Origin of the sequence: Actinomadura meridiana (assembly GCF_039537545.1) — a bacterium.
Taxonomy (GTDB): Bacteria; Actinomycetota; Actinomycetes; order Streptosporangiales; family Streptosporangiaceae; genus Spirillospora; species Spirillospora meridiana.
Genome location: NZ_BAABAS010000015.1, coordinates 224595 through 455280, shown reverse-complemented (window position 1 = coordinate 455280; position 230686 = coordinate 224595). Strand labels below are relative to the sequence as shown.

212 protein-coding genes (1 of these 212 running past the window's edge) are annotated in these 230686 nt (G+C 70.1%); 89 read left to right on the top strand and 123 right to left on the bottom strand.

Translation table 11 applies throughout. From position 1 onward, the window contains the following. The 4 genes in view from ABD808_RS23270 to hemL are tightly spaced (at most 30 nt apart) and all read left to right on the top strand, a layout consistent with a single transcriptional unit that may run on beyond the window. On the top strand, positions 1-1280 hold the 3' portion of the coding sequence (locus ABD808_RS23270; RefSeq protein ID WP_344900109.1) for an IS701 family transposase. 13 nt of this gene lie to the left of the window's left edge; only the last 1280 of its 1293 coding nucleotides appear in the window; its start codon lies beyond the left edge, outside the window; its stop codon occupies positions 1278-1280. Next, on the top strand, positions 1273-1791 hold the full coding sequence (locus ABD808_RS23265) for a helix-turn-helix domain-containing protein (RefSeq protein ID WP_344900107.1): 519 nt from the start codon (positions 1273-1275) through the stop codon (positions 1789-1791). Before ABD808_RS23270 ends, ABD808_RS23265 begins: the two co-directional genes overlap by 8 nt. After that, complete coding sequence (locus tag ABD808_RS23260; RefSeq protein ID WP_344900105.1) at positions 1788-2420, top strand: hypothetical protein; 633 nt, start codon at positions 1788-1790, stop codon at positions 2418-2420. The genes ABD808_RS23265 and ABD808_RS23260 overlap by 4 nt, the downstream gene beginning before the upstream one ends. A 30-nt stretch (positions 2421-2450) precedes the next feature. Then, positions 2451-3746 carry a glutamate-1-semialdehyde 2,1-aminomutase gene (gene hemL, locus ABD808_RS23255; RefSeq protein ID WP_344900103.1) on the top strand — a complete coding sequence of 432 codons (1296 nt, stop codon included), beginning with the start codon at positions 2451-2453 and terminating at the stop codon, positions 3744-3746. 11 nt (positions 3747-3757) lie between these two features. On the opposite strand, the gene ABD808_RS23250 is transcribed toward hemL, so the two are convergent. The 5 genes from ABD808_RS23250 to hemA all read right to left on the bottom strand — a co-directional run bounded on the left by ABD808_RS23250 (position 3758) and on the right by hemA (position 10218). Next, positions 3758-5362, bottom strand: coding sequence for an MFS transporter (locus ABD808_RS23250; protein WP_344900101.1), 1605 nt, complete (start codon positions 5360-5362; stop codon positions 3758-3760). 113 nt (positions 5363-5475) lie between these two features. Beyond that, entirely contained in the window at positions 5476-6948 is a 1473-nt protein-coding gene (gene hemG, locus ABD808_RS23245; RefSeq protein ID WP_344900099.1) for a protoporphyrinogen oxidase, read from the bottom strand. Beyond that, a complete protein-coding gene (gene hemB, locus ABD808_RS23240) occupies positions 6945-7922 on the bottom strand; it encodes a porphobilinogen synthase (RefSeq protein ID WP_344900097.1) in 978 nt (325 codons plus the stop codon). The genes hemG and hemB overlap by 4 nt, the downstream gene beginning before the upstream one ends. A 14-nt stretch (positions 7923-7936) precedes the next feature. Further along, positions 7937-8947, bottom strand: coding sequence for a hydroxymethylbilane synthase (hemC, locus tag ABD808_RS23235; protein WP_344900095.1), 1011 nt, complete (start codon positions 8945-8947; stop codon positions 7937-7939). Further along, positions 8944-10218, bottom strand: a complete 1275-nt coding sequence (gene hemA, locus ABD808_RS23230; protein ID WP_344900093.1) for a glutamyl-tRNA reductase — start codon at positions 10216-10218, stop codon at positions 8944-8946. Before hemA ends, hemC begins: the two co-directional genes overlap by 4 nt. A 242-nt stretch (positions 10219-10460) precedes the next feature. Between hemA and hemE the strand changes: the two genes are divergently transcribed. The 7 genes from hemE to ABD808_RS23195 all read left to right on the top strand — a co-directional run bounded on the left by hemE (position 10461) and on the right by ABD808_RS23195 (position 18120). Next, the gene (gene hemE, locus ABD808_RS23225; protein ID WP_344900092.1) at positions 10461-11507 is read left to right on the top strand and encodes a uroporphyrinogen decarboxylase; all 1047 of its coding nucleotides are present in this window, start codon (positions 10461-10463) and stop codon (positions 11505-11507) included. Next, the gene (gene hemF / locus ABD808_RS23220; RefSeq protein ID WP_344900091.1) at positions 11507-12490 is read left to right on the top strand and encodes an oxygen-dependent coproporphyrinogen oxidase; all 984 of its coding nucleotides are present in this window, start codon (positions 11507-11509) and stop codon (positions 12488-12490) included. Before hemE ends, hemF begins: the two co-directional genes overlap by 1 nt. A 216-nt stretch (positions 12491-12706) precedes the next feature. Next, positions 12707-14974 carry a LodA/GoxA family CTQ-dependent oxidase gene (locus ABD808_RS23215; protein WP_344900090.1) on the top strand — a complete coding sequence of 756 codons (2268 nt, stop codon included), beginning with the start codon at positions 12707-12709 and terminating at the stop codon, positions 14972-14974. Beyond that, positions 14971-15981 carry an NAD(P)/FAD-dependent oxidoreductase gene (locus tag ABD808_RS23210; protein ID WP_425548964.1) on the top strand — a complete coding sequence of 337 codons (1011 nt, stop codon included), beginning with the start codon at positions 14971-14973 and terminating at the stop codon, positions 15979-15981. Before ABD808_RS23215 ends, ABD808_RS23210 begins: the two co-directional genes overlap by 4 nt. Positions 15982-16848: 867 nt before the next feature. Beyond that, on the top strand, positions 16849-17178 hold the full coding sequence (locus tag ABD808_RS23205) for a hypothetical protein (protein ID WP_344900089.1): 330 nt from the start codon (positions 16849-16851) through the stop codon (positions 17176-17178). Continuing rightward, on the top strand, positions 17162-17611 hold the full coding sequence (locus ABD808_RS23200; RefSeq protein WP_344900088.1) for a hypothetical protein: 450 nt from the start codon (positions 17162-17164) through the stop codon (positions 17609-17611). The genes ABD808_RS23205 and ABD808_RS23200 overlap by 17 nt, the downstream gene beginning before the upstream one ends. 116 nt (positions 17612-17727) lie before the next feature. Further along, positions 17728-18120 (top strand): hypothetical protein, encoded by a 393-nt coding sequence (locus tag ABD808_RS23195; protein WP_344900087.1) that lies wholly within the window; start codon positions 17728-17730, stop codon positions 18118-18120. 108 nt (positions 18121-18228) lie between these two features. Here ABD808_RS23195 and ABD808_RS23190 read toward each other — a convergent pair whose 3' ends face one another. Continuing rightward, positions 18229-19155: a LysR family transcriptional regulator gene (locus ABD808_RS23190; RefSeq protein ID WP_344900086.1), complete on the bottom strand. Its 927-nt coding sequence runs from the start codon at positions 19153-19155 to the stop codon at positions 18229-18231. A gap of 93 nt (positions 19156-19248) precedes the next feature. Between ABD808_RS23190 and ABD808_RS23185 the strand changes: the two genes are divergently transcribed. Further along, on the top strand, positions 19249-20367 hold the full coding sequence (locus tag ABD808_RS23185; protein WP_344900085.1) for a TDT family transporter: 1119 nt from the start codon (positions 19249-19251) through the stop codon (positions 20365-20367). 42 nt (positions 20368-20409) lie between these two features. Here the strand turns inward: ABD808_RS23185 and ABD808_RS23180 are convergent, their stop codons facing one another. The 3 genes from ABD808_RS23180 to ABD808_RS23170 form a co-directional block, all read right to left on the bottom strand. Beyond that, on the bottom strand, positions 20410-20913 hold the full coding sequence (locus ABD808_RS23180) for a lytic polysaccharide monooxygenase auxiliary activity family 9 protein (RefSeq protein WP_344900083.1): 504 nt from the start codon (positions 20911-20913) through the stop codon (positions 20410-20412). Between the two features lie 280 nt (positions 20914-21193). Next, positions 21194-21934, bottom strand: coding sequence for an FtsX-like permease family protein (locus ABD808_RS23175; protein ID WP_344900081.1), 741 nt, complete (start codon positions 21932-21934; stop codon positions 21194-21196). Between the two features lie 124 nt (positions 21935-22058). Next, the gene (locus ABD808_RS23170) at positions 22059-23258 is read right to left on the bottom strand and encodes a 4-hydroxybenzoate 3-monooxygenase (protein WP_344900079.1); all 1200 of its coding nucleotides are present in this window, start codon (positions 23256-23258) and stop codon (positions 22059-22061) included. 131 nt (positions 23259-23389) lie between these two features. On the opposite strand from ABD808_RS23170, the gene ABD808_RS23165 reads away from it, so the two are divergent. The 14 genes from ABD808_RS23165 (at position 23390) to ispG (ending at position 43234) form a co-directional block, all read left to right on the top strand. After that, a complete protein-coding gene (locus tag ABD808_RS23165; protein ID WP_344900077.1) occupies positions 23390-24961 on the top strand; it encodes a class I adenylate-forming enzyme family protein in 1572 nt (523 codons plus the stop codon). Between the two features lie 38 nt (positions 24962-24999). After that, on the top strand, positions 25000-26766 hold the full coding sequence (locus tag ABD808_RS23160; protein ID WP_344900076.1) for an FAD-dependent monooxygenase: 1767 nt from the start codon (positions 25000-25002) through the stop codon (positions 26764-26766). 37 nt (positions 26767-26803) lie between these two features. Continuing rightward, a complete protein-coding gene (locus ABD808_RS23155) occupies positions 26804-28345 on the top strand; it encodes an FAD-binding oxidoreductase (protein ID WP_344900074.1) in 1542 nt (513 codons plus the stop codon). A 181-nt stretch (positions 28346-28526) separates the two neighbouring features. Next, complete coding sequence (locus tag ABD808_RS23150; RefSeq protein WP_344900072.1) at positions 28527-29489, top strand: aromatic prenyltransferase; 963 nt, start codon at positions 28527-28529, stop codon at positions 29487-29489. 72 nt (positions 29490-29561) lie between these two features. Further along, positions 29562-29789: a hypothetical protein gene (locus ABD808_RS23145; protein ID WP_344900070.1), complete on the top strand. Its 228-nt coding sequence runs from the start codon at positions 29562-29564 to the stop codon at positions 29787-29789. A 79-nt stretch (positions 29790-29868) separates the two neighbouring features. Then, positions 29869-31551: a prenyltransferase/squalene oxidase repeat-containing protein gene (locus ABD808_RS23140; RefSeq protein WP_344900068.1), complete on the top strand. Its 1683-nt coding sequence runs from the start codon at positions 29869-29871 to the stop codon at positions 31549-31551. A gap of 140 nt (positions 31552-31691) precedes the next feature. Further along, positions 31692-32807, top strand: coding sequence for a type III polyketide synthase (locus ABD808_RS23135; protein ID WP_344900066.1), 1116 nt, complete (start codon positions 31692-31694; stop codon positions 32805-32807). Next, the gene (locus ABD808_RS23130; protein ID WP_344900064.1) at positions 32804-33328 is read left to right on the top strand and encodes a cupin domain-containing protein; all 525 of its coding nucleotides are present in this window, start codon (positions 32804-32806) and stop codon (positions 33326-33328) included. The genes ABD808_RS23135 and ABD808_RS23130 overlap by 4 nt, the downstream gene beginning before the upstream one ends. Before the next feature lie 23 nt (positions 33329-33351). Then, positions 33352-34500, top strand: a complete 1149-nt coding sequence (locus ABD808_RS23125) for a DegT/DnrJ/EryC1/StrS family aminotransferase (protein ID WP_344900062.1) — start codon at positions 33352-33354, stop codon at positions 34498-34500. After that, entirely contained in the window at positions 34497-35495 is a 999-nt protein-coding gene (locus tag ABD808_RS23120; RefSeq protein ID WP_344900060.1) for a class I SAM-dependent methyltransferase, read from the top strand. The genes ABD808_RS23125 and ABD808_RS23120 overlap by 4 nt, the downstream gene beginning before the upstream one ends. Then, positions 35492-37852, top strand: a complete 2361-nt coding sequence (locus ABD808_RS23115; protein ID WP_344900058.1) for a LuxR C-terminal-related transcriptional regulator — start codon at positions 35492-35494, stop codon at positions 37850-37852. The genes ABD808_RS23120 and ABD808_RS23115 overlap by 4 nt, the downstream gene beginning before the upstream one ends. Before the next feature lie 714 nt (positions 37853-38566). After that, positions 38567-39712 carry an AfsR/SARP family transcriptional regulator gene (locus tag ABD808_RS23110; protein ID WP_344900056.1) on the top strand — a complete coding sequence of 382 codons (1146 nt, stop codon included), beginning with the start codon at positions 38567-38569 and terminating at the stop codon, positions 39710-39712. A gap of 298 nt (positions 39713-40010) precedes the next feature. Beyond that, positions 40011-42044: a 4-hydroxy-3-methylbut-2-enyl diphosphate reductase gene (locus ABD808_RS23105; protein ID WP_344900054.1), complete on the top strand. Its 2034-nt coding sequence runs from the start codon at positions 40011-40013 to the stop codon at positions 42042-42044. Positions 42045-42073: 29 nt separating this feature from the next. Continuing rightward, positions 42074-43234: a flavodoxin-dependent (E)-4-hydroxy-3-methylbut-2-enyl-diphosphate synthase gene (gene ispG, locus ABD808_RS23100; RefSeq protein WP_344900052.1), complete on the top strand. Its 1161-nt coding sequence runs from the start codon at positions 42074-42076 to the stop codon at positions 43232-43234. A 503-nt stretch (positions 43235-43737) separates the two neighbouring features. Here ispG and ABD808_RS23095 read toward each other — a convergent pair. Continuing rightward, complete coding sequence (locus tag ABD808_RS23095; protein WP_344900050.1) at positions 43738-44133, bottom strand: hypothetical protein; 396 nt, start codon at positions 44131-44133, stop codon at positions 43738-43740. Continuing rightward, the gene (locus tag ABD808_RS23090; protein ID WP_344900048.1) at positions 44112-44510 is read right to left on the bottom strand and encodes an ATP-binding protein; all 399 of its coding nucleotides are present in this window, start codon (positions 44508-44510) and stop codon (positions 44112-44114) included. Before ABD808_RS23090 ends, ABD808_RS23095 begins: the two co-directional genes overlap by 22 nt. 139 nt (positions 44511-44649) lie before the next feature. Here ABD808_RS23090 and ABD808_RS23085 point away from each other — a divergent pair, with 139 nt between their 5' ends. Both ABD808_RS23085 and ABD808_RS23080 read left to right on the top strand, forming a co-directional pair. Continuing rightward, positions 44650-45456, top strand: coding sequence for a helix-turn-helix domain-containing protein (locus ABD808_RS23085; RefSeq protein ID WP_344900046.1), 807 nt, complete (start codon positions 44650-44652; stop codon positions 45454-45456). After that, positions 45447-45632 carry a DUF397 domain-containing protein gene (locus ABD808_RS23080; protein ID WP_344900044.1) on the top strand — a complete coding sequence of 62 codons (186 nt, stop codon included), beginning with the start codon at positions 45447-45449 and terminating at the stop codon, positions 45630-45632. Before ABD808_RS23085 ends, ABD808_RS23080 begins: the two co-directional genes overlap by 10 nt. Here the strand turns inward: ABD808_RS23080 and ABD808_RS23075 are convergent. From ABD808_RS23075 to ABD808_RS23035, 9 genes are all read right to left on the bottom strand, one after another. Beyond that, complete coding sequence (locus ABD808_RS23075) at positions 45619-46254, bottom strand: Scr1 family TA system antitoxin-like transcriptional regulator (protein WP_344900042.1); 636 nt, start codon at positions 46252-46254, stop codon at positions 45619-45621. The genes ABD808_RS23080 and ABD808_RS23075 overlap by 14 nt on opposite strands. 129 nt (positions 46255-46383) lie before the next feature. After that, complete coding sequence (locus ABD808_RS23070) at positions 46384-47148, bottom strand: thiopeptide-type bacteriocin biosynthesis protein (protein ID WP_344900040.1); 765 nt, start codon at positions 47146-47148, stop codon at positions 46384-46386. Between the two features lies 1 nt (position 47149). After that, complete coding sequence (locus ABD808_RS23065; protein ID WP_344900038.1) at positions 47150-48244, bottom strand: lanthionine synthetase C family protein; 1095 nt, start codon at positions 48242-48244, stop codon at positions 47150-47152. Then, positions 48241-50991: a lantibiotic dehydratase gene (locus ABD808_RS23060; protein WP_344900036.1), complete on the bottom strand. Its 2751-nt coding sequence runs from the start codon at positions 50989-50991 to the stop codon at positions 48241-48243. Before ABD808_RS23060 ends, ABD808_RS23065 begins: the two co-directional genes overlap by 4 nt. A gap of 84 nt (positions 50992-51075) precedes the next feature. Beyond that, positions 51076-51249, bottom strand: coding sequence for an FxLD family lanthipeptide (fxlA, locus tag ABD808_RS23055; protein WP_344900034.1), 174 nt, complete (start codon positions 51247-51249; stop codon positions 51076-51078). 18 nt (positions 51250-51267) lie between these two features. After that, positions 51268-52518, bottom strand: a complete 1251-nt coding sequence (gene fxlM, locus ABD808_RS23050; RefSeq protein WP_344900032.1) for a methyltransferase, FxLD system — start codon at positions 52516-52518, stop codon at positions 51268-51270. A gap of 447 nt (positions 52519-52965) precedes the next feature. Beyond that, positions 52966-53841: a helix-turn-helix domain-containing protein gene (locus tag ABD808_RS23045; RefSeq protein WP_344900030.1), complete on the bottom strand. Its 876-nt coding sequence runs from the start codon at positions 53839-53841 to the stop codon at positions 52966-52968. A gap of 7 nt (positions 53842-53848) precedes the next feature. Continuing rightward, a complete protein-coding gene (locus tag ABD808_RS23040; protein WP_344900028.1) occupies positions 53849-54379 on the bottom strand; it encodes a DUF6879 family protein in 531 nt (176 codons plus the stop codon). Next, positions 54327-54623: a hypothetical protein gene (locus ABD808_RS23035; protein ID WP_344900026.1), complete on the bottom strand. Its 297-nt coding sequence runs from the start codon at positions 54621-54623 to the stop codon at positions 54327-54329. The genes ABD808_RS23040 and ABD808_RS23035 overlap by 53 nt, the downstream gene beginning before the upstream one ends. A 483-nt stretch (positions 54624-55106) precedes the next feature. Between ABD808_RS23035 and ABD808_RS23030 the strand changes: the two genes are divergently transcribed. After that, complete coding sequence (locus ABD808_RS23030; RefSeq protein WP_344900024.1) at positions 55107-55925, top strand: protein kinase; 819 nt, start codon at positions 55107-55109, stop codon at positions 55923-55925. Positions 55926-56098: 173 nt separating this feature from the next. Beyond that, complete coding sequence (locus ABD808_RS23025; protein ID WP_344900022.1) at positions 56099-56608, top strand: NUDIX hydrolase; 510 nt, start codon at positions 56099-56101, stop codon at positions 56606-56608. Positions 56609-56749: 141 nt separating this feature from the next. Here the strand turns inward: ABD808_RS23025 and ABD808_RS23020 are convergent, their stop codons facing one another. The 3 genes from ABD808_RS23020 to ABD808_RS23010 all read right to left on the bottom strand — a co-directional run bounded on the left by ABD808_RS23020 (position 56750) and on the right by ABD808_RS23010 (position 60126). Beyond that, positions 56750-59137, bottom strand: coding sequence for an ATP-binding cassette domain-containing protein (locus tag ABD808_RS23020; RefSeq protein ID WP_344900020.1), 2388 nt, complete (start codon positions 59135-59137; stop codon positions 56750-56752). A gap of 120 nt (positions 59138-59257) precedes the next feature. Then, a complete protein-coding gene (locus ABD808_RS23015; protein ID WP_344900018.1) occupies positions 59258-59671 on the bottom strand; it encodes a VOC family protein in 414 nt (137 codons plus the stop codon). Positions 59672-59676: 5 nt separating this feature from the next. Next, positions 59677-60126 (bottom strand): helix-turn-helix transcriptional regulator, encoded by a 450-nt coding sequence (locus tag ABD808_RS23010; protein ID WP_344900016.1) that lies wholly within the window; start codon positions 60124-60126, stop codon positions 59677-59679. A gap of 274 nt (positions 60127-60400) precedes the next feature. Here ABD808_RS23010 and ABD808_RS23005 point away from each other — a divergent pair, with 274 nt between their 5' ends. After that, positions 60401-60973, top strand: a complete 573-nt coding sequence (locus ABD808_RS23005; protein ID WP_344900014.1) for a TetR/AcrR family transcriptional regulator — start codon at positions 60401-60403, stop codon at positions 60971-60973. Positions 60974-61004: 31 nt separating this feature from the next. Here the strand turns inward: ABD808_RS23005 and ABD808_RS23000 are convergent, their stop codons facing one another. After that, a complete protein-coding gene (locus tag ABD808_RS23000) occupies positions 61005-62543 on the bottom strand; it encodes an MFS transporter (RefSeq protein WP_344900012.1) in 1539 nt (512 codons plus the stop codon). A 378-nt stretch (positions 62544-62921) separates the two neighbouring features. Between ABD808_RS23000 and ABD808_RS22995 the strand changes: the two genes are divergently transcribed. Continuing rightward, positions 62922-63752, top strand: a complete 831-nt coding sequence (locus ABD808_RS22995) for an LLM class F420-dependent oxidoreductase (RefSeq protein WP_344900010.1) — start codon at positions 62922-62924, stop codon at positions 63750-63752. Positions 63753-63759: 7 nt separating this feature from the next. On the opposite strand, the gene ABD808_RS22990 is transcribed toward ABD808_RS22995, so the two are convergent. After that, positions 63760-65280 carry an amidase gene (locus ABD808_RS22990; protein ID WP_344900008.1) on the bottom strand — a complete coding sequence of 507 codons (1521 nt, stop codon included), beginning with the start codon at positions 65278-65280 and terminating at the stop codon, positions 63760-63762. A gap of 300 nt (positions 65281-65580) precedes the next feature. On the opposite strand from ABD808_RS22990, the gene ABD808_RS22985 reads away from it, so the two are divergent. From ABD808_RS22985 to ABD808_RS22930, 12 genes are all read left to right on the top strand, one after another. Next, complete coding sequence (locus ABD808_RS22985; protein WP_344900006.1) at positions 65581-66078, top strand: alcohol dehydrogenase catalytic domain-containing protein; 498 nt, start codon at positions 65581-65583, stop codon at positions 66076-66078. Beyond that, complete coding sequence (locus ABD808_RS22980) at positions 66075-66491, top strand: zinc-binding dehydrogenase (protein WP_344900004.1); 417 nt, start codon at positions 66075-66077, stop codon at positions 66489-66491. Before ABD808_RS22985 ends, ABD808_RS22980 begins: the two co-directional genes overlap by 4 nt. A gap of 131 nt (positions 66492-66622) precedes the next feature. Beyond that, positions 66623-67768, top strand: coding sequence for an acyl-CoA dehydrogenase family protein (locus ABD808_RS22975; RefSeq protein ID WP_344900002.1), 1146 nt, complete (start codon positions 66623-66625; stop codon positions 67766-67768). 15 nt (positions 67769-67783) lie between these two features. Further along, positions 67784-69346 carry an AMP-binding protein gene (locus ABD808_RS22970; RefSeq protein WP_344900000.1) on the top strand — a complete coding sequence of 521 codons (1563 nt, stop codon included), beginning with the start codon at positions 67784-67786 and terminating at the stop codon, positions 69344-69346. After that, entirely contained in the window at positions 69343-69810 is a 468-nt protein-coding gene (locus ABD808_RS22965; RefSeq protein WP_344899998.1) for an FAS1-like dehydratase domain-containing protein, read from the top strand. Before ABD808_RS22970 ends, ABD808_RS22965 begins: the two co-directional genes overlap by 4 nt. Continuing rightward, positions 69807-70265: a hotdog family protein gene (locus tag ABD808_RS22960; RefSeq protein WP_344899996.1), complete on the top strand. Its 459-nt coding sequence runs from the start codon at positions 69807-69809 to the stop codon at positions 70263-70265. The genes ABD808_RS22965 and ABD808_RS22960 overlap by 4 nt, the downstream gene beginning before the upstream one ends. Continuing rightward, complete coding sequence (locus tag ABD808_RS22955) at positions 70262-71212, top strand: thiamine pyrophosphate-dependent dehydrogenase E1 component subunit alpha (RefSeq protein ID WP_344899994.1); 951 nt, start codon at positions 70262-70264, stop codon at positions 71210-71212. The genes ABD808_RS22960 and ABD808_RS22955 overlap by 4 nt, the downstream gene beginning before the upstream one ends. Next, a complete protein-coding gene (locus ABD808_RS22950) occupies positions 71209-72198 on the top strand; it encodes an alpha-ketoacid dehydrogenase subunit beta (protein ID WP_344899992.1) in 990 nt (329 codons plus the stop codon). Before ABD808_RS22955 ends, ABD808_RS22950 begins: the two co-directional genes overlap by 4 nt. Continuing rightward, on the top strand, positions 72195-72437 hold the full coding sequence (locus ABD808_RS22945) for a biotin/lipoyl-containing protein (RefSeq protein ID WP_344899990.1): 243 nt from the start codon (positions 72195-72197) through the stop codon (positions 72435-72437). Before ABD808_RS22950 ends, ABD808_RS22945 begins: the two co-directional genes overlap by 4 nt. Next, positions 72434-73774: an MmgE/PrpD family protein gene (locus tag ABD808_RS22940; protein WP_344899988.1), complete on the top strand. Its 1341-nt coding sequence runs from the start codon at positions 72434-72436 to the stop codon at positions 73772-73774. Before ABD808_RS22945 ends, ABD808_RS22940 begins: the two co-directional genes overlap by 4 nt. A gap of 7 nt (positions 73775-73781) precedes the next feature. After that, entirely contained in the window at positions 73782-74816 is a 1035-nt protein-coding gene (locus tag ABD808_RS22935) for a zinc-dependent alcohol dehydrogenase family protein (protein ID WP_344899986.1), read from the top strand. A gap of 46 nt (positions 74817-74862) precedes the next feature. Next, positions 74863-75705, top strand: a complete 843-nt coding sequence (locus ABD808_RS22930) for an alpha/beta fold hydrolase (RefSeq protein WP_344899984.1) — start codon at positions 74863-74865, stop codon at positions 75703-75705. A gap of 132 nt (positions 75706-75837) precedes the next feature. Here ABD808_RS22930 and ABD808_RS22925 read toward each other — a convergent pair whose 3' ends face one another. Beyond that, entirely contained in the window at positions 75838-77022 is a 1185-nt protein-coding gene (locus ABD808_RS22925) for an NsdA family TPR-like regulatory protein (RefSeq protein WP_344899982.1), read from the bottom strand. 165 nt (positions 77023-77187) lie between these two features. On the opposite strand from ABD808_RS22925, the gene ABD808_RS22920 reads away from it, so the two are divergent. Both ABD808_RS22920 and ABD808_RS22915 read left to right on the top strand, forming a co-directional pair. Continuing rightward, complete coding sequence (locus tag ABD808_RS22920) at positions 77188-77601, top strand: ATP-binding protein (RefSeq protein WP_344900183.1); 414 nt, start codon at positions 77188-77190, stop codon at positions 77599-77601. Positions 77602-77957: 356 nt separating this feature from the next. Next, positions 77958-78728: a methyltransferase domain-containing protein gene (locus tag ABD808_RS22915; RefSeq protein WP_344899980.1), complete on the top strand. Its 771-nt coding sequence runs from the start codon at positions 77958-77960 to the stop codon at positions 78726-78728. Positions 78729-78773: 45 nt separating this feature from the next. Here the strand turns inward: ABD808_RS22915 and ABD808_RS22910 are convergent, their stop codons facing one another. After that, positions 78774-79241, bottom strand: a complete 468-nt coding sequence (locus tag ABD808_RS22910) for a nuclear transport factor 2 family protein (RefSeq protein ID WP_344899978.1) — start codon at positions 79239-79241, stop codon at positions 78774-78776. A 72-nt stretch (positions 79242-79313) separates the two neighbouring features. Between ABD808_RS22910 and ABD808_RS22905 the strand changes: the two genes are divergently transcribed. Further along, the gene (locus ABD808_RS22905; RefSeq protein ID WP_344899976.1) at positions 79314-79925 is read left to right on the top strand and encodes a TetR/AcrR family transcriptional regulator; all 612 of its coding nucleotides are present in this window, start codon (positions 79314-79316) and stop codon (positions 79923-79925) included. A 20-nt stretch (positions 79926-79945) separates the two neighbouring features. Here ABD808_RS22905 and ABD808_RS22900 read toward each other — a convergent pair whose 3' ends face one another. Further along, the gene (locus ABD808_RS22900; protein ID WP_344899974.1) at positions 79946-80575 is read right to left on the bottom strand and encodes a DUF305 domain-containing protein; all 630 of its coding nucleotides are present in this window, start codon (positions 80573-80575) and stop codon (positions 79946-79948) included. A gap of 178 nt (positions 80576-80753) precedes the next feature. Between ABD808_RS22900 and ABD808_RS22895 the strand changes: the two genes are divergently transcribed. Then, positions 80754-82184: an LVIVD repeat-containing protein gene (locus ABD808_RS22895; RefSeq protein WP_344899972.1), complete on the top strand. Its 1431-nt coding sequence runs from the start codon at positions 80754-80756 to the stop codon at positions 82182-82184. Between the two features lie 51 nt (positions 82185-82235). Here the strand turns inward: ABD808_RS22895 and crcB are convergent, their stop codons facing one another. From crcB to ABD808_RS22825, 14 genes are all read right to left on the bottom strand, one after another. Beyond that, a complete protein-coding gene (crcB, locus tag ABD808_RS22890) occupies positions 82236-82589 on the bottom strand; it encodes a fluoride efflux transporter CrcB (RefSeq protein ID WP_344899970.1) in 354 nt (117 codons plus the stop codon). Beyond that, positions 82586-83074 (bottom strand): fluoride efflux transporter FluC, encoded by a 489-nt coding sequence (locus ABD808_RS22885; RefSeq protein ID WP_344899968.1) that lies wholly within the window; start codon positions 83072-83074, stop codon positions 82586-82588. Before ABD808_RS22885 ends, crcB begins: the two co-directional genes overlap by 4 nt. After that, complete coding sequence (locus ABD808_RS22880; protein ID WP_344899966.1) at positions 83074-83967, bottom strand: urease accessory protein UreD; 894 nt, start codon at positions 83965-83967, stop codon at positions 83074-83076. The genes ABD808_RS22885 and ABD808_RS22880 overlap by 1 nt, the downstream gene beginning before the upstream one ends. Further along, positions 83949-84584: an urease accessory protein UreG gene (gene ureG / locus ABD808_RS22875; RefSeq protein WP_344899964.1), complete on the bottom strand. Its 636-nt coding sequence runs from the start codon at positions 84582-84584 to the stop codon at positions 83949-83951. The genes ABD808_RS22880 and ureG overlap by 19 nt, the downstream gene beginning before the upstream one ends. A gap of 23 nt (positions 84585-84607) precedes the next feature. Further along, positions 84608-85312, bottom strand: a complete 705-nt coding sequence (locus tag ABD808_RS22870; RefSeq protein WP_344899962.1) for an urease accessory protein UreF — start codon at positions 85310-85312, stop codon at positions 84608-84610. Further along, complete coding sequence (gene ureC, locus ABD808_RS22865; protein ID WP_344899960.1) at positions 85312-87036, bottom strand: urease subunit alpha; 1725 nt, start codon at positions 87034-87036, stop codon at positions 85312-85314. Before ureC ends, ABD808_RS22870 begins: the two co-directional genes overlap by 1 nt. Next, on the bottom strand, positions 87033-87485 hold the full coding sequence (gene ureB, locus ABD808_RS22860; protein ID WP_425548963.1) for an urease subunit beta: 453 nt from the start codon (positions 87483-87485) through the stop codon (positions 87033-87035). Before ureB ends, ureC begins: the two co-directional genes overlap by 4 nt. Before the next feature lie 27 nt (positions 87486-87512). After that, positions 87513-87824, bottom strand: coding sequence for an urease subunit gamma (locus tag ABD808_RS22855; protein ID WP_344899958.1), 312 nt, complete (start codon positions 87822-87824; stop codon positions 87513-87515). A gap of 330 nt (positions 87825-88154) precedes the next feature. After that, positions 88155-88742, bottom strand: a complete 588-nt coding sequence (locus ABD808_RS22850) for an urea transporter (protein WP_344899956.1) — start codon at positions 88740-88742, stop codon at positions 88155-88157. Between the two features lie 131 nt (positions 88743-88873). After that, positions 88874-89560 carry a YoaK family protein gene (locus ABD808_RS22845; protein WP_344899954.1) on the bottom strand — a complete coding sequence of 229 codons (687 nt, stop codon included), beginning with the start codon at positions 89558-89560 and terminating at the stop codon, positions 88874-88876. Next, a complete protein-coding gene (locus tag ABD808_RS22840) occupies positions 89557-90120 on the bottom strand; it encodes a copper chaperone PCu(A)C domain-containing protein (protein WP_344899952.1) in 564 nt (187 codons plus the stop codon). Before ABD808_RS22840 ends, ABD808_RS22845 begins: the two co-directional genes overlap by 4 nt. 79 nt (positions 90121-90199) lie before the next feature. After that, a complete protein-coding gene (locus tag ABD808_RS22835) occupies positions 90200-91600 on the bottom strand; it encodes an amino acid permease (protein ID WP_344899950.1) in 1401 nt (466 codons plus the stop codon). Next, positions 91587-92798: an ammonium transporter gene (locus ABD808_RS22830; RefSeq protein WP_344899948.1), complete on the bottom strand. Its 1212-nt coding sequence runs from the start codon at positions 92796-92798 to the stop codon at positions 91587-91589. The genes ABD808_RS22835 and ABD808_RS22830 overlap by 14 nt, the downstream gene beginning before the upstream one ends. A gap of 273 nt (positions 92799-93071) precedes the next feature. Further along, positions 93072-94175: a serine hydrolase domain-containing protein gene (locus ABD808_RS22825; protein ID WP_344899946.1), complete on the bottom strand. Its 1104-nt coding sequence runs from the start codon at positions 94173-94175 to the stop codon at positions 93072-93074. Positions 94176-94392: 217 nt separating this feature from the next. On the opposite strand from ABD808_RS22825, the gene ABD808_RS22820 reads away from it, so the two are divergent. Both ABD808_RS22820 and ABD808_RS22815 read left to right on the top strand, forming a co-directional pair. Then, positions 94393-96219 carry a sensor histidine kinase gene (locus ABD808_RS22820; protein ID WP_344899944.1) on the top strand — a complete coding sequence of 609 codons (1827 nt, stop codon included), beginning with the start codon at positions 94393-94395 and terminating at the stop codon, positions 96217-96219. An 87-nt stretch (positions 96220-96306) separates the two neighbouring features. Beyond that, a complete protein-coding gene (locus ABD808_RS22815; protein ID WP_344899942.1) occupies positions 96307-97194 on the top strand; it encodes an SMP-30/gluconolactonase/LRE family protein in 888 nt (295 codons plus the stop codon). A 2-nt stretch (positions 97195-97196) separates the two neighbouring features. On the opposite strand, the gene hpnH is transcribed toward ABD808_RS22815, so the two are convergent. The 9 genes from hpnH to ABD808_RS22770 all read right to left on the bottom strand — a co-directional run bounded on the left by hpnH (position 97197) and on the right by ABD808_RS22770 (position 108275). Further along, on the bottom strand, positions 97197-98201 hold the full coding sequence (gene hpnH / locus ABD808_RS22810) for an adenosyl-hopene transferase HpnH (protein WP_344899940.1): 1005 nt from the start codon (positions 98199-98201) through the stop codon (positions 97197-97199). 37 nt (positions 98202-98238) lie between these two features. After that, positions 98239-100104, bottom strand: a complete 1866-nt coding sequence (shc, locus tag ABD808_RS22805) for a squalene--hopene cyclase (protein WP_344899938.1) — start codon at positions 100102-100104, stop codon at positions 98239-98241. Between the two features lie 23 nt (positions 100105-100127). Next, positions 100128-101138: a polyprenyl synthetase family protein gene (locus tag ABD808_RS22800; RefSeq protein ID WP_344899936.1), complete on the bottom strand. Its 1011-nt coding sequence runs from the start codon at positions 101136-101138 to the stop codon at positions 100128-100130. Continuing rightward, a complete protein-coding gene (gene hpnE, locus ABD808_RS22795) occupies positions 101135-102550 on the bottom strand; it encodes a hydroxysqualene dehydroxylase HpnE (protein ID WP_344899934.1) in 1416 nt (471 codons plus the stop codon). The genes ABD808_RS22800 and hpnE overlap by 4 nt, the downstream gene beginning before the upstream one ends. Further along, positions 102547-103419, bottom strand: a complete 873-nt coding sequence (gene hpnD, locus ABD808_RS22790) for a presqualene diphosphate synthase HpnD (protein ID WP_344899932.1) — start codon at positions 103417-103419, stop codon at positions 102547-102549. Before hpnD ends, hpnE begins: the two co-directional genes overlap by 4 nt. Before the next feature lie 9 nt (positions 103420-103428). Next, positions 103429-104358 carry a squalene synthase HpnC gene (gene hpnC, locus ABD808_RS22785; protein ID WP_344899930.1) on the bottom strand — a complete coding sequence of 310 codons (930 nt, stop codon included), beginning with the start codon at positions 104356-104358 and terminating at the stop codon, positions 103429-103431. Positions 104359-104640: 282 nt separating this feature from the next. Continuing rightward, positions 104641-105510, bottom strand: a complete 870-nt coding sequence (locus ABD808_RS22780) for a helix-turn-helix domain-containing protein (RefSeq protein WP_344899928.1) — start codon at positions 105508-105510, stop codon at positions 104641-104643. A 166-nt stretch (positions 105511-105676) separates the two neighbouring features. Further along, positions 105677-106486, bottom strand: coding sequence for an SAM-dependent methyltransferase (locus tag ABD808_RS22775; protein WP_344899926.1), 810 nt, complete (start codon positions 106484-106486; stop codon positions 105677-105679). Between the two features lie 934 nt (positions 106487-107420). Beyond that, positions 107421-108275 (bottom strand): SRPBCC family protein, encoded by an 855-nt coding sequence (locus ABD808_RS22770; RefSeq protein WP_344899924.1) that lies wholly within the window; start codon positions 108273-108275, stop codon positions 107421-107423. A gap of 362 nt (positions 108276-108637) precedes the next feature. Between ABD808_RS22770 and ABD808_RS22765 the strand changes: the two genes are divergently transcribed. Continuing rightward, positions 108638-108868, top strand: coding sequence for a hypothetical protein (locus ABD808_RS22765; protein ID WP_344899922.1), 231 nt, complete (start codon positions 108638-108640; stop codon positions 108866-108868). Positions 108869-109048: 180 nt separating this feature from the next. Next, complete coding sequence (locus ABD808_RS22760) at positions 109049-109927, top strand: ROK family protein (protein ID WP_344899920.1); 879 nt, start codon at positions 109049-109051, stop codon at positions 109925-109927. Between the two features lie 31 nt (positions 109928-109958). Here the strand turns inward: ABD808_RS22760 and ABD808_RS22755 are convergent, their stop codons facing one another. Continuing rightward, positions 109959-110348, bottom strand: coding sequence for an ATP-binding protein (locus ABD808_RS22755; protein WP_344899918.1), 390 nt, complete (start codon positions 110346-110348; stop codon positions 109959-109961). Positions 110349-110810: 462 nt separating this feature from the next. On the opposite strand from ABD808_RS22755, the gene ABD808_RS22750 reads away from it, so the two are divergent. Together ABD808_RS22750 and ABD808_RS22745 are read left to right on the top strand one after the other, a co-directional pair. Further along, positions 110811-111482, top strand: a complete 672-nt coding sequence (locus ABD808_RS22750; protein WP_344899916.1) for an NAD(P)H-binding protein — start codon at positions 110811-110813, stop codon at positions 111480-111482. Positions 111483-111865: 383 nt separating this feature from the next. Continuing rightward, positions 111866-112255 (top strand): hypothetical protein, encoded by a 390-nt coding sequence (locus tag ABD808_RS22745; protein ID WP_344899914.1) that lies wholly within the window; start codon positions 111866-111868, stop codon positions 112253-112255. A gap of 133 nt (positions 112256-112388) precedes the next feature. Here the strand turns inward: ABD808_RS22745 and ABD808_RS22740 are convergent, their stop codons facing one another. Continuing rightward, a complete protein-coding gene (locus ABD808_RS22740; RefSeq protein WP_344899911.1) occupies positions 112389-113390 on the bottom strand; it encodes an Lrp/AsnC family transcriptional regulator in 1002 nt (333 codons plus the stop codon). Between the two features lie 113 nt (positions 113391-113503). Here ABD808_RS22740 and ABD808_RS22735 point away from each other — a divergent pair, with 113 nt between their 5' ends. Further along, complete coding sequence (locus ABD808_RS22735; protein WP_344899909.1) at positions 113504-114952, top strand: FAD-dependent monooxygenase; 1449 nt, start codon at positions 113504-113506, stop codon at positions 114950-114952. A gap of 54 nt (positions 114953-115006) precedes the next feature. Here the strand turns inward: ABD808_RS22735 and ABD808_RS22730 are convergent, their stop codons facing one another. The 3 genes from ABD808_RS22730 to ABD808_RS22720 all read right to left on the bottom strand — a co-directional run bounded on the left by ABD808_RS22730 (position 115007) and on the right by ABD808_RS22720 (position 116351). Continuing rightward, positions 115007-115501: a hypothetical protein gene (locus tag ABD808_RS22730; RefSeq protein WP_344899907.1), complete on the bottom strand. Its 495-nt coding sequence runs from the start codon at positions 115499-115501 to the stop codon at positions 115007-115009. 74 nt (positions 115502-115575) lie between these two features. Next, positions 115576-116181 carry a LysR substrate-binding domain-containing protein gene (locus ABD808_RS22725; RefSeq protein ID WP_344899905.1) on the bottom strand — a complete coding sequence of 202 codons (606 nt, stop codon included), beginning with the start codon at positions 116179-116181 and terminating at the stop codon, positions 115576-115578. Beyond that, a complete protein-coding gene (locus ABD808_RS22720; RefSeq protein ID WP_425548962.1) occupies positions 116082-116351 on the bottom strand; it encodes a LysR family transcriptional regulator in 270 nt (89 codons plus the stop codon). Before ABD808_RS22720 ends, ABD808_RS22725 begins: the two co-directional genes overlap by 100 nt. On the opposite strand from ABD808_RS22720, the gene ABD808_RS22715 reads away from it, so the two are divergent. Then, a complete protein-coding gene (locus ABD808_RS22715) occupies positions 116282-117109 on the top strand; it encodes an SDR family NAD(P)-dependent oxidoreductase (protein ID WP_344899903.1) in 828 nt (275 codons plus the stop codon). The two genes, ABD808_RS22720 and ABD808_RS22715, sit on opposite strands and share 70 nt — an antisense overlap. 5 nt (positions 117110-117114) lie before the next feature. On the opposite strand, the gene ABD808_RS22710 is transcribed toward ABD808_RS22715, so the two are convergent. Both ABD808_RS22710 and ABD808_RS22705 read right to left on the bottom strand, forming a co-directional pair. After that, positions 117115-117711 carry a hypothetical protein gene (locus ABD808_RS22710; RefSeq protein WP_344899901.1) on the bottom strand — a complete coding sequence of 199 codons (597 nt, stop codon included), beginning with the start codon at positions 117709-117711 and terminating at the stop codon, positions 117115-117117. Positions 117712-117770: 59 nt separating this feature from the next. After that, positions 117771-118340 (bottom strand): hypothetical protein, encoded by a 570-nt coding sequence (locus ABD808_RS22705; RefSeq protein ID WP_344899899.1) that lies wholly within the window; start codon positions 118338-118340, stop codon positions 117771-117773. A gap of 154 nt (positions 118341-118494) precedes the next feature. Between ABD808_RS22705 and ABD808_RS22700 the strand changes: the two genes are divergently transcribed. The 5 genes from ABD808_RS22700 to ABD808_RS22680 all read left to right on the top strand — a co-directional run bounded on the left by ABD808_RS22700 (position 118495) and on the right by ABD808_RS22680 (position 123463). Next, the gene (locus ABD808_RS22700; protein ID WP_344899897.1) at positions 118495-121185 is read left to right on the top strand and encodes a helix-turn-helix transcriptional regulator; all 2691 of its coding nucleotides are present in this window, start codon (positions 118495-118497) and stop codon (positions 121183-121185) included. Positions 121186-121351: 166 nt separating this feature from the next. Further along, entirely contained in the window at positions 121352-122101 is a 750-nt protein-coding gene (locus ABD808_RS22695; RefSeq protein WP_344899895.1) for an SDR family NAD(P)-dependent oxidoreductase, read from the top strand. 207 nt (positions 122102-122308) lie between these two features. Then, the gene (locus tag ABD808_RS22690; RefSeq protein ID WP_344899893.1) at positions 122309-122668 is read left to right on the top strand and encodes a VOC family protein; all 360 of its coding nucleotides are present in this window, start codon (positions 122309-122311) and stop codon (positions 122666-122668) included. A 1-nt stretch (position 122669) separates the two neighbouring features. Next, entirely contained in the window at positions 122670-122987 is a 318-nt protein-coding gene (locus ABD808_RS22685) for an ArsR/SmtB family transcription factor (protein ID WP_344899891.1), read from the top strand. Beyond that, complete coding sequence (locus ABD808_RS22680) at positions 122984-123463, top strand: SRPBCC family protein (protein WP_344899889.1); 480 nt, start codon at positions 122984-122986, stop codon at positions 123461-123463. The genes ABD808_RS22685 and ABD808_RS22680 overlap by 4 nt, the downstream gene beginning before the upstream one ends. Here ABD808_RS22680 and ABD808_RS22675 read toward each other — a convergent pair. The 3 genes from ABD808_RS22675 to ABD808_RS22665 are packed head-to-tail and all read right to left on the bottom strand — an operon-like array spanning position 123432 to position 124946. Then, complete coding sequence (locus ABD808_RS22675; RefSeq protein WP_425548967.1) at positions 123432-123857, bottom strand: VOC family protein; 426 nt, start codon at positions 123855-123857, stop codon at positions 123432-123434. The genes ABD808_RS22680 and ABD808_RS22675 overlap by 32 nt on opposite strands. A gap of 8 nt (positions 123858-123865) precedes the next feature. Further along, positions 123866-124390: a pyridoxamine 5'-phosphate oxidase family protein gene (locus ABD808_RS22670; protein ID WP_344899885.1), complete on the bottom strand. Its 525-nt coding sequence runs from the start codon at positions 124388-124390 to the stop codon at positions 123866-123868. A 13-nt stretch (positions 124391-124403) separates the two neighbouring features. After that, on the bottom strand, positions 124404-124946 hold the full coding sequence (locus ABD808_RS22665) for a cysteine dioxygenase family protein (protein WP_344899883.1): 543 nt from the start codon (positions 124944-124946) through the stop codon (positions 124404-124406). A 107-nt stretch (positions 124947-125053) separates the two neighbouring features. On the opposite strand from ABD808_RS22665, the gene ABD808_RS22660 reads away from it, so the two are divergent. Further along, positions 125054-127711, top strand: coding sequence for an ATP-binding protein (locus tag ABD808_RS22660; protein ID WP_344899881.1), 2658 nt, complete (start codon positions 125054-125056; stop codon positions 127709-127711). 38 nt (positions 127712-127749) lie between these two features. On the opposite strand, the gene ABD808_RS22655 is transcribed toward ABD808_RS22660, so the two are convergent. Next, positions 127750-128205: a VOC family protein gene (locus ABD808_RS22655; RefSeq protein ID WP_344899879.1), complete on the bottom strand. Its 456-nt coding sequence runs from the start codon at positions 128203-128205 to the stop codon at positions 127750-127752. A 257-nt stretch (positions 128206-128462) separates the two neighbouring features. Then, positions 128463-130343 (bottom strand): ABC transporter ATP-binding protein, encoded by a 1881-nt coding sequence (locus ABD808_RS22650; RefSeq protein ID WP_344899877.1) that lies wholly within the window; start codon positions 130341-130343, stop codon positions 128463-128465. A 160-nt stretch (positions 130344-130503) separates the two neighbouring features. Here ABD808_RS22650 and ABD808_RS22645 point away from each other — a divergent pair, with 160 nt between their 5' ends. Beyond that, complete coding sequence (locus ABD808_RS22645; protein WP_344899875.1) at positions 130504-131667, top strand: aminotransferase class V-fold PLP-dependent enzyme; 1164 nt, start codon at positions 130504-130506, stop codon at positions 131665-131667. Positions 131668-131678: 11 nt separating this feature from the next. On the opposite strand, the gene ABD808_RS22640 is transcribed toward ABD808_RS22645, so the two are convergent. The 3 genes from ABD808_RS22640 to ABD808_RS22630 form a co-directional block, all read right to left on the bottom strand. Beyond that, on the bottom strand, positions 131679-132098 hold the full coding sequence (locus ABD808_RS22640) for a CBS domain-containing protein (RefSeq protein ID WP_344899873.1): 420 nt from the start codon (positions 132096-132098) through the stop codon (positions 131679-131681). Between the two features lie 95 nt (positions 132099-132193). Next, a complete protein-coding gene (locus ABD808_RS22635; RefSeq protein ID WP_344899871.1) occupies positions 132194-133222 on the bottom strand; it encodes an LCP family protein in 1029 nt (342 codons plus the stop codon). A gap of 2 nt (positions 133223-133224) precedes the next feature. Next, the gene (locus tag ABD808_RS22630) at positions 133225-133824 is read right to left on the bottom strand and encodes an RNA polymerase sigma factor (RefSeq protein ID WP_344899869.1); all 600 of its coding nucleotides are present in this window, start codon (positions 133822-133824) and stop codon (positions 133225-133227) included. A gap of 226 nt (positions 133825-134050) precedes the next feature. Here ABD808_RS22630 and ABD808_RS22625 point away from each other — a divergent pair, with 226 nt between their 5' ends. Beyond that, positions 134051-135679, top strand: coding sequence for a D-alanyl-D-alanine carboxypeptidase family protein (locus ABD808_RS22625; RefSeq protein WP_344899867.1), 1629 nt, complete (start codon positions 134051-134053; stop codon positions 135677-135679). Here ABD808_RS22625 and ABD808_RS22620 read toward each other — a convergent pair. Both ABD808_RS22620 and ABD808_RS22615 read right to left on the bottom strand, forming a co-directional pair. Then, a complete protein-coding gene (locus ABD808_RS22620) occupies positions 135672-136307 on the bottom strand; it encodes a LysE family translocator (RefSeq protein ID WP_344899865.1) in 636 nt (211 codons plus the stop codon). The genes ABD808_RS22625 and ABD808_RS22620 overlap by 8 nt on opposite strands. A 187-nt stretch (positions 136308-136494) precedes the next feature. Continuing rightward, complete coding sequence (locus tag ABD808_RS22615) at positions 136495-136998, bottom strand: DUF1877 family protein (protein ID WP_344899863.1); 504 nt, start codon at positions 136996-136998, stop codon at positions 136495-136497. A gap of 619 nt (positions 136999-137617) precedes the next feature. Between ABD808_RS22615 and ABD808_RS22610 the strand changes: the two genes are divergently transcribed. Beyond that, positions 137618-138229, top strand: a complete 612-nt coding sequence (locus ABD808_RS22610; RefSeq protein WP_344899861.1) for a hypothetical protein — start codon at positions 137618-137620, stop codon at positions 138227-138229. A 227-nt stretch (positions 138230-138456) separates the two neighbouring features. Here ABD808_RS22610 and galE read toward each other — a convergent pair whose 3' ends face one another. Then, complete coding sequence (gene galE / locus ABD808_RS22605; RefSeq protein WP_344899859.1) at positions 138457-139452, bottom strand: UDP-glucose 4-epimerase GalE; 996 nt, start codon at positions 139450-139452, stop codon at positions 138457-138459. Positions 139453-139714: 262 nt separating this feature from the next. Here galE and ABD808_RS22600 point away from each other — a divergent pair, with 262 nt between their 5' ends. The 8 genes from ABD808_RS22600 to ABD808_RS22565 all read left to right on the top strand — a co-directional run bounded on the left by ABD808_RS22600 (position 139715) and on the right by ABD808_RS22565 (position 149783). Continuing rightward, positions 139715-140380: a response regulator transcription factor gene (locus ABD808_RS22600; protein WP_344899857.1), complete on the top strand. Its 666-nt coding sequence runs from the start codon at positions 139715-139717 to the stop codon at positions 140378-140380. A gap of 108 nt (positions 140381-140488) precedes the next feature. Continuing rightward, entirely contained in the window at positions 140489-141811 is a 1323-nt protein-coding gene (locus ABD808_RS22595; RefSeq protein WP_344899855.1) for a GumC domain-containing protein, read from the top strand. Then, positions 141808-142953, top strand: a complete 1146-nt coding sequence (locus ABD808_RS22590) for a DegT/DnrJ/EryC1/StrS family aminotransferase (protein WP_344899853.1) — start codon at positions 141808-141810, stop codon at positions 142951-142953. The genes ABD808_RS22595 and ABD808_RS22590 overlap by 4 nt, the downstream gene beginning before the upstream one ends. A 2-nt stretch (positions 142954-142955) precedes the next feature. After that, positions 142956-144041 (top strand): polysaccharide biosynthesis protein, encoded by a 1086-nt coding sequence (locus tag ABD808_RS22585; protein WP_344899851.1) that lies wholly within the window; start codon positions 142956-142958, stop codon positions 144039-144041. Beyond that, positions 144038-145273: a glycosyltransferase gene (locus tag ABD808_RS22580; protein ID WP_344899849.1), complete on the top strand. Its 1236-nt coding sequence runs from the start codon at positions 144038-144040 to the stop codon at positions 145271-145273. The genes ABD808_RS22585 and ABD808_RS22580 overlap by 4 nt, the downstream gene beginning before the upstream one ends. Next, the gene (locus ABD808_RS22575) at positions 145270-148053 is read left to right on the top strand and encodes an O-antigen ligase family protein (protein ID WP_344899847.1); all 2784 of its coding nucleotides are present in this window, start codon (positions 145270-145272) and stop codon (positions 148051-148053) included. Before ABD808_RS22580 ends, ABD808_RS22575 begins: the two co-directional genes overlap by 4 nt. A gap of 2 nt (positions 148054-148055) precedes the next feature. Further along, positions 148056-148778 (top strand): sugar transferase, encoded by a 723-nt coding sequence (locus ABD808_RS22570; RefSeq protein WP_344899845.1) that lies wholly within the window; start codon positions 148056-148058, stop codon positions 148776-148778. 24 nt (positions 148779-148802) lie between these two features. Further along, the gene (locus ABD808_RS22565) at positions 148803-149783 is read left to right on the top strand and encodes a hypothetical protein (protein WP_344899843.1); all 981 of its coding nucleotides are present in this window, start codon (positions 148803-148805) and stop codon (positions 149781-149783) included. Between the two features lie 6 nt (positions 149784-149789). Here the strand turns inward: ABD808_RS22565 and ABD808_RS22560 are convergent, their stop codons facing one another. Continuing rightward, on the bottom strand, positions 149790-149963 hold the full coding sequence (locus tag ABD808_RS22560; protein WP_344899841.1) for a hypothetical protein: 174 nt from the start codon (positions 149961-149963) through the stop codon (positions 149790-149792). A gap of 68 nt (positions 149964-150031) precedes the next feature. Next, positions 150032-151588 (bottom strand): Rieske 2Fe-2S domain-containing protein, encoded by a 1557-nt coding sequence (locus tag ABD808_RS22555; protein WP_344899839.1) that lies wholly within the window; start codon positions 151586-151588, stop codon positions 150032-150034. A gap of 291 nt (positions 151589-151879) precedes the next feature. Between ABD808_RS22555 and ABD808_RS22550 the strand changes: the two genes are divergently transcribed. The 5 genes from ABD808_RS22550 (at position 151880) to ABD808_RS22530 (ending at position 156090) form a co-directional block, all read left to right on the top strand. Next, complete coding sequence (locus tag ABD808_RS22550) at positions 151880-152644, top strand: sensor histidine kinase (RefSeq protein ID WP_344899837.1); 765 nt, start codon at positions 151880-151882, stop codon at positions 152642-152644. 2 nt (positions 152645-152646) lie between these two features. Continuing rightward, complete coding sequence (locus ABD808_RS22545) at positions 152647-153288, top strand: response regulator (RefSeq protein WP_344899835.1); 642 nt, start codon at positions 152647-152649, stop codon at positions 153286-153288. Positions 153289-153391: 103 nt separating this feature from the next. Next, positions 153392-154660, top strand: a complete 1269-nt coding sequence (locus ABD808_RS22540) for a sensor histidine kinase (RefSeq protein ID WP_344899833.1) — start codon at positions 153392-153394, stop codon at positions 154658-154660. 1 nt (position 154661) lies between these two features. Then, complete coding sequence (locus ABD808_RS22535) at positions 154662-155369, top strand: response regulator (protein WP_344899831.1); 708 nt, start codon at positions 154662-154664, stop codon at positions 155367-155369. Positions 155370-155460: 91 nt separating this feature from the next. Then, positions 155461-156090: a response regulator gene (locus ABD808_RS22530; protein WP_344899829.1), complete on the top strand. Its 630-nt coding sequence runs from the start codon at positions 155461-155463 to the stop codon at positions 156088-156090. Here the strand turns inward: ABD808_RS22530 and ABD808_RS22525 are convergent. From ABD808_RS22525 to ABD808_RS22515, 3 genes are read right to left on the bottom strand one after another with little or no spacing between them, the layout of a single operon-like run. Continuing rightward, positions 155980-157464, bottom strand: coding sequence for a serine/threonine-protein kinase (locus tag ABD808_RS22525; protein WP_344899827.1), 1485 nt, complete (start codon positions 157462-157464; stop codon positions 155980-155982). The genes ABD808_RS22530 and ABD808_RS22525 overlap by 111 nt on opposite strands. A 24-nt stretch (positions 157465-157488) precedes the next feature. Further along, positions 157489-159234: a serine/threonine-protein kinase gene (locus ABD808_RS22520; RefSeq protein ID WP_344899825.1), complete on the bottom strand. Its 1746-nt coding sequence runs from the start codon at positions 159232-159234 to the stop codon at positions 157489-157491. Then, the gene (locus tag ABD808_RS22515) at positions 159234-161228 is read right to left on the bottom strand and encodes a serine/threonine-protein kinase (protein WP_344899823.1); all 1995 of its coding nucleotides are present in this window, start codon (positions 161226-161228) and stop codon (positions 159234-159236) included. Before ABD808_RS22515 ends, ABD808_RS22520 begins: the two co-directional genes overlap by 1 nt. Positions 161229-161464: 236 nt before the next feature. On the opposite strand from ABD808_RS22515, the gene lysX reads away from it, so the two are divergent. Continuing rightward, positions 161465-164716, top strand: a complete 3252-nt coding sequence (gene lysX / locus ABD808_RS22510) for a bifunctional lysylphosphatidylglycerol synthetase/lysine--tRNA ligase LysX (RefSeq protein ID WP_425548966.1) — start codon at positions 161465-161467, stop codon at positions 164714-164716. Here the strand turns inward: lysX and ABD808_RS22505 are convergent. The 4 genes from ABD808_RS22505 to ABD808_RS22490 all read right to left on the bottom strand — a co-directional run bounded on the left by ABD808_RS22505 (position 164713) and on the right by ABD808_RS22490 (position 166991). Beyond that, a complete protein-coding gene (locus tag ABD808_RS22505) occupies positions 164713-165216 on the bottom strand; it encodes a hypothetical protein (RefSeq protein ID WP_344899819.1) in 504 nt (167 codons plus the stop codon). The genes lysX and ABD808_RS22505 overlap by 4 nt on opposite strands. 41 nt (positions 165217-165257) lie before the next feature. Beyond that, the gene (locus ABD808_RS22500) at positions 165258-165503 is read right to left on the bottom strand and encodes a hypothetical protein (protein WP_344899817.1); all 246 of its coding nucleotides are present in this window, start codon (positions 165501-165503) and stop codon (positions 165258-165260) included. An 83-nt stretch (positions 165504-165586) separates the two neighbouring features. Then, positions 165587-166678: a winged helix DNA-binding domain-containing protein gene (locus ABD808_RS22495; RefSeq protein WP_344899815.1), complete on the bottom strand. Its 1092-nt coding sequence runs from the start codon at positions 166676-166678 to the stop codon at positions 165587-165589. Between the two features lie 94 nt (positions 166679-166772). Beyond that, entirely contained in the window at positions 166773-166991 is a 219-nt protein-coding gene (locus ABD808_RS22490; protein WP_344899813.1) for a hypothetical protein, read from the bottom strand. 18 nt (positions 166992-167009) lie between these two features. Here ABD808_RS22490 and ABD808_RS22485 point away from each other — a divergent pair, with 18 nt between their 5' ends. Further along, positions 167010-167534 carry a CGNR zinc finger domain-containing protein gene (locus ABD808_RS22485; protein WP_344899811.1) on the top strand — a complete coding sequence of 175 codons (525 nt, stop codon included), beginning with the start codon at positions 167010-167012 and terminating at the stop codon, positions 167532-167534. 3 nt (positions 167535-167537) lie between these two features. On the opposite strand, the gene ABD808_RS22480 is transcribed toward ABD808_RS22485, so the two are convergent. From ABD808_RS22480 to ABD808_RS22465, 4 genes are all read right to left on the bottom strand, one after another. After that, positions 167538-170864: a hypothetical protein gene (locus ABD808_RS22480; RefSeq protein ID WP_344899809.1), complete on the bottom strand. Its 3327-nt coding sequence runs from the start codon at positions 170862-170864 to the stop codon at positions 167538-167540. Positions 170865-170956: 92 nt separating this feature from the next. Further along, on the bottom strand, positions 170957-171160 hold the full coding sequence (locus tag ABD808_RS22475) for a PspC domain-containing protein (RefSeq protein WP_344899807.1): 204 nt from the start codon (positions 171158-171160) through the stop codon (positions 170957-170959). Between the two features lie 131 nt (positions 171161-171291). After that, positions 171292-171978 (bottom strand): HAD family hydrolase, encoded by a 687-nt coding sequence (locus ABD808_RS22470; protein WP_344899804.1) that lies wholly within the window; start codon positions 171976-171978, stop codon positions 171292-171294. Continuing rightward, complete coding sequence (locus ABD808_RS22465; protein ID WP_344899801.1) at positions 171975-172625, bottom strand: MBL fold metallo-hydrolase; 651 nt, start codon at positions 172623-172625, stop codon at positions 171975-171977. Before ABD808_RS22465 ends, ABD808_RS22470 begins: the two co-directional genes overlap by 4 nt. Positions 172626-172715: 90 nt before the next feature. On the opposite strand from ABD808_RS22465, the gene ABD808_RS22460 reads away from it, so the two are divergent. Further along, a complete protein-coding gene (locus tag ABD808_RS22460) occupies positions 172716-172910 on the top strand; it encodes a hypothetical protein (RefSeq protein WP_344899797.1) in 195 nt (64 codons plus the stop codon). A gap of 73 nt (positions 172911-172983) precedes the next feature. On the opposite strand, the gene ABD808_RS22455 is transcribed toward ABD808_RS22460, so the two are convergent. From ABD808_RS22455 to ABD808_RS22405, 11 genes are all read right to left on the bottom strand, one after another. After that, positions 172984-173280: a Fe-S cluster assembly protein HesB gene (locus ABD808_RS22455; RefSeq protein WP_344899794.1), complete on the bottom strand. Its 297-nt coding sequence runs from the start codon at positions 173278-173280 to the stop codon at positions 172984-172986. A 123-nt stretch (positions 173281-173403) separates the two neighbouring features. Further along, on the bottom strand, positions 173404-174171 hold the full coding sequence (locus ABD808_RS22450) for an SDR family oxidoreductase (RefSeq protein ID WP_344899791.1): 768 nt from the start codon (positions 174169-174171) through the stop codon (positions 173404-173406). A gap of 17 nt (positions 174172-174188) precedes the next feature. Continuing rightward, positions 174189-175841 carry a serine/threonine protein kinase gene (locus ABD808_RS22445; RefSeq protein WP_344899787.1) on the bottom strand — a complete coding sequence of 551 codons (1653 nt, stop codon included), beginning with the start codon at positions 175839-175841 and terminating at the stop codon, positions 174189-174191. A 223-nt stretch (positions 175842-176064) separates the two neighbouring features. Then, the gene (locus ABD808_RS22440) at positions 176065-176535 is read right to left on the bottom strand and encodes a MarR family winged helix-turn-helix transcriptional regulator (protein WP_344899784.1); all 471 of its coding nucleotides are present in this window, start codon (positions 176533-176535) and stop codon (positions 176065-176067) included. Positions 176536-176656: 121 nt separating this feature from the next. After that, entirely contained in the window at positions 176657-177895 is a 1239-nt protein-coding gene (locus tag ABD808_RS22435; RefSeq protein WP_344899781.1) for a hypothetical protein, read from the bottom strand. A 66-nt stretch (positions 177896-177961) separates the two neighbouring features. Continuing rightward, entirely contained in the window at positions 177962-178819 is an 858-nt protein-coding gene (locus ABD808_RS22430) for an EI24 domain-containing protein (protein WP_344899778.1), read from the bottom strand. Between the two features lie 60 nt (positions 178820-178879). Further along, positions 178880-180343: an aldehyde dehydrogenase family protein gene (locus tag ABD808_RS22425; protein ID WP_344899776.1), complete on the bottom strand. Its 1464-nt coding sequence runs from the start codon at positions 180341-180343 to the stop codon at positions 178880-178882. Positions 180344-180351: 8 nt separating this feature from the next. Further along, positions 180352-181362, bottom strand: a complete 1011-nt coding sequence (locus ABD808_RS22420) for a substrate-binding domain-containing protein (protein ID WP_344899774.1) — start codon at positions 181360-181362, stop codon at positions 180352-180354. Then, positions 181359-182174: an alpha/beta fold hydrolase gene (locus ABD808_RS22415; protein WP_344899773.1), complete on the bottom strand. Its 816-nt coding sequence runs from the start codon at positions 182172-182174 to the stop codon at positions 181359-181361. Before ABD808_RS22415 ends, ABD808_RS22420 begins: the two co-directional genes overlap by 4 nt. Next, positions 182171-182773 (bottom strand): carboxymuconolactone decarboxylase family protein, encoded by a 603-nt coding sequence (locus ABD808_RS22410; protein ID WP_344899771.1) that lies wholly within the window; start codon positions 182771-182773, stop codon positions 182171-182173. The genes ABD808_RS22415 and ABD808_RS22410 overlap by 4 nt, the downstream gene beginning before the upstream one ends. Continuing rightward, positions 182754-183668 (bottom strand): amidohydrolase family protein, encoded by a 915-nt coding sequence (locus ABD808_RS22405; protein WP_344899767.1) that lies wholly within the window; start codon positions 183666-183668, stop codon positions 182754-182756. The genes ABD808_RS22410 and ABD808_RS22405 overlap by 20 nt, the downstream gene beginning before the upstream one ends. A gap of 86 nt (positions 183669-183754) precedes the next feature. On the opposite strand from ABD808_RS22405, the gene ABD808_RS22400 reads away from it, so the two are divergent. Beyond that, positions 183755-184393: a TetR/AcrR family transcriptional regulator gene (locus tag ABD808_RS22400; protein ID WP_344899765.1), complete on the top strand. Its 639-nt coding sequence runs from the start codon at positions 183755-183757 to the stop codon at positions 184391-184393. Between the two features lie 35 nt (positions 184394-184428). On the opposite strand, the gene ABD808_RS22395 is transcribed toward ABD808_RS22400, so the two are convergent. The 10 genes from ABD808_RS22395 to ABD808_RS22350 form a co-directional block, all read right to left on the bottom strand. Beyond that, positions 184429-185694 (bottom strand): aromatic ring-hydroxylating oxygenase subunit alpha, encoded by a 1266-nt coding sequence (locus ABD808_RS22395; protein WP_344899763.1) that lies wholly within the window; start codon positions 185692-185694, stop codon positions 184429-184431. A 61-nt stretch (positions 185695-185755) separates the two neighbouring features. Beyond that, positions 185756-186250 carry an aromatic-ring-hydroxylating dioxygenase subunit beta gene (locus ABD808_RS22390; RefSeq protein WP_344899761.1) on the bottom strand — a complete coding sequence of 165 codons (495 nt, stop codon included), beginning with the start codon at positions 186248-186250 and terminating at the stop codon, positions 185756-185758. Next, positions 186247-186585, bottom strand: coding sequence for a non-heme iron oxygenase ferredoxin subunit (locus ABD808_RS22385; RefSeq protein WP_344899759.1), 339 nt, complete (start codon positions 186583-186585; stop codon positions 186247-186249). The genes ABD808_RS22390 and ABD808_RS22385 overlap by 4 nt, the downstream gene beginning before the upstream one ends. After that, complete coding sequence (locus tag ABD808_RS22380) at positions 186582-187772, bottom strand: NAD(P)/FAD-dependent oxidoreductase (protein ID WP_344899757.1); 1191 nt, start codon at positions 187770-187772, stop codon at positions 186582-186584. Before ABD808_RS22380 ends, ABD808_RS22385 begins: the two co-directional genes overlap by 4 nt. Continuing rightward, positions 187765-188817 carry a cupin domain-containing protein gene (locus tag ABD808_RS22375; protein ID WP_344899755.1) on the bottom strand — a complete coding sequence of 351 codons (1053 nt, stop codon included), beginning with the start codon at positions 188815-188817 and terminating at the stop codon, positions 187765-187767. The genes ABD808_RS22380 and ABD808_RS22375 overlap by 8 nt, the downstream gene beginning before the upstream one ends. Continuing rightward, positions 188814-189272, bottom strand: coding sequence for a hotdog family protein (locus ABD808_RS22370; protein ID WP_344899753.1), 459 nt, complete (start codon positions 189270-189272; stop codon positions 188814-188816). Before ABD808_RS22370 ends, ABD808_RS22375 begins: the two co-directional genes overlap by 4 nt. A 4-nt stretch (positions 189273-189276) precedes the next feature. Continuing rightward, on the bottom strand, positions 189277-189798 hold the full coding sequence (locus ABD808_RS22365) for an FAS1-like dehydratase domain-containing protein (protein ID WP_344899751.1): 522 nt from the start codon (positions 189796-189798) through the stop codon (positions 189277-189279). Continuing rightward, on the bottom strand, positions 189795-191351 hold the full coding sequence (locus ABD808_RS22360) for an AMP-binding protein (protein ID WP_344899749.1): 1557 nt from the start codon (positions 191349-191351) through the stop codon (positions 189795-189797). Before ABD808_RS22360 ends, ABD808_RS22365 begins: the two co-directional genes overlap by 4 nt. 22 nt (positions 191352-191373) lie before the next feature. Next, positions 191374-192522 (bottom strand): acyl-CoA dehydrogenase family protein, encoded by a 1149-nt coding sequence (locus ABD808_RS22355; protein WP_344899747.1) that lies wholly within the window; start codon positions 192520-192522, stop codon positions 191374-191376. Between the two features lie 149 nt (positions 192523-192671). Beyond that, positions 192672-193520, bottom strand: a complete 849-nt coding sequence (locus ABD808_RS22350) for a peptidase associated/transthyretin-like domain-containing protein (protein WP_344899745.1) — start codon at positions 193518-193520, stop codon at positions 192672-192674. Positions 193521-193603: 83 nt separating this feature from the next. On the opposite strand from ABD808_RS22350, the gene ABD808_RS22345 reads away from it, so the two are divergent. Beyond that, entirely contained in the window at positions 193604-194422 is an 819-nt protein-coding gene (locus tag ABD808_RS22345) for an alpha/beta fold hydrolase (RefSeq protein WP_344899743.1), read from the top strand. Between the two features lie 11 nt (positions 194423-194433). On the opposite strand, the gene ABD808_RS22340 is transcribed toward ABD808_RS22345, so the two are convergent. The 6 genes from ABD808_RS22340 to ABD808_RS22315 form a co-directional block, all read right to left on the bottom strand. Continuing rightward, entirely contained in the window at positions 194434-195396 is a 963-nt protein-coding gene (locus tag ABD808_RS22340) for a dihydrodipicolinate synthase family protein (RefSeq protein WP_344899741.1), read from the bottom strand. After that, on the bottom strand, positions 195393-197357 hold the full coding sequence (locus tag ABD808_RS22335) for an alpha-ketoacid dehydrogenase subunit alpha/beta (protein ID WP_344899739.1): 1965 nt from the start codon (positions 197355-197357) through the stop codon (positions 195393-195395). The genes ABD808_RS22340 and ABD808_RS22335 overlap by 4 nt, the downstream gene beginning before the upstream one ends. Then, on the bottom strand, positions 197354-197605 hold the full coding sequence (locus ABD808_RS22330) for a lipoyl domain-containing protein (protein ID WP_344899737.1): 252 nt from the start codon (positions 197603-197605) through the stop codon (positions 197354-197356). Before ABD808_RS22330 ends, ABD808_RS22335 begins: the two co-directional genes overlap by 4 nt. Before the next feature lie 42 nt (positions 197606-197647). Next, complete coding sequence (locus tag ABD808_RS22325; protein ID WP_344899735.1) at positions 197648-199345, bottom strand: MFS transporter; 1698 nt, start codon at positions 199343-199345, stop codon at positions 197648-197650. A 97-nt stretch (positions 199346-199442) separates the two neighbouring features. Further along, positions 199443-200138: a hypothetical protein gene (locus ABD808_RS22320; RefSeq protein WP_344899734.1), complete on the bottom strand. Its 696-nt coding sequence runs from the start codon at positions 200136-200138 to the stop codon at positions 199443-199445. Positions 200139-200469: 331 nt separating this feature from the next. After that, the gene (locus ABD808_RS22315; RefSeq protein ID WP_344899732.1) at positions 200470-201984 is read right to left on the bottom strand and encodes a GMC family oxidoreductase; all 1515 of its coding nucleotides are present in this window, start codon (positions 201982-201984) and stop codon (positions 200470-200472) included. Positions 201985-202055: 71 nt separating this feature from the next. Between ABD808_RS22315 and ABD808_RS22310 the strand changes: the two genes are divergently transcribed. The 3 genes from ABD808_RS22310 to ABD808_RS22300 are packed head-to-tail and all read left to right on the top strand — an operon-like array spanning position 202056 to position 205875. Further along, on the top strand, positions 202056-203279 hold the full coding sequence (locus ABD808_RS22310; protein ID WP_344899730.1) for an ABC transporter permease: 1224 nt from the start codon (positions 202056-202058) through the stop codon (positions 203277-203279). Positions 203280-203303: 24 nt separating this feature from the next. Then, on the top strand, positions 203304-204368 hold the full coding sequence (locus ABD808_RS22305; RefSeq protein ID WP_344899728.1) for a sugar ABC transporter substrate-binding protein: 1065 nt from the start codon (positions 203304-203306) through the stop codon (positions 204366-204368). A 1-nt stretch (position 204369) separates the two neighbouring features. Further along, positions 204370-205875 (top strand): sugar ABC transporter ATP-binding protein, encoded by a 1506-nt coding sequence (locus ABD808_RS22300; RefSeq protein ID WP_344899726.1) that lies wholly within the window; start codon positions 204370-204372, stop codon positions 205873-205875. A gap of 266 nt (positions 205876-206141) precedes the next feature. Here the strand turns inward: ABD808_RS22300 and ABD808_RS22295 are convergent, their stop codons facing one another. The 5 genes from ABD808_RS22295 to ABD808_RS22275 form a co-directional block, all read right to left on the bottom strand. Beyond that, on the bottom strand, positions 206142-206720 hold the full coding sequence (locus ABD808_RS22295) for a hypothetical protein (RefSeq protein WP_344899724.1): 579 nt from the start codon (positions 206718-206720) through the stop codon (positions 206142-206144). 231 nt (positions 206721-206951) lie between these two features. Then, positions 206952-209123 carry a hypothetical protein gene (locus ABD808_RS22290; protein ID WP_344899722.1) on the bottom strand — a complete coding sequence of 724 codons (2172 nt, stop codon included), beginning with the start codon at positions 209121-209123 and terminating at the stop codon, positions 206952-206954. Further along, entirely contained in the window at positions 209120-209869 is a 750-nt protein-coding gene (locus ABD808_RS22285; protein WP_344899720.1) for a hypothetical protein, read from the bottom strand. Before ABD808_RS22285 ends, ABD808_RS22290 begins: the two co-directional genes overlap by 4 nt. Positions 209870-209935: 66 nt before the next feature. Next, positions 209936-210577 (bottom strand): Crp/Fnr family transcriptional regulator, encoded by a 642-nt coding sequence (locus tag ABD808_RS22280; protein WP_344899718.1) that lies wholly within the window; start codon positions 210575-210577, stop codon positions 209936-209938. A gap of 8 nt (positions 210578-210585) precedes the next feature. After that, positions 210586-211587, bottom strand: coding sequence for an effector-associated domain 2-containing protein (locus tag ABD808_RS22275; RefSeq protein WP_344899716.1), 1002 nt, complete (start codon positions 211585-211587; stop codon positions 210586-210588). 424 nt (positions 211588-212011) lie between these two features. Between ABD808_RS22275 and ABD808_RS22270 the strand changes: the two genes are divergently transcribed. Next, positions 212012-213229 carry an FxsB family cyclophane-forming radical SAM/SPASM peptide maturase gene (locus ABD808_RS22270; protein WP_344899714.1) on the top strand — a complete coding sequence of 406 codons (1218 nt, stop codon included), beginning with the start codon at positions 212012-212014 and terminating at the stop codon, positions 213227-213229. Positions 213230-213234: 5 nt separating this feature from the next. On the opposite strand, the gene fxsT (ABD808_RS22265) is transcribed toward ABD808_RS22270, so the two are convergent. From fxsT (ABD808_RS22265) to ABD808_RS22240, 6 genes are all read right to left on the bottom strand, one after another. Continuing rightward, on the bottom strand, positions 213235-217347 hold the full coding sequence (gene fxsT / locus ABD808_RS22265; protein WP_344899712.1) for an FxSxx-COOH system tetratricopeptide repeat protein: 4113 nt from the start codon (positions 217345-217347) through the stop codon (positions 213235-213237). Further along, a complete protein-coding gene (locus tag ABD808_RS22260) occupies positions 217344-218366 on the bottom strand; it encodes an AAA family ATPase (RefSeq protein WP_344899710.1) in 1023 nt (340 codons plus the stop codon). The genes fxsT (ABD808_RS22265) and ABD808_RS22260 overlap by 4 nt, the downstream gene beginning before the upstream one ends. A 21-nt stretch (positions 218367-218387) precedes the next feature. Further along, positions 218388-219863: a VMAP-C domain-containing protein gene (locus ABD808_RS22255; RefSeq protein WP_344899708.1), complete on the bottom strand. Its 1476-nt coding sequence runs from the start codon at positions 219861-219863 to the stop codon at positions 218388-218390. A 203-nt stretch (positions 219864-220066) separates the two neighbouring features. Next, the gene (locus ABD808_RS22250) at positions 220067-221521 is read right to left on the bottom strand and encodes an MFS transporter (protein ID WP_344899706.1); all 1455 of its coding nucleotides are present in this window, start codon (positions 221519-221521) and stop codon (positions 220067-220069) included. Between the two features lie 324 nt (positions 221522-221845). Continuing rightward, positions 221846-223498: an nSTAND1 domain-containing NTPase gene (locus tag ABD808_RS22245; RefSeq protein ID WP_344899704.1), complete on the bottom strand. Its 1653-nt coding sequence runs from the start codon at positions 223496-223498 to the stop codon at positions 221846-221848. 175 nt (positions 223499-223673) lie between these two features. Then, positions 223674-223988 carry a hypothetical protein gene (locus ABD808_RS22240; protein ID WP_344899702.1) on the bottom strand — a complete coding sequence of 105 codons (315 nt, stop codon included), beginning with the start codon at positions 223986-223988 and terminating at the stop codon, positions 223674-223676. A 142-nt stretch (positions 223989-224130) separates the two neighbouring features. On the opposite strand from ABD808_RS22240, the gene fxsT (ABD808_RS22235) reads away from it, so the two are divergent. Continuing rightward, on the top strand, positions 224131-226659 hold the full coding sequence (fxsT, locus tag ABD808_RS22235; protein WP_344899700.1) for an FxSxx-COOH system tetratricopeptide repeat protein: 2529 nt from the start codon (positions 224131-224133) through the stop codon (positions 226657-226659). On the opposite strand, the gene ABD808_RS22230 is transcribed toward fxsT (ABD808_RS22235), so the two are convergent. Further along, on the bottom strand, positions 226656-227828 hold the full coding sequence (locus ABD808_RS22230; RefSeq protein ID WP_344899698.1) for an FxsB family cyclophane-forming radical SAM/SPASM peptide maturase: 1173 nt from the start codon (positions 227826-227828) through the stop codon (positions 226656-226658). The genes fxsT (ABD808_RS22235) and ABD808_RS22230 overlap by 4 nt on opposite strands. Positions 227829-227945: 117 nt before the next feature. After that, positions 227946-228470: a GNAT family N-acetyltransferase gene (locus tag ABD808_RS22225; RefSeq protein ID WP_344899696.1), complete on the bottom strand. Its 525-nt coding sequence runs from the start codon at positions 228468-228470 to the stop codon at positions 227946-227948. Positions 228471-228985: 515 nt separating this feature from the next. Between ABD808_RS22225 and ABD808_RS22220 the strand changes: the two genes are divergently transcribed. After that, on the top strand, positions 228986-230068 hold the full coding sequence (locus ABD808_RS22220; RefSeq protein WP_344899694.1) for an SAM-dependent methyltransferase: 1083 nt from the start codon (positions 228986-228988) through the stop codon (positions 230066-230068). Between the two features lie 13 nt (positions 230069-230081). On the opposite strand, the gene ABD808_RS22215 is transcribed toward ABD808_RS22220, so the two are convergent. Continuing rightward, on the bottom strand, positions 230082-230606 hold the full coding sequence (locus ABD808_RS22215) for an NUDIX hydrolase (protein WP_344900181.1): 525 nt from the start codon (positions 230604-230606) through the stop codon (positions 230082-230084). Between the last annotated feature and the right edge of the window lie 80 nt (positions 230607-230686).

The following is a 230686-nucleotide window of genomic DNA, read 5'->3' as shown; positions in this document are numbered from 1 at the left end:
CGCCACGTCCGACTTCACTGGAATCCCCACTCACCACTGATCCACGATGGGCCGGGACCGGCCTCGCGCCGGGCCCCGCGCCCGGTCTCGCGCCCGGCTTCGGCCCGGTCGGGAGACCGGCCGCGTCCAGGGCGTCCGTCGACCGGACGGAGCTGACGCTGCGGCGCCTGCACCGGTCGATAGCGCCCCGGTTCGCCCGCGCCGAACCGCGTGACCGCGCCTTCGCCTTCCTGCGCGGAATGGTCTGCTCGGCCGAACGCAGGAACGGTCGGCGGCTGGCCCAAAACGCGGGAGAGACTCGGCCGGACGGTATGCAACGGCTGCTGACCACGGCGCAGTGGAGCGCCGACGCGCTCCGCGACGACCTGCGCGGCATCATCGTCGACCATCTCGGTGACGCCCGCGCGGTCCTGGTACTGAACGAGGCCGGATTCAGCAAGAAGGGCAATCGTTCGGTCGGCGTCCAATCGCAGTTCTCGCAATCGTCGGGCGGCGTGGAGAACTGCCAGGTCGCCGTGTTCCTGACGTACGCGGCGCCCCGCGCGCAGGCCATCGTCGACCGCGAGCTGTACCTGCCGCCGCCCTGGGCGCGGGACCCGGCGAGACGCGGCCGTGCCCGGGTGCCCGTCGACGTGCCGTACCGCGACAAGGGGCGGCTCGGCTGGGAGATGATCCGCCGTGCCCTGGCGGCGCGAACGCCCGCGTCCTGGGTGGCGGCCGAATGCCCGTACGGTCATGACGTCGAGCTGCGTCGGCGGCTCACCGAGAGCGGCGTCCCGCACGTGCTCGGGGTGGCGGCGCGGGAGCGGCTGCGGCTGCCGCTGGACGGCCGGACGGTCCAGGCCGTCCCCGAGGAGATCATCGCGGGCATCCCGCCGCACGACTGGCTCCCGACCCCGGACCACGACGACCCGGTGCGGCGCAGCAGCGTCTGCTACTCGGCGCGCGCCCTGCTCCAGCGCGGGGAGGACCGGCGTCCCGCGCAGTGGCTGCTGGTCCGCCGGGACATCCGCCACACCCGCGCGTACCTCTGTTCGGCTCCCGCGTCCACGTCCCTGCGCGAGCTGGCGGACGTGGCCCGCCGGGCGGAGCAGGCGCCGTCGTGCGTGGAGTCCGCCCGGCACGAGGTCGGCCTGGACCACTACGAGGTCCGGCTCTGGCGGGCCTGGTACCGCTACATCACGCTCGCGCTCCTCGCGCACGCCTGCGTGACCCTGGCCAGCGACGACGCCTCACCCGTGACCACCGCCACGCTCCTGGGAGGGACCCGTCTTGGCTGAGATCACCGACCCGAGACTCCGGCGCGGGCTGTGCGAACAGCTCCGCCACTACCGCGAACTGCGCGCCGAGCTGGGCTCCGACCGGGCCCGCGAGGCGATGGTCGAACCGCAGACCGAGAAACAGGCGGCGCGCCTCGGGCCCGCCGTGGAGGCCGACTCCCTCGCCGAGGGCATGGCGCGCGCCCTGCCCTGGCTGGAGGCCGCCGGGCTGGTGCACGAGGTCGTCGACGACTCCCGTCCGGGCGAGGACGCGGCCATCGAGATCGCGCTGACCTGCACCTGCGTCACCGCCGCCGAGGACCTCGGGCTCGGCGCGGACGACACCGAACCCCTGCTCTGCGACCTCGAACTGGAGGCGACCCGGCGGGCGTTCCCGCGCCTGCGCGTCCAGCCGCTGGCCCGGCGCGCCGAGGGGGACCGGGTCTGCGTCTTCCGCTACTCCCGCGAAGCACCCGACGAAACGGAAACACCGGAAACACCGGAAACACGCCATCTGGAGGAGACACCATGAAGTTCGACCTGACCATCCCCCGCCGGCTCGGCTGGTGGGCGCGGGCGGGCATCGCCGGGATCGGCGGGCTGGCCGCGACCGTCGCGACCGCGGGCGACATGCGCGCGGGCATCCTCGCCGCGCACCTGCCCGTCGTGCTGACCGCCATCAACAAGGACGCGCTCACCGCGCCGAAGCTCCCCGACGGAAAGGTGTCGTTCGCCTTCTACGGGGTCATCGACGAGGCGGGCGAGACGCGCACCGTCCAGGCGGACCTGGACGAGGACGACGTCCTGTACGTCGAGATGCTCATCCCGAAGCTCCCGCCCGAGACCGACATCCCGCCGGAGAAGCTCCCCGAGCTGGCCCTGGTGTCCCCCACGGGCGAACGGCAGGTGTTCACCGCCAACCGCAGCGAGACGTTCGACGAGCCGTACACGAACACCTCGTACATCAGCTACAGCGTGGGGCGCATGTCGGCCGAGCCCGGCACCTACACGATGGAGATCACCGGGGCGGTCCCCGCCCGGTTCGTCCTCGCCGTCGGCGAGGAGGAGCGGCCCGGCGAGGTCGTCAAGGGGCACATCGCCGAGATCTCCGACGTGCACGAGTGGTACAAGACGCCGCCCGGCGCGGACGCGAACAAGTAGGCAAGCACACATAACGCAGGGAGCGGCGCGATGGACCGGATGGAGCGTTCGGAACAGCTGTGGGGCCGCGCGCGGCGGGTCATCCCGGGCGGGGTCAACTCCCCCGTCAGGGCCTTCGGGGCCGTCGGGGGCGTCCCCCGGTTCGTGGCCTCGGGACGCGGACCGTACCTGGTCGACATCGACGGCAACGAGTACGTCGACCTGGTGTGCTCGTGGGGCGCGGCACTGCTCGGGCACGCCCATCCGGTCATCGTGGAGGCGGTGCGCAACACCGCCCTGTGGGGGACGTCGTACGGCGCGCCGACCGGCGAGGAGGTCGAGCTGGCCGAGGCGATCGTGCGGCGCGCCCCCGTGGAGAAGGTGCGGCTCGTCAGCTCGGGCACCGAGGCGACGATGACGGCGATCCGGCTGGCCCGCGGCTTCACCGGACGGACGAAGCTGGTGAAGTTCGCGGGCTGCTACCACGGCCACTCCGACGGGCTGCTGGCGGCGGCGGGCTCCGGCGTCGTCACGTTCGGCCTGCCGGACTCGCCGGGCGTCCCGGCGGCGACAGCGGCGGACACGATCGTCCTGCCCTACAACGACCGCGCGGCCGTGGCGGACGCCTTCGCGAGCCACGCCGGGCAGATCGCGTGCGTCATCACGGAGGCGTGCCCGGCGAACATGGGCGTCGTCCCGCCGCGCCCCGGGTTCAACGCGCTGCTGCGCGACCTGTGCCGCCGCGACGGCGCCCTGCTCATCATGGACGAGGTGCTGACGGGCTTCCGGGTGTCGCCGTCCGGCTGGCACGGGCTCGACCCGGTCGACGCCGACCTGATGACGTTCGGCAAGGTCATGGGCGGCGCGCTCCCCGCCGCCGCGTTCGGCGGCCGGGCCGACGTCATGGACGCCCTGGCCCCGGCGGGCCCCGTCTACCAGGCGGGCACCCTGGCGGGGAACCCGCTCGCCACCGTCGCCGGGCTGATGACGCTCCGGCAGGCCACCGCCGACGTCTACGCCCATCTCGACCAGGCCTCGGCGACGCTCGCCACGGCCGTGACGGAGGCCCTGGACAAGGAGGGCGTCGCCCACCGGCTGCAACGGGGCGGCAACCTGTTCTCGGTGTTCTTCGGTGGCGACGCCGACGTCCACCACTACGAGGGCGCGCGCACCCAGGACACGGCACGGTACGCGGCGTTCTTCCACGCCGCGCTCGACCACGGCGTGTATCTGCCGCCGTCCGGGTTCGAGGCGTGGTTCGTGTCGTCCGCGCACGACGACGCCGCGCTGGAGCGGGTGGTCGACGCCCTGCCGTACGCGGCCCGTGCGGCCGCGCAGGCAGGGTGACGCACCATGGGTCAGTGCTCGGCGGTCTTTTCGAGCGGCGTCCCGGACGACTTCCCGGCAGGTTTCCGGATCCCGGCGTCGCGGGGCAGCCGCAGGCTCATCAGGAACCCGGCGAGCATGAACAGCGCCGTCAGGAAGGTGACCGTGCGGGCGGCCCGCGTGAGCGCGTCCTCGGCCTCGGACGCCGCCACGGCGGTCTCGGGGTCCTTCCGCAGGCGCGGGATCTCGGCGCCGAGGCTGTCTCGGACGGTCTCCGAAACGCTCTGCCGCGTCTGCGGCGACAGGTTCTTCAGGGAGTCGAGCCGGTCGTCCACGGTGGTGCCGAGCACGGTGACCAGGACGGCGCCGAGCACCGCGATGCCCAGCGCTGACCCGAGGAGCCGCGTGGTGTTCTGCGCCCCGGACGCCTGCCCGGACCGTTCGACGGGAACGTCCGCCAGCACGATGTTCGACAGCTGGGCGCTGGCCAGACCGACGCCCACCCCGTACACGAAAAGCAGCAGATACATCGACCACAGGCGTCCGGACGGGCCCATCACGACACCGATCGCCGCGATCGAGAGCGTCTCCAGCAGCAGCCCCGCCAGGACGACCTTCCGTGGCCCGTGCCGCTGGGTGAGCGGACCGGCGCCGGGCCCCGCCAGCAGCGACCCGAGCGCCAGCGCCAGGATGACCAGCCCGGCGCGCAACGGGCTCAGCCCGAGCGCGCCCTGGAGATACAGCGGCAGGACGAAGACCAGCCCGAACTCGGCGAGGCCCACGATGGCGATCGCCGCGTTGCCGATCCGGAAGCTCGGGATCGCGAACAACGTGACGTCCAGCAATACGGGTTGGCCGCGCAGTCGCCGCCGCCGCGTCGCCACGACGAACAGCCCGAGGAAGAGCACGCCCGCCGCCGCTGCGAGCAGGATGCCCAGCTCCGTCCAGCCGTAGTGCTGTCCCTCGATCAGCACGAGGACCAGCGCGGCGAACCCGGCGCTGGCCGACAGCGTGCCGACGGCGCCGGTGCGCAGGGCGGCCCGGTCGTCCCGGCTCTCCGGCACCCAGAGCGCGGTGCCGACCAGCACCAGTAACCCGAGCGGCACGTTGACGACGAAGATCCAGCGCCAGCTGTAGGCGTCGGTGAGCCAGCCGCCGAGGACCGGGCCGATCGCCACGGTGCCGCCGATCGCGGCGCCCCAGATCCCGAACGCCATCGCCCGGTCGCGGCCACGGAACGCCGTGTTGATCGTGGACAGGGTGGCGGGCAGGATCATCGCCGCCCCGACGCCCTGGAGCACGCGGCCGCCGAGCAGCGTCGTGCCGCCCTGCGCCTGGCCCGCGAGCGCGCTGGCGGCGATGAACGTCAGCACTCCCGCGCCGAAGAGGCGGCGGTGCCCGAGGACGTCGCCGAGCCGTCCCGCGAGGAGCAGCAGGGCCGCGAACACCAGCATGTACCCGGCGTTGACCCACTCGGCGACGGTGGCGGTGATCCGCAGGTCGGTGATGATGGTGGGCAGGGCGACGTTGACGATGGCCCCGTCCACCATGATCAACGAGATGCCGACGCTCAGCGTGGCCAGGCACAGCCAGCGGTGCGCGGGAGCGGTGGATGAGGGGTCGCGGTCGCCGGACACTCCTGCCCTCCAGGGGGGACGACGGCGACCCGCGAAAGGGAGCGTCCCGGGCTCACGCCTGCGCGGATGTCCGGGCCACTCCCTCCAGACGCGGTTCGCCGGAATGGGGATCATCAGCCGGTCAGGTCTGCGGTGACGTCCGCGGCGACGCGGCGGGCGTCGCGGACGCAGTCATTGATACCCACCCCGTGGTAGGTGTTCCCGGCCACATGGAGACCTCCGCTCGCGGCGACGTCGCGCAGCACGTCAGCGACCCGGCGGACATGGCCCACCGGATATTCGGGGATGGCCCGGCGCCACAGATGGTCGAACGCGAACACCGGCTCCCCGTGGACGCCGAAGATGTGCACCAGGTCCTGGTGCACCATGCGGACGGCCTCGTCCTTGGACAGGGCGGAGAACGCCGGGTCCTGCATTCCCCCGGCGAGCGTGCGGATCAAGACCATGTCGTCGGGCGCCTGCTCGGGGAAGATCGTGGACGTGTGGATGCTGGCGAGGATGCGGGTCCGGTCGGTGGGGATCGTCAGGAACCCGATGCCGGTCGGCTCGTTCCGGACGTCCGCGCGCCGGTACGCGAGCGCGACGACCCGCACGTCCGGATGCGGGACGGCCGCCAGCACCGACGCCGCGTCCGGCACATGCGGCTCCAGGAATTCGGCGGCGGTGTACGACGGCAGCGCCAGCACGACGTGGTCGGCCTCAAGGGTGCCGCCGTCCTCCAGCACGACCCGCCAGCGGCGAACGTCCTCGGACCTGCCGCGTTCCTCTGTGAGGGGCCGACCCCCCGCACCCCCCGGAACCGCCCTTTCCAACCGGGCCGCCCGGGTCGAGAGCCGGATCTGACCGGCGAGCGCCTTCTCCAGCGCGTCGATCAGCCGTTGCATGCCGTGTCCGCGGAACGTGTGCAGGCGCATGCCGAACTCGCCGAACTTGGGGAGGCGCGGAACGTAGAAGCGTCCGGTCTGCGTCCCGCGCAGTTGGACGCGCAGCGCGCCGAGCAGGATGCTCCCGTACTTCTCCTCCAGATACCGGACGTACGGAAACTTGGCGTCGATGCTGAGCCGCCGCGCGTCGCCACCGGTGACCCCCAGGACGGCGGGGACGGCGAGCGTCCGGGCCAGCTCCCAGCCGAAGCGCCGCGCGGTGAACTCGTACACCGGCTCCTCGCGCATGTCGCGGGCGATGAACGGTTCGGCGGCCACCCGCAGCTTGCCGCGCAGCGACAGCAGTGGGCTGCGCAGGAACTCGCGCGGCGTCGTCGGCAGCGTCAGAAGTTCCCGGTCGTCGCGGAGCAGTAGCAACTTCTGCGCCTCGTCGGTGGCGAGCATGAGTTCGTTGGTGAGGTCCAGTTCCTCGGCAAGGTCGCCGACGCCGCCCGGTCCGTACACGACGAAACCGTGCGGGCCCGTGTCGACCGTGAAGCCCTCCTGCTGGTACGAGCCGACGATGCCGCCGACCCGCTCCGAGCCCTCCAGCACGGTGACGGAACGTCCCGGCGACTGCTTGGCGATCTGGTACGCGGCGGTGAGCCCGGTGATCCCGCCGCCGATGACCACGACGTCGTGCGATCCGTTGGGCGCGCTCATGACAGCCTCCTCGCGGCCTCGACGGCCCAGTAGGTGAGGACGATCGACGCGCCCGCCCGGCGGATGGACGTGAGCGTCTCGGTGATGGCCCGCTCCCGTTCGATCCAGCCCCGCGCGGCGGCGGCCTCGACCATCGCGTACTCGCCGGACACCTGGTAGGCGGCGACCGGCACGTCCACGTCGTCGGCGGCGCGGCGGACGATGTCCAGATACGCCATCGCGGGTTTGACCATGACGATGTCGGCGCCCTCGGCGACGTCGAGCCGGACCTCGCGCAGTGCCTCCACGGTGTTGGCGGGGTCCATCTGGTAGGTCTTGCGGTCCCCGGTGAGGGACGAGTCGACCGCCTCGCGGAACGGCCCGTAGAAGGCGGACGCGTATTTCGCCGCGTAGGCGAGGATCGACACGTCGGTGTGTCCGGCGGCGTCCAGCGCGGCACGGATCGCGGCGACCTGGCCGTCCATCATTCCGCTGGGGCCGACCATGTGCGTGCCCGCGTCGGCGAGCGCGACGGCCATGCGCGCGTAGCGGTCCAGCGTGGCGTCGTTGTCGACGCGGCCGTCGCCGGTGAGGACGCCGCAGTGGCCGTGGTCGGTGAACTCGTCCAAGCACAGGTCGGCCATGACGATGGTGGCGTCCCCGACTTCGGAGACAAGGTCGGCTACGGCGACGTTCAGGATCCCGTCGGGGTCGGTGGCGGCCTCGCCGACCGGGTCCTTGTGCGCGGGAATGGCGAACAGCATCAGCCCGCCGACGCCCGCCTCGACCGCCTCGCGGGCGGCCTTGCGCAGCGAGTCGCGGGTGTGTTGCACGACCCCGGGCATCGACGTGACGGGGACGGGTTCGGTGGCGCCCTCCTTGACGAACATCGGCAGCACGAGGTCGGCCGCCGACAGCCGCGTCTCGGCGACGAGACGACGCAGCGGGGCGGTGCCGCGAAGCCGACGCGGCCGGATACGAACGGGTGTGGTCATGTGCGGGTCCTCCGTCACCTCTGGCCGAGCGGTTGCGAGACGTGCGCGGGGCGGCTGCGTGGGTCCGCGGTGCCCTGCGCGGGGACAGTGAGCAGCTCAGCGCCGCCGTCCGCGAGGAGCGTCCGGGCGAGGCGCGCGCCCAACTCGACGGCGTCGCCCCTGGTGGAAAGCTCGCGGCGCAGGATGGCGGAACCGTCGGGGGCGGCGATCAGGCCCTCCATGCGGAGCGTCCCGTCGCCGTCGTGGTCGGCGAGGGCCGCGACGGGAGAGGTGCAGCCCGCCGCCAGTTCGGTGAGGAACGCGCGTTCCGCCTTGACGGCCCGGTGCGAGCGCGGGTCGTCGACGGCGCGGAGCAGCGTGACGGTGCCGGGGTCGTCCTCCCGGCATTCGACGGCGAGGGCGCCCTGGCTCGGCGCGGGCAGCATCACCTCGGGCGGGAGGGGCGCGGCGACGTCGTCCAGGCGGCCGAGGCGCGCGAGCCCGGCCATGGCGAGGACGACCGCGTCCAGGTCGCCGTCGACGGTTCTGCGCAACCGGCTGTCGACGTTCCCCCGCAGCGGGACGATCTCCAGATGGGGCGCGTGGGCGCGGAGCTGGGTGGCCCGGCGCGGCGACCCGGTGCCGATCCGGGCGCCCCGCCGCAGCCCGCCGAGGGTGGCGGGCAGCCCGGCGTGCCCGGCGAGCGCGTCCCGCGGATCCTCCCGCGCCGGGACGGCCGCGATGCGAAGCCCCGGTTCCGGCGCCGTGGGGAGGTCCTTGTAGGAGTGGACGACGAAGTCGACCGTCCGCGCCAGCAGCGCGTGCCGCAGCGCCGTGACGAACACGCCCGTGGACCCGATCCGCTCGATGGGCGCGCTGGTCTCGTCGCCTTCGGTGGACAGGGGCACCAGCCGGACGGGACGTCCCGTCGCCTCGGTGACGCGGTCGGCGACCCAGCCCGCCTGCGCCACGGCGAGCTTGCTGCGGCGCGTGCCGAGCAGCAGCGGGCGGAGGTCACGGTCATGGGAGGTGTCGTTGGCAGTCATGCGTTCGCCTCACTGACGTCCAGGTCGAAGAGTCGGAACAGGGCCTCCAGGTAGAGGCGCCCCTCGGGCGTGGCGGACAGTTGCTTGGCCCGGACGATCGGCGTGTGCAGGAGCTTGCCGACGATCCGGTCGACGGCAGCGACGGTCTCGGCGCGTTCGGCGTCGCCGAGGTCGGGCAGCCGGTGCGCGAGCCGGTCCAGCTCCAGGTCCACGACCTCGCGGGCCCTGGTGCGCAGCGCGACGATCAGCGGTTTGACCGACCCCTCCAGGCGGCGGGCGAGGAAGGCCGCGGCCTGCTCGGCGGCGATCTCCTCGGCGCGCGCGACGTCGTCGGACGCCCGGTGCCCGGCGAGGCGGCGGCCCAGCTCCTCGATGTCGACCAGCGTCACGCCGTCGACTCCGGCGCAGAGGGGGTCGACGTCGCGGGGCATCGCCAGGTCGACGGCGACCATCGGCGCGTTTCCCGCCGCCTTTCTTGCGACCCGGAGGCGGTCGGCGTCCAGCAACTGTCCCTGCGCTCCGGTGGAGGACACGACGAGGTCGCAGCGTTCCAGGACGGGATCCCAGTCGTCGGCCGCCCAGGCCGTCCCGCCGACCTCGGCGGCGAGGCGCACGGCGTTGGCGAGGGTGCGGCTGGCGATGTGGATCTCGCCCGCGCCCCGTTCGCGCAGCAGCCGGGCCGCCAGCGCGCCGATCGTCCCGGTCCCGATGACCAGCGCGGTCTTACCCGTCAGCGGACCGTGGGCGGTGGCGGCGACGTCGAGGGCGGCGTGGACGAGCGAGACGCCCGCCTGCCCCACCCGGGTCTCGGTGCGCGCCTGCTTGCTGACCCGCAGGGCGCTCTCGGTCAACGCCGTCAGGACGGGACCCGCCGTCGACGCGGCCCGCGCGCTCCGCAGCGCCGCCCGGACCTGCGCGACGATCTGCTCCTCCCCCACGGCCATGGAGCCCAGGCCGCAGGCGACGCGGAACAGATGGGCGACGGCCTCGGTCTCCCGGCGGATCGACGCCGACTCCCACACCGCGTGGGCGGGGACGCCCGCCAGTTCGGCGATGGTGTCGACGACATGGCAGGTGGCCTTGCTGTGCCGCTCCGTCGCGACGTACACCTCAAGCCGGTTGCACGTCGTCAGCAGCAGCGCCTCCCCGATCTCCGGCGGTCGGGAGATGAGCCGTAACGCCTCAGGAAGCCGTTCTGCCGGAATCGCCAGCCGTTCGAGCAACGCGATCGGCGCGGTCTTGTGATCGATTCCGATGGTATGAATGCGCATCACGAGTTGGACCAGCCTCACATTCTCGCATCGCCGCCGTATCCGCCGTGCGCGGCGAAATTCCGTGGCGGGGCCAGGTGAACGTAAGTCGCCTCACGCGGGGCCGTCCAGCCATCCGCAGTAGTGGTCGCCAGTCCCCGTACTAAAGGTCGCTAAGTGCGGTAATGCGCCGCGCCGTATGGATCTTCCATTACGCGCTTGTTAGCGTCGCGGCGATCCCAACGGAATCCCTGGAGGGCCGCGTGACCACCACCGAACAGGCGACGAGCGTCTTCCTCGATGCCGCCCGCGGGGCGTCGACGCCGCGGGCGCCGATCTGGCTCATGCGGCAGGCCGGGCGCTACCTGCCGGAATACCGGGCGCTGAAGGAACGCCACTCGTTCTGGGAGATGTGCCGCACGCCCGAGATCGCCGCCGAGGTGACCCTGCAACCGCTGCGGCGCTTCCCAATGGACGCCGCGATCATCTTCAGCGACATCATGACGCCGCTGCCGCCGATGGGCGTCCCGGTCGACTTCGCCCCCGGCCCCACGATCAGGGAGCCGGTGCGAACGGCGGACGACGTCGCGCGCCTGGCCGTCCCTCCTGGGGCGGAGATCGCGCCCTTCGTGGCGGACGCGATCCGCCTGGCCCGCGAGCAGAGCCCCGTCCCGGTGATCGGGTTCGCGGGGGCCCCGCTGACCGTCGCCGGATACGCGGTGCAGGGCGCCGGTTCCGCCGACTACGCCGACTTCCGCACCTGGCTGCGCCGCGAACCGCTGGTGGCGCACGACCTGCTCGACAAACTCGCCGCCGTCACCGCCGCCTACCTGCGCGAACAGATCGCGGCCGGGGCCGAGGCGGTGCAACTGTTCGACAGCTGGGCGGGCATCCACGACCGCCGGACATACGCGACATTCGGGATGCCGTACGCGCGGCGCGTCCTGGACGAACTCGCGGGCGCCGGGGTGCCGCGCATCTACCTGGCCGTCGGCGCGTCCCACCTGTACCCGCAGATCGCGCGGCTGCCCGCCGAGGTCGTGAGCGTCGACTGGCGGCAGCCCCTGGACGTGAGCCGCGCCGCGCTGCCCGGCAAGGTCATGCAGGGCAACCTCGACCCCACGGTCCTGCTCGCCGACGAGGAGGCCGTCGTCGCGGCCGGACGGCAGGTCCTCGTGGACGGGCTCGGCGGCCCGCACATCTTCAATCTGGGGCACGGCGTCCTGCCGGGCACCCCACCAGCCAACGTGGCCCGGCTAGTGGACCTCGTCCACGAATATCCCCGCGACACCGGAAAGGCCGAAGACTGATGGCGAGCCCCACTCACGCCGAGGCCATCGCCCACGTCCTGCGCGACCACCAACAACAACTGGTAACGGCCTTCGAGGAACAAGACGGCACCGGCCGCTTCCAAGTCTCAGAATGGACGCGCCCGACCCTGGGCGGCGGAAAGGCCAGAATCCTCGAACAGGGCCGCGTCTTCGAACGCGCCGGGGTGAACGTCTCCCTGGTGGCCGGTGCCGCCGTACCCTCTTCGGTCAGCAAGTCACGACCCCACCTGGCCGACAAACCGTTCCGCGCGACAGGAGTCTCGATGGTCCTGCACCCGCTGAACCCGTATGCGCCGTCCTTCCACGCCAATTTCCGCTTCTTCGAGATCGACGGCGCGCACTCCGGTGGGGGGACGACCCCCCACACCCCCCGGAACGCCCCTGAATGGTGGTTCGGCGGCGGCATGGACCTCACCCCCATGTACGGTTTCGAGGAGGACGCCGTCCATTTCCACCGCACGCTCCGGGACTGGTGCGCACGGCACGAGGTCGCCCACTACCCGGAATGGAAGGCCGCCTGCGACGAGTACTTCTACATCAGGCACCGTGCGGAGATGCGCGGCATCGGCGGTGTCTTCTTCGACGAACTCACCGACGGCACCCCCGACGGCCCGCCCCGCTACCTCTCGTTCGTCGAGGACGGCCTGCGCAGCATCATCGACGCCTACCTGCCGATCGTCCGGCGCCGCTCGGCGATGACCTACGGCGAACGGCAACGCGCGTGGCAACTGGCCCGCCGGGGCCGGTACGCGGAGTTCAACCTCGTCTACGACCGGGGCACGCTCTTCGGCCTCCAGACGAAGGCGAACATCGAGGCGGTGCTGATGTCCATGCCGCCGATGGCCCGCTGGGGATTCGACATCCGGCCACTGCCCGGCAGCCCGGAAAGCGACGTGGCGCGGTTCCTGCAACCACATGACTGGGCGTCGCGGGAGCCGTCCCCGCTGACACGGACCGCCTGATCGTCGGCCAATCCCGACATTCGCGTTCTTGACGAAAGATTCACCTCGGTTATTCCCGTGGAAGCGGCCGCGCGGGTGATGATGCGATGGACGCAGCCGTGGAACTCAACGCCCCAGTCATTCGTCAAGCCCCCCATCGGGCCGATCCATTGATCGGCCCGGAACGGCCCGCGCCGGTACGAACACCCGCCGCGCGCGCATACTGAGGGGGCAGTAGTGGCTGACATCACCATCGCCGACGTCAAAACGGTGCGGGTCCATCCCGCAATCGGAATCGCCCGAGTCGGGGACAGCGACGAATACTTCACCGGCCCGGACATTCCGGGCGCTCCACCGGAACCGTCCGGCGGCACCCTGGAGACGAAGTTCAAGGACGCCCAGGGCCGCGTCAAACGGCAGGCCGCCCGATTCCGCTGCTTCGGCTACGACGACCACGGCGCCTACATCGAGCTGACCGGAAAGGCCGAGGTGACCATTAAATGGGAGGTCACCCTGGTCAACCGGAAGGCCGCCGCACCCGACTTCCCGGACGGCGAGCGGCGCCGTAACCCCGGCCAGCCGGAAAAGGACCTGATCATCGCGCCGACTCCACGCGGCATCGTCGGCCGGAAGGGAACCCCGCCGAGCCCGGTGGCGTTCGGTGACGGCCGGGTCCAGTTCGTGAGAAACAACGTCAAGCACGAGATCAAGAACATCTATCTGGGCGAACTTCGCACCGACGAGGAAGGCCGCCTTCTCGTCCTGGGCGGCCGGGGCCTGTCGCGATCCCATCCGGGGGCCGGACCCGACCTCGACGACACCTTCAACAACGACTACTGGTGCGACGACGTCTCCGACGGCCCCGTCAAGGCCGAGGTCACCATCACGATCAACGGCGCCGAGCACAAGTTCACCGCCACGCCCGCCTGGGTGATCGCGACCCCGCCGAAGTTCACCCCCGAGGCCGACAGCGCGACCACCCTCTGGGACCAGATCATGAACGCCATCGGCGCCAAGGCGCCGGACCGGCCGTCCTATGTCAGGGACATCTACCCCATCCTGCAAAGCGCCCGCACCATCAACGGCGTCTACCAGCAGGCCGGGGGCCACCACGGCTGGAAGCACCCCGTCACCGCCGAAGCCACCCGCAAACGCATCTTCAACAAACTCGGGAACCCCTCCCAGAACGGGACCGGCGGCAACGACGAGTCCCTCATGCCGAAGCTGACCGGCCTCGAAAAGGAGTACCCCAGCCTCACCCCGCGCCAGTACAAGATCATGCAGAAGTGGCGGGACGGGGCCTTTGACAACGACTGGAAAACGGAATGGGGCGACGACCACCCGTCGTACGCCAACGTCCCGATAACCCCCGAGGGCCTGGACCGCGCCGCACTGCACGCCTGCGTCGGCGCCGCGTTCCTCCCCGGCATCGAAGGCGGCCGGTTCTTCATCGAAAAGGACTCGCACAACAAGCCCAAGAACTGGGCACAGCCCTACCAGGCACTCAGGTTCGCGACACACGTCCGTCCCGGCGACGTCACCGCGCGGATGGCCCTCCCCTGGCAGGGCGACTTCTGGGCCTGCGACGAACTCTGGTGGCCGGTGCCACGCCCGAACCAGGCCATTCCCAAGGGCACGCAGACCTACCAGAACTGGATCAGGAACGTCGACACCGGCGGCGAGATGGTCCAGAAATGGCGGAAACTCGGTTACGTACTGCGCGACGGCACGGGCAAATACGTGGAGGTCGCCCGCAGCCTCCCCGCGGCGACCCGACCAGAACTGACGACTCTCCCGTTCCCCGTCACCGCGGCCGTAGCGGGCCCAGAACCCCTGTGGCCAGACGTAGGAAAACTCGCCGCCGACCTGGCGGGCGCCCCCGTGCTCACCTTCGGCCAAGCCGTGACACAAACCAGGGAAACCCACTCCTGGCCACTGTGGCTGACCGAACTGGACGACGAGCTGACCGTAGAAATCCGCAGCATCGGCCTGGACCGCCTGAACATCAGCCTGACTCCCCCACTAGGCCCACCCCTGGCCGCAGGCGATTTCGGCGTCATCACGTCCCGTCCAGACGACCGACGCCTGGAACTGAAGGTCGAACTGCCCTACCACGTGCAGGCCGGACGCTACGCCCGCCAGGGCAAATGGCGAGTGGACATACACGCCGACCAGGAGATCACCTACCAGCTAGCCGCCACGGCCAGCTCCCTGATCACGTTCCCGGCAGTGACGACCGCCGCCGAGAACGGCTCGATCAACGCCCGCGTCGACTTCACCGGCGCCCCGATCAGCGACGGCACGGCCGTCATCCGGCCACTGGCCCCACGCGAGGAGCTCCAGGGCGTAGCCCTCCGAGCCGAAGCAGCACCGACGGCCGACCGCGTCGTGGGACAGGTCGCCCTGGAAAGGGCCCCCTACCTACGCGTCCAGGTGACGGGCACCTCTCCGCTCGGCCACCCGTTCGTCCGGGAACGTCTGATGCGGACCGACGAACTCCCGTGACACCCGACGTCGCGATAGTCGGCGGCGGCCCGGCGGGCGCGGCGGTGGCCTGGCACCTGGCCACCGCCGGCGCCACCGTCACCCTCGTCCACGAGCACAGGGAAAAGTGGCGCCCAGTAGGCCAACAACTATCGGGCGCGGCCCGCCCCATCCTGCGAGCCATGGGGATATTGGACGAGGTCACAGCCGCGTCCACCCCCATCCACGAGGCCCGAAGCGCCTGGCCGGGCCCGCAGATCGACACACGCCCCTCCCTCCTAAGCCCATTCGGCCCACCCCTAGCCGTAAACCGCCCCACGCTAGACAACCTCCTGCGTAAAGCCGCCCAAAGCGCAGGAGTCCACCTAGTTCACGACCACGTCCAATCACCCCCAAGAGCGGCCGTCCTAATCGACGCCACCGGCACAACCCGCGCGATCTCCCGCACAAAACTGTTCTGGACACAAATCGACCGCCTACGCTGCACCCTCTGGAAAGCGACCCCCGCCGGCCCAACACCCCAACCATGGACACTGGTCGAAGCCGCCCCCGACGGCTGGTGGTACACGGCCCCCACCCCCGACGGCGCCCTGACAGTCATGCGGGTAAGCGACCTCAGCAAAACCAACAACAAACAGAACCCACCCGAACACACCGCCCACCGCCTCGGCCGCCCACTACCCACCACATCCGACTACCGCGTAGCAACGATCGGACACGCGACCCCGCCCTGGTCGCCACACCTGATCGCAGTAGGCGACGCGGCGGTCGCGGTAGACCCACTCTCCTCATCCGGCCTGCTCAACGCCCTGCGCCTGGCCGAACCCGCAGCCACCGCCGCACTCGGACTCCTGGACGGCAACACCGAACCAGCACACCAATACACACAAAACGTCCAAGCCCTCATCAACAACCACCTGGACAAGCGCGACTACTACCTAACCCTCACCGAAGAAAACGCCCCCTTCTGGAAAAAACGCCGCCCCAGCCCACAACACCCAAAGATCAACACAGCAGAAGCACACTAACGAACGATTCCAGGGAATCCCAACCACCTAACAGCCCGTTCGTCGGCGCATGCAACCCCAGCCAACGAAGAACACGCTCCCCCCAAGCCCGATGCCACCCAAATAGTCGCGCCCCCCTGACCACCAGAGATGCAATTTCCGCACACGCACGGTTTCATTGACACGCGGCGTTTCCGGCGTAGGCCCCGCGCGTTCCGGAGGACGCCCTCACCGGGCCGGTCAGCGCGGAATCAGCCTGGTGCCGTCCAACGGAAGGGCTGATGGTGGGCGTCGACCACACCAGCGGGACCGACACCAGGGCAGAGACCACCGACACCCCACAAGCGTCCGACGACACCTACCAGCCGCCCCCGGACCGACCCGGCTCACCCGAACAGGCGTCCCGCCTAGAAAGCAAGGCCGCCGCCCAAGCCCCCGCCGAGTCCGAATCAGAGTCAGACGACTCACAACCCAAAGACTTACCCCAGGAGTCTCGCCCAGAGAACCCCGCCACCGAGGGCGCCGAGCGACCCGCCCAAGCGGCACCCGAACAAGGCGCGGAACCCGCGGAATGGCCCGAGGTGCCACTGGGCCCACGCGCGGAGTCACGAGCCCGCGCAAGAGAAGCCCAACAGGCGGCGCAGGCGCAAAGAGAAGCCGAAACCCAAGACGCCCCCGACGATCCCCCGCCACCCGCAAGCGGCACGGAAAGAAGCGGCGAAACACCGAACGACGCCAGCGACGACCGTGGTAGCACTTCGGAGGACCAGCCCGAATCCCCGGCGCCCGAGGAGAACGAAACCGACCAATTCGCCGGACTCCCGCGCCGACCTCGACCCCGCCACCGCCGGAGAACTAACCCCCGAACGCGGCGAGCCCTTAGCCCCAGTGAACGAAAACCAGGACCTGCGCGAACCCGATCCGGAGCAAGATTCGGATTGGAAGAAGCTGCTGCGGGGCTTGGATGACAATTTGGAGGACGCCTCCAAAGAGTTCACCAAGTTCAACGATAACGCGCAGCATATGTTCGACCATCGCCCGCCCACCGATTACCGGCCCGGCACCCAACGCGACAGCCCCTATCCCGGTGGGCCTCCAAACGATACGATCAACAGCCCGAGTGCCGCCCTCGGGTTTGTCGCCGTTGCGATGATCGGGATCGCCATGAAGAACGGATTAAGCAGGATATTCCGGAGGAACAATGACAATAACGGATGAGCAGATCGCAACCCTTCGAGCGCAACTCCAGGGACGCGGCGACGAGCACAAGAGGCTGCTGAGTCGACTGAACAAGGTGGAGTCCAACCAGTACGCATCGCTGGTCACCGCCGCATTCTTCGAAGCGATTCGACGTCGCTTCTCCACCGGAGGTGAGGTCGCGGGAGACAAAGAGATCATCGACTTTGTCACCACCGTGCGATTGCGACTGGACGACCCCGAACTGCTCGACCCGAACGTGGCCGAAACCTTGATCGGCATGGCTCTCGGAAAACTTCCTCCCGACGCTCGAAAGGACATCAGCGCCGAGGTGTCCCACGGGAGCAAGATTCTTCTGCTGGCCGGACTCATCAGTGATGCTCAGCTCAGCACCCATGAACTCGATGCGTTCCTGGCCAGGGCGCGAGAGATGACGGACGAAGTATTCTCGTGATCGACCTCTCGAACGTCGAAGTAGGGACCGAGCACATCGAGCTTGTTCGTCATTTCCTCAGCAGCGAAGACGGCGATCCGTGGAATTACGATGAGCCGACTATCCCGAGTGACGTCATGGCTCATAATCTGATGGGCTATTCGGCGTTCGCCGTGGCGGTGCTGCGGAAGTTCTCTCCGACCTACTCGGTTTCCGAGATCATCCAGTACGTCGCGGAGCTGCGGAAGGCACTTCTCGGCGAGGAGTCGTTGGAGGTCAACCCTCGGGTCGCGGAGGGGCTGATTCGCGACGTCCTTCAGGACAAGACGCTCACCGACACCCCGCCCTTCGGGGCCGACAACGAGACCATGGCGAAGACCAGCTTCGTCGTCCTGCTGGACCTCGCCCACGATGCGGATCTCGCCGGGCCCAGCTTGGACGAGTTCCTGCGGGAGTCGGCGGACTATGCCAGGCGTTGGTTGGAGGCTCAGCGGGCCGGTGACGCCGAGGAGCAGTCGACCATCTCGTAGGTGGGGGCCAGATGTTGTCTGAGTTGGGTGCTGCTTGATCTGACCCACGAGTCGCGCGGCTAAGCATTGTCTGATGGGTGGCGTGGGGTGGCGCAGGTCGGCGTGGGTTTAGGTGGGGTGGGGGGTGCGGGTTAGGGACAGTAGGTCGCGGGCGGGGCCGGAGGGGCGGTGGCCGGTTGGCCATACCGCGCGTAGGGGGCGGGAGAGGTCCAGTTCGGGGACGGGGACGGCGACCAGCCGGCCGGAGGCCAGTTCGTCCGTGATGGCCAGGGCGCTGACCACTACGGGGCCCGCGCCTGACTCGGCGGCGGCCTTGAGGGCGGTGGTGGACGCCAGTTGGAGCAGTGGCGGGGCCGTCCCGCCGTGGGAGGCGAGGGCGCGGTCGAGGACCTCGCGGGTTCCCGAGCCCTGTTCGCGTAGGACGAGTGGTGCGGCGGCCAGTTCCGCCGCGGTGACGCCTGAGCGGCGTCTGGCCCATGGGTGTGCTGCTCCGACCACGACGACCAGGCGGTCGGCGGCGACGATGGCGCCGTTCAGGCCGGGGGGCGTTCGGATGCCCTCGACGAAACCCAGGTCGGCGTCGCCGCCGCGTACCTGTTCGGCGACGACCGTGGAGTTGGCGGCGGTGAGCGTCACCGCGACGTCCGGGTGGACGGTCTTCAGCGTCACCAGCCAGCCGGGCATCAGATACTCGGCGACCGTCAGGCTTGCCGCGATGCGCAGCCGTCCGTCCCGCCGCTCGCGTAGTGCCTCGATGCCCGCGCCCAGTTCCTCCGCCGCGCCGAGCACCTGCCGCGCCCATTCGGCGACCAGCGCCCCCGCCTCGGTCGGACGGGATCCGCGCGGCGACCGGTCCAGCAGGGTCACGCCGATCTGCCGTTCCATCGAGCGAATGCGGGCGCTCGCGGCCGGTTGCGTGACGCCGAGTTCCGCCGCCGCCCGTCCGACGCTGCCCAGCCGGACGACGGCGGCCAGAAGCTCCAGCGCGCCGAGGTCGGGGACGCGATGTGACAGGGCTGTGCGCGGCGCTGGCATACCGCCCATTGTAGGCGAGGCATAAGCGTGCCTTATGGCCTCATAGGGCTGTGACCTCTACTGATTCGGTCTGCCGGGCCACACGATGGATGCATGAGTTCCACCACGGCACCGGCGCGTGGGCCCGTTCTGCTGGGAGCGCTCGACCGGCCCGCCGACCTCTTCCGGCATCTCGGACCGAACTGGTACGCGGCCGTGATGGGCACGTCCATCGTCGCGAACGGCGCGAACGCTCTGCCGGTGAGCGTCCCGGGGCTGCACAGTTTCGCCGTCACCGTGTGGGCCATGTCGCTGGGGATGCTGGTGGCGCTCATGGCGGCGCGGGCCGTCCATCTCGTCCGGCATCGGGACGTGGCGCGGGCCCACCTCGACGACACCGCCACCGCCGTCTTCTACGGGTGCCCGCCGATGGCTCTGCTCGCGGTCGGGTACGGGACGCTCGTGCTCGGCCCCGGTGTGATCGGCTCCAGACCGGCCCTCGTGCTGGACGCCGTCCTCTGGGGCCTCGGGACCTCTTACGCGGTGGTCGTCGCGGTCGGCGTCCCGTACCTGATGATCACCAGGCACCGGCTCGAACCCGGCTCGGCCGACCCGACATGGCTGCTGCCGGTCGTCGCCCCCATGGTCGCCGCCGCGCTCGGGCCCGCGCTCGTCCCGCACCTGCCGGACGGGCAGGCCCGCGCCACGTTGCTGTACGGGTGCTACGGCATGTTCGGCGCGAGCCTGCTGGCCACGCTGGTGCTGCTGCCCGGGATCTGGAGCCGGCTCGCCGGTGGACGGCCGTCGCCGGTCCGCCTCACGCCCGCGCTGTTCCTCGTCCTCGGGCCGCTAGGGCAGTCCACCACGGCCGTCGCCCAGATCGCGGACGCCGCGCGTCAGGCCATGCCGGAGTACGCGGCGGCGACGCGGGCGTTCGCCGTGCTGTATGGCGCGCCCGTCATGGGGTTCGCGCTGCTCTGGCTGGCCTTGGCGGCGACGGCGAACGCGCGGGCGCTGCGCGGCGGGATGCCGTTCGCGATGACGTGGTGGGCGTTCACCTTCCCCGTGGGGACGTGTGTGACGGGCGCGTCCAGCCTCGCCCTGATCACGGGGCTGGACGCGCTCACCGACCTTGCCGTCATCCTGTACCTGCTGCTCGTCACGGCGTGGGCGGTCGCCGGGTTCCACACCGCCAGGGGTGCTCTGAGCGGGCGGCTCTTCCTACCCGCCTAGCCCGGGGCACAATTCGGCCAACGAACGGGCCTGGCGTCCGTGTTACTGGACCATGAGGTCGACGCAGGCATAGAAGGCATTGGCCGTGTCGGCGATGTTCCAGACGGCCAGGACCTTCTGGCGTCCGGTCACTCCGCCGAGGTTCACGGTGTGGGACGAGCCGTTCCCGCCGAACTTCCCGATGCTTCTGCCATTGATGAAGTACTCGTAGCTGCGGGTGCTGTGATGGGCGGTGAACGTCCAGTTGAAGGTCACGGAGCTGCCGACCGAGGTGGGCTTCCAGGCCTTGCTGTCGTCGTCGAGATCCGCGAACCGCGAGTTTCCGCCGCTACAGCTCTGGAGGCCTTTGGGTCCTTCGACGCTCTGCGGCTCCCACTGGATCTCGCCGCACTGGACGACCTGTTGCGCGCACTGGGCCTGCCTGCTCGGCGGTGAGGACACGTAGCCGTGGGCCCAGGCGGAGGTCGCGGGCAACACCACGGTGACGAGGGGAGCGATTCCGACGCCCGCCACGAGGGCGGCGAGCCTGCGTTTCGATGATTTCATGCGGGGGGTCCTTGTGTGTTCGGGGGTGGTTTCGGCGCACACAGGAGCGTTGGAGGGGAGCGGGGCATGGGGTCTCCATCAATAGGAAACTCTCCTATTACCTAGTTGAACGTTAACCTTCTGTTCCATAGGGGGCAAGGCTCCGTCATCGCCCCTCGATTTCCCCGCGCATGCCCCCGCAGGCCAGCAACCGAACCAGCGCGCCGCGTCCAAAATGATTGTCAGATTCCCCTAACCGCTGGGCGGACGGTCGGCGAGAACTGCCCAATGCGAATTCTTCTTATCGGTCCTCTCCGGCGCGGATGTCCGTGCCGAGGGCACGGCGGCGTAGCGCGGCGGCCATCGGGAGGAGAACAAGGCCGAGTACGCCGATCACCCCGGCGATCATGGCAAGGAGCACGGGCCACTGGACGACGGCCCCGGCGGGCGGGTAGGGGCGGGTGGCGCGCACGTCCACCACGATGTGCGGGACGGTGAGGCGCGCCACGACCAGGCCGAGCACGGTTCCGCCCAGCAGTCCGAGCACCACGAGGTACGCCTGCTCGACCGCGAGCATCCCGGCGACCTGCCGGGGGTGGACGCCGAGGATGCGCAGCACGGCGAACTCGTGCGCGCGTTCCCCGGCCGTGACCACGGCGTTCAGCACGAACGCGGCGGCGGCGAAGGCCAGCGCGGTGCCGAAGCCGAGGACGAGCGCGCCCTGAAGGCCGACGCCGAGCGGGGCGTCGCGGAGCCGGGTGCGCAGTGCGGCGCGGTCGGCGCGGACCTCGCCCAGCCCTCGGTGGGAGGCCAGTGCCCGCACCGCGGGGGCGGTGCGGGCGCCGCGGGCCGACGCCCACCATTCGGTGGGTGTGATGTCGACGGGGTCCGCGCCGGTCGCGGCGAGCCGCCGCTCGGTCAGGGTGGGAAGGTCGATGAGCGCGGCGGGCTCGTCGACGGGGACGCTCGGCAGCGCCGGGACGATCGCCGCGACCGTGATCGGCTGGTCTCCCCCGATGTAGGTCACCGTGACGGTGGCCATGCGCGTGAGTACGAGCCCGCGTCGCTCCACGCCTGGACGATCAGTCCCGCGCGGCGGCCCGGCAAGGGGTCGTGTTGGTTCCGTGCCGAATCGCAACGCCCCCGCAACACCGGCGGCGCTCGGGTCAGCCGCCCGCCATCAGGTCGGCGAAGGCGCGGGCCGCCGGGTCGGAGGTGAACAGGCGGTCCAGGCGGGCTCTGGCGAGTTGGCGTCGGAACGTTCCGGCCAGTGTGACGTCACCGGATTCGTGCACCATCTCCGTCAGCCAGCGGGAGTACTCCTGGTAGTTCCACACCCTTTCCAGGCAGGTGGCGGAGTAGGCGTCCAGCCATTGTTCGTCGCCGTCGTGGACGGCGGCGCGCAGCGCGCGGGCGAGGACGTCCGCGTCGCCGATCGCGAGGTTCATGCCCTTGCCGCCCATGGGGGTGAGGATGTGGGCGGCGTCGCCGAGGAGGAAAAGCCTGCCGTACCGCATCGGGTCGACGACGAAGCTGCGCATCTCGACGATGGTCTTCTCGGTGATCGGTCCGGCGGGGAGGTCGTCGTCGCCGAGGCGGAGCCGCAGTTGTGTCCAGATACGGTCGTCGTCCCAGTCGTCCGGTCCGTCGGTCACGGCGCATTCGAGGTAGTAGCGGCTGGCGGCCGGGCCGCGCGGGAACTGCGCGGCGAAGCCGGACGAGCTGATCGCGAAGAGCGGGTGCCGGGGCGGCGGCGTGTCGGCGAGGACGGTCAGCCAGCCGATCCCGTGGTCGTAGGTGTAGGCGGTCAGTGCGTCGGCCGGGACGCTGGGACGGCTCACGCCGTGGTACCCGTCGCAGCCCGCGACGTAGTCGCAGACGATCTCGTGCGCGGTGCCGTCCGGGTCGCGGTAGGCGACCGTGGGACGGGCGCCGTCGAGGTCGCGCGGAGTCACCTCGTCCGCCTCGAACCGCAGGTCTCCCCCATCGTCAAGGAACGCGGCGACAAGGCGCGTGACGAGGATCTGCTGCGGGATGATGCGACCCGTCCGGCCGCCCGACAGGGACGGAATGTCCAGGAGACGCTGTTTTCCGTCGACGCGGATCTCGATGAGGCTGTCCTCGGGGGCCCCCGCGAGCAGGGTGTCCGCGAAGCCCCACTCCTCGAAGATCCGCGTGCCCGCGTGGTCGAGCACCCCCGCCCGCTGCCGGTGCTCCACATGGGACCGGCTCTGCTTCTCCAGAACCACGCAGTCGACGCCCGCGCGCCGCAGCAGAGTGGCCAACGTCAACCCTGCGGGACCGGCTCCGATGACGACCACCTGGGTGCTTTCGCGCATCCCCGACTTGTATCGCACCCCGTCCACCCGGAAAAGGGTCGGGGTCGCCACCATCGCCAAGCCGGCGCCAAGCCGTCGACCAGTCCTGGCCAAGACCCCTGGCCAATGCTGGTGAGCGCTTCCGGACCGAGGAAGTGACGGCGTGATGGAGGGGCCTTATGAGCCAGAAACCGACTCACAAGCGCGGCCTTTATCTCGGGGTGGTACCGGAGCGGGCGGCGGCGAAGAACGGCTCGACGCCCCTCGTTCTCGACCACGATCTTGACGCCCTGCCCGACGCGGGAAGGCGCCTGACGTTCGCCCAGGTCGCTCGGCACGTCGACGACCTGGCGCGGCGGCTCGCCGCCGCCGGGGTCCGGCCCGGCCAGCACCTGGTGATCCACAAGTCCGCCAACTTCGACGTGTGGGTGCTCGGCAGCGCGGCGGCGCGCGCCGGGGCGGTGCCCGTGATGCTGTCGCACACGCTGGACGCCCCGACCGTCGCGGGTCTGCTGGAGCGGCTGGGCCGCCCGCATCTGCTCGCCGACGACGCCAAGCTCGACGCGCTGGCGGACGTCCCGCTGGCCGACCTCGCCGACCGGGTGATCACCGTGCACGGGCCCCGGCCCGGGGCCGTGTCGCTCTCCGAACTCGCCGACTCCCCGCCCGTCCGGCCGGTGTTCCAGGGGCTGGACGAGCCCGCCATGGTCACCCACACGTCCGGGACGACCGGACTCCCCAAACTCGTCGTGCACACGCCGCGAACGATGCGCGCCCGGCTCCGCCCGCAGCTTTTCCTGCTGACGTTGATGCGCAAGCGCGAGACCGTCGCCATCCACATCTCGTTCGTGCATTCGCGGATGTTCGCGGCGATGTCGCTGTGCATGCAGAAAAGCCTGCCGGTACTGCTGGTGAACAAGGGCGAGCCCGATGACGTCGCCGACTTCTTCGCCGAACACCGGCCCGGCCTCATCGAGGCGCTGCCCAGCTCATTTATGACATGGGAGAACCTCGCGGACGACCCGCGCAAGCCGTTCGCGTCGGTGAAGTACTTCAGCAGCACGTTCGACGCCATGCATCCTCGGACGATCCGGCGGCTGCTCGCGTCGTCCCAGCGGCGAACGCCCCAGTACTTCCAGATCTACGGGCAGAGCGAGGTCGGCCCGGCCGTCGGCCGCCCGTACTTCCGCGGGTCCGTCCGCCGGATGGACGGACGCTGCGTCGGCTTCCCGCTCCCCGGCAGCGCGAAGGTGCGCGTCGTGAGCGAGGACGGGGCCCGCCCGTCCAAGGCCAATCCCGGGCTCATCGAGGCCAGGTGGGACGGCATCGCCAAGACCTACTTCGGCGAGCAGGAGCGGTACGACGCCAACGTCCACGACGGCTGGTGGCGGACCGGCGACGTCGGCTACCGCACCAGGTTCGGCTGCCTGCACATGCTCGACCGCGAGGTCGACGCGATCGCCGGGGTCGGCAGCAGCCTGGAAATAGAAGACCTCGTGCTGAACCGGATGGAAGAACTGACCGAACTCGTCGTGGTGCCCGGACCGAACGGCGAGCCGACACCGGTCGTGTGCACGTTCAAGGACAAACCGCTCGACCTGGACCGCTGGAGCGCCGCCGTCACCGAGTATCCGCAGCTCGCCGAGCCGGTCCACATCCCGATGGCCGACCTGCCCCGCACCGCCACGCTGAAGACGCGCCGGATCGAGCTGTCCCGCATGCTCCGCGACGAGCTCCCGGAACGGACGTGAGCCGTGGTTAGTCAATGTCACCTTCTGGAAGGACGAACATGGGGACAATCGAGGTTCCGGTTCTGATCGTGGGCGGCGGCGGGTGCGGTCTTTCCGCCTCGGCCTTCCTGTCCGACCACGGCGTCGAGCATCTGCTGGTGGAACGGCACGCCGACACGTCGAACCTGCCGAAGGCGCACTATCTGAATCAGCGCACGATGGAGATCTTCCGCCAGCACGGACTGGACGGCGCCGTCGTCGAGCAGGGCGCGTCCCCGGACGAGTTCGGCACGGTGCGCTGGCAGACCACGCTGGTCGGCGAGGAGATGCTGGACGCGAAGGTGATCCACGAGATGGACGCCTTCGGCGGCGGCGCGCTGCGCGAGCGGTACACGGCGGCCGGGCCGAGCCTGCCGATCAAGCTGCCGCAGGTCCGGTTGGAGCCGCTGCTGCGCCACCAGGCCGAGGAGCGCAACCCGGGTCGGATCCTGTTCGGCCATGAGCTGACGTCCATCTCCGACGAGGGCGACCGCGTCGTCGCCCAGATCCGTGACGTCGAGTCCGGCGAGACCACCACGGTCCACGCGAAGTACGTCGTGGCCGCCGACGGTGGCCGGACGGTCGGTCCCGCGCTCGGCGTGCAGATGCAGGGCCTGCCCGCCCTGTTCGACGCGACCACCGTGTACTTCTCCGCCGACCTGTCCGCGTACTGGACCGGGGGCTCGATCATCACGTGGTTCCTCAACCCGTACCGTCCCGACCTGTCCAGCGCCCTGATCGAGATGGGGCCGACCTGGGGGAAGAACTCCGAGCAGTGGGGGCTGCACGTCCGGCTCGGCGACATCGACCAGTCCGACGAGCAGGCGGTCACCGCCCGGATCCGGGAGGTCCTCGGCCTGCCGGAGCTGGAGCTGACCCTGCACGAGGTGACGAACTGGACCGTCGAGGCCGTGCTCGCCGAGCACTACCGGTACGGACGGGTCCTGCTCGCCGGTGACGCCGCGCACCGCCAGCCCCCGGCGGTCGGGCTCGGCCTGAACACCGGGGTCCAGGACGCCCACAACCTCGCGTGGAAGCTGGCCGCCGTGCTCGCGGACCGCGCGCCCGCCGGTCTGCTCGACACCTACGAGGCGGAGCGCAAGCCCGTCGGGCAGTTCAACATCGGGTGGGCGATGTCGGCCGCGTCCAACCACCAGGTCGTCATCGACGCCGCCGTGGGCCTCGGCCAGCACGTCCCGCCGGAGCGCCGGACGCTGATGTTCGCCGGATACTTCGCGCCCGCCCCGACCGGCGCGGCGCAGCGGGCTCGTGCCGCCGAGATCTTCGCCACCCACCGCGGCGAGTGCCAGGCGCTCGACGTGGAGATCGGCTTCGCCTACGAGGTGGGCGCCGTCGCGGGCGACGGGACCCCGCCGCCCCCGCGCGCGCCGCTGGGCGACGTGTACGAGCCGACGACCCGTCCCGGGCACCGGCTGCCGCACACGTGGCTGGAACGTGACGGCGTCCGCCTGTCGACCCACGACCTGACCGGCACCGCGACCGGCTTCGTGCTGATCACCGGCCCGGAGGGGACGGCGTGGTGCGAGGCGGCCGAGCGGGTGGCGGAGAAGTTCTCCGTCCCGATCGTCACGGCCCGCGTCGGGGACGGCGCCGAGTACGCCGACGTCGACGGCGGCTGGGCGGCCGTCCGCCAGGTCACCGGCGCGGGCGCCGTGCTGGTGCGTCCCGACAACCATGTGGCGTGGCGCAGCACGGGCGGCGACGACAACCCCGTCGACGCCCTCGGGAACGCGGTCTCCCGCGTCCTCGACCACCACGCTTCGTAGGCGGCGCGAGTCCGTCCCCGCACTGAGAGGTCAACCTATGATCAGCCGTAGATCCTTCGTCATCGGCGGCGGTGCCGCACTGGCCGCGACGACCCTGCCCCTGACGGCGGGGCCCGCGACCGCGCAGCCCGGCCCGGCTCGGGCCACGCCCACGTCCGGGATCCGCTGGGACCGGTTGCGCCGCCATCTGCGGGGACGGCTGGTGCTGCCGTCGGACGCCGACTATCCGAAGGCGAAGCAGCTCTACCAGATGCAGTTCGACGACGTCCAACCCCGGGCGATCGCGTACTGCGAGCGCACCGCCGACGTGGCGCTGTGCCTCCACTTCGCGCAGGACCACGACGTGCGGGTCGCGGCGCGCAGCGGCGGGCACAGCCACGGCGGCTACTCCACGACGCCGGGTCTCGTCATCGACGTGTCCAAGCTCAACGCGGTCGTGCCCGGCGAGCACACCACGGCGATCGGCACCGGGGCGCAGACCGTCGACGTCACCAACACGCTCGCCAAGCAGGGGTTGGCGCTGTCGACCGGCTACTGCCCGACCGTCGCGGTCGGCGGGTTTCTTCAAGGCGGCGGCATCGGCCTGCTGACGCGCGGCCTCGGCATCGGCGCGGACGCGGTGACGTCGGCACGGGTCGTCCTCGCCAACGGCAAGGTCGTGACCGCGTCGCCGTGGCAGCACAGCGACCTGTACTGGGCACTGCGCGGCGGCGGGGGCGGCAACTTCGGCATCGTGACGTCCTACCGGGTCACGCCGACGCCGCTCACGAACTACGCCGCCGCCAGCATCACCTGGCGTTACGACGACGCCCTGGAGATGCTGGACGGCTGGACGCGGTGGCTCGCCGACACCCCGTGGACGATCGGCTCCGGCATCAACATCCAGTTGTTCGACTCCGCGCCGGGCAAGGTGCCGGTCGCGAACGTCCTGGTCGGGTCGACGGACACCGGCCCCGCGTTCGACGCCGAACTCGACCGGCTCGTGTCGCTGGTCGGCCGGGCCCCGGCGTTCCGGCCGAAGCAGGTCGCGCCCTACCAGCAGATCATGATGGGGCTCTACCAGTGCGGGGACCTCACGGTGGAGCAGTGCCACCGCGCGGACACGTCCCCCTTCGGACGGCTCCCCCGGGCCGCGTACGGGCTGGAACGCGGCCGCATGTTCAGCGAGGCGATGCCGCGCGAGGGGTGGGCGAAGGCGCTCGCGCGTTTCGACGTCGACCGGCGCGCCGGGCAGACGCACCACGTGCAGGTCTCCGCGCTCGGGGGGGCAGCCAACCGGCCGGGGCGCGGCGCCACCGCGTACGTGCACCGCGACTCGCAGTTCATGGTCAACTTCCTGGCCTCGAACATCTTCCCGCCGGTCAGCGACGAGGACAAGGCGGTGGCGGGACGCTGGGTCGACCAGGGTTTCGACGCGATCGACCCCTACTCGAACGGTGAGTCCTACCAGAACTTCATCGACCCCCGCCTGTCGGACTGGCAGCACTCCTACTACGCGGAGAATTACCGGCGGCTGAGGCGGGTCAAGCGCATGTACGACCCGCACAACGTTTTCCGTTCCCCGCAGAGCATCCGCTGATCTCCGTAAGTCATCCATCTGCCCGCGCTCGCGAACAACGGTGACGTGTCACCGCGCGAGTGCGGGCAGTTGCCTTTTCGCGGCGCCTTCATGGCATCTTCAGGGCGCCCCAAGTTGCCGCCAAGCCGGCGCCAACTTGCGGAACAGTCGGGGCCAAGATGTGTGGTTGAACCTTGAAGGCATGGCTCACAGGGACGACAACACCGCCGCGACCGAGACGGCCGGGGCGCACCCGGCGGAATCGGTGTCAGGTCTTTATTCCGCCATCGAGGAATCGGCCCGGCTGCTGGAGGTGACCTGTTCGCCGGGGAAGGTCATGCCCATCCTCACCGCGTACGGGGACGCCATCGCCGACGCCGTCATCGCGTTCCGGGTGGCGACCGGGGAACGGAACGCCGGAGAGCTCGACTGCCGCTTCTCCATTCCGCTGGACGTCGACCCGTACGCGCTCGCCGTGGCGAACGGCTTCGTCACCGACACCGACCATCCGGCGGGCTCCCTGCTGGCCGACATCGCCGAACGGTGCCCGCTCGACTGCTACGGGATCGACTTCGGGGTCGTCGGCGGCTTCAAGAAGATCTGGACCGTCCTGCGGCGCGGTGACCTGCAAGGAGTCGCGCGGCTCGCCGAGATCCCGTCGATGCCGCGCAGCCTCGGCGAGAGCATCGACTTCTTCACCCGGCACCGCCTCGGCGACACGGCGGGCCTGCTCGGAATCGACTACCGCAACAGAACCGTCAACGTGTACTTCGGCGAGCAGCCCGCCGAATGCTTCGAGCCGGACACCATTCGCTCGATGCTCGACGAACTCGGCCAGGGACAGCCGAGCGAGCACCTGCTGGAACTGGCCCGGCGGGCGTTCGGAATCTATGTGACGTTGAGCTGGGATTCGCCGAAGCTCGAACGGATCTGCTTCGCCGTCGCCACCCGGGACCCGAAGGAACTGCCCGTCCGGATCGACCCGGCGATCGCGCGATTCGTGAAACACGTGCGCGACTCCGACCCCGGGACGAAGTTCGTCTACGCCGTCGCGTCGTCTCCGCACGGCGAATATTACAAACTCCAGTCGTACTACCGGTGGCAGCCCCGGGTCCTGGACATGATGCAGCTGCCCGACGGGGCCGCCGTCGCCGACCCGGTCTAGTTTTCCGCCGCAAGAATTCATCGAGGTTCGACCGTGCCCACTCTTGCCCATTATTCCGCTGCTCATTGTTCCGTGCCGAACGAGTCCGGCGGCGACACCGGAATGGACGACGCGGACGACGCGGACGCCGCCGCCGTGCGCGGCGTCCTCGCCGACACCGGGGCGCGCGACGAGGTCGAGCGGATGATCCAGACCCGGTACGCGAAGGCGGAGGCCGCGCTGCGGGACGCGCCGTTCGCCCCGGCGGGCGCCGCCGCGCTGGCCCGCCTCGCGAGCCGGGCCCTGGTCCGAGACTCCTGATCCCCGCGCGATCCTCGCGCGATCCTCGCGCGATCCCGCGCACCCGATCCCCCGACCCGAACGCAGATTGGAGCACGCCATGAGACCACCGGACGAGACGCGGCTGCCCCCGGTGCCGTGGCCCGCCGAGGTCAGCCCGGACCACGTGCGCGAGGCCACCACCCGGCTGCTCGCCCACGTCGGCGCCCGGGTCGATCCGGACGGCGCCTTACGCGAGCAGTGCCAGAGCCGCGTCCTGGAGTCGGCCCTCGCGCTGACCCTCATGGCACGCATCGAGCCGTCGCGAGGGGCGTGGGGGGTCGTCCCCCCACAAGGGACCGGGCTGAACTCGGCCGCGCGGGGGCGCCTGCTCGGCTTCCTCCAGGCCCAGCACGACGCCCCGGACGAGCTGGACCGCGTCCTCGCCAAGCTCGCCATCGGCCGCGCCACCGGCCGTGAGGCCGCCGACGACGACGTCCTGATCGGCAAGCTGACCGACGGCGTGCTCGGCGCCGCGCCCGGATTCATCTCCGGCCGCCGCCGCATGATGGTGTACGCGGTGCTGTCGGTCCTCGGGTTCCCGCTGCCGCCCGAGGCGGCGCCCCCGGCCGACCAGAGGGCGCCCACCGACCCGATGCACTCGTGGGCGGCCGTCCAGCAGGCGGCGGTGCTGCTGATCCTCGCCACGGCCACGGGTGTCAGCAACGAGGCCACCGCCGCCGCGCAGCGGACGCTCCTCGCCGTCGATCCCGCGACCACGGTGTGGGAGGGCTACGTGCTCATGCACATACTCGCCCTGCACGGCCTCGCCGGTGTCCCCGGCCAGGAGGAGACCGTACGGGACGGCGTCCGAACCCTCCTCCGCTACCAACGCGACGACGGCGGATTCCCGTTCGTGGCGGCCATGCACAACTGGTGCACGTCCACCGCCGGGATGGGTCTCGCCGCAGCCGGTGCCCCGCGCAGCCTCCTGCGGACGATGGCGGGCATGCTCGTCGCGCATCAGGGCGGCGCCGTCCGGCCGTCCCTGTCCCGTGGCGCGGCGCTCCGCGACGGCTGGTCGATGTCGACCGACGTGGCGTTGAACGACGTGGACGACACATCCTGCGCCCTGGAGTTCCTCCAGGCGACGGGCCCGGTCGCGTTCGGTGACTCCGTGCGGCGCGGGGTGGACGCGCTGCTCGCCGTCCAGGGCGACGACGGCGGCTTCCCAACCTATGTCGCCGGGGCGTCGTCCGAACCGTGCATGACGGCGGCGGCCGTCAACGCCCTCACGCCGCATCCCCGCACCGCGCCCGCGCGGGCACGGGCGCTGGCGTTCCTCGCCGACAGCCAGCTTCCCGATGGCGGTTTCGAGCCGGGGTGGAGCCGCAGCCGCCTGCACACGATCTTCCGCACCCGGCTCGCCGCGTGCGGCGCGGCCCCGGACGACCGGCACACCGCCCAGCTCGCCGCGCGGATCGAGCGCACGGTCCGAGAGACGCAGAACGACGACGGCGGCTGGGGCATGCAGCCCGGCGATCCCAGCGACGACATCAGTACGGCCTGCGGCCTGATCACCCTGTGCTACGGCACCGATCCCGTCCCCGTCGGACGCGCCCTGTCCTGGCTGCTCGACCGCCAGGACCCCGACGGCGGATACAGCGGCCCTCCCGACATGGTCGGGCCCCGTCCGTTCCCGTACCACTTCCCGGTCCTGACCGACGCGCCGGTGCTGCTCGCGTACGGCCACGTCCGCTCCCGGGTCCACGGCGGGGCGGCGCTGCTCCAGGGAGTGGCGTGACCGCCATCGGCCGGGCCAAGTCGACGCCAAGCCGGTGACAAGCGCGTCGAGCCAAGATATGGGCTGCGCGTGCAGACCATGGGGAACTACCTATCTATTGAGGGTGGATACCAGGAATGCCGACTCTATGTAAACCAGCGGTGCGTGTTCCCGAATACGTCATCACCATGGAAGACACCCTGGAATTCGCCAAGAAGGTGCACGCCGGAAAGCCACAGCTTCCGTTGGCGCTTCGGTTGATCCAGAACACCGGGGTGCGCAAGAGGCATATCGTCCAGCCGATCGAGAAGGCGCTCGACCATCCGGGTTTCGAGGAGCGCAACCGCATCTATGAGCTGGAGTCGAAGAAGAGGTGCCCCGGGGTCATCGAGGAGGCCCTGGCGAACGCGGACCTGACCGCCCGCGACATCGACGTCATCATCTACGTGTCGTGCACCGGTTTCATGATGCCCTCGCTGACCGCCTGGCTGATCAACAACATGGGTTTCCGGTCCGACACGCGGCAGATCCCGATCGCCCAGCTGGGGTGCGCGGCGGGCGGCGCCGCGATCAACCGCGCCCACGACTTCTGCACGGCCTACCCCGAGAGCAACGCCCTGATCGTCGCCTGTGAGCTGTGCTCGCTGTGCTACCAGCCGACCGACGACGACATCGGCTCGCTGCTGTCGGACGGCCTTTTCGGCGACGCGGTCGCCGCGGCCGTGATGCGCGGACGCGGCGGCACCGGCGTGGTCCTGGAGCGCAACTCCTCGTACCTCATCCCGAACACCGAGGACTGGATCTGCTACGCGGTCCGCGCCACCGGCTTCCACTTCCAACTGGACCGCCGGGTTCCCGGGACGATGGAGCCGCTCGCCCCCGTCCTGCGCGACCTCGCCACCGACCACGGCTGGGACGTGTCCAAGCTCGACTTCTACATCATCCACGCGGGCGGCCCGCGCATCCTCCAGGACCTCGCGAAGTTCCTCGACGTCGACGACACGATGTTCCGGCACAGCTGGTCGACCCTGACCGACTACGGGAACATCGCCAGCGCCGTCGTGCTGGAGGCGTTGCGGCGGCTGTTCGACGAGGGCACGACGATGCCGGGCGCCACCGGCGTCATCGCCGGTTTCGGGCCCGGCATCACCGCCGAGATGGCCATGGGCAGCTGGACGGCGGACGCCCCGCGGGACATGGAGTCGACCGCGATCCCCGCGTCGGCGAGCTACCTGGCACGCGACTTCGCGCACACCACCAAAGGAGGGATCGCATGAACGGCCTGGTCGTCCCGCCCGGGCAAGGGCGCAAGCTCGTCACCAAGGCGCAGGAAGTGATCTTCAAGGCGACGGGGGCGCAGGGCGCGTTCGCGTCGTGCTTCGAGGTCGTCGTGCCGCCCGGATTCGACGTCGGCGCGCACACCCACGAGAACGGCAAGGAATTCTTCTACGTCCTCGAAGGCGAACTCGAACTCTTCGCGTTCGAGCCGGTGAAACGCACCGGGGAGACCTGGCACGACTGGGAGTCCCCCGACGGCGAACGGGCCGTCCGGGCGGGCGCGGGGAGCTGCATGTTCGTCCCGAACGGCTGCCCGCACGCTTTCAGGAACCCCACCGACAAGCCCACGCGCATGCTCTTCCAGGCCTATCCGCCGCCCGACCACGAACGCTATTTCGAGGAGATCTGCGACATCTTCTCGAACGGCACGCAGGTGGATTCGGGTGCCGTGCAGAAACTTCGCGACCGCTACGACGTCCAGCAGATCACGCCGCTTCGCTACGGGCCGCCGGTCTCCTGAAACGCCCCCCGGAGGTGGCCACAATGGATTCGATCCCCCTGGTGCACGCGAGTTTGGGGAAGCAGGAACTGGCGGCCGTCGAGGAGGTCTTCGCCTCCGACTGGACCGCCGGTCAGGGCCCGCGCGGCAAGGCGCTGGAGAAGGACCTCGTCGCGCGCTACGGCGTCGGCGACGCGGTCGCGTTGAGCAGTTGCGCCGCCGCGCTCCACCTGGCCCTGCTCGCGCTCGGCGTCGAGCCGGGCGACGAGGTGATCGTCGCCGACTACACGTTCCCGGCGCCCGCCCACGCGGCCCGGTACGTCGGCGCGGTGCCCGTGTTCGCGGACGTCCGTCCCGACACCGGCACCGTCGACCCGCAGGCAGTGGCGGACCTCGTCACCTCGCGCACCGTCGGGGTCATCGCGGTGGACACGGTCGGGCTGCCCGCCGACTACGCCGAACTGACGTCGATCACCGAACGGCACGGCCTGTTCCTCATCGAGGACGCCGCCTGCGCGGTCGGCGCGACCTACCAGGGACGCCCGGCGGGCTCGCTCGCACCGGTCGCCTGCCTGTCCTTCCACGGACGCAAGGGCATCACCAGCGGCGAGGGCGGCGCGCTGCTCACCGCCGACGCCGCGCTCGCGGCGGACGCGCGGCTGCGCTCGTCCTTCGGCATCGGCAGCATCTTCGACAAGGCCCAGGTCATCGGCCTGCCGATCCCCGAGTTCCTGGAGATCGGCTACAACTACAAGCTGTCCGACATCGCGGCGGCGATCCTCCAGGTGCAGCTCGGCCGCGCCGAGGAGATGCTGGAGCGGCGCCGCACGGTGGCAGCACGCTATGCCGAACTCCTCAAAGACGAGGACCTCGTCACGCTGCCGCACGTCCCCGGCGACCGCACCCATGCCTGGCAGTCCTATTTGGTCGCGCTGGACCCGGCGGTCGACCGCGCGGGCGTCGCCGCCGACCTGCGCGCCCGGGGCATCGGCTGCGGGCACGGCACGTGGGCGAGCCACCTCCAGCCCGTCTACGAGACCGACCAGTCGTGCCCGGTCTCGGCAGACCTGTTCCGGCGCCAGCTCGCCATTCCCATGCACGCCGAACTCACCGAGTCCCACGCGGAACGGGTCGTGGACGCCCTGCGCGACGCACTGCAAGCACACGCCGACAACGAGGGAGGTGCGGCATGACGGGCGAGCAGCCGACATCGGATCGGATCATGCGGCTCATCACCGGCTACTGGGCCACCGGCATCCTCGGCACGGCGGCGAGCCTGTCGCTGTTCACCCACATCGAGGACGCCCCGGCCACCGCCGAGGACCTCGCCGACCGCGCCGGGATCTCGCCCCGGGGCGCGCAGGCACTGCTCGACGGACTGGTCGGCATGGGCCTCGTCGAGGTGGACGGCGGCCGCTACCGCAACACCGCCGAGGCGTCCGCCTTCCTCGTGGAGGGCAAGCCGACCTGCCTGAGCGGCTTCGCCAAAGTGAAGATGGGCCACATGGGCTCGCTGGCGCGGTTGCCCGACGTCGTCCGCGCCGGGGGGCCGGTGACGGACGCCGTGGTGGAGGTGGCCGACAACCCGCACTGGGAGGACCTCATCCAGGCCCTCGCCGCACAGTCGGTCCCGGTCGCGACGATCGCCGCCGAGAAGCTCCGAATCGCGGAGGCCGGGGAGATCTCGATCTTCGACATCGGCGGCGGCTCCGGCGTCTACTCCGCCGTCTGGCTCGGGCTCAACCCCGCCGCCCGCGCCACCCAGCTCGACTGGGCGCCGATCAACGACATCGCCCGCCGCCTGCTCGCCGAGCGCGGCGTGGCCGACCGCGTCACCCATCTCGACGGCGACTTCCACACCACCGACTTCGGCGCCTCCCACTACGACTACGCGGTGTACTCCAACATCGCGCACCAGGAGGGCCCCGAGGACAACGTGGCGATCTTCGCGAAGGTCCGCAGCGCGCTCAGGCCGGGCGGCACGCTGGTCGTGTCCGACTACGTCGTCGACGACGACCGCTCGGGACCCGCCTACCCGCTGACGTTCGCCGGGGAGATGCTGCTCAAGAGCAGGCACGGCAGCACCTGGCGCCGCGCCGACTACCTCGCCTGGCTCACCAAGGCCGGGTTCGAAGAGGTCACGTTCCAGACCACGCCGTCCCCGGCCACCCTGGTCTTCGCCCGGTGAAGACCACCGGCGCGGCCATCGAACGCGGGGAGGGCGCGGAGCTCGCCGAGCTGTTCTTCGGCGGGATGGTGAGCCCCGCCGGGTATCTCGGCACCGCGCCGACCGCGCTCCTCGGCCGCGCCGGTGACCTGGAACGGCTCGACGACGTGCTGGCCGCCCCGGACGCCAGGCTGGTCACCGTCACCGGCCCCGCCGGGGTCGGCAAGAGCCGCCTGGTGATGGAGTCCTTCGGCCGTCCCGAGTCCGGCGGGACGGCCGAGGTCCTCGACTTCGGGCAGGTCGCCGATGTCCCCGCGTTCCGGCTCGTGCTGCGGCGGCTTCGGGAACAGTGCCACGAGAACTCCCCGCTCGTCCGGGGCGTGCTCGACCGGGTCGAGGCGGGCGGGCACACCGTCGTGTTCGACCACTACGAGGACGTCGCCGAGGATCTCGCGCCGCTCCTCGCCAAGTTCCGCCAGTGCTGCCCCCGGTTACGGATGGTCGCCGTCGGGACGACCCGGCTCGGCCTGTACGGGGAACGGGTCGTCCGGCTCCGTCCCCTGCCCACGGGCGACACGATCGAGGACGACCTGGACGCCGTCGCCCGGGTCCCAGCCGTGGAGCTGTTCGTGGAGTGCGCGCGGTCGGTGCGGCCCGACTTCGCGTTTACCGCCGAGAACGCGCGGTTCGTCCTCGCGCTGGTCCGGCTGGCGGGCGGGCTTCCGTTCGCGATCGAGCTTGCCGCCTCACAGGTCACGCTGGCCGAACCCGAACTGATCCTGGAACGATTCGAACGCGGGCCGGGCGAGCCGCACCGGATCGACCGCCACCCGTACTCGCGCCATTCGAGCGTCGGCGACCTGGTGTCGTGGACGTTCGCCCGCCTCCGGGCCGACGAGCGGATGCTGCTCAACCATCTGGCGATCTTCGAGGGCCCGTTCACGACCCGGGCGGCGGCCGAGGTGGTCGGCGGCTTCGACGGCGCCACCTACCGGACGATGGAGCGCCTCTTCGACAAGAGCGTGCTCGTCCCGGGCGAGCGGCGGCACGGCGAGCTGATCCTCGCGATTCCGAACGGCGTCCGGCTCGCGGCGGCCAGGTCGCTCGCCCGGCTGCCCGTCCATCCGACGCTCCGGCGCGCCCACGGCGTGTACTTCCGCACGGCCGCCGCCGCGCGACAGCCGTCCGGAACCGGGCGCCCCAGCCTCGACCTGCGGGCCGACCTGCTGGCCGCGTTCGACTACTGGCGCGAAGCGGCGGAGGGAAACGCCATGGCGGTGATCGCGAACGCGCTGGCCGTGCAGTCCACCGGGACGACGCGGGCGGGACAGTACCTGCGGCTGGCCGAGGAGGCGCTGCGCACGGGCGTCGACGACCTGCGGCTCCACGCCCGCACCCTCGAAACGGCGGGCGACCTGGCGCTGCGGCTGGGCTCGGCGGCAGCGCACGGCCACCTCGAAAAGGCCAGGGACGCCTACCGGACGGTGGACGACGACGGTGCCGTCCGATGCCTGGCACTCCTTGGCGACGCGGCGTACGCGGCCGGGGATCTCGACGTGGCGCGGCGCCGGTTCGAAGAGGGCCTCGCCGTCCTCGCGGCCCAGAGCTGCGACCAGGCCGACCCGGAGTCAGCGGCGGCCATGCGGCCACGCCTCACCCGGCAGCTCGCCGCGACCCTCCGGGAGGCGGGCGACCTGAGCGGCGCCAACAAGCTGGCCGGGGCCGCGCTCGCGGCGGAACTCGGCCGCGAGGACGGCGACGGCGCGGCGATCGCGCGATACGTGCTCGCGAGCGTCCGCTGGCTGGACCGCGACTCGGCCGACGCCAGGGCCCTGTTCGCCGACGCGGCGGGACGGCTCGGCGGCCTGCCGGACGCCCCGGAACGCCCCGAATGCCTGGAACTGCTGGCGATCACCCTGTGGAAGTGGCACCGGGTCGGCGACTGGAGCCTGCTCGTGGCCGCGCTGGGCCTCGCCGACCGGCTGCGGCGGCGGCTCGGGCCACGGCGCCCACGGCCGCTGGGCGAGCTGATCATGCCGGTACTGGCGGCCGCGAGCCAGCGGCTCACCGCCGCCGACTACGCCCGGGCCCGGCACTCCGGCGACGGGCTGACCTGGGAGGAGGCGCTGCGACTCGTGCCTGACGAGGACCCCCCGGCGGGCGCCACCGGTCCCGCCGTGCCCGCCGATGTCTCGGCCGTGCTGACCAAGCGGGAACTCGAGGTCGCGCTGCTGGTGGCCGAGGGGCTGACCAACCGGGTCATCGCGCGGCGGCTCGGGATCGCCGAATGGACCGTCGTGAACCATCTCCGGAAGGTCATGCGCAAGCTCGGCTGCCAGTCCAGGGTCCAGGTGACCCGGCGGCTGTCCGCGTGGTGAGTCACCGAATGTGATCATTAGCCGGTGCCCTCCCGGCCACCTTTGATGATCACTTCGAGCCATGTCGACGATCACCACGGCGGAAACAGCGGGCGCCCTCCGGCAATGCATCCGGCGCCACCGAGAATCGCGATGGCGGCCGCATGACAATTTATTGCTACCCGCCGTCCGCCCCACCGCTCCCGGGCCGCGCGCACCCCACCGGGCACCAACCTGCGAAAACGCCCGAAAGCCCCAAAACCTCGCTGGCCGAGGCAGGCCAACAATGAAATCGCATTGACAACAACGTCTTGGAGTGCTCAACCTACTGGGGATGGCAATAGCCAATACGCAACGCAATGAGTCATTCACGTACCGTACATTGACTGGTTAACGGTTCGCGGCTACATTGACTGAGCCGGCTTCGGGGGCTGGAAAACAATTTAACGGGGGCTGCGAAATGCAGTGTTTTGACGCAGCGCCGGATCTCGGCTGCGGTCATAACGGCCGCATTACGAAGTTATCTTCGACGAGCCCGGTGAACGTCGCCATCCACGGCTGTCCACTATATGTCGCTGTTTTTCGGCGACATATACTCTCCGCTCTCCACAACGACTCCGCACTCCGCGACCACTCCGCACTCCGCACCGTCGCCGCGCTCCACGGCGGGGCAGGCCCGCCGTCCCGCTCCGGTCGGACGCCCCGGACACGCGGTGAGATGTTGGGAGTTCACGGATGAGGAACGACGGGACCAACTTCGACACAATGGTGATCGGCGCTAAAATGGGCGGTCCGCACCAGTCACACTCCAATGGCAGAAGACCGGCCCATCCCGGCAACGGGGACGCGCGGCGCATCGCGGAGCTGGAACGCGAAGTGCGGGAACTCCGGCGCGCCAACGAGATTCTCAAAGTCTATTTCGCCAAGGAACTCGATCTCGACGTCCGACCCGCGCCCCCCGCTCTGGAGTTCGGACCGGGCAACCCGAGCGGCACTGACCTCATCCCGCCCACCTCGCGGGTACCGGCCGACCCCATGCACTGGGCCCCGGCAAGGCCGCAGCGGGCGTCGGACGAGCCACGTCCCATGGCGGAGTTCCGCGCCCTCGGCCCGATCGAGGCGGTCGTCGCGGGACGGCTGGTCGACCTCGGGGCGCCCAAACAGCGCGCGCTGCTAGCCGTGCTGATCAGCAAGGTGGGGCAGCCCGTGGCCGTCGACGTGATCGTCGAGGAGCTGTGGACCGGGAACCCCCCGCCATCGGCGATCACCTCGTTACAGGCGTACGTGGCCAACCTGCGGCGGGTACTGGAACCCGACCGCGCGCCGCGCACGCCCGCGACGGTCCTGCGCACCTTCGGCCGCGGCTACCTGCTGGACAACCGCGTCGTCGAGGTCGACATCGACCGTTTCGGCGAACGTGCCACCGCGGGCTGGCGGGCGCTGGACCGGGGCCGGGCGCAGCAGGCGCTCCGCGAGTTCGAGGCGGGGCTGACGCTGTGGCGCGGGCAAGCCTTCGCGGAGGTGGCCGACACCGCCTACGTGCGGCCCGAGGTGGCCCGGCTTGAGGAACTGCGGCTGTCGGTCATCGAGGGACGCTGCGCGGCGCTGCTGGCCGTCGGCGCCCACGAGATGGCGGTGGCCGAGTTGGAGGCGTTCACGCAGGCCCACCCGCTCCGCGAGTACGGCTGTGAGCTGCTGAGCCTGGCGTTGTATCGGTCCGGCCGGCAGGCCGAGGCCCTGGCCGTGCTCCGCACCAACCAGAAACGGTTGGCGGAAGAGCTCGGGATCGACCCGCGTCCGGCGCTCCAGCATCTGGAGAACGAGATCCTGAACCACGCTCCGGCGCTGGACTGGCGCCCGCTGCCCGGAGGCGGTTTCTAGGACGGCCGACCGCCCGCACGACCGAGTGCCCGGCGACCCGGTATGGGCGACGATCACGATCGCCGCCCATACCGGGTCGCCGCACCACGAGCGTCCTGGACGCCACGCCGCGACCATTTCCCGACCCGCCGCCGATCGTTGTTCACATTTTCATTGTCCATCCATTTCGGCATGCCCGCAAGTCTGCCGTGCGGATGAAACGGCGTGGCCGAGAATCCGATGGCAAGGCCCTTGTGACAATATGTTGCCCCACTGCCGTCCTTGACCCTGGCCTCTCCCGTTCCGCACGCTTTTGTTTATGGCTACCGTGCTGGAAAACAGACCGCGATCGGGCGGCAAGAAGGTCATTCTCGCGGAGCCGCGCGGCTTCTGCGCCGGTGTGCACAGGGCTATTGAGATCGTGGAACGCGCGCTGGAGATTCACGGCCCTCCGGTGTACGTGCGCAAGCAGATCGTGCACAACGAGCACGTGGTGCGCCGCCTTGAGGAGCGGGGCGCCAGGTTCGTCGATTCGGAGACCGAGGTCCCGGACGGCGCGGTGTGCATCTTCTCGGCGCACGGGGTGTCCCCGCAGGTGCGCGGCAACGCCGCCCGGCGCCATCTCACGGTCATCGACGCGACGTGCCCGCTCGTCGCCAAGGTGCACCAGGAGGCCCGCAGGTTCGCCCGCGACGAGCGGACACTGATCCTCGTCGGGCACGCCGACCACGAGGAGATCGAGGGTACCTTCGGGGAGGCCCCGGACCGCACGATCATCGTCCAGGACGCCGACGAGGCCAGGCGCGTCCACCTTCCGCCCGGGGTGCCCGCCGCCTACCTCACCCAGACGACGCTGTCGGTGGACGACACCGCCGAGATCGTGTCGATCCTGGAGGAGCGCTTCCCGGAGCTGACCGGCCCCGGCAGCGAGGACATCTGCTACGCCAGCCAGAACCGCCAGAACGCGGTGAAGGCGATCGCCAAGCGCAGCGACCTCGTGCTCGTCGTCGGCTCGGCGAACTCAAGCAACACGATCCGGATGGTGGAGGTCGCGCGGGCCGCCGGTTCCCAGGCCCACCTGTTGCCCGACGCCGACCGGCTCGACCCTGGCTGGCTGGACGGCGTCGGCACCGTCGGCCTGAGCGCCGGGGCGAGCGCGCCGGAGGTGCTTGTCGACGAGGTCATCGAACGGCTCGGCGACCTCGGCTTCACCGACATCGAGACCGAGGCGACCGCCAGCGAGACGGTCGTGTTCAAACTGCCGTCCGGCCTCCAACGCACGTCCACCAACGGCACGGGCGCGGCCGACGACGACACCGAGGACGACACGACCAGCACACTGCTGCTCGCCCGCGCCACGACCCTCATCGAGGACCTACTCAGCGCCGAGTGCTCGCGCTGGGGCGCCGTCGACGCCCGCGCGGCGATCCCGGTCGAAGCGGTCGCGGAGCTGGTCGCGGCGGGCGGCAAGCGGCTGCGTCCGACGTTCTGCGTCAGCGGCTACCTCGCCGCGGGCGGCATGGGCGGCGAGGACGCGGTGGCCGCCGCGGCCGCCGGACTGGAGCTGCTGCACGCCTTCGCCCTCATCCACGACGACATCCTGGACAACTCCCCCACCCGGCGCGGGGTGCCGACCGCCCACACGCGGCACGCCGCCGTCCACGCGGAACGCGGCTGGGTCGGCGAGGCCCGCCGCTACGGGGAGGGCGTCGCCATCCTGGCGGGCGACCTGGCTTTCGGCTACGCCAACCGGCTCACCCGCGACCTCCCAGCACGCGCCAGGGAGGTCTGGACGGACCTCACCACCGAAATGATCATCGGCCAGCAGCTGGACGTCGCCCTCGCCGCCGAACCCGCCCCGGACGCCGACCTCGCCCGCTGGATCGCGGTGTGCAAGTCGGGCCGCTACACCATCCACCGTCCGCTCGCGCTCGGCGCGGCCATCGCCGGACGGTCCGACCTCCAGGAGACGTTCGAGGCGTACGGCGACGCCGCCGGGGAGGCGTTCCAGCTGCGCGACGACCTGCTGGACGCCTTCGGCGACTCCGCGACGACCGGCAAGCCCGCCGGTCTCGACGTCCGCGAACACCGCATGAACCTCCTGCTCGCCCTGGCCGCCACCAGTGACGCCGAGGTGGGCCGACTCGTCGCGGACGGCCTGGACGGCGGCGGCTGGGATCCGTCCAGACTGCACGCCGCGATGGTCGCCTCCGGTGTCCGGGACGAGATCGAACGACGCATCGACCTGCTCGTCACGTCCGCCCGCGCGGCCCTCGACTCGGCGCCACTGACCGACGGCTGGCGGCGCCGCCTCGGCGAGATGGCCGAACGCGTGGCCTACCGCGACCGCTGACGACGACCTCCAACGAAAGGTGCCCACCAATGGTGGATCTCGGACTCCCGCGGATACCGCGAACACTCGCCACGACCAGAAAGAGCAGGCAACTGAAGCTCGGCCACGACGACCGAGCGGTCCTCGTAGGCGGCGGCGCCCCAGTAACTGTGCAGTCGATGACGACGACAGTCACAGCGGACGTCAACGCCACCCTCCAACAAATAGCGGAGCTGACGGCCTCGGGCTGCCAGATCGTCCGAGTGGCAGTACCGTCCGCCGACGACGCCGAAGCGCTCCCGGAGATCGCCCGAAAATCACAGATCCCGGTAATCGCCGACATCCACTTCCAACCGCGCTACGTGTTCGCGGCGATCGACGCCGGATGCGCGGCGGTACGCGTCAACCCTGGCAACATCAAGGCGTTCGACGACAAGGTGGCCGAAATCGCGAAGGCCGCCGCCGACGCCGAGGTACCGATCCGAATCGGCGTGAACGCGGGCTCGCTCGACAAAAGACTGCTCGCCAAGCACGGCAGCGCGACCCCGGACGCCCTGGTGGAATCGGCCCTCTGGGAGTGCTCACTCTTCGAGGAACACGGCTTCCAGGACCTCAAGATCTCCGTCAAGCACCACGACCCGGTAGTAATGATCGCCGCATACCGCAAACTGGCCGCAGCCTGCGACTACCCACTACACCTAGGGGTCACCGAAGCCGGACCCCAGTTCCAGGGGACGGTGAAGTCCGCAGTCGCATTCGGCGCGCTCCTAGCGGAGGGCATCGGCGACACGATCCGCGTGTCACTGTCGGCACCGCCCGCCGAAGAGGTCAAGGTAGGCATCGCGATCCTGGAGTCCCTAGGCCTACGAGACCGCCGCCTGGAGATCGTCTCGTGCCCATCCTGCGGCCGCGCCCAAGTGGACGTCTACAAGTTGGCCGAAGAGGTCACCGCAGGCCTGGACGGCCTGGAGGTACCGCTCCGAGTCGCCGTGATGGGCTGCGTCGTCAACGGCCCCGGCGAGGCCCGCGAGGCCGACCTCGGCGTAGCGTCCGGCAACGGCAAGGGCCAGATCTTCGTCAAGGGCAAGGTCGTCACAACGGTCCCCGAGTCGAAAATCGTAGAAACCCTGATAGACCAGGCCCTCCGCCTAGCCGAAGAGGCGTCCGCCAGCAACACCCCAACCGGCAAGCCAGAGGTCATCACCGTCTAGGCCCCTGGTGCGAACACGACCGCGAGGTGGTTGGTCAACATGGTCAAACTCGCGGGTTCCCCCCTGGCCGCCGCGAGCAGCGCGATGACCCCCATCTCAGGGAGGTAGTAGTGGCGATGGTGGCCTGGATCACGGATGACACTGATGACCCCCCGTTCGGCCCATCGCCGGAGATTGCCCGTGGAAACCCCGCAGACCTGCGCCGCCCGTGTGGCGTTGACCCACGGCCCACCGCTTTCGCAGTGAACGACGGCGATCCAGCCCCAGCGTTCCCGCTGGCGCTGCTCCTCGGCACTGACTAACGGCAACTTCCTCCACCTTTCGTCGCGTCGACGGCGTGGGGCCTCCGTCCCTGTTCGTGCGGAACCGAACGGGACAGGGACGGAGGCCCTGAGATGACACCGGCCCCTCTGCGGCTCCCCAGCCGAGGGGCCTTCCCTGCGTGTCATCTCCAGACACGAGGGACGTGCCAAAGGAAGGCGGAAACACGTCCCTCGTAAGTCTCACCAGGGGTTACCTGGATACATTCGGTCCTTGAGGAGCTTGTCGACCTCCTCGGCCGCCGCCTTGACGTCTCCGCAAGGGGACAGATAGCCGTGCCTGCCGCGCCGAGCCTCGTGGTAGGCCCACATCTGATTGGGCACGGCGCGGGCGTTCACCACCGTCCCCACATGACTGCGCGGACCTGGGACGTACACCCACAGGAACGGTTCCCAGAACGCGGGCAACGCGACCGGAAACTCGTCGGGACGGTAGAGCCGGACGGCCCGGTACCCCAACGGCTTGAGCGCGGCGCTGAGCGTGTCCAGGTACCGCACGGCCGTCGAGCGTCCCAGATGCGTGCGCAGCCGGAGCATGCGCCGTTGCGCCCGGACGGTCAACGGTCGAGTTTCGCCCATATGGTCTTGCCCCTTTCACTGGTCAGTCGTACGCCCCAGTCACGGACGAGCATCGACATCATGTAGAGGCCGCGTCCCGACTCGGCCGACCCTTCGACTTCTCGAACGACCGGCATCTTTTCACCCGAATCCCAGACCTCCACGACCACGGACCCGTCTTGCTCGTCCTCGAAGACTCGAACGACGACCTGTCCGATTTTGACGTGCTTGTGGACATTGGTTACGAGTTCGCTAACCACGGTCCGTCCTACGTAGTCGTCTGCGATCCCCAGATCGCAGAAGCACTTCGTGACGAAGTCACGCGCGGCCTTCGGTGCATTGACGGTGGGAAGGAGGGTGAGCGTGTGCACCTCTGGGGCTTGGGCAGTACTGGGCATCTTTGGCGACCTTTGAAGTCGGTTCTTTGACTGCCCACATCAACTCACAGGAAAGCGTAGGATAACGGTGGAGTTGAGAAGTGCCCGCATCCGACTAGCGATCAAATCGTCATGCACTCAACACGCGAGGAAGATCGACATGGCTTCTAGCAGCGAAAACAGGATGAGGATCGACCCCGAGCTGGCCGGATTCGGTAGCGAGATCAAACGCAGGCGAGAGGCAGCCGGAATCAACCAGGCTGAGCTCGCCCGGCAGCTCAGCGTCGTACGCTCCTACGTCGGCCACGTAGAGCGTGGCCGCACCAAGTGCCGTAGAGAATTCGCGATGCGAGTAGACAAGGCGCTCAACGCAAACGGAGAGATCGTCGAAGCATGGGACGAACTGGTCGAAAGACTCAAGACCGTCAAATACCCGGCACACTTCGTGAACTTCCCCAAAGCGGAGGCTTCGGCTGGCATGCTTCGGGGGTACGAGGCATCCCGTGTCTACGGTCTCTTCCAGACGGAGGCGTATGCTCGCTTCCTGCTCCCGGGCGAAGAAGACCTCAAGAGCAGGATGAGGAGGCAGGAGCTCCTCAAGAGGACCCCGCCACCGTTTATCTCCGTGGTAATGGACGAGAGCGTCCTATACCGCGAGATGGATAGTCCGAAGACCATGCATGAACAGCTTGAATACCTCATCGAACTGTCATACCGCGAACGCATCAGCATTCAGATCGCTCCGTTCGCCTACTTCCAAGGAGTCCTGACTCCGTTCGCTATCGCCACGCTGCCCGACCAGCGTCAGGTGGTGTTCACGCAGAAGGCATATGGGGGCGAGACCTCGACTAGACCCGAAGATGTGGCGCGGACATGCGAAGCCTTCGTTACACTCCAGGCGGGAGCGCTCAACGTAACGGATACGAGAGCGCTGATCAGAAGGGTGATTGACGAGAGATGGACCTGAGCACCGTCACATGGCGCAAGGCTTCCCGAAGCAGCGAATTGGGCGACAACTGCGTTGAGGTCGCGAGCGTCCCGAGCGTCGTCGCGCTGCGTGACAGCAAGAACCCAGAAGGCGGCAACATCCTCGTGACCCGCGAGGACTTCCGCCGCCTAGCTGAGACCCTCAAGAACCTCTAGAACGGCAGGGACCCCCTGGGCCAACGCTGGCCACAAGGGGGTTTCTGCGTCCTGACCTGTCGGCCACCTTGCTTTGGCCTCCTACGAACCATCGCGCGTCTGGGCGGGAGAGCAGGCGTTGCCGGTCCATCCGTTCCGCGACGGCGGCCTCGACCTCCTCATCAGGATGCTGCGTCTCCACCCGTTGCTCGACGAGCACACCCGTCAGCGCGGCCCGGGTGTAAGCCTCGGTCTGCGCCATGCCCGGGATCACCTTCGGCTGGTACGACCGAGCGACCGCGAGCTCCTCGTACACCTGGCGGACCGACTTCTGCGCCGCCTCCAACCCGCCACGGTTCAGCTGCGAGTACGGAACCCACATGCCCGCGACGGCCGCCTGCTCGGCCAGCAACTGCCTGCGCCGCGACTCCGACGCCCCGCAGACCGAGCACCACAGCTCCACGTGCCGGGCCGTGATCGTCCGCTGCCCCTTCTCGATCATTGAGACCGACGACGGGGCCCTCCACCCCGCCCGCTCGGCCAAGGCCCGCCCGGAGAGACCACTGCCCTCCCGCAACGCACGGAGTTTCGCGCCCAGAAGCTCCCGCGCTGCCTGAGCCGACGATGAAGGTGATGACGGCATAGTCACGCCATCATGCCCAACGGTCCGGCATTGCGTGCGGACAGGACGGGCCGTCGCCGTCCAGTCGTCGAGACTGGTTTGAACCCTCCGCCGCCAGCGGTTCTCCCAGAGGCTCAGCTTCTACGGGTGTCATGGGCCGAGGATCGCGTCCTTGGCGGCCCGCGCGAGCGTCGCCTGGGTCGACGCGGTGAGCCCGATCCGGTTCCAGTGGAAGATCACGTGGAGAATGACGACCGCACGTACTCCGCGTGTGAGTCCACCTTGTTCTCGGACGGTTCGTAGCGTCTGCCCGGCGTCGGTGAACGCGGCGAGCCAGTGACCATCCATGAAGTCCGCGCTGGGGGTGCCGGTGATGAGGCTGTGGATGTCGCGTGTGAAGGATCGCCAGGTGGTGTCGTCCGGGAGGGTGTTCAGGAACGGTGCACGTTGCTCGGCGAGGCGTGCCCAGACGTCGCCTTGCTCGTTGATGTCCAGTCCGGCGGCGCGCATCAATGCTGCGGACAGAACGAGGGATCGTTCGCGCCGGTCCGCTGGGGCGGCGAGGAACTTGAGCAAGTGGCGGCTGTCAGCGTAGAACAGGGTGTGCGCGGCGTTCATGCTGGTGGGGCCGCCGAAGGCGGGTGTTTCCGGCTCGTAGATATCGCGGGTCCAGGTCAAGCCGTTCGTGATGACCGGGTGGATCGGGTCGGTGTTGTGACCATCGGCCAGGAGGTAGCGGATACGCCAAGCGCCTTTGCGGACGAACCACCACGCGGTGATGAGTCCGTCGTTCTCGGCGGCGGGGAGGATACGGCCGAGGTGATCAACCGCGCGGTGTTCGCGTTCGCGCGGGTCGTGGCCGGGATAGGTGATGTTCACCTGCGTCCAAAGGTCGTTCACCACTGGGATGTCCATTTCAGACGATGAGCAGGCAGGCGTCCCATGACGTCAGGGTTCCGGCTGTGGCGAGGGTGGCGCCGGACGAACCTTCGAGAAACCCGGACGGTTCGTCGGCCGGGGTCGCGCGGCCTTGGTGCCGGTGCAGAAGTGGCGTGATGGGGATCGGAGTGAGGGCGTCGGCGGCGATCCGGCGGCCGGTGGCCAGGAGTCCGGCGGTGCCGTGGCACAGGCTTCGGTCGGTCAGCCGGGCGACCTGCTGAGAGTCGGTGACACAAGCGGTGAACGCGGCTTCGGCGTGTTGTTGGCGGGCGGTGTCGCCCAGGGCCCGGGCGGCGAGTTGCCGGGCGCGAGTGATACCGGGGGTTCCATAACACCATGACGGACGTAGCGGCTCCGTCTGGGACGGTCGCCCGGCGCGAAGGTCGTCGAGCGTGACGATCTCCGGCCACCAGGACCCGCCGTCGCCGGTGCGCTGCTCCCAGGCGTCCAGCCATCGGGTGATGCGGGTGATCGCGTCGATGTGTCCGGGAACGTGGACGCCGTCGATCAGCGTGACCGCCAGGAAGGCGAGAGGTCCGGTGATGCCGTGGGCGGCCCCTTGGTTGGAGTGACCGCCGGGTGGGCCGGGGCGAGTGCGGTTCGGACCGGCGGGGCACCACCAGCCGGGGAGTCCCCCGATGGGTTCGGTGAGCCGTACGAGGTAGGTGAGGACGTCGCGGAGCACGCCGGTGTTGCCGCTGCGTCGTAAGGCGACACCGATGCCGGTCAGTCCACCGATGAGGTCATATTCGGCGAGTTGGGGCTGCTCGCGGCGGTCGATGCGGCGGTGTGCGGTGTCGAGTCGGTGGCGCGTCACGGCAGCGGTACCCGCGTCGACGGTCGCGGTCGCCTCATCGATGCCCGCTAGCCCGTCGGCGGCGTGCAGGACGAACGACAGGGCCGGGGCGCCGTAGTACAGGCTCGCCACCGGTGCGGTGGTGACCCCGTCGGCGACCGCCTCGGTGAGCGTGGCCGCCACGTTTGCCCAGACGGCGGGGTCGGTGCGGGCGCGTTCGATGTGCAGGAGCGCGGTTCCGGCGGCGCCGCCGGACAGCGACTGGCCGGGCCTCACGCGAAACTCCGGCCGCGGGCGGCGGCGCGGGCCAGGCGCAGGCAGTACCGCTCGGAGTCCAGATCGACGCCGATGGCGCGGGCATGGTGGAGGTGAAGGAGATCGGCGAGGGCCTGGTCCGGGTCCAAGCCGTCACGGTCGATCGCGGCCCGGTAGTCGGTGAGAGCCCCGCGCAGACGCTCGTCGCTTGGACGGGTGGCGGGCAGTCGGCCGCGGAGCGGCGGGCCACCGCGATGGTCAACGTGGTCGATGAGCCACCGCTCCCCGTTTCCGAGGGTGAAACCATCGGCGATGGTGAGCATTCCGGCGGCGGTGCGGGTGGACAGATCCTGCTCGGCTGCCAAGAGGGTGAGGACGGCGTTGGAGTCGGCGGCGAACACCCGGTGGGCGGCAGCCAGGGTCGGCTCGGAGCCGAAACGTGCTTCGGGCCGGTAAGTGGTGATCGTGTAGTCGAAGAGGACCCCGTCGTCGTGGAGGGCGGAGGCCCAGTCGGCGAGGCGCGCGGCGGCGTCGGCGAAGGCGCCTGGTTCGGTGAGCGGAATCCTGAGCCGGAGATGCTGACCACCGTGGCCCGGCGTGGGGTGTCGGATGAACCACCAGCCGTCGACATCGTCGACCAGGCCGTCCAGCCGGGTGAGGATGCCATCGGTGCGGCCGTGCAGGTGGACGGACAACCAGGACGACCGGCCAGGCCGGTGAACGGTACCGGTGAGGCGGACGGGCCGGAGCCTCCGGAGCAGCGACGTCACGGGCCGTCGGGTGAGGGTGAGGACGATCTCGTGGGCCCGGCCGTCGATCCAGCCAGCGTTGCCGGGAGCCTGCGTGAGCGTCGCTCTCGGGTTCCGGGTGAGGTGGCTGCGCAGGAGCGCCAGATGGGCGGGCTCGGCGAGGTCAAGACGAACACGGACGTCGCTCTCACCGAGCAGCGCCGCGTCCGGTATCCGCCGCGCGGCGGACAGTTGGTCCCATGCGTGCCGCCAGGTGCTCCAGGAGGCGTCGCGGCCGGGAAGAACAGTGGCGGCGACCGTCCAGCGGGCGGGACTCAGGATCGAGCGGCCGTGCCGGATCGCAGGCAGGAACGGCAGCTCGCCAGCGACGTTTCCCCAGGTGAACGGGCAACAGGGCGCTGACCAGGCGAACGGAATCTCGGTTAAGAACCGTAGGAGCGGCTGTTGCCCGACGGGCAGGTCGACGGCGTTGAAGAGCAGTGGTTCGACCGCCCTGAACCCACGCGACAGCGACACCAGCCACAAGCGGCGCGCGTCACCGGTCACCGCCAGGTCGTCCAGGGAAACCGCATGATCCCCGAACTCGCCGACCGGTAGCAGCTCGGACAGGAGCTCGGGTACGCGGGCCGCACTGGTCATCGCCGACATCAGCGGCGGCCCCGACAGCTGGACGGTCAACGCGCCGGGCATCGTCGTCGGCAGGTTCCGGTAGGTCGTGCGGAACTTGCCGAGGTCTGCGTCATCGAGCAGGTAGAGGAACCGTCCGATGGACGCCCCCGCGTGACGGGCGCCGCTGACGACGGTGAGCGTGAACCGGCCGCCGTTCACGTCCGTCCTGGATGCGGCGGCCAGATGGAACCGCAGTTCGGTGTGCGGGGCGGATTCGCGGCAGGGTTCCTGGGCGAGGCGGCGGGACAGGTCGTCATCGAGGTCCACGACCGTGCCGCCGTCGAGAGCGGCCTGCTGGGCGAGCCGTGCGAGCATTACGTCGCGGGGCGTGAGCGTGTCCGGGATTCGTCGTCGCGAGCCGCGATATCCAGCGGGAAACCCCAGCCCGGTGGCACCGACGAGCTCCCGGATCGGCACTGCCGCGCCCGGACCGTACCGATCGAGGAACGCCCGGTGGTAGTCGTCCCATACCGGCATCGGCGGTGCGACGCGGGCGAGTGCGGTGGCGGCGCGTTCGGCTTCACGCAGTACTGCGGGCGGCAGCGTCAGCGCGCCATCGACCCGCACGTCGCTCGTACCCCCGCCACCCGGGACGGGGAGGGTGTGGCGAGCGAGATGGGCGGCCGGGTCAGTCACCGTCATCGCGGGCCGAGCCGCCGAGACCAGGGCACGGTGCGACAACAGCCCCACCAACAGGTCGTCGATCACAGGTGGAGCGACGGACGGCGCCTCGGCCGCGAGCTTGGCGGCCAGGTCGGCGAACAGGATCGGAAGCTGGGCCGCATCGACGGCGAGCCGGACTGGTCCGGTCAGGTCGATCTCGATGTCGGACGCGCCCGGCACGACCCACACCCGGCCCCGTGCGTATCCAAGCGGATTGGCCATGACCAGAACGCGGCGCAAGAGATCGGGACGCCGCTCCACCTCGTCGACGTGCCGCTCGATGACCAGCCCACTTGGCCGGTGCACGACGCGGTGATCCCCGCCCGAACGCACGACCGTAGCCGACCCGAACCTGATCGGCGCGATACCGGCCAACCTGCCGTACGGTGTCGCTCTCGTCGTCCACCGCAGCAGGTAGCGCGTCAGTGCCTCCACAACCCGCCGCAACCGTCGTACCTGCTGGACTCCCCCAAGCGACGACCCGTTCAGGTGCCGATCAACCTGAGAGGCGAGGTCCGGGGCGGCATCTCGTACCGCGTCAGCGAACCCGGCCAGTGCCCACACCTGGCGCGTCCAGGCCCGCCACCCGGCGGGGTCGTCGCGAGTCAGATCCGGCCAGCCCGGCAGCTCCAGACCCGCAGGTACCGTCGTCGCCCTGATCAGGGCCGCGTCAACAGCCTCGTACATGCTCACGCTCATCCTCTGGGGAGTCCGAACCGGCTCGTGACCCGACCCCGGATACCAGGGCCGGGCCGCGACCGGCGTAGATCGTCAGCAGTTGGTGGTGCAGGCGCTGCTACTGGTGTTCCCGCTACCGCAGTTGTCGGAGGTGTCGGCACCGATCACCCAGGGATCGGGTCCGTTGCTGACGAGCCGGACATTGAGCAGAAAGTCGTCCGTGCGGAACTCGGCGTCGGGAGCGGACGTGTCGGCATTGGCGTCCATCGGGGCGTTCCTTTCGTGCTACTCGAGGGTTGAGAAGGTGATGACGAGGCGGCTGTGCCTCTTGTCGACCACCAGGCCGTCCGGAAGATCGTTGTCAGAAGTCCCGGCCGGGTGGACGTGCAGGGTCGGGGCCGGGCGGCCCGCCGCGTCCCATGCCCGGATCTGGTCCGTCATCCGGGTGGTGGCGGCGGAGGCGTCCGGCCCGTGGGCGTAGGCGCCGAGCTCGAAGAAGGTCTTTCCCTCGTTGGGACGAACGCTCGCCTGGTAACAGAAGGTCGGTCCGTCGACGAACGCGGCCTCTCCGAAGCGGCGATCCGGCTTGACCAGCCCACTGTCGACGGCGGCCTGTGAGGCGATCAGCAGCGCGAAACCCGGGATGCTGGCCGCGAGCCAAAGAACCAGGTCAGGGACCGGCCTCCACGCTTTGATGAACACCTGCGACCACGACTCGGCCCGATCGGTGTCCAGCACACCTCCGAGCACGTCCCCGTCGACATGACCGACAGTGCCGTCCTTCTCATCGAGCCAAAGATTCACGCCGTCGGCCAGCGGGACAGCACGGCTGGTGTTCTCGCCCGCACCCTGCATCGGGACGAACCCACACAAGAGGGTGCTGCTGCTCACAAGATGGTCGCCGGACTTGCGCAGCGCCCAGCTACGGGTCATGCCCAGAGTCCGCAGCGGGACGACGAGGACCCCGCTGTCGGCGAGTTGGCTGATCCACGCGGGAGGAATGTCCCAGGAACCGACCGTCACGATGATCAGGTCGTAGGAGCGGCACGGCTCGATCTCGAACTCCGCGTCGGTGCAGACGACGGTCACGTCGTTGTACCCAGCCGTGTCCAGACAGGCGCGCGCCCGGTCGGTGACGTCCGGGTCGATGTCGACAGTGGTCACCGAACCCGCCGGGCCGACCAGCTCGCGCAACAGGGCCGCGTTGTAGCCGCCGCTCCCGATTTCGAGGACGTGACGTCCGGTCAGTTCACCGAGCGCGTCCGCGGACTGCCCGAGCATCTCGGCGATCATATTCGGCGCCGAGATCGACGAGAGGTTCACCCCGTCCTCGCTGCGCCGGGTGATGATCGCCGTGTCAGCGTAGGCTTCCTCCACCGGGATGCCCGGAGTGAAGAGCTCTCGGGGGACCGTGCGCAGCGCACACTCGACATCGGGACGAACGACGATTCCCCGTCGACCGAACACCTTGATGATCTTGTCCACGAGCGCGTTGCGCAGCTCCTCAGAACTAGTCGTCGCGGTGTCTATGCTCATACTTTGCTCACTTCCAGCTTTGTACAGGCCACCGCGTTTCGTTGGCCTACTGTCGTCATGCTGCCCAGTCGTCGGGCCGGTCGGCCGCCCTGTTCTTTGAGTCGGATTCATCCGCGTGTCGCCTTGCCTGATGAAGATCGTCGTGCCCAAGAAAGGCTCCTGCCTGCCAGGGATGACGCAATGCCAGGCTGCACGGAGCACCATTTGCGCGCCAGGAAGCCGCCTGCGCGATCGCCATTCGGCCCTCAACCCGCTCTGGATTCTGCGAGGCGATCAGAGTCTCCGAGCCCTTCCGGGAGAAGAGCTGAAGGCATGCAAATGATCCGGATGATCGGTCGAAGAAAGAACGGAGAAGATCACGAGTGACCCCAGAGTTCGGTGAGCGGCAGTTCCCTACGAAGGCGAACTACATGTCACCTGACACTGACACGGGGGTCACCGCGACGGCTAGGACGTTGCACGACCTTGCACGAAATTCTTCGCGGCCTGGATCTCCCGCTGCGCGGCGCTTCCATAGACGGCGGGGCGCCGCTGACACTCAAAGATCTTCCCAAAATATGACAAATCGGCAGGCTGCCCAGTCTGAAAAGCGCCGGACCAGAACTCTTGCCATACCTTGCGGTCGTCGAACAGGTAGAATCCCTCGCCGGGAAATAGCTCCCGAGTCGCACCAAGGGGGATAATTCCGACCGCAACGTGTGGTCTACGTGGACCCGCTTCGACCAAGCTGCTGAGGAAATCGAACTGTTCAGCCATGATGTCGAATCCACCGATCACGTTATACAGTACGGTCGCCTCAAGCACGAACGAAAAGGCCGGACCGCCACCCTCGGTGACGAGGGGCTGCATGGTCATCCTGTTGCGAGCTGCAATATCCACGTCGTGGACCGGAAGGCCATGCAATCGCGCCCAGATCAGGCGCTGGGTTCGGGCGTACTCGAATGTCTGTAGGATGCCAGGGATATGGAGCGCTTCGTAAATACGTGCCAACTTTACACCATCGAACGCGGAGCGTCCCTGCGCCTGGATCGCCGCCTGTCCTAGCTTAATCCGCCGCCGGTATTCCAGCCACATCGAATCGACTTCGCGACTCGCAGCGATCAGTTCTGAAAGCTTGTCTTCAGCGCTGCACGCGAGCACCCATTTGTGAATGTCGGCTTCGGACAGCCGTGTCTTGCCGCTCTCACTTCGGGAGATTTTCGACGTCGAGAAGCCGGTTTTGGCGGCCAGGGCCAACGCAGACAGTCCGACGTCCAGACGTAGATCTCGAAGTCGAACGCCGAGCGCCTGCTTGGCAGCCTCAGACGCTTGCCGATCCGACACCAAGGACTCAAGCGGGGATCGTCTTGGCGCTGTACTCGTGATGCGGAACCGCAAGGTTCCACGACCGATCGAAGGCATCTTCGCAGAACTTCACTACGTCAGGCTCAGTGGAGTATTGCACCTCCACGAGCTCGCCCGCGTCCGCGTCCAACACGTTGAAGACCACCGCGCTGCCGTCAAGTATCAAGCAGTCGTTGCCAGGCAGGGCCTCTGCGGACACCAGACGACGCGGCAGCCACCGCAGTCTCTCACCAGCATCTACCGTGACCCCGCTGTGGATGACGGCCATGCGCTGGTAGTCCGATAGAGGCTCGGAAACCACTCTCACTCGACTGAAGGATCGACCAGCTTCTACGTATGCGGTCGTGAAATACTCAAACCAGCGACGATAGTGAGCGGTTACAGCGTCCAGGTTGCCGGACCGCCAGTTGTCAAACAACGCAGCATCAGTGCCGTAGTAGTCCCGCAGCTCGATCTTGAGCACATCACGGGCCTTGTCGATCAGGTTCGACCATCGCTCCGTCGAGATCGACTCCATAGCGCTCCTTCACGTACTTTCGGACAAAGTGGCCGATAGTCCGGTTGGACAACTCGCAGAACGTCTCGTCGTCGCCGAGCGCGACGAGCTGTGCAGCGACCTCCGCACCGTGTCGCTTCCCCTGCACGACCCAGGAGTCACGATCTGTGGCGTAGAAGGTCTCACACATCTTGTCGCCCGACGAGTCAGGGTCTTTGACGTAGAAGCTAACGACGATGTGGTCCCCAGCGACAGGTGATTGCATGAGATTGCACCTTCACATGTGACGTCCTGTTCCAGGGCTCAGTGTAAGAGACCGTTGGGTTGATCGGCATGAATCAGAAGAATACTCCCAGGTCAGTCGAGGTGGCATCGCTGCGATATACTTTGTGGCGCCTCCCGCAGGCTCACCTGCTCGGCATAGACGAGAAATCATAGTGTCGCCCGCGCGACCGGATGGTTTTGTTCAAGCTAGGGTGCGATTCGTTTGGCAACCCGAAGTTCCACCAAGGCTTTCGCGCGGTCGCCGGTCGGCACTTGGCCAGATCCACATGAATCCCGGCTGCACAGCCGCAGCCAGGCTGTAGGGACGATGTCAGGGGCGCATCGGCAACGTCCGGGACGGCAACCTGGCCGATATCCTCCTCGGCGCCGCCATGACCGAGGCCAACGCATCCATCCATGCCGCGCCCAGGTCCCTCGACTGCGACCCCGACGGGGAGTGCAGTCCTGGACACTCCAGCAGCGGGTGCAGCCCGAGGACCTGAAGGACAGATCTCCCATGAGCCTTCCCGGGCCAGAGTTCGCGTCTCTCATCCGCCAGTACACCGGCGATGTAGGCCACGTTCGGCCGTCAGAGCTGGGGACCATGTCGGACCTGACGGCCCTGGTGGAGTGCGAGGCAGGACCGTTCTTCATCAAGGCGGTGCGCAACAAGCCAGGCGGACGCCGAGACTCCCTGGTCCGGGAACGACTGATCAACCCGCACGTTCGCCCGCTCTCTCCTTCCCTGCTCTGGCACACGCAAGACGACGACTGGATCGCGCTCGGGTTCGAGGTCGTGGAGGGGCGTCCAGCGGACTTCGGGCGGAACTCGCCAGAACTCCCGGGCATCGTCGACGCTCTCAACCAGATCGCGGACCTTCCCTTGCCCGAAATCGCTCTCGACTGGACAGAAACCCGCTGGGACAGCTACGCCAATCCTCAGGACTTGGAGCACTTTCGGGGTGACGCGCTGCTCCACGCTGACATCAACATCTTCAACCTGATGGTCGGGGACGCGCTGTGGGTGGTGGACTGGGCGTGGCCTACCCGTGGCGCTGCCTTCATCGAGCCTGCTCTCTTCGCAGTCCAGTTGATCGCCGAAGGCCACACCGCGGACTCGGCCGAGTCGTGGGCGGCCGGATGTGTGTCATGGGTTGATGCCGACCCGGAGGCAATCGATGCCTTCGCTCTGGCAAACCAACGCATGTGGGATGACTTGTCGGGTCGCGCCCCCGACCGGCGGTGGATGAAGACGATGGCCGGGGCCGCGCATGAATGGACGGCTCACAGAGGTCTCGGCTAGCTACCTGGGCGTCCATGCGTTCACCATCGGCCGCCGGATGACGGTTTCCGGCTGACAGTTCGATGTCATGACCGATGACCTGTCACCATCGCGGCGATGACATGTCATCGGGTGCCCGCCGGGAGCCGTGACCCGCCGAATTGATCATGGCCGGGTCGGCTATCGTGGGCCGGGTGGTACGACGTTCGATCCTCATTCAGGACGACGAGGTGACCAAGGACACCGGCTTCGTTCTCATCTGCTCGGGCTATCTGGTCGAGCAGGGCCAGGTCCTGCTCGTGCATCACAACCGGTTCGGCAAGTGGGTACCGCCCGGCGGACACATCGAGCCGGGCGAGACGTTCGCCGAAACCGCCGTCCGCGAGTTCAAGGAAGAGACCGGGCTGCTGGTCGAGGCGCTGTCCGCGCAGCCGGTCATCCACCCGCCCGACGACAACGCCACCCCAGAACCGGTCCCGTTCTATGTGGACACCGAACGCGAGGGCTTCCGCGTCCCGGCGATCGTCCAGTTCTTCTACGTCCGCCGGGTGGGTGACGACCAACTACAGGCCCAGCTCGAAGAGGTCCACGACACCAGGTGGTTCACCCTCGCCGATCTGGACGACCTGCCGACTTTCGAGCAGGTCCGATCCTTGGCCCGGTTCGCGCTGCGCAACTACCCGATCGTGAGCGAACGCGCCTGAGCCGGTGTTGCCCGACCCGCGCGGACACGCGGTCACACGGCCTCGTCTGGCGTACGGCCCTGCGACAGATGAGCTGACAGGACGGGCCGTCGCCGTTCAGTCGTCGAGACTGGCAGGCGCGGCCCGTCCCCCGGGAGGCGGTCAGGCGTTGACGTAGGACGCGAGGTGTTGGGCGGTGAGGGTGGAGCGGGCGGTGACCAGGGCGGCAGGGGTGCCTTCGAAGACGACGCGGCCGCCGTCGTGGCCGGCGCCGGGGCCGATGTCGATGATCCAGTCGGCGTGGGCCATGACGGCCTGGTGGTGTTCGATGACGATGACTGATTTGCCCGCGTCTACGAGTCGGTCTAGGAGGCCGAGGAGTTGTTCGACGTCGGCTAGGTGCAGGCCCGTGGTGGGCTCGTCCAGGATGTAGACGCCGCCCTTGTCTCCCATGTGGGTGGCGAGCTTGAGGCGTTGGCGTTCGCCGCCGGACAGGGTGGTCAGGGGCTGGCCCAGGGTTAGGTAGCCGAGGCCTACGTCGGTGAGGCGCTGGAGGATCTTGTGGGCGGCGGGGGTGCGCGCGTCGCCGGAGCCGAAGAAGTCGGCGGCCTCGGCGACGGGCATCGCCAGGACCTCGCTGATGTCTCGGCCGCCGAAGTGGTAGTCGAGCACTGAGGCCTGGAATCGCTTGCCGTCGCAGACGTCGCAGGTGGTGGCGACGCCCGCCATCATCGCCAGGTCGGTGTAGACGACGCCCGCGCCGTTGCAGTTGGGGCAGGCGCCGTCGGAGTTGGCGCTGAACAGGCCCGGCTTGACGTCGTTGGCCTTCGCGAACGCCTTGCGGATCGGGTCGAGGAGGCCGGTGTAGGTCGCTGGGTTGCTGCGCCGCGAACCGCGGATGGGCGTCTGGTCGACGGAGACGACGCCTTCGCTTGGGGGCACTGAGCCGTGGAGGAGGGAGCTTTTGCCTGATCCGGCGACGCCGGTTACGACGCAGAGGACGCCGAGCGGGACGTCGACGTCCACGTCCTGGAGGTTGTGGGTGTTGGCGCCCCGGATCTCCAGCGTCCCGGTCGGCTTGCGGAGTTCGGTCTTGAGGGCGGCGCGGTCGTCGAGGTGGCGGCCGGTGACGGTGTCGGCGGTGCGGAGGCCGTCGATGGTGCCTTCGTAGCAGATCGCGCCGCCTGCCGTTCCGGCGCCGGGGCCGAGGTCGACGACGTGGTCGGCGATCGCGATCGTCTCCGGCTCGTGCTCCACGACGAGGACCGTGTTGCCCTTGTCCCGTAGGCGTAGGAGCAGGTCGTTCATCCGTTGGATGTCGTGGGGGTGCAGGCCGGTGGTGGGCTCGTCGAAGACGTAGGTGACGTCGGTGAGCGAGGAGCCGAGGTGGCGGATCATCTTGGTGCGCTGCGCCTCGCCGCCCGACAGGGTTCCGGACGGACGGTCCAGCGACAAGTAGCCGAGCCCTATCTCGACGAACGAGTCAACGGTGTGTTGGAGCTTGCCGAGGAGGGGGGCCACCGAGGAGTCTTCGATGCCGCGCACCCAGTCGGCGAGGTCGCTGAGCTGCATCGCGCAGGCGTCGGCGATGCTGATGCCGTTGATCTTCGACGAGCGGGCCAGCTCGGTGAGCCGGGTGCCGTCGCACTCGGGGCAGGTCGTGAACGTGACCGCGCGGTCGACGAACGCCCGGATGTGCGGCTGCATCGCCTCCCGGTCCTTGGACAGCATCGACTTCTGGATCTTGGGGATCAGGCCCTCGTAGGTGAGGTTGACGCCCTCCACCTTGACCTTGGTCGGCTCCTTGTAGAGGAAGTCGTTCATCTCCCTCTTGGTGAACTCGCGGATCGGCTTGTTCGGGTCGACGAAACCCGACTCGGCGTAGACGCGGACCGTCCAGAAGCTGTCGGACTTCCAGCCGGGGATGGTGAACGCGCCCTCGGAGAGCGACTTGGAGTCGTCGTAGAGCTGGGTGAGGTCGATGTCGGTGACCGAGCCACGGCCCTCGCAGCGCTGGCACATGCCGCCGACGATGTTGAAGCTGCGGCGCTCCTTGATGGTCCGTCCGGCCCGCTCGATCTTGACCGCGCCCGCGCCGCTGATCGAGGCGACGTTGAAGGAGAAGGCGCGGGACGACCCGATGTGCGGCTGCCCGAGCCTGCTGAACAGGATCCGCAGCATCGCGTTGGCGTCGGTGGCGGTGCCGACCGTGGAGCGCGGGTCGGCGCCCATCCGCTCCTGGTCGACGATGATCGCGGTGGTCAGCCCGTCCAGGACGTCCACCTCGGGACGCGCCTGCGACGGCATGAAGCTCTGCACGAACGCGCTGTACGTCTCGTTGATCATCCGCTGGGACTCGGCGGCGATCGTACCGAACACCAGCGAGCTCTTGCCCGAGCCGGAGACTCCGGTGAACACCGTCAGTCGCCGCTTCGGTATCTCGACGCTGACGTCCTTGAGGTTGTTCACGCGCGCGCCGTGCACGCGGATCACGTCGTGGCTGTCGGCGACGTGCCCCTCGGGCGCGTCCGTCCCCCTGGTCTCGCTCATCGTGTCTCCATCTTTCGCGCGCGACGGAGGCCGCCACCGGGCCCCTGTGGCGGCCTCTCTCGTGGTGCCTGTCTGTGGATCGGTCGGTGAAGTCGGTGAAGTCGGTGAACGGCGGGCGGCTCAGGACCGCTGCTGAATGCGGAGCAGGTTACCCGCGGGATCGCGGAAGGCGCAGTCGCGGACGCCGTAGGGCTGGTCGGTCGGCTCCTGGACGACCTCGGCCCCGCCCGCCTCCAGCTTCGCGAACGTGTCGTCGACGTCGGCGGTGGCCAGGTTGATGCCCGCGTAGGTGCCCTTCGCCATCATCTCGGTGATCGTGCGCCCCTCGTCCTCGGTGATGCCGCAGCCCTCGACGACCGGCGGCTCCAGGACGATGGACGTGCCGGGCTGACCGGCCGGGCCGACCGTGATCCAGCGCATGCCGCCGTAGCCGACGTCGTTGCGGACCTCGAAGCCGAGGGTGTCGCGGTAGAAGGCCAGCGACGCCTCCGGGTCGGAGTGCGGAAGGAAGGTCTGATGAATGCTGATGTCCATGGGTTTCACGCTAGTTGCGGCTCGGTGACCTGCGCTTCTCGATTCCTGACCGGTCTGGTCACGCGCTTGGCCACGCACGGCGGAAGGCCCTGCGTCTCCTGCGCGTACTCGCGGCGGTAGACGCTCGGCGGGACGCCGACCAGCTCGGTGAAGCGGGTGCTGAACGTGCCGAGCGACGAGCAGCCGACCGCGAAGCAGACGTCGGTGACGCTGAGGTCGCCGCGGCGCAGCAGCGCCATCGCGCGCTCGATGCGCCGCGTCATCAGGTAGGAGTACGGTGACTCTCCGTACGCGAGTCGGAACTGGCGGCTGAGGTGCCCGGCGGATATGTTCACGCTCCGGGCGAGCGCCTCCACGTCCAGCGGCTGCGCGTACTCCCGGTCGATCCGGTCGCGGACACGGCGCAGCAGCGCGAGGTCGCGCAGGTGCTGTGCCGGGGCGGTTCTGCTGGCCACGTGCCCAATTGTACGTTGTGCCCCGGTATGCACGGGAGCCCCACGCGGCGGGCGGGGATGTGCGGCGGCGCCGATAGCGGCGGCCGTCCGCATTTCGACGGGACGCCATCGGTCATTGCCCGGATAAGTGCGGCTCCTTTCAGCGCGCCCTTGCGCGCATGGGTGCGCCGCGAGTAATTGATGAACATCCTGGTATACTTCTGGCCCAAGCGATGATGCGGAGTGTACGCGGATGTCCGAAGCTGAATCGGAGCGGCGGTCGAGACGGCGGCAAATGTCGAAAGACGAGCGCCGGGCGGAGATCATCCGGCTGGCCGCCGACCTCTTCGAGAAATTGGGCTACGCCCGCGCCTCCATGGACGACATCGCCGCCGCCGTCGGCATCGGCAAGCCCACTCTGTATCACTATTTTCGGAGCAAGTCCGAGCTCCTGTGGTACATGCACGAGGAACTGATCGACGGCCTGATCGAGTCGCATCGCGCCCGCGTCGAACAGGGAATCGAGCCTGCCGAACTCCTGCGCGGCGTCATCCATGACTTTCTGGAGAACATCGCCACCAGGCGCGGCCAGGTCCGGGTGTTCTTCGAGAACCATCGCGAGCTTCCGGACGCCGATCTCGCCATCGCCACCGAGAAACGCGCCCGCTACGAGTCCATGGTCGAGGACGTCATCCGCGACGGCATCGCCGCCGGGGCGTTCCGCGAGGTCGACAGCAAGCTGTTCAGCCTCGCGATTTTCGGGATGAGCAACTGGGCGTACCAGTGGTACCACTCGGACGGCAAATTCACCGTCGACGAGATCGCCGACGCCTTCTGGGACTACGCCTACCGCGGTCTGCGGCCCTGACACCCGCCAGGGCCGCGGACCGGGCCGGACGTCAGGCGGTGCTCACCGTCCCCGCCTCCCCGGGGCCCGCCTCCTTCGCGTGCGCCTCACCCGCCTCCTTCGCGTGCGCCTCATGCGAAGTCGTCACGGCGGACGGCGCGTCCCGCACGGCCGGTTCCTCGATGTCGTTCCGGTACGTCTCCGGAAGCAGGAGCACCGAGACGACGGTGATGAGGCACACCGCGGCCATGTAGACGGCGATCGACAGCCAGGTTCCCGTCCAGGCGTACAAGGACGTGGCGATGAGCGGTGCCACCGCGCCGCCGATCACCGACGCGACCTGGATGCTCAGCGACATCGCCGAGTAGCGCGTCGCGGTCGGGAACGTCTCGGCGAAGAACGCGCCCTGCGGCCCGTACATCGTGGTGTGCAGCAGCCCCAGCCCGATGATGAACGCGAACGCGATGACGACGGGCGACTCCGTGTTGAGCAGCGGCCAGAACGCGAACGCCCACACCCCGAGCAGCAGCGAACCGGCGATCATCATCGTCCGGCGTCCGATGCGGTCCGACAGCGCGCCCGCGACGGGCAGCATGACGAGCTGGACCGCCGCCCCGACCAGCACGCCGAGCAGGATGCGGCTCTTCGGCATGTCGAGGATGTCGTCGTTGGTGCCGTAGGCGACGGCGAAGGTCATGAACAGGTAGTAGGTCACGTTGATACCGATGTACGCGCCGCCGATCAACACGATCTGCCGCGGATACCGGCTCAGCGCCTCCACCACCGGCGACCGTCCGGCGGCCGTCACCACCGGTTTCTTGATCGGCGCGCCCTTGGCGGTCTGTGGGGCCGTGGCAGCTTGCGCGGTCTTGGCAGTCTGTGGCGGATTCGCGGCCTGTGGGGGCGTCGCGGAGTCCTGGAGGCGTTTGAACGCCTTGGTCTCCTCGATGCGCAACTGGATGTAGATCGTCAGCCCGAGCAGCGCGACGCTCGCGAGGAACGGCAGCCGCCAGCCCCAGGCGTCGAAGGAGTCGGACGTGGTGACCAGGTCCGTGATCAGGAACGCGAGGTTGCCCACCAGGATGCCCGCGGGCCCGCCCGCCAGCGCGAAGCTGGAGAAGAAGCCGCGCCGGTGGGACGGCGCGTTCTCCAGCGCCAGCAGGATCACCCCGCCGGTCTGGCCGCCGAGCGCGACGCCCTGGATGAGCCGCAGCAGCACCAGCAGCAGCGGGGCCGCCGGGCCGATGTCGTCGTAGGTGGGCAGGGCGCCGATGAGCGTGGTGCCGAGGCCCATCGTCAGCAGCACCATGACGAGGGACCGCTTGCGGCCGTGCACGTCGCCGAGATGGCCGAAGATCACCGCGCCGACCGGTCGGGCGAGGAACCCGACCGCGAACGTGGAGAAGGACAGCAGCGCCCCGGCGAGGGGGCTCTGCCCCGGAAAGAACAGGTCGGGGAAGACCAGCGCGGCGGCGGTACCGTAAATGAAGAAGTCGTAGTTCTCGATGCTCGACGCCGCCAGCGCCGCGGCGGCGATCTTCAGCGTGCCCCTCTTCGGCACGTCCTTCGCGGGTGTCATTCCGGAGGTCATCCGCGTTTCCCTTCCAACGAACGGGGCGGAGCGGCTCAGATGTGCGCTGACACCCCCGGGACAGCGCATTGCGGATCGTCCGCGACGGCGTTGAAAGCGGCGATCCCTATTTCAGCTCGAATGGATTCGACAGATCGTCCGACCCGGCGACGGCCGTGCGGCAGCCGGCTGGACGCGCGGGCCAGCGGTCGCCTTATGGGCGGTCCGTCGGGCCAATCTCCAGTTCTCCCGACCGACCGGTCGGGCGTATGATTACGATTGCAGGGGGGAGAGACCTTGTCAAGGCTTGACCTCGCGATCTGCCGCAGTTTCGGTATTGTCGTCCGGCACGCCCGCCTCCCCCGTCCAAGATCTCGATACCCGGAAATTGGTGATCCCGTGAAGTTCGGCATCTACACGCTTTTGACGGCCGAGAGCATCCGCCCGGACGTATTGGCCCGCGCGGCGGAGGAGCGCGGCTTCGACGCCCTGTTCATCGCCGAGCACTCGCACATTCCGGTCGAGCGCGAGACCCTCTGGCAGGGCAGCGCCGAACTGCCCGACGCCTACTACCGGACCCTGGCCCCGTTCACGGCGCTCGCGGTGGCGGCGACGGCGTCGTCCGACCTGCTGCTGGGCACCGCGATCACGCTGCTCCCCCAGCGGGACACGATCCACACCGCCAAGGAGGTCGCCACCCTGGACGTGCTGTCCGGCGGACGCGCCGTCCTCGGCGTCGGGGTCGGCTGGAACCGGGAGGAGATGCGCAACCACGGCGTCGACCCCCGCACCCGGGGCAGGCGGATGGACGAGCAGCTCGCCGCGCTGAAGGAGATCTGGACGCGGGACGGCGCCGAGTTCCACGGCGACCACGTCGACTTCGACCCGATCCACCTGTGGCCGAAGCCGGTGCGGCGCCCGCATCCGCCGATCTACGTGGGTGGCGAGAGCCCGGCGGCGATCGACCGGCTCGTCCGGCTCGGGGACGGTTGGCTGCCCCGCGCGGCGACCCCGCCGGACGAGATCCGCCGGATCGCCGCCGAGCTCGCCGAGCGGGGGCGGCCGAACGTCCCGATCACGCTCTGCGGCCTGGAACCCGACGCCCACGCCGTCGAGAACCTGGCCGCCGCCGGTGTGGAGCGCATCTGCCTCGGGCTCCCCACCACGGGCGAGGCCGACGCGCTCCACGCCCTGGACGGCCTCGCGGCCTTCACCAATGGCCTGCGCTAGCACGAGGTCAGGGCGCCGCACCGGTCGTACGACGAGCGGACGGACGCCCATCCGCGCCGGGCCGCGCCCGCTCCACGTCACTGGGGCGCGTCCCCTCGGCGTCATCGGGGCGCGTCCCCTCGGCGTCGCCGGGTCGCGTCCGCTCGACGTCATCGGGGCGCGTCCGCTCGACGGCCCGGGCCACGGCGAGGACGAGTGCCTCGGCGTGGCGGGGGCCGACGATCTGGAGGCCGATCGGTAGTCCGGCGGCGGTGAAGCCGATCGGCACGGTGATCGCGGGCTGGTGGGTCATGTTGAACGGGTAGGTGAACGGCGTCCACTCGGGCCAGTCGGTCAGGCCGCTGCCGGGCGGCACGTCGTGCCCGGCCTCGAACGCGGGGATCGGCACCGTCGGGGTGATCAGCACGTCGTGGCGGGTGTGGAACTCGCCCATCCGGACGCCGAGCGCGAGCCGTTCCGCCTCCGCCGCCAGGTAGTCGCCCGCCGAGTAGGTGAGGCCCCGTTCGATCACGGCGCGCAGCCCGGGATCCACGTCGTCGGCGCGGGCGTCGAACACGTCCAGCCAGCGGGCCGCGCCCGCGCACCACAGCACGTCGAACGCGGGCAGCGGGTCGGGGAACCCGGGGTCGGCCTGCTCGACGCGCATCCCGGCGTCCTGGAGCGCCCGCGCGGCGGACGCCACGGCGGCGGCGATCTCCGGATCGACCCGGACATACCCGAAGTCGGCGGAGAACGCGGCGGTCACGCCGCGCACGTCCCGGTCGATGGCCGCGCTGTAAGGGCCGTCGTGGTGCCCGAGGTCGTAGGGGTCGCGGTGGTCGGGCATCGCCAGGGCGTCCAGGAGGAGCGCGACGTCGTCCACCGTGCGGGCCATCGGCCCGGCGTGCGCCAGGACCGCGAGCGAGCTGAGCGGGTACTGCGGGACGCGGCCGTGCGTCGGCTTGAACCCGACGACGCCGCAGAACGCCGCCGGGATCCGGATCGAGCCGCCGCCGTCCGTGCCGACCGACAGGGGCCCCATGCCGGTGGCGATGGCCGCCGCGCTGCCGCCGCTGGAGCCGCCCGAGGTGCGGGACGTGTCCCACGGGTTGCGCGTGATCCCGGTCAGCGGGTTGTCGCAGACGCCCTTCCAGCCCATCTCGGGGGTGGTGGTCTTGCCGAGCAGCACCAGGCCGCCCTCCCGGAGCCGGGCGGCGACCGGGCTGTCGACGTCCCACGGCTGGTCGGGGTCGATGCGCCGCGAGCCGCGCAGCGTCGGCCAGCCACGGGTGAGGAACAGGTCCTTGATCGACATCGGCACGCCGTCGAGCGGGCCCAGCGGGGACCCGTCGCGCCAGCGCCGCTCGGCGGCGCGGGCGCTCGCCAGCGCCCGCTCCGGATCGACGAGTACGTAGGCGTTGCAGTCGGCGTCGCGGTCCCGGATCACCGCCAGGGCCGCGTTCGCCGCCTCCACCGGAGAGAGCGTCCCGGCGGCATAGGCGGAAACGAGTTCGCCCGCCGTGGGCGCATAGGTCAGATCGCCGACCATCCGTCCTCCAGAGAATTCGAGTGAGGATATGTGTTTCGCCGATAAGACGGCGGCAGAATTCGCCGGTCATGGCCGTCGTGCCGTTGGGACGGGCATCTATGCAGCTCACACCGGGTCGGACACTCTCGACCGACCGGTCGGGCGACTCCAGTTAACCTCGCCTTCGGGAAGCCGTCAACCCCCTCTTCCCGGGGATTGACATTTCCTGCCGAACCGTAGTTCCATCCGAAACCAGCGAGCGACGGAGCCAATCCCGTGACGGCCCGCAAAACGGCGATCTTGAAATGCGAGGAGCGGTTCGTGGCCATTGATTCCAGGATTCCGGTCGGGGAGCCGCCGCCTCCCGGCACGCTGCCGAGCCGCATGTTCGCGCAGGTCGTCCGGCCGGACCGGTTCGGCGACCCGATGGACGCCCTCCAGATCGAGGAGGTCCCGGTCCCCGAGCCGGGCCCCGGCGAGGTGCTCGTCGCGGTGATGGCGGCCGGGATCAACTTCAACAACGTCTGGGCGGCACGCGGGGTCCCGATCGACGTGATCGCCGAACGCCGCCGCAAGGGCGAGCCGTGGGACTTCCACGTGGGCGGCAGCGACGCGTCCGGCGTCGTCCACGCGGTCGGCGACGGCGTCCGGACGGTCGCGGTCGGCGACCGCGTCGTCGTCCACCCCGGCCACTGGGACCCGGACGATCCCCAGGTCAAGTGCGGTTCGGCGCGATCGGCTACCTGGACCGCAACGACTTCTCGCACTGGGGCGTCCCACCGCACTGGGACGACGCCGCCGGATACGGCGCGTGGATGAAGGAGGCCCGCCGGTTCCGCAAGGCGCTCGCCGAGATCGGCGGAGGCCGCGCCCCACGGATCGTGTTCGAGCATCCCGGCGAGGCGACGATCCCGACCAGCGTGTTCGTCTGCGCGCCCGGCGGGATGGTGGTGATCTGCGCGGGCACGTCCGGCTACTCGGCCATGGTCGACCTCCGCTACCAGTGGGTCATGCAGAAGCGGTTGCAGGGCTCGCACGGGACGAACGACGAGCAGGCCCGCGCGTACAACGACCTCGTCCGGGCGAAGCGGATCGACCCGGCGCTGGGCGAGGTCGTCCCCTTCCACGAGATCGGCCGCGCCCACCACGACATGGCGAACGGGATCGAGGTGTTCGGCAACCGGGTCGCGCTCGTCGGCGCGGCGGACGCCGACCAGGGCGCCTCCCCCTGACCGGCCGGTGACACGGGCCGGTGACACGGGCCGTTGACATGGGCCGTTGACATGGGCCGTTGACATGGGCTCGCACAGATGCGAGAGTCGAAACCGACCGACTAGTCGGTCGAATGAAGGGATGACGGCGTATGGACTTCAGCATCCCGCCCGAACTCGACATGTTCGTCGACTCGGTGCGCCGATTCCGGGAGCGGGAACTGATGCCCCTTGAGGCGCGGTTCCTCGCCGAGGGCAAGCTCTCCCCCGCCGAACGCCGCGACCTCCAGGAGCGCGCCAGGGACCACGGGCTGTGGGCGTTGGACGTCCCGGAGGAGTACGGCGGCCAGGGCATGGGCACCCTCGCGTCCTGCCTGGTCGCGGAGGAGTTGTACAAGCATCCGGCCATGTTCGAGTTCGGCGGCAGCCCCGAACCGGTCCTCTACCAGGGCGACGACGAGCAGAAGAAGAAGTACCTGTATCCGGTGATCGCCGGGGAGCGGCGCAGCTGCTACGCCTTCACCGAGCCCGGCACCGGCTCCGACTTCGCCCGCATCAGCACGACCGCCGTGCGGAACGGCGACGACTGGGTCATCAACGGGACGAAGATCTTCATCTCCGAGGTGGACCGCGCCGACTTCTGCATCCTGTTCGCCAGCACCGACCCGTCCGCCGGTGGGCGCGGCATCACCTGTTTCCTGGTGGACATGGGGACGCCCGGATTCGACGCGTCCAAGCCGATCCCCACCATGGGCGACGACTGGGAGCCGTACGAGCTGTCGTTCACCGACTGCGTCGTCCCGGACTCGGCGCGGCTCGGCGCGGTCGGCGGCGGCTGGCGGCTCGCGTCCGAGCAGCTGACGCACGGCCGCCTCAAGATCGCCGCGTTCCAGCTCGGCATCGCGCAGCGGTGTCTCGACATGGCCGTCGAGTGGGCGAAACAGCGCGTGACCTGGGGCAAGCCCATCGCGACCCGGCAGGCCGTGCAGTGGATGCTGGCCGACTCCGTGGTCGAACTCGACGCCGCCCGCTTCCTGGTCTACCGGGCGGCGTGGATGGCGGACGAGGGCAAGACGATCCGCAACGAGGCGTTCATGGCCAAGCTGTACGCGACCGAGATGGCCCAGCGCGTCACCGACCGCTGCCTCCAGATCTTCGGCGGCCTCGGCTACAGCAAGGAACTGCCGATCCAGAGCTTCTACCGGCAGGTGCGGGTCTGGCGGATCGGGCACGGCTCGTCGGAGATCCACCGCTGGATGATCGCGCGGAACCTGCTCGGCCTGTCCTCGCGTGACTGAGCAGCGGGAGCCGTCGTGGACCTGATCGGGAACCGCACCCTCGCCGACCTGCTGGTCGAACGGACCGACCGGCACCCCGACCGCGCCTGCCTTGTCATCGAAGACCGGTCGGGCGCCGTCACCGAATACACCTACCGGGAGACGCTCGACGCCGTCCGCCGCGTCGCGGGCGGGTTCGAGGCCGTGGGGATCGGACGCGGCGACGCGGTCGTGATCCAGCTGCGCAACTGCGCGGAGTTCGTGTTCGCGTGGTTCGGGCTGGCGTGGCTCGGCGCGGTGATGGTGCCGTCCAACGTCGCGTGCTCGGCCGCCGAACTGGCGTATCTGATCGAGCGGTCGGAGGCGGTGGGCGTCCTCACCGAACCCGACTACCTCCCGATGTTCGCCGACGTCCTGGCCGACCTGCCGAAGGTCGAGCACCGGATCGTGGCGCGCGGCGACGCCGTGGACGGGTTCGTGCCGTTCGCGGACGTGGCGTCCGCCCCGCCCGCCGTGCGCGCGGACGTCGGCTCCGAGGACGTCGTGGAGATGCTGTTCACCTCCGGCACCACCGCCCGTCCCAAGGCCGTCATGATCACACACGCGAACTGCCTGTGGGGCGGGGAGCGCGTCGCACGCGGCGCCGCGCTGCACGGCGGCGACCGGCTGCTGACCGCGCTGCCGCTCTTCCACATCAACGCGCAGGAGATCACGGTGCTGGCCGCGCTGACGGTCGGCGGCACGGCCGTCCTGCTGGAGGACTACCACGCCAGCGGGTTCTGGTCGCGGGTGCGGCACCATGGCGCGACGTCGGTGAGCCTGGTCGCCATGCAGGTGCGGACCATGTTGGCGCAGCCGCCGTCGCCGGACGACGCCGCGCACCGCGTCCACCGCGCCATCTACGCGATCAACGTCACCGACCGGGAGAAGGACGAGTTCGAGCGCCGTTTCGGCGTCGAGCTGATCAACGGCTACGGGCTGTCGGAGGGCGGCACGGTCGTCACGATGTCCCCGGTGTTCGGGGACCGCCGCTGGCCGTCCATCGGCCTGCCCAACTTCGACCGCCGAATCCGGATCGTGGACGCGGACGGCCGCGACGTCCCGGCGGGCACGGTCGGCGAGATCCTCGTGTCCGGGGTGCCCGGCCGGACGCTGATGAAGGGCTACTTCAAGGACCCGGAGGCCACGGCCGCGACCGTCCGGGACGGCTGGCTGTACACGGGCGACAACGGCTACCTCGACGAACAGGGCTACGTGTACTTCTTCGACCGCAAGAAGGACGTCATCAAACGCGCGGGCGAGAACGTGTCCGCGAGCGAGGTCGAGTTCGCGCTACTGGAACACCCGGCGGTCGCGGAGGCGGCCGTCGTCGCCGGACCCGACCCCGTGCGGGACGAAGAGGTCGTGGCGTTCGTCGTCGCGCGCCCACCGAACCCGCCGCCGACCACCGACGAGATCGCCGCGCACTGCCGGGCCCGTCTCGCGACCTTCAAGGTGCCGACGCGCATCCACATCGTGCCCGAACTGCCGAAGACCTCGATCGGCAAGGTCGAGAAGAAGCTGCTGAGGCGGCGGACGGTCTCGGGAGGTGACCGATGAACACGCTGGACGAGATATGCGAGCGCATCCGCGAACACATCGGAAAGGTCATCCGAGACGACCTCGGCATCATCACCGCACGCGATTTCCAACGTTTCGCAGTCGCCGCAGGCGAAACCCCCGGCGACGTCGCGCCCCCGCTGTTTCTGAGCAGCGTGCTCGGCTGGAACGCGGGCCCAACATCCGACGAGTTGACCCCCGACGGCACCGGCGACGAGAAGGCCGGACTCCCACTGGACGGGCTCCGCCTGATGGGCGCCGGTCAGGATCTCGACTTCCACCACCCGCTCCAGGACGGGACGCGCGTCGTCCGCGAAACATCGGTCGAGAACGTGACCCTGAAACAAGGCGGCCAAGGCCCCTTCCTGATCATCACCATGCTGCGGGCGTTCTCCGACGACTCGGGCACTCCCCTGGTGACCTGCCACGACACCCTCATCGCGCGTCCGGAGGCCGCCCAATGACCCCCGAATCGTTCGAGGACGTCGAGGTCGGGATGGCGCTCGACCCGGTGACGGTCCGTCCGACCACGATCCAGCTGTTCCGGTTCAGCGCGGCGACATGGAACGCGCACCGCATCCACTACGACGCCGGATACGCGGCGACGGAGGGGTATCCGGACGTTCTCGTCCAGTCCCATCTGCACGGCTGTTTCCTGTTGCGGACCGCGCTCGACTGGGCGGGCCCGCGCGCGAGGCTGCGCCGGTTCGGCTGGCGCAACCGTGGCATCGCCGTCCCCGGGGACACGCTGACCTGCACCGGCGTGGTGACGGCCTGCCGGGTGGACGGCTCCGGCGCCGGGCTCGTCGAGTGCGCGCTGGAGGAACGCAAGGCCGACGGGACGTTGTGCGCCCCCGGCACCGCCGTCCTGGAACTCCCGCGACGGTCGCCGGGCGACGGAGAGGAAGTCCGACCATGACCACAACGGCACGGCGGCTGTATCGGACGATGGCGCGGATCCGGCAGTTCGAGGTGGCCGCCGCGAAGCTGATGGCGTCCGGACGGCTGCCCGGAACGCTGCACGTCTCGATCGGCCAGGAGGCGGTCGCGGCCGGGGTCTGCGACGTCCTGCGCCGCGACGACCTGATCACCACCACCCATCGGGGCCACGGGCACTGCCTGGCCAAGGGCGGCGAGCCGAGGGCGATGATGGCGGAGCTGCTCGGCCGCTCGACCGGCTACTGCGGCGGCCGGTCCGGCTCGATGCACATCGCGGACCCGGCGGCGGGCATCCTCGGCGCGAACGCGATCGTCGGTGCGGGCATCCCGATCGCGCTCGGCGGCGCGTTCGCCGCCGCCCGGAAGGGACGCGGCGGCGTCGCGGTCGCGTTCTTCGGGGAGGGCGCGGTCGCCCAGGGCGTGTTTCACGAGTCGCTGAACCTGGCGGCGCTGTGGAAGCTGCCCATCGTGTTCGTGTGCGAGAACAACCAGTACGTGGAGCTGACCCCGGTCTCCGTGCACCTGGCCGCGAAACACGTGGCCGACCACGCCGCGCCCTACGGCATTCCCGGTTCCCAGGTGGACGGCAACGACGCGCATGCCGTCCGCGACGCCGCCGACGAGGCGGTGGCGCGTGCGCGCGAGGGCGGCGGCCCGGCCCTGCTGGAATGCCTGACCTACCGCTGGCACGGCCATTTCGAAGGCGACCCGCAGAAGTACCGCGACGCCGCCGAGGTCGCCGAATGGAAGGCGGGCGACCCGTTGAACCGCCTGGCCGCGTCCCTCCCCGGCGAAACAGAGGCCATCGACGACGAAGCACGACGAGAGATGGCGGACGCCGTCACCGCCGCCGAAGCCGACCCTCTCGCCGCGCCCGACTCCGTCACCGCCCACGTCTACCGCCTGCCGGGAGGAGCGCTCCGATGACGACCGTGAAGTACTGGCAGGCGGTCAACTCCGCGCTGCACGAGGAACTGGAACGGGACGAGACCGTCCACCTGTTCGGCGAGGACGTGGGCGCGCCCGGCGGCCCGTTCGCGGCCACGCGCGGGCTCCGCGACCGGTTCGGTGAGGAGCGGGTCCGCGACACCCCGATCAGCGAGTCGACGTTCACCGGCCTGGCGGTCGGCGCGGCGATGGCGGGGCTGCGTCCGGTCGCGGAGGTCATGTACTTCGACTTCATCACCCTCGCGATGGACCAGCTCGTCAACCAGGCCGCCAAGATGTCGTACATGTCGGACGGCGCGTTCGCGGTGCCGCTGACGATCCGAACCCTCTGCGGCGGCCATCGCGGCTCGGGCCCGCAACATTCCCAAAGCCTGGAGGGGTGGCTGGCCGCCGTCCCCGGCCTGAAGGTCGTCTGGGGCGGCACTCCCGCCGACGCCAAGGGCCTGCTCAAGGCCGCGATCCGCGCCGACGACCCGGTGATCGTCATCGAGAGCCTGAGCCTGTGGACGCGACGCGGCGAGGTCCCAGACGGCCAAGACCATGTGGTGCCGATCGGCGCCGGGATGATCCGCCGTCCCGGCTCCGACCTGACGCTGGTGTGCTGGGGCGACACCGTCCCACTCGCCCTGGAGGCGGCCGAGGCACTCGCGGGAAACGGCGTCGACACCGAGGTACTGGACCTACGCACCCTGAGCCCACTGGACGAGGCGCTGATCCTGCGGTCACTGCACAAAACAGGGCGACTCGTCGTCGTCCAGGACGCGCAGGGCCCGTGCAGCGTCGGCTCGGAGGTCATCCGGATCGCCGCCACCGAGGGTTTCTCCGACCTGCGCGCCCCGGCCGCCCAAGTCCGCCCGCCGTTCGCGCCGGTGCCGTTCGCGCCGGACCTGGAGGCCGCCTACTACCCGGGGGTCGAGGACGTCGTGTCCGCGGCCCTGAACACGATGGAGAGGACGAGGGCTTGACGGACGTCGTGGTGCCGAAGTGGGGCGCGACCATGGACGAGGCGACGATCGTCCAGTGGCTGAAGAACGTCGGCGACCGGATCGCCGAGGACGAGCCCATCGCCGAAATGGAGACCGACAAGGCGACCGCCGAGATCGTCAGCCCCGCCGCCGGCACGGTCGTCGAACTCCTGGTGCCCCAGGACGCCGATGTCGTCGTAGGCCAGGTCATCGCCAGAATCGAGGAGGGGACACCATGACGCTGGCCGAACACGTCGCCGAGTTCACCTCGACACTCGACCCGTCCACCATCCCGCCCGAGGTCATCGAGAAGGCGAAGGTCACCCTCCTGCACGACCTCGGCGTCGGCCTGGCCGGGCACCGCCTAGCCGAAACCGGCTACGCCTTCGCCAAGGAAAACGGCGCGTGCGACCCGCGAAACGGTGCCCGACTCCCCATAGACGGCACACCCGTCACCGTCGAGTCATGCGCCCTCGCAACCGGCGCCCTGATCCACGCGCGTACCCAGGACGACACCCAGACAGCGATCTCAGTCCATCTAGGCTCGACGACCCTCCCCGCACTACTCGCCCTAGCCGACCGCGCCAACGCACCCGGCCGCGACCTACTGGTCGCGATGATCGCGGGCTACGAAGCGGCGTCCGCCATCGCGGAAGGCAACTCAAGCCCATCAACCACTCGCGGCTTCCGAGCGACCAGCATCTACGGCCCCCTCGCAGCAGCCGCCGCGTCCGCCCGCCTCCTCAACCTCACCACCGCACAAACCGTCTCCGCCCTCGGCCTCGCAGCCGCCTTCGGCGGCGGCACGAACCAGACCTGGCTGGCGGGCACCCAGGAATGGCGCTACCAGGTAGGAGCCGCAAGCCGAAACGGCATGGTCGCGGCACTCCTGGCCGCACGCGGCGTAACCGGCGCCCCGGACGCCCTGGACGGTGCCGCCGGACACCTACAAGCCTTCGCCGGGACCACAGAAACAACGACAGAACTCGGCGACGAGTGGCGGATCCTCCGCGTCACCTACAAGCCGTACCCGATCTGCGCGATCAACCAGGTCCCGGTAACGGTCCTGACCGCCTTGGCCCGCGAACACGACTTCAAAGCCGACGACGCCGTATCACTCACCGTCGAACTGAACCCGGACGACGCGTCCTACCCCGGCATCGACACCCACGGCCCGTTCCGCGACGTGGGCGGCACGCTGATGAGCCTGCCGTACTGCCTCGCGGTCGCACTCCGCGACGGCGGCATCCAGCTAACGGACCTGTACGGTTTCGACGACCCCACCCTGATGGACCTGACCCGCCGCATCACGGTCACCGCCGCCGCCGACGTCCCCCAGGGCGGCTGCCGGATCACCGTCCACACCCGCGAAGGCACGCACACCAGCGGGTACGCCCCCGACGAGACCACGTTCAACTGGGACAGAACCGAAACCGCCGACCGACTCCGCGCCCTGACACCGGAAACACCCCTATCCCCAACCCGCCTGGACGAGTTCATCACGACCGCGCTCAACCTGGACCACCACCCCGTACGCGAACTGATCGACGCGACGATCGTCGACCCGAAGGAGTGATCAACAGATGCGAGCCACCCTCATCTACGGCCGGGGCGACGTCCGGGTCGAGGAGGTGCCCGACCCCGTGCTGGTGGAGCCGGGGGACGCGATCGTCCGGGTGACCCGCGCCTGCGTCTGCGGCAGCGACCTGCACCGCTACCGAGGTATGGAGCCCACCACGGAGGGCCTGCGCATCGGCCACGAGTTCATGGGTGTCATCGAGGACACCGGCGCCGACGTGCGCTCGGTGAAACGCGGCGACGTCGTCCTGGTCCCATTCCTGTGGTGCGACAACACCTGCGACTTCTGCCGGGACGGCCTGCACGGCTCCTGCCGCAACGGCGGCCGCTGGGCCATGAACGGCCTGGACGGCGGACAGGGCGAGGCGGCCCGAGTCCCCCAGGCAGACGGCACGCTCGTCAAGGTGCCGGTCGGGGCGGACGATCCGCTGGTCCCCTCGATCATGGCGCTGTCCGACGTGCTGCCCACCGGCCACCACGCCGCGATCACCGCGAACGTCGGCAAGGGCTCGACCGTCGCCGTCATCGGTGACGGCGCCGTCGGCCTGAGCGCCGTCCTGTCGGCCGCCCGCCTGGGCGCCGAACGAATCATCCTGCTCGGCCGCCACCAGGCCCGCACCGACCTGGGCCGCCGCTTCGGCGCGACCGACGTGATCCCAGAACGCGGCGAAGAAGCGACAGCCGCCGTCCGTGACCTGACCAACGGCGACGGCGCCCCCTACGTCCTGGAATGCGTCGGCAACGCCCCCGCGTTCGAGACGGCCCTGACCATCGTCCGCGACGGCGGCACGATCAGCCGAGTCGGCGTCCCCCAATACGCCGAGGCACGCCTGGACTTCGACGTCTTCATGCGCAACATCACCATCACAGGCGGCGTCGCCCCGGCCCGGCGCTACATCCCAGAACTACTCGCGGAGGTCCTGGACGGCACGATCACACCAGGCGACATGTTCGACCTGACCGTCGACCTCAACGACGTGGCCGAGGGATTCCGTGCGATGAACGACCGCGAGGCCCTCAAGGCGCTAGTCCGCCCCTGACCGTCTACTCCGATGAGTTTGGCCGCCGGACCAGGTCTGCCCTGGCATGACCACTATCAAGGCCAACGGCATCGCCTTGGGCATCGAGTCGTTCGGTGACAAGGACGCGCCACTCGTCCTACTCGCGGGCGGCACGACAATGCTCTCCTGGCCCGACGCACTCTGCGAACGCCTGGCCGCTGGCGGACGCCGCGTGGTGCGCTACGACCTGCGCGACAGCGGAGAATCAACGACAACAAACCCGGAGGCACCCACCTACACCCTCCGCGACCTGGCCGCCGACGCGGCAGCCCTAGCTGACGCGCTCGGCGGGAAGCCAGCGCACCTGGCGGGCATCGGCGTCGGCGGAATGGTCGCCCAAGTGGCCGCTCTCGACCACCCGGCCGCGTTCTCGGCACTCACCCTGGTCGGCACCCGCGCCGTCGCCCCCGGCCCGCCCGACGACGACCTCCCCGACCACGACCAGGCGACAATGGGCCAACTGTTCACACGCCCAATGCCCGACTGGACGGACCGCGAGGCCGTCGCGGAGTTCGCCGCCACCGGCGCCGAGACCCTCGGCAACGACCCCGTCCCAGCGCACACGATCGCCGCACGCATCTGGGACCGCACACCCAGCACCGCACCCCCGATCCAGATGGCCAACCAGCTGGGCATGGTGTTCTCCAAACTCAACTGCGAACCACGCTGGCGCGAGCGCCTCCCCGAGATCAACATCCCCACACTCGTCGTCCACGGCCGCAACGACCCCTTCTTCCCCGTTGGCAACGCCAAGGCGATAGCCCGCGAAATCCCAAGGGCACGCCTACTCGTCCTCGACGCCGCCGCCTCTGCCATCCCCGAAGCAGCGCTCGACGAAATAACCGAGGCAATGCTCACGCTCGGATAAAAGATCACACCCCACAACCAACGTCCGGCCTTGCACAGGACGAGGGTCGGTGCTCGCGAACGCGATCAGACCCAAGGTTCAGCGAACTCGCGGATCCTGAGTGCGCCCGATAGGAGACCTGCCAGCGTCAGACTACCGTGCGACAACTTCACTGGAGAGCGCGGATTTCAATCGCTGGCGCGCAAGTTTGATTTCCGGAACGTCAGCCCAACGACCTGACTCCCGCAGGACGGTAACCACCTTCCGGTCAACCCATCCGGACGTGATCAAGGGTGCCACATAGGCCAGGGCTTTCATTAGCTCTGCTGCGAGGTCGAGCTCATGGGCGGCCAGTGCAACGCCTGCGGCGTTCGCAAGGTCATTGGCTTGGTATTGCGTCGCGGGCAGGGGTTCCGTGATGCGAACGGCATCTTCGAATGAAGTAAAGGCTTGCTGGTTCTCACCTACGTTGTGGAGCACGAGCCCGGACACGCCGTGTACCCAGGCAGAGTCCAAGGGTGGCAGGCTCGTGTGACCTCTGGCCTGATCAATGAGCTTTCGCGATCGAGACTTGGAGTACCCCGCCCAGCTACTCCGCCCAAGAGCCCACCCCAGATAAGCCTCCAATGGAGCGCGGGTGCCATCACTCACCTCGGGAAGCCGCAGCCCCTTCTCCGCATGAGAAGCCGCCCGGTCGGGCTTGTTCTCTTGTAGATACAAGTCGCTCAAAAGAGCGTGCGCGGCAGCCTCCCGCTGAGTGTCTGACACACCAGATGCGAGTTCGAGCGCGTTTCCAGCGAGGTTGCGCGCCACATCAGGGCGCCCCGCATCGTAGAGAACCCATGCGGCCTGACGCGAGAACTCCGACGCCGACGTTCGTAGCTCTTTTCCGCCCGTGGGTAGTGCCGCACTGATCCCTTTGAACTGAGTCAGAACCTTGGAGGCGATGGGCCCGCCTCCAAGCTCGTCCCTCATGTCACTCGCCCGCCGCGCAAGAGAGAACACGTAATCGGCCTCGGCATACGGACTGTTGCCACCGCCGGGAATCGCCATCACTCCCGCAGCCTTTCCGGCAATTGCTCCACCGGCGAACTTGACGACCTTCTCATGGAATTCGCGACGTTTCACCGGATGCCTCCCTTTGGGCCTTAAGACCACCTCCCAGCCTACGCGATCTAGTCGTTCCCTAACACTGCCTATTCCGGGGTCACGGCGTCCCTTCACCACGTGCTGGACCCAGCCGCGGGTCACCCCCAACCTGTCGGCGAGTCCGACCTGCGTCCAGCCATGCCGATCCATGATCGCTTGTAGGGCTTCGCTCAGGTCGTTCGTCTCCATGCGCGCATCGTAGAACGCCGACCTCACCAGCGCTCAGCTTCGCGGGCCACAGTCCGTAGCCCGCGCATGGCGATCTTCGGTCATCGGCCAGATACTCCCGGTAGTTGTTCGAGGGAATCGCATAGATCTCCACGGAGGCGCAAGGGAGCAACAATCGTGAGCGACATGCACAAGGGGGAACTGGACACGCCGAAAACGTCTGCCGTTCTGCTCAGTTGCTTTCCACAGTCGGTTCGCCAGGCGCGCGCGATCGCACGCGGTCAATTCGCAAAGTATTCGGAGCGCGTTACCTACACTGTCGAACAATGCGTAAGCGAGCTGGTGACGAACTCCATCGTCCATTCTGACTCGCAGTTCAAGAGCGGCTTCGTGTCACTCTACCTACAGGAGTATCACGACCGAATACGGGTCAGCGTGTTCGACGGTGGCTCAACGGAAAAGGCGCCGGAGATCGCGGCTTACGACGAGTTCGCGACGAGCGGGCGTGGACTGGTCCTCGTCGAGTCACTCGCAGACGCCTGGGGCACCAGTTGTGACGGTCGCGGTCGGCAGGTCTGGTTCGAGGTCAACACGAGCTGATCCAGGACGCGACGTCCATTCCGGATAGCCCCCTAGACGGAATGGGCGCCGCGGGGGGAGGAGGTTGCGCGGCGGGGACCAGGGGTGGGCCCCGCCGCGCGACCTCCGCTAGTCGCTCGGTATCACTAGTTTCCAGCGTGGAGAGCGCTGGGTTGATCAAAGGGGTCGAGAGTGGGGAAACACAAGAAGGAAGTGGACTGCACCGGGTGTAGCGGCAAAGGTGGTAAGTGGGAGTCGGACGATGGCAACAGGGTCTGGCGGCCATGTGCTCTGTGCAACGGGACGGGGAAGCAGTGAACGTCCGTGAGGTGATCGCGTCCGTTCCTCGGGAGCCCTTCATTCCGTCGGAGATCTTCGTGCGTGATGAAGCGGGCTGGTTGGTGCCGCTGCGGCGCGATGACGACCCGGAACGGTGGCGTGAGCTGGTGGCGGCGGACGGCCCCGTGGTGACTCGGGTGGCGCCTGACCCCGCGTTGTCCGGCGAGATGTGCGACCCGGAGACGGGGAAGGGGATGGTCTCGACTAGTTCGAGCAGCGCTCCGTTCATCATGGCTCGACTGATCGAGGCCATGGAGCTGGAGCAAGGTATGCGGGTCCTGGAGATCGGGACGGGCACCGGGTACAACGCCGCCGTCCTGGCCCGGCTGACCGGGGCGGAGAACGTGGTCAGTATTGAGATGGATCCGGTGGTGGCGGCGTCGGCGCGGGAGGCGCTGGAGACTGCGGGGCTCGCGGTGACGGTGGTCACTGGGGATGGTGAAACGGGTCATCCGTCGAGGGCGCCCTATGACCGCGTGATCGCGACGGCGTCGGCTCACACGGTGCCTTATGAGTGGGTTCGGCAGGTTCGGACGGGTGGGCTGATCGTTGTTCCGCTGGCCGCGACGGTCCATCCCGACTGGCCCCTCGCGGTGCTGAAGGTGAAAGACGACGGGACCGCGGACGGCCGGTGTGCGGGGCCTTCGCCCTTCATGCCGTTGCGGGCGCAGGGTGTGAGTGCGTCGAGCGTCCAGGATGCGGAAAGGCGCTGGGAGGCGGCGGGACGGCCCGAGGCCACTCGGGTTGGCGTGACCGTGGAACCGCAGGGGCAGCGGGTCTGGCTGGACTCTCCGGACATCGCCTGGTGATGTTCAGCGTCCCTTGGTGAGGGCGCCCCGGTGGTGGGCGCGAGCTCATCCATCCTCAGGGTGCGCCTGGCCGACGCTGTCGGCGGCGTCGGATGGCTGGAGAGCCGCGGCGATGGCGGGCATGTCCTGGTACTCGCGCCAACGCGCGATCTTCCCGTCGCGGACGCGAAGGACACCGATGAACGGGGCCGCGGCCCGGCGGCCGGTGGTGGTGACCGTCCCGGCCAGTTCGTACTCCACCACGATCACCTCGGGATCGGCGGTGTCGTGGATGACGACATCGCGGACCTCCTCGAAACGGACCGGGAGAGCGGCCCGGCGCTGGGCGGCGAAGGCCACGAACCGGTCACGTCCCTCGATGCGCGACGGCCTGCCGGGCGGGGCGAACGGCATCTCGACGACGGCGTCGTCGGCCAGCAGATCGCCGAACTGATCACCCTCGGCGGCGAGCCACTGTCGCCGCATGTGCTCGAAGACCTCACGTGGACCCGGGACGCGTACAGGCACGGACATGGCAGCCCTTCCAAGGCGTCGGACATAAGATGAGAAGGAACTCACCTTCAGAATGATGAGTGGAGACTCATCTTGTCAACACCGAAGAACAAGGGCGTCCGCGCCGACGGCCGCCGCAACCGCGCCCGCATCCTCGCCGCCGCCGAGGGGGTCTTCGCAGACAACGGCCCTTCGGCGTCGACCGAACAGATCGCGGTCCGGGCGGGAGTGGCGATCGGGACGATCTTCCGGCACTTCCCCACCAAGCAGGCGCTCCTGCAAGCGATCATGAAGGACCTGCTGCGGCAGCTCACCGACCAGGCCGACGCGCTCGCCGCCAACGGCGACCCGGCGACGGCCCTGTTCACCTTCTTCACCCAGACCGTCGAGCAGGCCGTCCGCAAGAAATCCGTCATCGACCTGCTCGCGCGGACCGGAATCGACCTACAGATCACCGAGGCCGTCCAACTCCTCGACCACAGCGTCCACACCCTGCTCACCCGCGCCCAAGACGTCGGCGCCATCACCCCCACCACCAGGACCGACGAGGTCACCACCCTGCTGGCCGCGATGTGCCAGGCGACAACACTCCCCAGCTGGAACCCCGACCTCCAGCACCGCACCTTGGCCGTCATCTTCCACGGCCTCACCCCGAACCCCCCGAACCCCCCGAACCAAGCCAACGACAAACAAGCGGAGCACTAGCCGGGATCGCTTGGGGACGGTCAGTGTTCCGTTAGTAGGTCGTGCAGGCGGTCGATTTCGGCGTTTTGGGTGGACTGGACGTCCCGGGCCATTTGCTGGACGGTGACGTCGGTGCCCTTGTCCAAAACGTTCTTGGCCATGGTGAGGGCGCCCTGGTGGTGGGTGATCATCAGGGTGAGGTAGAGGTGGTCGAAGGCGGGGCCGTGGGCGTTTCGGAGGCGTTGTAGCTGATCAGTCGTTGCCATTCCGGGCATGGTGTGGGCGGCGTGGTTTTGGCCGTGCGCCTTCAGGACGGCCTTGGGGTTCTGTTCCAGCCAGGAGCGCATCGCGGCCACCTCGACCTTCTGTGCGGCGCCGATGCGGTCGGCCAGGGAGCGGACTCGGGCGTTCGACGTCCGGGTCGGGGCCAGAGCGGACATCTCCTGGGCCTGGGTGTGGTGCCGGATCATCATCTGGACGAAGCCGACCTCGGCCGTCGTGGGCGGCGCGGCCTTCGTCGGGCCCGCGAGGGCGGTCTTGTTGGGCTCGCCCGGACGGCCCGGCACCAGCACGGTTCGCGACGGTGCCGCCTCCGGTTCGCCGCCGCCGCAGGCCGTGAGCGACCCGGCGGCCAGCGCGACCGCCAGCGCCACCGCGATCCGGTGCCTCATCGAACCTCCCGCGCCAGGCAGCCGGACCGTATTCGCGGAACCGGTGCCACCAAAATTGCCATGCAACGGCTAGACGCCTTCATAAGTACCCAAAGCTATGCAATGAGCATCAAAGACTCCATACTTTGGGGAAATCAGGACACGGTTCATGAAACCGTGCAGGACAAAGGAGTCAGGGGTGACGCCAGCTCCCAGGCGACGTACCAGACGCAGGGCCCTTCTCTGCGCCTTCTCCGGCATCACGCTCATGCTCTCTTCGGTGTTCGTTCCGGCGGCCTCGGCGGGCCGCGCGCCGGGCGGCGACGAGATCGACAAGACCCCGAACATGCACCATCTGGCGAACATCCCCAAGCAGGGACCGCTCGCCGCGCCCGAGGCCTACGCGTCCGACCTGGCCTTCAAGGGCCGGTACGCCTTCGGCGGCAACTACGAGGGCTTCACCGTCTACGACATCGCGCGTCCGCGGGCCCCGAAGGTCGTGGCCGTCGTGCAGTGCCCCGGGTCGCAGAACGACGTGTCGATCGCGGGGAACCTGTTGTTCCTGTCGACCGACAGCTCACGCAGCGACGACTCGTGCCAGTCCGTTCCGAAGCCCGCGACCGAGAAGTCGGCGTGGGAGGGCATCAAGATCTTCGACATCAGCGACGTCCGGAACCCGCGCTACGTCAAGTCCGTCGAGACGAAGTGCGGCTCCCACACCAACACCCTCGTCCCGGGTCGGCGCGGCACGGTCTACATCTACGTTTCCTCGTACTCCCCGCACGACAACTACCCCGACTGCCTCCCGCCGCACGACCTCATCTCGATCGTGAAGGTCCCGCTGCGGCACCCGGAGGCGGCGCACGTCGCGGCCGAGCCGGTGCTGTTCCCGGACGGCGGCAACCCCGGCGACCCGCCCGGCACGAAGTGGCCGAACTTCACCGCCGCGACCACGGGCTGCCACGACCTGACCGCCTATCCCGACAAGCACCTGATGGCCGGTGCCTGCATGGGCGACGGCGTGCTGTTCGACATCTCCAACCCGCTGCGTCCGCGCACCATCGCCGGTGTGCGGGACGACGAGAACTTCACGTTCTGGCACTCGGCGACCTTCAACAACAGCGCCACCAAGATCATCTTCACCGATGAGCTGGGCGGTGGCGGCGCGCCGACCTGCAACCCGGAGATCGGGCTGGAGAAGGGCGCCGACGCCGTCTACGACATCGTCGGCAAGGGCGACCACCGCAAGCTGGAGTTCCGCAGCTACTACAAGATTCCACGGCACAACACCGACACCGAGAACTGCGTGGCGCACAACGGCTCGCTGATCCCGGTGAAGGGCAAGGACATCATGGTGCAGTCCTGGTATCAGGGCGGCATCTCGGTGATGGACTTCACCGACTCGCGGCACCCCAAGGAAATCGCCTGGCTCGACCGTGGGCCGTGGGCGGACAACCTGGAGAGGCCCGCCGGGACGTGGTCCACGTACTACTACAACGGCTACATCTACTCCAACGAAATCCAGCGGGGATTGGACGTCATCGACCTCCGCGACCGCCGGACCGACAGGGCCAAGCGCATCGAACTCGACCTGCTCAACGCCCAGTCCCAACCGAACTACTTCGACTGATGTGACCGTCTGGGTCCCCGGCCTCGTGAAGCGTTGGGGCCGGGGGCCTTTTCAGTGGAGCAGTTGGTAGAAGGCGACGAACGCGGCGGCGCCAAGGAGGAGGCCGCCGAGCGCGTTGATCGCGGCCCTGCCGTACTCGCCGTCCTGGATCAGGTGGACGGTGTCCAGCTCGAAAGTGCTGAACGTGGTGAGCGCGCCGCAGAGGCCGGTGCCCAGCAAGGCTTCGAGGTTCGTCCCGGTGCCCGCGCCGTGGAAAGCGCCCAGGAGTGCCGACCCGAGAACGTTGACAGTCAGCGTGCCCCAGGGAAAGGACTTTCCAGCGGTCGCTTTCACGTAGCCGTCGATGATGTACCGGAACACCGCTCCCACGGCCCCGCCCGCGAGGACGAGCAGCGACACGATCATGTCGCGTCCTCCCCGGGGCGGCGCGGGACGAGACGTCCGAGCGCCAGACCGGCGGCGATAGCGATCCAGCCGCCGAAGACGCTTGCGGCCGCGTATCCGACGCTGAGTCCGACGCGGCCGTCGTCGCCGAGCTTGTAGATGCCGTCGATCAGGTGGGAGAACGTCGTGAACCCGCCCAGGTAGCCCGTCACCATCAGCGGACGGACGAACGGGTGCGGACGTCTCCGCAACAGGTACGCGGTCAACGCGCCCATGGCGAGGCAGCCGAGCATGTTGACGGTGAACGTGTCCCAGGGGAATCCCGACTTCGCCCCCGGGAGCGCGTCACTGAGGAGGTCACGGGCGAGCGCGCCGAGAGCGCCACCCACGGCGATTTCCACGACGACCCGGGGCTTCAGTACCGGGGGCCTGCCCTTGTGCGGATGCAGGAGTGCGGCCTCGGCCAGTTCGCGGTTGTGGAGCCGCCCTCGCAGGGAGTGGTTCATCAGTCCGCCGCCACGAGCCGCCGCGCGACGTCCAGGGCACGGGAGAACGTCGCGTCCGTCTCCGGAGACTCGCCGCCGAGCATGCGCGCCCATGCGCCGTGGTCGCCGGGCAGGACGCCCGCCCCGCCGCGCACGCCCGTCCCCGTGAGCGCCTCGTGTAGGGCGTCGGCCAACTCCCGCGCGGGTCGCGCCTGCGACACGACGTAGAGGGACGCCATGGTTCCGGCGTCGTCCATCGCCGTGGGGCCGGCCGGTGTCCGCTCTGCGGGGACGAACCGGAGTGGGTCGGCGAACAGTAGGCGGCCTTGCGTGTCCTGGACGTCCAGGTCCGTGCAGTACGCGGTGTAGGCGTGACGTTCGCCGCGTGCCAGGCGTCCCGCCATCACACGGTCGCCCAAGAGGACGGTTGTGTTCGGGCCCACCGTGACGGCCATGCGCTGGTAGAAGCGTGAATCCGTGAAGGGAATCGTGGGTTCGGGCAGGTACTCGACGTAGGAACCCTCCCCCACATCGAGTTCTACGGTCTGGACGGCGTAGTCGTGCTCCATCCGGTAGAGCCGCGTCGCGGTCTGGGTGGTGAAGCGAACCGACGTCCCCGAACCGCAGTCGAGACGCATGCGATACCGGTCGCCCTGAAGGATTCCGCCACCGGACGACATGAACATCACGCACGGCATTCCGGGACGGTCGCCGTCCAGATACAGCGGACGGGTGATGTGCAGCGGCGCCTTCTGGAACTGGCTCGTCAGCTCCGTCCGGCCGTCGACCGACCGGAAGGCCAGTTCCAGCACGCCGTCCTTGCCCGGGGAGCCCACCGGCAGCGTGTCGGGCACCGAGGCGTGCCCGGCCACCTCGACCGGCAGCGCGTCCGGCGTCATGGTGCGGGTGAGCACATCTCTTCCCGGCGCTTGAGGACGAAGTCGGCGACGTCGGTGACGCCGGTCCCGGTGAGGCAGTCGGTCAGGATGACGGTGCGCCCGTCGCGGACGTCCCAGGCGTCCCGCTCCATCACCGTCAGGTCGGTCCGGACGTACTTCGCGATGTCGATCTTGTTGATGACCAGCAGGTCGGAGTCCGTGGTGCCGGGCCCGCGCTTGCGCGGCATCTTCTCCCCCTCGGCCGTGTCCAGGACGAACACGTACACGTCGGCCAGCAGCGGGCTGAAGGTGAGCGTCAGGTTGTCCCCGCCGCTCTCGAACAGCAGCACGTCGATGTCGGGGCAGCGGTCGAGCAGGTCGGCCGCGGCGGCGAGGTTCATCGTCGGGTCGTCGCGGACGGCGGTGTGCGGGCACGACCCGGTCTCGACGCCGACCACACGTTCCGGGTCCAGCGTCCCCGCCAGCGTCCGGCGGACGTGCTCGGCGTCCTCCTGCGTGTAGATGTCGTTGGTGATCACGCCGGGGCGGTGCCCGCGCGAGGTCAGGACGGGCACCAGCGCCTCGATCAGGGCGGTCTTGCCCGATCCCACCGGGCCGCCGACACCGATCTTGAACACATTCTCGGATTCCATGGTCGTCCCCTCCTGTCTTTCGGTCAGGTGATGAACAGCCGGGCCTCGGCCCGCTCGTGGGCGGCCGACACGATGTCCGCGCCCGGCGTCGAAGCGTGCAGGTCGGACGGGTGCCGGGCCGCGAGGGCAGAGCCGACCGCCCGGACGAGGTCGGGCCGGACGTCCCGCAGCAGCGCCTGCGCCGCCCGGAAGTCGAGCCGTCCGAGCCGCACCGACGCCCCCGCGCAACTCGCCGCGAAGGCGTACAGGTCGCTGGCGACCGCGTCCCGGACGGGCACCCCGAGCCCCGCGTGCACCGCGCCGACCGCGACCGCGTGGTTACCCGGGGACGCGCCGTCCGCGACAAGTCCGGCCAGCCGCGCCGCCGGGGCCGACCCGAACGCGGGCCCGGCGATGTCGAGGACCTGGCGTCCGGTCCGCACCGACGCGGTCCGCTGCTCGGCACTGAGCTTGATCGCGTGCAGCCGCCGGTCGGTCTCCACGACCGTGTCCCAGTCGCCGGACGTCACGGCCTGGTGGGCGAGCGCCAGCGCGGCGGCGTCGGCCGTCCCCGCCGCCCACACCAGGTCGGACACCAGTTCCCGCAGGTCCTCCGCCCGCGCGAGGCCGAGCTGGACATGCCCCTCCAGCCCGTGCGACAGGGTGTAGAGCCCGCTGGGAAACCCCGAGTCGGTGAGCTGGAACTGCGCCAACAACGCGCCGAGGTCCCCGACCGACCGGTGCCCCATCACGCGATGAAGAACAGTCGGTTCAGTGGCAGCTTTCTGGCCGGTTCGATGGTCGCCAGTTCACCGTCCACCGTGACGCGGTACGTCTCCGGGTCGACCTCGATGTCGGCGAGCGTCGAGTTGTACAGCATGTGCCGTTTGTCCACCGTGCGGCACTGCCGGACGGGCCGGATGATCCGCTCCAGCCCGAGCCGTCCGGGAACGCCCTCCGCGATGGACGCGGCCGACATGAACGTCACGCACGTCTCCCGGAGCGCGCGCGGCGAGCAACCGAACGCGGGCCGCAGATACACCGGCTGCGGCGTCGGCAGTGAGGCGTTCGGGTCGCCGAGCTGCGCCCAGCTGATCAGCCCGCCCTTCACGACCATGAACGGTTTCGCCGCGAACGAGTGGATCTGCCACAGCACGATGTCGGCGAGCTTGCCGTCCTCCAACGACCCGATGACGTCCGCCATGCCGCTGGCGCGCGCCGGGTTGATGGTCAGCTTCGCCAGGTACCGCAGCGCGCGGTAGTTGTCGTTGCGGGACGAGTCCTCCGCCAGGGCGCCGCGCCTGTCCTTGCAGTGGTGCGCGATCTGGAACGCGCGGGTGAACGACTCGCCGATCCGGCCCATGGCCTGCGAGTCCGACCCGATGATGCTGATCACGCCGAGGTCGTGCAGGACGGTCTCGGCCGCGATCGTCTCGGCCCGGACGCGGCTCTCCGCGAACGCCAGGTCCTCAGGGACGTCGTAGCTGAGGTGGTGGCAGACCATCGTCATGTCGAGCAGTTCGTCCACCGAGTTCGCCGTGTACGGCAGCGTCGGGTTCGTGGACGCGGGCAGCGCGTTCGGCTCCGCCGTGATCCGCAGGATGTCGGGGGCGTGCCCGCCGCCCGCGCCCTCGGAGTGGTAGGTGTGGATCGTGCGGCCGTCGATCGCGTCGATCGTGTCCTCGACGAACCCGGCCTCGTTCAGCGTGTCGGTGTGGATGGCGACCTGCACGTCGTGGTCGTCGGCGACGCGGAGCGCGCAGTCGATGACGGCGGGCGTCGTGCCCCAGTCCTCGTGGACCTTCAGCCCGCTCGCGCCCGCGCGGAGCTGCTCGTCCAGCGACGCGGGCAGGCTGTTGTTGCCCTTGGCGTAGACCGAGACGTTGACCGGGATGTCCTCGAACGCCTGGAGGATCCGGGCGGTGTTCCACGGGCCCGGCGTGCAGGTGGTGCCGCGGGTGCCGTCCGCCGGTCCGGTGCCGCCGCCGACCACGGTGGTGATGCCGTTGCTGAGCGCGTGCTGCGCCTGCTGCGGGGTGATGTAGTGGACGTGCGTGTCGATCCCTCCGGCGGTGGCCACCAGGTTCTCCCCGGAGATCACCTCGGTGCCCGCACCGATGATCAGGCGCCGGTCGACGCCGTTCTGGGTGTGCGTGTTGCCGGACTTGCCGACCCCGGCGATCCTGCCGTCCTTGATCCCGATGTCGCCCTTCACGATGCCGAGCACCGGGTCGATGATGACGACGTTGGTGATGACGGTGTCGAGCGCCGTGGTGGCGTTCTGCGAGGCGGGGTCGGCCGACATGCCGTCCCTGGCGGTCTTCCCGCCGCCGTACTGGGACTCGTCGCCGTAGTGGCCCTCGGTGTGGTCCTTCTCCACCTCGACGATCAGGTTGGTGTCGCCCAGATGGAACCGGTCGCCCACCGTGGGCCCGTACATGGTCGCGTATTTCTCGCGGGACATCGTCGTCATCGCTTCGAGCCCTTCTTCGGCTTGGCGGTCCTTCGCGGCCTCTCGGCCTTGCCTGGCTTCTCGGCCTTGCCGGGCTTCTCGGGCTCGTCGAGGTAGCCGCGCGTGCGCATCAGCGCCAGCGCCCTCTTCTTCGCCGCCTCGGAACGGATGCTCCCGTCGAGCAGCCCGCCGAAGCCGACGATGCGCATCCCGCCCCCGTATTCGACGAGTTTCACTTCCTTGGTGTCTCCGGCCTCGAACCTGACGGCCGTCCCCGCCGGAATGTCGAGCCGCATTCCGAAGGCCCTTTCCCGGTCGAAGCTCAACGCCCGGTTAACCTCGAAGAAATGGAAATGGGAACCGATCTGGACGGCCCGGTCACCGGTGTTGCGCACGGTCAGCCTCTCTCGGCGTTGACCGGCGTTGAGTTCGATCTGCCCTTTGCCGAACAGGTACACGTCACCAGCCATGGGCGGCGCCCCTCTCGTTGTCGTCGGTCATTTGCCGCCGCCCACGGGGTCGTGGCAGGAGACGAGCTTGGTGCCGTCCTCGAACGCCGCCTCGACCTGGATCAGCTTCAACATGTCGCGGACGCCGGGCATGACCTCGTTCGGGCCGACCACCCGTTTGCCCAGCTTCATGCAGTCGGCGACTGACTTTCCGTCCCGCGCGGCCTCCACGATCGCGGAGCTGATCAGCGCCACCGACTCGCCGTAGTTCAGTTTCAGGCCGCGCTTCCTGCGCTTTTCCGCCATCTCCGCGACGACGAAGATGAGCAGTTTGTCGATCTCTCGTGGTGACAGGTTCATCGGTTACCTCCGAGACCCCACCTTCAGGCGGGGAGAAATCGGGCCCCGCACAGCAGGGCGGAAGCGGGCGGTCGCTGCGGAGACCGTCGCCCGACCACAGATCGACCCGCACAAACGTTCGAAGATGTGCTAGTCTCGGTTCGCCCAGCCGGTGAGAACCAAGCCGACGGGGCCTACCGCCGGGCTGGCGGGATGTGAAGTCTGTGGAGCTTGCGTAGGACCGATGGGCGGCGCACCGTCCTTTGCCGGTTATCCGGGTCGGCGGCGGGCTGTGAAGCAGAAAACTCGACCCGTGAGGGTTGAATCCCTCTGCTCCAGCTGAGGGAGAAGTCAATTAGGCCCTCCGGACCTGGAGGAAGAGTGGGACGGCGGCGGGAAGCGCCAACGGCATGTCAGGGTGTGACCGCCGCCCCCGCTGAACAGGCTGGTGATTGCGGCGGTCAGGACCGCCGTAGTCGCCGCCCCGATCACCATCACCAGCGTGACGACGCAGAACGGCGCGGTGAACGTCGGCAGGTTGTACGGCTTCAGGACGGTGGCCATCGCCGAGGTGAGCACGCTGCCCGCGACCGCCGCCCCGACGACCAGGGCCGCCGTCATCCAGGTCGTGCCGAGGTAGAGGACGAGGGCGACGCCGATGAGCGTCCCGCAGAACCCTTCGAGGCCGATCGAGACCCGGTCCCTGGCGACGCCGAGCAGGAACGCGGTCAGCGTGGCGACGGCCGTGCCGAGAAGCCCGAACACGCCGAACTGCCAACCGCCGACGAACAACGCGATGATGAAGATGAACCCCGTCCAGTAACTCGACTGGAAATCGACCTGGGCGACCCCGCGCGGAATCGTCAGCGCGGCGTCCAGCAGCCGGTCTCGCGACGGCGGCCGCCGTTCGTTTCCGGACGCCTCCGCAGACGACGACACAGGCGAACTCCCCTACGAGAAACCGGACTCGACAAAGACCGGAAATGACACCGACGACCTTCCCCGGCACCCGCGTCGAAAAGGCGTTTCCTGTCAACGCTTGGTCAAATCCCCGCAGCTCAAGCCCCGCTTCAGCCCCAGCTTTCGGCGCCGGGACGCCGCGCGGTGACGAGCCCCGCGACGGCGACCACGGCCAGCAGCGCGGCCGACCCCCACAGCGGCGCGCTCTCGCCGAACCCCCGGATGAGCATCGGCCCGGCCGCCGCCCCCAGCAGCAGCGCCCCGATCGACGCCGCCTTGCGGACGAGCCGCTCCGCGGACTGCGCCCGGTCGGCCACCAGCGACGTGAGCGTCGTCGTGATCACGACCGTCCGGAAGTCGGGCACGTCGATGCGCCGGACGATCGCGAACTGCCACCCCATCGAGGTCGCCAGCAGCGCGATCAGCACCTTGCGCTCCACCGTGCCCGTGTGGCCGAACCCCGTCACGATCAGGACGGCCACGCCGAGCACGCACGCCTGAGCGGCGGCCCCCGCCGACAGCAGCAGCCCCCGATGGTTGAAACGGTCGGACCCCAGCCGCCCACCGAACGCCGCGCCCACGCAGAAGAACACCGTCGAGATGGCGCTCAGCAGGATCGTGTGCCGCGTCTCGCCGCCCCCGCCGACCTCGAATCCGAAGAAGATGACGTTCCCCGTCATGTTGGCGACGAAGACGTTCCCGAGCTCCAGATAGCTGAAGGAGTCGACGAGCCCGGTCATCACCGTGAGCAGGACGAGCAGAACCGGCAGCGGCCCGTGGTCCCGCGCCCCGTTCACCCCGAGGGAGCGGGCGAGTAGGTCGCGAGATACTCCTGCTGCGCCTGGATCGGGACGGTGAACGTCCCGCTGCCCGCGTGCTTGAACGTCAGGGTCACCGTGACGTTCTCGCCGGACACCAAGGGCTTGGCGACATGGGAGAGGACGACCCGCGCCTGCGGCCCGATCACGACGTCCTGGCCCACCGGGGCCTTCACCGGCCCTTGCAGGATCGTGGACGACGCCGCGCTCGGCGACGACACGCCCACCAGCATGTCGGCCCCGGCCGCGTTCCCCGCCTTCCCGGACGCGCCCGCGGACTCCACGGTCTCCGGCGAGTTGACCAGCGTGAAGTAGACCGGCGCCGACCCGCCGACCGGGATCTGCGCTCCGTCGCGTCCGCCCAGCACGAACAGGTTCCGCACCTGGACCTTGCCGACGTGCCCGCTCACCCCTTCGGCGGGTTCCTCGCTGGTCTCGACGGGGTTGTCGCTGCACCCGGTCAGGGACGCCGCCAGCAGCACCGCGATCACCGCCGCGCGCACCCGCATCTCCGCCTCCCCCGAGAACGACGCCGACATGTGTCGCTCAGCGCCTACCCCTCGTGCACCAGCGGGAACTCACGAAACCGCAATCGGCTCACCAACCGAATACCGAAACTCACACGGAGACCCGGTACGGCAGCATGCAGACCAGCACACCCGGCGCATGACGGCGCAGGGCCTCCGCCAGCAGAAGGCTCCACTGGTCGTACATGAACCGGTACCGGGGGCGATCCGACTCGATGACCGGTACGAGGACCACGACCGACTGGCCGTCCCGCGCCGCGACCCGCTTCGCGTACTCGACGATCGGACGGAGCCGCGAGTCCCGGGGGCTGTCCAGGAGCTCCAGCCGGACGCCGGGATCCCAACGGTCCCACCGTTCCCGCAGGGTCTGGGCGCGCTCGCCGTCCGGCGGGACCATGACGGCCACGACCTCCCCGCCGAGGCCGAGGGCGGCGCTCAGCGCGGTCGTGGTCACCGCGCCGACATCGTCCAGCGGTACCAGGACGAGCCGGTCACCCCGGTCCGGTTCGGGACGTTCCGCGGGCACCACGCCGAGCCGCAGTTCCCGCCCGACCCGGTCGTAGTAGCCCCGGATCCGGGTGAACACCAGGATCAGCAGCGGGACGACGACGATGACGACCCAGGCGCCCTCCTCGAACTTGGTGACCAGGAGCACCAGGGTCGCGACCGCGCTGAGCGTCGCGCCGGTGCCGTTGAGGAGCGCGGTGCCCGCCCAGCGGGGCGGGCGCCGCCGCGTCCAGTGCAGGACGAGCCCGACCTGGCTGATCGTGAACCCGATGAACACGCCGATGGCGAACAGCGGGAGCAGCCGGTGCGTGCGGGCGTCCACGGCGACCAGCAGGGCCCCGGCGGCGACCGCCACCGCCAGCACCCCGTACCGGTGGACGGGACGCTCTCCCCGAAGCGCGAACAGGTGCGGCAGCATCAGGACGCGGGCGCTGTCGGCGATGCCGTACAGGTTCACGGCGGTCAGCACGACCAGGACGACCAGCGTCGTCGCCAGCAGGTGGGGCCGCAGCCCCGGGAAGGCCGAGCCGAGCGTGGCGGCGCCCGCCGCGAGGCTGACCGCGACGGTGAGGACGTAGTCGATGACGAGCGCGGCGGCGGCCAGCGTCGCGGCGCGCGGCCCGAGGTCCTGTTTCGCGACCGCGTAGGAGCCGCCGCCGTCCGGGTGGACGGCGATCACCTGCCGGTACGACACCACCAGCACGACCAGCAGCCCGGCGATGACGAGCGTGACGGGCAGCGTGAGCCGCACCCGCGACGCTCCCGCGGTGACCAGGACCAACGCGACGGCCTCGGGCCCGTACGCCACGGAGCTGAGCGCGTCCAGCGAGAGCGCGACCAGTCCCTGCGTGCTCGTCAGGTGGCTCCGGTCGCCCTCGCCGTGCCGCAGTTGCAGCCTCGGCGCGCGGCGTCCGGCCAGCGGGCCGCGCGCGGGCACCACCGCGCGGCGCGGGTCGGGCCGTCGCCGCGCGTCAGTCCTCGGCAAAGGCGGCGTCCGTTCCGAGGGCCTGTTCCTCGTCGGTCATCCGCATCCGGAACAGCCTGTCGATGATCTTGCCGATCACATAGGTGACGACGAAGGCGTAGGCCCCGACGGCGAGCACAGCGACGACCTGTTTGCCCAGCACCGAGGCCGAACCGCCGTAGAACAGGCCGGGCTTGCCGACGTCCCACCCGGTGGCGAGGAAACCGAGCGAAACAACGCCGACGATCCCCCCGGCACCGTGGATCCCGGTGACGTCCAGGGTGTCGTCGTACCCGGCGACGAGCTTCAGTTCGACCGCGTACGTGCACACCGCGGCGGCGATGACCCCGATGGCGAAAGCGCCCTCGACGCTGACGTAGGCGCACGACGGGGTGATGGCCACCAGCCCCGCGAGGGCGCCGCTGGTCGAGCCGAGCTTGGTCAGGCGCCGGGTGCGGAACCACTCCAGCAGCCGCCAGGTCAGCATCCCCGCGCATCCGGCGATCATCGTGCTGACGAACGCGCGGGTGGCGACGGCGCCGTCGCTCAATGCAGACCCGGCGTTGAACCCGAACCAGCCGAACCACAACAACCCAAGACCCAGCAGGACGAACGGGATGTTCCCCGGACGAGGCCCCTCCTTCCGGCGGAACTCGACGCCCTTCCCGAGCACGAGCGCCATCGCGAGCCCGGAGATGCCGGAGCTGAGCTCCACGACGAGCCCCCCGGCGAAGTCCATGACGCCCCACTCGTTGAGCCAGCCGGACGAGTCGAACACCCAGTGCGCCACCGGCACGTAGACCAGCGTCACCCACGCCACGACGAAGAGGATCCACGGGCCGAACCGGGCCCGTCCCGCGATCGACCCGCTGATCAGCGCGACCGTGATGATCGCGAACGTGAGCTGGAAGCAGGCGTAGATCTGCTCCGGGATCCTCCCCTGGAGCGCGTCCGGCGGGACGTGGCCGAGCCGCCAGTCGCCCCAGCCGAGGAGCCCGACGTCGCCGAGGTCCTTCCCGAACGCCATCCCGTACCCGTAGAGGAACCACAGGATCGTGACCAGGCTGATGGAGATGAAGCTCATGTAGAGCATCGTCAGCATGTTCTTGGAACGGACCATCCCGCCATAGAAGAAGGCGAGCCCCGGCGTCATGAGAAGCACCATCGCGGTGCTCACCATCAACCAGGCGGAATCACCGGTGTTCAGCCCCGCAGACATTTCGACCTCTCGGGTCGTTCCCCCTCCGTCCCGAGAACCCGTATTCGGACGGAGCATTCCCCGATCACCCATCGCCCACGAATTGCGGCACAAACCTCGGCCGCCGAACCCTTACCCCAACATTGTCTGTTCCAGTATTGTCAGGGCTTCCCACGGAATACGCTGCCCGCGCGAACCGACAGCCCGCTGCCCGCACAATGGGACGCGGTGAGGACCCACGTCGCCGCGATGAGAGTGCCGGAACGGGTGAACGATCCGCTGCGATGGTCGCCCTCATTCGCAGAAGGCGGTGGTGAGAGCGGCCTCAAGATCGTTGTCCTGCGCGTCGGTGGCGCCCGGATACACGTTGGCCATGATGGTGGCGCGCCTGCCGTCGACGGTGGCGCCGCTGCGGGTGGAGAACCCGATCATGTCCCCGGCGTGCCCCCACACGTATCCGCCGCAGGGCAGCGGAACCCGCACCAGGCCGAGGCCGTACTCCGTGCCCGACGACCGTCCCATGGGACGGGTGGTCATCATCTCCCGAAGCTGGGCCGGACGGAGCAGCTCGCCCCCGACCAGGGCCGCGAAGAACCGGTTCACATCGGACGCCGTCGACACCACGTTCCCGCTCGCGGCGGCGACCGAGGGGTTGAGCAGCGTCCGGTCGAGCAACGGAACGTCCGGCCCCGGCCGCACGTAGCCACGCGGACGCGGCAACGGCAGCGACGCCCGATCGCCGGGCACGAACGTGTGACGCAGCCGCAACGGCCTCAGCACACGCCGCCTGATCTCGTCCCCGTAGGGGTGTCCGGTGACCTTCTCGATCAGCATCCCGGCCAGCAGATAGCCGGTGTTGGAGTACGACCACCTCTCGCCGGGCTCGAACAGCGGCGGGTGTTTCAGGGCCAGGTCCAGCAGCTCGCGCTTGTCGTAGTGGGTGAACGGATGCGCGATGATCTCCGGCATGGACAGGTATTCCAGGTAGTCCGGCAGGCCGCTGGTGTGCTGGAGCAGGTGCCGGACGGTGATGTCGCGGCTCACCAGGCCGGGCAGGTACCGGTCGACGGGCGCGTCCAGCTCGATCTCGCCCTCGCCGACGAGCTGGAGCACCACGGTCGCGACGAACGGCTTGGTGATGCTGCCGATCCGCCAGTGGCCGTCCGGTGGGACGGGCGCGCCGGTCCGCAGGTCGCCGACCCCGCTTCTGATCAACGTCCGGCCGTGCCGATCCTGGACGTTCGCCAGCGCGCCCGGCGCCCCGTCCCGCGCGGTCAGCTGCCGCACCAGCCGCCCGAGCTTCGGATGATCTTCATCCGACGCCGCGGCGGGCACCGTCGCCGTCCCCGCCGCCGTCAGGCCCACGATGCCGACCATGGCGATCACCCTGCGTAACATGTCCCGTCCTCCTCCGGTCAGGTGATCATCACGGTAGGAGGCGCGGGACCGGACGAGCGTCCCCCACGGGTATCGGCCCGACGCTCAATCGCCCGTACTACACCGGCGGACGCGGCATGTGGATCATCGGCCGCCCGTGCCGGACGCCACCGAAACAGTGTCAACTATGTGCTGATCTGCACGGATTCGGCTAAGTTTCGGGCTTATGTGGTCGGCCTTGAGACTTGCGCGACTTGTCGCAGTCGTCGTCAGTGTCGGGTTCTCCTATGGCGGGTTCATCGGCATCTCCCGGTCCGGCGACCCGGCGGGGCTCAAGGCGCTCGGGTGCGGGCTGCTGGTGAGCCTGCTCCTGCTGCACCTCTACAACTGCGTCCAGACGGCGGACGGGCGGCGTCCACGGGCCTGGCAGTGGACGCTCGCCGCACAGGCCGTGCTCACCGGCGTCGGGCTGCTCCTGTTCGCGGACACCTGGTACGGGAACACGGGATTCCTCGCCGCCGCCGTGTTGCTGCTGATCCGTCCGGTGGCGGCGGCGTGGGCCGGGTTCGCGGTGGTCGTCGTCGTGCAGTTCGTCTCCGGGCTCGACGTCCGTCCCACCGTGTGGGAGGCCGCCTACCTGGCCCTCGGGCACACGGCGTTCGTGGGCGTCGCGCTCTACGGCGTCGCGCGGTTCGCGGACCTCGTCGCGGACCTGGAGAAGACCAGGACCGCGCTGGCCGAGGCCGAGGTGGCCCGGGAGCGGCTGGCGTTCGCCCAGCAGCTCAACGAGCGGGTCGGACGCACCCTGGAGGCGGTCGTCCGCGACGGCGAGACCGCCCGCGCGTCCCTCCGGGACCTGCTGACCGACCGCCTGGCCCTGGCCAGGTCGGCGCTGAACGAGACCCGGTCGGTCGCCCACTCCCATCGCGGCACCGCTCCCCTGCCGCCGCCCGCCGCGGGCGACCTGACGACGACCTTCGTCACGGGCCTCGGCATGGCCGCCGCGCTGTTGATGCTGCTCACCGGCCCGATCAGATCGCTGTCCCAGGCGGACGAGTCCTCCGGCGGGATCGCGCTGTATCTGGTCTCACTGGCCGTCTTCACCGGACTGTCCCTGTGGTGCCTCCAGATCGGGGACGACGACGGGCGGCCCCGTTTCTGGCGGTTCGCCCTCCCCGCCGCGTTCGTCGTCGCGCTGCTTCCGAACCTCGTGTTCGACCGGCCGGTCTGGTACGCGACCCTTTACCTGCCCGCGCTGACGATCGTCCTGCTGCGCGGGTGGGCGCGCTGGGCGGTGACGATCCCGCTGATCGCCCAGGAGGTCGTCCTCCTCGTCCTCTGGGACGCGTCGTTCCAGCCCGGCACGGTCGTCGACCAGACCTACGAGATGGTGTGGATCGCCGAACGCGCCCTGGTCATCTACGGTTTCGCCCGGATGGGGCAGCTAGCCCGCGAGCTGCGGACCGCCCGGACGCGCCTCGCGCACGTCGAGGTCGCCCGCGAACGCCTGCGGTTCGCCCGCGACCTGCACGACCTGCTCGGATTCAGCCTGTCGGTCGTCGTCCTGAAGAGCGAACTCGCACTGCGCCTGCTCGACCGGGACCGGGCACGGGCCCGGCAGGAGTTGGACGACGGTCTCGCGGCGGCCCGCCAGGCGCTCGCCGACATCGAGATCGTCTCGACGGGCTACCGCGAGGTGTCCCTGGAGGACGAGGTCGCGTCGGCCAAGGCGATCCTCGCGACCGCCGGTTTCGCCGTGGACGGGACCGTTGACGCCCCCCACCTCACCACCGAGCAGAACAACGTGCTCGCGACCGTGCTCCGGGAGGGCGTCACCAACGTCCTGCGCCACAGCGACGGACGCCGCTGCACCCTGGACGCGGGCCTCATCGACGGCAGGGTACGGCTCTGCCTGCGCAACGACGGCGTCCGCCCCAACAACGTGCCCCCCGGCTCTGGACTGGACAACCTCGCCTACCGCATGGGAACCGTAGGCGGCTTCCTCAAGGGCGAGGCCCAAGACGACTCCTACGTTCTGACGGCGGAAATCCCACTCCCGTCGTAGGAAGGTGTCGATCTGGAGGCATCCCGTTCGTGTAGAGGGTGAGACGCCGCCCGCAGGGGGCGACGGTGCCACGAATGGGGATGGATCATGGGTGAGGTTCGGACGCTGCTCGACGGGCGGGGCCTGGTGGAGTCGCCGCGCTGGCACGACGGACGGTTGTACTTCTCCGACTGGTCGGCGGGCGAGGTCGTCGCCATCGACCTCGACGGCCGGACGGAGGTGGTCGCGCGGGTGCGGTCGCTGCCGCTGTGCACCGCGTTCCTCCCGGACGGGCAACTGCTGATCGTGTCGTCCACTGACGGGCGGCTGCTGCGCCGTGACGACGCCGGAAACCTGTCCGTCCACGCGGAACTCGGCGGAACGGGCTGGAACGACATCGCCCTCGACGGGCGCGGCAACGCCTACGTCAACAGGATGGGCTTCGACCTCGCCAGCGGCGAGCCGGTGAAACCAGGCGGAGTCTCCCTGGCCCCGATGGACGGCGGTCAGGGCCGTTCCGGGGGGCGTGGGGGGTCGTCCCCCCACAGGGGGCGGGTCCGGGAGGTCGCCGACGACATCTTGTTCCCGAACGGGATGGCCGTGACGCCCGACGACTCCACGCTGATCGTCGCCGACTCCTACCGGCACTGCCTGGTGGCGTTCGACATCGGCCCGGACGGCGACCTGACCGGGCGGCGGGTGTGGGCCGACCTGGGCGACGGCACCCCCGACGGCATCTGCCTGGACGAGGAAGGCGCCGTCTGGTACGCCGACGTCCCGAACAAGCGGTGCGTGCGCGTGGCCGAGGGCGGGGCCGTCCTGCACACGGTCACGCTGGATCGCGGCGGCTTCGCCTGCGCTCTCGGCGGGCCCGACGGCAGGACCCTGTTCATCGTGGCCGCCGATTTCCTCGGCATGGCCGGGGAGGTCGTGACGCCCGGCAGCGGCCAGGTCCTGGTGACCCAGGTGGACGTGCCGGGCGTCGGACGACCCTGACCTCACTTCTCCCGGATGGCCCGCAGGGACTCCTTCAGCGAGCCGACCGTGCTGAACACGGCCGTGGGCTCGTACCCGCAGTGCGCCATGCAGTTGGCGCAGCGCGGGTCACGGCCCCGGCCGTAGCTGTCCCAGTCGGTGTCGTCCAGGAGTTCCTTGTAGGACTGGGCGTAGCCGTCCGACATCAGGTAGCAGGGACGCTGCCACCCGAACAGGGAGTAGGACGGGATCGCCCACGCCGTGCAGGGAAAGTCGGCCTTGCCCTCCAGGAAGTCCAGGAAAAGCGGCGAGTGGTTGAAGCGCCAGCGCTTGCGCCGCCCGTCGCCGAACGCCTTGCGGAACAGTTCCCTGGTCTCCTGGACGCCGAGGAAATGCTCCTGGTCGGGCGCCTTCTCGTAGGCGTACGCGGGCGAGATCATCATCTCGTCGACCTTGAGGTCGTCGTTCAGATAGTTCAGAACGTCGATCACCGTCTGCGGCGTGTCGGTGTTGAAGAACGTCGTGTTGGTGGTGACGCGGAATCCACGGCGCTGGCATTCCTTGATGGCCGCCACGGCGTCGTCGAAGACGCCGTCCTTGCAGACCGACTCGTCGTGGCGCTCCTTCAACCCGTCGATGTGGACGGCCCACGCGAAGTAGGGCGACGGCTTGAACTTGTCGAGCTTCTTGGGGATGAGCAGCGCGTTCGTGCACAGGAAGACGAACTTCTTCATCTTGACGAGCTCGGCCACCAGCTCGTCGATCTGCGGGTGCATGAGCGGTTCGCCGCCCGCGATGGACACCATCGGCGCGCCGCATTCCTTGATGGCGGCGACCGCCTGTTCGACGGGCATGCGCTTCTTCAGCACGTCATGCGGATGCTGGATCTTTCCACAGCCCGCGCAGGCGAGGTTGCAGGCGAAAAGCGGTTCGAGTTCGACGATGAGCGGGAACTTGTCGTTGCCGCGCAGCTTGTTGCGGAGGATATAGCTTCCTATGCGAACGCTCTGGCGGATCGGCATGCTCATGGTGTTCCGACCTCCTTCGGCAGCGTGAACTCGGTTCTCATACGGCGCCCTCCAGATAGCGCCCGAGGGCGCTGATCGGGAAGACGAGCCGGTACAGGTGGTAGTTGATGTAGAAGTCGCCGGGGAAGCCGGTGCCGGTGAACTGGTCCTCGTCCCAGGTGCCGTCCGGGCGCTGGTGGTCGATGAGCCACCGGACGCCCGCGTCGACGACCGGGGAGCGTTCACCGGCGGCGAGCAGCGCCATCAGCGCCCAGGCCGTCTGCGACGCCGTCGACTCGCCCCGTCCGATCCAGGCGGGGTCGTCGTAGGAGCGCAGGTCCTCGCCCCAGCCGCCGTCGTCGTTCTGGTGCCGTTCGAGCCACGCCACCGCGCGCCGGATCGGCGGCTTGCCAGGGCCGACGCCCGCCGCGACCAGTGCCGGCACCACGCTGCCCACCCCGTACACGTAGTTGGCGCCCCAGCGTCCGAACCAGGAACCGTCCGCCTCCTGCGCCTTGAGCAGCCAGACCACGGCCCGTTTGACGACGGTCGACTCCGCGAGCCCTTCCCCGCACAGCGCCTCGACGACGTGCGCCGTGACGTCGGCGGACGGCGGGTCGATGACGGCGCCGAAATCACAGAACGGCAGCTTGTCGCACAGTTCCCGCGTGTTGTCGGCGTCGAAGGCGGCGTAGCCGCCGTCGCGGGACACCATGCCCTCCAGCCACCGGACGGCCCGTTCGATCGGCGCCTTCGCCTCCGGGAACTCGACCCGGCGCAACGCGAGGATCACCTCCGCGGTGTCGTCGGTGTCGGGATAGACGTCGTTGTCGAACTCGAACGCCCAGCCGCCCGGCGCCAGGCCGGGCCGCTTCACCTGCCAGTCGCCCGGCCCGCGCACCTCCTCGTCGACGACCCAGGCTGCGGCGGTGCGCAGCGCGGGATCGTCGGCGGGCACCCCCGCGTCGGCGAGGGCGGTCATGGCCAGGACCGTGTCCCAGACCGGGGACTGGCACGCCTCCATCCGGCGGCCCTTCTCGTCCCGGATCGTGAACCGTTCCAAACCGTCCAGACCTCGGCGAACGACCGGATGGTCCAGTCCGTAGCCCAGCTCGTGCAGCGCCATCAGCGAGTACACCCACGGCGGCTGGATCCCGCCCCAGCAGCCGTCCGCCTCCTGCCGCGCGATGATCCAGTCGGCGGCCCGGCGGATCGCGGCCGCCCGCAGCAGCCGCACCGGACGCCGCTGGTACACGTGCAGGACGCGGTCGAGCCCCTCGAAGAACCGGCCCCAGCCCTTCTCGTCCTTCTCCGGCCGCACGCCGGTACGCAGTTCGGGCAGATCGAACGGCAGCGACCGGACCGGACGCAGCGACCCCAGGATCGTCAACGGCACGATCGTCTGACGTGCCCAGCAGCCCCAGTCGTACACGTTCAGCGGGAACCGTTTCGGCAGGTACACGAGCTCGGGCGGCATCACGGGCAGGTCGTCCCACGACCACTGCCCGAACAGCGCGAGCCAGACCCGCGTGAACACGCGGGTCGCCTCGATGCCGCCCGCCTCCCGCACGTGGGACGCGGCCCGGCGCATGTGGTCGGCGTCCACCGGGTCACCGGCGAGACGCAGCGCGATGTACGCCTCGACCGTCGTCGACAGTTCGGGCGGCCCTCCGTGGAAGTTCGCCCAGGTGCCGTCGTCGCGTTGCTGCGAACGGATCCACCGCGCGGCGTCGGCGGTGTCGGCGTCCGACCTGATCCCGAGGAACTGGCGGAGGAGCAGGTCCTCCGCGTCCATCGTCACGTTCGTCTCCAGCTCGCCGCGCCACCAGCCCTCGGGAGACTGGAGGCCGAGCAGATGGTCGCGCGCCGCCCGGGTGGCGGCCGCGGCGGCGTCGGTCAGCCCGGACACGTCGGTCGTGGTCATGCTGCGCTCCTTCCCGCGCTCCCTCAGTGGTCCCGGGCCGTGACGAACAGCGCGACGTCGCGGAACTCGGCGCGGACGTCGTCGTCCATGCCGGACTCGGCGAGGTACTTCTCCGCCGACGCGATCCGGCCGTCCGCCTCCGCCGTGGCCCACCCGCGGCCACCGGCGGCCTCGATCAGCCGCGCCATCTCCCGCAGATCGTCCTCGGACGGCTGCCCCGGCTCCGCGTACAGCTCGGCGAGCCGGGCGGACGCGTCGGTCCCGGCGTTCAGCGCGAACACGACGGGCAGCGACTTCTTGCGGGCCCGCAGGTCCGACAGCACCGGCTTGCCGGTCGTGCCGGGGCTGCCCCAGATGCCGAGCAGGTCGTCCACCAGCTGGAACGCCAGGCCCATCTCCGACCCGAATCCGGTCAGCGCGGTGACCAGCCGCGTGGGTCCCTCACCGAGCATCGCACCGATCGAGCTGGCGCAGGCGAGCAACGCGCCGGTCTTGTCGCCCGCCATCGTCAGGCATTCCTCGATCGTGACGTCGTCGCGCTGCTCGAACCCGATGTCGAGCGCCTGCCCGGCGATGAGCCGCTGCGTCGCGGCGGTCAACGCCCGCGCGGCCCAGTGCGAGCCGCGCGTCTGCTCGTCCAGCAGCAGTTCCTCCGACAGCGCCAGCAGCGCGTCGCCGCCGAGGATCGCGGCGGACGGCCCGAACACCGTCCACGCGGCGGGACGGTGCCGCCGCGTCCGGTCGCCGTCCATGATGTCGTCGTGCAGAAGCGAGAAAGCGTGCACGAACTCGACGGCGACCGCGCCGGGCAGCGCCGCCTCGGCGGGAATCCCGGCGGCGCGGGCCGACAGCAGGGCCAGCGCCGGACGCAGCGCCTTCCCGCCCGCGGCGGCGGGCCGCCCCTGCTCGTCGGTCCAGCCGAGGTGGTAGGCGACGACGCGGCGCGTCCACGGGTCGAGCCGTTCGGCGGACGCGCGCATCGCCCGGTCCACCAGCTCGCGGCCGTCGGTGATCGAGGTCGGGACGGCGGTCATCGGGAGCTCACCCCCGCGTCGGCGTTCGTCTCGGACAGATGCCGCCGGACCAGCCGGGCGGCGCTGAGCCCACTGCGCACGGCTCCCTCCATCGTGTCGGGCCAGCCCGTGTCCGTCCACGCACCGGCGAGGAAGAGCCACGGCAGCCGGGTCGCGGTCGCGGGACGCAACGCGCCGCTGCCGGGGCTCTGACGGAATGTGGCGTGCCGTTCCCGCGTCACGAAGAAGTCGGTGACGTAGGCGCGGCGGGCGGCGGGGAACAACCGCTCCAACGCGGCGAGGTAGACCTCGCGCAGTTCGGCGGTCGGCGTGTCGATCCAGTCGTCGGCCGCCGAGACCGACACCGCCAGGTACTGGCCGGTGGTGAGGCCGCTGATCGCCGTCCGGTCGAAGACCCACTGGACGGGCGAGTCGATCGCCGCGACGAACGGCTCGTCGAGCACCGGCCTGTCGTAGACGACGTGGACGTTCACGATCGGGCTCGAACCCAGCCGCGACCAGTCGCCCCGATCCGGGGACGCCCGCTCCGGGACGAGCGACGACGCCACCCGGTGCGGCACCGCCACCACCACGGCGTCCGCCGCGACCGGGGCGCCGTTGACGACGAGCTTCGGCCCGTCCTCGATCGCCGTGACCTTCGCGCCGAGTTCGACCCGGCCGCCGCCCGCCTCGATCCTCGCCCGCGCGATCGTGCCGTGCAGTTCCCCGAGCGGGACGGCCGGGACGCCGATGTCGGCGGCGTCCGACCGGTCGAGCAGGCCCGTCCGGCACACCATCGCGGCGAGCCCGAGCGCGGCGTCGTCCAACCGGATGTTGAGCGCGGCGGTCACGAACAGCTCCCACAGCGCGGCCCGCGCCCGGGGCCGCTGCCCCCGCTCGGCGAGCCACGGCCCCATGGCGATCCCGTCGAGTTCCGGCAGCGCCGGGTCGAGCCGGTCGAGCGCCTGCGACACGCGCACGGCCCGCACCCGATCACCCGGCGAAAGCAGCGAGTACCGGGCGAGTGCGGGCACCAAATGCAACGGCGCCGGGAGCTTGGCCCGGCGCAGCCGCCCGCCCCCGCCATCCGGGGTGAGAACGCGGACGTCGAAACGATCCTGCACGCGTACGTGATCTTCCGCGCCGAGCCTGCGCAGCAGCCCCTGATAGGCCGTGCAACATTTCAGGAAGATGTGCTGCCCGTTGTCGACGGTGAGGTCGCCACGGTCGAACGAGTGCGTGGCGCCGCCGAGCCGAGGCCGCGCCTCGTAGACCGTCGCGCGCAGCCCGGCCTCCTGAACCGCCAGCGCCGCCGTGATCCCGGCCAGCCCGCCGCCGACGACCGCGACCCGCCCCCGCTTTCCCTCGGTCTCTTTCCCTGCCGTTCCTTCTCCGGCCGTCTCTTTCCCGGCCGTCGCGTCCACCCCGGTCACCGGTGGATCCCCGACATGGCCATGGCGGAGACGGCGGCCTTCTCCCAGGTCGGCAGCGACGTGCGGGTGTCGAGCGAGGCCAGCGGGTCGGCCGTGATGCGCTTGAGCAGCTGCCGGTAGATGCCCGCCATCGCCCCGGCGCAGGCGGCACTGCGCCGGTCCAGCATCGGCAGCAGCTTCAGCCCGGTCTCATACCATTCGGCCGCCCGCGCGGCCTCGAACCGGACGAGTGAGACGAGATGGTCGGGCGGGTCGGTGTAGCGTCCGGACTCGTCCAGGTCCAGCGTGCACCCGAACCTGGCGAGGTCCTTGGCGGGCAGGTAGACGCGGCCGCTCTGGCCGTCCTCGCGGATGTCCCGCAGGATGTTGGTGAGCTGGAGCGCGACGCCGAGCGCGTCGGCGCGCGGCCCTGCCACCTCCGGGTCGGACGTCCCGAACACGCCGAGCGACAGCCGCCCGACGGCGCCCGCGACGCACCGGCAGTACCAGAGCAGGTCGTCGAACGTGTCGTAGGTCGCGCCGCGGACGTCGGCCTCACACCCGTCGATCAGCTCCCCGAACGCGTCCAGCGGGACGGCGTGGTGGCGCGCGGCGTCCGCCAGCGCCACCAGCACGGGGTCGGTCGGACGGACGTCCGGTTCGTCGATGAGTGCGGTGAGCTGCGCGCGTTCCTCCGCGAGTCGCGCGAGCCGTGTCTCCGCGGGTTCGTCGTGGTCGTCGCCGATGTCGTCGATCCGCCGGGCGAAGGCGTACACGGCGCTCAGCGCGCGCCGTTTGGGCGGGGGAAGCAGCCGGATCCCGTACGAGAAGTTGCGCGCCTGCGAACGGACAACGCTCTCGCAGTGCCGATATGCGCTGGCTTCGTCCATCTGGACAGCTCATCTCCTTCGCTGTGAATACCCTTCATCCGGCGTGTCCGGTGGGATGCGGCCCGCGCGCGCCCGCCGAGGATGAGAAGCACTCAGTGTCCGCGACCACTCAGCGAGCAGTCGTGTCTTTTTCGGTCGCGACGTGCCGCCCAGGACGTCGTAGGCACCGCGGTCCAGTGCCGAAAGGGCCGCCAGGCCGCCCGCCACGTAACCGGCGACGGCGACCCGCGCGAATCCTTGGAGCCGGACGGTCAGGGCCGAGCCCTCGTCCAGCATCTGTTTGGCTCTCGCCGCCTGGAGCGCCACCACGCCGCGCAGCCTGGTCGGCGTGACGCGGCGGGCCAGGTCGTCCTCGGCGCAGCCGAAGCGGCGGAGGTCGTCCTGCGGCAGGTAGACCCTGCCGTTGCGGTGGTCCTCGCCGACGTCCTGGCAGTGCTCGATGATCTGGAGCGCCGTGCAGACCCGGTCGGACAGGCCGAGCCGGTCCGGGGTCGCGGCGCCGAACACGTGCAGGACGATGTGCCCGACCGGATCGGCGGACAACGTGCAGTAGGCGAGCAGGTCGTCGAACGTCGCGTAGGTCGACACCTCCTGGTCCTGGCGGTTGGCCCGCAGGAGACGGCGGAACGGCTCCGCCGGGATCCCGCGATCGGTGACGGTGACGGCGAGGTGGCGCATGGCGGGAAGCTCCGGCGCGGTGCCCGCGTAGATCCGGTCGAGGTCGCGCTCGACGAGGTCGAGCAGTTCCGCCCGCTCGCCCGGTGGCGCCTCGTCGCCGATGTCGTCCACGAGTCGGGCATACCCGTACACGTTCAGAAGGTGCGCGCGGTAGCGCGCGGGCAGCAACCGCGATGCGACGGGGAAGTTCTCCCCCGCCTGTAGTTCGTCGCGGGAACGACGTTCCGCTGTCTCGTTCCACAAACGGTCATTGACGGACATGGCTTCCTTCGAGGGCGGCGGCGTACGGGGCGTTCGAACATGCCCGATAACCGGGTGACCGCCCGGTAAAGACGGGCTACGAGGGTCGTGCGGCATACGTCCCCTGCTAACCGCCGCGGCCCTCTCGAATATCCGTCATTAATAAATATAGACCGGAAGTGGTCAGACGGGAATATGTGATCGGTTGCGGCATGCGATCACCGTTTGTCATGGCCCTTGACCCGTCAGCGATCATGGAACCGCCGCGGTCACCGCTCACAAGCCTGTGACCGGCGGAAACGGTCAGAAAGTGGTGAGCGCCCGCGCCAGGATCCGCAGGGTCCGCTCGGGCGGCGCGGCCTCGGTGACCAGCGTGTTGAACACGTGCCAGTGCCGCTCGATGTCGTCCCGCCGGACGGGGTAGGACGCTCCGTCGGCGCGCTCCAGGTAGACCATGTCCTGGAGACCCTGCTGCGGGAACCGGACGAGGGTGAGCGGTCCGTCGCCCTCGACCCGTCCGCACACGCCGCTCGGCGCGATCTGCACGGTGACGTTCGGCCGCTGGCACAGGTCCATGATGTGCCGGATCTGCTCTTTCATGACGGCGGGGCCGCCCATGGGACGCCACAGTGCCCGCTGGTCGAGCACGACCCACAGGTTGAGCGGGCGCGGACGGCGACGCAACACCCGCTGCCGCCGCATCCGGAAGTCGACGCGCCGGTCGACCTCCGATTCCGGATGGTCGCGGCGGATCACCTCCCGCGCGTATCCCTCGCTCTGGAGCAGACCGGGCACGAACTGCGGCTCGAACGTGCGAACCAGCTTGGCCGCCTGTTCGGCGGTGAGGTAGGGCCGCACCCACGACGCGACGATCGAACGGTCGTCGTACCACCACGGATGCGCCCTGGTCTGCTCGGCCAGCGCCAGCAGGGTCGTGCGCTCGTCGTCGTCGGCGCCGTAGAAGGTGAGGAGCGTCTCGACGTCCTCGGTCGAACATCGGGAGCGGCCGAGCTCCAGCCGCGAGAGCTTGGAGGACGAGCCGTCGATGGCCTTCGCCGCGTCCAGCCGACTGACGGCGGCCGACTCGCGAAGCGTCCGGAGCCCTCTGGCCAGCAACAATCTGGGGACGAGCGGATCCCCGTGAGCGGGGGTCGACTGTCGTGCACCGGTCATCGTGACGGAGGCCAAGGCGACTCCCATCCGGGGACGACGTGAAGGATGATCTGACTATACCTTCACTAAACGCACTGGGTACGAAACGGTCAGCGACGATCCGTGGAAGCTCTCCGAATGATGGCCCCCAGGTGAGCCCGCCGCCGTCCGTGGCGATGCCTCTGCGTCAGGGTTTACGGCCCACCCCGCAGAGTGTCGGGAGCATCTCCGGTTCGACGCCCACGTCCGGACGCCACTCGTTGGCCGTCACGAGCCCCGGCGCCTCGACCTCAAGCCCCTCGAAGTACCCGGACAGGAACTCGCGGCTGCGCAGCCGGAACGGGATGGCCCCGGTGTCGTCATAGGCGCGCTGCGCGTTGTTGAACGCCTCGTTGTCGTCGGTGCAGTCGTCCAGGATGAGGTAGCTGCCGGACGGCAGGCCGTCCAGCAGCCCGCTCGCGACCCGCCTCGCCTCGACGGGGTCGACGATGTGCCCCATCACGTTGACCAGCAGCAACGCGACCGGACTGGACAGGTCGAGGATCTCCGACGCCCTGCTCAGGATCGTCACGGGATCGTGCAGGTCGCAGTCGATGTAGGCGGTGCGGCCCTCCGGGGTCCCGGTCATCAGGGCACGCGCGTGCGCCAGGACGAGCGGGTCGTTGTCGACGTAGACGACCTTGGCCTCGGGCGCGGCGCGCTGGGCCATCTCGTGGGTGTTGTCGACCGTGGGCAGGCCCGTCCCGCAGTCCATGAACTGGCGGATGCCGCGCTCGTGGATCAGGAACCGGATGGCGCGGTCCATGAAGTAGCGCCCGGCGCGGGCGAGCGGCACGATGCCCGGATACAGCGAAACGTACTGGTCACCGGCCACCCGGTCGATCTCGTAGTTGTCGGTGCCGCCGAGCCAGTAGTTCCAGATCCTGGCGGACTGCGGAACATCGGTATTGATCTTTGTTCCGGGCTCCTGTTCCGGACCGAAGGTGTCATCCGTCATCGGCCTGACGCTCCTTTCGGCGGAAAGGCTCCGCCGCTCCCCTGCACTCTCACAGCAACCTAGACCGGTCGCTTCCCCCGCGCCAGGAAAGCGAAATTCGGACCCGACCGCATTTGATTTCGGTACATCAATCGACCACGCAGAGTGGGCATGATCTTGAAAGTGTGGAGAGCGCGGTGACCGGAGGTGAATCACCGCAGATCAGGACGGATCCGAAACACCGGGCAAAACGGCCTGACCGAAACAGCCGGTCGGTACGAGCCGCATATCGCATGGCGGCTCCGAACCCAGGGCATCGCCACCTCCAGCCCACGGGAAGCCCTGCCACACAGGCGATCGCGCCCACACCCGACGACCGACCGACACACGGGAGTTCACGGACGACAGGTCGGCAACAAATCATGAGGTCGGATACCGGACACCACACCACGGCCCGACCCGCCACCCCACGAAGGCCGAAAGCGGCCAGCAGAACCCTGTCGATCCAGGACGCGAGAGCCACACCCACCTGCGGCAAATCAAGCATCAGCCGTCAGCGCCACAATCTCCCTACGAAGAGGGTCAACCCGCACCTGACAGATCCTCCAAGGCGACAATTATCAACCCCGCCAGAAAAACAAAAACCAATCCGCTGAGCCAGCACGATCTAACTACTTCAAGACACCAATAAGCTGTTCATCAAGAAAAGCGCCGCTCCGCAGGGCCTTAATTCTCCCGGAGCACGCTCTCCGGCCCAGTCCTCGTCCAACCGAGATCCGGTGGACGTCCCACCGCGGGCGCCCGAACTCGTGCGAGCTACAAGGGTAGATGACGGGTGGGGGCAGCACGGACAGGGCGAGCGAGACGGGCGGCGCGGCTGCCGTCCCCGGCGGGATGCCCTCGGCCTCCGGCATCGCAGGGGACGGCAGCCGCGCCGCCCGACGTCACGCGCCCGTCAGCGGGCCTCTTCGTACTCCTGCTCCTCGCGCTCCTCGTCCTTCAGCGCCTCCTTGTGCGTCCGGACGACCTCGCTGCCGTGGATCTCGCCGCGCCAGCCCTCGATCTCGTCGGGGCGCGTGAGCGACTGCGTCATCACGTACCGGTGGAAGTGCTTGAGCTCCAGCCGGACGCGACGCCCCTGGGCACGCCACAGGTTCCCGGCCCGTTCGGCGAGGCCCCGCGGGTGGTATTCGACGACGAGCAGGACGCGGGTCAGGTTGCCCGACAGCTTGTGGAAGCTGACCGTCCCGTCCACGTGTCCCTTCGGCCCCTGGGAACGCCACACGATGTGCCGGTCGGGCACCTGCTCGACGATCGTCGACTCCCACGTCCGGTTGGACCAGAAGATCTTCGCCTTCCAGTTGACCTTCTCGTCCGAGGCCTGCTCGACGCTGACGACCTTCTTCATGAAGGAGGGGTAGTCCTGGAACCGCGTCCACTGGTCGTAGACGAGGCGACGCGGCGCCCCGACGTCGATGTGCTCGACGATGTTGGTGATCTTCACCTTGGTGCCGTTGGCGCCGCTGTTCTTGAGCCGTCCGAGCAGCTTCTCGGAGCCCTCCTCGGGGGCGTCCTGGTCTTCGTCGGACGAGTCACGGCCACCGTCGCGGCGACCGGCGAGCACGCGGCTCGCGGCGACGGCAGCGCCCGAGGCGAGCAGGACACCGCCCGCCGCGCCCGCGGTCCGCCCGCCGCCGGGCAGCTTCTTCGTGACGCCGCCCAGTCCGAGGGACCGCCTGCTGCGGCCCCCCGGCAGCCGTTCGGTGATGCCCGCGATGGGCACCGGGCCTATCCGGGTTCCGCGCTTCATTGTTTCGCACCTCGCTCCGTTTGTACTGCTCCGTCCGCCTTTACCGGGGACTGCCCGGCTTGGCATGGCGCCCGGAGTACCCGGTCAAGTCAGGGCAAAACAGGCCGCAGGCCAGGCAGCCGGACGAAGGCCACCGCCTCGGCGTGGACGGCGGAGAACCATGTACGGGATGCTGGACGCCCACAGTGCCGTCGTCGCGCGGGAGGCGAGGTGGGCAAGAGCAACGACCCTCCCGACTGCGGGCACTGCGACGGAAAAGGTCAGGCCACCTATGAGCGACCGCACAAGGAGAAGGACGGTTCGGTCACCTGGCGCAAAAGCGTCGAGAACTGCCACGTGTGCGGCGGATCGGGGAAGTGCCGATGAACGAGAAGCGTGACCGCTGCGGCAACACGCCCTGCTCCTGGTGCGACCGAGACGACTGGACGTGCCGGTTCTGCCTCGGCTCGGGCTGGTGGCGTCCCGAGAAACCGCACCGGGACAATTCAGGCGGACTGACCTGGGCGCGTGTCGAGGAGCCCTGCCGGATGTGCGGCAACACCGGCAAGGAACACGACCCGTTGCCCGGCTCGGCCCCCACTTCGCACCGCTGAGCCCGACGCTGCGCTCAGAGCGAACAAATCAGACCACCCCAGCCCAAACACCAGACCAGCCGACGTCGGACGTTGCTCATCCGACAGAACCCTTGAACTGGTACGGACCAGCTGTTTATCTTCATGGCCACACCGCGCGCTTCCGCTTTCCGCACCTGCGCGGAACGGGGGGGTGGCCACATGAGCCTGATCGGACTGGACGTCGGCGGCACCACGATGAAGGCCGCGATTAGCGAGGATTCCGAAACCCTCGTCACCGAATCCAGACCGACCGACCGAACCGCCCCCGTGGACGGCATCCTCGATTTCGCCGCCCACCTGGCCGACCGAGCGTCCGCCCTAGGTTCCCCGGCCCGCGCCGCCGGACTCGTCGTCCCCGGAATCGTCGACGAGGCGACAGGCACCGCCATCCATTCAGCGAACCTGGGCTGGCGCAACGTCCCAATGCGCGAGCTGGCCCAAGAACGCCTGAACATCCCCGTCGCCGTAGGCCACGACGTCCGCACAGCCGGACTGGCGGAAGCAGTCCTGGGCGCGGGCCACGACACCGACAACTTCGTCTTCATGGCGATAGGCACCGGCATCGCCGCCGCCCTCATCATCAACAACACCCCGTACGCGGGCGCCGCCGGATGGAGCGGCGAGATTGGCCACGTAGTCGTCCGCCCAGACGGCGAAGACTGCGCCTGCGGCAACAAGGGCTGCCTCGAAACCTACGCGTCCGCCGCCGCCATCTCCCGCCGCTACGGCGAGAACGTCCCAGCGGAAGAAGTCATAGCCCGCGCCGAAAAAGACGAGGAAAAAGCAGCGCAAATCTGGTCCGACGCACTAGACACACTAGCCGACGGCCTAACAGCCACAGCCCTCCTCCTAGACCCAGACCTCATAGTGATAGGCGGCGGCCTAGCCCAAGCCGGAGAGACTCTCCTAGCTCCCCTAGAAATCCGCCTGGTAGAACGCCTGAAGTTCCGCCCATCCCCCCGCCTGCTCCTCTCCACCCTGAACGACGCAGGCGTAAAAGGCGCCACCATCCTCGCCCAAACCACCACCCCCCTATAGCCACTCCTCCCCGCAGCTTGTTAACCGCCCTTCAGGCGGGAACAGGATCGATCTCGGCCCAAACGACCTTCCCGCCCTCATTCAGCGGCCGAGTCCCCCACCGCCGGACGAGCCCTTCGACGATCAGAAGCCCTCGTCCACACTCCACCCCATAGGTCACGGGCCGGACCAGGGGCGCCGCATCGGACCGATCCCAGGCCTCCACGACCGGAATCCCGTCCTCCCGCCGGTAGGCCCGCACGATCACGTGCCCCTCGCCCCCGCACCCGTGGACCACGGCACTCGCGGCCAGCTCACTGACCACCGTCCGCGCGACGTAATCGGTAAGCCCCCACCCCCCGAACACGAGCCCCACGAACTCCCGCGCCTCCCGAACCGCCCCAAGCTCCGCCTTGATCACAATCATCTCCGACTCCGCCACCGCGACCTCCTCACCGAGTGTTGATTACCGGTGACAAAGTGCACTGCTTCGCCTAGAGTTGTCGTGAGCCCTGAGCATCTCTGAAATATCCGTGATCTTCAAGTCTCGGAGCGACATGACGAACCAACCTCCCGATCCACGCTCCAGCATGTGGGCTTGGATAGCGCACCACCTGCGGTTCCAACGCGTAGAGCGCGGCCTCACCGGCGACGCCGTGTGGCGTATCGCGATCGCTGGGCGGATTCCGGTCTGATTGGTGCTGGGCAAAATCTGCGGGCCGCGCGTCTCGGGTGTCCACAGGGCGTTCTGGTGGGTCGAGGTTTGGTGTCGTTCAAGTGTGTTGCGCTTGATCCGTCCCGCTCCACCTGCGGGTTTGTGGTCGAAGGGGTCGACCGCGTCGGTCGGTGCCGAGATTAGGATGAGTTGCTCTGGCGCGTTGTGATCATATTCGTTTGGAGCAGCATGAGGATTGTCATCGCTGGAGGGCACGGCAAGGTCGCACTTCGACTGACCCGGCTGCTGGCCGAGCGCGGTGATGCCGTCGTGGGCATCGTGCGCAACCCCGACCACGTCGACGATGTCAGGCAGGCCGGTGGTGACGCCGTGGTGCTCGACCTGGAGCGCGCCACCGTCGACGATGTGGCCGCTGTGCTCGCCGACGCTGACGCCGTTGTGTTCTCCGCTGGTTCGGGCAACAGCGCCACGGCCACACGACGGGACAGGGTGGACGCGGCTGCCCCCGTGCTGCTCATGGACGCGGCCGAACAGGCGGGGGTGCGACGGTTCCTGCACGTCAGCTCCATCAACGTGGGCTGCGCCGAGAACCCCGACATCGGCGAAGGATACGCCACCTACTTGCGGGCCAAGCGCGTTGCCGAACAGCACATCATGGCCCGTGATTCGCTCGACTGGACGTTGCTGAGGCCCGGCGTGCTCACTGACGATCCCGGCGCCGGTACCGTCCAGCTCACCATCGGGCATCCGGACGGCAGCGCGGTCGTCAGGTTCGACCAGGTCTCCAGGGACGATGTGGCCGCCGTGCTCGTCGCGCTCCTCGACCGGCGGGACACCGCCCGCCGCGCCTACGTGCTGGTCGGCGGCGACACCCCCATCGACCAGGCCCTGACCAGCTAGCGCTCACCGTGGTGACCGCCACCACTGCGATCAAGGAACGAATTCCTGGATCACGGCGAGGTTGGGTCCCGGCAACATCGTTTGGGCTGGCTGTGCGCTGTCGGCTCCGTCCTCGTCAGGGGCAGGTACGACCGCATGATGTGCAGCCTGATAATGCTGGTCACGGCCGCCGCAGTTCGCGTGGCGTGATCAATTCAAAGGGCGCATCCGCCAAGCTTTCCGATCATCAGGGGTGCTGGTGCTGTTCTATCCCGCTGAACTCGGTCTTTCGGGCTTGGCCCGCGCGTTCGTGGCCGATCTCGTCCGGCGGCATCGGGTGTGCGAGCAAGGAGGACAAGGTGGCGTTAGCGCAAGGACGATCCGCTGTCAGGTGGTCGTGGACGATGGTGCTGCTGAGCGCGGCGGCAACGCTGGTGGGCGGCTGCTCGGATTCGACGAAGCCTGACGCGGTGGCTTCGGAGTCCCCTACGGCCCGGCCATCGGCCACGGTGACCCCGAAGCCTCACACGCTGGTTTTCAAGATCACTGGAAAGGGCCGTCTTACCTCGCTGACCTATGTCGTCAACGGGAAGGAGACGACGAAGAAGGCGGTCAAGTTGCCCTGGCGCAAGACCATCCATCTACTGGCGAAGGCCGGTGAGGACACCTGGCGCCTGAGAACCCAGGGCGCCTGCGAGAGTCTCGTGACCGTGGACGGCGAGCAGGTCGGCGGAGGCGGTTACTGTGACGCGGCGAGTTGCCTTGGTGATGACTCCGGCGTGATCGGCGACTGATTCCGTCAGCGTCGCGCGATCAGCGCTGGAATGGTCGTCAACGCCTCGTGGTCGAAGCCGCGACCCACGAGCGTCGGCAGTACAGGACGGCCGCCCGTCGTGACCGGGTTAGAACGGCAAATCCGGTTGGCTCTTACGGTCGGCTGGGCTGGGCGGAGGGTGCTGCGGCTGTTGGTCGGTTGGCCGCTTGCTTGACGGTTCTGATCACTGGTGCCGTCTCTACGTGCGTGATCGCTGGTAGTGCGGCTATTCGGGTGATCATGTAGTCGTACAGTTCGCGTTGGCCAGCGCATACGACGCTTGCGCACAGGTTGGTTGGTCCGGTGGTGGCTGCGGCGAACGCGATCTCCGGGTGGCTGGCCAGCGCTGCCCCTGTGTCCTCCAGGTGGGCGGGGGCGACGGAGAGCCAGAGCAGTGTTCGTGTGTGGACGCCGAACATTCGCGTGTCAATGTCGATGTCCAGATACAAGACGCCGCGCTCGCGTAGTTCAGTCATTCGGCGTCGGACTGTGGACGGTGACCATCCGGTCGCCGTGGCCAACTGGCTGAGTTCGGCACGACCGTCGATGGCCAGTTCGGCGAGCAGTTTGCGGTCTCCCTCGTTGAGCCGTACCGGGCCCGGACGGTGCGGTATCGGGGGCGGGCGGAGCCGCGTGATGGCCTCATCGTCCAGTAAGCCGAGCTTGGCGACCACGCTGTCAGCCCCGCCGTAGAAGGTGTGCAGGACGGAGTGCGCGGTGACGCCCTCGACGCGAGATGTACGGGGCAGTTTGGCGAGCAGCAGCGCCTCGCTGTCGGCCTCGTTCTGGGTGCGTACGGTGCAGGCGATCTCAGTGCCACCGGATGTAAGGCTCACCCAGGACGTGTCGGGACGGCGGGCCAGCGCTTCGGCGACCGGGACTGCCGCAGCGGGCGCGCATCGCACCCGCAAGAACCAATGGACCGTGCCGAGTGCGGTGGGCTCGACCCCGCCGAGCACCCGGACCGCTCCGGCCGACCGCAGCCGGGCGTATCGGCGGGCGATCGTGCGGTCCGACACCCCGAGCACGTCGGCGATCGTGCTGAACGCGGCTCGCGGCGCGATTTGCAGGGCGTGGACGAGGCGGCGGTCGAGTTCGTCGTAGTCGGATTCCACCAGCCGAACGGTATCCAATGTCAGATCTGGTCACATGGAGGCTGCTTTCTGGCTCGTGCGGTGTGGTGGACGGAGTGTTGGTCTCGTCCAGTCCAACACGACCGGGAGAGATCATGGACACCGATGTGATCATCGTCGGCGCAGGGCCGACCGGCATGATGCTGGCGAACGAGCTGCGAGTGGCGGGGGTGGCGGCCGTCCTGGCGGACAAGCTGCCTCGGCGCAGCGAGCTGTCACGGGCCGGGGGCGTGCAGTCCCGTACGCAGGAGGCGTTCGACCAGCGCGGCCTGTTGGAACCACTGCTCGCCACCGGCACGTACCCCGCCGGCACCGCCCATTTCGCTGGCATCACACTTCCACTTACGCACGATCGGCACCGCCAGCCATGGCGATCCATTCCGCAGGTGAACATCGAGGCGTTCTTCGAACGGCATCTCGCCGCGTACGGCATCCACGTACGCCGCGACCATGAGCTGACCGGCCTCACCCAGGACGACGACGGCGTCACCGCGACCTTCGGGGGCGGCGCACGTATCCGCGCCCGGTACGTCGTGGGCGCCGACGGCGCACACAGCACGGTGCGCTCGCTGTTGCGGGCCGATTTTCCCGGCCGTTCAGCCTCGGCGACCCTGGTCGCCGCCGACGTCCGGCTGCGCGGCACCGACAAGGTGGACACGCACACATGGGCCGAGGACGGCCACTGGGCCGCACTGTTTCCCCTGGGCACCGATACACAAGGGAGGCCGATGCACCGACTCGCTCTCGGCGGCCCACAACACTCGCTGCCACGGGAAACACCGGTAACCGAGGACGAGGTCCGCACCGGCATACGCACCGTCTTCGGGCCCCACCGGGTAGAGCTGCTCGAACTGTGTTACGGCCGTCGCATCACCAACTCGGCACGGCAGGCCGCCGACTACCGCCACGGCCGGGTGTTCCTGTCCGGCGACGCCGCCCACATCCATCTTCCGGTCGGCGCGCAGGGCATGAACACCGGCATCCAGGACGCGCTCAACCTCGGCTGGAAACTCGGCGCCGCCATACACGGATGGGCACCGGACGGCCTGCTGGACACCTACCACGCGGAACGGCACCCGATAGGGGCCGCCGTCCTGCGCAACGTCCAGACGCAAGGCCTGCTGATGGACCTGGACGGCAGTCGCAGCCCAGATATTGTGGCCACAAAGGAGCTGTTCACAGCCCTGGCGCAACTCCCCGAGGTGCAATTCCATCTGGACGACATGCTGTCCGGAATGGGCTTCCGCTACGCCCTGCCGGGCGCCGAGCATCAGCCGCTCGTCGGCCTGCCCGCGCCCGACGTGGACCTCGGCTCGGCCCGCTCACACGAACTCCTCCGCTCCGGCCACGGCCTTCTACTCGACCCGTCCGGCGAATTCTCCGAAGTGGCCGCCCTGTGGTCCGACCGCGTGAACCACGCGGGAAAGGCCGCCGCGACCGAGCCAATGCTCATCCGTCCAGACGGCTACGTCTGCTGGGCCGGTGACCCGACCGTCCTGGAGTCGGCCCTACACCACTGGTTCGGCAAACCAGCACAGCGTTAGGACGACCTCAGCCATTGTGTCGTCAGCAGACCCGTGGGGGTGTTTCTCCCGTTGTCACTCTGGGAGGGTCTCTCGGAGGCGGTTGATGGTTCGAAGGATTTCTGTGCGGTTCTTGGACGACTTCAGCCACGCCGGTAGCCGGGCGAGCATGGTCAGGCCGACGTATTCGCCGCGTTCGCGGAGTTGGGCGCTGACGTAGTTCTCCAGAATGTCCAGGTGGCGGACGTTGAAGGCCCACAGTGTGTGCCCACAGCAGTCCGCTTGGAGCCACAGCGGTTGACGGAAGAACGGGTCGACAGGGCCGCCCCAGCCCGAGGACGCATTCTTGTCTTCGTCCGGCCAGTTTCTGACGTAGTGACAGGTGCGGCACACCATCCGTCGAGGCCACATGTCCACCCAACGGCTTGGCGGTTCCCCGTCCAGCCATGGGACCACCTCCGCGCGGGCCTGGCAGGCTGGGCAGACCGCGTGGATGGGGTCCGTCGACAAGTCGTACAGCGACACCGTGGGGTCGGCGAACCGCTTCGGGACTGACGGCTGAGTGTTCACGTCCACCATTGTGCTTACCGTCGCCGTCCCATCGCATGCCCTTTTCAGCCAGCGCGGCCGGAGGTCAGGGGCGTTCAGCTTGCGTGAATGCCGTTTGAGGCTTGGTCAGTGGCGCATGTGTGGGCTGTGCGGACGAAGCGGGAGACGTCGGGCGAGCGGCTGTCCGTGGGCCACAGGGCCAGGGTTCGGTAGGGGGCCGCGTCCGGGACGGGGCGGTACGCCACGTCAGGACGGATGTTTCGTGCGGCCAGTGAAACGGGCACCAGCGCTGTGGCCTGGCCGAGCGCGACCACTTCCAGCAGCTGGGCGGTGTCGCGTACCACCGGGCCGTCTACGGGACGAGCCGGGTCCCCCAGCAAGTGATCGGTCGCCGGGGGGCTCCAGCGTGGGGCCGGTTCGTCGATCAGGTCGGCGGTGGTGAGGACGTCGCGTGCGGCCAGTTCGTGGGCTGGGGTGAGCGCGGCGACTCGCGGTTCGGTTGCCAGGAGTTCGGTGTCGAGGTCATGGCCGTCGAAGCAGGCAGCTATCGCCACGTCCGCGCGGCCGTCCCGGACCATGTCGGCCTGTTCTCCGAAGCCGCTCACGACGATGTGCAGGTCGGGGGCGTCCGGTTCGGCTCGGAAGCGTTCGTGGATTCGGTGTAGCAATTCCGTGGCGACTCCAGGTTTGGCCGTGACCACGAGTTCGTTACGGCAACGGCCGCCTGGCGCGTCCGGCGGACGGCGAGTTCGAGGGCGGACAGAACGGCGGCAGCCTCCTTGGCCAGCGTTTCGCCTGCTTGTGTCAACGCCAGTCTGCGGTCGGTGCGGTCGAAGAGGGCGACTCCAAGGCGGCGTTCGAGTTGTCGCATGGCCCGGGACAACGGCGGCTGGGCAATGGCGAGCCGTTTCGCCGCGCGGGTACAGAGGGATCGGCCGCGAGATTGTCCGGGTGCTCGCCCAGCGGGGACTCACCGTGTATCTCGGTGCCCGCGACCCGGAGCGCGGGCGCGCGGCCGTTGAGGAACTGGGTGACGCGGACGTCCGGTTCGTGCGGCTGGACGTGACCGACACGAGGTCTGTCGCGGACGCCGTGACCACGATCGACGAGGAGGCGGGACGGCTGGACGTGCTGGTCAACAACGCCGGAATCATGACCGAGTGGGGGCTCGGGGCCGCCGATGCCAACGCGTCCCAATTGCGCGAGATCTACGAGGTGAACGTCTTCGGCGTCGTCACGGTGACGTCGGCCTGCCTTCATCTGCTCCGGCGTTCTCCCAATGCGCGGATCGTCAACATGTCCAGCGGGCTTGGCTCTCTCACATGGGTGAGCGACCCCGAGCACCCTCTCTCGGGACGGGCTTTCCTCGGATATAGCTCGTCCAAGGCCGCGCTCAATGCGTTGACCGTTGTGTACGCGAATTCCTTGCGCGCGAAGGGCATCAAGGTCAACGCCGTCGGGCCCGGGTTTGTCCCGACCGAACAGAATGCCGCCGCGCCGTTCCCTCGAGGTGACCGCACGGTCGGCGACGGGGCCGCCGTTCCCGTGCTGCTCGCGACTCTTCCCGCCGATGGCCCGACAGGCACTTTCCGAGGCCCAGACGCCCTGGAGGAAGTCATTCCGTGGTGAGCGACCTACGGCAGCGAGCCGAACTCTCGGAGCAGCACCACGACCGCGTAACGCAGTTGGGCGCGGTTCGGGTGCGGGCCGAGTTTGTGGAGTTTCGTCCAATGGTCGCGGCGACGCGGCGCGGGATCCTGAACGGCCAGCCGTAGGCTCAGTTCGATCAGGCGTCGCGAGGCGGTGACAGCTCGGGGCGTGCCCCCCGCGCGAGCGGCCGCCGCCTCGCGGGCCAGGTCCCGGCCGATGCTTCGGATGATCTTGCGCAGGTGCGTACTGGCGGACGCATGGGCGGCATAGTTCCGCCGGGTGGCGTACGACTCGTCCTGTGCCTGGGTCAGCCTTTCCTGGCCGATCCAGGGAGAGGCGTCCGAGACGAATTCGAGGTCGGTTCTCGCGGCGTTCTCGGCCTTGGCCGCCCGCCTTTGGTCTGAGACGACGCTGTGCCGGAGAGACCTGGCCTTGTCCCGCGCTTCCGCGAGGGCAAGGAAACGCGCGTCGCCGGTTTCCAGCTCTACGGCCTCTGCAAGATCATGTGCCAGGTCGCGGGCGTATGACAGGTATGCACGGTGTCCGCGTTCATCCAAGTCGCGGATGAACGCCTCGACCAACTCCCGGGTGCGTACGCCATCGTCCATGATCAACTTTCGGCCGGGGAACCGGCCCCGGGTCAGCGGTGGGTGCGTTTGGCCTGGCCGGCGAAATGGGTGATCATCGCGTCGAGTTCGGTCGGTGGGAGCGTGAACTGGTCGAGGTAGCACAGCACGATCCAGCCCGTGCTCATCTCATGGTACGGCGGCGTGCCGGTGCCTTGGGAGAGTCGCTGGGCGAACATGACCTCCGGCCCGAGTCCGTCGACCAGGCGCAGGCACACCACAGGGTGAGGGCCGAAGAAACTGTTTCTCGTCGCGATGGTGAAGGCGGCGATCTCGCTCCATTTGTAGCCTGCGCACAGGCTGTTGCGGCGATGCTCGATTCCGTCCTGTCCGACGGAAAGGTAGAACGGCCCGCGTATCCTCCACAGGAGGAAGCCCACCGACGCGGCCAGGATGAACAGCCACATCCACCAGATCGCCTCAAAAGATGATGTGGAAACGTTGGAAAGCATCCCGGCGAAGACCAGAAGGACAAAATCGACTGCGACTAAGATCGGCAGCCACGGCATCAGCAGTTTCCTTCTTCTGCCTCGCACATGCTGATGTTCCGAACTCGACTCGGGAGCGTTGCGGGGGTCGGCCACGGGGGTTCTCCTCGAAGGATCTGGCGGAGTGCCGGTTCACGTTCCGGGACGCGCGCCCGTCACGGTAACGCGAACCGGTCCGGCGCGTGACCGGGTTCTGGCAGCGGGTCTGAGTGAGCGTCGCGCCGATGTCGGCGGGGGTACTGTTTGCGGCGTGTTCATCGGGCGTGACCAGGAAAGAGAACGCATCGCCGAGGTGCTTTCGGCGGCTCGTGCCGGGCGAAGCGGAACCGTGGTGATCCGCGGCGAAGCGGGCATCGGGAAAACGACGCTGCTCGAACAGATCGCGTCGGACGCGCGGGACATGCGGCTCCTCCGGGGTGCGGGCGTCGAATCCGAGACGGAACTGCCGTTCAGCGGCCTCCATCTGATGCTTTACCCGTATTCCGACCGGTTCGACGCATTGCCTGAGCAGCAGTCCGCCGCGCTGCGGTCGGCGTTCGGGCTGATGCCGGGGACGGTCAGCGACCGGTTCCTGATCGGCGCGGGCACACTGACACTGCTGTCGGAACTCGCCGCCGACCGTCCTGTGTTGTGCCTGGTCGACGACGCGCAGTGGCTCGACCGGGCCTCGCTGGACGCGCTGCTGTTCGCCGCCCGGCGGCTGAGCGCCGACCCGATCGCCCTCGTCCTCACGGTCAGGGACACCGCCCGTCCGTTTCCCGATCACGGCCTTGAGGTCGTCCGGCTGGGGGGTCTGGACCGTCCCGACGCCGAAGGGCTCGTCGCCGCGCGCCTGCCGGGCCTGACCGTCCCGATGCGGGAACGGCTCCTGGACGAGGCGGGCGGCAACCCGCTCGCGCTCATCGAGCTGGCCAGCGCGCTGGAGTCGCAGCCCGCGCGGCACGCCGGGCCCCTGGCGGTCGGCGCCCGGGTGCAGGAGGCGTTCCGGCTCCAGCTCGCCGAGTTGCCGGACGCGACGCGGCTGTTGCTCCTGGTCATCGCGGCCGACGGCACCGCCGACCTCGGCGTCGTCCTGCGGGCGGCGGAGCGGCTCGGGCTCGGGGCGGCCGACCTCGGTCCGGCGGAGGAGGCCAGGCTGGTGGTGCTGGACGGCGAGCGGGTGCGGTTCCGGCATCCGCTCATCCGCGCCGTCACCTACCAGAACGCCGCGCACCATCGGCGGATCACCGTGCACGGCGCGCTGGCGGCGACGCTCGACGGCGGCGAGCACGCCGACCGGCGGGCCTGGCATCTGGCGGCGGCCGCGACCGGACCGGACGAGAACGTCGCCGCCGAGTTGGAGCGGGCCGCGCGCCGCGCCGGGGACCGGGGCGGGACGGCCGCGGTCGCCGCCGCCTACGAGCGGGCGGCGCGGCTCAGCACCGAGACCGAGGGCCGGGCGCGGCGGCTGGTCCACGCGGCGCGGGCCGCCTACGACGCCGGACGTCCCGACGACGCCACCCGCCTAGCCGAGGAGGCCGCGCACCTCACCGGGGCGGACGCGGTGATCGCCGAGGCCACGTTCATCCGCGCCCAGGTCGCCTACGAGCGCACCTCCCCCGCCGCAGACGCCGCGCTCGCGCTGGAGGGTGCGAGGTTGATCGTGCGGAGCGACCCCGAGCAGGCCGTGTCCATGCTGACGGAGGCCGTCTGGTCCGCGCGGGACGCGGGCGCCCACGACCTGGTACGGGAGAGCGTCGAACTGCTCAGAACAGTGCGGATTCCGTCGAGTTCCGCGCACGCGCCCGTTGTCGGCGGGCTGATCGCGTACGGGCGGCTGCTGGACGGAGCACCCGGAGCCGTCCCACCGCTGCGCGCGCTTGTCGAAGCCGCGCGGAACGGCGTCGTCGACGACTTCGTCGAACGCATCATCGCCGGTTTCGCCGGTCTGCTCGTCGCCGACGACCGGGGCGCGACGGCGCTTCTGGAAGACCTGGCCGCGCAGGCCAGGACGCAGGGCGCGCTCGGCTGGCTGCCCTACATCCTGGAGCCCCTCGCGATCGGACGGCTCCTGCTCGGCGACCCGCACGGCGCCGAGTCTGCCGCCGCGGAAGGGCTGTCGCTGGCGTCCGACATCGGGATGGACATGCAGGTCACCGCGTTGACGTGCGTCACCGTCCGGCTGGAGTCCGACGCCGAACGGAGCCGTGCCCTGGCGGCGGACGTCCGCAAGCACGCCGATCTTCACCCGACCAACGCGGCGCTGGCGTCCTGGGGGCTCGGCCTGCACGACCTCGCCGACGGCCGGGCCGACGCCGCGCTCGACCATCTGGACGCCGTGTGCTCGGGACCGGCCCGGCACGACCTGCTGATCCGCGCCGTCCCCGACCATGCCGAGGCGGCGGTGCGGGCCGGACGCCCCGACCTCGCCCGCGCGCACCTGTCCGCGTTCGAGACGTGGGCGGCGGCGACGTCGTTCACCGCGCAGGTGTCGCGCTGCCGTGCCCTGCTGTCCGATGGCGACGACGCGGACGCGCACTATCGCACCGCGCTCGACCTGCATGGCGACCGCGCCTACGACGCCGCGCGCACCCGCCTCCTCTACGGCGAATGGCTCCGCCGCAGGCGCCGCCGCTCCGACGCCCGCGCCGAACTGACCGCCGCGCGCGACACGTTCGCCCGGCTCGGCGCCGGAGGCTGGGCCGACCGCGCCCGCGCCGAGTTGGAGGCGCTGGGCGACCGTCCGTCCGCCGACCGGGCCGGGGACGCCGATCCGCTGGGACGGTTGACACCGCAGGAGTTGCAGGTCGTCCGGCTCGCCGCCGCCGGGCTCAGCAACCGGGAGATCGCCGCGCAGCTCTACCTGAGCCCGCGCACGGTCGGGCACCACCTCTACAAGGCGTATCCGAAGATCGGCGTCACGCGGCGCATGGAACTGGCCCGTTTCGTATCGGTCATCTGACTTAACCACGACGGGCGGGCCCTTCGGTCACGTCCACCCAACGGCCCCCACGAAACACTCACGCACACCGTGACCTGCACGGACGAACACACGTTCGGTGACCGATGCGAGCCAGACGCCCGCTTTCCTAAGTTCGAGAACACCTCGAAACGAAACGGAGAGCACGATGCTTCTGGAGAACAAGACCGCGATCATCTACGGCGGCGGCGGGACGATCGGCGGCGCCATGGCGCGGGCCTTCGCCGCCGAGGGCGCCCGGGTCTTCCTCGCCGGGCGGACCCCCGCCACGCTCGACACCGTCGCCGCGCGGATCCGGGACGCCGGTGGCCTCGTCGAGACCGCCCGCGTGGACGCCCTGGACGCCGACGCCGTCAACGGCTGGGTCGACTCCGTCGCCGCGACCGCCGGGAGCGTCGACGTCTCGGTCAACCTCATCTCGCACGACGCGCTGTTCTCGCCCATGATCGAGATGCCGGTCGACGCTTTCGCCGCGTCCATGGAGAAGGTGGCCCGGACGTTCCTGATCACCACCCAGGCCGCCGCCCGCCACATGATCAAGCAGGGGTCGGGCGTCGTCCTGCACTTCGGCGGCTCCGACAGCGGCAACCGCATGCCCGGCCTCGGCAACGCGCAGATCGCCTTCGACATGGTGGAGGCGATGCGCCGCCAGTGGGCCGCCGAGCTGGGCCCGCACTCGGTGCGCGTCCTGTCGATGCGGACCGGCGGGGTGCCCGAGTCCTTCCCGGACATCCCGGAGACCGCGCAGATCAAGCAGCAGCTCGTGGACGCCACCCTCCTCAAGCGCGCCGCGACCCTTACCGACGTCGGCCGCGTCGCCGCGTTCCTCGCGTCCGACCACGCCGCCAGCCTCACCTCGACCCAGGTCAACATCTCCGCCGGAGCCCTGGTCGACTGACCACGCCCACCCCACCTCCCCGTGGCGGCGCGGTACGCCCTCACCCGGAGATCGGCAAGGAGCCTCCACAACACCCGCTGACTGATCGACAACAACCCCCGGGCCTATGGCCGCCGCACCCGTCCCGCAAGCCCGCAGGCCAGAGTCGATACGTAGGAGACTGCCTACGCTTGACAGGTAGGCAGCCTCCTACGTATCTTCGGGCGCATGAACATCACGCATGTGCGGCTGCTGACCATCCCCGTGTCCGACCAGGACGCCGCCAAGACCTTCTACACGGACGCCCTCGGCTTCGAGGTCGTGTCGGACCAGTCGATGGGCCCCGTCCGCTGGCTCCAGCTCGCTCCGAAGGGCGCGCAGACCAATGTCGTCCTCGCGAATCACGTGCCGGACGTGGCGCCGGGAAGCATGCACGGGCTGATGCTGGAGACGTCCGACCTGGACGCCGACTGCGAACAGCTCCGCCGCGCCGGAGTCGACGTCGACGGGCCGCAGGACCTCCCCTGGGGGCGGCAGGCCACGCTCACCGACCCCGACGGCAACGGCCTCGTCCTCGCCGAGCGCTGACATGTCCGCCGACCTGGACGTCTTCGCGGCGCTCGCAAGCCCCGTCCGCCGCGAACTGACCGCACTCCTCTTGGACGGGCCGCGCCCGGTGAACGACCTGGCGTCCCATTTCACGATGAGCCGTCCAAGCGTCTCGGAACACCTCAAGGTGCTTCGAGACGCCGGGCTCGTCAGCGAGCAACGCAACGGCCGCCAGCGCATCTACCAACTAGAGGCGGCCCCGCTACGCGAACTGTCCGAATGGCTCCACCCCTACGAACGCTTCTGGCTCGAGAAACTCGCCAACCTCCGCACTCTCCTGGACGAGGAGGACCTGTGAGCGGCGAGCCCGCGGCCATCGAGGTGGACGAGTTCCTGCCCCATCCGCCCGCCAAGGTGTGGCGGGCGCTCACCGACCCGAAGCTGCTGGCGCGCTGGCTGATGCCGAACGACTTCAAGCCCGTGGTGGGGCACCGCTTCACGTTCACGACCCGCCCGATCCCGAACATCGACTTCGACGGGATCATCGTCTGCCGCGTCCTCGACCTGGACGAGCCCCGCCTGCTGCACATCAGCTGGGGCGGCGGCACCCTCGACACAACGGTGACCTGGCGACTGACACCCGAAGGCCACGGCACCCGCATGTTCATCCGCCATGCGGGCTTCGACCTGGACGACCCCGTCCACGCCTTCGCCTTCCACGGCATGGGCAGCGGCTGGCGCTCCCACGTCCTCCGCACCCTCCACCAAGTCCTCACCGATACGGACGCGGCACCGACGCTGGTCACCGAAGCTTTTCGGCCAACGCGACGATGATGCCCTGGGGACCGCGGACGTAGCAGAGCAGGTAGACGTCCTCGTACCGCACGATCTCACCGACGAGGTCGGCGCCGTGGGGGCGCAGGCGGGCGACGGTGTCCTCGATGTCGTCGACTTCGAACATGATGCTGCGGATGCCCAGCGTGTTGGACGGTGCGGGGTCCGGCTCGGCGCTGATCGCCACCGGCGAGTGGAACTTCGTGAGCTCGACCTTGCCGAGGCCGTCCGGGGTCCGCATCATCGCGATGGTCACGCGCAGGTCGTCGAACCCGTTGACCCGCTCCGCCGCGCGGCCCTCGATTGGGGCCTTGCCCTCCAGCTCCATGCCCAGCTCGGCGAAGAAGGCGATGGCGGCGTCGAGGTCGGCGACGACGACGCTGACGTGGTCCATTCGAAGCGTCATGTCCCCTGCCCTTCGGAGTCGGATGCCTGGCCTTCGGCCTGCCGCTGGATCAGTTCCTCGACGGCGCTCGGAAGGGTCGTCTCGAAGTCGATCAGTTTCGCCCAGGTCGGGGTGACGACGATTCGGACCATGCCCTCGTCGTAGAGCGAACGCACCCCGGCCTCCCACTCGACCCGTTGCTCGGGCGTCATCTGGTAGGTGCTGTTCATTTCGAGGTATTCGTCCGGGATGGTGTCGGTGACGTCGAGTTCGGCCCGGCCGCGGATGAAAAGGATCTTGGGCGGGTGCACTTCGGTGTCGATCGTCAGAGCGACCGCCGGGTTCTGGCGGAGGTGGGCGAGCTTCGGGGCGTTCTTCGCGGTGCACATGACGATCTCGGTGCCGTTCCAGCTGAACCCGATGGGAACGTTCCGCGGTGTGCCGTCCTTGGCGACGTACGCCAGACGGGTGATGTCGCGGGCCAGCAACTCCTGGCTCAGCGGACGGTTCAGGATCTCGGTGATCTCGCTCGGCGTGGTCATGTCGTGTCTCCTGTCAGCTCTGGACCGGAAGGTCGTAGAAGCGCCGGGCGCTGGAGCCAACGCGGTTCAGGTCGGTCCCGTAGATGTGCAGGGAGACGGCGGTCTCGTCGCCGATGTTACGGACACGGTGGATGTCGCCGGGCGGGGCGAAGGCGCTGACCTCACCGGTCGTGTTGGGGTTGTGGCCGTTCTCGATCAGGGTCGTGCCGTCCTCGGAGAGGGTGTACAGGTCCTCGTGCTCCACCCCGGCCAGGACACCGAACACGCACCAGGTCACGTGGTCGTGGACGCGGGTCAGCGCGCCGGGCTGCCAGGCGATCGCCACCATCGAGAACGAGCCGTCCGGCTCCACGTGCAGGCGGTGGCCGCGGTAGGTGCCGCGCTCACCGCCGAGCAGGTCCGCGGGGAGAACGTCGGGCGAGGGCAGGTGCTCGCGCAGGGCCTCACCGACGTATGACGCGGTCTCGTGCCAGTCGGCGCCGCGGGCGACCGCGCCGCGTACCGAGGTAAGGAGTTCGTCCAGCTCTGCGGCGGGACGCACGGTTAGGGTGTTCATGGTGTTCCTCCCCTGTCAGGTGCCTCCAGCGTCGCCCCGACGGGGATGTGCGGTCATCCGTGCTGACCGTGGAACACCACGGACGCTGCCACGGAAAGGGGCTCAGGGTGGCGGAGCGGATCTCTGAGCGGGAGGCCGAGGTGCTGGCCGCGCTGGGTGCGCGGCTGACCAACGCGCAGATCGCGAATCGGCTGCACATCTCCGTGCGCACGGTGGAGAGCCACGTGTCGTCGCTGCTGCGCAAGTACGGCATGGCCGACCGGTGGGCGCTGGCCGAGCTGGCCCGCTCCGGGGAGCGGGAGCCGGGCAGGGTGGCCGGGGCGCCGGTGTTCGGGACGACGTTCGTGGGCCGTGCGGCCGAGCGCGCCGCCGTCCTGGCCGCTGTCGAGCAGGCCCGGCTGGTGACGTTGCTGGGTCCGGGCGGGGTGGGCAAGACCCGGCTGGCCGCGGTGACGGCCGAGGAGGCCGTGGCGCTGTTCCCGTCCGGTGGGGCGTTCGTTGACCTGGTCCCGGTACGCGACGGGTTCGTGGCCCGCGCGGTCGCGACCACGCTCGGGGTGACCGAGGGCTCGCACCAGCCGCTGGAGGAGGCGGTCGCGGCGCGGCTGGGCACCGGGCGGTCGCTGCTCGTCCTGGACAACTGCGAGCACGTGATCGACGAGGCCGCCGAGTTCGCCGAGCGGATCCTGGCCGCCTGCCCGGGTACTCGCGTCCTCGTGACCAGCCGGGAACGTCTCGGCGTGCCGGGCGAGCGCAGCGTGCCGATCGCCCCGCTGCCGCTGGGCTCGGACGCCGAGCGGCTGTTCCACGACCGGGCGCTGGCCGCGGATCCCCAGTTCGTGGCCGAGCCCGCGGTGGTCGCGGAACTGTGCGCGCGGCTGGACGGCATGCCGCTGGCGATCGAGCTGGCCGCGGCCCGGGGCGCGTCGCTGGGCCCCACGGGACTGCTCGCGGCGCTCGACGACGCGCTCCGCCTGCTGTCCGGCGCACGCGGCGGCGAGGAGCGGCACCGTTCGCTGCGCGCGGTCCTGTCGTGGAGCTACGACCTGCTCGATGACGAGGAGCAGACCCTGTTCCGGCGGCTCGGGGCGTTCGTCGGGGCCTTCGACCTGGACGCCGCGGCCGCCGTCGGCGGGGACCGCGCGGGCGTCGCGGACCTGCTCGGCCGACTGGTCGACAAGAGCCTCGTGGTGCACGTGCGCGGGCGGGTCAGCCGCTGGCGCCTGCTGGAGACCGTACGCGCGTTCGCGCTGGCGCAGATGACGGCCGCCGGCGAGGAGGACAAGACCCGGACGCGACACTTGCGCTGGGCAGCCGACGCGGCGTCCGCCACGGAGGGCAGGATCGGCGATCCCACCTGGCGCGAGGACTTCGACGCCATGGCCGCGGACCTGCGCGCCGCGCTGGCCGCGTCCGGCGGTCCGGGCGAGGTGACGCACCGGCTGGCGGGCGCGCTGGCGCACCTGACCTTCGCCCGCCGCCACCTGCTGGAGTCCTTCGCCCACCACCGGACCGCCGCCGCGCTCGCGACGAGCGCCGCGTCGGCGGCACGCGACCTGCGCGCGGGAGCCGGGTGCGCGCACGTCAGCACCACCTCCAACCAGCACGTGTACGAGCTGCTCCTGGACGCCGCCGACCAGGCGGCACGGGCGGGCGACGACCGCGGCCGGGCGATCGACCTGGCCCACGCGGTCGAGACGGCCTGCCGGTTCCCCGAGGCGTTCGAGACCAGCGTCCCGGACGAGCGCCTGCGCGACCTGCTCGACGAGGCGGTCGCGGCCGGGCCCGGCGACGACCCGGCGGTCACGGCGCGGCTGGCCCTGGCCCGCGCGTGGCTGGCCGGTCCGGACAGGGGCGCGCCGGATCCCGAACTCGCGTCGACCGCCCTCGCCGCCACCCGGGCGACCGCGGACCCCGTCCTGATCAGCTCCGGCCTGTGCGCGGCCGGGACCATGGCACTGCACGCCGGACGGCTCCGCGAAGCCAACCGCATCACCCGCGAACGCCTCGCGCTGCTGCCGTCCATGGACCGCGACGACCCGTACTGCGCACCCGAGATCTGCAACACCTACGGCCGCGCCTGCGTCTACGCGATCATGGCCGGTGACCTGCCCGGCGCGATGGCCGCCGCCCGCGCGGGCATCGACGACGACCTGCTGCGCGACACCCACATCACGGCCAGCCGCCTCGTCCAGCCACTCGTGCTGACCGGCCGCTTCCAGGACGCGATCGGCCACGCCGAACGCATGCTCGACCAGTGGGAACGCGCCGGACGCCCCGCCCCGCTCTGGATGCTCCCGGCCGTGAGCCTGACGGTGCTGGCCAGCGCGATGACCGAGGACGCGGGGTCGGTGGCGCTGTGGCGGGAGCGTGCCGCGGAGGTGGCCTGCGGCACGCTCGGCACGGCACCGGTCGCGGTGTTCGTCGAGGCCCGCCTCGCCCTCCGCGACGAGCGGTACGACACCGCCGGGCCCCTCGTCCGCACGGCGTTCGCGGTCGACGCCCCACTGGACAAGTACCTGGCGTACGCGCGGGCGGCGGGCGCGGAACTGGCCGCGGCGACACGTCTGCCCGACGCGGCGGACCTGCTGGCGGCGGCCACCCCGCTCGCCGAGGAGAACGCCTGGGCCGCGGCCTGCCTGGCCCGCGCCCGCGGACGCCTCCACAACGACCGCACCGAACTGACCCGCGCCCTCACAGCGTTCGAACGCCTCGACGCCCAAGCCGAACGCAACCACACCCAAGCCCTGCTGGCGCGGCTCTAGCACCTTGCGGAGCCCCTTCCACGTTTCGGCGAGACGGCCTAGCCGGAGGTGGCGGGTGGGTCGGCGTAAACGCCCTCCAGCATGCCGGTGGCTTGGCCGATCTCGATGAGGTGGCCGTCCGGGTCTCGCATGTAGCAGCGGAGTTCGGCCTTGCGGTCGATCGGTTCGGTCAGGAACTCGGCGCCCTGGGCGGTGGCCGCCGCGTAGAACAGGGTTATGTCGGCCACGCGGACGTTCATGAACGCCGAGACCGGGTCGCCGGGGTCGGGGGCCGTCAGGGTGATGCCGGGCTTGTCCGGAGTGGGGCCGCCGCCGGGGTTCATGATGATCCAGGTGTTGGCGACCTTCACGATGGCGGGGTTCTCCTCCAGCACGACCTCGCCGCCGAAGATGTCCGCGTAGAAGGCGCGGGACCTCGCCACGTCCCGCACAGTCAGGAAATGCGTCAGTACCAGGCCCTGCTCGGGTGCTGGCAGCTCACCACGATCAACCATCCTCGCGCCCTTCCCTCGTCCGGCCCCTGGATCGGCGCACCGTGGTTTGCACGATCACACGGCCCAGCCACTCCATCCACACGCCGTGTGGGTCATCCCCGCTTCCCACTTCTCAAACCCGGCCCCACTCCGAGCACGCCCGACCCTCAATGCCGGAGTGCTGCGAACCTCGGCATCAGGCAGGGGTGCTCGTTTCGAGGTGGCTGCTTGGGCGAGATGGGGCTATCGAGGCCGCCGCCGATCCCGGCAGGGATGGGTTAGGGGACGGGTTCCAGTGGGGGTTGGTCGGCGAACTGGGTTTGGTAGAGGTCGGCGTAGCGGCCACCTGCGGCCAGGAGGGCGGTGTGGGTTCCGCGTTCGACTATGGCGCCGTCTTCGACGACGAGGATCTGGTCTGCGGCGCGGACGGTGCTGAGACGGTGGGCGATGATGATGGCGGTGCGGCCGACCAGGGCCTCGGTCAGGGCCTCCTGGACGGCGGCCTCGGACGTCGAGTCCAGATGGGCGGTGGCCTCGTCCAGGATGACGACGCGGGGGCGGGCCAGGAGGAGACGGGCGATGGTGAGGCGTTGGCGTTCGCCGCCGGACAGGCGGTAGCCGCGTTCGCCGACGATGGTGTCGAGGCCGTCGGCGAGGCCCTCGATGAGGGTGGCGAGGCGGGCGCGGCGCAGGACGTCCCACAGGTCGGGTTCGGTGGCCTCGGGGCGGGCGAGGAGGAGGTTCTCGCGGATCGACTCGTGGAACAGGTGCCCGTCCTGCGTGACCATGCCGAGGGTGTCGCGGACGGTCTGGAACGACAGGTCGCGGACGTCCACGCCACCAAGGCGGACGGCGCCGGAGTCGACGTCGTACAGGCGCGGGAGCAGTTGCGCGATCGTGGACTTCCCGGCGCCGGACGAACCGACGAGCGCGACCATCTGGCCGGGTTCGGCGCGGAAGGAGATGCCGTGCAGGACTTCGACGCCGCCCCGGATGTCGAGCGCGGCGACCTCTTCGAGCGAGGCCAGGGAGACCTTGTCGGCGGACGGGTAGGCGAACCGCACGTCGTCGAACTCGACGGCGACCGGCCCGTCCGGGACGGGACGGGTCTCGGGCTTCTCGGCGACGAGGGGCCGCAGGTCGAGCACCTCGAAGACGCGCTCGAAGCTGACGAGGGCGCTCATCACCTCGACGCGGGAGCTGGCCAGGGCGGTCAGCGGCGCGTACAGGCGGGTGAGCAGGAGGGCCAGCGCGACGACGGCGCCCGCGTCGAGGTCGCCGCGCAGGGAGAAGTAGCCGCCGAGGCCGTAGACGAGCGCGAGGGCCAGCGCCGACACCATGGTCAGCGCGGTGATGAAGACATGCTGCACCATGGCGGTGCGGACGCCGATGTCGCGGACGCGACGCGCGCGGGCGGCGAACTCGGCCGACTCGCGGGCCGGGCGGCCGAACAGCTTCACCAGCGTGGCCCCGGGCGCGGAGAAACGTTCGGTCATCTGCGTGCTCATCGCCGCGTCGTGCGTGGCGGCCTCGCGTTCGAGGCGCGCGAGACGGCTGCCCATGCGGCGGGCGGGCAGAACGAAGACGGGCAGCAAGACCAGGGTGAGCAAGGTTATCTGCCAGGAGATGCGGACCATCACCGCGAAGGTGAGCAGAACAGTTACGAGGTTGCTGACGACGCCGGAGAGGGTGTCGCTGAAGGCGCGCTGCGCGCCGATGACGTCGTTGTTGAGGCGGCTGACGAGCGCCCCGGTGCGGGTGCGGGTGAAGAAGGCGACCGGCATGCGTTGGACGTGGTCGAACACGGTGGTGCGCAGGTCGAGGATCAGACCCTCGCCGATGCGGGCCGACAGCCACCGGTTGGCGAGGCCGAGACCGCCCTCGGCGAGCGCGAGGACGGCGATCAGCACGGCGAGGCCCACGACCGTGGAAGTCGCGGACCCGTCGACGATGGCGTCAACGACCTGCCCGGCCAGCACGGGCGTCGCGACCGTGAGGACCGCCATGGCCACGCTGAGCACCAGGAACAAGACCAACGCCCGCCGGTGCGGGCGGGCGAACCGGGCGATGCGCCGCAGGGTCGCCCTGGAGAGGGGTCTGCTGTCGCGCGCGTTCATGGCGTGGTGCAGCGACATCCACGCCGTGACTTCCATGTCCATGGCGAACCCCGTCGGTCGTTGGCCGGTACACCGCGAGCATGCGACCTCAAGCTTGGTTGAAGTCAAGGGCGTCCGCGTCGATCCGGCACCCGACGAACACAGTGCCGGACGGGTCTGACATTTTCGAGAGAGATCATTCTTTTCGATCGGGAGGCCGCACGTGAACGTTGATGATCTACGGTCCGACACCCCCGGCTGTGCGAACGTGGCCCATCTCAACAACGCGGGCGCGGCGCTGCCGCCGCGTCCGGTGATCGACGCGGTGCAGAACCACTTCATGCTGGAGTCGACGATCGGCGGATATGAGGCCGCCGAAGAGAAAGCGGCGGACCTCCAGCACTTCTACGACGCCGTGGCAAGGCTGATCGGCGCGCATGCGGACGAGATCGCCTACGTGGAGAACGCCACCCGCGCGTGGGACATGGCGTTCTACGCGATCCCGTTCGCCGAGGGCGACCGCATCCTGACGACGTCAGGCGAGTACGCCAGTAACACGATCGCCTACTGGCAGGTGGCTGCGGCCAAGGGCGCGAAGGTGGAGGTCGTCCCAGACGAGCCCGACGGGACGATTTCCCTGGACGCCCTAGAAGCCGAACTGGCCAAGGGCGGTGTCCGGCTGGTGTCGCTCAACCACGTCCCCACGCACAACGGGCTCGTGAACCCTGTCGCGGAGGTCGGGCGACTGTGCAGGGCACACGGTGTCCTGTTCCTCTTGGACGCCTGCCAGTCGGTGGGCCAGTTGACCGTGGACGTCACGGAAATCGGCTGCGACATGATGTCGTCGACTGGCCGCAAGTTCCTGCGTGGCCCGCGCGGGACGGGTTTCCTGTACGTGCGACGCGAAATCGTCCAGACGTTGGAGCCGCCGTTCCTCGATCTGCACGCCGCCGACTGGAAGACACCGGACGGCTACGACGTCCGCCCCGACGCCATCCGTTTCGAGACCTGGGAACGGTACACCGCAGGGCAGATCGGTCTCGGCGTCGCCGCCGACTACGCGGCGGACCTCGGCACGGCGGCGATCCAGGAGCGCGTGAAAGGGCTCGCGCAGAACCTGCGGGACAAACTGGCCACCCACCCTGGGACGACCGTTCTCGACAAGGGTCCGCGACCGTCCGGCATTGTCACGTTCACCGTGGACGGCCACGACCCCTACGCCATCAAGGAGGCCGCAAGAGCACGTGACGTGAACGTCACCGTCGCGCATCCGATCGCCCATGGATACGACGTGCGCGCCGCTCCATCAGCGATACGGGCCTCCGTGCACTACTACAACAATGAAGACGACCTGGATCGTTTGCTGGCCGTCCTGGCGAGCCTATAGCGACCCGCCGGTCAGAAGTTCGGACGGGCGGCGCTGATGTCGGCCAAGGCCGATCTGGAATCCTCCTCCATGGCCAGGTCTCCTATGGAGACGATGCCGACCGGCCGCCCGTCCTCCAGCACCGGAAGCCGCCGCACGGACCGCTCCCGCATGATCTGCGCGGCCTTGTCCAGCGAGTCGTCCGGCCCCACGGTCGCGGTGGCCCTGCTGGCGATGGCGCCGATCTTCGCCTTGGCCGGGTCGCCCCCGGCGGCGAGGCCCCGGACGACCAGGTCCCGGTCGGTGACCACGCCCTTCAGGTCGTCGCCCTCCGCGACGAGGACGGCCCCGATGTCCTCGTCGCGCATCGCGCGCGCCACGGTCACGATGTCCAGTTCCGGAGACACCGAGGTCGGGGAACCGGTCATGATGTCGCGCACCTTCGTTGCCATCACTCGCTCCTTGAGCATCGCGGATCTGTCTGCGGCCCCGGGGACGAGTCGGGCCCTACCCGGCGAAACCGGGATCACTCACCGGCCCTCGGCGGTCATTTCCGGAAGGGCGCGAACACCCGTTCGGCGGCCTTCGTGTCCACCACCAGCCTGGCCGGGTCATTCGGCGCGGGACGGACGGGCAGGGTGCGGAATCCGACATCGTCCACATCGGTCCCGTCGAACGTGGCGGCAAGCGCCTCCAGAGCACGGACATCCCACTGCGGTGAAGACTTGACCGAACCGGCCACCGCCGCGAGGAACTTGGCAAAGCGCACAGGGCTTTTCCACCGCTGCTCCTTAGCCCGGTGCACCAGCGAGGCCATGAACTTCTGCTGCCGCTTGACGCGGTCCAGGTCCGAGCCGTCGCCGAGCCCGTGCCGGACCCGGACGTAAGCGAGCGCCTGCGTCCCGTTCAACCGGTGCCTGCCCGGGGAAAGTTTCAGCCCGGACTGCCGGTCGTCGACCGACCGCGGCAACGTGACGTCAACGCCGCCGAGCGCGTCCACCATGCCCTTGAACCCACCGAAGTCGACCGTCAGGGTCTGGTCGACTCGGACCCGCGTCAACGACTCCACCGTCTTCAACGCGCACTCCGCTCCGCCCAGCGAGAAGGCCGCGTTGACTTGCCCGCGCTGCGCCGGATGGGTCTTCCCGTCGGAGTCCTTGCACTCGGGGATGCTCACCAGGGTGTCGCGGGGAATGCTGACCGCACGAATGTCCTTCCGATTAGCCGGAACGTGCATCAGGACGAGGGTGTCGGCACGCGCCTGACTCCCGCCGTTACGCGCGTCCGAGCCGATGAGCAGCACGTTGAGGGTCTTCCCCAGTCCGGGCGCCGTGCGCGATGCCGCCGGACGCGCCCGGCCGTCCAGCAGCACCGTCGGGACGAGGATCGCCGCGGCCGTGACCACCGCCGCGGCCACCGCCGCCACCGTGCCGAGCAACGTCCACCGCCCCGGGCCGCGCCGCCCACCGCGCCCCGACGCCGCGTCCAGGAGCCGCTTGCGCTGCCGGAGCAGCGTTACGTCCGGTTCGTGCTCCAGCTCCCGGCCGAGGTCGCGAATCAGTTCGAGATCATCCATGGTCACGCCTCCTCCGCCATCGGGTCGTCCCGCAGTGGGTTCGTGTCGCCGAGCGCCGCGCGCACCTTGCGCCGGGCCCGGTTCAGCCGGGATCGGACGGTGCCGACAGGGATGTCCAGCGCCCGCGCCACCTCCTCGTACGCGAGGTCGCCCCACGCCACCAGCAGCAGGACGTCCAGGTCACGCCCCTGCAACCCAGCGAGCGCCTCGGCCAACGCCGGACGCGACGCCGAAGCGGTCACCCCCGCCGCGACCCGGTCGTCTGGCCCCTCCACGGGCCCGTCCACGGGGCTTCTGCGCAGCGCCCGGTAGCGCGCGGCCTCCGCCCGGTGATGCCGTGCGACGAGCTTCGTCGCGATCCCGAACAGCCAGGGCCGCGCGTCGCGCTGCGTCAGGTCGTACCGGTGCCGCCCACTGAAAGCGGCAAGAAACGTCTCACCGACGACGTCCTCCGCTGGCCCCGGTCCCAACCTGCGCGACACGTAGCGGAAGAGCATCACGGAATACCGATCGAACAATGCGGCGAACGACTCCGGATCGGTCAGCGAACCCTCGATGAGATCCGCGTCGCATTTCTGAGCCGTCGTCGGAGGTACGGTCATCGCGACCACCATGACATGCGCACCGATACCTTCCCGTGCGGAAACGTTGTCAGCGATGTATCTCCGCAACGTCCCGTCCGGGTTCACGTTGGTCCGCGACACCCCCACCACGTGGGCCGATCCACACGAACCTTCTAGATAAACTGCGCATCCTTCAAGATGTACGGGGGTTGTCGGGGAGGGCCACTCCGTCCGCCTGGAGGAACCAGCGAAGGAGGGCCGCGCCATGGACGACGACGTTCAGGACGAGCCGGTGGTGTCCGGCCCGAAGGACGAGGACACCGGGGAACCCACCCCCGCCCACAGCGAGACCACCGAGTTCCGCGTCCCCGACAAGGTCTCTCTGACGCGACCGGACATCCCCATCCGCCGTCCCAAGGACGACGACGCCGAAAAGCCCGCCCCCGCTGCTCCCCCGCAAGGCCCCTGGCACGTCCAGCTCCCCAACGAAAGCACCCCAACACCACCGACCAGCGCAGGACCCACGCGGGTAGAACCACTCCCCGTACCACCCCCGCAGAACCCACCCCTACAAAACCCGCCCCCACACGACCCGTCGACGCATTACCCGGCGGCACGCTCGTCCGGCCAGTGGACGGTGCCATGGGAGAACACCGCTCCCCCTCCACCCGTCCCTCCGATGGAGGCGGCCCCGGAACCCGCCCGACGCGGACGCCGCTGGCCGATCATCCTCGCAGCGGCACTGGTGCTTGTCGTCGGGCTCGTCGCCGGGCAACTCGTACGGCCCGTCCCGGATCCGACCGTCAAACTGACCCTTTCGTCCAGCCACACGTTCCCCGGGCAGAACCCCGCCTTGCCGTGGCCATCGGTGGGACAGGCGATCGTGCTGGTGGACGGTCTCGGCGTCATGGGCACGTCGGGCGGATCGGCACCGATCCCCACCGCGAGCGTCGCCAAGGTGATGACGGCGTTCGTGTACCTGCGCGACCACCCACTGGAGCCGGGCAAGCCGGGCCCCATGCTGACGGTGTCGCCTGAAGGGGTTGCGCAGATCCCGATGCGCAAGAAGCGTGAAGAGTCACTCCTCGGCATTACCGCGAACCAGCGGCTGACACAGCGGAAGGCCCTGGAAGCACTTCTGATCATCTCGGCCAACGACGTCGCACACGAACTTGCCCGCTGGGACACCGGGAACGAGCAGGCGTTCGTAGCCAAGATGAACGCGGCGGCGAAATCCCTGGGCATGACGGGCACGCACTACACCGACCCCAGCGGCTACGACTCGCGAACCGTGAGCACGGCCGCGGACCAAGTGAAACTGCTGCGCGCGGCCATGGACGTCCCGTCCTTCCCCGAAATCGTGAACAACCACTCCTACGTCCCGGACGGCGGCGGCGCCCCACGCGAAGGCGGCAACTTCCTCCTGGGACAGTACGGCGTGGTCGGCGGCAAGACCGGCTACACCGACGCGGCAGGCGGCAACTTCGTTTTCGCCGCCCGCAAAGACGTCCAAGGCGTCGAAACCCTGATCGTGGGTGCGGTGATGGGTCAGAACTCCCCGTCGTCCGCAGGCGCGGTGAGCGCGGCAGGACAACTCGTAGGGGCGGCCGAAGGCGCGCTGGTCGCGGCCCGACTCGCCCCCAAGGGCGCGAGGGTCGGCCACGTCGACGACGGCCTAGGCGGCACAACACCCCTACGCGCCGCGTCCCCCGTAACCGTGGTCGGCTGGCCCGGCCTGACCGTCCGGGTCACCGCGCAAGGCGACCCACCACACCAGGCCAGAAACGGCGCCCAGGTCGCGACCGTCAAGGCCGGTGCGGCTGAAGTCCCCCTCCGGGCGGGCCGGACACTCGACAAGCCGTCCATCCTCCACCGCCTACTCCGCATCAACTAGCGCTTCGGTGGCTGCTCGGCCCCGCGAACACGGCAGCGGCACCAAGCCCCAGATAGACGAGCCCAGTCGCGTACCGCTGCCGCCGCTGAAACACGGGCCGAGCACGCAGCCACGCACCGATCGACCCTGCCGCGACCGCATACGCAAGGTCGGCCACCAACCCGACCAAGGCGGTAGCCAGCCCCATCACCACGATCTGCAACGGCACGGCCCCCGCACCCTGGTCAACGAACTGCGGCAGGAACGCAAGAAAGAAGAGCACGACCTTGGGATTCAGGACGTTCACCAGCACCCCGTCCAGATACACACGACGCAGCGACCGAGGCTGAAGCTCCATCTCGCCGACCTCATGCCGTCCACGCAACGTCCGATAAGCCAAAAACACCAGGTAAGCCGCCCCCGCATACCGCAAGAACCCAAACGCCGTCGCCGAGGCAGCGACCACAGCCGACAACCCAGCCGCCGCAGCCCCCATATGCACAACCGTCCCGGTCTCAACCCCAAGCGCCGACGCGACCCCCGCCCGACGCCCTTCCCCGATGCTCCGCGTGGTGATGTACAGATGATTGGGCCCCGGGATAGCGACCAGCACCAACACGGCCAGCAAGAACAACAACGGATTCGTCACACAGCCACGCTAGAAACCAGATGGTCCACACAACAGGTCCAATCAACTCCATAATCTCAGGACCACGTCACGCTCAAGAACGGCGACCAGCGTCGTGTCGCCTATGCCGATCGCACCGATCAGCAGCTCGCCTGGGTGAACGCCGACCCGTCGGCCATCGGCTAAGAATGTTGTAGGTCCGTGGTCCTCAGTCGGTCCAGACCACCACGGCCAGGCCTCGTGCTGCCGCCGTCTCGTAGAAGTTCCGTAGCTGGGCGAAGTGCTCGACGAGGTAGGTGTGTGGGTCTCCGCTGGAGCCCGCGAAGCCACCCGCCGTCCTGTATTCGGGAAGCGTCCTAAGCAGGGGCTCGATGTCCAACATGGCGAGCTCGTCGGCCACTTCGGCCACCGCGGTGGGAGTCACCAGTGCGGGCGGGTCGCCGAATCCGTCGTAGACACTGAGGTGGTCAAGGAATCCGATTTCGTCGCGGGTGTCTCCCTCAATGCTGCGTTCGATGACGCTGATGCTTCGGTCACCAGGGCGCATGCATCGGTAGAACGTGAGTAGTTCCCAGATTGCCCAGTCAAGATCCAAGGTGTCGCCGTCCGGCGGATCCCAGTGAGGGTCCCCGTCCACTGCGCTCAGGGCTGTCTCACGGCACAGACCGAGGTATTCCAGAGTTACTCGTGCGAGCTGCTGAGTCAGCGCCATGAAGAGGAGTATCCGTTCACACGCTCCATGTCGGCGTACTCCTTGAGCGCCACCAGTACGGAGGCCATCATACTGACTACGCGCCAGGTTCTCCTGACCTCCACGTTCCGGCCACGGTCTTGGACGCCTTCCAAAAGACCGCACCTGAGATTGTGATCCGACTCGTCAAGCGGCGCTGGGCGACGGACGCGGGCGGTGTCACGCCGACGGCCGGGAACACATTGGGTCCCCGGCTGAACTCAATCCGCCAACCTGCCCATTACCGCCACCGATCTCGTCTACGTGAGCCATCGACCTGTTCGTAACAGAGCAAGAGCCACTGTGGTTGGTTTGTACGGAATGGGGCGTTAGTCTAGCCCTACATGGGTAGTACAGTGACTACCTGCCAGGGAAGCACACACGGGCTGCGATCAAAGAGTTAGAGGACGCCGGGTGGCAGGTCACCTACACCAACGGTCGAACTCACGGCTATGCGCGGGCCTCGTGCCCTGGTGGGCCCGACTGTTGCTCCCCTCCGTTCTCGATCAACGGGACACCTGATGTCGACGAGCATGAGGCGCGGAAGATCCTGAGGCAGACGCGACGCCACGGTGACCGCGCGCCAGGAAGAGGAAGACTGATGGGCACCTACTGGTTCGAACTCGCGATCGGTCCGATCAGCGACCTTGAAGAGGCGGCTGAGCGGCTGTACTCGCGTTGCGGTGATGGGCAGCTCTCTGGAGACGAGCAGGGTGGCACCGTCATGTTCTCGCGCGAGGCCCGCAACGCGACCGAGGCGATCCTGTCTGCCATCGACGACTGCGAACGCGGTGGGCTGTCGGTGACCGGCGCCATGGAGGACCTGGTCACCATTGACGACATCGCCGAGAAGACCGGCAGGTCCGCCCCGGCGGTCGGACATTGGACGACCGGCGAACGCGGGCCTGGAGGTTTCCCCGCTCCGGCCATCCAGCACGGCATTCGCGTCAAGCTGTACTCCTGGGCTGAGGTGTCCCGCTGGCTGGCTGACGCCGGGCTCGGGAGAATCGACTCGGTCGCCGCGGAGGTCGCCGCCGCCGCTGCCGATGTGGACGCCCTCCTGCGCGCACGACAGGTGCTACGTGACGCCCCCTCAGGCAAGCGCGAAGTCCTCGCGAAGTTGGTCGAGGCTCAACCCCGGCCTACGCGTGACGGCGGTCTGGGCGGAGGTGTTGGTGAATGTGGATGTGCGGGTGGTTGGGGCGGTGGGTGAGGTCGGGGGCGATTGTTGGCAGTGGGAGTGTTCGGTGGTCGATCTCGCTTACGGGAGATGTTGGGGTATAGGTGGCGCCACTACGGGGTGATTTTGTGGTTTTTGGATCGTTTCTTTTTTGGGTGCTTTGGTGTTTCGCAACTCGTCGGGTTGACTCTTTGAAAGTGCTTCTGGCAGGGGTGCGGGGTCCTGCTGGTGGATGAGCAGGACCCCGCGGTTCGTGGTTGTCAGGCGATGTCTCGGCGTTCGGCCCACTGGAGGGAGTGGCGGATCGCGTCCTCGATGGTGTAGTCGGGCTTCCAGCCGAGGAGGTCCCAGGCCTTGGCCGGGTCGACGTAGGCGCCGACCACGTCGCCGGGGCGGGCGGGGGCGTCCTCGGCGCGGAAGCCGTCGCCGACGACGTCGCGGAAGGCCTCGACGAGTTCGCGGACGGTGGTGCCGTCGCCGGTGCCGAGGTTGATGACCTCGTAGCCGGAGCCGCCGCCGCGCGGTGGGACGATCGAGTCGAACCGGACGGTGGCCTCGTAGAAGGCGCGGGCGATGTCCCAGACGTGGATGTAGTCGCGGATGGCGGTGCCGTCGCGGGTCTCCCAGTTCACGCCGGTGATCGTGAACGGGACGCCGAGGGTGTGGCACTCGATCATCTTGCCGAGGGCGTGGGTGGGCTTGCTGTTCTGGAGACCCGTGCGGAGCTGGGGGTCCGCGCCGATCGGGTTGAGGTAGCGCAGGGAGATGACACGCAGGCCGTAGGCCTTGCAGAAGTCCTGGAGGAGGAGTTCGGCCATCATCTTCGACCGGGTGTACGGGTTCTGCGGTTCGAGGACCGATGACTCGGTCACCGACAGGTCCGGTTCGGGACGGTACAGCCCTGCGGTGGACGCGAAGATCATCCGGTCGCAGCCGTTGCGGACGAGGTGTCCGGCCAGGTCGAGCGTCTTGGTGAGGTTGACGCGGTAGTAGCGCAGGGGGTCGGTCATCGAGTCGGGGACGACGATCAGCGCGGCGCAGTGGACGGTCGCGACGATGTCGGGATGGCTCTGGAAGATCTCGTCGAGCAGGTCGCCGTCGCCGATGTCGCCCCGGTAGAAGATCTTTCCGTCGGTGAAGTCCTGGCGGCCCGTGACGAGGCTGTCGAGCACCACGGGTGTGATCCCGCGTTCGACGAAGGCCGACGCGATCGTGCTTCCGATGAAACCGGCTCCCCCGGTGATCAGGACCTTCATGGCGCGTCTCCTGACAGCCAGCATTTACCCACAAATGACAAAGCCAGGATCGGCACGGAGCCGTGCCGGGTCAACGGTCCGCGGGCGAGGTGACCGGGTTCGGACGGAGGTGAACCTTCCGCCGCGACACCACGTCCGCACGCGCTGTGATTCGGTGACGTCCAAGAATGCGAGGGTGAAATTCGGCGTCCTAAACGGGCGGCCGAAATCAATACTGCGTTTGCGGGATCCGTCCGGCGGCGGGGACCGTCATCGTCGGTGAATGGAACCGATCCGCGTCCTCATCGTTGACGATCACGCGGTTTTCGCCGAGGCCCTGGCGGCGCGGCTGGGACGCGAACCCGACCTGGTGGTGCTGCCGATCGCGGCGGACGTGCGGCGGGCACTCGCGCTGGCCGCCACCGAACGGCCCCGGGTGCTCGTCCTCGACATGACGCTCGGGGCGGAGAGCGGGCTGGACGTCCTGGACGGCGTCCGCGAGACGCACCCCGACATCCGGGTCGTCGTCCTCACCGCGATGAGCGACCTGGACGCGATGGTCCGGGCCATCCGGCAAGGCGCGGTGGGCTGGTTGGAGAAGACCGAGAGCGCCGACCGGGTGGCGCAGGTGATCCGGTCGGCCGCGGCGAGGGGCGGATGGATCCCGCCGGAGGTGTTAGGCGAGGTGCTGCGGCGGCTCGCGGCGAGTGATGGTGCGGGGCCGGGTGGCGAGGCCCAACTGCTGGGGGTGCTGACGCCCCGGGAGCGCGAGGTTCTTCAGTGCATGGTCGACGGGCTCGGGCGCGCCGAGATCGCCGCACGGCTCGGGCTGTCGGCGAACACCGTCCGCACGCATACACAGAACCTGCTGGCGAAGCTCGACACGCACTCCGCGCTTGAGGCGATCACGCTCGCGATGCGCTGCGGGATGCGCCCGTCCGACGGCTGAACGCCCCGGGCGCCTGATGCAAACGGCGTAGCGGAAGGTCGTCTTTTGCGCGATTGCTCCGGAGATCGGCGTTCCTACGCTCGGCGACAACGACGCCGGAGGATGCACGTGGAGATCGACGAAGTCGCCGCGCGGGTGGCCCGCACCTACTGGGCCCTGCTGCTGGTCATGACGGTTCTCCCGGTGGCGCTGGTCGCGGTGCTGATGAGCGGGCAGCAGGCGGAGTCGGTCGCGACGGGACGGCTGGAGGCGGGCGGCCCGGCGTCCGACGCGGCGACCCCCGAGGGCGGCGCAAGCGTCGTGGTCAGCCAGGTCAAGGCGTTCGCCACGGGCGACCTGCTGCTGCGCGGGGTGCTGCGGCGGCAGGGCATCGACCGGCGGACGCAGGACGTCGCGAAGGCCATCGAGGTGACGGGGCTCGGGACGTCCACGATCGTGGAGCTGTCGGTGAAGGACGTCGATCCGGTCGCGGCGCGCAAGCTGTCGGACGCGATCGGCGCCCAGGTCGTCGTGGAGATCAACGACTCGAACCAGCGGTCGATCAAGCGGCAGATGACCGCGCTCGACAAGCGCGTCCGGGAGCTGGAGAAGGAACTCGCCCCGCTGTCGCGCCGCGTGACCTCACAGGGCGAGCTGGACACCGACGACGCCAACGAGCGCGACCGCGTCCAGGGGGAGCTGAGCGAGCTGCGGTCGAACCGCTCGGACCTGCGGACGCAGCTCGCCACGGCGGGCACGGCGTCCATGATCCAGCCCGCGGTGCTCGGCCCGAAGTCGAACCCGGTCGTGATGACGTCGGCGGTCGCGGGGCTGGTCGGGCTGATCGGCGGCATTCTCGTCGCGGTCGTCGCGGAGCTGGTCCGGCCGACGATCCCGGGGCAGCGGCGGGTCGCGCGGCGGCTCGACACGCCCGTGCTCGGCTGGGCGGACGGGAGGCCCGAGGGTCTCGACGACCTCGGGCGGCGCGTCCGGCTCGCCGCCGCCAGGGAGGGCGTCGCGCAGGTCGCGCTGGTCGGTGCGCCCGGGCCGCTCCCGGCGGAGTTCGTGTCGTCGGTCGCCTCCGCGGCCAACGGCGCGGCCGAGGCGCCCGCCGGGCGTGACAAGGCTGCGCTCAACGGCGGCGAGGAGAGCGGGTCCGGGGGCCGCGCCGCCGTCCTGACCGAGCAGTCCACCGAAACGGTTCCGGCCCGGCCGGCCTGCCGCGTGCGGCCGTTCACGGAGATCGACCCGGGCACCGGCGAACGGGCTGGTGTCGTCGTGGCGGTCGGGCCGGTCACGACCGTGTCGGGGCTGGAGTCGGTTCTCGATCTGGTCGCCGCGTCCGGCTGGCCGGTGCTCGGCGTCATCGCCACCACCCGCAAGAACGCGACCAACCGCAAGAACGCAACTACCCGCAAGAACTCGTTCAGGAAGAGCAGGGGAAGCCGATGAGTTCGTCCGTTCCGTTCACGATCCCGTCGATCTCCGACGAGGTGACCGACGCCGTCGTCAAGGTGCTCGGCTCAGGCTGGATCACGACGGGCCCGCAGACCGCCGCGTTCGAGCAGGAGTTCGCGGACTACCTCGGCGCCCAGCACGTCGTGGCGGTCGCGTCGTGCACGGCGGCGCTGGAGTTGTGCCTGCGCGCGCTCGGGTTGCCACCGGGGTCGGACGTGTTGACGCCCAGCCTGACATTCTGCGGGGCGATCAACGCGATTCTGCACGCGGGGCATCGGCCGGTGCTGGTCGACATCGACGAGGACACGCTCGTCCCCAGCCCGGAGACGGTCGCGGCCGCGACGGCACGCAGCAAACCGGCGGCGATGATCGTCCAGAACCAGGGCGGTTACCCGGTGGACGTGGCGGCGCTCACGGAGGCGGCGGGCCTCGACCCGTCGCGGGTCGTGGAGGACGCGGCGCACGGCCCCGGCGCGGCGCGCGACGGGCATCCGGTCGGGTCGCGGTCGCGGGCGGCGTGCTTCTCCTTCTACGCCACCAAGAACATGCCGATCGGCGAGGGCGGCGCGGTCGCGTCCAGCGACCAGGAGTTCGCCGACCGGGTCCGCGCGATGCGGCTGCACGGGATGAGCAAGGACTCCTGGAAGCGGTACCTGCCGGGCGGGAGCTGGCGGTACGACGTGAAGTCGGTCGGGCTGAAGGCCAACATGACCGACGTGCAGGCCGCGATCGGACGGGCCCAGCTCGCGGCGCTGCCCGGCTGGCAGGAGCGGCGCGCGGAGATCGTCGCCGCGTACGACGAGGCGCTCGCGGGGCTGCCGGGGCTCGTCCTGCCGCAGCGGAACCTGGACGGCGTCCAGCACGCCTGGCACCTCTACCAGATCCGGGTCCAGGACCGGGACGGGATCTACGCCGACCTGGAGGCGGCGGGCGTCGCGACGTCCGTGCACTTCATCCCGGCGAACCAGATGACCGCCTACCAGGAGATCCTCGGCGCGGACGAGTGCGCGCGGGTGCCGGTGACCGACCGGGTCGGCGAGAAACTGCTGTCGTTGCCGCTGTATCCGGGGCTGACGGCCGACGGGCAGGACCGCGTCGTCTCCGCACTCACCGAGGCGCTACGGACGCGGACCTGACCGTGCGTAGGTTAGTGCCGCTCCGCCGCGCGGGACACGAGGGGAACAACGCCGCCCCCGTCCCGGCGAGCCCGCTCGCCCTTCTGATGGGACGGGACGAGGTGGAACTCGCGGGCCAGCGCGCCCGGCGGCTCGTGCGGGGCCGCCGGGTGCTGGTCACCGGCGCGTGCGGGCCGGTCGGGCGGGCGCTGTGCCATCGGGTGCGGCGGCTCGAACCGGCCGCGCTGTGCGCCGTGACGGTCGCGGAGCTGGACGTCCGGGACGCGGAACGGGTGGACGAGGTCATCCGCGACGCCCGCCCCGACCTGCTGTTCCACACCGCCCGCCGGGGCGAGCTGGCCGACGTCGAACGCGACCCGTGCGGTGGCGTCGCCGACACCGTGCTGGCCGCCCGGCGGGTGATCGACGGCGCGGTGCGGCACGGGGTGGGGCGGCTCGTGTTCGTGTCGTCGGACAAGGCCGCCGACCCGACCTCCGTCCTCGGCGCGACGTTGCGGCTCTGCGAGCTGCTGCTGCGCACCGCGACGGGCGGGCCGACCTGTTTCGCGGCCGTCCGGGTCGGCACCGTCATCGGCGAGGCGGGGCCGCTGCTCGGCGTGCTCGCCGACCGGATCGCGTCCCGCGAGGTCGTCACGATCGCGCACCCGGAGGCGGCGGGCCACTTCATGACGGTCGCGGAGGCCGCCGGGCTGCTGATCGAGGCGGCCGCGATGGCGGAGGAGGCGGAGACGTTCGTGCTGGACATGGGGCGGCCCGTCCCGGTCGTCGACCTCGTCCACCGGTACGCCGAGCAGCTCAGGCCGCCCGAGGTGACGATCAGGTTCAGCGGTCTCGGGCCCGGCGAGAAGCTCGCGGAGAAGGCGTTCGCCGACTCCGAGCGGCGGATCAGGACCGCGCACCCGAAGATCTGGGCGACCCGTCCCGCCGCGCCGCCCGCCGGGCTGCCGCGCCTGCTGGACGAGTTGGAGGCCGCCGCCGAGGCGGGCGACGGCGACGAGGTGCGGCGGCTGCTGCGCCGGTTGCTCCCCGAGTACCACCCGGTCCGGCGTCCCGAACCGACCCTCCCAGCGTGCGAGGTGTGCCCGTGAGTACTCCCAGGAAGCTGCGCGTCGCGACTGTGATCACCCGGTTCAACGGCGGCGCGGGACAGGTCGCGCTGAACGGGCTGCTGGCCCTGCCCGACGACGGGTACGAGTGCGCGCTCGTCACCGGCGGCGTCGGCATCGACAACACCGCCGCGACGTCCGACGACGTCGTCCTGTACGGGGACGACGCGGTCGCCAACGCCGCCCCGGGCGACCTCACCGGCCGCGCGCACGCGGCGGGAATGGAGATCGTGCAGGTCGGGCCGCTGGTCCCGCAGATCTCGCCGCGCGACGACCTGACGGCGCTGCGCACGCTGACCCGGGTGCTCGCGGAGGGACGGTACGACGTCGTCCACACCCACAGCTCGAAGGGCGGGTTCATCGGACGGCTCGCCGCCGCCCGCGCGGGCGTCCCCCGCATCGTGCACTCCTGGCACGGGTTCCCGTTCAACGAGTTCCAGTCGTGGGCCCGCCGCCGCGTCTACATCGGCCTCGAACGGATCGCCGCGAAACACACCGACGCGTTCCTGGCGGTCGGGACGGCGACGGCGACGTCCGCGCTGCGGCTCGGCTTCGCGACGCCGGAGCGGGTGCGACTGTCGTGGCCCGCCGTGGACGTGGACGCCTACGCGGCCGCGCCCGGATCACGGGCACGGGCCCGCCGGGGTCTCGACCTGCCGCTCGGAGTGAAGGTCGTCGGGTCGATCGGGCGGCTCACCTATATGAAGGGCCCGGAGATCTTCGCCAAGGCCATCGCCCGGCTGCCCGACGACGTGTTCGGGCTGTGGGTCGGCGGCGGGCCGATGACCGACGACATGCGGAAGCTGACCGCCAAGCTCGGCATCGGCGAACGGATGCGCTGGCTCGGGCACCGCGACGACGTCGGCGACCTGCTCCCCGCGTTCGACCTGTTCGCGATGCCGACCAGGACGGAGGGGCTGCCGTGCGTGCTGGTCGAGGCGATCGGCGCGGGCGTCCCGCTGATCGCGACGGCCGTGTCGTCCAACGCCGACCTCGTGCTGGCCGGTGAGACGGGGCTGCTCGTCAGGCCCGAGGACCCGGACGGGCTCGCCACCGCGATCTCGGCGCTGCTGGACGACCCGGCCGCCGCCGCCCGGATGGCGGCCCGCGCCCGCGAGCACATCGGCGACTGGTTCACCCCCGAGCATCTCGGCGCCGTCCTGGACGAGACCTACCGCGGGACCTCCCGGCGCCCAGGACCGCGACGCCCGTGATCGCTACGACCGAGGCCCGCGCCCCAGGTGCCCCTGCCAGGGCGCCCGCCGGGGGCGCGCCGCCGTCGGTGCGCCGGGTCCGGCTGACCTCGATCGCGCTGGTCCTCGGGATCGCCGCGCTGCCGATGCTGATGCCCGCCGGGCTGCCGCCGGGACCGGGCAACACCGGGCTGCCCGACCTCGCCCTCATCGGCGTCACCGGCGCGACGGTGCTGTGGGCGACGGCGCGGCGGCTGCCGATCCGGTGGCCGTTCCTCATCCCCACGCTCATGACGATCACCGCGGGCGGGATCGCCGCCATCGTCAACGACGCGGGCGCGCTCACCCTCGTCAAGGACCTGTTCGTCCTGCTGTGGGCGGTGTGCATCGCCAACCTGAGCCGTGACCCGGGACATCTGCGCGTCGCGCTGCGGGCGTTCGTCGCGATCGGCACCCTCTACGCCGCCGTGATGATCATCGGTTTCGTGCTCGGCGTGGAGGCCCTGTCCGGCAAGCAGGTCGACGGCGAACGCGCCATGTTCACGTTCGGCGACGCCAACTACGCGTCCAACTGGTTCATCTGCGTCTTCTTCATCGCCCGCGCGGCCGGCTACCCCGCCACGCCGTGGCGCCGGTGGACGGCCTGCGGCGTGCTGCTGGCCGCCGAACTGCTCACCGGCTCGAACGGCGGGCTGCTCGCGCTGCTCGTCGCGGTGCTGCTCGGCGGCCTGTTCCGGCTGTGCCGGGAGGGCAGGGCGCACCACGCGGTCGCCCTCGGCGCGCTCGTCGCGCTCCTCGCGAGCGGCACCGCGGCCGCGCTGACCCAGATCGACGTGCAGCCGTTGTTGAACCGCGCCGCCGAGTCGTCGCCCCTGCTGCGCGACTCGGTCGGCCGTTCGACCGGGGAGAGCGCCAGTTCGCGGAGCACCGTCCTGTCCAGCACGGTCGAGATGACCAAGGAGCAGACGCATCCGTGGGGCATCGGCCCCGGGCAGACCGAGGCGCAGATGCTGGAACGGCAGGACGCCTTCCCGCACGAGGCCCACAACGACTACGTCGCCGCCGTCCTGGAACGCGGCTTCCTCGGCGGCATCGCGCTGATCATGCTCCTGTCGGTGCTGCTGCTGATGTGCGTGCGAATCGCCCGGCGCGGCGCCCTGACCGAGGAGTACGCGCGTCTCGTCCCCCGCCCGGAACTGTTCGGCGCACTGGTCATCGTCTTCCTGATCTCGGGCCTGTTCTACGAGACGCTGCACTACAGACACGCCTGGGCCTTCTTCGGCCTCATCGCTGCCCTGCACCTGTTCGGCAGGGGGGGCGACCCCCCTGGCCCCCCACGCGACGCGGGCTGTGTCTTCCCAGGGGGGCGACCCCCTGGAACCCCCGTCAGCGACGCAGGCGATCCTCACGACGCCGTTGCGGCTTCTTCGCCTGTTGCGGTTTCTGCGGCGTCGCTGCGGTCGCCTGCGTCGTCGGGTCGTGCGACCTCCGGCGCTGGAGCGCCTCCGGCCGCACGACCCGTGCCCCCGGTCAAGGTTCGAACCGCCGCGGGCGGCGGCGCGGACGGGTTGCGGCGGCGGCTGGTCGGGCTGGTGGCGGGGAACATGGTGGGGCGGATCGGGGCGCTCGGGTCGCTCGGGGTCGCGACGATCATCGTGGCGCGGATCGGCGGGCCGCAGCTCGTCGGGGCGTTCACGCTCGCGCGGATCCTGCCGGGGCTGCTGTCGCAGTTGTCCAACGCCGGGCTGTCGGCGGCGGCGCCGTACTTCCTCGCCCGCGACGACCACGACCAGCGCACGGTGCGGCCCACGCTCGCCTGGCTCACGGTGATCGGCGCCGTTGTCTCCGGGCTCGCCTGGCTGGCCCTCAGCCCGGTCATCTACCTGGTGTTCTTCTCCTCGTTCGGGGTGTGGGTCGCGGTCGCGGCAGCCGTCCCGGCGGTCACGCAGGGGTTCGTGTCGGTCGGCAAGGGCCTCCTCCAGGGGACCGACGACCAGCACGGCGCCAGCCTCGCCATCGCGGTGGAGGAGTTCGTGTTCCTGCCGCTGTACCTGGCGCTTCTGGTCGCCTGGCACGGTCCGGGAGCGCTGATCGCGGGGCTGGTGCTCGCCGACGTCGCCGCCGCCGCGTGGATCGCACGGCGACTCGCGCGGCGAGGGTTCTTCACCGGGTGGGGACGGGCCGACCGCCGTCTCGGCCGCACCATCGCCGGGTACGGGCTGCGCGGCTACCTCGGCCAGCTCATCGACCTGCTCCAGCTCCGCTTCGACATGGCACTGCTCGGCGCGCTCGCCGGGCCGAAGGTGCTCGGCGTCTACACGGTCGCCAGCAAGTTCGCCGAACTGGTGCAGCTTCCGGGACTCGCCGTCAACTACGTCCTGTATCCCGACTTCGCCAAGAACGACCGCGCGACCGCGACGCGGCGGACGTCCCGCCTGATCCTGCCCGCGCTCGGCGTGTCGGTGCTCACCGCGCTGCCGCTCGCGCTCATCGCCGGGACCGCGCTGCCGTGGGTGTTCGGGGACGTGTTCGACGACGCGGTCGTGCCCACCTACATCCGGCTCGCGGGCGTCGTCACGTTCGGCGTCACGGGGCTGATCATGGCCTACCTGTACGGGGTCGGACGGCCCGGCGCGGCGTCCACCGGGCAGGGCATCGGCCTGCTGGTCGTCATCGCGCTCGGCGCCGTGCTGATCCCGGCGCACGGCGCGACCGGCGCCGCCATCGCGACCTCGGTCTCGTTCGTCGCCACCACAGCCGCGCTCCTGGTCTGGTTTCAGCACGTCAAGAGAAGGAGGTAACCATGCGCGAACTCGCGCACCATCCCGTCGACACCTCGAAGGGGATCTCCCCGTCCAAGGCGCGCCGCGTCCTGGACGTCACCGCCGCCGCCACCGGGCTGCTGCTCCTCAGCGTCCCGCTGCTGATCATCTACACGCTGGTGCGGGTGTCGAGCCGGGGGCCCGGCGTGTTCCGGCAGAAGAGGGTCGGGCAGGGCGGGCGGCCGTTCGTCATGTACAAGTTCCGGACGATGCGGGAGGGCGTCGGCGGGCTCACCCTCACCGCCAACCGCGACCCGCGCCTCACCGGGATCGGCAGGCTGCTGCGCCGGTACTCGCTGGACGAGCTGCCGCAGCTGGTGAACGTCCTGCGCGGGCACATGACGTTGGTCGGCCCGCGTCCCCAGACCTACGACCTCGCCGTCCACTACGCCGCGGACTGCCGTTGGGTGTTCGACTATCGGCCGGGTCTGACCGGTCTGTCGGAGGTGCGGTTCCGCGACTTCGACGTCCTCGGCCCCGGCGAGAAGGTCGACCTGGTCAACTACATCGAGCGGGTGGTCCCCGCGCGGGTGTCGGTGGACGCCGTGTACCTGCGCGACCCGTCGATGCGCGCCACGTTCGGCGCGCTGTGGGACACCGTCAAGCACATTCTGGGCTTCACGGTCCCACCGCTCCGTACAGACCGGACGGAGCTGGAAAGGGAAGACTCCGCCAGGGCCGAGGAGCCCGGCTCCGCGGCCTGACCGCCCCATCGGGGGGAGTGCGCCATGAACGTCCGGGGTGTCCCGGTCAGGGCGGCGGCCGCCGTGGTCTCGGTGATCCTCGCGGCCGGTCTGCTCTTCTATCTGCGTGACGAGTTCTCAGGCGGTGAGCCGGTCGCCGAGTCAGAGACGGCCGCGCCGGGGAGTCCCGCGCCCACGACGCGACCGCCGGGGACGCTCGCCCCCGACACGCCCCAACCCGGGACGCATCCCCCGGGGCACGGCGCCACCCGGCGGGTCGCGTTGAACGCCAAGTCGTCCGACTTTCCCCGGCTCAAGGCCCTCGGCTACGACCTGGTGGACGTCACGGCCGACGAGTCGCTCCTCGCCACCGTCCCGGCGGGGATGCGGGCGCTGTTGTGGGTCGGCAACGTCCAGTGCGGCGACTTCGAGCTCGACCTCAGGGACTTCAAGGAGGCCGTCCTACGTTTCGGGCACGACCCGAGGGTGTACGGGTGGTACCTGTCGGACGAGCCCGACCCGGGCAGCTGCCCCGAGGTCGCCGGGGAACTCCGGCTCCGCGCCGACTACATCAGGCGGCGGGCGCCCGGCCAGGTCTCGTTCGTCTCGCTGACCGACTTCCCCATGAAGCCCGTCGCCCCGGACCGGATCCACGCCGACCTGTACGGCGTGAACCCCTACCCGTGCCGGGGCTCCGCCTTGACCCGGGCGCGCTGCGACTTCCCGGCGATGGACCAGATGGTCAAGATGGCGGACGTCGCCGGGATCCCGCGCTCGAAGATGGCGCCGGTGCTCCAGACGTTCGGGCAGAGCTGCTCCGACGGCGAACGGGAGTACTGGCTGCCGACCCGCGAGCAGTTCCGCGAGATCCTCGACAACTGGGACCGGCTCGTCCCGCGTCCCCGGCTGGAGATCTCCTACTCCTGGGGACGGCAGGACGGCTGGGTCTGCCCCGGGCTGGCGGACGCCACCGGCGGCGGGCACCCGGACCTCCAGAGCCTCATCAAGGCCCGGTACGCGCGCTGACCGGGGTCAGCCGCCCGGCACGGCCCGGTCGGCGACCGCCGGTTTGGTGTCCGACCCGGACTGGGTCGCCAAGTCCATGGAGCCGAGCTTGAGCGCCAGGACCTCCATCACTCCGATGACGAGAACGAACGCGACGGCCAGCAGGCCGAGCCTTTTGCGGTCCAACTTCTTGCGGTCCAAACCGCGCACCTTCAACCCCCCACACAAACAGGGAAAAAATCTAACACGGTAGGACTTGAAACCCCACGTCAGACACGCCGCGCGTCAAGGTTGGCGGCCCTGGCGTTGACGCATTCTCCGGTGGCCAGGTCGAAGGCGAAGTTGTGGGCGAGGCACTGGATCCGGCCGTCGCGGACGATGGCGCCCACGGACAGGTCCTCACCGGCGTGCGGGCAGTAGCGCTGGATGTCGTAGCTGACGCCGTCGCAGGCGACCGTGATGCGTTCGCTCTCGTCGCGCTCGTTCTCGTAGACCTCGACGGCCTGGAGCGCGGGCGCGTTGGCGTGCTTGAGAAGGCCGACGAGGTAGTCGTTGTACACGTCGGGGTCGCGGGACAGGCTGACACGGAACGACAGGAGCAGGTCCTCCCAGGCGATCCGCCCGGCGATGACGCCGTCGACCCAGCGGCCCGCGGTGGTGATCCTGTAGTGCGGGCGGACGTCCGGGGACGCCTCGGACACGGCGAGCCCGTCCGGTGAGAAGTCGACGTCCCAGACGCCGCCGTTCGGTCCGGTGACGTCGAACCGGACGACCATCGCGATCTGGCGGAGGAAGTAGTCACTGAGCCCGCCCAGGTACGCGAAGTGGGCGGCGAACCTGTCGAACAGGCCGGAGTCGGGTTCGGGGTAGGGGGTCAGCGCCTCGGCGATGGCGGCGGCGCGGTCGGCGGCGTAGCGCTTGAGGTACTCGTCCCGGTCGGTGAAGGAGAACTCCGCCGAGACGGGGTCGCGGTCGACGGCGCCAGTGTCGAGGTCGATCGAGTCGCCTGGCTTGAAGGACTGCCAACTCTGTTTCGGCAGGTGCTCCCGCAGCCACGCGGTGGCGGCCTCGGGGTCGCAGAAGGCGCCGTCCTCCTGGGCGAGCGTCCGGTTGTGGTGGTCGACCTCCGCGTCCAGGAAGCAGGGCGGGCCCGCGTACGGGGCGGCGAGTTCGGGCGCCGTCTGCCGGACGAGGCGCTGCACGGCGCGCAGCTTCGACACCCGCTTGTCCATGGAGATCTTCGTCATCTCGTCGGGCCCGTAGTGGTAGCAGATCGGGTGCCAGGACGCCTGGGACGTCTGCACCGCCATCAGGTCCAACCGCCCGCCCACCAGGTGCTTGGCGCGGCGGGCCTGCGCGGCGGTGAGCCGGGCGTCGTTTGCGTGCAGGAACCCGCGGCCGTCGGCGAAGACGAGAAAGGCGGCGTCATGGCACATCGGTGACAGTTCCGGAATCGCGGTGATCCACGAGCCCCGATTGTCGAGCGGAAATTTCTCCCAGGGCGTCAACTCGATGACGTTGCGACCACCCGCGGCGGCCATCATTCGTTCACGGAAAGCCGGACCCGGATAGTGCGGAATCAGGATTCGGGTCCGGGCCGAAAGCTGGTTTAGGACCCATGGGTCGAAATGATCGAGGTGTTCGTGCGAGACCGCCACCCAGTCCGCGTCGAGCAGCCCGGCGAGGTCCAGGTGGTCGTTCCTCGGGTACTGGTGCCAGGCCCCGAGAAAGGCGCCCGCAGGTGCGAACCAGGGATCGACGAGCAGCTGGAACGCGCCAGCGTCCACCGCGGCCCCCGCATGTCCAAGAAATGTGACCTTCGCCATGCGCCCGACTGTCTCTCGCGACGCCCCCGCGGCGCACCCGCCGGAATGCGCAATGCGGCTACGTCGTAGGCATGAAAGAAAGGACGTCGGAAAAAGCTGACAATCTTGACCAGGATGCACCGTCAATCAATATGGTCGGACCGATGATGTTCATGTCCACTTCTGGTCATTCGACGGACGGTTGTGGTCATTGGCTGGACACGTACGTACACCCACGCGACCGTCTAGACGGTGCTGGAATAAAAGGGACGGGGAATTCTCATGGACAATGGGCGGTCTCGGTCGTCCCCGATGGACGCCCTCCCGGCGCCCGACGGGGCGCCCGGCGGGGCGGGCGGCGGCACGGGCGGCGGGGCGGGCGGTCTGTGGCGGCGGCGGCTCAGGCACGACATCCGCCACGAGCTGGGCACGATCATCATGCTGGCCTCGGCCGTCGCCGTGGCCGAGGACGTCGGCGACGCAAGCAGGGCCCGCATCGAACAGCTGCTCGGCGAGACCCGGTGGCTGGACCATCTCCTGCGCCGCCTCGACGAGGGCGACGCCGCCGACGAGACCGGGACCGAGGCCGACCGGCGGCCGCCCTGCCCCGAGCGGATCCGCGTCGACGAGCTCACCGCCGAGGTCGTGACCGGCATGCGGCTCGCCACCCGGCACGAGGTCTGCTTCACCGGCGGCGAGGCGTGGGCGCACATGGACCCGGTCGCGCTGTGGCGCGCGGTCCGCAACGTGCTGGACAACGCCTGCCGCGTCGCGGCCGGGCGCGTCGACGTCCGGGTCGAGGCCGACCAGGGCTGGATCGCCGTCCAGGTCGACGACGACGGGCCCGGCTTCGGCGCCGACCCGGCGGGCTCCGACGGGTTCGGGGCCGACCAGGGCGCCCGTCCCGGCCGGTCCGCCCCGCGCGGGCTCGCGTCGCTGGGGCTCGGCATCGTCCACGACCTGGTCTCCGGGCACGGCGGCAGCCTGGAGATCCGCACCTGCGAGATGGGCGGGGCCCGCGTCCGGATCCTGCTTCCGGCGGCGCCTCCCCCGCACGAGCCGGACCACCGTCCATGAGAATGATCGTTTGCGATGACCACACGGTCTTCGCCGAGTCACTGTCGCTGGTCCTCGCGGACGCCGGGCACACCGTCGTCGGGCTGGCGTCCTCCCCGGCGGCCGCGATGCCCCTGCTGCGCGACGGCCAGCCGGACGTGTGCCTCATCGACCTCCAGTTCCCCGGCTGCACGGCGCTCGACTGGATGACGCGGCTGCGGGCCGCGTCCCCCGGCACGAGGTTCGTCATCCTCACCGGCTTCCTCGAACCGGGCGTCCAGGAGACCGGGCTCGCGGCGGGCGTGCGGGGGTTCGCCGAGAAGGGACAGCAGACCCGCGACATCCTCGCCGTGCTGCGCCGCGTCGCGGACGGCGAGATCGTCGTCGACCAGACGGCCCGGCGCGGCAGGCCGCGGCCCAGCAGCGAGGCGCAGCGCGCCGCGCGGTTCCTCACCCCGAGGGAACGCGAGGTGCTGACCCGGCTCGCGCGGGGAGAGTCGACGCAGGCGCTGGCCAAGGCGATGGGCGTGACCCGCAGCACGGCCCGCAGCCACGTGCAGAGCGTGCTGAGCAAACTCAATGTGCACTCCCAGCGCGAGGCGGTGATCGAGGCGGCACGGCACGGCCTCGTCAGCGTGGAGACCGGGGAGTGGCTCGCCGGTTAGCCCTCGCCAGGTGGGCGGCCTGGACGGATACATCCCGGGGAGTACGGACGCGGCCTCCCCACGGCCGACGTGCGGCCGCGTCCCCATGACTTAACGTGCCCCTATGAGCACTTCAGCGCCGCGGCTGCCGCGCCCCTCCGGGTGGCCGGTGTGGGTCGTCCCGGCGTTCCTGGCGTTCTTCCAGTTCGCCGGGTCGCTGGGCGCGCAGCACGGCGGCGGGCCCAACGGGTCGGGACCGCCGTGGGCGGACGGCCGCGCGGGCGGCCCCGACACCCCCCACCGCGACCTGGACGCGCTCGGCTTCGCACTGGTGTTCGCCGGGCCCGCGCTGCTCCTGCTGCGCCGCCGCAACCCGCTGGTCACGTTCGCGGCGACCGGAGCGGTGACGGCCCTGTACATGCTGCGCGGCTACACCTACGGGCCCGTCCCGCTCTCGCTGGTCGTCGCGATGATGGCGGCGGTCGTCACCGGGCACCGCCTCGCCGCGTGGGCGGGAACCGGCGTCGGGCTCGCCGCCTACTTCGGGCTGACCGCGCTGATCGGCGTCCCGGAGCAGCAGCGCGGCAGCGGGAAGACGTTCCCCGTTGAGGAGCCGACGCTCTCCGGCGTGACGTTCGTGACCGCCTGGGCGCTCGTCGTGCTCATCACGTCCGAGCTGATCCGGATGCGCGCGCAGCGGACCGCCGAGACGGCCCGCGTCCGCGCCGAGGAGGAGCGCCGCCAGGCCAGCGAGGAACGGCTGCGGATGGCCCGCGAGCTGCACGACGTCCTCGCCCACAACATCTCGATGATCAACGTGCAGGCGGGCGTGGCGCTGCATCTGCTGGACGATAACCCCGAGCAGGCCAGGACGGCGCTCGCCGCCATCAAGGACGCCAGCAAGGACGCCCTCACCGAGATGCGCGGGGTGATCGGCGCGCTGCGGGCGCAGGGCGAGTCCGCGCCGCGCGCCCCCACCGCCGGGCTCGACCGGCTGGACGACCTGCTCGCCCGCGCCCGCTCCGCCGGGCTGCGCGTCGAGTGCGAGATCGCCGGGGAGCGCCGTCCGCTGCACGCGGGCACCGACCTCGCCGCGTTCCGGATCGTCCAGGAGTCGCTGACGAACGTGACCCGCCATGCCGGTCCCGGCCCGGTGACGGCGCGGGTCCGGATCGCCTACGGTGAAGACGACATCGCGGTGCGGGTCGACGACGACGGCCGGGGCGTGTCGCTGCTGGACGACCATCCGGGCGGCAGCGGGATCCGCGGCATGCGGGAGCGGGCCACGGCGCTCGGCGGCTCGTTCGACGCCGGGCCCCGTCCGGGCGGCGGGTTCCGGGTGAGCGCCCGGCTCCCCCTGTCGGACGACGGCGCCGCCGCGAGGGAGGACTGACATGCGGGTCTCTGGTGGGCCGCCGGGCGGTGCCGCGCAGGCACCGGTGAAGGTCCTGCTGGCCGACGACCAGGTGCTGGTCAGGGCCGGTTTCCGGGCGCTGCTCGACGCGCAGCCCGACATCGAGGTCGTCGGGGAGGCGAGCGACGGCGAGCAGGCCGTGGAGCAGGCGCGGCTGCTGCGCCCCGACATCATCCTGATGGACATCAGGATGCCCGGCCTCGACGGCCTTGAGGCCACCCGGCGGATCGCGTCCGACGCGCGGCTCGACGGCGTCCGGATCGTGATCCTCACCACGTTCGAGCTGGACGAGTACGTGTTCGAGGCGCTGCGCGGCGGCGCCGCCGGGTTCCTCGTCAAGGACACCGAGCCGGTCGAGCTGATCCACGCCGTCCGGGCCGTCGCGGGGGGCGACGCGCTGCTGTCGCCGTCGGTGACCCGCCGGTTGATCGCCGAGTTCGCCGCGCGGGCCAAGGAGCCCGCGCCCTCGCCCCGGCTCAACGCCCTCACCGAACGGGAACGGGAGGTCATGGCGCTCGTCGGCGAGGGACTGTCCAACGAGGAGATCGCCGCCCGGCTCGTGGTCAGCCCGGCGACCGCGAAGACGCACGTCAGCCGGACCATGGTGAAGCTGAACGCCCGCGACCGCGCGCAGCTGGTGGTGCTGGCCTACGAGTCCGGGCTGGTCAAACCGGGCTGGCTGCCCTAGAAATACATGCTCTGGGGCGTTTCACTGTTGTCGTCCCATGGGGCATGACAGGCTGGACAGGACAGGCCGTTGGTCGACGTGAGGGAGTCCGGTGGGGAGCGACACGAGGATCCTGGCCGTCGACGACCGTGCCGAGAACCTGACGGCACTCGCCGCCGTCCTGGACGCGCTGCCGGTCGAGCTCGTGCCCGTCACGTCCGGGCAGGCCGCCCTGAAGGAACTGCTGAACGACGAGTTCGCGCTGATCCTGCTCGACGTCGTGATGCCTGAGATGGACGGGTTCGAGACCGCGGGCCACATCAAGTCCCGGCCGCGCACCCGTGACATCCCGATCATCTTCCTGACCGCGGGCGGCGAGGCGGGCGAGCAGGCGTTCCGCGGCTACGCCGCCGGTGCCGTCGACTACCTGACCAAGCCGTTCGACCCGTGGCTGCTCCGGGCGAAGGTGTCGGTGTTCGTGGAGCTGCACCGCCGCACCCTCCAGCTCAGGCGGCAGGCGCGGCTGCTGCGCGAGAGCCTCACCGAGGGCGGTTCGGACAACGGCGAGAGCTTCGAGCGGGTGCTGGCGGGCGGCGCCCGGCTGCTGGCCGCGCTCGACGAGCGGCTCCGGCTAGTGGAGGACGACGTGAAGCGGCTGCGCGGCGGTGAGCCCGCCGGGGAGCTCGACGAGCACGTCGCCGACCTGCGCCTCGCGCTGGACGCCCTGTCCGCGGGCGGCTGAGTCCGTCCGCAGCTTCCCGCGCAGGACGAACGCCCCGACCAGCACGGCCGCGACGACCAGGACCACGGCGATCGTGATGATCACCACCGTCCTGCGCCGTTCCGCTCCCCCATGGGGACGGCCCGGCTGGCCCAGGTGGGGCTGCGGCGGGGGCGGCTGCTGCCAGTTCGTGTGCTGCTCCGGCAACTCCCATGGCGGGGGCGTCTGCGGAGGCAGATCCGGCCGCATTCCCTGGGACGGAGGCTGTGGCTGGGAGGGCGCCTGCGGCTGGGACGGCGAAGGCGGTCTGGTCGGCGGGGGCGGCGCCCATTCGGTCTCCACGAACGTCCGGGCCTCGGCGTTGTTCCCTGAGTCCTTCGGAGGGGCAGGGTCCTTCGGAGGGCCCGGGTCCTGCGCGGGGCCCGGGTCCTGCGCGGGGCCGGGATCGCGGCGCGTGACCGGGTTGAGGTCGTCCGGGTCGAGGACGGTCTCCGACGGCTCGTCCGTCCGGGTGGGCAGGAGGCGGCCGGACGGCTCGTCCGCCACCGTCTCCCCCACCCGCGTCGGCGCGGGCGGCGGGGGCAGGGCCGCGACCCGCGTGAGCAGCGGCTGCGCCTGGGCCGCGGTCATCCGGTGCACCGGCTCGCGGGCCAGCAGCCCGTCCAGCACCCGGGCGAGCGGCCCCGCGTTGCGCGCGGGCGGGACCGGCTCGGTCAGCGCGGCCTGGAGCGACGACATCGCGTCCGACCGCTCGTAGGGGGAGCGTCCCTCCACGGCCGCGTAGAGGGTCGCGCCGAGCGCCCACAGGTCGGACGCGGGCACCGCGCGCTCGCCCTGCGCCCGCTCCGGCGGGATGTAGGCGGGCGACCCCATGACGAGACCCGTCTGCGTGAGGGTCGAGTCGCCCTCCACCTGCGCGATGCCGAAGTCGGTGAGCACGACCCGTCCGGTGCGGGTGATCAGCACGTTGCTGGGCTTGACGTCGCGGTGCAGGATGCCCTTCTCGTGGGCGTGGCGGAGCGCGCCGAGCATCTGGAGCCCGATGTCGGCGACCCGGCGGTGGTCGATCGGGCCGCGTTCGAGGATGTCCTGGAGGGACGGGGCGAGGACCAGCTCCATCACGATCCAGGGCCGCTCCGACTCCTCGACCACGTCGTGGACGGTCACGACCCCGGAGTGGTTCAGCCGCGCCGACGCCCGCGCCTCACGGAACGTCCGCTCGTACAGGACGTCGCGCTCCTCGTCGTCGAGGCCCGGCGGGAGCACGACCTCCTTCACGGCGACCTCGCGGTCGAGCATGACGTCGAAGGCGCGCCACACGGTGCCCATGCCGCCCCGGCCGACGACGGAGTCGAGCCGGTAGCGGTTACCGAGCAGACGTGCCTGCTGTGCCATGGTTAGAGGTTCCCCCCACCTGGGTCATCCCACCCCGGAGGGACGGAACGTGTCGAGCACATTCTTCACGAGTGCCTCGTTCTCGTTCCACTGGGACGCGGGAAGCGCCACGACCACGGCGTAGGACCGGCCGTCGACGACCAGCCCGCGGTCGCGCGCCCGGGTGACGCCCGCGCGCGACCAGGTGAACTCGATGTCGGCGGCGGGCGTCCCCGCGACGCTGGTGCGGGTGATGGGCGCGACGCGCTGGAAGTTCTTCAGTTTCCCGTCGGCGATGGCCTGCCGTTCCCAGGCCACCCAGTGCCAGTACGGGTCACCGCTCCACGGCGTCCGGTCGACCTGCACGTAGGCGTTGGTCGCCGAGTTGATCCAGATGACGCTGTTGCCCTGGACGGAGCGCCGCCACCCGGCCGGGACGCCGATCGTGAAGCCGGAGCCGCGCCCCGGGACGAGCCCGTCCGGCAACTGAGTCGGCGCCGCCGGGGACGACACCGGCGTGCTCGGCGACTGCGAGGTGCTCGGCGTGTCGGACGGCTTCGGCGCGGATGTCCCGGCGATGGTCGCGGGCGGGTTCGATCCGCCCCGCTCCGGGCCGGACGAGCCGTCCGGCCACAGCAGGTACCCGGCGACGGCCAGCGCGGCGACCGCCACGACGGCGCCCGCGAGCACCGGCAGGACGGGCACCCGCCGACTGGGCGCCACGGGCTGGGCGGTGCCGGACGTCCACGGGCCACCGGGCCCCGGCGGGTACGAGCCGCCGGGCCCCTGCGGGAACCACGTGGTCACGCCGTCCGGCACCGGCCCGGGGGTCGGCCCCGGCTCCGGCCCTGTCACCGGAGCCGGGGAGGCTTCCACGGCCATCGTCGAATGCGGGTGCGGGTTCGAATGGGGGTGCGGGGCCGCGTGCGGGTGCGGGGTCGCGTGCGGGGCGAGGTGCGCGGCGGCCAGGCTCGCGGCGTGCCCGGACGCGACCGCGGCCAGCGACTCCTCGGCGCGTTCCACGGTCATCCGCCGCGCGGGGTCGCGCTCCAGCAGCCCGGCGAGGACGGGCGCGAGCGGCCCGGCGTTGCGCGGCGGCGGGACGTCCCGTGTCAGCACGGCCGCGAGCAGCGCCATCGGGTCGGTCTGGTGGTGCGGCGACTTCCCCTCCGTCGCGGTGTAGAGGGTGGCGCCGAGCGCCCACAGGTCCGACGCGGCGACCGCCGGGTCGCCGTTGATCCGCTCCGGCGACATGTAGGCGGGCGAGCCCATGACCATTCCGGCGCTGGTCAGCGTCACGTCGCCGGACAGCTGCGCGATGCCGAAGTCGGTGAGGATGCCGCGGTCGTCGCCGGTGACGAGCACGTTGGCGGGCTTGACGTCCCGGTGCAGGATGCCGATCGTGTGCGCGGCCCGCAGCGCGCCCGCGACCTGCCGTCCGATCACGGCGGCGCGGCCGGGCGGCAGTGGGCCGTCCTCGTCCACGATCTCCTGGAGGGAACGGGCCTCGACCAGCTCCATGACGATCCAGGGGCGGTCGTCCTCGTCCACGACGTCGTGTACGGTCACGGCGCCCGGATGGTTCAACCGGGCCAGCGCGCGGGCCTCGCGGAGCGTCCTGAGGTGCCGGTTGCCGCGTTCGTCGTCGTCCAGCCCGGCGGGCAGCACGACCTCCTTGACGGCGACGTCCCGGTCGAGGATCTCGTCGCGGGCGCGCCAGACGGTGCCCATGCCGCCGCGTCCGACCACCGATTCGAGCCGGTACCGACCGGCGAGCAGGCGGGCCGCCATCAGTCGCCCGCGGGTTCGAAGAAGCGGTACACGGGCTGGAGGTCGGCGAAGACCTTGGCCCAGTCCTTGTCGGGGGCGCACAGCAGGATCGCGTAGCCGTGGCCGTTCGCGACGAACCCGCGGTTGAGGATGTGGCGGCGCCCGCCGCCGCTGTCGAAGGTGAACTCCCAGTCGGCGGACTTGTCGCCGTCGCCGGTGTCGGGGACGGGCGGGTGGTCGCCGGTCGGCTCGATCCGGATCTTCTTGTAGCCGTCGAACCGGGTGCCGCCGCGCTCCTGCCGCCGCCAGTCGTCGATCGCGCTGTCGCTGGGGTCGTCGACCTGGTCGATCTGGACGTAGACGGCGCGGTCGGGCGAGTAGTAGTAGTCGCCGCCCTGCTTGCGCTCCGGGCCGCTCCAGCCGCTCGGGACCGCCAGGGAGTAGCCGCTGCGGTCCTTGCGCTTCGTGAAGCCCGCGGGGAGCGCGTTACCGGGCTTGGCCGAACTCGGCGGCGGCGCCGACGACGCCGGACCGCCGGTCGCGGGCTTCGTGGCGGGTGACGTGGCGCCGTCCTTGCGGGCGGGTTTGCCGCCGTCGCCGCCGCTGTTCGCGAGCGCGATGCCCGCGACGACCACGATGATGACCAGCGCCACCACGGTGACGATCAGGACGTTGCGGTTGGAGACGAGGGCGGGACGCCCGGCCGGATGCGTCGTCGGCGCGAAGTGCGTTGGCGACCCGTGGTCGGGCGACCCGTGGTCGGGCGGCCCGTGGTCGGGCGAGCCCTGCTGGACGGCCCCGTGCCCGGACGGCGGCGCGCCGCCGGTCGGCTCGGCCCGCGACCGGGACCGCCAGGACGAGGCGCGGCCCGGGTCGGGCGTCGTCTCGCCGGGCCCGGCCTTGCCGCCGACGCTGCCGAGCTTGGCCGTCGAGCCGGGGTCGGTGGTCGTCCTGGACGGCGAGGCCGACGCGGCGGGCGCGGCGGGCGGAAGGTCGAAGCTGGTCAGCTGGTCGGGACGGCCCTCGAGCGCGTCAGGACGGGCCTGCCGGTCGACGGGGTCGAGGCTGGTCCGGCCGCCTGGGTCGACGCTCGTCCGGCCGCCGGGGTCGTCGACCGGCGCGACCGGCTCGTCGCCCGCGTACTCGACGGCCATGGTCCGCTGTGTGTCGATGGTCTCCTGGCGGACGATGTCGTCCAGCAGCGCGCCGGCCTCGATCGCGTCCATCCGCTGGTCGGGGTTCTTGTGCAGCAGCCCCTCGATGACCGGGATCAGCCGTCCGCCCTTCTCCGGCGGGTCGGGCTCCTCGGAGATCACCGCGACCAGCGCGGCCATCGGCTCGGGCCGCTCGAACGGCGACCTGCCGTGCAGCATCGCGTAGAGGGTGACGCCGAGCGACCACAGGTCGGACGCCGGGCCCGCGACCCGCCCGCGGGCCCGCTCCGGCGCGATGTACGCGGGCGAGCCCATGACCAGGCCGGTCTGGGTGAGGGTGGCGTCACCGGAGGCGGTGGCGATGCCGAAGTCGGTGAGCACGGCGCGCTCGCCCATCCGGCCCGCGCCGGTGATCAGCACGTTGCTCGGCTTGACGTCGCGGTGCAGGACGCCCGCGCCGTGCGCGGCGTGCAGCGCGGCGAGCATCTGCCTGCTGATCTCGGCGGCGCGGTGGACGTCCAGCGGACCGTCCTGCTTGATCACCTGGTCGAGCGAGCGGGCCCGGATGAGCTCCATGATGATCCAGGGCCGGTCGTCCTCCTCGACGACGTCGTAGACAGTGACGACGCCGGGGTGACCGAGCCGCGCGGCGGTGCGCGCCTCACGGAACGTGCGCTTGTGATGCACGACGCGCTCTTCGTCGGTGAGACCATGCGGGAGGATGACCTCCTTCACCGCGACGTCACGACCGAGGACCTCATCGTGCGCCTGCCAGACCGTCCCCATGCCGCCTCGGCCGACCTGGGTGACCAGGCGGTAGCGGCGAGCGAGCAACCGCTCACCGGTGGGTTCATTTGGCATATCCGCGACCATATCGACTTTTGCTGACAACCTTGGACCGACCTTGCACGCCACATCCCCCTACCCGTACGACGTCCGGGTGCACCCGGAGGTTCGCCGTCTGACGGGGCCCCGCGCTCCGAAATGTGATCGACGTGACATCCGTGACGAATAATCCGGTTCCGCCCGACCGCGCCCCGGACCAGGCGGGGGCTCCGGACGCGCGCCGTTCGGGCGTTCGCGGCGAATGGACCCGGCTGATCCAGGCCGCTCCGACGATCGTGTTCTGGTACACCCGTCTCTCCGGGATCCTGTCGCTCCTCGCGTGGGTCTCCTATGGTCTCATCCTTGAGATCGCCGATATCTGGGCGTTGCGGTGGATCGGGTATCTCGGTTGGTTTCCGAGCGTCCCCGTCGGGCTTCTCTGGATCCTGCTGTCGATGGGCGTCCGGCGGCGCAAGCGGGCCGCGTGGCGGCTGCTCCTGTTGATCTTCTCCCTGCCGGTCGTGGTCGGCGCCGCGACGCTCCTCGCGGCCGCCCTCGATCCGGGCCGGGCCGCGCCGCCCGGCATGATCGCCACCATCGGCGTCTACGTCGCCGCGCTCGCCCTGCTGATCGGCGCGCGCGGGCAGTTCACCACGCTGCCCGACCGCGCCGACCGCCGCCTGGCCGGGCTCGTCTTCACCGGCATGCTGGTCGTGACCTGCGGAATCGGCACGCTCCTCGTCACCCTGACCGACCGCGACCACAGCGGCGAGTTCTGGACGCACCCGCTGTACGCGGTCTCCCAGACCGTCCTCGGGCCGCGCGTCACGGGCAGGCCGATCGACGTGAACGTGCCTATGTGGGTGGACGCGATCCTGTGGGTCCTGGGCACCGGGCTGCTGATCGCCACGTTCTGGGCCCTGTTCAAACCGGGGCGCCGCGACCCCGTCCTCGGGCCCCGGGAGGAGCTGGCCGCCCGCGCGCTGCTCGCCCGGTACGGCGACCAGGACTCCCTCGGCTACTTCGCGCTGCGCCGCGACAAGGACGTCATGCTCGCACCGAACGGTAAGGCGGCCATCGCCTACCGGGTCGAAGGTTCGGTCGCGCTGGCAAGCGGCGACCCGCTCGGCGACCCCGAGTCCTGGGACCAGGCCATCGAGGCGTGGCTGGCGGAGTGCCGCGCGCACGCCTGGATCCCCGGCGCCGTCAGCGTCGGCGGACGCGGCGCGCACGTCTACCGGCGGCACGGGTTCGACGCGCTGGAACTCGGTGACGAGGCCGTCGTCGACCTCACCGCCTTCAACCTGGACGGACGCGAGATGCGGCAGGTCAGGCAGGCCGTCCGCCGGGTCGAACGGGCCGGGTACGAGGTGCGGATCCGGCGGCACGCGCAGATCCCCGCCTGGGAGATGGCGCTGTTGATCCGCCGCGCCGACGCCTGGCGCGGCGAGGACACCGAACGCGGCTTCTCCATGGCGCTCGGCCGTCTCGGCGACCCCACCGACGGCCGCTGCGTGATGGTCGAGGCGTTCGACGCCGACGGCGAGCTGCGCGGCCTGCTCAGCTTCGTCCCGTGGGGGCGCGCGGGCCTGTCGCTCGACCTGATGCGCCGCGACCGGTTCGCCGAGAACGGCCTCAACGAGTACATGGTCGCCAAGCTCGCCGAGAAGGCCGCGGCGGTCGGGGTGCAGCGGCTGTCGCTGAACTTCGCGATGCTGCGGTCGGCGTTCGCACGCGGCTCGCAGATCGGCGCCGGACCCGTCGCGCGGCTGCACTACCGGTTCTTGTCGTTCGCGTCGAAGTTCTGGCAGCTCGAATCGCTGTACTTGGCGAACTCGAAGTACATGCCGGAGTGGCGTCCGCGCTACATCTGCTACACGCAGAGCCGCCATCTCGTCCGGCTGGGCCTGGCCTATGCCCGCGCGGAGGGGTTCCTGCCGAACCTGAACCGGCCGAAGCTGGAACGCGCGGCGGCGATGGCGCCGTCCAGCGACCTCGTCGAGAAGATCAGGCAGGCCGACGACGCCGCCGACGCGGAACGCGCCCCGGCGCGGCGGCTGTCGGAGCAGGAACGGGTCAGGCACGCCAAGCTCGACCGGATCCGCGCCGCCGGGATGGACCCGTACCCGGTGCACTGCGAACGCGCCGACTTCGCCGCCGACATCCGCGCCCGCTTCCCCGATCTGGCGCCCGGCGCGCACACCGGGGTCGTCGCGGCCATCGCGGGACGGGTCGTCCTCGCCCGCGAGCACGGTCGGCTGATCTTCGTCACGCTGCGGGACGAGACCGCCGACCTCCAGGTCATGCTGACCGCCGACGCGCTCGGCGACGACTCGCTGCACCGCTGGAAGACGCTCATCGACCTCGGTGACCAGGTGGCCGTCCAGGGCGAGGTCGTCGCCTCGCGGCACGGCGAGTTGTCGGTGCTGGCGTCGTCGTGGACGCTCGCCGCCAAATGCCTGCGCCCGCTGCCGAACAAGCGGTCGGGCCTGTCCGACTCGGAGGCGCGCGTCCGGCAACGGTACGTCGACCTCATCGTCAACGACGGCGCCCGGCGCATGCTCCGGATGCGCGGCGACGCGATCGCCGCCCTCCGCGACGGGCTGCGCGCCAGCGGCTACCTCGAAGTCGAGACGCCGATGCTGCAACCCGTCCACGGCGGTGCCACCGCGCGCCCGTTCACCACCCGCGTCAACGCCTACAACATGCGGCTCCACCTGCGGATCGCGCCCGAGCTGTACCTGAAACGGCTCCTCGTCGGCGGGGTCGGCCGCGTCTTCGAGCTGAACCGCAACTTCCGCAACGAGGGCGTGTCCCCCAAGCACAACCCCGAGTTCACGATGCTGGAGGCGTACGAACCGTACGGCGACTACGACACGATGGCCGAGCTGACCCGCTCCCTCGTCCTGGACGCGGCGCACGCCGCCCTCGGCACCACGGCCGTCGTGCGGGACGGCGTCGAGTACGACCTCGCCGCGCCGTGGCGGGAGATCACCGTCTACGAGTCGGTGTCCACGGCGGTCGGCGAGGAGATCACCCCCGACACGCCACTGGACGTCACGCGGAAGCTCGCCGAACGCTTCAAGCTGAACGTCGACCCGAAGTGGGGCCAGGGGAGGGTGGTGCAGGAACTGTTCGAGGCGCTCGTCGAGGAGCACCTCATGGAGCCGACGTTCGTCCGGGACTACCCCTCGGAGACGTCCCCGTTGACCCGCCCGCACCGCCGCGACCCGCGTCTCGCCGAGAAATGGGACCTCATCGTCTTCGGCATGGAACTCGGCACCGCCTACTCAGAGCTGATCGACCCCGTCCTGCAACGGCGGCGCCTCACCGAGCAGTCGCTGCGCGCCGCGGGCGGCGACCCCGAGGCCATGGAGCTGGACGAGGACTTCCTGCGCGCCCTGGAGTACGCGATGCCCCCGGCGGGCGGCATGGGCATGGGCGTCGACCGGCTGCTGATCGCGCTGACCGGCCACAGCATCCGCGAGACGATCACGTTCCCGCTGGTGCGCCCCGGTTCCTAGAGGGTCCGGGGGACGGGCCGGTAGCCCTGCTCCGCGAGCCAGGCGCGGGCCACGCCCCGCCGGGCGTCCTCGCCCTCGGGCAGGACGCCGGGCGGGATCGGCAGCCAGCGGGCGTCGTCCGCCGCGTCGAGCGCCTCGTCGATGGCCAGCACGTCGCCGCGCTCAAGATCGAGGACGTGGAGGCCGTCGTCCATCGCCGCCGCCACCGCCCCGAGATCGGCGGGAAGCGGCGACAGCGCCGGACGCGGACCGTGCCCGAGCGCCGCCGCCAACTCGGCGTCCCCGGGCTGGCCGCGCTCGACCAGCCGGGCGCGGCACTCGTCGACGAGCCACGCGCCTTCGGCGAGGCCGTCCGCCATGACCAGCAGGGCGATGTCCCCGGCGTACTGGAGCACCGGGTCGAGCGGCCGTCCTCGGAGCACGTCGAGCCCGGCGGCCCGGTCACCGCGGTGCGCGGCGGACCGCAATCGCGCCAGCGCTTCGTCGTCCCATTCGGTCACATCGACATTTGTACAGACTTCTTGGGACTCGGGATGGTGATTCAGCGGGGCCGCTTGTCCTCGACGTGGACGACGGTCAGTTCGCGTCCGTCCCGATCACGTTTGGACCGTCCCAAAAGACCGATGACCAGATCCTCGGCGCCGTCGTCGACCTCGTCCGGGGCCACATGGGTGAGGACGTCGTCGTGATGCCCGTACACGGCCCAGCCCGGCGCCTCGTCAAGGTCGATCGTGCCGAAGTCGGCGGCGGGACCGCCCGCGTGGACGGGCCCGTACTCGCGCAGCATTTTTGATGAGGCTCAGTGTCAACTGTTTGGCCAGGGAATGAGAAGGCCTAGCCCGCCATCGGCGGAGTAGCTCCCCGGGTATTTCAGTCCGCCAAGGACGTGACGCGAAGCTCGTGCGCGGCGTCGGGCGCCGCGAACTTCAGCAGCCGATTCGCCTCTTCTTCGACCGCCGACGCGTCCGGCAGAGGCGCGAAACACTCAACGGTCAGGACGGCGTTCCGCGCTTTCCTGTCGTGTTTGAGGGCCCAGAGGCCGTGGACTCGTCCGTCCACCAGAAGCGTCGGCTTGATCTCCGAACCGACGCACACGACCCGGCGCTGCTCGTCCGTCATCAGCCGGGTCCGATCGGCGTAGGCGAGGACCAGATTGTCGAACGCCGGAAGAAACCGAACGGGCGCCGCGACATCACCGGGAAGCCGCGCCTCCGGAACATCAAACAGCTCGACACCACCCTCGTCCCGGTATTCCCGAAGCTCGCCCCGGAGCCCCTCGAAAACGGCGTCCATCCGCCGCAGCCCGGACCACACCTGGAAGTCCTTCACCGACGCGGGCCCGAACGCGGCCAAATAGCGCCGCACCAACCGATCGACCCCGACCTCCCGGAAAGGCCGCCCGATCCATTCCTCCGCAAGAGCGAACGGAGTGGCGCCCCCGACATTCCAGGTCCCACTGGGCGGCGGATGAACAACCGACAACAAGGCCTGCACCGACCAGCCCAGAGCTTGCAGATCCCGATCAGGCCACCGCTCGGCCAGCCGCCGGGCGACCTGCGGCCGAGTCAGAACCTCACCGTCCAGAAGCTTGCGAGCCTCCGTGGCGAGCTCGTCCAGGTCCCACTCCTTGGTCACGCCACCAAACCCCGCCTGCCGAGCCTGAAGAATGCGCTCCTGAACAAGCGGCCGCAACCACAGAAAGTCCTCCGCCAGGGCCATGTGCTGCGTCCCCCTGAGACTCGACCCGCGCACAACAGCCCGCCCGGTCATCAACTCGGTGAGCTGCTGCTGTCGGAACCCGGCAAGCCTCGTCCACAACCCGTAGTAGGGCGCGTTGGTCTCCTGCGCCTGAACCGCGACAAGCCGTCCCACCGCGTCCGCGACCGACATCTCAGAGCGCGCCAGCAGAAGCTGCCGATCCAGAGCCGCCCGATTCAACGTCCGCCCATCCAGCACCCGCATCAAGACTCCCCACACGGAACGAACTGTTCCGCTCCACCATATCAGAACGGAACAATCTATTCCATTAGCCATCGCAGCCCCAGCTCGGCGGCCGTCACCGCCGCCGCCTCCCGTGGAACCCGGCCCGGACGGGATCGCTCTCGGCGAGTTCGGCGACGGCATCCTCGGCCCGCGACTCCCCCTCCAGACGCCACCAGAAGGCGTCGGTCAAGATCTCGGCTCGCGCTGCCGTCGACCGGGGAGGAAGGACGTCCAGGGCAAGGTCCCAGAGTCCGGCGCGCACGAGGGGCAAGTAGGTAGTGTTCGGATCCATGCCACCTACTATCAAGTCATGGAGGTAGGCGGTCAAATGCGATACATCGCCTACGTAGGCAATCTGACCCGGCTGGCCGTGGAACTCGTCAACGGCGACGAGCCGAGCGAATTGCGGCGCGAGTTCTTCCGCCAGCACCGGGTGACCGAGCCCGACCCCGAGGGGTTGGACGGCTTGTTGCCCGCATTGCGGGACGCGGTCGCGGCCGTCGCCGACGGCGGGCCTTCCGAGCCGGTCAACCTGCTACTCGGCCGCTTCCCACCGGAGATATATGTCAGCGAGCACGACGGGGACGGGCCGCATCTGCATTTCGCCCGCGACGGTGAAGACGCCGTCCACTGGCTCGGACGGGGCTGCGCGGCCGCCCTCGCGCACGTCCTGTGCGGGGACCCGGACGTGACCGTGGGCCGCTGCCGGGCGCGCGACTGCCCTCGTTTCTTCGTGGACGACTCCCGCAACCGCAGCCGCCGGTTCTGCTCCAACGCCTGCGCCAGCCGGACGACCGTCGCGGCGCACCGCGCCCGGCGCAGGGAAGGCGGGTGAGGGTCAGTCGGGGGCGGCGCGGCCTCGGTAGGCGTCTATGGCGTAGCGGAGGCGGGCGCCTACGAGAAGTTCCTCGTCGTCGGGACAGTCGAGGAGGCGGGCGACCAGTTCCACGAGCTGGTCGTCGGACAGGTCGGGCTCGCGCTCGGCCATGCGCCGGACGATCTCGACCAGTTCGGGGCGTTTGTAGGTGACGATCGACCGGCCCCGTGTGACCTGCGCGGTTTCGGGCTCAGGTTCGGGCTCGGTGACTTCGTCTGGTGGCGGGGACGGCGGGTCCTCTTTGGGGGGATCCGGCTCCGGTTGTTCGTTGCTTGTGTCCGGCTCGGGGACCGGTGGGGTCTCCGGGTCGCGGAGGGGCGGGGCGTCCAGGCGACGGGGGCGCAGCGGCGCGCTTTTCTGCGGGGGCGTTGGTTCAGGGGTCGGTTGATCTGGGGGTGTTGTGGTCAGGGCGGTGTAGAGGGGGGTCGTGGGAGTTATCGCCTGGCGGAGGTGGGGCGGGAGGGCGGCCGACGGGTGTGGGCCTTCCAGGGGTGGGAGGGGCGGGCCGGGAGGGCCCACCAGGATCATTCGGGGGGCCAGCCAGAGGAGGAAGAGGGCTTCCGCTCCTGCCTCGTGTTCGCCGTCCACGATGACGACGTCGAAGGAGCCGGGGGCGGGCGGGAGGACGTCGGGGACGCGCCAGAGCGGGAGGATCCAGGCGGGGACGATGTCGGACGGCCCCGTCGGGTCCGGCGGCAGGGACGTCCGGACGGCCGCCCAGGCGTGGGCGGCGGTGAGGTCTGCGCGGATGGCGTCCAGGCGTTCCTCGGCCTCGGCGAGGGCGCTGCGGAGGGTCTCCTCGGCCGGGACGGTCCGTTCGGCGAGGCGGCGGGCGGCCTCGCGGGCCCAGGTCCAGGCCTCGTCCCAGCGTCGGGTGCGGGCGTGCCAGACCTCGTCGCCGTCGGTGGCGAGCATCAGGTTGGCGAGGTCGGGGTGGACGGCCCGGACGCGGGCGAGGAGTTCCTCGCAGCGGATCTGGAGGGAGCGTTCGTGGCGGGCCTCGGCGAGGGCACCGAGGGCGCGGGCGTAGGCGGCGGCGTCGCGGGCGCCGATGGCGGTGAGGGCGGCGCGCAGTTCGGGCGGGTCGTCGGGAGCGACGGGGCCGATCGAGTCGCGCAGGGCGTCCAGGTCGGCGGCGGCGCGGTTGACCCCGAGGCCGTCCAGGGCGTTGCGGAGCGCGGCCGCGTAGTCGTGCCACTGGAGGGGGTGGCCGAGCGGGACGGTGAGGCCCGCGCGGGCGAGCAGCGCCTTCGTCTCGTCCACGGCGGGCATGGCGTCGCCGACGCGGGTGAGGCGGGCGTGGGCGCGGACGAACCGGGCGACGCGATCGGCGGGCGGCACGTCGGCGGGGAAGGAGATCCCCGCCGCCTCCCACACGTACTGCAACTCGCGGCAGGTGATCCGCACCGAGAGGTCGGTGTGGGCGAGGTCGAGCAGTTCGGGTGTGTTGGGCGTGGCGCCGTCCACCCGGACGGTGGCGAGCAGCGGTTCCGCCTGGCGCTGCGCGGCCGAGCGCAGCGGCCCGCGCTTGAGGGCGCCGCCGCCCGCCAGATGCGCGCGCAGGTCATGCGCGGACGAAGCGAGGTCGCGCAGGTCGGCGCCGTCGGGCACGTCGACGCGGTGGCCGCGCAGGTTCGCGACGGCCTGTTCCGCCCAGCGGGCGCGGGCCGTCATCTCGGCGACCCGTGACCAGATCAGCGGGCGGCGGCCCCCGAGCGCGTCGCCGAACGCGCGGACGGCGAGGTCGGCGGGGTTCCAGCCGCCGGGGTGGCCGTCCAGGCCGAGGTCGCGGAGGGCGGCGGCGACGGCGGACGCGGCGCCGTCCAGCCGGGCGAGGAGGGTGACGTCGGTGTCGCGCAGCCGCCGGGACAGGTCGGTCTCGGACCGTTCGGCACGTTCCGCGGCGGTGGACTCGGCGTCGATCAGCGTCCGGACGTAGGCGGCGCTCGGCAGCGCGCCCGGGTCGACGTCGCGCTGCTCGATGCGGGCCTTGCGTTCGCCCGTCTCCTCGGCGAGCAGGACGGCGAGTTCCGCGGCCTCGGCCCGGGAGATCGGCGGGCCGGACGGCAGGTCGGGCCGGACCGGCATCCACGCCAGCTCGGGCGCCTCGGCGCGGAGTTGGTCGTCCGGGCGGGACGCGTCGCCCTCGGCGGAGTCGCGGAGCCGGTCGCGCAGCCGGGCGGCCTGCCGGGCGGCGGCCTTCTCCCGTTCGGTCAGCGCGGCCAGGTCGGGGGCGGGACGGGCGAGGATCTCGTCCGCCGCCCTGGCCGCCGCGTCCTGGTCGGTGACCGCGAGGCCCGCGAGGCCGGGCGGGAGCGCGGCGCGCAACGCGTCCGACGCCGCCGCGCCGGACGTGGCGACGAGCACCCGGTGGCCGCGGCCGAGCAGCCCGACGAGCAGGTCGGGGACGGTCTCCGGCGCCCGTTCCGGCACGTGCATGACGTGCGGCCGCCGCGACGGTGAGACGAGCCGCGCGAGGCCGTCCGCGACGCCCCGGGGCAGCAGCCGCAGGAGCGTGGCGTGGTAGTCGGCGACGGCGGTGCGGCCCGGCGGGCGGACGACGAGCGCCGGGGCCAACCTGATCTGCGGGACGGCCGAGACCGCGCCGGGGTCGGGCGTCCACTCCTCGCGGTAGCCCGCGGGCGTGGAGAGAGCGGCGGAGCACCAACTGCGCAGGGTGTCCCCGACTGAGGCGGTCAGCCCGAACCCCTCCCCGGCCCGCACCGCCGCCGACACCGAGTCGGCGGCGCGGTAGCCGGGATGCCCGGACAGAAGGTCACGGTCGCGCAGGGTCGTGTGCCCGGCGAGGATCACGTCGATGCGTTCCGTACGGTCGTCCACGACGATGTGGACGGGCGTGCTCAACAGATGGTCGTGCACGACGGGGCGCCACGCGAGCAGCCCCGTCGCCAACACCACTTCCTCGCCGGACAGTTCACGCAGGACCCGGTACCAGTTGCGCAGCGCCAGCCAGCCGTCGAACTCCTCCAGCACCACCGGGGGCGTCAGCGGGATGACCGGCACGCTGAACAGGACGTCGCCGGGGCCCGCGTCCGTCTCGACGTACACGTCGCCCGGCAGGTCGCACAGCCAGTGGACGTGGTCGTGCCCGGCCACGTCCCGGGACGGGCGCCGCCGCCCCCGCGCCAGGTCGCGCAGGTATCGCAGCAGGAGCGCCGCGTGCTCGGACTCCCGCCCGTCGGCGCCCCCCTGCGGTTCGGGCGCGGGACGGGGGGCCGTCTCCCCGCCGGGATACAGGCCTGGACCCGGGCCGCCCTCCTCAGGCACCGCGGCTCCTTCCCTCCCAAAGGGGTGAATCGTGGTGCCACGATCTAACACCTCCGGGACGGCCCGGTCGAGAGCCACCGATGATCTTGCGGTCAGCGGCTTCCGGCCATGCGGCGCTCCTCGCTGGGCATCATCACCCAGAGCACGAGGTAGACGACGAACTGCGGCCCCGGCAGCAGGCACGACAGCAGGAACAGCAGCCGGACGGTCGTCGACGACAAACCGAACCGGCGCGCGAGTCCCGCGCAGACACCGGCGATCATTCGACCGTGGCGCGGACGGTAGAGGCCGTTCATGAGGTCTTCTCTCCCCGAATCGTCGAGCGTTGAACGTGGCCGCGCCGTTCGCGGCCACATCACCAACGGTACGAACCGGGCAGCCGCCGCCACATCGGCCGTTCGGCCTGTTCAGCGCCCATACTCCGGAGCTAGGGGACTTCCCCTAGGGGCGCGTTGTGGGCGGCGACGAGGCCGGGGAGGGAGGCCAGGTCGTCCAGCACGAACAGGCACCGGCGCAGCGTTTCGGGATCGTCCTGGATGTGGCCCCAGGGGCCGCGCCGCAGGAACGCCGCCCGCACCCCGTACGCGAGCGCGGGCCGGACGTCGTTGTCGATGCGGTCCCCCACGTACAGGATGCGGTCGGGCAGCATCTCGGCGAGTTCCGCGCAGCGTGCGAAGAACTCCATGGCCGGTTTCTGGACGCCCCACACGTCGGAGATCCCGACGACGTCGGCGTCCAGCCCGAGCGCGGCGAGCTGCTCGGCCGCCTCGACGGGCTGGTTCCCGGCGATCCCGACGTACAGGCCCTGGTCGCGGAGCCCGGACAGGCACGCACGGGCGTCCGGGTACAGGTCGTCCGGGCCGAATCCGTTCGGGACACCGGCCTCCTGGCGCGCCCGTTCCTCCGCTCGCAGGTCGAACCCCGGCCGGAAGTACTCGAAGAGGTCCAGGTGGGTTCCGCCGGTCGCGAGGATCGCGCCCAGCTTGGAGAGGAACGTGTGCCTAGGCACGCCCAGCCATTCGGCCCAGCGTCCGTAGATCTCGCCCTCGTTGATCAGCGTCTCGCCGACGTCGAGGAAGACGGCCCGGACGGGCCGCGGGTCGGGTCCGCTCACGCGGTCGCCAGGTCGACGGTGGTGCCCGGGTCGAGGCGCGTGAACTCCTTGCCCAGCTCTTCTCCGGCCCTGGCCACGTGGGCCTTCATCACCGTGAGGCCGAGGTCGTTCAGCGCCCCGTCGTGGATCACGAACGCCCGCTCCGGCCGGACCTCCCGCGTGTACGTGTACAGCTCGGGGATCTTCATCCAGGGCGCGTTGCCCGGCAGGCACAGCGTCGGGACGGGCTCCGCCGGGACGGTCAGCGCGTCCCCCGGGTGGAAGACCTCACCGTCGACGAGGAATCCCGTGTTCGGGATGGGCGGCACGTCCGGGTGCAGGATCTCGTGCTCCTCGCCATACACGTGGACGTCGAAACCCGCGATCGTGACGGCGTCGCCATGGCCCACCTGGTGGACTCGTCCGCCCAGGTCGGCGAGGCTCTCGGCGACGGTGCGGGACGTCCAGACGTCCAGCTCGGGCCGCTCGGCCATGACGGCGCGCAACCCGTCGGGGTCGAAGTGGTCGAAGTGCTCATGGGTGATGAGGACGGCGTCCGCGACGGCGAGTGCACCGGCCGCGTCGCTGAACGACCCGGGGTCGATGACGATCGTCCGGTCGTCCTCGGCGAGTTGGACGCAGGCGTGACCGAGCTTGGTGAGTCGCATCAGACGATCTTTTCACGTGGGCGGCGGTGGCCGGAGGCGGCGCGGCCAAGGCCCGCGCCCGGCGCGGTCCCGTCTGCCAGACTGGCGACCGTGACGCCTTCCCCCGACTCCGAGGACGCGGGACGGCCGTCCCGCAGAGAACTGGACCGGCAGGTGCGCGAACGCTACGGGACCTGGCGCGACCAGCCACGCGGCCTGGCCTGCGCCGTCATCGCCGCGTTCATGGTCCTCACGACGGTCGCGTTCCTGTTCGTCGTGGTGATCGTCATCGCGGCCGTGCGCTGAAGCCGGAGTCCCGGGGTCCGGGGCCCCGGCTCCGCCGAGCCTTGTGGGCAGGGGCTTGTCGGGTCGGGGCCTGTCAGGCCGGGGTTCCCCCGCCCTCCGCGATGGTGAACGCCACGTCGCCCTGTGGGTCGACCTGGGCGTCGAGCGTCTTGTCGTCGAGCATCTCGGCGACGGTTGCCTCCAGGTACACCTTGGCGCCCTCCTCCTCGACGACCTGGTCACCGGCCTCGGGGGCGGGCGCGACCGAGAGCCGCAGGGCGTCCGAGCCGTCGAGCCCGGACTCGATGCGGATGCCGGTGTCCGGCGGAAGCTCCGGGTTCGCGGTCACGGTTCGTATGACCTGGACGGCACCGCTGGTCAGCGTGAGCACGATCAGCTCCTCACGTCTCTGTCTTTCGGGATCGGATCTGCCCCACCCTCCCCGGAACTCGTACCGGTAAACATCGGTGCCCCCGGCGTTTCGTCAGTTCACCGGCGCGTCCCCCGGCGGACGTCAGAGGATCGCGGCACGGACGGTGGTGCCGCCGTCGACGACGAGGGTCTGCCCGGTCATCCAGGATGAGGCGTCCCCGGCGAGGAACACGGCCGCGTCGGCGATGTCCTCGGGTTCACCGAGCCGTCCGAGCGGCATCTCGGCGCTGATCCGTTCCTCGTCGCCCTCCCACAGGGAGCGGGCGAGATGCGTCTTGACCAGGCCCGGCGCGATGCAGTTGACGCGGACCTTCGGGGCCAGCTCCATCGCGAACTGGCGGCTGAGATGGACGACGGCCGCCTTGGTCACGTTGTAGTACCCGATGCCGTGCTCGGTGACCAGGCCGCCGACGGACGCGATGTTGACGACGGCGCCGCCGCGCTCGGCCAGCGACGCGCGCAGGGCCAACCCCGTCCACTGGACGACCGCGAACTGGTTGACCTGGACGGTCTTCGCCGCGGCGGCGGGCTCGATGTCGGCCATCGGCCCGTAGTAGGGGTTCGTCCCGGCGTTGTTGACCAGGACGTCGATGCCGCCGAACTCGGCGACGGCGGCGTCCATGCACGCGGCGGCCTGTCCGGCGTCGCCCACGTGCGCGGCCTTCGCGAGGACGCCCACGTCGGGGTGCGCGGCGCCGATCTCCTCGGCGGCCCGGTCCAGCGCGTCCTGGTCGCGCGAGGAGATGACGACGTTGGCGCCCTCGGCGGCGAGCCCCATGGCGATCGCCCTGCCGATTCCCCGGGAGGCTCCCGTGATCAGGGCGGTCTTTCCCCGCAGCCCAGTCCGCATGCGTTCTCCTTGCCCTGTTACTTGACGGTGAAGCCGTCACAACCGAGGTAATAGGCGTCGCCGTTCGGCTGGACGTGCATCCACACGATCGTCCACACGCCTTTGTACAGACCAGTCGCGCCTTTCGACGCGTTCCAGCTGAAGTCGTTCGGATAGCTCAGGTCCAGCCCGTGCTCGCCCGCCTCACCCTGCGGATAAAGGAGCGGCTTGCTGGTGACCCATGCCGGACCCGCACTTCCATAGGGGCCCGGTTCGCGGAGTTGCGCGGCCAGGTAGTAGTTCGTCGGACGCTCGTATTTGAAACGCATCCCGAACTCGACGCTTTTCTTCGTGTACGGCTGGCGCGGTGCCGAGACCTGCAACTGATAGGCGAATTTCTCGTCCGCCTTCTCGACCCGGATATTGGGCAGGCAGGTGAAGTCCTTCGGGGAGTACGCCAGGTTCTGGTAGTCGAGCGTGGGTTTCTTCACCAGGATCTCGTCCGGCGGGCGACCATTGGGGCCAGGGGTTCGGCCGGAGGGCGTCCCGGACGGCGGCGCGGACGAACCCTGGGCGGACGAGCCGCCGCCGCTTCCCGTCCCGGCGCCCGAGCCCTTGCCGGTGCCGGTGGCCTCGCCTCCGTTGGAACCGCCGTCATCGCCGTTGAGGAGGGCCCGTGCCCCGAACGCGCCGCCCAGGACGACCACGGCGATCCCCGCGACCGCGGCGATGACGGCGGCGCGAGATCGCAGCGGAGTCGCGCCCGGCACCGCGGTCTTGGTGCGTTCCGGTGGGACGAGTCCGAACGTGACGGCGTCCGCGACGCTGAGCGGAACCGGCGGCGGGGCACCCACGACCCCTCGATACGCGGGATCGTCGGTGAGCGGGACCGGGGACGCGGCCAACTCCAGCAGCCGCTCCAGCGTGACCCGGGACCCGGGCTCCTTCTCCGCGCAGAGCCGCACCAGGTCGGCGACGCGCGGGTCGACCCCGTCCAGGTCGATGTCGCCGCTCAGCGTGCGGTGGATGATCGCCTCGATGCGTCCGCCGCCGAACGGCGGGCGTCCCGTCGCGGCGTAGGCGATGGTGCCCGCCAGGGAGAACACGTCCGACGCGGGCACGGGCTCCTGCTCGCGGACGACCTCCGGCGCCACGTAGCCGGGGGTGCCGTTCCACGCGCCGGTCTGGGTGATCTGCGTCTGGCCCTCGCCGCGCGCGATCCCGAAGTCGATCAGCCAGGGCCCGTCCGGGGCGAGGATCACGTTGCCGGGTTTGAGGTCGCGGTGCTGGACGCCGTGCCCGTGGATCTCCAGCAGCCCTTGGGCGAGTGCGGCGAGAAGCCGCAGGCAGGTGTCCGGGGGCAGCGGACCGTGCTCGGCGACGGCCTGGCGGAGCGTCGGACCTGGGACGTACTCGGTGGCCAGCCAGTACGGCGGCGCGTCCAACCCGGCGCCGATCATCGCGGCGGCGAACCGGCTGCGCACCCGTTCGACGGTGGCGACCTCCCGGCGGAACCTGGCGAGCGCCTGCGGGCCGTCGAAGTCCTCACGGATCACCTTGAGGGCGACATGCCTGCCGCCGCCGGTGAGCCCCAGATACACCTGGCCCATGCCGCCCGCGCCGATACGGGCGATCAACGGGTAGCCGCCGATCTCGGCCGGGTCCTCGGGACGCAGCGCCTCCACCGTCACCTGCCATTCTGTTGTACGAGCCTGACGCGCATGATCTTATGGCCGAACCGGATTATGTGATGGAAGTCACCGGGTGGCGCGCGTGTGACCTGCGGCGCCGGGGGTCAGGTCTCTGATGTCACGGTTCGACCGGTCCATTCGACCGGTCGGCGCGGCTCCGGGACGAACGGGGGCGGTCCCGGAGCCCGCGTGCGGGGGCCCCCGGGGTGCCGAGGGCGTGGCCTCAGGCGAGTCTTCTGATCTCGTCGATGATGCCGGGCATCTGCTCGTTGCTCCCGCGCAGCCAGTCGAGCAGGAAGGCCAACTGCTCGTCGGTGTAGGACGCGGTGCGCTCCCAGTAGGAGCGGCGGATCGGCTCGAAGTAGCGGCCGAACTCCGCCACGTTCCCCTCCACGAGTTCGACGATCACGCGACGGCGGTCGTCGGGGTCGCGGGTGCGCCGGACGTACCCCGCCCGCTCCAGCCGGTCGATGACGGCGGTGATCGCGCCACCGGTCGTGATGCCCATGAGCTGCGCCAGCTGACCCGGCGTCTGCGGCCCGTCCAGCGACAGCGCGTTCACGCACTGCGCGTCGGTGACGTTCATGCCCGCCTTGCTCGCGGTCGCGTGGTGCAGCAAGACCGTGAACATCGTGCTGCGCCGCATCGCCAGCTGCAACTCGCCCGCCAACCGCTCGCGCTCCGGGCTCGACACGGCCCCACCCTCCCTTGTGACTCTCCTACAGAGAGGCTCATTTCAAGAGCGACTTTTCCCCACCGAGCCTAGTAGCCGGGGCCCGGACGCGACCAGCCGGGGTGGCGGCCGACACCGGGCGTCAGGCGCTGGCGATCTTCAGTTGGGAGAAGAACTCGTTGACGTCCGGGTACTTCAGCTTGTGCGTGTTCGGCATGGACGCGAACACCACGGCGGGCGACTCGCGGCCGGTGTCGATCACGGCGGTGGCGTAGAGCTCGCCGGTCGCCCGCACCCCGTCCCGCTTGTAGGTGAGGTAGGAGGCGATCAGCCAGCCCTGGTGCCCGTCGACGTTCAGGGCCTGGGACGCGAGCGGCACCGACCGGTGCGGGAAGGCGTAGTACTGCGCCTCGTATCCCCGGGCGGCGAGCCCGGCGACGTTCTTGACGCTGTCCGGCCCCTGGTAGGCGCCGCGCAGGCTCGGCAGCAGCGTCCCGGTCAGGAGCTGGCCGTACCAGTACCGCCCGCCGTGCTTCTCGGTCACCAGGATCTGCTGTCCGGACCAGCCCGGCGTGCCCAGCTTGTTCTTCTTGGTCGGGACCTTCCACGGGGCGGCGAGCCTCGGGTACGACAGGCCCGAGCCCTCGTCCTCGACACGCGCCACCATCTTGGTCGGCCTGCCGCGGAACTTCTTGAGCTTCTTGTCGGGCGGCAACTGCGGCTGAGCCGTCTCGGCGGGCTGCTCGGCGGACGACGTCCGGTTCGCGTTGCCGTCCGTCTCGGCCGGTTCGTCGTCGTCGCCCTTCAGGAAGTAGACGGCCCCGGCCGCGACCAGCGCGAGCAGGAGCAGCCCCACACCGCCGAACAGCACGACCCGGGAACGGCCGCCGCCGTCGTCGAACGGGTCGCGGGACGCGCCCGGCGAGCCGAGCTTGGCGTCGGCCGCGGCCTCGTCCGCCATCCAGTCGGGCATCTGCCAGTTGCCGCTGCTCGGCCTGCCGGGCCTGGCGGGCATGCCCGCGCCCGTCGGAACGGCCGGGACGTACGCGGCGTCGCCCTCGCCGCCGTCATCGTCGGAGCCGTCGAACAGCGACCCCTCCCACTGCGGCGGCTCCTCCTCCGCGGGGGCGGGGACGGGCGCGACCTTGACGTCCTCCTCGTCCCGAGGCTGCTCGTCCCCGGGCTCCTCGCTCCGGGACTCCTCGCTCCGGGACCACTCGTCCTGGGGCTGCTCGTCCCGGGGCTGCTCGGACCATTCCTCCCGAGCCCACTCCTCCCGCGGACCGCCCTCGACCTTGCCCCAGACGTCATGGGCCTCGGCCCCGCGCTCGCCGTCGCTCATGTCGGTCCAGCGCATGCCGCGCTCCCCCTGATCGGACATGCGGGACAGGCTACGCCAAGATCACCAGCCGGGTTCCGGCGGACAATCACGCTCAGGACACAACTTTCACTCGGCTCGGCCATGCCAGGCCGAGGCGCCGTCACCGGGCGCGACCAGCACCTCCTCGGCCTGCCGTCCGTCGGCGAGACGTTCCCTGGCCAGCAGGGTCGCGCCCGCCACCGCGCCCGGCATCGCCAGCACCGCGCCGAGCGGGATGAGGAAGGTGACGAACGTCGCGGCGCCGAACCCGACGACCAGCGGACGGTCCGCCTTCAGCCGCGCGAACCGTTCGGCGCGCAGGATCCCGCGCCGCTCCAGCGCGACCGACGTCAGTTCGCCCGCCAGGAAGTAGCCGGACACCAGCGCCGCGACCACGGGCACGACCGTCTGCCCCACCACGGGCAGGAACCCGCACAGGAAGAACACCACGGCGAACGCCACCGCGATCACGCCGAGCAGCACCGTGTCCTTGATCGCGCGCCAGATCTGGACCATCAGCGGGGTGCCCGGGTCCGGCGGCGCGCCGCCCTCGGACTCCTCCACGCGGACGGCGATGGCCTCGTAGAACGGGTCCCCGACCAGCAGCGTCACCGCGGTGAAGGTCAGCACGGCCACGAACAGCGCGGCGCCGTAGATCGCGACTCCGGCGACCACGCGGGCCGACGTGCGGGCGGCGTCCGACCAGTCGTCCGCGAACCCCGTCACCCATCCGGCCAGGTCGTCGATCTGGAATGCCAGGAAGACGAGCGCCGTCACGTACACGACGAGGACGATCAGCGCCGGGATCAGCCCGAACAGCCACTGGGCCGGGTGCCGCGCCATCCAGCCGATGCCGCGCAGCAGATACCCGACACCGGTGAAGAAATCCTTGAACGCGGACGGCTTGGCTGGGGCCGTTCGCGGAGGTACGTACGGTTGGCTCACGCCGTCAAACCCTATAGACAGCCAGGCCACTGCGTCACGACAAGAAAGAACGTCACGACGTCATGACAAGGGAAGATGGACGCTCTTCAACTGCGTGTAGGAGAGCAGGTCCTCGATGGACTCCTCGCGTCCCAGTCCCGAGTCTTTCCAGCCGCCGAACGGCGTCCCGGCGAAGTGGCGGGAGACCTCGTTGACCCACACGTATCCGGTTTCGAGCCGGTGGGCGACGCGCAGGGCGGTGGTGAGGTCGCGGGTCCAGACGCTGCCGGTCAGCCCGTAGGGCAGCGCGTTGGCGATCCGCACGGCCTCGTCCTCGTCGCGGTAGCGCAGCACCGACAGGACGGGCCCGAAGATCTCCTCCCGCGCGACGCGGTGTTCCGGACGCACACCGACCAGGACGGTCGGACGCAGCCAGTGCCCGCGCGCGAACCGTTCGCCGTCCGGCCGCTCCGCCCCGGTGAGCACGTCGGCGCCCTGCTCCCGGGCGGTGTCGATGTAGAACCGGACGGTGTCGAGATGGTCGGCGGTGACGAGCGCGCCCATCTCGGTGTCCGGCGCCATGGGGTCGCCGACGCGGATGTCCTCGGTGAGCCGCCGGACGCGGTCGAGAAAGTCCGGGCCGATGGACTCGTGCAGCAGGAGCCTGCTCGTGGAGCCGCAGGACTGGCCAGCGCTCCAGTGGAAGTTCATGCCCCGGACGGCGGCCGCGGCGGCGGCGTCCAGATCGGCGTCCGGAAACACGATCATGGCGTTCTTCCCGCCGAGTTCGAGGGTCACGTCCTTGATGCCGGTCTCGGCCGCCGCGCGGAGCACGTCCTGGCCGGTGCGCACGCTGCCGATGAGCGCGATCCGGCGCACGGCCGGATGGCGGACGAGCGCCTCCCCGGTCTCGGCGCCCCGCCCCGAGAGAACGGACAGCACACCCTCGGGCAGATGCTCGGCGAACAACTCGCCGAGCCGCAGCGCGGACAGCGGCGCCTGCGGCGGAGCCTTGAGCACCACGGCGTTCCCGGCGAGCAACGGCGCGGCGATCTTCGTGGCGGCGAACATCGCGGGATGGTTGTAGGGGACGATCCGCGCGACCACCCCGTACGGCTGCCGCACGGTGACGTGCAGCCGGTCCGGGGTGGACGGGATCGTGTCGCCGCCAAGGCGCAGCGCCCAGTCCGCGTACATGTCGAGCGCGTCGACGGCCATGGCGACGTCGCCGAGCATCGCCGTGCGCGGATGGCCGCAGTCGAGCGCGTCCAGGGTGGCGATCTCCTCGGCGTGCTCGGCGAGGACGACCGCGAGCCGCCGCAGCGCGCGGGCCCGGTCGCGCGGCGCCAGCGCCGCCCACGCGGGCTGCCCGCGTTCGGCGGCGGCGACCGCGGCGCGCACGTCGTCGGCGCCCGCGTCGGGGACGTCGGCGAGCGGCGCGCCGGTCGCCGGGTTCTCGGTGCGGTAGCCGGCGCCGGAGACAGGGTCGGCGGGCCGTCCGCCGATGAGGAGTTTCCAGGTCCGTTCCGTCTCCACCATCGTCATGTCGCTCCCTAGATGCGGAAGTGGTCGCGGACCTCGGGGGCGAACAGCTCCTCGACGGTCAGGGCGCGCGGGGTGATCCCCTGCCGGTGGCACATCCGGGTGAACGCCTCCAGCGTGGGCCGGTTGGCGTCGATGCCGTACGGCCAGATGTCGTCGCCGCCGAACAGGGCGCGGACGTCCTCGGCGTGCGCGGCCTGCCAGGGCACGGGGAAGCGGGAGGCGTTCGTCTCGAAGGCCCGTTCCAGGCTGTTGCGCTTGGCCCGCTCGAACGCGGTCAGCAGGTTCATCGCGATCCAGGGGTGGCGGGCGTGCAGCTCGGCGCGCAGCGCGATGACATGCATGATCGGGAAGATGCCGGTGCGCTCGTAGTAGGCGCGTTCGGCGGCGCGGGGGTCGGTGAACAGGCCGCGCAGCCGGGGGCCGCGCCGCTCGATCTCCCGGGGCGGATGGGCCGCGATCACCGCGTCCAGCTCGCCGTCGATCAGCAGGTCGTTGAGCGTGGCGTCGGGACGCCGCTCCAGGCGCACTCCGTCCGGAACGGCCACCGGCACGCCCTCGATCCGGCCCGGTTCGTTGGTACCGGCCTGCACCCAGGTCACGCCCTCCAGGCTGACGCCGTATTCGTCCTCCAGCAGGGCGCGGGCGTAGACGGTGGCGGTCTGCGTCCACTCCGGGACGCCGATCCGGCCGCCGCGCAGGGCGGCGGGGTCATCGGCCGGGCCGTCCGCGCGGATGAAGATCGCCGAGTGGCGGAACAGCCGGGACGGGAACACCGGAACGGCGGTGAGCGTGTCGTCGCCGGAGCCGCGCAGCGCGCAGTACTTGGCCATCGACAGCTCGGACACGTCCCACTCCCGATGGCGGGCGAACCGGAAGAAGATCTCCTCCACCGGATGGTTCAGGACGGTCAGCGCGACCCCGGTGACGTCGACGACTCCGGTACAGAGGTCGCGGACGTGCTCGTAGTCGTTGACGGCGAGGCTGGCATGAATCCTGGGGCGCTCGCCCGCCATGGTCACGCCCCGGCCTCCGGGGAGCCGCCGGACAGGAAGGTCAGCGCGGCGTCGGTGAACTCCTTGGGCCGCTCCATGTTGGACAGGTGCGCGGCGTCGAGCATGACCAGCGTCGCGCCCGGCGCCTTCTCGGCCAGTTCACGGGCGTGCTCGGGCGGGACAGCCGGGTCGTGCTCACCGCCGATGACGAGGATCGGGACCGTGACGCCACCGATCCCCTGCCGGTGGTCGAGCGTGCCGAGCGCGGCGCTGCACCCGTAGTAGCCGTCCTCGCGGTTGGCGAGGAAGACCTCCTTGAGCGCCGCGACCCGGTCGGGGTGGGCGTCGATGAAGCGGGGCGTGAACCAGCGCGGGACGATCTCGTCCACGAGACCCGGCAGCCCTTGGGCGCGGATCGCCTCCAGGCGCGGCGCGATGGCCTGGGGCGGAATGAAGATCCCCGCGCTGGCGAGGACGGCGCGCTCCAGCCGCCGGGGCTCGTTGATCGCGATCCACTGCCCGACCATGCCGCCCAGGGACACCCCGCAGTAGAGCGCGGACGGCACGTCCGCAGCGTCCAGCACGGCCAGCGCGTCGCGCGCCAGCAGCGGAATGTCGTAGCCGCCGGTGGAGCTTTCGGAATGGCCGTGTCCGCGCATGTCGTACCGGATGACGCGGAACCGTTCGGTGAACGCCGCCAACTGGGGCTCCCACATCGAGGTGTCCGTGCCGAGGGAGTTCGACAGCAGCAGCGGGGGCGCGCCGGGGTCGCCGTCCTCGCGCACATAGAGCCGGACGTCCCTGTCACCGGTGCGGCTCTCCGCGTAGTACTCCTTCATGACTGCTCCTCCTCGGTCGGCACGGCTGGCGGCACGGACAGGGGCCGGTCGACTCCGACCGGCATGGGAGCGGCATGGGCGGCGAGCATGAGGGCGACGCTCGTGTAGTGGCCGACCAGTGCGGTCAGCTCCACCAGCCCGCGAGCGCCGAGCGTCTCGACGGCCCGCGCGTGCACGGCCTCGCCGACGCGGTGCCGGTGCAGCAGTTCGGTGACGAACCCTTCGATCGCCTGCTCGTCGGCGGCGCCCACGACGGGGCCGCCCGCCCTGATCCGGTCGATCGTGCCCGGGTCGAGACCGGCGTCGGCGGCGGGGCCCGCGTGCGCGAACCAGATGAAGTCGGCGTCCCAGAACCGGGCCGTGACCAGGATCGCCAGCTCGCGCAGCCGCGCGGGCAGGTCGGCGTCCGACAGCCGCTCGGACATCTCCGCCCACGCCCGGTACAGCTCGGGCGCGAGGACGAGCGGCAGCCGAGGCCCGTAGGCCCCGCCGAACTTCGCCACGGACGAGTCGTAGATCGCGGACTGCCACGCCGTCATCCGCTCGCGCGGCGGCAGCGCCAGCCGGGGCCAGCCCGCGTCATCGGTGGTCGGAGTCATGCGCCCTCCCGGCGGGTTCGTGGGGGCGGAGCCGCAGCAGCCGCGCCGCGTTCTCCTTCAGGACGAGCGGCCTGACCTCGTCGCGGATCGCGAGCTTGGCGAAGTCGGCGAGCCACCGGTCCGGGGTGATCATGGGGTAGTCGGAGCCGAAGAGCACCTTGTGCCGGAGCGGCCCGTTGATGTGCCGGACGAGCGTCTCGGGAAAGTACTTCGGCGACCAGCCCGACAGGTCGATGTGGACGTTGGGCTTGTGCGTCGCGACCGCGAGCGCCTCGTCCTGCCAGGGGAAGGACGGGTGGGCGATCACGATGTCCAGGCCAGGGAAGTCGACGGCCAGGTCGTCCAGCAGCATCGGGTCGGAGTACTTCAGCCGGATGCCGCCGCCCCCGGGCATCCCGGCGCCGATACCCGTCTGCCCGGAGTGGAACAGGGCGATCAGACCGGCGTCGGCGATCACCTGGTAGAGCGGGTAGTGGGCGCGGTCGTTGGGCCAGAACGCCTGGGTGTTGGGGTGGAACTTGAAGCCGCGCACGCCCCGCTCGATGTAGGACCGCGCCTCGCGCACGGCCAGCACGCCCTTGTGCGGGTCGACGGAGGCGAACGGGATCAGGACGTCGGGGTGGTCGGCCGCCGCGTCGATGACCTCGCCGTTCGGCACCCCGACCTGCCCGCTGCCGGCCCCCGAGTCGACGGTGAACAGGACGGCCGCCATCCGCCGTTCCCGGTAGTACTCGGCGATGTCGGCGGCGGTCGGCTCGGCGACCCGGCCGCCGAAGTACCGCGCGGCGGCGTCGGCGTAGGACCGGGCCGTCGCGTCGAGGGGCGCCCCGTCCCCGCGCCGCTGCACATGCGTGTGGACGTCGATGGCGAGGACGGACTCCGGGTCTACGGGCATGCGTTCAACCTAGTAGATCGATCGTTCGATCACAAGGGACGCCCGAAACGGGCGCACCGCCCCGACCGGCTGGTATACATAGGACCATGGAGCCCACTCGGACGGGTCGAGACACGGCCGACACCATCCAGCAGGCGGCCATCAAGCTGATCCATAGCAAGGGATACGACGGGACGTCGATCCGCGACATCGCGCGTGAGGCGAACGTCGGGATCGCGACCCTCTTCCACCACTTTGGCAGCAAGGCCGAACTACTCGAACGAACGCTCAAGAACGAGTTCGACCATCTGCTCGCCGAGATGGAGTCCGCGCTCGACGGCGTCGACGACCCGTTGGAACGATTCGCCGCGGCGGTCCGCGTCCACGTGGTGCTGCACTGCGAGAAACCCGAGAGCTCGATCGTGAACACCGAGCTGCGCAGCCTGGAGCCGGTGCCCCGCGCCGAGGTTCAAGTCAAGGTGGAGCGGGTGCAGGCGATCTTCACCTCGACGCTGCTGGCCGGGGTCAAGGCGGGCCGGTTCGGCTGCGACCGTCCCCGCGAGACCGCGCGGGCGGTGCACGGCATGTGCTCGGCGGTCACGGCCTGGTACCACCACGGCGCCGGGATGACACCGCAGGACGTCGGCGAGCTGTACGTCGAGCTGGCGCTGCGGCTGGCCGAGGTCGTCCCGGTCGACGGCGCCAAGCCCGCCGCGCGGAGGCGGCGCCCCGCGGGCGGGTCCTGACCGGCCGACCCGGCTGATCAGCGCCGGTCGTATGATCAGGGCCGGTCGTACATGACGCGGCGGTAGAAGTCGTAGAAGCCGCGGATGGGGCCCTCCGACACCATGTCGCCCGCCACCGGCGGTTCGATGCCGCGTCCGCCCAGCTCGACGACGCAGGCGCGGTCGGGGTTGGCGGTCATCCCGGCGCGGGAGAACTCGAAGACCTCGGTGTCGTCGATCGAGATGAGCCCGGCCGCGCCGACCAGGTTCGCCATCCGCACGCGCCGTTGCCGCAGGTCGGGGTCGTCGTCGGCGTAGCCGAAGAACGTCCAGACAAGCTCGAACTCCTCGGGCCCCTTCACGATGACGTTGCGGCACTGGAGCAGGTTGTTCTGCTGCTGGACGGTGAACGCCGGGAACATCGTGACGATCTGGATCGTGACGTCGTCGTCGTACTCCTTCACCGACGCCAGCGGGCGCATGTCGTTCAGCTCGAAGTCGTGCCTCAGCGACCGCATCTCCTCGGTGCCCGCCACGTCCTTCACGTCGTTGCGGATGGACGACACCACGTTGTGCGCCTTGGTCTCCGGGTCCTGGAGCAGTTCGCCGTCCTGGTCGATGCGGTAGAGCCCGAAGCTGATCAGGAACACGTGCAGCAGGCTCGCGTGGTAGGAGTCCTTCATGTTCTCCGGGTACAGCTTCCAGTTCGCCCGCACCCGCTGCCGGTGGTAGCCGAGGACCTCCAGGTCGCGGCCGTCGAACACCCGGGTCAGGCGTTCCCAGATCTTCTCGCCGAGGTAGTCGCGCATTGAGGGCGCCCGCTCGTCGAACGTCGCGAACAGGGCGCCGTTGACGTTCTCGACGCGCAACCGGCGCAGCCCGTGGCGGGACGGGTCGAAGTCCTTCGGATACCCGCCCTTGCCCTTGACGCCCCGCCGGAACGGCACGCCGATGAGGTCGCCGCCCAGGTCATACGTCCACTGGTGATACGGGCACATCAGCTCCTTGCCGTTGCCGAACTTGTCGCGGCAGACCTCCAGGCCGCGATGGGAGCAGATGTTGAGCACCGCGTTGATCCCGCCGTCGGCGGCACGGGTGACCAGCACCGACTTCTCGCCCACGACCGCGCGCATGTGGTCGCCGGGTTCGGGGATCTCGCAGGCCAGGCCGACGAAGCTCCAGAAAGGCCCGTAGAAGATCCGGTCGAGTTCGCGGCGGTAGTTCTCCGGATCGGAGTACACCCAGTTGGGGACGCGGCTGTTGTCCCGCGACGGCCAGGGCCGCGCGTCCAGGTCGGTGTTCCGGATCGACTCGGTGAGCATGGTGGAACCTCCAGGGGCAACGCGGGCAACGCGGGCAGCTCGGCGCGGGCGGCGCGCGGCGCTACAGCGGGTAGATGATCGTGCTGGGGAGGGACTCGGTGTCGCAGACCACGACCCGTTCGGCGAAGCGCGGCACGCCGTCCTCGATCCGGACGCGGTCGAAGGTGCGGGCCGCCAGCAGCAGTTCGGTCGGCTGGTCGTTCATCGTCTGGTGGACGGTCAGCATGCTCCGGGTGAGCAGATCGCCGTCCCGGACGCCGGTGACGCGGATCGAGGTGACCGCGTGCGACATGTAGCGCGGCGCGAACACCATCGTGTTGCGGATCGCGGTCATGCGGTCGACGATGCCCCCGCGACTCTCGGCCAGGACGAGCGACACGGGAAGCCCCCGGTCGTGGTTGATGCGCGGGACGATGCGGTACAGGCACTCCTCGACGAAGAAGCCGGGCCATTCCTCCAGTTCGTCGTCGCAGATGCATTCGGCGTACCGGGTGTAGAGGTCGTGCACCATGAGGTGGACGGCGACATCGGTCCGTTCGGTCATGGTCTCGGTCATGGTCGGGCCTCCGTTCGCGTCGATACGCGGATCTCGCCGTCGCGTTCGCTCACCGGGTAGGTCGCCAGCGGCTCGTCGACCGGCGGGCCGAGGCACGCGCCGCTGCCGATGTCGAACCGGCCGCCGTGCAGCGGGCATTCGATGACGCCGTCTTCGAGCCAGCCATCGGTGAGCAGCGCTTGGCCGTGCGTGCAGATGTTGCCGGTGGCGTACAGGCGTCCCTCGGAGCGGTAGATCGCGATGCTGCGTCCGTCGACGTGGACGCCGAGCATCTCGCCGTCGGCGATCTCCTCGCTGCGGGCCACGACGGTGCCGTCGCCGTCCGGGCTGGTCATCGTGCACCTCCCGCCATCGCTCCGCCACGGGCGATGAGCTTGCGCAGCGCGCGCATCTCGCGCGGCTGGTTCACCGTCGCGGCGGCCACGGGCACGTCGCCGCGCAGCGACACGACGGTGAACCCGTCGCCGTCCGGGGCCTCACGGCACACCGTGACGGCCCAGTCGGGTGGGCATCCGGCGATCTGCACGTTCACGTCGTACTGGTCGCTCCATGACCACGGGACCTCGGTGTAGGGCTGGTGGCCAGCGGCCATTCCGCGTCCGACCGCGATCCCCTGGTTCTGCGCGTTGTGCCAGGACTCCAGGCGGACCTCGCGTCCGAGCAACGGATGGTAGAAGCGGGCGACGTCGCCGACCGCGTAGATCCGGGGGTCGGCGGTGGCGCCGAACTCGTCCACGAGCACCCCCGCGCGGACGGCCAGTCCGGCCGCCGCCGCCAGCCCGTCGTTGGGCACCGCGCCGATCCCCACGACGGCGTGGTCGGCGGCGACGGCCCGACCGTCCCCGAGCCGCACGCTGACCTCGTCACCGGGAGCCTCCACCCGGTCGATCTCGACTCCGGTCAGCACGCGGACGCCATGCGCGGCGTGGACTCCGGCCAGATAATCGCTCACCTGGGGTGGCAGGACGCGCTCCATCAGCCGTCCGGCCCGCTCCAGCACGGTCACCTCCAGGCCCCGTTCGGCGGCTGCCGCGGCGACCTCCATGCCGATGAGCCCGCCGCCGATCACCACCAGCCGGGTGCCGGACGCCAGCGCGCCCCGCAGCCGGTCGGCGTCGGCGAGGTCGCGCAGGTGGTGCACCCGTCCGGCCGCCGCGCACGGCACCGGGAGGCGGCGCGGCCGGGACCCGGTCGCCAGCACGAGCCGGTCGTAGCCGAGCTCGTCGCCGTCGCCCAGCGTCACCGTGCGCCGCCGCCGGTCGAGCCGCGTCGCCTCGGCGCCGAGCCGCAGCTCGATCCCGGCGTCCCGGTAGTGGGACGCGGGCTTGATCGCCACCCGCTCGGGCGGGACCGGGCCGCGCAGGAACTCCTTGGACAGCGGCGGACGCTCGTACGGCGGATGGGCCTCCGCGCCGACGAGAACGATCTCCCCTTGGTGGCCGTGCTCGCGCAGGGCGACGGCCGTCCAGCCGCCCGCCTGGCCCGCGCCGACCACCACGATCCGGTCGGGCTCGCTACTCACCACGCGACTCGCTGAGCAGTCCGAGACGGTCGTAGACCTCGCGGTCGCTGACCTGGAACAGGCGCGCCGGGCCGCCCTCGGCGCGGTGCCGCGCGTCCTGCCGCGACGGGACGGTGAACACGTCGTTGGCCGCCCACGGGATCCGCTCCCCGCCGATGACCGACTCCCCCGCGCCCTCGATCGCGACGCAGAGGGTGCTTGCCGTGGACCGGGTCGGCGCCGTGAACCCGCCCGCCTCGACCTGGAGCATCGTGCAGTCCAGCATCGACATCGCGGGCCCGCCGGTCACGGGGTTGACGTACCGGACGCGGCGCGAGCCGTCCGGGGCCTCCGGTGCGTTGCGCAGCGCCCGGACGACGTCGGCCAGCGGGTAGCGGAAGACGGGAGAATGCGGCCGCGCGGCCGAGTCCGGCAGGTCTTCGACGCATGGCGCGACGTTCGGGACGGTGTACAGCGCGTCCGCCGGATGGGTCGCCGCGTCGACGATCGGGCCGGGCTGGAACTCGTCGGTGCCGAGCGCGAGGTGCAGCGCGACGTCCAGGACGTCCACCCAGATCGTGGGCCGCGTCCCGGCGGAGATGTGCTCGTGCCAGCACCACGCGGGCGTGATGATCAGGTCGCCGCGCTCCATCGGGCACGGCTTGCCGTCGACGACCGTGTGCGCCCCGGACCCCTCCAGGACGAAGCGCAGCGCGTTCATCGAATGGCGGTGCGGACGGGCCCGCTCGCCCGGCAGCAGCAGTTGCACCGCCGCGCTGACCAGGCCGGTGGTCGCCTCGTCCTCCGGGCTGGTGGACTTCGGGTTGACCAGCGACAGCACCCGCCGTTCGACGATCTCCGGCGAGCCGATGGCGGCGACGCCCTCCAGCACCGGCGCGAGGTCGCTCCACGGCCACCGGTGGGGCCGCTCGTTCTCGCGGTCGAGCTGGTGCGCGGTGGGGCTCTCCCACAGCGGCACCACGTGGGCGTCGACCATCGCCTTTCGCAACCGCTCGGGCACCGTGGCGGTGCGCGTGTCTCGGGTGACGGTCCGGGCCGTGGTCATGACGGTCTCCTTCTCGTGCGGGTGAGCGGGCTCGTGCGGGCGTGCAGGACGACGCTGGCCCAGGCGACCGCCGCGACCTCGCCGGACTCGTGCCGTTCGTCGAGTTCGTAGTCGACGCGCAGACCCGCGCCGGTGGACGCCGCCGCGACGGCCCGGCCGCTGATCACCAGCCGCTGGCCGGGGCAGGCGATCGCGCGGTTCTGCCAGCCGAAGCGGACGAGCCGGGCCCCGTCGCCGACCGTGTTCAGCAGCGCCTGGCTGATGAAGCAGGCGTGGAGGTGGGACTGCACGAGGACGTCGGGGTGCCCCTCGTGCCGGGCGTAGTCGCGGTCGTAGTGGATGCGGTGCGGGTTCCAGGTAGCGGCGCTGAACAGGAACGCCTGGAGGTGCGTCGCCACCCGCTCGACGGGCGCGACCTCCGCCAGCGCGGCGGGGATCGCCTCGGTTTCCGTCATCCGCTCACACCGTCCTCGCGATCGGGTTCTCCCGGCACGTCACGACGACCGTGCCGTCGGGCTTGCGGTAGGTGGTGACCAGCGACAGCAACAGGAACGGTCCGGAGCGGCCGTGCTTGAGGACGACGTCCTCAAGCACGCAGGTGATCGTCAGTTCGGTGCCGTCGAGGACGGGTTCGTGGAGTTCGAGGTCCTGGCCGCCGCCCATCAGGCGCAGCCCGTCGAGCGGCAGCCAGCCGGTGCGCTCGCTGCCCGTGCCGTCCGCGCGGAGTCCCGCCATCGGCTTGCCGATCCCCCACTCCTGCACGGAGGACACGAACACCGGCGGCGCGATGGCGGCGGGATGGCCCGCGCCCTGGGCGGCAACGTCGTCCTGGTAGATCGGGTTCGGGTCACCGGCGGCGAGCGCGAACCGGGCGAAGTCGCGCCGGTCCACGTGTCCTCGGGTCGGTGGCCCAGAGGTCCCGATCAGTGGTCGGAGCCGCTCGTACGCTTCGGCGAGCGCCGGGTCTGGTGGCGTGGTCATGACGACCGTCCTCCGGGCAGGGGCGCCCGTTCGGAGCGCAGTTGACGTTTGTCGACCTTGCCGACCGAGGTCAGCGGCAGCTCGTCGCGGAACTCGACGATCGACGGCACCTTGTAGGCGGCCAGCCGGTCGCGGCAGTGGGCCAGCAGTTCGGCCTCGCTCAGCGCGGCGCCGGGCGCGAGTTGCAGCACCGCCCGGACGGCCTCGTCCCGGACGGGGTCGGGCGCGCTGACGACGGCGGCGCGGGCCACCAGCGGATGCTCGGTGAGGACCATCTCGACCTCGCTCGCCGAGATGTTCTCGCCCGCCCGCTTGATGACGTCCTTCTTGCGGTCGAAGAAGTACAGGTAGCCGTCGGCGTCGGCATAGGCGTAGTCGCCGGTGCTCAACCACCCGTCGCGCAGCGCCGCCGCCGTCGCCTCCGGGTCGCGGTAGTAGCCGAGCATCAGCGTGCGGCCGGGGACGCCGTGCACCTGGATCTCCCCGACCTCGCCGACGCCGACCTCCGCGCCGTCCGGGCCGGCCAGCCTGACCCGCCGCTCCATCGCGGGCAGCCCGACCGACGGCCACCGCTTCGGCCCGTTGACCGGGCACACCGCCACCCCGGCGACGGCCTCCGACAGCCCGTACCCGTTGATCAGCTCGACGGCGAAGCGCTCCTCGAACGCGGCGCGCTCCGGGTCGGTGACGTTGAGCGCGAAGCTCACCCGCCGCAGCGCGTGCCGGGAGTCGGACGGGTCGGACGGCTGCGCCAGCAACGTCCGCACCAGCATCCCGACGAGGCTCGTCTGCGTGGCACGGTGCGCGCGGATCTGTGCCCAGAAGGTGGAGGCGTGGTATTCCGCCAGAACGATCAAAGTGCCGCCCGCCGTCAGCGCCGCCAACATCGACAGCACCTGCGCGTTCAGGTGGAACAGGGGCAGCGCCGTGAGCAGACGGTCGGTGTCGTCAAGCAGGTAGGAGCGGACCACCATCTCCCCGGCGAACAGCAGGTTGGCGTGCGTGACCAGCACGCCCTTCGGCCGGGCCGTGGTGCCGGACGTGAACAGGATCTGCGCGGGCCGCTCCTCCGCGACCGCCACGCCGTCCGGCCACGGCTCCGCCGCGATCAGCTCCCGCCAGGACCGGCGACCCGGGACGTCCCCGAACCCGACGCGCACGAGCCGGTCGGCGCCCGGAAGGCGGTCGTCGAGATCGTCGAGCGTCGCGTCCGTGCCGATCAGCAGGCGTGCGTCGGCGGCCCGGATCACGTGCGCGATCTCCGCCGGATGGTTGCGCAGGTTGCAGGGGACGACGACGGCCCCGAGCCGCGCCACCGCGAAGAACGCCACGACGAACTCGGGCACGTTGCCGAGCGCCAGGGCGACCTTGTCGTCCGCGCCGATCCCGAGCCCGCGCAGCCCCGCCGCGACCCGCCGGGTCAGCTCGGCGAACTGGGCGTAGGAGTATTCGGTGACGTCCCCGATCTCGTTCTCGTGGACCAGCCACGGCTTGTCGGGGTAACGCTCGACGCGTTCGTCGAGCAGGTCGTTCAGGGTCCGGTGTCCGAGCATGTCCAGCATCGAGGGCCGCCGTTCAGTCGTCGTTCGCGCCGAGGCCGAGCATGGTGCGGGCGATCATCCACCGATGGATCTCGGACGTGCCGTGCCCGATCCGCCACAGCCGGGCCTGCCGGTACAGGCTCTGCACCGGCGACTCCAGCAGGTAGCCGCGCCCGCCGAGCACCTGGAGGCACCGGTCGGTGACCCGGTAGGCCATCTCGGTCGCGGCGAGCTTGGCCATGAACGCCTCGTGCTGGACGCCGTCCCCGTTGTCGGCGAGCCAGGCCGCGCGGTGGACGAGCAGCCGCGCCGACTCCAGCTCCACCAGCGAGTCGGCGAGCAGCCACTGCACACCCTGGCGGGTCGCGATGGGTTTGCCCCAGGTCTTGCGCTCCTTCGCCCACGCGACCGCTTCGTCCAGCGCCCGTTGCGCGATCCCGAGCGCGATCGCCGCGATCTTGAGGCGGCCATGGGTGAGCTGGTGCGCGGCCACGCCGAACCCCTTGTTCCAGCCGCCGAGGACGTGCTCCTTCGGCACGACGCAGTCGCGGAACTCCAGCTCGAAGGGGAGCCAGTCGTCGCCCATCGTCGGCATCGGCCGGACGATCTCGAAGCCGGGCGTGTCCGTCTCGACCAGCAGGCAGGTCACCCCGCGCGCCCCGGCGTCCGGGTCGGTGGTGGCGAACAGGATGACGAAGTCGGCCACATCGGCGAGGCCGATGAACATTTTGCGGCCGGTGACGCGGACGGTGTCGCCGTCGTCGGCGATGACGGTCCGCAGATGGCCGAAGTCCGATCCGGTCTCCGGCTCGCTGAAGGCGAAGCAGCTCTGCTTCGCGCCGTCCAGGACCGGCTGGAGGAACCGTTCGCGCTGGTGGTCGTCTGCGAGGAACAGGCACGGTTCCGGGCTTCCGCCGAACTCCAGCCGGAGCGGGCTCTGGTACAGCTCCTCGATCGCCAGGCACAGCCCGAGGTGGCCGTGGCCCAGCCCGCCGTACTCCTTGGCGACGTCCACGCCCCACAGGCCGCGCGCGCGGGCCTTCTCCTGGAGTTCGCGGCGGCGGGCGTCGTCGAGCCGTCCGGCCTGGAGGAACTCCGGCTCCAGCGGCGCCAGCTCGGCGAGCCGGAACCGCCGGGTGCGTTCGACGAGGTCGCGCAGTTCGGCCGGGATCGTGAAGTCCATGGTCCTCCCCGAGAGCTTCCGATCGATCGTTCGTTCGGGATTCTAGTAAGGGCCGTTCCCGCCGGTCAAGGGTCCGGACGGGGCGGCGCGGGTTCACCCTGCGACGCGCCGCTCCCACGAGGTCCGGCACGGGAGCGGCACGCCGCAAGTCATCCGGAGACGCCGAGGGTGATCGCGGCGAGCACGCCTCCGTCGCGAGCGCGCTCGGCGGCCAGGCGGCACTCCGGCGTGTAGATGAAGTCGGTGTCGTTGCGGGTGTCGCGGCCCACATGGTCGGTGTACGGGTAGACCGTCGCGAAGATCTCGTCGTTGAGCCGGTCGTCGAGGAAGAGTTGCGCGGTCAGCACGTTGCGCCTGGCCCGGTGGACCTTGACGTGGATGTGCACCGTCCGGCTGACGTACCAGCCGGGATAGATCGTGGTGAAGTAGGCGATCCCGTCGGCGTCGGTGGGCTGCGCGCCGCGCAGGTACGTCCCGTCGTCGGTGCGCCCGGACTCGGGGACGCCCGCGCTGTAGGAGCCGTCGGACGGCCCGGCGTCCCCGCCCGGCGGCGGGCCGATGGGGAGGCCGTCCTCGCCCATCGGGATCGGGATCTCCATCCGGGACAGCTCCTCGAACCCGGAGTAGACGCCCCCGGCGTCGCAGTGCCAGACCTCCACCACCGCGTCGCCGACCGGGACGAACCCGTCGCCGCGCCGCTCCACCACCCGCAGGGCGAGATGGGTGTCCAGACCGGGCCGGTCCTCGCGCAGATCGCCTCGCACGGTGTCGACGTCGAACCAGTACGGGCCGTCGATCGACTCCGGCGTCAGCACCGCGCTCGGCGCCCGATCCAGGAGCGCCCCGAGCGCGGCGGCGTCCTCGGCCGACATTCCGCCGCCCTCGCCCTCGCCGGGACCGGCGTCCGCCACGACGTCGTCGATGCCGACGACCACGCCGTCGGAGGCGGCCCGGTTCCGGACCACCCGGCGGCGGCTGGCTTCCACGTCCCTGTTCATGTCGGCCTCCCACGGGTCAGGTGGGCGCCGGGGTCCCGGCGCCGAACCTGGATCGAACGTTCGCTTGATGATAGTCTCCGGCCATGTCCCCCGTCCTCGTCCCCGAACCGGAGTTCCGGGGCGTCGAGGCGGACCTCGACCTCGGCGACGTCCGGCTCCCCTACTGGGACACTCGGGTCGACGGTCCAGCGGTGGCGCTGCTGCATCCACACACGTGCGGCGGCACCGTGTGGCCTTACCAGCACGCCGGTTTCGCGGCGCACGGGTACCGCACGGTCAGCTACACGCGACGGGGACACACGTCGTCGGGGCCGGGATGTGCCGACGGGGTGCCGCCCGGCTCCGACGACCTTGAGGCGCTGCGCGCCGAACTCGGCATCGACCGCGTGCATCTCCTCGGCGCCGCCGCCGGTGGCGCCTACGCGCTGGACTACGCGCTGCGGTTCCCCGACCGGGTGCTGTCGCTGGTCCTGGCCTCCAGCCTGGCCGGGATCCGCGAGCCCGGCTTCGTCGCCGCGACCAGGGCGCTGCTGCCGGACGGCTGGAGCGCCCTGCCCGTCGAGTTCCGCGAGCTGGGGCCCGCCTACCGGGCGAGCGACCCGATGGGCGCGCGGCGCTACGCCGAACTCGCGTCGGTCCGGGGTGCCACCGGGCAGTCGACGCCGCTGACCGGCGGTTTCGCCGCGCTGGCCGCCGTGTCCGTGCCGACGTTGCTGATCACCGGCGGGGCCGACCTGTACCTTCCGCCGCCCCGGCTGCGGGAGCTGGCGCGGCACCTGCCGGATCCCGAGGTCGTCGTCCTCCCGGAGGCGGGGCACGCGGGGTTCTGGGAGTGCCCGGAGGCGTTCAACGCGGCGGTGCTCGACTTCTTCGATCGCCACGAGGGCGGGTCCGGGGCCTGATCGGCGGCGGGTCATGCGGCCGCGAACTCCTTCTGCAACACGGCCCAGCGCCGTCCGCACTCTTCCGAGCCCGCGACGTAGTCCGCCGGGGCCTCCAGGTAGGGCGGACGGGTCGGCCCGATGTCGACCAGCCCCGCGTGCTGGAAGCGGACGTGTCCGAGCTGGATGCTGTAGTCCACGAACTCGGCGAGGCCACCGCCGAGGAACATCGGCGCCTCCGCCCAGTTGACGCGCTCGGAGACGTGGGCCGCGCGGTCCCAGTCTCGGGCGAGGACGGCCCGTTCCAGCGTGGCCATCGCGGCGGGCGCGCAGGCCACGGCGCCCGACCAGCACGCCGGGGCGAGGTCGGGGTGGGCGCGGGCCGCCGGGTACCAGTCCGGGGCGTTGGGCAGGACCCGCAGCCGCCCGGCCGTCGCGACGAGATCGTCCTCCAGGCGCGGGCCGCCGGTGTGCTTGGCGGCGATCACCTCGGGGACGGCGGCGAGCCGCCGGTACGCCTCGGTCGAGATCTTGCCCTTGAACGCCGGAGGGTTGTCGTAGACGACGAGCGGCACGCCGGGCAGCGCCTCCGCGATGTCGCCGTAGTAGCGGACGATCGCGGCGTCGTCCATGGCCAGCCACATCGGCCTGCCCACGAACAGCCCGGCGGCGCCCGCGTCGACGAGCGCGCGGCCCCGGCGGATCGTGTCGCGCGTGTTCAGCGTCGTGATCCCCGCGAACACCGGGACGGACCCGCCCACCGTCCGCACCACGCAGTCGACGAACTCCAGCAGTTCAGGCTCGGTGAGCGTCGCGCACTCGCCGAACGTGCCGGTCGTCATGAGCGCGGTGATGCCGTCGCCGACCACCGTCCGCACCATGCGTTCGGTCTCGGGCAGGTTGACCGTGTGCTCGGCGTCCCAGCGCTCGGCGTCCGGGGTCGCGGGCGTCGGAACGATCCCGAGCACGCCCCGCAGGTCCGTGGCGTCGATCATGACAGCACCTCGCGCACCGCCGCCGCGATCTCCTCGGCCTGCGGGTAGTACGTCCGCTGCAACGGTTCGGGCAGCGGGACGTGCGCGAACGGCGGCGTGACCCGGCGCACCGGGGCCTTCAGCCAGCGCGGTCCGGCCTCGGCGGCCAGGGCCGCGATCTCCGCGCCGGGCCCGAACGGGGCGACGGCGTCGTGCACGACGACGAGGCGTCCCGTCCGGCGCAGCGAGGCCAGCACGGCGTCGGCGTCCAGCGGCAGCAGGCTCCGCAGGTCGACGACCTCGGCGTCGATCCCGTCCTCAGCGAGCGCCTCCGCCGCCTGTGAAGCGCGGGCGTGGGCGCCGCCCCAGGCGACGAGCGTGACGTCGGCGCCGGGCCTGGTCACGGCGGCACGGCCGATGGGCACCAGATGGTCGTCGCCCTCGGGCACCTCGCCCCGGTCGCCCCACAGCGCCAGGCTCTCCAGGACGATCACCGGATCGGGGTCGCGGACGGCCGCCTTCAGCAACCCCTTCAGGTCGGCCGGACTGCTCGGCGCGACCACCTTCAGGCCGGGCACGCCCGCGAACCAGCCCTCCAGGCTCTGCCCGTGCTGGGGGCCCGCCGCCCGTCCGGCGGCGCCGATCACCCGCACCACCATCGGGACGTCGAACGCGCCGCCCGAGACCGACCGCATCTTGGCGGCGTGGTTGACGAGCTGGTCCGCCGCCAGCGTGAGGAAGTCGGCGAACATGATCTCCACGACGGGACGCAGCCCGGTCATCGCGGCGCCGATCGCGGCCCCGACCAGGGCGCCCTCGCTGATCGGGGTGTCGCGGACCCGGGTCTCGCCGAACCGGTCGAGCAGGCCCCGGGTGGCCAGGAACGTGCCGCCCGCACGGGCGACGTCCTCCCCGAACACCACCACGGACTTGTCCCGTGCCATCTCCTCGGCGAGCGCCTCGGCGACGGCCTCCCGGTACTTGATCGTCCTGACCCCGGACACGACGGACACGCCCGCAGGAGGGGCGACGGGTTCGGCGTAGACGTCGTCCGGAACGTCCTCGGGCCCGGCCACCGGATCGTCGAGCGCGACGGCGGCAGCATCGTCCAGGGACCGCCGCACCTCCTCGTCGATCTGCTCGGCGAGCCCTTCGGCCATGCCCGCGCGCAGCCGGACAAGCGGGTCACGCCCCTTCCACTCCTCGACCTCCGCACGGTCGCGGTACCGCTCCGGATCGCCCTCGTAGTGCCCGCTCCAGCGGTAGGTCACCGCCTCCAGCAGCGTCGGCCCCTCGCCCCGCCTGGCCCGCCGGACGGCCTCGTCGGCGGCGGCCCGCACCGCCACCACGTCGTTGCCGTCCACCCGGACGCCCGGAATGCCGTACGGCTCGGCGTACCGGTACGGGTCGGCTGCCAGGTGCATGCCGACCGGCAGCAACTCGGCGTACTGGTTGTTCTCGCAGACGAACACGACCGGCAGCCGCCACAGCGCCGCCAGGTTCAGCGACTCGTGGAACGCGCCCTCGGCCACGGCACCGTCGCCGAAGAACGCGACCGCGACGTCGGCGACGCCCCTGACCTGCGCCGACCACGCCGCGCCGACGGCGATCGGCAGCCCGCCGCCGACGATCGCGGTGGCGCCGAGGATGCCGCTGCCGGGGTCGGCGATGTGCATCGACCCGGCGCGGCCCTTGCAGTAGCCGGTCCTGCGTCCGGCCAGCTCGGCGAACATGCGGCGCGGGTCGCCGCCCTTGGCCAGGCAGTGGCCGTGGCCCCGGTGGGTGGTGGTGATGGTGTCGGCGGGGGTGAGCACGTCGCAGACACCTGCGGCGACGGCCTCCTGCCCGAGCGACAGGTGCAGGTTGCCGGTCAGCGCGCCGGAGCGCAGCAGCCGCGCGGCCTCCGTCTCGAAGCCCCGGATCAGGGCCATCGTCCGGTACAGGCGGGCCTCCGTGCCGTCCGTCTCGGCGGTGGTCGTCATGAGCGCTCCTCGAACTCGGCGAGCAACTGGCCGGGTTCGACGGTGGCGTCGTCCGGGGCGTGGATCACCCGGACGACGCCGTCGACCGGCGCCTCCAGCTCGCTGGTGGCCTTGGCTGCGTCGATCTCGACGACGGGTTCGCCGCGTTCGACGACGTCGCCGACCTGGACGAGCCACCCGGCGACGACCACCTCATCCATGGCGTTGCCGAGCCGGGGGACGACGAGCGGGACGAGCGTGGACGACATCCGACACCTTCCAAACCGATCGTTCGATCAAATCAGGGACCGTCACGAGTTCACGTCCCGCGTGCCGCGCAGGAACCCGGCGCCGAGGACGGTGCACGCCAGCGCGCAGGCGCCGCAGATCACGAACGCCACGGAGTAGGCGTGGTCGAGCGAGCCGAACGCGGCGTCGTGCAGCGGGTTGAACGGCACCTTCGCCCCGTTCGGACCGGGCACCGTCTCGGGCACCGACACCGCCCCGAGCGGCCCGGAGTGCACGCCCTCGATGGCCTCCTCCACGGCCGCGCGCCGGTCCGGCGGGACGTGCGCGGCGGAGCCGTTGAACGCGGTGACCGCGCCCTGCAACGTGGGGCTCGCGGCGACCTTGTCCCGGATGGACGACGCCGCCATCGACAGCGCGACCGCGCCGAGGACCGTCGGCCCGAGCGTGAACCCGAAGTCGCGCAGCATGCTGGTGGTGCCGCTCGCCATCCCGGCGAGCCGCCGGGGCACCGAGTTGACCGCCACCGCGGTCGCCGCCGTCACCGACGTGCCGAACCCGAACCCGCTGATCAGCATCGGCAGCGCGATGCTGGCCGTCGAGGTGTGCGTCGCCGGGACCGTCGCGGCCCAGAACGCGCCGACGGCCAGCAGCGCCGTGCCGCCGACCAGCAGCCACTTGGCCGGATAGCGGCGCAGCATCCGCGCGTTGAGCGGCATCATCACGACCGCTCCGAGGGTCAGCGGAAGCATGCCGACCGCGACGCCCAGCGGGCTGTGCTGCTGGATGACCGCCATCCGGATGCTCACCGCGTAGCCGGTGCCGAGCTGGGCGAACATCGCCACCACCGTGATGATCGAGACGATCGCGAAGTTGCGGTCCCGGAACAGCCGCAGTTGCAGCAACGGCGCCCGTGACCGTGTCTCGGCGACGACGAACAGGACGAAGAAGATCGCGGAGACCACCAGCGACGCCACGATGAGCGGGTCGCCCCAGCCGTCGGTGGGGCTCTGGATCACCGCGAACAGCAGCGCGAACAGCGCGACCGCGATCGTGATCTGGCCGGGCAGGTCGAGCGAGCGGCCCTCGGGGGCCGAGGAGTCCACCGTGTAGAGGGTGGACACCACCAGGCTCCCGAGCGCCACCACGAGCACGATCAGCAGCGTCCACCGCCAGCTCGCCGTCTCACTCCCGCCGAACTTGACCTTGCTCGCGGCGCCGCCGAGCAGGACGGCGACCGTCCCGCCGAGCGGCACCGCGACGCCCCACACGGCCAGGCCGCGCGCCCGTTCGGCGGCGGTGACCGTGCCCGCCGCGACCAGGGCCAGCGCGGTCGGGAAGAGCATCGCGGCGCCGATGCCCGCCATGGCCTGGCCCGTCCACAGCACCGCGACGCGCGCGCCCGTCGAGCTGCCCGATCCGGGGGTGAGCACGGACACGAACTCGCCGACCGCCGTGACGACGGCGCCGATCATCAGCAGCCGCTTGCGACCGAACAGGTCGCCGAGGACGCCGAAGGTCAGCTCCAGCAGCGTCACCGGCACCAGGAACGCCGCCGAGATCCAGGTGAGCTGGGACGACGACGTCCCGAGGTCCGACTGGAACAGGCCGTTGAGGACGCCGGGCACGGCGAGGGCGAGCTGCCCCACCAGCCCGGCGAGGGTCGCCGCGACCAGCGTCCCTCGGGTGAGCCGGGCGCCCTCGGCTTCGGGCGCGTCGCCGTCCGCCGTCATCGTGATGGGAGGTTCGGGGGTGGAACTCATCGTCGGCCTCCAGAGAGCGACTGGGCGGGGGGCCTGAGACGAACAGGGGTGGACGAACAGGACGACCCCGCCGGGGTCGCCGTGTGGTGGCGGCGGCTCAGCGCTCGGTGACCGCCGCCTGGATCGGGGTGAACCACAGCCGCCACCAGGTGGTGCGGCGCTGCCAGATCGGGGGCCCCACGGAGAGGCGCCCGTTCTTGCCCGCCTCGGCGAGGGCGGCCCTGCCGTCCAGGTCGGCGGGCGGGACGTCGGTGGTGTACATCGAGCAGAAGCGGGGGTAGCCGTCGAGCGCGGCGGGCAGGTGGGCGATCTTCTCGTAGCGGGCGAAGCTCCGGTAGCCGCCGTATTCGAGGATGTCGGGGACGTGGCCCTCATCGTAGAAGTCGGTGAACTCGGCCATCTCGGCGTCGGTGGCGTCCGCGGGCGGGTCCACCCCGGCGACCAGCAGCGCGGTGACCGGTCCCGGCGGCGGCGCGGAGGCGGCGGCGAGCCGCCACACCGCGCGCCAGACGAAGCTCGCGTCGTTCCAGCTCGGCGGCCCTGGCGTGTAGGTGCGGGCGTTGCGGCCGGGGTCGCGCTGCCGGTCCAGGTAGGCGGCGACGTGCTCGCCGGTGGCGATGGGGTAGAGCGCGAGCCAGCGCGGGGTGGCGGAGTCGGGTTCGCCGTCCAGTTCGTACCGGCGCGGGGGCCCGAACCCGGGGTTGGCCGCCAGCACCTCGCCCGCGTGGACGTCGTCGTAGTAGGCGTTGAACTCGGCGAGCCCGGCCGCCGTCTCCCGCGCGGCGGTCGTCATGCCGACCATGCTGAGGTACGGCTCCCAGGACGGGGCCCGGTCCGTTCCGGGGGGTGTGGGGGGTCGTCCCCCCACAAGAGTCTGGTCCGTTCCGGGGGGTGTGGGGGGTCGTCCCCCCACAAGAGTCTGGTCCGTTCCGGGGGGTGTGGGGGGTCGTCCCCCCACAAGAGTCCGGTCCGGCGGCGCGATGTCAGCGTCCATGATCGACCTCCCGGTTGCGTCTAGCGGCAACGTACTAGATCGAACGATCGATCACAAGGGAGTCGCGCGGGCATGCCTGACCGACCGGCGGTGCCGCCGGTCGGTCAGGATCAGTGCGAAACGGCGCGGGTCAGGCGCTTTCGGCAGGACGGGCCTGGACGAGGAGGTCGGCGACCTTCTCCGCGATCATGATCGCGGGCGCGTTGGTGTTGCCCGTGGGGACGGTCGGCATGACGGAGGCGTCCGCGATCCGCAGTCCCTCGACGCCGTGGACGCGCAGCTCCGGGTCCACGACCGCGTCGTCGTCCAGCCCCATCTTGCAGGTGCCCGACTGGTGGTGGTACGTGACCACGGACCTGCGGATGTAGGCGTGCAGGCCGTCGGTGTCCTTCGCCAGCGGCCCCGGGTACAGCTCCTTCGCCCCCCAGGTGTGGCCGAGTTCCGGGGCGGTGACGATCTCCTGACACAGCCGGACGGCCGCCGCGAGAGCCTCCACGTCGGCGTCGTGCGAGAGCACGCGCGGGTCGATCAGGGGCGCATCCGACGGGTCGTCGGCGAGGCGGATCTCGCCGTGCGACGCGGGACGCACCAGCCCCGCCATCAGCGAGACGCCCCGCGGCGGCCCCTCCATCCACGACTCGTACAGCGGCACGCCGAAGTGCAGCGGCTGGAGGTCGGGAACCTCCAGGTCGGCACGACTCCGCCAGAACAGGTGACTCTGCGTGAACGGCAGTCCGGGCGAGAACGTGGGCTGCTTGTCGGTGGAGGCGATCACCGGCACCAGCCAGTGGTCCTGGAGGTCGCGGCCGACGCCGGGCAGGTCCGCGACGGGCTCGACGCCGCCGAGCGCGGCGCCCGCGCCGATCCCGGACCGCAGCAGCAGGACGGGCGAGCCGATGGCGCCCGCGCAGACGATCACCTCGTCGGCGTAGCCGCGTTCCACGGTCCCGTCGCGGTCCCATTCGACGCCCACGCACTTGGTGCCCTCAAGGAGCAGCCGCCGGGCGTTGGCGTCCGCGACGAGCGTGACGCCGCGTCCCACCACGGGGTTCAGGTAGGCGCGGGCCGTCGTGAGCCGCTGTTGATCTTGGATGGTGAACTGCATGAACGACACGCCGTCCTGGCGCTCGCCGTTGTAGTTCGGGTTGAACGGCAGCCCGGTCTGCCGGGCCGCCTCCACGATCGAACGGTGCACCGGGTCGGGCTCGTATCCCGTGAGGACGTCCAGGGTCCCCGGCGCCTCGCCGCCCAGGCCGTCGAGACGCGCGAAGACCGGCTGGACGTCCCGCCATGACCAGCCCTTGTTGCCGAGGGAGGCCCAGTGGTCGTAGTCGGCCGGGTTGCCCCGCACCCAGATCATGGCGTTCAGCGCGTGCGATCCGCCGACGACTCGGCCGCGCGGCAGGTGCAGCCGCCGGTCCAGGGCCGAATCCTGCGGGACGGTACGGAAAGCCCAGTCGAGCGGGGAGTCCCACAACTCGTGCATACGGGCCGGATCGTCGACCGCGGGCTCGTCGCGGTGCGGGCCCGCCTCGATGACCAGAACGTTCCGTCCCGCGTCCGCGAGCCGCCGCGCGACGACCGATCCGGCGGAACCCGCCCCGACGACGATCACGTCCGCCTGATGACGGCGCTCTTGGGTCATGGAGGGGCCTCCCGCTCGTATGTGTACACGGACGAACACGTCGTGATGCGACTGATACGACGTGATGCGACGTGAAAGGCAGCGTAAGTCGGGCGATTCATGCCAAAATGCGGGCTTCCGCTGGTCGTGCTGCCACAGACAAGGACTGTTCCGGCACAGCCAAGAGGACCGACCGAGAAGACGGTGAACTTTCGGCACCGTCCAACGGGGACAAGAAGGGAGCCGCAGTGACCGCCCAACGGCAGTCCGATACGGACAAGAAGGTCGAACCGGCGTCTCGTGGCTGGGGACAAGCCGCATCGCTGACCCAGGCGAAGCTTCCGGTGCTGGCCGTCCGGGCCGGGCGCGGGGAGGCCACGAGCGTCCTGATCGCCACGCTGGCGCTGATCGCGTTCATCAGCATCCTGCATCCGGAGTTCTTCCAGGTCGGGCAGCTGCTGGACACGCTCCAGTCGTCGGTCTACGTCGGGCTCCTCGCCTGCGGCATGGCGTATCTGCTGTCCATGCGCGAGATCGACCTGTCCGTCGGCTCGACGTTCGGGCTGACGGTGATCGCCACCGGGCTGCTGATGAACCATGGCATGCCCGCCTGGCCCGCCGCCGGACTCGGCATCCTGCTCGGCGGCGCCCTCGGTCTGGTCAACGCGCTGATCGTGCAGTTCGTGGGAATTCCCGCGATCGTCGCCACCCTCGCGACACTTTCGGTGTTCCGTGGCCTCACGCTCGCGCTGAGCGACGGTCGGCAGGTCACCGGCCTGCCGCTGGAAAGCTCCTTCTTCACCATTCTCGGCGGTAAGACGCTCGGCGTCCCGACGAGTGTGTGGGTGCTGATTCTCGTGGCCGTGGTGCTGACCCTCGTGCTGCGGTTCACTCCGTTCGGTTACCGGGTGCGCTCTATCGGCTCGAACCCGGACGCCGCGACTTTCTCCGGAATCTCCATCCCGAAGGTCCGCATGCAGGCGCTGGTCCTCATCGGCATCCTCGCGGGAATTTCCGGCGTACTGGGACTCGCCTTCTTCACCTCCGGCGACCCCAACATCGGCACCGGATTCGAACTCCAGGCCATCGCCGCCGCCATCATCGGCGGGACGCCGCTGCGCGGTGGTAGCGCCACCGTCATCGGCGCGTGCCTTGGCGCGATCCTTCTGAGCGTCGTCACAAGCGGTCTGCAATACTTCAACATCCCGGCTAACTGGAGTGCGTTTGCAACCGGCGGGGTCATTCTCGCCGCCGTTGCACTCGATAGCCTGGTGCGCCGCCGTCGGCAGCGCGAGAGCGCCAAACTAGGCCTCTAACACCCCCGCGAGGAGAGCAAAAACGTGAAAATCAGATCTCTGACCCTGGCTACAGTCCTGATTGGCACGGTCGCGCTGGCCGGATGCGGTTCCGGTTCAGGCGGTTCCGGGGAGAAGAAGTCGGGCCAGCTCAAACTGGGATTCATTTACGCCACGACCACACAGAACCCGTTCCAGGAAATGGCGTACGGAGCCAAGGCGGCCGCCGCCGCGGACGGCAAGGTGACGCTGAACGCGTCCGCGCCGACCGGTGTGAACGGCCCCGTCCAGGTCCAGCTGTTCCGTTCGGCGATCCGTAGCTCGCCCGACGGCATCGCGCTCCAGAGCCTGGCGCCCGACCTGTTCGTCCGTCCCCTCGTGCAGGCGGACGACAAGGACATCCCGACCGTCGCGGTCGACGCCGCGGCGCCTCCCGGGACGAAGACCAAGCTGTTCGTCGGCAACAGCAACACCGAGGTCGGCACGGCCCTCGGCAACGAGTTCATCAAGAAGGTCCCGGCGAACGCCAAGGGCGACGTCGTCATCGGCAACGACATCCCCGGCCTGCACCTGCTGGAGCAGCGCATCGAGGGGCTCACCGCCGTCATCAAGAAGGAGCGTCCCGGGCTGACGATCAAGGGCCCGTTCGACGCCAAGTCCGAGCCCACGGACAACTACAACGCCTGGAACTCGATCGTCAAGGCGAACCCGAACGCGGTCGCCTACCTCGGTGTGGGTGCCCAGGACGGCGTCTCGCTGCCGCTGATCCAGAAGCAGACCGGCAAGAAGTTCCTCGCCGGATCCTGTGACATCGACCCGGCGGCGCTGAAGGCCGTCCAGGACGGGTCCCTGTTCGCGCTGTCGTCGCCGGAGCACTGGCTGAAGGGCTACGTCGCGATCGAGCTGATGATCCAGGCCAAGCGCGAGGGCAAGAAGCTGCCCGAGGGCTGGTGGAACCCCGGCACGCTCGTCGTGAACTCCGGCAACGTCGCCGACATCATCAAGCGGCAGGCCAACGAGCAGAGCCGGACCGCCTACTTCAAGGCCCTCGCCGAAAAGCAGATCGCCAACCCGGGCCAGTACCTCAAGCCGCTGGACCAGGCGAACTGATATGGCGGTCCTGCGCGCTCAGAACATCACCAAGGCCTATGGCGGCGTGACCGCGCTCGCCGACGGCGCGTTGAGCGTCGAGCCGGGGTCGGTGCACGCGCTGCTGGGCGAGAACGGAGCGGGAAAGTCGACCATGGTGAAGGTCCTCTCGGGGACCATCCGTCCCGACGCGGGGACGCTCACCCTGGACGACCGTCCCGTCTCGTTCAACAGCACCGTGGACGCCGTCCGGAACGGTGTCGCGGTCGTGTCACAGGAGCTGAACCTCTTCCCCGACCTCGACATCCTGGCCAACCTCTACCCGATCCGCGAGCCGAAGCGCGGGCCGTTCCTCAACCGGACCGCGATGGCGGAGGCGGCCAAGCCGACACTGTCCAGGCTCGGCCTGAACGTCGACCTGCGGACCCCCCTCCGGGAGCTGTCCCTCGGCCAGCGCCAGCTGGTCGAGATCTCCCGGGCCCTGCTCACCGACCCGCGCGTCCTGATCCTGGACGAGCCGACGTCGGCGCTGGACCGGGACGGTTCGGACCGGCTGCTGGGCATCCTGGAGGTCCTGCGGGAGCGGCAGGTCGGGGTCGTGTTCGTGTCGCACATCCTCGAAGAGGTCATGCAGCTCTGCGACACGATCACGGTTCTGCGGGACGGGCGAACGGTGCTGTCCGGAGCTGAGCGCAAGGACCTGGAGATCGACGACATCGTCGCGGCGATGCTGGGGCCCCGGCCGGAGCCGTCGACGCCGTCCGAACCGGCCCCGCGCGCAGCCGCCCAGGGCGGGGGGCGGCTGCGCATGTCGAAGGTGTCGGTGGACGACGTCCTCACCGACGTGGACCTGGAGGTCGAGGCCGGAGAGATCGTCGGGGTCACGGGACTCGCGGGCGCCGGGCATCTGGCCGTGCTGGAACTGATCGCCGGGCTGCGGCGGCCGTCCAGCGGGACGGTCCGGCTGCCCGGCGACCGTCCGGTCCCCCGGGGCCTGCGGCGGGCGATCGCGGCGGGCGTCGCGGTGGTGTCGGGCGACCGGCGCGGCCGCGGCCTGATGCTCGACCAGCCGATCTGGCAGAACATCGGCCAGGTCAGGTCCATCGGGCTGAGCCGCGACGGGATCGTCGTGCGCGGCTCGACGCTCAGGAAACGGGCCCGCACCCACGTCGAGAGCCTGCGCATCCGGTGCCGGGACGTGGACCAGCGGGTCGGGCTCCTGTCCGGCGGCAACCAGCAGAAGGTCGTCCTCGCCAAGTGGCTGGACGCGTCCCCGACGGTCCTGCTGCTTGACGACCCCACCCGGGGCGTCGACGTGGGAGCCAAGGCCGAGATCCACGAGCTCATCCACAAGGCGGCCGCCGGAGGGGCGGTGGTGGTCCTCGCCTCCACCGACCTGGACGAGCTGGCCTCGGCCTGCCACCGTGTCCTGGTCTTCCACCGGGGCCGGGTGGCCGCGCACCTGTCGGGGTCCGACCTGGACCAGCACACGATCATCCGGGTGTCCAACACGGGCGTCCTGGTGTGACCCGTCTGACAACACCTCGGCCGAGGGTCCGAGCGCCGCACACGGGCGCACGGGCCCTCGGCCTTTTTCTGATGCCTTCGGCCTTTTCTGATGGCCTGATCCGGACAGGCGCCGCCACGCGGAACCCCGGAGGCGCCCCCGGACGGACGGCGCGCCCACCCGTCCGGTGCCCCGGCTGACGGCGTGCGTGCTGCCGTCCGGGCAGATCGCGGTGTTCCCCGGCACCACGTGCCGCCAGCAGAAACTCCCCGACCTCGGGAAATGACCTAGTTCCAGCGGATGGAGGACGTCCGGTCGTTCATGGCGTCGCCGATGTACTTGTGGCTGCCCCAGTAGGGAGTGCTGGCGCCGCCGTAGTCGCGGTGCTCGTAGTGCTTGCCCTGGCAGCTGGCGTAGGTGCGGAAGGAGGAGATCCGTTCGTTCCACGATCCGCTGATACTGCCGATCTCCCACTCCACGTCGTTCGAGTCGTCGCACCCGGACGACGTCTCCCAGGTGATCGTCGCGCCCTGGTAGTCCCTGTGCTGGTACGAGATCTCGATGACGGTGTCGGCCATCCGTCCGGCGGCGGCGTCGACCCGGCGGTTGAAGGCCGCGCTGGCCACCGCCCCCGCCGCGTCCCGGGGAGCGTTCGTGATCTTCCCGCCGGTGGCGTCGTCGATGGCCTCGGTGAACGTGTCGTAGCAGCTCATGCCGCCACCCGACGCTAAGTGCACCACACAGTGCTGACCGGCTTGCGGGACGCTATTCGCCGGGGACGGCGCCGCACCGGCCGCCACGGGTGAGACGGCCATGCTCAGCGCCGTCACGGCGGTGGCACCGGCCACCAGAATGACAGAACGCATCGTTCGTTCGACCTCCAAAACAGATCGCTGGGAAACGGGCTCGCCGAGCACGGGAACGGCCCGGCCGGTGCCTGGTCGACCTATCGTCCAGGCACATATCGACCGGGCTCATTGTCTTACACGCGCCGCGCCATGCCCACCGCTGCATTCACGGCCCAAGAACCCTGGCACACCACAGGTGGCCGCACCTGGACACCCGCGCCCGTCTCGGCGACTCCACCGAACGCCTCGTCATTGCTGCGAAAAGGCCCCAACGGTCCGCCGCAGCCACACCCACAATGCCAACAAGAGCCGCTCCCACTCAGGCTGAAGAATCCGCACAAGAATGTCGTCCCGAACATCCCGACAAGCCCGCTGATCCCCCGCCCACTCCCGCACGAGTTCCACCATGAGGCGTCGACGTCGCGGGTCTCCGGACGCGGCGCTGGTGAGGCATTTCACGATGCCCGGACGCAGATCCGGCCGGGCCCGCGCGGTCTCCAGCCACAGCCTGACCGCGACGTCCTCCCCGCTGCCGCCGTTCGGCGCGTCAAGAGCGACATACCAGGCGGTCGCGCAGATCAGCGGGTCAAGGGCGCCCGGCCCGGTCAGCAGCACCGCGAGCCCGTCGGCGCCCTCCTCGGCCGCGAGCGTCAGGAACAGCGCCGCGCCGAGACGCGCGCGCGAGGCCGGGTGGGTGGGCGCGTCGTCCGCCCAGACGAGCGCCGTGCGGACCACCACCGTTCGATACCTGACCGCCAGATTCTGCGCCGCCCCGAGCCCGAGGACGCCGAACGCACCGCCCCGCGCGGCCAGGAGTTCGACGCCCCGCAACACGGCCCCGACCACCGGGGGCCCGGACGCGTCCGGCCTGTTCGCCAGTCGGAGCAGGACGTTCAACGCCACGCCCGCGAGCCGGGCGCCGTCCCGTCCCGACGACATCCGGGCCGCCGACTCGCACCACCCCAGCGCGGCCTGGACGACCTCACCCTCATGGACCTGCGCCAGGTCGAAGGCGGCGTCCTCCACCTCGTCGCAAACCTGCCTGTTGCCGAACGTCGCGAGATGCTTGAGCCTGGTCAGCGCGACCGACGGGTAGGTCACCCCCAGCAGCTGGCTGACTCGGACGATCGTCAACTTCAGCGTCTGCGGCGTCCCCCGCTCCCGCGACCAGTGGTACAGGCCCTTCCGCACCCGTCCGCCGACGACCGGATGCAGGCACGTCCCGGCGAGCACCACGTAGGCGAGGTCCGCCTGGTCGCGGTCGGCCCAGGCGCGGGCCGTCCCCAGGATCCGGCCCGATTCGCCCTGTTCCGCGGCCAGTTCGGCGAACACCCGCGCCACCCGGCGCCGGAGCGGCGTGTTCAGGTTCACGCCGTCGTCGACGGGCAACGCCGACAGCCAGGTCAGCAGGTCCGTCCGCGCCAGCGGATAGTCACGCCAGACGAAGTGCAGGACCGACTCGGCGTATCCGTGCCGCCGGAAGACGACCCGGCCCTCGTCCGCGTCCGTGCCGATCAGCTCGCTCAGGCCGGTGGACGGGCACCAGGCCAGCCCGGCGCCCGGCACCGTCACATCGAGCTGCCGCGCCAGCGACAACGCGGCCCCGTAGACGCTCGTCTCGTCGGCGGGTGAGATCGTCGCCGCGGCGATCATCAGCGTCCGATCGCGCGGCTCCTCATGGTCGGCGAACCAGTGGCGCAGCTGGTCCTTCCACCCCCGGTAGGCGCGGACCACGTCATCCTCGTCGCCGCCCTCGCGCTCGACGACCCGCACGATGTCCGCGAGGCGGCGGCCCTCACCCGGCGGGGAGTCCTTCAGCAGCTCCGCCGCTCCCGGCCAGTCCGGCCAGCCGGTGTCCCCGAGACCACGGCAGGCGAGCCTGCGCCGGTAGACCGCGTCCGCGACGGGTGCGAGGACCCGGAGGGGCGGCAGGAAGTCGGACCACTCCGGCCGATAGTCGTTCTCCGCCCCGACGACCAGCAGGTAACCGCCCGAGGCCCGCATCACCTCCGCGCAGGACCTGAGCCGCGACGCCTCCTCATCACGGGCCCGGACGAGGTATCCCACCGCGTCCGAGGGACCGATCTCCGCCGCATCGTCCTCGCCCGCCGTGAACCTCCGGATCTCCAGCCCCGGCCGGACCTCGCGCAACGCCGCGATCGCCGTCATCGCCACTCCGGCGCCGGGTCGCCCGCACAGCGCCACCGCGTGGTCCAGGCGCAGGCGCTCGACGATCTGGCCGTGGTTGAAGGCCGGAACGTACTCCGCGAGCCGCTCGACGATCTCGCCCTCGGGAAGGCGCATCGCGCGCCGTTCCCGGACGTAGTTGAACTGGTTGAAGACCAGGTCGCGGTCGACGGTGTTGCCGAAGACGTTCTGGGTGCCGTCGCCGTTGATGGTGGTGTCGTCGATGGTCGTCATGACCGCTCCTGCCGGAGGTCACCGCCGAACGTGTTGCCGAAGGTGTTCTGCGAGCTGTCGCCGTTGATCGTGACGCCGCTGATGGACGTCCCGGGCGTGGGCGGCGACGGGGCGGGCGCGGGTGCGGTGGGTTGGCCGTCGTCCGGGCTTTCGTTGCTGGACGGGGTCGGCACGTACAGGTAGGCGCGCTTGTCGTACTGCTTCACCTTGACCCGCACCTCCTTGAACTGGCTCTCGTGCAGGCCGCTCCGTCCGCCCCGGACGTAGGTGGTGAACAGGTCGTCGGAGATCAGGAGCGCGACGAACGTCACCTCGGAGCTGCTGTCGGCCAGGGCGCGGCGCAGTGGCGTGGAGTCGAGGAGGCGGTTGACGTCGATGACGGCCGTGGAGATCGCGGGGGCGTCGGCGCGTTCGTCGTCGACGAGGCCGACGTGCAGGGCGACGCGCAGCCGGAGCCGGACTCCGCGTGCCCGCAGCCTCGGGGCGCTCTCGGCCAGCGCTTCCTGGAGGCGGCGCGGGAACGGGTCGATGAGCGCGGGCACCGCCTTGTGCGGCAGGACGGCGAGGATCCCGTCCCCCGTGCTCTCCATGAACTTCACGGCGTCCCACGCGTCGCCCAGCCCGCTGTCCTCGCAGGCGACGGCCAGGACCCGCCGGATCTCCAGGTGGACGTCCGGCAGCTCGGCATCGCGATGGGCGCTGAACTTCTCGGCGTCGACGACGAGAACGGCACGGAAATCGTCCATGGGCACTCTCCAGGTAGGGGATTCCCCACCACCTTGCCCACGGGTCGTTGCGGGCACTGTCAGAAATCAGACACTGCCGCGTCCCGATGCGGCCAGGGCGCGGAGCCGGGGCAGGTCGGTGATGACGACCCCGCCGCGCCCGGTCGCGATGACGCCCTGCTCGCGCAGCCGCGCCAGCTCCGCCGCGACGACGCCGCGGGACAGACCGACCGCCTGGCCGATCTCCGACTGCCCGAGCCCCACGCCCGGCCGCCCGTCCCGGCCCGGCATGGCGAGCCGCAGCAGCGCCCGGACGACCCGGCGCCCGGCGGGCAGCGCGGCCGTCTCCGCCCGCCACGCCTCCACTTCCCGCAGCCGCCGCATCGCCCTGCGCAACAACACCTGCTCCGCGCCCGACGTCCGCACCAGCGTCCGGAACCGGTCCGCGGTCAGCACCCGCGTGACGCACGGGTCGACCGCGATGACCGTCGCCGACCGATCGTCCCCGCCCAGCACGGCGATCTCCCCGAGCAGCTCACCCGGCCCGCGAACGGCGAGAAGCAGCCTCTCCCCATCGGGCAGGGTGAGCAGCGCCTTGACCCGGCCCTCCAGCAGCAGGAGAACATGCGAGGGCGGATCACCCTGGTGAAGCAGCACGGCGCCCGCGCGGTAGCTCCGCTCATCGCCCGCCGCGACGAGCGACTCCCATGTCCGCTCCCAGGCGTCCACGCCGCCGGTCAGACGTCGCCGTGCGGCGGACGAAGCAACCGCGTCATCGCCTGCTCAAATCGCTGAACCGCCAACGACTCCCCGACGAACCCCTGGACGGCGACCAGAAGTTGCTGCAATCCGCCGGGATAGTCCAGGCACGTCTGCAACACGGCGTACAGGTCGGCCCGCGCCTCCCCCGACCGCGGCACGGCCCCCGCGATGTCGGACGACAGCGCCCCGATCAACTGGTCCCGGCCGCGCTCGGTGCGCAGGCGGGGGATCTCCAGCAGGTTGTCGACGGTCCGGAACTTCTGAACCAACGAGGGCTCGGGCGGAGGCTGCGGCTCAGAACCGGGCACCGCACCGTCCACTACGGGGACGTGTTCCGCCACGGTGGCCGGCGGCCGAACAGCCACCGGCCGCACGCCCGGCACCATGACCCACGCCTCGTCCACGGTCTCCTTCACCCGGACCTCGACCCGGTAGTAGTCACCGGGATCGACGCGCCCCCGACCGTGCCGCACCACGTCCTCGTACACCCTCCGCGACACGATCAGCGCGATCCCCGTCTCAGCCTCACGCACCGCGTCCTTCAACGGCTGAGCATCAAGCAACCGGAACGTGTGCGTCAGCGCGCTGCTCACAATCCCGGACCCGTCCGACACGGCTTCCCCAACACCCACGGCCACCCGCAAACGCATCTGCGCCGCTTCACTGGACGCCTCGTTGTGGTGCCGCACCTCCGACCGCAACTGGTCGAGCACCTCGCTCAACAACGACTCGACCTTGACGTCCGGACGCAGGATGATCATCACCCCATCCCCACGATCCTCGCGGTAACACTCGTCCCAATCCACCCCGGCGGCTCCAAGACTCCGAGCGAGCCCCGCGTACATCGCCCCCCGCACCCTGACCCGCACCGGATCACCCCGCACCGCCGCACTGAACTCCGCGACATCGCACAGCAGGAACACCGAGGCTCCGTCGGGGGGCGAGCCGTCCTTGGCCGCGCGCGTCACCTGTCCCATCGGCCGCTCTCCCTCCGGCGCTGCTCCCCGGTCCGCGTTAACCAGCGTCCTCGACGGTCCTCGGACCGGCAAGGGCGTCACCAAGATTCGCAGTGCATTTCGGCGATTCCTTCGTTCCCGCGAGTGTCCGATCCCTATGATCGTCCCGTCGCGACGCTAGGCTGTGTCCCGGAGCCTCAAACAAATCGCGACGCCTTTCGTACATCGGGACCAGAGGGAGAACCGCTGTGCCGCTGACTCTTGAAACTAGCGACTCAGAGCTCGCCGGTAGTGCGCGCCCCCTCACCCATGATCGGCCCACGACCGAACAACTCAAACGCATTGAGCCAGTCGCAAACGCGGTTCTGCGACCCGCAGCACGGCGCGCCTTGGCCGAACGCGAGGGTACCGAGGTCACGGAAGCCGGCTTCGACAACCGGCTCTGATGCCCGGCGCCGAGTCCGGTGAATGGCCGTTTCGCGGCCTTGACATTCCCGTCCTCGCGGCCGGTGGATGGCGGCCCGCGCCCTTCTCGGAGTTGGTACTCAAGGTCCACGGTCGTTGCAATCTGTCCTGTGATTACTGTTACGTCTATGAGGGCGCCGACCAGTCCTGGCGAGCCCGGCCTACCCTGATGTCGCCGGACGTGGTCGCCGCCACGGCCACGCGGCTGGGCGAGCACGCTCGTGACCACGCGTTGCCCCGCGTGACGGTCGTCCTGCACGGGGGCGAGCCGCTGCTGGCCGGGCGGGACGCGATCGCCGCGACCGTCGCGAGGTTTCGCGAGGCCGCACCTCCCGGCTGCGAGGTCGAGGTGAGCACCCAGACGAACGGGGTGCTCCTCACCGACGCGATGCTGGGGACGCTGGCCGACAACGACGTGGGGGTGTCCGTCAGTGTCGACGGCGACCGGGACGGGCACGACCGGCACCGGGTCCACGCGAACGGGCGCGGCAGCCACGCCGAGGTCATGCGCGGGCTGAACCGGCTCGCCGGTTCCTATCGGGAGCTGTACCGGGGGCTGCTCTGCGCGATCGACCTCGACAACGATCCGATCCGCACGTACGAGGCCCTGCTGGAGACGCGGCCGCCCCGCGTCGACTTCCTGCTTCCCCACGGGACGTGGGCGCACCCGCCGCCGCGCCGTCCCGCCGACGCCGACGTCACCCCCTACGCCGACTGGCTCATCGCCGTGTTCGACCGCTGGTACCACGCGCCCCGGAAGGAAACCGGCGTCCGGCTGTTCGAGGAGATCATCAATCTGCTGCTCGGCGGTGGGAGCCGCAGCGAGAACATCGGTCTGACCCCCGTCACCATGCTCGTCGTCGACACCGACGGGTCGCTCCAGCAGGTCGACACGTTGAAGACGTCCTACGACGGCGCGCCGGAGACCGGGCTGACCGTCTTCGACCACCGTTTCGACGACGCGCTCTGGCATCCCGGCGTGGTCGCCCGCCAGATCGGACGGGACGCGCTGTCCGCCACCTGCGACTCGTGCGGGGTCCGCGACATCTGTGGCGGCGGCGCCTACGCGCATCGCTACCGGGAAGGCGACGGCTACCTGAACCCCTCGGTGTACTGCCCGGACCTGATGGCGTTGATCGGGCACATCGGACGCACCGTCCAACACGACCTGGCCGTCGCCGATCCGCTGGCCCGCTGACGCGCTCACAGCGCGGTCGGCTCGATGTCGCATTCGAGCAGTTCGCCGCGTCGCGCCGCCGCCAGGTCCGGATGGCCGCCGCCGAGGATGCCCTCCAGCGAGGCCAGGATCGGGCCGACGTCATATTCGCCGTCGCCCATCGCCGCGCGGGCGCGCGCGAGGTTGAGGGCGACGACAAGCGAGTAGTGGTGGCGCTCGCCGAGGGAAGCGACCGCCTTCTCCCGCGCCTCGGACATCAGCCGCGCCGCGGCCTCCAACTCGCCGAGCAGGTAGTAGTCGTTGGCGAGCCCGACGGTGGCGCACAGCGCGTAGTAGTGGTTGGGGCCGAGGGTGCCCTCGACGAGATCCGCGCGGGCCGCCCGGTCGGCCTCCTGCGCCGCGTACACTTCCGCGACCCGCCGCAGGACGACCGCCCGATCGACGGCACAGACATGGACGAAAGGGTGCCCCTCCCCCATTTCCCGGCGGTAGCCCTCCAGCGCGTCGTCGAGAAGCGGCAACGCGTCGGCGGGCCGTCCGACGGCGCTCGTCGTGAGCGCCAGACACACCATGCTGGCCAACGTGTTCGGATGCGATCCGCCGAAACGGCGGACGTGGGCGGCGAACGTCTCCGTGGCCAGGTGATGCGCCTCCGCGAACCGTCCGAGCTTGCGCAACGTGCCCGCGTGGTTCATCTTCGCTTGCAGCACCATCGCGTGGCCGGGGGCGAGGACCGGACGCAGGTTCGCCAGGCTCTCCGTCTGCATCGCGTTCGCCCGCTCGTACAGGCCCAGGGCGTGCAGGTCCCGCGCGTAGTGGTGAATCGCGCGAAAACGCTGACGGTATGACTGGCCGCCCCTTCGCCACACGTCCAGGTCGATGTCGTGCGCCTTCTGGAACTCGCCCAGGATGCGGAGGTCGAGGGCGAGGTTCGTGGCGGCGAGCCAGGTGTTGGAGCCGTCGTCCCCGTAGAGCTTGCGCATGCGCCGCCAGGCGTCCAGGTCGACGTCGTGGGCCAGCCGGAACTCGCCGCGGAAGCGCAGGTCGGCGCCGAACCCCGTGGCGGCGAAGAGCGTCTGCGCGTGGTCGTCGCCGAACTTCCTGCGGGTTCGGGCCAGATTGTCCTCGCTGAGGTCGGCGGCGGCCCGGCTGTCGCCGAGCCCGCGCAGCGCGTTCGCCAGGACCCGGGAGATGTCGAGCACCGCGTCGTCGTCGCCGCCGTAACGCTCCCGCCAGTGGGCGAGCGCGGTCTCCGCCAGCCGCCTGCTGCCCTCGTACTCCCCCGACTGGTAGAGGAACTTCGCCTGGTCGATGCCCACGAGCCGGATCGCGTGCTCGTCGGCCTCGAAGACACCGGACGGGACGACGTGCGGCGTGATCCGGGACCGGTGCTCCCAGGTGAACTCCTCCTCCGGCTGCTCCTCCGGCGTCGCCGCGACCAGGATGGCGTGGACGCGGGCCCGGACGCGCCGCAGCCCGTCCTCCCCGAGCCGGTCGCCCAGGATCGCCCGGACGAGCCGGTGGACCTGGAGGCTCCCCGACTCCTCGTCGAAGCGGGCGAGGGAGAACCGGGAGATGTCGCGCATGGCGGCGCGCAGCCGGTCCTCGTCGGCCAGCAGGTCGGCGAGTTCGGGGGGCAGGTCGCCCGCCCGCCCGGCGGCCAGCAGCGCGCAGGACACCGGTTCGGAGTCGAAGACCGCCCACAGCTCCAGCAGCAGCCCCGCGACGGGATCCTCCTCGCCGAGCAGGTCGAGGTTCAGGCTCACGCCCGCCGCCAGCGGCGCCGGGAGGGCGTCGGCCCCGTCCGCGGCGAACTCGGCGAGCCGCCGGTCGAACAGCCGCAGGTACTCCGCGGCGGTGCCGCCCATGACCACCTGCGAGGCGGCGGCCTGGCCGACCGCCAGCGGCAGGTCGCCGACGCGGTCGGACAGCAGGTCGGCGTCGGCCTCCGACAGGCGCGGCACCAGGCGGCGCAGCAGGGCGATGCTCTCCGGCCGCTCGAAGACGCCGACGTCCACCACCCGCGCGTGGCGTTCCCAGCGGCGGTCGCGGGACGTCACCAGGACGTGGCGTCCCGGCCCGAGGGTCCCGCCGCCGACCGACAGCGGGGTCAGGGGGTACACCTCGTCCGGGTCACGCGCGTTGTCGTAGATGAGCAGCCAGCGGCTGTGCGGCCGCCCGTCCCGCAACGCCCGCAGGACGCCGTCCACGGTGTCGGTGATGTCGTCGCTCATCGGCATGCCGAGCTGCCGCGCGAGCAACGCCAGCGCGGCGCGGGCCGAGGTCGCCTGCTCCGCCGGAACCCACCACAGCAGGTCGTAGTCCACGGCATGGCGGTAGGCGTACTCCACCGCGAGGTTGGACTTGCCCTCGCCGCCCATGCCGGACTCGGCGGGCGGCAGCAGCGCCGCCATGCCGTCGTCCAGCGCCGCGCGGACCTGCGCGAGGAGCCGGTCGCGGCCCGTGAAGTGGGGGTTGCGGGGCGGCAGCCCGCTGCGGTGCGGGGGCACCCGCTCGACGTCCCCCCGTCCGCCGGGCGCCGGGGCGGTTCCCGGCGGGGTGGCGGGTGGGGTGTCGTCGGCCGTCAGCTGCCTCGCCATCTCCCGGTAAGGGCCGCCGAGCCCCATCAGCGCCTGCGGCGCCACCTGCGCGAACGGCAGGTCGGGCGGGAGGCGGGCCTCGCCCCTCCCCACCGCCGCGAGCAGCGCGGGGAAGTCCATCGAGGAGCCGATCCGGTCGCGGACGACGTCCCAGACCGCGCGCAGCACCTGGTACACCTCGCGCCTGCGCAACCCCTGCAACAGGATCTCCCGGACCCCGTCGTGGAACTCGTAGGCGATCTCCTCCTCGCCGCCGCCCGACGGGCGTCCGACCATCCTGAGCAGGCCGCTGAGGAAGACCTCGGCCAGGTCGGCGGACGTCGACGCGGGCAGCATCGCCCGCTGGACGAGCCGCATGACGGGCAGCCGCAGCGGGGCCGCCGCGAGGAAGGTGGCGAGCCGGAACGCCGTCGGGGACGACGACGCCCGGAACTGCTTCACCCGCGCCTCCGGTGACAGCGCGTCGGAGACGGGGACGGGCACCCGCGCCACGGGACGCCCGGTGAACAGCGCGGCGCCCATGATGTTCCGGCCCCCGCGGGCGACCATCACGGCCCAGGACCGCAACCAGCGCTCGCTCAACTCCACCACGGGAATCGCGAGGCCCTGGTCGCGGTCGTCCGGCGGCTGGAACGCCGCCCGCGCCACGACGAGCCGCTCGTTGGCGACGGCTGGGCCCGGCGCGTCGAAGCGCACCTGCTCGATGGCGGCGGCGGTCCGGCGCCACAGCCGCTGCGGAAGCGGCTGGACGATCGTCACGGGCCCCGCCCTGCCCCACCGCTCCAGCAGCGCGGCGGCGCGGCCGTCCCGCCAGGCGGCGCCGATGCAGTCGCTGACGACCAGGGTCACGCGGCGGCCCGTCGGGTCGACCAGTTCGGCCGGGTCACGGTCCGCGCCACCACCGGAGGCGGAGCCGGTGCGCAGCGTCAGCCGGGGACCGTCGGTGTCGAGGTACCACACCCGCAGGTCGCGGAACGCGCCGAGCTGGTGCAGCAGGGTCCGCAGCGCCTCGACCGTCCGGCGCCACACGACCATGGAGGCGCCGACGTCCGCGACGAGCGCCAGGTCGTACCGGCGTTCCCGCGCCGGGACCATGATCGGCTCGCACACCCCGGTCTCGGCGATGCGCTGCGCGGTCCGCACCTCGTCGAGATGCTTCCGGGTGAGCGACGGAACGGTCGCGCGCAACGGACGCAACGCGCGCGACAGCCGCAGCGTCCGCGAGATGACGGGCATCGCGGGCATCCGGACGGGGAACGAGGCCGCGGGCACCTCCTGCCCGGCCACGTAGAGACCGGCTTCCAGCGACTTCGGTGGCGGCGGCTCGGCCTCCGGCACCGCGAGCCGTTCCACCGGACGCGCGGGCGGCGGCGGGTGGGCCGGGCCGTCCCCGTCCGGCCCGCCGGGATCGTCGGCGGCCGGACGCGCCGCGGCGCCGTGCGTCCGGAACCAGTCGGCGAGCCAGAGGGCGTCGGCCGTCTCCTCCGCCGTCGGCTGGGGGTCGAGCGCCCGCAGGACCTCGACGAACGGCTCGATCATCCCGCGCCCGGCGTCTCGATCTGGCGCAGCACGGTGTCGAGGATGTCGCGCAGCCGCGTCTCGGGCGGCCTGCTCCCCGAGGTGGCGAGATAGACGGCGTTGAGCAGCTGGTCGGTGGCGAGGGCGCCCTCGGCGCGGCGGGAGAGGAAGTCCTCGATGAGCTGGTCGCTCGCCGCCCTGGCGTCCGCGCCCAGATGGGCCTCGATGATCTCCGCGAGCCGTTCCCGGCCGGGCGGCTCGGTCATCAGCCGGACGCAGCGGCGCAGGAACGCGGGCGGGAACTCGCGCTCACCGTTGCTGGTGATGATGACGATGGGGAAGTTCGCGCACCGCACCTCGCCGCGGTCGACCGGCACCCGCGGGCCGTCGTCGGCCGTCATCACGTGGATCCGCGACTGGTCCTCGGGCAGCCGTTGCAGCTCCAGGATGGTGAACCGGCCCTCCTCGAAGACGTTGAGCAGGTCGTTCGGCAGGTCGATGTTGCTCTTGTCCAGCTCGTCGATCAGCAGCACGCGGGGCAGGTCGCCGGGAAGCAGCGCGGTGCCGACCGGGCCGAGCCGGATATAGCGGCCGATGTCGGGAGGTTCGGCGGTGTCGGCCCGTCCGCCCGCGCCGCGCAGGCTCGTCTCGTGCAGCCGGCCGATCGCGTCATAGTCGTAGAGGCCGGACTGGAGCGTCGTGTTGCTGGTGATCGGCCAGTACAGGACGGAGCCCAGCCCCAGCTCGTAGGCGACGTTGTGGGCGAGGGTCGACTTGCCCGACCCCGGCTTGCCCGTCACCAGCAGCGGGCGCCGCAGCAGGATGGCCGCGTTGACCTTGTCGATCACGCCCTCGTCCGGCCGGTAGGACGTCGCCCGGCGCAGGTCCCCCTGGCGGCGACCGCCGTGCCGCTCGTCCGCAGCGGCGAACGGGCGCCACGGCGGGGGCGGCGGCAGCCGCCGCACCCGGTCGTGCGGCTGACCGTCGCCCCGGTACACGCGCCAGTCGCCTGCCGTGGTCGGTTCCTGCTCGGTTGCCATGGGTGGTCTCCAGGGGCCGTGCTACGCGGGAGGACTGAGCCGCACATACGGCTCGGGGATGCGGTCGGCGTCGTCGAACAGCAGCGTCAGATGCAGGCCGAGATGGTCGGGGCCGGGCCCGTCGCGGCCGTTGGACAGGGCCTTGCGACGCAACTCCATGGCCCGCCGGGGCAGCTTCATCACGTCCGCGGCCAGCAGGTCCCTGACCTCCCGGGCGAACTGGCCGGGGTCGCGCCCGTCCCGGCACCAGGCGATGACGGGGGTACCGGCGAGCAGGCCGACCCAGTGCTCGTCCGGCTCCTCGGCCCGACCGTCGCCCCACGGCGGGTAGGCCAGCGCCAGGACGGCGGGGGACGCCGCCGAAAGCCTGGAGAACAGCTCTTCATGGTCGTACTCACCTCGGCGCGTCACCAGACAGACCGGCGGGTCGACCGCGTTGCCGCACAGCCAGGCCCACTTGTGCCGCCAGCCGTGGTGGACGGCGGCCAGCCGCATCCGGTCGAGACTGCGCACGACCACCGGGTACTTGATGCCGATGCGGTGCTCGAACCCGCCGATCTTGATCTTGGTCTGTTCGAGCGGGCTGTCGAGCAGCGGCCGGGGCAGGACGAACTCGATGGTGAGCTCCGGGCCGCGCCGCCCGACCACCGAACTCTCCGCGGTGAGCAGCCGTTCCAGCAGGTCGGGAATCCGGTTGATCGACAGCGCTTCGTCGGCGCAGGTCAGGGTGGCGCCGGGTTCGCGGCCGACCTGGAGCCAGGCGGTGACGAGGTAGTGGTCCGGTTCCAGCGCGTCGGGCGCGCACTCGACGACCAGATAGTTCTCGGCCGGTTCGGGTTCGTGCCGCGCCGTCGGCGCCCTGCCCGGCAGGAGCGACTCGTCCAGCCCGTGCGCCGCGACCTGGCGGCGGACCCAGTCGCGGAAATGGGGTTCGCTCCGCGGACCGGCGTATTCGGCCACATCGCTGACGAAAGCCAAAAGGGGCGGCACGCCGTCCCCGTTCTCGGGTATCTCCTCCAGGAGCGCGACGACATCGTGCAGGCTGTGGACTTCCCGGTCCAGTAACGGCCAGGCCGGGCCCACCGCTCGCCGGTAAAGCATCGGAAAGCAACTCAGATGCGACAGGCCGGGGTCGCTCCGCTCCAGCGCCGAGATCAATTCGTGCAGTACCCGGCGCTCGTCATGGTCGAGCCAGGGTTCCGGCACCAGTTCTCGGACGAGGCTCCCGAAGGCCCGCACGGACAGGCTGTTGCCGTAGAAGACCTCCAGAATCCGCACCAGCGACTGCGCGGCCCCCGGATAGTTCAGCAGGGCGTCGACCAGCGCCCAGACGTCGAGGACCTCCTGCTCGTGCTGGACGAGCGGTAGCCGATGCCCGAGATCGCGTTCCAACGCCAACAGCAGAACGGCACGACCGCGTTGGACGCGCATCGCCTCGATTCGCAGGATCGCCTCGACGAGCCGATGTTGATCATCAACATTCAGTGATGAATCCAATACACCGCCCCCGCACCGAAAACCAACCGAAAGCCCACCGGCAGGGCCCGACGCCAGGAAGCCTACCCCCGCCCCCGGTTCCGGACGGCCACCGATTCACTCCTCAAGAACTGACCGGAATAGGCCGCCTGAATGTGCCACCTCACACAAAGTAGACAGGGATCATGTGCTCGCGCGCCAACCCCCCGCCAATCGAACCCCGTTCACCCGTCCTCCCTCGCCCCGACCAAGGGACCACGGGAACCCTCATGATCGCCACCATCCAACGCGCGCACGTCCCCGCTGCCCTTCAGCGCTCGCACCTGCCCCGCGATCTTTGAAACCCAATCACCACACGCCGCAAAGGCCCCAAACACCGTGCCACATATCTCCCAGCCGACTTCTCTGACCCTGCGTGAGATCTGAACAATCACCGAAAGCCAGGCGAAGACCGCGATAACGACGAATCCTCCGAACACGGCCCATGCAGCCCAACGGGTTCCGACTACCGTGATCGCGTAGCCGCCGAGCGTGGCGCCGAGCGCCACCGCGCCTGTCGTGAGGAACCGGGTGACACCCTCCACACGGCCCAGGAAATCCGGTGGGATGACCCTGCTCTGGTGTACCGCCAGAGCAACATTGATGTAGGCGCCCATCAGGCTGCAGATCCCCCAAGCACACATGCCGAGCAATGGCTTTCCCGCGCTAGAGGCGACGATCAGTAGGAGTGGCACCCAAAGCGTCATACAGACCTGGAGTGTCCGCTCGGGCCTCAGCTTCCCCACGACCCGGGCGGCGGTGATCGCGCCCAGAAAGCCGCTGGCACCCGACGTCGCGAGCATCGCGCCGATGACCGTCCCGGAGAAGTTCTGTCGTTGGGCCTCGACGACGAGCAACAAAATGACGATCTGAAAGCCTATATTGGCGACAGCACACAAAATAATATAAATACGGAGAATGCCGTCTTCGCGCATGCGCGACACCACTCCCCCAAAAGACGGGAGTATCGCATTCCTCGATATTCGCCGGACTCTGAGCTTCCGCGACTCGAAAGACTGTAGGCGTTTTCTCTTCATCAGCAGAAGAGAGATGACCGAGACGAAGGATGTCAGCGCGTCCAGCGCGTAAGGGAGGGCGTGGGCGACCGCGAAGAGCAGGCCTCCTAAAGGGCGACCCAGGACCAGGGCCACGTGATGTCGGGCCTCACTCTTGCCCATGGCGTTCTCGGTCTCGCCGTCGGGCACCACGAAGCGCACCGCGGCGAATTCGGCGATTCGGAAGAACACCGCGCAGGAGCCGTCGATCGCCGCCGCGAGGAGCAGGAATGGCCAAGGTTCGGCGATGGTGCACAGTCCGATGAACAGCAGCACCGAGTTCAGGACGCGGACCAGTTGGCTGACCAGCATGATTCGTCTGCGGTCATAGTGATCGACCAGCAGTCCGACGGGCATGTGCAGGAGCAGGCCCGGCAATGTGCTCGCGGCCGCGACCCAGCCCGCGACAATCGGCGAATCGGTCAGTACCAGCGCCAGCAACGGGTTGGCGGCAGCGGCGCCCAACGTCCCCAACTGAGAAAATGCCGAACCGCCCAGCAGAAGCCTGAAGTCACGACGCCATGAGGCATCCGCTTCGTCAACCCCACCGCCACTCGCGCCTTCTTCGGGCGTTGCCCTGGTCACCGTCCGGCTTCTCCTCAGCCTCTAACGGTCACCCGCCGGACGCACCGCCACGGCGCCCAATGGCCTCCTTACCAGATCCCAGGACTGGAATGCAGGACGAGCCGAAACAAGAATCAATATTTACGATGGGTGACCAAAAAGATCCCGTCCGTGACCAACCAAAGGGTATACGGACGAGATCAGCTCAGTTGCAGAGAAACCCTACAGCACTGACCAACTGCGGGTGAGCTGACCACACCATTAGGAGCAGATAGTGCATCCACCCAAACAGGAGAAGGAGCACTTTGTCGACCCATCTGGAGAATGGCTCACCAAAGCGCCCATCTAGGTGATCCTCGACAGGTTCCGCTTGGCGGTCAGTGCCTCTCTGTTGTGGCTGTCGTGGCCGAGGACGTCCTCGAAGACGGCGGCGGCGGCGCGGGTGCGGCCGGCGCGCCACAGGGCTCGCCCGAGGGCCGTCTGGACGGACAGTTCGTGCGGAAGGCGAGCCGCCGCGGCCTGGAGTTCGCGGACGGCGACGGCGGGGGCGGTGTCCAGCAGTGCCCGCCCGATGCCGGTCAGGAGCCAGCCGACCGCCGCGTTGTCCGGGACGGCCTCGAAGATCGCCGCCGCCTCCCGGTAGCGTGCGGTGGCGGTCTCGATGTCGCCGAGGTCGTAGGCGATGTCGCCGAGGAAGATCGTCGCGTCGCCGAGCGTCCGGATCTCCCCCTCGCCGCAGGCGCGTTTGGCGGCCTCGGCGTGGTGGCGCGCCAGTTCGGGGTCGTCGTCGGCCAGCGCCTGGTGTGCCTGCCGCAACCGCGCCGACGGTCCCGGCCTGCGGATCGGAACGGGCACGGTCGGTTCGCCGAGCCGTTCGATCGCCTCGATCAGCCGGGGATGCTGGAGCTGGAAGTACCGTCGCCCATCGCGGATGGACGCGCGGATGAGATGGCAGTCCTGCATGGCGTGGACGACGGCGCGGGGAACGTCCTCGTACAGGCGGTCCGCCAGGACCCCGGCACGACCCGGCAAGTCACCGAACGCGGTGCGGAACGCGGCGGACAGCACCCGCAGCGGCAGGCTCTGGTCCGCGGCGATCATCGCGAGGCTGTGCGCGCAGAACTCCGTCAGTACGCGGTTCACCACCGTGCGCAGACACTCGGGCGAAACGTCCGTCTCGCCGGAAAGCTCGCACCACAGGCGGTCGCACAGGAGCCGGAGCAGCGCGGGTTCGACGCGGGACGTGGTCTGGACGGCGCCGCTCGGCCGCACCGTCCGCAACTCCTGGACCAGCGCTTCGGCGACACCCTCGGCTCGACGTCCGTCGCGGCGCAGCAACGCGGCGGCGACCTCGCGCGCGGCCCGCGGTGTCAGCGGCCCGAGCGTGCGGGTGGCCGCGCGCGGGTGGCCGAGCCGGGCGAGGAGCTCCATGGCGTCGTCCAGGGCGTCGTCGCGCACTATGAGAAGCAGGTGCAGGTCGGGCGCGCGGTCGAGGGCCGTCGCCAGGTCGTCGACGAAGTCGCGGCGGTGCCGTTCGTACCGGTCGGTGGTGTGCAGCAGCGCCTCGGCCCCGTCGATCGCCGCGAGCGTGGGCAACTGGTCGCCGAACCGGTCGACCCGCCGATGCTTCCGGACAAAGCTCTCAATGGTGAGCTCGGAGATCTGGACGGGCGACGCGCGCGGATACCAGGAGCCCAGCACAGCCAGGCGGAACCGGTTGTGCTCGGACAGCGCCGCCATCGGGAAGGGCGGGCGGTGCGCCACCCGTGCCAGGTAAGGCACATGTGCACCGTCGGCCCGCAACGCCGGGATGACGCCCGAGCACAACAACGTGGTCTTTCCCGCGCCGGCCCGGCCACTGAGCAAGGTGAGCCGGTTCGTCCTCCAGGTCTCGGCGACCTCGCGTATCTCCGCGGCCCGGCCGTACGGGATCTCCCGGTCCGGGTCGTCGAACGCGCGTTCATCGACCGGTGGTCCGGACGGAAACTGCGCGTTCATAATTCATCCCCTGAGCAGGCACCCAGAGGCGGTGCCGGTCGATCCACCTGAGCCTAGCGCACCGTCGGTCGAAATGGCGGGACAACGCGGCGAACGCAATGCCCATTCGAGGTGAGGGCCCGAAAAGCGGGAGCCGGTCGGCCGTTATTCCTTGATCACGGCCAGGAGTCGATTATCAGAGATGGGGCGAGATGCCGGAGGGCCGCCGCTCCGCCGTCACGGACAGAGCACAGCCATTGTCGAACCCGCGGGCCAGTGGGCTGGGCCGCTCGAGTTCCCGCACCACCCGCCGAAGACCGGAGCTGTGTTCACCTGTGATCTTGGCCAGCGAGTCGCTGGACAGCGTGAAGGAACGCGCCAACATTGGAACCTCCCTAAGAGGGACTACCGCCGCGAAAACATCACCATCGTTACAGAAAACAATCCCGATCACCAGACACAGAATTTCCGCCCCGTCAATTCGGGCCACCAAAAACAACACACCGAACACGGCCGAATTGAAGTCCCCGCAAAAGTGTCATCTGACACAGACAGCACCCGTCTGCTTCAAGATACTGTCTTGCTTGAGGTAATCGCCTGACTGCACGTGATGCGAGCCGCCCACAGGTGCCCGCGTGGCGTAAGGGGATCGAGTGACCAACAAGTCGGACGCATCAGCCTCCGCTGAGCGAGTCCCCCAAGTCTGGGAGGCCATCCCTCCCCGCAACAAGAACTTCACGGGCCGCACGGATCTGCTCGCCCGTCTGCACGAGGGCCTGGCCAACCGGGTGACGGCCGTCGTTCCGCACGCCCTGCACGGCCTCGGCGGCGTCGGCAAAACCCAGATGGCGGTGGAGTACGCCTACCGTTACCGCGCCGAATACGACCTCGTCTGGTGGATCCCGGCGGATCAGCCCGTCCTCGTGCGGTCGTCGCTGGCGAGCCTGGCGCCGAAGCTCAACCTGCCGCCCGCCGCGGTGAGCGGAGTCGACGACGCCTCCAGGGCCGTGCTGGACGCGCTGCGCCGAGGCGAACCCTACGCCAACTGGCTGTTGATCTTCGACAACGCCGACGAGCCCGAGGAGCTGACGGACATCCTCCCGCAGGGGCCCGGGCATGTACTGATCACGTCCCGGAACCACCGGTGGGCGGGCGTCGTCGACGCCGTCCCGATCGACGTCTTCACCCGCGAGGAGAGCGTCGAGTTCCTCACCAAGCGGGTGCCCCGCGGAATCGCGAACGCCGACGCCGACCAGCTCGCGGAGCAACTCGGCGACCTCCCCCTGGCCCTGGAGCAGGCGGGGGCGCTGCACGCCGAGACCGGCATCACGGTCCCCGAGTACCTGAATCTGCTGGCGGAACGCACCAGCCAGCTGCTGTCCCAGGGTAAACCCACCGAATATCCCGTCTCGATGACGGCCGCATGGGCGCTGTCGGTCGCCAGCCTCAACGAGAAGATGCCCGAGGCCCTCGTCCTTCTCCGTTACTGCGCGTTCTTCGGCCCGGAGCCGATTCCACGGGACGCCTTCAGCAGGCCCGTCGCCGGCCTGAGCGACGAGATCACCGATCTGATGACCGACACGATCAGGCTGAGCCGGGCCGTGGGCGAACTCGGCCGTTTCGCCCTCGCCAGACTCGACGTTCCGGCCCGCTCGATTCAGGTCCACCGGCTGATCCAGGCGCTTGTCCGCGAGGAACTGCCCGAGGAGGAGCACGACCGGCTGCGCAACGAGGTCCACCTCCTGCTGGCCGACTACGTCTCGTCCAACCCGAACGACGCGGCGAGCTGGCCCCGATACCAGAGCGCGCTCGGCCATTTCAGACCGGCCAGGATCGCTCAGTCGCAGGAAGCGGTCGTCCGTGAACTCGCCCGCAACATGATCACGTTCCTGTTCAAGTCCGGCGACTTCGCCTGGGCCAGGTCCTACGTGGGGACGCTCCTGAAAGAATGGACGGCGAGCTCGGGCCCCGACCATGAGGACGTCCTGACCCTCCATGTGTCACTGGGCAACCTGCTGCGCGAACTCGGCCAGTACCAGGAGGCCACCGAGAACGACGGGCGAACGCTCAACTCGGCGGAGAAGGCACTCGGCCATGACCACGACACGACGTTGAAGGCGCTGCGCGGACGGGCCGCCGGGCTACGCGCGACCGGCGACTTCGACGAGGCCCGGCAGATGGACGAGGACGCGCGGGACCGTTGCCGGACGAAGTTCGGCGACCAGGACTGGGACACCTGGCGCGCCATCAACAGCGTCGCTCTCGACTATGGCCTCCGAAGCGACTACGCCACCGCACGGAAACTTCTCCAGGACGTTTATCGTTCGGTGGCTCTGGCCAACGCGGGGCAGACCGACCCCGCCTCCACTCTCAACATCTACAGTGGCCTGGCCCGGGCGGTCCGGCTCAGCGGGGACTATTCCGAGGCATGCGATCTCGGCGACGACGCCTATGCCTTCGGCGCCAACCAGCTGGGCCCCGACCACCCGTGGACGCTCCGCGCCGGAAAGGACCTCTCCATCGCGAGGCGACGCGCGGGCGACTACGAGGGCGCCCTCGACATCGCCGAGGACGTCCACCAACGCTATGTCCGGGTCTTCGGCGTCGACCACCCGGACACGCTCGCCGCCGCGACCTGCCTGGCGAACATCCGCCGCGCGACGGGCCAGTTCCAGGAGGCCCTGGTGCTCGCGGACGACACCGTCCGCCGCTATCCGCGCGTCTACGCCCCCGAGCATCCCTACAACCATGCCTGCAAGGGAAACCTGGCCATCCTGCGCCGTGTCACCGGCGACGCGCGGATCGCGAGGCAACTCAACGAGGAGGCACTGGCCGGGCTGAAGTTCAAACTGGGCTCCAACCACCACTATCCCCTGACCGTGGCCATCAACCTGGCCACCGACCTGGCCGTCCTCGGGGACGTGGAGGCGGCGTACCGGCTGTGCTCCGAAGCGCTGGAACGGCTCCGCGCCGTGCTGGGCGAGAAGCATCCGGTCACGCTGTCGGCCGCGGCGAACACCGTCGCCGACCTACGCGCCCTGGGCCGCGACGAGGAGGCGGACGCCCTGAACGCCGCCACCGAGGAGCACTACCGCCACACACTGGGCCTGGACCACCCGGACGCGGAGGTCTTCCTGGAGGGACGCCGCCTCGACGCGGACTTCGACCCGCCCCCGATCTAGACGGTGACCGCCGCGACACCGTCCAGGTCGCGGCTCAGCACGTCCCGAATATGCGTGATCAGCTTGAACAGGTCACGACAGTAGACGGACGGGTTGCGAAAGCCGGTACCCGTCCGATACCGGTGCGGGTAGAGCCCGCCCCCACACACCTCACGCGCCTCACAGCCGAGACAAGACGCGGACAACGCCTGCCGACCGATCTGTCGCGCGGCGACCGACGGCAGGGACAGGACGGTGTCGAACGGGTCGCGGGACACGTGCAGCCGGGTCCCGGCGGCGCCGTCGTACGCCGACTTCAGCGAATCGACCTGCTCGATCTCGCCGTTGGTCTCCACCACGACCACGGCCACCGGGGAGAGGCCCACGGCCTCGCTGGCGGACATCCGGCCGAACAGCAGCCTGATGATCTCGCTGAACAGCCGGATGCGGGTCTCGCCGGTCTCCGCGCCGTACCAGCGGTCGAAGATGGCGATGAGCCAGTCGCCGTACGGTGTGGACTCGTCGGGCGGGCGTCCCGGGGGTGGGGCGTCCCAGTTTCCGTGCGGCAGCAGAAAGTCCATGTCGGGTGGCGCGAAGGTCAGCAGCGACTCGTAGGTGGCCACCGGGTCATTGCGCAACTCGATGGTGCTGAGGACGCCGCCGAACAGCTGCCGGTATTCGGGACGGGTAAGTTGTCCGAGCCCTTCCACTACTGAGTTGTAGCTGCCGCCTCCGTCCGCGCGCCGCCGGTGGAGGTCGTGTCCTTCCTCGTCGCCGTCCACGCTCACGCCGACGCTGACGCCGTACTCGGCGAACACGTCCAGGAACATTTCGTCGAGCAGGACGCCGTTTGTCTGGACGCTGAACCCGACTCGCACATCCGGCTCCGCGGCCGCGAGAACCGTCTCGATCACGTACCGCAGGTGCTCGGCGCCCGCCAGCAGCGGTTCCCCGCCGTGGAGGACGACCTCCACCTCGGTCAACAGGTTCGTCCGGGCGTGCTCGGCGATCCGCTCGGCGACCCTGCCGACGACCTGCCGGGACATCCGCCGGGGCTGCCGCCGCCACCCCTGGTCGGCCATCTCGTACATGTAGCAGTAGTCGCACGCCAGGTTGCACCTGCTGTGCACCTTGAGGATGAAGTCGCGGATCGGCGTTGGACGCCAGCCGTGTTCCAGCAGATCACGCACGTCTAGAGCGTCCGGCCACTCGGGTCCGCCTCTGTCAACGCCCACGCTTGCCGACCCCCTAGCTGGATCCCAACGCGGCGCTGCGTTTTGTGCAGATATTTCGGGATATCAAGATCATTAAACGTCTTTACTGAGAGCCCATCGCTCATGGTCCCGCCACTTCCCGCCGATCTTGATGAACGCGGGCGAGAACCCCTCCTTGCGAAACCCGAGCCGCTCGACCAATCTGACGGACGCGGTGTTCCCCGGCTGAATATCGGCCTCGACCCGATGAAGCTCCAACCCCTCGAACGCATACCTCACGGCGAGCCCGACGCCCTCGACCATGTACCCCTGCCCGGCGTAGGGCTGGAACGCCGCGTACCCCAGCACTCCCCGCTGGTAGGGCCCCCGCACGATCTCGTTGAGGTTGACCATCCCGACAAGGTCCCCTCCACCGCGCAGGCACACCACCATCCCGACCGCGGCGACCTGGTCGAACCGCGCGAGATAAGCCGCGAACTCACTTCCGGACCCAGGCAACACGACCCACGGCCGATGAAACGCGGAACTGACCTTGGCCAGCTCGAGGAACCGCCCCTCATCGTCCGCCCGCACACACCGAACGACGACCCGCGCACCCACCCCAGCATCCCCATTCACCAGGCGGAATCTACAGCAGAACCCACCCCCGAACCCCACCCCGGACAACGCCCCCACGCCTTCACCATCCTCCACCAACGAACGCCCGTCATCCACGACCTACCGGCGATGCGCCCGCGCCGAAGCTCGGCGACATCGGGACGACCGCGTCGACCGCCCTACCGGAAGCGTCCAGCACGCGCCGGGGAACAGGGGCAGATCATTCGTCGCGGTGATCCGCAGCCCCGGTTGGCCATCACAGTGGCGGCCGACCGACGCGGGCAGATCTACAGCCCTCCGCCAATTCGATCACCAGATACACGGAAGGCTTTCTAGTTCAGTAGGTCCCTCCCGCATCTTCAGAAGATTGCTCTACACGTCTATTTTCATCAGGGTGACAGACCCTCGGTATATGCGGCTACCTTCGCCTTTCCCTTTTCCTGGGCGGACGTTCATCTTCGGGCTTCCGCTAGACTTCGGGACCTGCCCGCACACCCCCACAGTTCTTCCGGACGACCAAGGAGCACCCGTTCCCAGTGAGCACGACGCGCATCCTGTTCTCGGCTTCGGAGGAATACTTCACCGCGGCGGAACGGCAGATCCGTGAGGAGTTCCCAAACGCGACCGTCGAGCGGCTCGGTCCCGACCTGGGCGGTGTTGCGGGCGAGGACCTGACCCTGGGTCGATTGGCGGCGGTCGCGGCGAAACGGCCGTTCTTCTTCGTCCAGTACCTCAGCGAGGAGATCCGCCGGATCCGTCCGGCCGACGCCGACCTCGACAAGGTCGCCGACGCCGCCGCCGAGATCGCGGCAGAGCGGGCCCGGACGTCGGACCCGCTCGCCGTGCACAGCTGGGTCAGCGGCACGTCCCCGTTCGACTACGGCTCCGGCCAGCTCCAGAAGCGGATCGGGACGGCGCTTGAAGACCTCGGCCACCGGATCGTGCGGTCCGGCGCCGACCAGATCGTCACCGCAGCCATCAGCCGGCGCGGCGTGTCCCTCGGCTTCACGACGTCCGGCGACTGCGTGACCGAATGGCCCGGCGGACGTGTCCGGCTGGCGCGGCCCAAGGAACAGATCTCCCGCGCCGAGTTCAAGCTTGAGGAACTGCTGCGGGAGACGGGTGACCTACTGCCGTCGTCCGGGCGCGCCATGGATCTCGGCGCAAGCCCCGGCGGTTGGACTCGCATCCTGCGCGAACGCGGTCTGGAGGTGTGGGCGGTCGATCCGGCAGCCCTCGATTCACGGCTCACGGACGACCAGCGCGTCCACCACGAGCGGACGACGGCCGGACGGTTCCTGGAGAGCACCGCGACCCGGTTCGACCTCGCGGTCAGCGACATGCGAATGGATCCGGTGCTGGCGGCCCGGGTCATGCTCGACGCCACCGCGCGGCTCGGCGACGGAGCGCTCGCCGTGGTCACCCTCAAGCTCGGCACGCGCCGTCCGCTGGAGACGGTCCGCAACGCCGTGGACGTGCTGTCCCGCCGCTACGAGATGCTGCTGGCTCGCCAGTTGCAGCACAACCGCCATGAGATCACCTACGTCGGCCGCCTCCGCGAACGAAACCGCCCCGCCGGAACCAGCCGCAGAAGGCGAGCTGACGACCAATGGCGCTGAAGCGCTGAGTCGCTCAGGGTGTGGACGCGGCCAGTAGGAGTGCGGCCATGCTCGTGCCGCTGACAATCTTCCCGCTCTCCACCAGTCCACGAATCTCTGCGAGCGGCACCCATTCGATTCGCTCGGACTCCCAGTCCTCGGTTGGCGGGCCGACGTGGGTGGCACCGTCCGCCCAGAAAATGTGATGGCAACTGTCGCTGAGCCCCGGGGTGGGATACACGACGGTGAGTGGACGCATGGGACCGGGTCTCCACCCAGTCTCCTCCTCCACTTCACGGGCAGCGGCCGCCTCTGGCGCTTCCCGGTCTGCGATGCCACCAATGGGGATCTCGTAGCCCCATGCGTCGGTGATGAACCGATGCCGCCACTCCAGCAGGACCCGCTGCTCCGAGTCGACGACGACCGCACCGGCACCCGCCGCTGTCCGGATTACGCGATGCTCCAGATGCCGTCCACCAGAGATCTCAACGTCGGCGAGGTGGATGTCGAGCCAGGGATCGGTGTAGAGCGGCTTCTCGGAATGAACCGTCCAACGCACAGGCGAACTCCCTCTAGTCGGTGGTCCCGGCTCACCCGTCACGCTACTGGCCCACCTGCACCTGCAACTCAGCACACTCC

Excerpts from the sequence above, each read along its gene's own strand:
- ABD808_RS22770 (WP_344899924.1), bottom strand. The coding sequence starts at position 108,275 with ATGAAGCGCGGAACCCGGATAGGCCCGGTGCCCATCGCGGGCATCACC.
- ABD808_RS23185 (WP_344900085.1), top strand. The coding sequence starts at position 19,249 with ATGAGTTCCACCACGGCACCGGCGCGTGGGCCCGTTCTGCTGGGAGCG.
- fxsT (WP_344899712.1), bottom strand. The coding sequence starts at position 217,347 with ATGATCGAGCCGTTCGTCGAGGTCCTGCGGGCGCTCGACCCCCAGCCG.
- ABD808_RS22840 (WP_344899952.1), bottom strand. The coding sequence starts at position 90,120 with ATGTCGGCGTCGTTCTCGGGGGAGGCGGAGATGCGGGTGCGCGCGGCG.
- ABD808_RS22855 (WP_344899958.1), bottom strand. The coding sequence starts at position 87,824 with ATGAACCTGTCACCACGAGAGATCGACAAACTGCTCATCTTCGTCGTC.
- ABD808_RS22540 (WP_344899833.1), top strand. The coding sequence starts at position 153,392 with ATGAGCACTTCAGCGCCGCGGCTGCCGCGCCCCTCCGGGTGGCCGGTG.
- ABD808_RS22745 (WP_344899914.1), top strand. The coding sequence starts at position 111,866 with ATGGTGCTGCTGAGCGCGGCGGCAACGCTGGTGGGCGGCTGCTCGGAT.
- hpnD (WP_344899932.1), bottom strand. The coding sequence starts at position 103,419 with ATGGACGAAGCCAGCGCATATCGGCACTGCGAGAGCGTTGTCCGTTCG.
- ABD808_RS23165 (WP_344900077.1), top strand. The coding sequence starts at position 23,390 with ATGAGCCAGAAACCGACTCACAAGCGCGGCCTTTATCTCGGGGTGGTA.
- crcB (WP_344899970.1), bottom strand. The coding sequence starts at position 82,589 with ATGATCGTGTCGCTGCTCGTCCTCGCGGGCGGGGCCGTGGGAGCGGTG.
- ABD808_RS22270 (WP_344899714.1), top strand. The coding sequence starts at position 212,012 with ATGCCCGGCGCCGAGTCCGGTGAATGGCCGTTTCGCGGCCTTGACATT.
- fxlM (WP_344900032.1), bottom strand. The coding sequence starts at position 52,518 with ATGAGCATAGACACCGCGACGACTAGTTCTGAGGAGCTGCGCAACGCG.
- ABD808_RS22465 (WP_344899801.1), bottom strand. The coding sequence starts at position 172,625 with ATGCGACTCACCAAGCTCGGTCACGCCTGCGTCCAACTCGCCGAGGAC.
- ABD808_RS23035 (WP_344900026.1), bottom strand. The coding sequence starts at position 54,623 with ATGCAATCACCTGTCGCTGGGGACCACATCGTCGTTAGCTTCTACGTC.
- ABD808_RS22990 (WP_344900008.1), bottom strand. The coding sequence starts at position 65,280 with ATGGTCGGCGATCTGACCTATGCGCCCACGGCGGGCGAACTCGTTTCC.
- galE (WP_344899859.1), bottom strand. The coding sequence starts at position 139,452 with ATGAAGGTCCTGATCACCGGGGGAGCCGGTTTCATCGGAAGCACGATC.
- ABD808_RS22675 (WP_425548967.1), bottom strand. The coding sequence starts at position 123,857 with ATGGACCACGTCAGCGTCGTCGTCGCCGACCTCGACGCCGCCATCGCC.
- ABD808_RS22340 (WP_344899741.1), bottom strand. The coding sequence starts at position 195,396 with ATGATCGACGCCACGGACCTGCGGGGCGTGCTCGGGATCGTTCCGACG.
- ABD808_RS22685 (WP_344899891.1), top strand. The coding sequence starts at position 122,670 with ATGTCCGCCGACCTGGACGTCTTCGCGGCGCTCGCAAGCCCCGTCCGC.
- ABD808_RS22330 (WP_344899737.1), bottom strand. The coding sequence starts at position 197,605 with ATGTCGTCCACGCTCGTCCCGCTCGTCGTCCCCCGGCTCGGCAACGCC.
- ABD808_RS22925 (WP_344899982.1), bottom strand. The coding sequence starts at position 77,022 with ATGGAGACGAACGACCTGAGCGAAGCCCTACAAGCGATCATGGATCGG.
- ABD808_RS22400 (WP_344899765.1), top strand. The coding sequence starts at position 183,755 with ATGGAGCCCACTCGGACGGGTCGAGACACGGCCGACACCATCCAGCAG.
- ABD808_RS23060 (WP_344900036.1), bottom strand. The coding sequence starts at position 50,991 with ATGTACGAGGCTGTTGACGCGGCCCTGATCAGGGCGACGACGGTACCT.
- ABD808_RS22335 (WP_344899739.1), bottom strand. The coding sequence starts at position 197,357 with ATGACGACCACCGCCGAGACGGACGGCACGGAGGCCCGCCTGTACCGG.
- ABD808_RS22975 (WP_344900002.1), top strand. The coding sequence starts at position 66,623 with ATGGACTTCAGCATCCCGCCCGAACTCGACATGTTCGTCGACTCGGTG.
- ABD808_RS22350 (WP_344899745.1), bottom strand. The coding sequence starts at position 193,520 with ATGAACAGGGACGTGGAAGCCAGCCGCCGCCGGGTGGTCCGGAACCGG.
- hemG (WP_344900099.1), bottom strand. The coding sequence starts at position 6,948 with ATGAGCGCGCCCAACGGATCGCACGACGTCGTGGTCATCGGCGGCGGG.
- ABD808_RS22525 (WP_344899827.1), bottom strand. The coding sequence starts at position 157,464 with ATGGCACAGCAGGCACGTCTGCTCGGTAACCGCTACCGGCTCGACTCC.
- hemB (WP_344900097.1), bottom strand. The coding sequence starts at position 7,922 with ATGACCACACCCGTTCGTATCCGGCCGCGTCGGCTTCGCGGCACCGCC.
- ABD808_RS22520 (WP_344899825.1), bottom strand. The coding sequence starts at position 159,234 with ATGGCGGCCCGCCTGCTCGCCGGTCGGTACCGGCTCGAATCGGTGGTC.
- ABD808_RS22425 (WP_344899776.1), bottom strand. The coding sequence starts at position 180,343 with ATGACGATGGTGGAGACGGAACGGACCTGGAAACTCCTCATCGGCGGA.
- ABD808_RS22610 (WP_344899861.1), top strand. The coding sequence starts at position 137,618 with ATGGGCACCTACTGGTTCGAACTCGCGATCGGTCCGATCAGCGACCTT.
- ABD808_RS22590 (WP_344899853.1), top strand. The coding sequence starts at position 141,808 with ATGAGTTCGTCCGTTCCGTTCACGATCCCGTCGATCTCCGACGAGGTG.
- ABD808_RS22955 (WP_344899994.1), top strand. The coding sequence starts at position 70,262 with ATGACCACAACGGCACGGCGGCTGTATCGGACGATGGCGCGGATCCGG.
- ureC (WP_344899960.1), bottom strand. The coding sequence starts at position 87,036 with ATGACGACGATGTCCCGCGAGAAATACGCGACCATGTACGGGCCCACG.
- ABD808_RS23180 (WP_344900083.1), bottom strand. The coding sequence starts at position 20,913 with ATGAAATCATCGAAACGCAGGCTCGCCGCCCTCGTGGCGGGCGTCGGA.
- ABD808_RS22500 (WP_344899817.1), bottom strand. The coding sequence starts at position 165,503 with ATGCTGCGCGAGTACGGGCCCGTCCACGCGGGCGGTCCCGCCGCCGAC.
- ABD808_RS22325 (WP_344899735.1), bottom strand. The coding sequence starts at position 199,345 with ATGAGTTCCACCCCCGAACCTCCCATCACGATGACGGCGGACGGCGAC.
- ABD808_RS22565 (WP_344899843.1), top strand. The coding sequence starts at position 148,803 with ATGAACGTCCGGGGTGTCCCGGTCAGGGCGGCGGCCGCCGTGGTCTCG.
- ABD808_RS23125 (WP_344900062.1), top strand. The coding sequence starts at position 33,352 with ATGGATTCGATCCCCCTGGTGCACGCGAGTTTGGGGAAGCAGGAACTG.
- ABD808_RS22385 (WP_344899759.1), bottom strand. The coding sequence starts at position 186,585 with ATGACCAGCCCGGACGGCGACGGCACCGTCGTGGCCCGCAGCGAGGAG.
- ABD808_RS23175 (WP_344900081.1), bottom strand. The coding sequence starts at position 21,934 with ATGGCCACCGTCACGGTGACCTACATCGGGGGAGACCAGCCGATCACG.
- ABD808_RS22390 (WP_344899761.1), bottom strand. The coding sequence starts at position 186,250 with ATGACCGAGACCATGACCGAACGGACCGATGTCGCCGTCCACCTCATG.
- ABD808_RS22690 (WP_344899893.1), top strand. The coding sequence starts at position 122,309 with ATGAACATCACGCATGTGCGGCTGCTGACCATCCCCGTGTCCGACCAG.
- ABD808_RS22290 (WP_344899722.1), bottom strand. The coding sequence starts at position 209,123 with ATGACGACCATCGACGACACCACCATCAACGGCGACGGCACCCAGAAC.
- ABD808_RS22320 (WP_344899734.1), bottom strand. The coding sequence starts at position 200,138 with ATGACGACCGCCGCGCGGGAGACGGCGGCCGGGCTCGCCGAGTTCAAC.
- ABD808_RS23130 (WP_344900064.1), top strand. The coding sequence starts at position 32,804 with ATGAACGGCCTGGTCGTCCCGCCCGGGCAAGGGCGCAAGCTCGTCACC.
- ABD808_RS23000 (WP_344900012.1), bottom strand. The coding sequence starts at position 62,543 with ATGACCTCCGGAATGACACCCGCGAAGGACGTGCCGAAGAGGGGCACG.
- hpnH (WP_344899940.1), bottom strand. The coding sequence starts at position 98,201 with ATGAGCATGCCGATCCGCCAGAGCGTTCGCATAGGAAGCTATATCCTC.
- ABD808_RS23020 (WP_344900020.1), bottom strand. The coding sequence starts at position 59,137 with ATGAGCGAGACCAGGGGGACGGACGCGCCCGAGGGGCACGTCGCCGAC.
- ABD808_RS22495 (WP_344899815.1), bottom strand. The coding sequence starts at position 166,678 with ATGCGGGTGCTGGATGGGCGGACGTTGAATCGGGCGGCTCTGGATCGG.
- ureG (WP_344899964.1), bottom strand. The coding sequence starts at position 84,584 with ATGGAATCCGAGAATGTGTTCAAGATCGGTGTCGGCGGCCCGGTGGGA.
- fxlA (WP_344900034.1), bottom strand. The coding sequence starts at position 51,249 with ATGGACGCCAATGCCGACACGTCCGCTCCCGACGCCGAGTTCCGCACG.
- ABD808_RS22355 (WP_344899747.1), bottom strand. The coding sequence starts at position 192,522 with ATGGACTTCACGATCCCGGCCGAACTGCGCGACCTCGTCGAACGCACC.
- ABD808_RS23015 (WP_344900018.1), bottom strand. The coding sequence starts at position 59,671 with ATGGACATCAGCATTCATCAGACCTTCCTTCCGCACTCCGACCCGGAG.
- ABD808_RS22750 (WP_344899916.1), top strand. The coding sequence starts at position 110,811 with ATGAGGATTGTCATCGCTGGAGGGCACGGCAAGGTCGCACTTCGACTG.
- ABD808_RS23075 (WP_344900042.1), bottom strand. The coding sequence starts at position 46,254 with ATGCCGTCATCACCTTCATCGTCGGCTCAGGCAGCGCGGGAGCTTCTG.
- ABD808_RS22490 (WP_344899813.1), bottom strand. The coding sequence starts at position 166,991 with ATGGATCCGAACACTACCTACTTGCCCCTCGTGCGCGCCGGACTCTGG.
- ABD808_RS22295 (WP_344899724.1), bottom strand. The coding sequence starts at position 206,720 with ATGCGTTCTGTCATTCTGGTGGCCGGTGCCACCGCCGTGACGGCGCTG.
- ABD808_RS22475 (WP_344899807.1), bottom strand. The coding sequence starts at position 171,160 with ATGAACGGCCTCTACCGTCCGCGCCACGGTCGAATGATCGCCGGTGTC.
- ABD808_RS23160 (WP_344900076.1), top strand. The coding sequence starts at position 25,000 with ATGGGGACAATCGAGGTTCCGGTTCTGATCGTGGGCGGCGGCGGGTGC.
- shc (WP_344899938.1), bottom strand. The coding sequence starts at position 100,104 with ATGACCACGACCGACGTGTCCGGGCTGACCGACGCCGCCGCGGCCGCC.
- ABD808_RS23090 (WP_344900048.1), bottom strand. The coding sequence starts at position 44,510 with ATGCCCAGTACTGCCCAAGCCCCAGAGGTGCACACGCTCACCCTCCTT.
- ABD808_RS23080 (WP_344900044.1), top strand. The coding sequence starts at position 45,447 with ATGGACCTGAGCACCGTCACATGGCGCAAGGCTTCCCGAAGCAGCGAA.
- ABD808_RS22935 (WP_344899986.1), top strand. The coding sequence starts at position 73,782 with ATGCGAGCCACCCTCATCTACGGCCGGGGCGACGTCCGGGTCGAGGAG.
- ABD808_RS22375 (WP_344899755.1), bottom strand. The coding sequence starts at position 188,817 with ATGACCACGGCCCGGACCGTCACCCGAGACACGCGCACCGCCACGGTG.
- ABD808_RS22980 (WP_344900004.1), top strand. The coding sequence starts at position 66,075 with ATGAAGGAGGCCCGCCGGTTCCGCAAGGCGCTCGCCGAGATCGGCGGA.
- ABD808_RS22550 (WP_344899837.1), top strand. The coding sequence starts at position 151,880 with ATGGACGCCCTCCCGGCGCCCGACGGGGCGCCCGGCGGGGCGGGCGGC.
- ABD808_RS22405 (WP_344899767.1), bottom strand. The coding sequence starts at position 183,668 with ATGCCCGTAGACCCGGAGTCCGTCCTCGCCATCGACGTCCACACGCAT.
- ABD808_RS22760 (WP_344899920.1), top strand. The coding sequence starts at position 109,049 with ATGAGCCTGATCGGACTGGACGTCGGCGGCACCACGATGAAGGCCGCG.
- ABD808_RS22635 (WP_344899871.1), bottom strand. The coding sequence starts at position 133,222 with ATGGATGATCTCGAACTGATTCGCGACCTCGGCCGGGAGCTGGAGCAC.
- ureB (WP_425548963.1), bottom strand. The coding sequence starts at position 87,485 with ATGGCTGGTGACGTGTACCTGTTCGGCAAAGGGCAGATCGAACTCAAC.
- ABD808_RS23105 (WP_344900054.1), top strand. The coding sequence starts at position 40,011 with ATGGCTACCGTGCTGGAAAACAGACCGCGATCGGGCGGCAAGAAGGTC.
- ABD808_RS23190 (WP_344900086.1), bottom strand. The coding sequence starts at position 19,155 with ATGCCAGCGCCGCGCACAGCCCTGTCACATCGCGTCCCCGACCTCGGC.
- ABD808_RS23200 (WP_344900088.1), top strand. The coding sequence starts at position 17,162 with ATGACAATAACGGATGAGCAGATCGCAACCCTTCGAGCGCAACTCCAG.
- ABD808_RS22600 (WP_344899857.1), top strand. The coding sequence starts at position 139,715 with ATGGAACCGATCCGCGTCCTCATCGTTGACGATCACGCGGTTTTCGCC.
- ABD808_RS22410 (WP_344899771.1), bottom strand. The coding sequence starts at position 182,773 with ATGACTCCGACCACCGATGACGCGGGCTGGCCCCGGCTGGCGCTGCCG.
- ABD808_RS22545 (WP_344899835.1), top strand. The coding sequence starts at position 152,647 with ATGATCGTTTGCGATGACCACACGGTCTTCGCCGAGTCACTGTCGCTG.
- ABD808_RS22800 (WP_344899936.1), bottom strand. The coding sequence starts at position 101,138 with ATGACCGCCGTCCCGACCTCGATCACCGACGGCCGCGAGCTGGTGGAC.
- hemF (WP_344900091.1), top strand. The coding sequence starts at position 11,507 with ATGGCGAGCCCCACTCACGCCGAGGCCATCGCCCACGTCCTGCGCGAC.
- ABD808_RS22720 (WP_425548962.1), bottom strand. The coding sequence starts at position 116,351 with ATGCGACAACTCGAACGCCGCCTTGGAGTCGCCCTCTTCGACCGCACC.
- ABD808_RS22910 (WP_344899978.1), bottom strand. The coding sequence starts at position 79,241 with ATGTCCGTGCCTGTACGCGTCCCGGGTCCACGTGAGGTCTTCGAGCAC.
- ABD808_RS22415 (WP_344899773.1), bottom strand. The coding sequence starts at position 182,174 with ATGAAGGAGTACTACGCGGAGAGCCGCACCGGTGACAGGGACGTCCGG.
- ABD808_RS22640 (WP_344899873.1), bottom strand. The coding sequence starts at position 132,098 with ATGGCAACGAAGGTGCGCGACATCATGACCGGTTCCCCGACCTCGGTG.
- ABD808_RS22830 (WP_344899948.1), bottom strand. The coding sequence starts at position 92,798 with ATGTCTGCGGGGCTGAACACCGGTGATTCCGCCTGGTTGATGGTGAGC.
- ABD808_RS22615 (WP_344899863.1), bottom strand. The coding sequence starts at position 136,998 with ATGGCGCTGACTCAGCAGCTCGCACGAGTAACTCTGGAATACCTCGGT.
- ABD808_RS22300 (WP_344899726.1), top strand. The coding sequence starts at position 204,370 with ATGGCGGTCCTGCGCGCTCAGAACATCACCAAGGCCTATGGCGGCGTG.
- ABD808_RS22780 (WP_344899928.1), bottom strand. The coding sequence starts at position 105,510 with ATGACCGGTGCACGACAGTCGACCCCCGCTCACGGGGATCCGCTCGTC.
- ABD808_RS22275 (WP_344899716.1), bottom strand. The coding sequence starts at position 211,587 with ATGGGACAGGTGACGCGCGCGGCCAAGGACGGCTCGCCCCCCGACGGA.
- ABD808_RS22435 (WP_344899781.1), bottom strand. The coding sequence starts at position 177,895 with ATGTCCGATCAGGGGGAGCGCGGCATGCGCTGGACCGACATGAGCGAC.
- ABD808_RS23155 (WP_344900074.1), top strand. The coding sequence starts at position 26,804 with ATGATCAGCCGTAGATCCTTCGTCATCGGCGGCGGTGCCGCACTGGCC.
- ABD808_RS23120 (WP_344900060.1), top strand. The coding sequence starts at position 34,497 with ATGACGGGCGAGCAGCCGACATCGGATCGGATCATGCGGCTCATCACC.
- ABD808_RS22570 (WP_344899845.1), top strand. The coding sequence starts at position 148,056 with ATGCGCGAACTCGCGCACCATCCCGTCGACACCTCGAAGGGGATCTCC.
- ABD808_RS22695 (WP_344899895.1), top strand. The coding sequence starts at position 121,352 with ATGCTTCTGGAGAACAAGACCGCGATCATCTACGGCGGCGGCGGGACG.
- ABD808_RS22245 (WP_344899704.1), bottom strand. The coding sequence starts at position 223,498 with ATGAACGCGCAGTTTCCGTCCGGACCACCGGTCGATGAACGCGCGTTC.
- ABD808_RS23085 (WP_344900046.1), top strand. The coding sequence starts at position 44,650 with ATGGCTTCTAGCAGCGAAAACAGGATGAGGATCGACCCCGAGCTGGCC.
- ABD808_RS22825 (WP_344899946.1), bottom strand. The coding sequence starts at position 94,175 with ATGTTACGCAGGGTGATCGCCATGGTCGGCATCGTGGGCCTGACGGCG.
- ABD808_RS22650 (WP_344899877.1), bottom strand. The coding sequence starts at position 130,343 with ATGGACATGGAAGTCACGGCGTGGATGTCGCTGCACCACGCCATGAAC.
- ABD808_RS22315 (WP_344899732.1), bottom strand. The coding sequence starts at position 201,984 with ATGACCCAAGAGCGCCGTCATCAGGCGGACGTGATCGTCGTCGGGGCG.
- ABD808_RS22965 (WP_344899998.1), top strand. The coding sequence starts at position 69,343 with ATGAACACGCTGGACGAGATATGCGAGCGCATCCGCGAACACATCGGA.
- ABD808_RS23070 (WP_344900040.1), bottom strand. The coding sequence starts at position 47,148 with ATGGACATCCCAGTGGTGAACGACCTTTGGACGCAGGTGAACATCACC.
- ABD808_RS23260 (WP_344900105.1), top strand. The coding sequence starts at position 1,788 with ATGAAGTTCGACCTGACCATCCCCCGCCGGCTCGGCTGGTGGGCGCGG.
- ABD808_RS22515 (WP_344899823.1), bottom strand. The coding sequence starts at position 161,228 with ATGCCAAATGAACCCACCGGTGAGCGGTTGCTCGCTCGCCGCTACCGC.
- ABD808_RS22735 (WP_344899909.1), top strand. The coding sequence starts at position 113,504 with ATGGACACCGATGTGATCATCGTCGGCGCAGGGCCGACCGGCATGATG.
- ABD808_RS23095 (WP_344900050.1), bottom strand. The coding sequence starts at position 44,133 with ATGGGCGAAACTCGACCGTTGACCGTCCGGGCGCAACGGCGCATGCTC.
- ABD808_RS22260 (WP_344899710.1), bottom strand. The coding sequence starts at position 218,366 with ATGGCAACCGAGCAGGAACCGACCACGGCAGGCGACTGGCGCGTGTAC.
- ABD808_RS22900 (WP_344899974.1), bottom strand. The coding sequence starts at position 80,575 with ATGAGGCACCGGATCGCGGTGGCGCTGGCGGTCGCGCTGGCCGCCGGG.
- ABD808_RS22370 (WP_344899753.1), bottom strand. The coding sequence starts at position 189,272 with ATGACGGAAACCGAGGCGATCCCCGCCGCGCTGGCGGAGGTCGCGCCC.
- ABD808_RS22960 (WP_344899996.1), top strand. The coding sequence starts at position 69,807 with ATGACCCCCGAATCGTTCGAGGACGTCGAGGTCGGGATGGCGCTCGAC.
- ABD808_RS22815 (WP_344899942.1), top strand. The coding sequence starts at position 96,307 with ATGGGTGAGGTTCGGACGCTGCTCGACGGGCGGGGCCTGGTGGAGTCG.
- ABD808_RS23140 (WP_344900068.1), top strand. The coding sequence starts at position 29,869 with ATGAGACCACCGGACGAGACGCGGCTGCCCCCGGTGCCGTGGCCCGCC.
- ABD808_RS22360 (WP_344899749.1), bottom strand. The coding sequence starts at position 191,351 with ATGCTCGGACACCGGACCCTGAACGACCTGCTCGACGAACGCGTCGAG.
- ABD808_RS22665 (WP_344899883.1), bottom strand. The coding sequence starts at position 124,946 with ATGAACACCCTAACCGTGCGTCCCGCCGCAGAGCTGGACGAACTCCTT.
- hemC (WP_344900095.1), bottom strand. The coding sequence starts at position 8,947 with ATGACTGCCAACGACACCTCCCATGACCGTGACCTCCGCCCGCTGCTG.
- ABD808_RS22885 (WP_344899968.1), bottom strand. The coding sequence starts at position 83,074 with ATGAACCACTCCCTGCGAGGGCGGCTCCACAACCGCGAACTGGCCGAG.
- ABD808_RS22365 (WP_344899751.1), bottom strand. The coding sequence starts at position 189,798 with ATGACCACGCCACCAGACCCGGCGCTCGCCGAAGCGTACGAGCGGCTC.
- ABD808_RS23195 (WP_344900087.1), top strand. The coding sequence starts at position 17,728 with ATGGCTCATAATCTGATGGGCTATTCGGCGTTCGCCGTGGCGGTGCTG.
- ABD808_RS22655 (WP_344899879.1), bottom strand. The coding sequence starts at position 128,205 with ATGGTTGATCGTGGTGAGCTGCCAGCACCCGAGCAGGGCCTGGTACTG.
- ABD808_RS22450 (WP_344899791.1), bottom strand. The coding sequence starts at position 174,171 with ATGCGGACTGGGCTGCGGGGAAAGACCGCCCTGATCACGGGAGCCTCC.
- ABD808_RS23150 (WP_344900072.1), top strand. The coding sequence starts at position 28,527 with ATGGCTCACAGGGACGACAACACCGCCGCGACCGAGACGGCCGGGGCG.
- hemA (WP_344900093.1), bottom strand. The coding sequence starts at position 10,218 with ATGCGCATTCATACCATCGGAATCGATCACAAGACCGCGCCGATCGCG.
- ABD808_RS22920 (WP_344900183.1), top strand. The coding sequence starts at position 77,188 with ATGCACAAGGGGGAACTGGACACGCCGAAAACGTCTGCCGTTCTGCTC.
- ABD808_RS23110 (WP_344900056.1), top strand. The coding sequence starts at position 38,567 with ATGAGGAACGACGGGACCAACTTCGACACAATGGTGATCGGCGCTAAA.
- hpnC (WP_344899930.1), bottom strand. The coding sequence starts at position 104,358 with ATGTCCGTCAATGACCGTTTGTGGAACGAGACAGCGGAACGTCGTTCC.
- ABD808_RS23040 (WP_344900028.1), bottom strand. The coding sequence starts at position 54,379 with ATGGAGTCGATCTCGACGGAGCGATGGTCGAACCTGATCGACAAGGCC.
- ABD808_RS22535 (WP_344899831.1), top strand. The coding sequence starts at position 154,662 with ATGCGGGTCTCTGGTGGGCCGCCGGGCGGTGCCGCGCAGGCACCGGTG.
- ABD808_RS22555 (WP_344899839.1), bottom strand. The coding sequence starts at position 151,588 with ATGGCGAAGGTCACATTTCTTGGACATGCGGGGGCCGCGGTGGACGCT.
- ABD808_RS22870 (WP_344899962.1), bottom strand. The coding sequence starts at position 85,312 with ATGGGGCACCGGTCGGTCGGGGACCTCGGCGCGTTGTTGGCGCAGTTC.
- ispG (WP_344900052.1), top strand. The coding sequence starts at position 42,074 with ATGGTGGATCTCGGACTCCCGCGGATACCGCGAACACTCGCCACGACC.
- ABD808_RS22950 (WP_344899992.1), top strand. The coding sequence starts at position 71,209 with ATGACGACCGTGAAGTACTGGCAGGCGGTCAACTCCGCGCTGCACGAG.
- hemL (WP_344900103.1), top strand. The coding sequence starts at position 2,451 with ATGGACCGGATGGAGCGTTCGGAACAGCTGTGGGGCCGCGCGCGGCGG.
- ABD808_RS22285 (WP_344899720.1), bottom strand. The coding sequence starts at position 209,869 with ATGGACGATTTCCGTGCCGTTCTCGTCGTCGACGCCGAGAAGTTCAGC.
- ABD808_RS22625 (WP_344899867.1), top strand. The coding sequence starts at position 134,051 with ATGGACGACGACGTTCAGGACGAGCCGGTGGTGTCCGGCCCGAAGGAC.
- ABD808_RS22775 (WP_344899926.1), bottom strand. The coding sequence starts at position 106,486 with ATGACGGATGACACCTTCGGTCCGGAACAGGAGCCCGGAACAAAGATC.
- ABD808_RS22345 (WP_344899743.1), top strand. The coding sequence starts at position 193,604 with ATGTCCCCCGTCCTCGTCCCCGAACCGGAGTTCCGGGGCGTCGAGGCG.
- ABD808_RS22765 (WP_344899922.1), top strand. The coding sequence starts at position 108,638 with ATGAACGAGAAGCGTGACCGCTGCGGCAACACGCCCTGCTCCTGGTGC.
- ABD808_RS22940 (WP_344899988.1), top strand. The coding sequence starts at position 72,434 with ATGACGCTGGCCGAACACGTCGCCGAGTTCACCTCGACACTCGACCCG.
- ABD808_RS22485 (WP_344899811.1), top strand. The coding sequence starts at position 167,010 with ATGGAGGTAGGCGGTCAAATGCGATACATCGCCTACGTAGGCAATCTG.
- ABD808_RS22930 (WP_344899984.1), top strand. The coding sequence starts at position 74,863 with ATGACCACTATCAAGGCCAACGGCATCGCCTTGGGCATCGAGTCGTTC.
- ABD808_RS22670 (WP_344899885.1), bottom strand. The coding sequence starts at position 124,390 with ATGACCACGCCGAGCGAGATCACCGAGATCCTGAACCGTCCGCTGAGC.
- ABD808_RS22395 (WP_344899763.1), bottom strand. The coding sequence starts at position 185,694 with ATGCTCACCGAGTCGATCCGGAACACCGACCTGGACGCGCGGCCCTGG.
- ABD808_RS23005 (WP_344900014.1), top strand. The coding sequence starts at position 60,401 with ATGTCGAAAGACGAGCGCCGGGCGGAGATCATCCGGCTGGCCGCCGAC.
- ABD808_RS22630 (WP_344899869.1), bottom strand. The coding sequence starts at position 133,824 with ATGACCGTACCTCCGACGACGGCTCAGAAATGCGACGCGGATCTCATC.